At 53.3% G+C, this 230686-nt stretch carries 210 protein-coding genes, 8 tRNA genes, 1 other RNA gene and 9 pseudogenes (2 of these 228 running past the window's edge); 127 read left to right on the top strand and 101 right to left on the bottom strand.

The window, feature by feature from the left end:
* From ACLHV8_RS15905 to pdxK, 7 genes are all read left to right on the top strand, one after another.
* On the top strand, positions 1-883 hold the 3' portion of the coding sequence (locus ACLHV8_RS15905) for a Dyp-type peroxidase (protein ID WP_028016160.1). The gene continues 17 nt to the left of window position 1, outside the view; 883 of the gene's 900 nt are visible here — the last part of the coding sequence; the start codon falls outside the window, past its left edge; its stop codon occupies positions 881-883.
* A gap of 176 nt (positions 884-1059) precedes the next feature.
* A complete protein-coding gene (locus ACLHV8_RS15900) occupies positions 1060-2073 on the top strand; it encodes a sulfate ABC transporter substrate-binding protein (protein WP_028016161.1) in 1014 nt (337 codons plus the stop codon).
* Positions 2073-2906, top strand: a complete 834-nt coding sequence (cysT, locus tag ACLHV8_RS15895; RefSeq protein ID WP_028016162.1) for a sulfate/thiosulfate ABC transporter permease CysT — start codon at positions 2073-2075, stop codon at positions 2904-2906. The genes ACLHV8_RS15900 and cysT overlap by 1 nt, the downstream gene beginning before the upstream one ends.
* On the top strand, positions 2906-3781 hold the full coding sequence (gene cysW, locus ACLHV8_RS15890) for a sulfate/thiosulfate ABC transporter permease CysW (RefSeq protein ID WP_028016163.1): 876 nt from the start codon (positions 2906-2908) through the stop codon (positions 3779-3781). Before cysT ends, cysW begins: the two co-directional genes overlap by 1 nt.
* Positions 3771-4865, top strand: a complete 1095-nt coding sequence (cysA, locus tag ACLHV8_RS15885; protein ID WP_028016164.1) for a sulfate/thiosulfate ABC transporter ATP-binding protein CysA — start codon at positions 3771-3773, stop codon at positions 4863-4865. Before cysW ends, cysA begins: the two co-directional genes overlap by 11 nt.
* A gap of 117 nt (positions 4866-4982) precedes the next feature.
* Positions 4983-5894, top strand: coding sequence for a cysteine synthase CysM (gene cysM / locus ACLHV8_RS15880; protein ID WP_128348010.1), 912 nt, complete (start codon positions 4983-4985; stop codon positions 5892-5894).
* Between the two features lie 5 nt (positions 5895-5899).
* Entirely contained in the window at positions 5900-6736 is an 837-nt protein-coding gene (pdxK, locus tag ACLHV8_RS15875) for a pyridoxine/pyridoxal/pyridoxamine kinase (protein ID WP_208594502.1), read from the top strand.
* 44 nt (positions 6737-6780) lie between these two features.
* On the opposite strand, the gene crr is transcribed toward pdxK, so the two are convergent.
* The 5 genes from crr to cysZ all read right to left on the bottom strand — a co-directional run bounded on the left by crr (position 6781) and on the right by cysZ (position 11574).
* Positions 6781-7290 carry a PTS glucose transporter subunit IIA gene (gene crr, locus ACLHV8_RS15870; protein ID WP_003861316.1) on the bottom strand — a complete coding sequence of 170 codons (510 nt, stop codon included), beginning with the start codon at positions 7288-7290 and terminating at the stop codon, positions 6781-6783.
* A gap of 40 nt (positions 7291-7330) precedes the next feature.
* Positions 7331-9058, bottom strand: coding sequence for a phosphoenolpyruvate-protein phosphotransferase PtsI (ptsI, locus tag ACLHV8_RS15865; RefSeq protein ID WP_208594503.1), 1728 nt, complete (start codon positions 9056-9058; stop codon positions 7331-7333).
* A 44-nt stretch (positions 9059-9102) separates the two neighbouring features.
* Positions 9103-9360 carry a phosphocarrier protein Hpr gene (ptsH, locus tag ACLHV8_RS15860; protein WP_000487600.1) on the bottom strand — a complete coding sequence of 86 codons (258 nt, stop codon included), beginning with the start codon at positions 9358-9360 and terminating at the stop codon, positions 9103-9105.
* Positions 9361-9677: 317 nt separating this feature from the next.
* Positions 9678-10649 carry a cysteine synthase A gene (cysK, locus tag ACLHV8_RS15855; RefSeq protein WP_014884739.1) on the bottom strand — a complete coding sequence of 324 codons (972 nt, stop codon included), beginning with the start codon at positions 10647-10649 and terminating at the stop codon, positions 9678-9680.
* A 163-nt stretch (positions 10650-10812) separates the two neighbouring features.
* Positions 10813-11574 carry a sulfate transporter CysZ gene (cysZ, locus tag ACLHV8_RS15850; RefSeq protein WP_028016168.1) on the bottom strand — a complete coding sequence of 254 codons (762 nt, stop codon included), beginning with the start codon at positions 11572-11574 and terminating at the stop codon, positions 10813-10815.
* Between the two features lie 230 nt (positions 11575-11804).
* On the opposite strand from cysZ, the gene zipA reads away from it, so the two are divergent.
* The 3 genes from zipA to ACLHV8_RS15835 all read left to right on the top strand — a co-directional run bounded on the left by zipA (position 11805) and on the right by ACLHV8_RS15835 (position 15075).
* A complete protein-coding gene (gene zipA / locus ACLHV8_RS15845; RefSeq protein ID WP_028016169.1) occupies positions 11805-12773 on the top strand; it encodes a cell division protein ZipA in 969 nt (322 codons plus the stop codon).
* 69 nt (positions 12774-12842) lie between these two features.
* Positions 12843-14858 carry an NAD-dependent DNA ligase LigA gene (gene ligA, locus ACLHV8_RS15840; RefSeq protein WP_208594504.1) on the top strand — a complete coding sequence of 672 codons (2016 nt, stop codon included), beginning with the start codon at positions 12843-12845 and terminating at the stop codon, positions 14856-14858.
* A 1-nt stretch (position 14859) separates the two neighbouring features.
* Entirely contained in the window at positions 14860-15075 is a 216-nt protein-coding gene (locus tag ACLHV8_RS15835) for a DUF3820 family protein (protein ID WP_003861328.1), read from the top strand.
* On the opposite strand, the gene ACLHV8_RS15830 is transcribed toward ACLHV8_RS15835, so the two are convergent.
* A complete protein-coding gene (locus ACLHV8_RS15830) occupies positions 15072-16067 on the bottom strand; it encodes a bile acid:sodium symporter family protein (RefSeq protein WP_028016171.1) in 996 nt (331 codons plus the stop codon). The genes ACLHV8_RS15835 and ACLHV8_RS15830 overlap by 4 nt on opposite strands.
* Positions 16068-16156: 89 nt before the next feature.
* Here ACLHV8_RS15830 and ACLHV8_RS15825 point away from each other — a divergent pair, with 89 nt between their 5' ends.
* Complete coding sequence (locus ACLHV8_RS15825) at positions 16157-17092, top strand: LysR family transcriptional regulator (protein ID WP_208594505.1); 936 nt, start codon at positions 16157-16159, stop codon at positions 17090-17092.
* On the opposite strand, the gene ACLHV8_RS15820 is transcribed toward ACLHV8_RS15825, so the two are convergent.
* Positions 17089-17430, bottom strand: a complete 342-nt coding sequence (locus tag ACLHV8_RS15820; RefSeq protein ID WP_128348006.1) for a FlxA-like family protein — start codon at positions 17428-17430, stop codon at positions 17089-17091. The genes ACLHV8_RS15825 and ACLHV8_RS15820 overlap by 4 nt on opposite strands.
* Before the next feature lie 207 nt (positions 17431-17637).
* Here ACLHV8_RS15820 and xapA point away from each other — a divergent pair, with 207 nt between their 5' ends.
* The 3 genes from xapA (at position 17638) to ACLHV8_RS15805 (ending at position 20725) form a co-directional block, all read left to right on the top strand.
* The gene (xapA, locus tag ACLHV8_RS15815; RefSeq protein ID WP_208594506.1) at positions 17638-18462 is read left to right on the top strand and encodes a xanthosine phosphorylase; all 825 of its coding nucleotides are present in this window, start codon (positions 17638-17640) and stop codon (positions 18460-18462) included.
* A gap of 51 nt (positions 18463-18513) precedes the next feature.
* Positions 18514-19770, top strand: coding sequence for a nucleoside permease (locus tag ACLHV8_RS15810; RefSeq protein WP_208594507.1), 1257 nt, complete (start codon positions 18514-18516; stop codon positions 19768-19770).
* A gap of 67 nt (positions 19771-19837) precedes the next feature.
* A complete protein-coding gene (locus ACLHV8_RS15805) occupies positions 19838-20725 on the top strand; it encodes a LysR family transcriptional regulator (protein ID WP_128348005.1) in 888 nt (295 codons plus the stop codon).
* Between the two features lie 43 nt (positions 20726-20768).
* Here the strand turns inward: ACLHV8_RS15805 and ACLHV8_RS15800 are convergent.
* The 5 genes from ACLHV8_RS15800 to ACLHV8_RS15780 all read right to left on the bottom strand — a co-directional run bounded on the left by ACLHV8_RS15800 (position 20769) and on the right by ACLHV8_RS15780 (position 21302).
* Positions 20769-20894: non-coding RNA, RtT sRNA (locus ACLHV8_RS15800), on the bottom strand.
* A gap of 29 nt (positions 20895-20923) precedes the next feature.
* Positions 20924-20999, bottom strand: a tRNA-Lys gene (locus ACLHV8_RS15795).
* A 4-nt stretch (positions 21000-21003) separates the two neighbouring features.
* Positions 21004-21079, bottom strand: a tRNA-Val gene (locus tag ACLHV8_RS15790).
* Positions 21080-21108: 29 nt separating this feature from the next.
* Positions 21109-21184 (bottom strand) — tRNA-Val (locus ACLHV8_RS15785).
* A gap of 42 nt (positions 21185-21226) precedes the next feature.
* Positions 21227-21302 (bottom strand) — tRNA-Val (locus tag ACLHV8_RS15780).
* Between the two features lie 258 nt (positions 21303-21560).
* Here ACLHV8_RS15780 and gltX point away from each other — a divergent pair.
* A complete protein-coding gene (gene gltX / locus ACLHV8_RS15775) occupies positions 21561-22976 on the top strand; it encodes a glutamate--tRNA ligase (RefSeq protein ID WP_049007769.1) in 1416 nt (471 codons plus the stop codon).
* 44 nt (positions 22977-23020) lie between these two features.
* Here gltX and ACLHV8_RS15770 read toward each other — a convergent pair whose 3' ends face one another.
* Together ACLHV8_RS15770 and ACLHV8_RS15765 are read right to left on the bottom strand one after the other, a co-directional pair.
* Entirely contained in the window at positions 23021-23413 is a 393-nt protein-coding gene (locus tag ACLHV8_RS15770; RefSeq protein WP_128348003.1) for a YfeC-like transcriptional regulator, read from the bottom strand.
* A gap of 1 nt (position 23414) precedes the next feature.
* Positions 23415-23777: a YfeC-like transcriptional regulator gene (locus ACLHV8_RS15765; protein ID WP_028016179.1), complete on the bottom strand. Its 363-nt coding sequence runs from the start codon at positions 23775-23777 to the stop codon at positions 23415-23417.
* Positions 23778-23994: 217 nt separating this feature from the next.
* On the opposite strand from ACLHV8_RS15765, the gene ACLHV8_RS15760 reads away from it, so the two are divergent.
* The 3 genes from ACLHV8_RS15760 to ACLHV8_RS15750 all read left to right on the top strand — a co-directional run bounded on the left by ACLHV8_RS15760 (position 23995) and on the right by ACLHV8_RS15750 (position 26592).
* Positions 23995-24070, top strand: a tRNA-Ala gene (locus ACLHV8_RS15760).
* 41 nt (positions 24071-24111) lie between these two features.
* Positions 24112-24187, top strand: a tRNA-Ala gene (locus ACLHV8_RS15755).
* Between the two features lie 215 nt (positions 24188-24402).
* Complete coding sequence (locus ACLHV8_RS15750; RefSeq protein WP_128348001.1) at positions 24403-26592, top strand: EAL domain-containing protein; 2190 nt, start codon at positions 24403-24405, stop codon at positions 26590-26592.
* Positions 26593-26637: 45 nt separating this feature from the next.
* On the opposite strand, the gene nupC is transcribed toward ACLHV8_RS15750, so the two are convergent.
* Positions 26638-27825, bottom strand: a complete 1188-nt coding sequence (gene nupC, locus ACLHV8_RS15745) for a nucleoside permease NupC (protein WP_028016181.1) — start codon at positions 27823-27825, stop codon at positions 26638-26640.
* A gap of 351 nt (positions 27826-28176) precedes the next feature.
* Between nupC and ACLHV8_RS15740 the strand changes: the two genes are divergently transcribed.
* On the top strand, positions 28177-29415 hold the full coding sequence (locus ACLHV8_RS15740) for an Nramp family divalent metal transporter (RefSeq protein ID WP_208594508.1): 1239 nt from the start codon (positions 28177-28179) through the stop codon (positions 29413-29415).
* A 41-nt stretch (positions 29416-29456) separates the two neighbouring features.
* Here the strand turns inward: ACLHV8_RS15740 and ACLHV8_RS15735 are convergent, their stop codons facing one another.
* Entirely contained in the window at positions 29457-29795 is a 339-nt protein-coding gene (locus ACLHV8_RS15735) for a DUF2502 domain-containing protein (RefSeq protein WP_028016183.1), read from the bottom strand.
* A gap of 127 nt (positions 29796-29922) precedes the next feature.
* Positions 29923-30921 (bottom strand): L-glyceraldehyde 3-phosphate reductase, encoded by a 999-nt coding sequence (gene mgrA, locus ACLHV8_RS15730; RefSeq protein ID WP_049007108.1) that lies wholly within the window; start codon positions 30919-30921, stop codon positions 29923-29925.
* 184 nt (positions 30922-31105) lie between these two features.
* Between mgrA and ipdC the strand changes: the two genes are divergently transcribed.
* Positions 31106-32764: an indolepyruvate decarboxylase gene (ipdC, locus tag ACLHV8_RS15725; protein WP_028016185.1), complete on the top strand. Its 1659-nt coding sequence runs from the start codon at positions 31106-31108 to the stop codon at positions 32762-32764.
* On the opposite strand, the gene ACLHV8_RS15720 is transcribed toward ipdC, so the two are convergent.
* Positions 32765-34000 carry an ion channel protein gene (locus ACLHV8_RS15720; RefSeq protein ID WP_028016186.1) on the bottom strand — a complete coding sequence of 412 codons (1236 nt, stop codon included), beginning with the start codon at positions 33998-34000 and terminating at the stop codon, positions 32765-32767. It lies immediately after the preceding gene.
* A gap of 205 nt (positions 34001-34205) precedes the next feature.
* Between ACLHV8_RS15720 and glk the strand changes: the two genes are divergently transcribed.
* Positions 34206-35171 (top strand): glucokinase, encoded by a 966-nt coding sequence (gene glk, locus ACLHV8_RS15715; protein ID WP_208594509.1) that lies wholly within the window; start codon positions 34206-34208, stop codon positions 35169-35171.
* Between the two features lie 32 nt (positions 35172-35203).
* On the opposite strand, the gene ACLHV8_RS15710 is transcribed toward glk, so the two are convergent.
* Both ACLHV8_RS15710 and ACLHV8_RS15705 read right to left on the bottom strand, forming a co-directional pair.
* Positions 35204-35935, bottom strand: a complete 732-nt coding sequence (locus ACLHV8_RS15710) for a LytR/AlgR family response regulator transcription factor (RefSeq protein WP_028016188.1) — start codon at positions 35933-35935, stop codon at positions 35204-35206.
* Positions 35936-35938: 3 nt separating this feature from the next.
* A complete protein-coding gene (locus ACLHV8_RS15705) occupies positions 35939-37645 on the bottom strand; it encodes a sensor histidine kinase (RefSeq protein WP_108090849.1) in 1707 nt (568 codons plus the stop codon).
* A 386-nt stretch (positions 37646-38031) separates the two neighbouring features.
* Here ACLHV8_RS15705 and alaC point away from each other — a divergent pair, with 386 nt between their 5' ends.
* Entirely contained in the window at positions 38032-39270 is a 1239-nt protein-coding gene (gene alaC, locus ACLHV8_RS15700; RefSeq protein ID WP_128347997.1) for an alanine transaminase, read from the top strand.
* A gap of 51 nt (positions 39271-39321) precedes the next feature.
* On the opposite strand, the gene ypdK is transcribed toward alaC, so the two are convergent.
* Both ypdK and lpxP read right to left on the bottom strand, forming a co-directional pair.
* Positions 39322-39393, bottom strand: coding sequence for a membrane protein YpdK (ypdK, locus tag ACLHV8_RS15695; protein ID WP_099458937.1), 72 nt, complete (start codon positions 39391-39393; stop codon positions 39322-39324).
* A 356-nt stretch (positions 39394-39749) separates the two neighbouring features.
* Positions 39750-40670, bottom strand: coding sequence for a kdo(2)-lipid IV(A) palmitoleoyltransferase (lpxP, locus tag ACLHV8_RS15690; protein WP_152691796.1), 921 nt, complete (start codon positions 40668-40670; stop codon positions 39750-39752).
* 331 nt (positions 40671-41001) lie between these two features.
* Between lpxP and ACLHV8_RS15685 the strand changes: the two genes are divergently transcribed.
* Positions 41002-41631 (top strand): helix-turn-helix domain-containing protein, encoded by a 630-nt coding sequence (locus ACLHV8_RS15685; protein ID WP_028016192.1) that lies wholly within the window; start codon positions 41002-41004, stop codon positions 41629-41631.
* A 287-nt stretch (positions 41632-41918) separates the two neighbouring features.
* On the opposite strand, the gene ACLHV8_RS15680 is transcribed toward ACLHV8_RS15685, so the two are convergent.
* The 11 genes from ACLHV8_RS15680 to ACLHV8_RS15630 all read right to left on the bottom strand — a co-directional run bounded on the left by ACLHV8_RS15680 (position 41919) and on the right by ACLHV8_RS15630 (position 47649).
* A complete protein-coding gene (locus ACLHV8_RS15680) occupies positions 41919-42245 on the bottom strand; it encodes a TA system toxin CbtA family protein (RefSeq protein ID WP_007869731.1) in 327 nt (108 codons plus the stop codon).
* 20 nt (positions 42246-42265) lie between these two features.
* The gene (locus ACLHV8_RS15675) at positions 42266-42583 is read right to left on the bottom strand and encodes a type IV toxin-antitoxin system YeeU family antitoxin (RefSeq protein WP_007869729.1); all 318 of its coding nucleotides are present in this window, start codon (positions 42581-42583) and stop codon (positions 42266-42268) included.
* A gap of 13 nt (positions 42584-42596) precedes the next feature.
* On the bottom strand, positions 42597-42824 hold the full coding sequence (locus tag ACLHV8_RS15670) for a DUF987 domain-containing protein (protein WP_013098172.1): 228 nt from the start codon (positions 42822-42824) through the stop codon (positions 42597-42599).
* Between the two features lie 8 nt (positions 42825-42832).
* Positions 42833-43309, bottom strand: a complete 477-nt coding sequence (gene radC / locus ACLHV8_RS15665; RefSeq protein ID WP_013098171.1) for a RadC family protein — start codon at positions 43307-43309, stop codon at positions 42833-42835.
* A gap of 15 nt (positions 43310-43324) precedes the next feature.
* Positions 43325-43783 (bottom strand): antirestriction protein, encoded by a 459-nt coding sequence (locus ACLHV8_RS15660; protein WP_013098170.1) that lies wholly within the window; start codon positions 43781-43783, stop codon positions 43325-43327.
* A gap of 103 nt (positions 43784-43886) precedes the next feature.
* Positions 43887-44126 carry a DUF905 domain-containing protein gene (locus ACLHV8_RS15655; protein ID WP_007869725.1) on the bottom strand — a complete coding sequence of 80 codons (240 nt, stop codon included), beginning with the start codon at positions 44124-44126 and terminating at the stop codon, positions 43887-43889.
* Positions 44127-44149: 23 nt separating this feature from the next.
* Positions 44150-44971 carry a DUF932 domain-containing protein gene (locus ACLHV8_RS15650; protein WP_007869723.1) on the bottom strand — a complete coding sequence of 274 codons (822 nt, stop codon included), beginning with the start codon at positions 44969-44971 and terminating at the stop codon, positions 44150-44152.
* Between the two features lie 126 nt (positions 44972-45097).
* The gene (locus ACLHV8_RS15645; protein ID WP_202402041.1) at positions 45098-45394 is read right to left on the bottom strand and encodes a permease; all 297 of its coding nucleotides are present in this window, start codon (positions 45392-45394) and stop codon (positions 45098-45100) included.
* Between the two features lie 43 nt (positions 45395-45437).
* Entirely contained in the window at positions 45438-45710 is a 273-nt protein-coding gene (locus ACLHV8_RS15640; protein ID WP_007869719.1) for a hypothetical protein, read from the bottom strand.
* A gap of 56 nt (positions 45711-45766) precedes the next feature.
* Entirely contained in the window at positions 45767-46504 is a 738-nt protein-coding gene (locus ACLHV8_RS15635) for a DeoR family transcriptional regulator (RefSeq protein ID WP_044593432.1), read from the bottom strand.
* A 260-nt stretch (positions 46505-46764) separates the two neighbouring features.
* Entirely contained in the window at positions 46765-47649 is an 885-nt protein-coding gene (locus ACLHV8_RS15630) for a GTPase family protein (RefSeq protein WP_007869717.1), read from the bottom strand.
* 81 nt (positions 47650-47730) lie between these two features.
* On the opposite strand from ACLHV8_RS15630, the gene ACLHV8_RS15625 reads away from it, so the two are divergent.
* Positions 47731-48690 (top strand): hypothetical protein, encoded by a 960-nt coding sequence (locus tag ACLHV8_RS15625; RefSeq protein WP_058691042.1) that lies wholly within the window; start codon positions 47731-47733, stop codon positions 48688-48690.
* Here the strand turns inward: ACLHV8_RS15625 and ACLHV8_RS15620 are convergent.
* Both ACLHV8_RS15620 and ACLHV8_RS15615 read right to left on the bottom strand, forming a co-directional pair.
* The gene (locus ACLHV8_RS15620; RefSeq protein WP_015386466.1) at positions 48687-49685 is read right to left on the bottom strand and encodes a hypothetical protein; all 999 of its coding nucleotides are present in this window, start codon (positions 49683-49685) and stop codon (positions 48687-48689) included. The genes ACLHV8_RS15625 and ACLHV8_RS15620 overlap by 4 nt on opposite strands.
* A 229-nt stretch (positions 49686-49914) precedes the next feature.
* Complete coding sequence (locus ACLHV8_RS15615; RefSeq protein ID WP_044593897.1) at positions 49915-50082, bottom strand: helix-turn-helix transcriptional regulator; 168 nt, start codon at positions 50080-50082, stop codon at positions 49915-49917.
* A 665-nt stretch (positions 50083-50747) separates the two neighbouring features.
* On the opposite strand from ACLHV8_RS15615, the pseudogene ACLHV8_RS15610 reads away from it, so the two are divergent.
* The 7 genes and pseudogenes from ACLHV8_RS15610 to ACLHV8_RS15580 all read left to right on the top strand — a co-directional run.
* A pseudogene (locus tag ACLHV8_RS15610) lies at positions 50748-51867 on the top strand (IS3-like element ISSen4 family transposase).
* Positions 51868-51918: 51 nt separating this feature from the next.
* A pseudogene (locus tag ACLHV8_RS15605) lies at positions 51919-52841 on the top strand (IS5 family transposase).
* Positions 52842-52896: 55 nt separating this feature from the next.
* A pseudogene (locus ACLHV8_RS15600) lies at positions 52897-53655 on the top strand (IS30-like element IS30 family transposase); the annotation flags it as partial.
* 83 nt (positions 53656-53738) lie between these two features.
* Positions 53739-54179 carry a transposase gene (locus ACLHV8_RS15595; RefSeq protein WP_048994037.1) on the top strand — a complete coding sequence of 147 codons (441 nt, stop codon included), beginning with the start codon at positions 53739-53741 and terminating at the stop codon, positions 54177-54179.
* On the top strand, positions 54176-54526 hold the full coding sequence (gene tnpB, locus ACLHV8_RS15590; RefSeq protein ID WP_004189161.1) for an IS66 family insertion sequence element accessory protein TnpB: 351 nt from the start codon (positions 54176-54178) through the stop codon (positions 54524-54526). Before ACLHV8_RS15595 ends, tnpB begins: the two co-directional genes overlap by 4 nt.
* Positions 54527-54556: 30 nt before the next feature.
* Complete coding sequence (locus tag ACLHV8_RS15585; RefSeq protein WP_058691233.1) at positions 54557-56149, top strand: IS66-like element ISKox1 family transposase; 1593 nt, start codon at positions 54557-54559, stop codon at positions 56147-56149.
* A gap of 31 nt (positions 56150-56180) precedes the next feature.
* Positions 56181-56336 (top strand): annotated as a pseudogene (locus ACLHV8_RS15580) (IS30 family transposase); the annotation flags it as partial.
* A gap of 12 nt (positions 56337-56348) precedes the next feature.
* On the opposite strand, the pseudogene ACLHV8_RS15575 reads toward ACLHV8_RS15580, so the two are convergent.
* The 14 genes and pseudogenes from ACLHV8_RS15575 to ACLHV8_RS15510 form a co-directional block, all read right to left on the bottom strand.
* Positions 56349-56606 (bottom strand): annotated as a pseudogene (locus tag ACLHV8_RS15575) (transposase); the annotation flags it as partial.
* Positions 56607-56680: 74 nt separating this feature from the next.
* A complete protein-coding gene (locus tag ACLHV8_RS15570; RefSeq protein ID WP_032662300.1) occupies positions 56681-58180 on the bottom strand; it encodes a helix-hairpin-helix domain-containing protein in 1500 nt (499 codons plus the stop codon).
* Between the two features lie 25 nt (positions 58181-58205).
* Positions 58206-59843 (bottom strand): PP2C family serine/threonine-protein phosphatase, encoded by a 1638-nt coding sequence (locus ACLHV8_RS15565; protein WP_063928008.1) that lies wholly within the window; start codon positions 59841-59843, stop codon positions 58206-58208.
* The gene (locus tag ACLHV8_RS15560; RefSeq protein WP_045899550.1) at positions 59843-60883 is read right to left on the bottom strand and encodes a TerY-C metal binding domain-containing protein; all 1041 of its coding nucleotides are present in this window, start codon (positions 60881-60883) and stop codon (positions 59843-59845) included. The genes ACLHV8_RS15565 and ACLHV8_RS15560 overlap by 1 nt, the downstream gene beginning before the upstream one ends.
* A gap of 85 nt (positions 60884-60968) precedes the next feature.
* A complete protein-coding gene (locus ACLHV8_RS15555; RefSeq protein WP_013087240.1) occupies positions 60969-61607 on the bottom strand; it encodes a vWA domain-containing protein in 639 nt (212 codons plus the stop codon).
* Positions 61607-62248, bottom strand: a complete 642-nt coding sequence (locus ACLHV8_RS15550; RefSeq protein ID WP_000116681.1) for a TerD family protein — start codon at positions 62246-62248, stop codon at positions 61607-61609. The genes ACLHV8_RS15555 and ACLHV8_RS15550 overlap by 1 nt, the downstream gene beginning before the upstream one ends.
* Before the next feature lie 22 nt (positions 62249-62270).
* On the bottom strand, positions 62271-62909 hold the full coding sequence (locus ACLHV8_RS15545; RefSeq protein ID WP_001253657.1) for a vWA domain-containing protein: 639 nt from the start codon (positions 62907-62909) through the stop codon (positions 62271-62273).
* A gap of 464 nt (positions 62910-63373) precedes the next feature.
* Positions 63374-63841, bottom strand: a complete 468-nt coding sequence (gene terW / locus ACLHV8_RS15540) for a tellurium resistance protein TerW (RefSeq protein ID WP_001176767.1) — start codon at positions 63839-63841, stop codon at positions 63374-63376.
* 17 nt (positions 63842-63858) lie between these two features.
* On the bottom strand, positions 63859-65067 hold the full coding sequence (locus tag ACLHV8_RS15535; RefSeq protein ID WP_126325309.1) for a DUF4236 domain-containing protein: 1209 nt from the start codon (positions 65065-65067) through the stop codon (positions 63859-63861).
* A gap of 10 nt (positions 65068-65077) precedes the next feature.
* Positions 65078-66034, bottom strand: a complete 957-nt coding sequence (locus ACLHV8_RS15530) for an HpcH/HpaI aldolase/citrate lyase family protein (protein WP_000797367.1) — start codon at positions 66032-66034, stop codon at positions 65078-65080.
* A complete protein-coding gene (locus ACLHV8_RS15525; RefSeq protein ID WP_410376981.1) occupies positions 66034-67113 on the bottom strand; it encodes a cysteine protease StiP family protein in 1080 nt (359 codons plus the stop codon). The genes ACLHV8_RS15530 and ACLHV8_RS15525 overlap by 1 nt, the downstream gene beginning before the upstream one ends.
* Positions 67100-67888 carry a hypothetical protein gene (locus ACLHV8_RS15520; RefSeq protein ID WP_049120898.1) on the bottom strand — a complete coding sequence of 263 codons (789 nt, stop codon included), beginning with the start codon at positions 67886-67888 and terminating at the stop codon, positions 67100-67102. The genes ACLHV8_RS15525 and ACLHV8_RS15520 overlap by 14 nt, the downstream gene beginning before the upstream one ends.
* Positions 67881-69023: a phosphoribosyltransferase domain-containing protein gene (locus ACLHV8_RS15515; RefSeq protein WP_001280115.1), complete on the bottom strand. Its 1143-nt coding sequence runs from the start codon at positions 69021-69023 to the stop codon at positions 67881-67883. The genes ACLHV8_RS15520 and ACLHV8_RS15515 overlap by 8 nt, the downstream gene beginning before the upstream one ends.
* A 9-nt stretch (positions 69024-69032) precedes the next feature.
* Positions 69033-70091: an ATP-grasp domain-containing protein gene (locus ACLHV8_RS15510; protein ID WP_012695441.1), complete on the bottom strand. Its 1059-nt coding sequence runs from the start codon at positions 70089-70091 to the stop codon at positions 69033-69035.
* Between the two features lie 320 nt (positions 70092-70411).
* Here ACLHV8_RS15510 and ACLHV8_RS15505 point away from each other — a divergent pair, with 320 nt between their 5' ends.
* The 6 genes from ACLHV8_RS15505 (at position 70412) to ACLHV8_RS15480 (ending at position 74962) form a co-directional block, all read left to right on the top strand.
* Entirely contained in the window at positions 70412-70993 is a 582-nt protein-coding gene (locus ACLHV8_RS15505) for a tellurium resistance-associated protein TerZ (protein WP_000254137.1), read from the top strand.
* A complete protein-coding gene (locus tag ACLHV8_RS15500; protein ID WP_001054786.1) occupies positions 70993-72150 on the top strand; it encodes a TerD family protein in 1158 nt (385 codons plus the stop codon). Before ACLHV8_RS15505 ends, ACLHV8_RS15500 begins: the two co-directional genes overlap by 1 nt.
* Before the next feature lie 22 nt (positions 72151-72172).
* On the top strand, positions 72173-72628 hold the full coding sequence (locus ACLHV8_RS15495) for a tellurite resistance TerB family protein (RefSeq protein ID WP_000007449.1): 456 nt from the start codon (positions 72173-72175) through the stop codon (positions 72626-72628).
* A 22-nt stretch (positions 72629-72650) separates the two neighbouring features.
* On the top strand, positions 72651-73691 hold the full coding sequence (gene terC, locus ACLHV8_RS15490) for a tellurium resistance membrane protein TerC (RefSeq protein ID WP_000255079.1): 1041 nt from the start codon (positions 72651-72653) through the stop codon (positions 73689-73691).
* A gap of 48 nt (positions 73692-73739) precedes the next feature.
* The gene (gene terD / locus ACLHV8_RS15485; protein WP_000116680.1) at positions 73740-74318 is read left to right on the top strand and encodes a tellurium resistance membrane protein TerD; all 579 of its coding nucleotides are present in this window, start codon (positions 73740-73742) and stop codon (positions 74316-74318) included.
* A 68-nt stretch (positions 74319-74386) separates the two neighbouring features.
* Complete coding sequence (locus tag ACLHV8_RS15480) at positions 74387-74962, top strand: TerD family protein (protein WP_020996162.1); 576 nt, start codon at positions 74387-74389, stop codon at positions 74960-74962.
* A 559-nt stretch (positions 74963-75521) separates the two neighbouring features.
* Here ACLHV8_RS15480 and ACLHV8_RS15475 read toward each other — a convergent pair.
* The 4 genes and pseudogenes from ACLHV8_RS15475 to ACLHV8_RS15460 all read right to left on the bottom strand — a co-directional run.
* Positions 75522-75743: pseudogene (locus ACLHV8_RS15475) on the bottom strand (transposase); the annotation flags it as partial.
* A 143-nt stretch (positions 75744-75886) separates the two neighbouring features.
* Positions 75887-77086 carry a tyrosine-type recombinase/integrase gene (locus ACLHV8_RS15470; RefSeq protein WP_007851503.1) on the bottom strand — a complete coding sequence of 400 codons (1200 nt, stop codon included), beginning with the start codon at positions 77084-77086 and terminating at the stop codon, positions 75887-75889.
* A gap of 175 nt (positions 77087-77261) precedes the next feature.
* Positions 77262-77336 (bottom strand) — tRNA-Arg (locus tag ACLHV8_RS15465).
* A 75-nt stretch (positions 77337-77411) separates the two neighbouring features.
* Positions 77412-78341 (bottom strand): formate/nitrite transporter family protein, encoded by a 930-nt coding sequence (locus tag ACLHV8_RS15460; protein WP_208594190.1) that lies wholly within the window; start codon positions 78339-78341, stop codon positions 77412-77414.
* Between the two features lie 314 nt (positions 78342-78655).
* Here ACLHV8_RS15460 and mlaA point away from each other — a divergent pair, with 314 nt between their 5' ends.
* Positions 78656-79408 carry a phospholipid-binding lipoprotein MlaA gene (gene mlaA, locus ACLHV8_RS15455; RefSeq protein WP_028016194.1) on the top strand — a complete coding sequence of 251 codons (753 nt, stop codon included), beginning with the start codon at positions 78656-78658 and terminating at the stop codon, positions 79406-79408.
* Positions 79409-79451: 43 nt separating this feature from the next.
* Here the strand turns inward: mlaA and fadL are convergent, their stop codons facing one another.
* Positions 79452-80792 carry a long-chain fatty acid transporter FadL gene (gene fadL, locus ACLHV8_RS15450; RefSeq protein WP_080357350.1) on the bottom strand — a complete coding sequence of 447 codons (1341 nt, stop codon included), beginning with the start codon at positions 80790-80792 and terminating at the stop codon, positions 79452-79454.
* A gap of 372 nt (positions 80793-81164) precedes the next feature.
* Here fadL and ACLHV8_RS15445 point away from each other — a divergent pair, with 372 nt between their 5' ends.
* From ACLHV8_RS15445 to sixA, 4 genes are all read left to right on the top strand, one after another.
* Positions 81165-81449 carry a YfcZ/YiiS family protein gene (locus ACLHV8_RS15445; protein WP_129324706.1) on the top strand — a complete coding sequence of 95 codons (285 nt, stop codon included), beginning with the start codon at positions 81165-81167 and terminating at the stop codon, positions 81447-81449.
* A 183-nt stretch (positions 81450-81632) separates the two neighbouring features.
* Positions 81633-82943, top strand: a complete 1311-nt coding sequence (fadI, locus tag ACLHV8_RS15440) for an acetyl-CoA C-acyltransferase FadI (protein ID WP_028016197.1) — start codon at positions 81633-81635, stop codon at positions 82941-82943.
* A complete protein-coding gene (fadJ, locus tag ACLHV8_RS15435) occupies positions 82943-85090 on the top strand; it encodes a fatty acid oxidation complex subunit alpha FadJ (RefSeq protein ID WP_208594191.1) in 2148 nt (715 codons plus the stop codon). The genes fadI and fadJ overlap by 1 nt, the downstream gene beginning before the upstream one ends.
* Positions 85091-85299: 209 nt before the next feature.
* Positions 85300-85785 (top strand): phosphohistidine phosphatase SixA, encoded by a 486-nt coding sequence (gene sixA / locus ACLHV8_RS15430; RefSeq protein WP_208594192.1) that lies wholly within the window; start codon positions 85300-85302, stop codon positions 85783-85785.
* Between the two features lie 48 nt (positions 85786-85833).
* On the opposite strand, the gene smrB is transcribed toward sixA, so the two are convergent.
* Positions 85834-86385, bottom strand: coding sequence for an endonuclease SmrB (smrB, locus tag ACLHV8_RS15425; protein ID WP_410376980.1), 552 nt, complete (start codon positions 86383-86385; stop codon positions 85834-85836).
* A gap of 145 nt (positions 86386-86530) precedes the next feature.
* Here smrB and prmB point away from each other — a divergent pair, with 145 nt between their 5' ends.
* Genes prmB through ACLHV8_RS15395 form a run of 6 tightly spaced genes read left to right on the top strand, consistent with a single transcriptional unit; the run spans position 86531 to position 91082 of the window.
* Positions 86531-87463 (top strand): 50S ribosomal protein L3 N(5)-glutamine methyltransferase, encoded by a 933-nt coding sequence (gene prmB / locus ACLHV8_RS15420; protein ID WP_008502612.1) that lies wholly within the window; start codon positions 86531-86533, stop codon positions 87461-87463.
* 60 nt (positions 87464-87523) lie between these two features.
* Positions 87524-88609, top strand: coding sequence for a chorismate synthase (aroC, locus tag ACLHV8_RS15415; RefSeq protein ID WP_208594193.1), 1086 nt, complete (start codon positions 87524-87526; stop codon positions 88607-88609).
* A gap of 2 nt (positions 88610-88611) precedes the next feature.
* Positions 88612-89436 (top strand): penicillin-insensitive murein endopeptidase, encoded by an 825-nt coding sequence (mepA, locus tag ACLHV8_RS15410; protein ID WP_208594194.1) that lies wholly within the window; start codon positions 88612-88614, stop codon positions 89434-89436.
* Complete coding sequence (locus ACLHV8_RS15405) at positions 89436-90248, top strand: sulfite exporter TauE/SafE family protein (protein WP_028016203.1); 813 nt, start codon at positions 89436-89438, stop codon at positions 90246-90248. The genes mepA and ACLHV8_RS15405 overlap by 1 nt, the downstream gene beginning before the upstream one ends.
* Positions 90245-90790: an elongation factor P hydroxylase gene (locus ACLHV8_RS15400; RefSeq protein ID WP_049005892.1), complete on the top strand. Its 546-nt coding sequence runs from the start codon at positions 90245-90247 to the stop codon at positions 90788-90790. The genes ACLHV8_RS15405 and ACLHV8_RS15400 overlap by 4 nt, the downstream gene beginning before the upstream one ends.
* 13 nt (positions 90791-90803) lie before the next feature.
* Positions 90804-91082: a YfcL family protein gene (locus tag ACLHV8_RS15395; protein ID WP_028016205.1), complete on the top strand. Its 279-nt coding sequence runs from the start codon at positions 90804-90806 to the stop codon at positions 91080-91082.
* A gap of 45 nt (positions 91083-91127) precedes the next feature.
* Here ACLHV8_RS15395 and mnmC read toward each other — a convergent pair whose 3' ends face one another.
* Positions 91128-93125 carry a bifunctional tRNA (5-methylaminomethyl-2-thiouridine)(34)-methyltransferase MnmD/FAD-dependent 5-carboxymethylaminomethyl-2-thiouridine(34) oxidoreductase MnmC gene (mnmC, locus tag ACLHV8_RS15390; RefSeq protein ID WP_208594195.1) on the bottom strand — a complete coding sequence of 666 codons (1998 nt, stop codon included), beginning with the start codon at positions 93123-93125 and terminating at the stop codon, positions 91128-91130.
* A gap of 158 nt (positions 93126-93283) precedes the next feature.
* Here mnmC and fabB point away from each other — a divergent pair, with 158 nt between their 5' ends.
* Both fabB and ACLHV8_RS15380 read left to right on the top strand, forming a co-directional pair.
* Positions 93284-94501 carry a beta-ketoacyl-ACP synthase I gene (fabB, locus tag ACLHV8_RS15385; RefSeq protein ID WP_028016207.1) on the top strand — a complete coding sequence of 406 codons (1218 nt, stop codon included), beginning with the start codon at positions 93284-93286 and terminating at the stop codon, positions 94499-94501.
* Between the two features lie 208 nt (positions 94502-94709).
* Complete coding sequence (locus ACLHV8_RS15380; RefSeq protein WP_049005888.1) at positions 94710-95888, top strand: MFS transporter; 1179 nt, start codon at positions 94710-94712, stop codon at positions 95886-95888.
* A 42-nt stretch (positions 95889-95930) separates the two neighbouring features.
* Here ACLHV8_RS15380 and flk read toward each other — a convergent pair whose 3' ends face one another.
* Entirely contained in the window at positions 95931-96935 is a 1005-nt protein-coding gene (flk, locus tag ACLHV8_RS15375; RefSeq protein ID WP_208594196.1) for a flagella biosynthesis regulator Flk, read from the bottom strand.
* Between the two features lie 113 nt (positions 96936-97048).
* Here flk and pdxB point away from each other — a divergent pair, with 113 nt between their 5' ends.
* The 15 genes from pdxB (at position 97049) to hisP (ending at position 111070) form a co-directional block, all read left to right on the top strand.
* On the top strand, positions 97049-98185 hold the full coding sequence (gene pdxB, locus ACLHV8_RS15370; protein WP_108090841.1) for a 4-phosphoerythronate dehydrogenase PdxB: 1137 nt from the start codon (positions 97049-97051) through the stop codon (positions 98183-98185).
* Between the two features lie 67 nt (positions 98186-98252).
* Positions 98253-99266 (top strand): aspartate-semialdehyde dehydrogenase, encoded by a 1014-nt coding sequence (locus ACLHV8_RS15365; RefSeq protein ID WP_028016211.1) that lies wholly within the window; start codon positions 98253-98255, stop codon positions 99264-99266.
* Positions 99266-100078 (top strand): tRNA pseudouridine(38-40) synthase TruA, encoded by an 813-nt coding sequence (truA, locus tag ACLHV8_RS15360; protein WP_128347385.1) that lies wholly within the window; start codon positions 99266-99268, stop codon positions 100076-100078. Before ACLHV8_RS15365 ends, truA begins: the two co-directional genes overlap by 1 nt.
* A 28-nt stretch (positions 100079-100106) precedes the next feature.
* The gene (locus tag ACLHV8_RS15355) at positions 100107-100766 is read left to right on the top strand and encodes a DedA family protein (RefSeq protein WP_023312565.1); all 660 of its coding nucleotides are present in this window, start codon (positions 100107-100109) and stop codon (positions 100764-100766) included.
* A 154-nt stretch (positions 100767-100920) separates the two neighbouring features.
* Positions 100921-101826 (top strand): acetyl-CoA carboxylase, carboxyltransferase subunit beta, encoded by a 906-nt coding sequence (gene accD, locus ACLHV8_RS15350; protein ID WP_003861408.1) that lies wholly within the window; start codon positions 100921-100923, stop codon positions 101824-101826.
* Positions 101827-101896: 70 nt separating this feature from the next.
* Entirely contained in the window at positions 101897-103165 is a 1269-nt protein-coding gene (gene folC / locus ACLHV8_RS15345) for a bifunctional tetrahydrofolate synthase/dihydrofolate synthase (protein WP_410376979.1), read from the top strand.
* A complete protein-coding gene (dedD, locus tag ACLHV8_RS15340) occupies positions 103155-103853 on the top strand; it encodes a cell division protein DedD (RefSeq protein WP_028016215.1) in 699 nt (232 codons plus the stop codon). Before folC ends, dedD begins: the two co-directional genes overlap by 11 nt.
* Before the next feature lie 165 nt (positions 103854-104018).
* On the top strand, positions 104019-104507 hold the full coding sequence (cvpA, locus tag ACLHV8_RS15335) for a colicin V production protein (RefSeq protein WP_000262116.1): 489 nt from the start codon (positions 104019-104021) through the stop codon (positions 104505-104507).
* 33 nt (positions 104508-104540) lie between these two features.
* Entirely contained in the window at positions 104541-106058 is a 1518-nt protein-coding gene (gene purF, locus ACLHV8_RS15330) for an amidophosphoribosyltransferase (protein ID WP_208594197.1), read from the top strand.
* 89 nt (positions 106059-106147) lie between these two features.
* On the top strand, positions 106148-106717 hold the full coding sequence (locus tag ACLHV8_RS15325) for a UbiX family flavin prenyltransferase (RefSeq protein WP_049005876.1): 570 nt from the start codon (positions 106148-106150) through the stop codon (positions 106715-106717).
* Between the two features lie 291 nt (positions 106718-107008).
* Positions 107009-107791, top strand: a complete 783-nt coding sequence (gene argT, locus ACLHV8_RS15320; RefSeq protein ID WP_028016218.1) for a lysine/arginine/ornithine ABC transporter substrate-binding protein ArgT — start codon at positions 107009-107011, stop codon at positions 107789-107791.
* 226 nt (positions 107792-108017) lie between these two features.
* The gene (gene hisJ, locus ACLHV8_RS15315; RefSeq protein ID WP_049005874.1) at positions 108018-108800 is read left to right on the top strand and encodes a histidine ABC transporter substrate-binding protein HisJ; all 783 of its coding nucleotides are present in this window, start codon (positions 108018-108020) and stop codon (positions 108798-108800) included.
* An 88-nt stretch (positions 108801-108888) separates the two neighbouring features.
* Positions 108889-109575: a histidine ABC transporter permease HisQ gene (locus tag ACLHV8_RS15310; RefSeq protein WP_014832782.1), complete on the top strand. Its 687-nt coding sequence runs from the start codon at positions 108889-108891 to the stop codon at positions 109573-109575.
* Positions 109572-110288, top strand: a complete 717-nt coding sequence (locus ACLHV8_RS15305; protein WP_410376978.1) for an ABC transporter permease — start codon at positions 109572-109574, stop codon at positions 110286-110288. Before ACLHV8_RS15310 ends, ACLHV8_RS15305 begins: the two co-directional genes overlap by 4 nt.
* An 8-nt stretch (positions 110289-110296) precedes the next feature.
* On the top strand, positions 110297-111070 hold the full coding sequence (hisP, locus tag ACLHV8_RS15300) for a histidine ABC transporter ATP-binding protein HisP (RefSeq protein WP_045354320.1): 774 nt from the start codon (positions 110297-110299) through the stop codon (positions 111068-111070).
* Between the two features lie 47 nt (positions 111071-111117).
* Here the strand turns inward: hisP and ACLHV8_RS15295 are convergent, their stop codons facing one another.
* From ACLHV8_RS15295 to yfcG, 4 genes are all read right to left on the bottom strand, one after another.
* Positions 111118-111627: a GNAT family N-acetyltransferase gene (locus tag ACLHV8_RS15295; protein ID WP_208594198.1), complete on the bottom strand. Its 510-nt coding sequence runs from the start codon at positions 111625-111627 to the stop codon at positions 111118-111120.
* A 44-nt stretch (positions 111628-111671) separates the two neighbouring features.
* Entirely contained in the window at positions 111672-112565 is an 894-nt protein-coding gene (locus ACLHV8_RS15290; RefSeq protein ID WP_128347386.1) for a TIGR01777 family oxidoreductase, read from the bottom strand.
* A 13-nt stretch (positions 112566-112578) separates the two neighbouring features.
* Complete coding sequence (folX, locus tag ACLHV8_RS15285) at positions 112579-112947, bottom strand: dihydroneopterin triphosphate 2'-epimerase (RefSeq protein WP_028016226.1); 369 nt, start codon at positions 112945-112947, stop codon at positions 112579-112581.
* Positions 112948-113014: 67 nt separating this feature from the next.
* Positions 113015-113644 carry a GSH-dependent disulfide bond oxidoreductase gene (gene yfcG / locus ACLHV8_RS15280; RefSeq protein ID WP_028016227.1) on the bottom strand — a complete coding sequence of 210 codons (630 nt, stop codon included), beginning with the start codon at positions 113642-113644 and terminating at the stop codon, positions 113015-113017.
* Between the two features lie 139 nt (positions 113645-113783).
* On the opposite strand from yfcG, the gene yfcF reads away from it, so the two are divergent.
* Genes yfcF through yfcD form a run of 3 tightly spaced genes read left to right on the top strand, consistent with a single transcriptional unit; the run spans position 113784 to position 115646 of the window.
* Positions 113784-114428, top strand: a complete 645-nt coding sequence (gene yfcF / locus ACLHV8_RS15275; RefSeq protein WP_028016228.1) for a glutathione transferase — start codon at positions 113784-113786, stop codon at positions 114426-114428.
* Positions 114429-114484: 56 nt separating this feature from the next.
* Positions 114485-115036, top strand: a complete 552-nt coding sequence (gene yfcE / locus ACLHV8_RS15270) for a phosphodiesterase (protein ID WP_028016229.1) — start codon at positions 114485-114487, stop codon at positions 115034-115036.
* 55 nt (positions 115037-115091) lie between these two features.
* Entirely contained in the window at positions 115092-115646 is a 555-nt protein-coding gene (yfcD, locus tag ACLHV8_RS15265; RefSeq protein WP_028016230.1) for an NUDIX hydrolase YfcD, read from the top strand.
* A gap of 3 nt (positions 115647-115649) precedes the next feature.
* Here yfcD and ACLHV8_RS15260 read toward each other — a convergent pair whose 3' ends face one another.
* Entirely contained in the window at positions 115650-116669 is a 1020-nt protein-coding gene (locus tag ACLHV8_RS15260) for a LacI family DNA-binding transcriptional regulator (protein WP_028016231.1), read from the bottom strand.
* A gap of 235 nt (positions 116670-116904) precedes the next feature.
* Here ACLHV8_RS15260 and ACLHV8_RS15255 point away from each other — a divergent pair, with 235 nt between their 5' ends.
* From ACLHV8_RS15255 to ACLHV8_RS15235, 5 genes are all read left to right on the top strand, one after another.
* Positions 116905-117348 (top strand): PTS sugar transporter subunit IIA, encoded by a 444-nt coding sequence (locus ACLHV8_RS15255; protein ID WP_108090836.1) that lies wholly within the window; start codon positions 116905-116907, stop codon positions 117346-117348.
* 80 nt (positions 117349-117428) lie between these two features.
* The gene (locus tag ACLHV8_RS15250) at positions 117429-117701 is read left to right on the top strand and encodes a PTS sugar transporter subunit IIB (RefSeq protein ID WP_003861447.1); all 273 of its coding nucleotides are present in this window, start codon (positions 117429-117431) and stop codon (positions 117699-117701) included.
* Positions 117702-117722: 21 nt separating this feature from the next.
* Positions 117723-119114 carry a PTS ascorbate transporter subunit IIC gene (locus tag ACLHV8_RS15245; RefSeq protein WP_028016233.1) on the top strand — a complete coding sequence of 464 codons (1392 nt, stop codon included), beginning with the start codon at positions 117723-117725 and terminating at the stop codon, positions 119112-119114.
* Complete coding sequence (locus tag ACLHV8_RS15240) at positions 119111-119941, top strand: transketolase (protein ID WP_208594200.1); 831 nt, start codon at positions 119111-119113, stop codon at positions 119939-119941. Before ACLHV8_RS15245 ends, ACLHV8_RS15240 begins: the two co-directional genes overlap by 4 nt.
* On the top strand, positions 119934-120887 hold the full coding sequence (locus ACLHV8_RS15235; RefSeq protein WP_049005858.1) for a transketolase family protein: 954 nt from the start codon (positions 119934-119936) through the stop codon (positions 120885-120887). The genes ACLHV8_RS15240 and ACLHV8_RS15235 overlap by 8 nt, the downstream gene beginning before the upstream one ends.
* Positions 120888-120931: 44 nt before the next feature.
* Here the strand turns inward: ACLHV8_RS15235 and pta are convergent, their stop codons facing one another.
* Together pta and ackA are read right to left on the bottom strand one after the other, a co-directional pair.
* A complete protein-coding gene (gene pta, locus ACLHV8_RS15230) occupies positions 120932-123073 on the bottom strand; it encodes a phosphate acetyltransferase (protein ID WP_134707710.1) in 2142 nt (713 codons plus the stop codon).
* A 76-nt stretch (positions 123074-123149) separates the two neighbouring features.
* On the bottom strand, positions 123150-124352 hold the full coding sequence (gene ackA, locus ACLHV8_RS15225) for an acetate kinase (protein WP_028016237.1): 1203 nt from the start codon (positions 124350-124352) through the stop codon (positions 123150-123152).
* A gap of 337 nt (positions 124353-124689) precedes the next feature.
* Between ackA and yfbV the strand changes: the two genes are divergently transcribed.
* The 4 genes from yfbV to ACLHV8_RS15205 all read left to right on the top strand — a co-directional run bounded on the left by yfbV (position 124690) and on the right by ACLHV8_RS15205 (position 128311).
* Positions 124690-125145 (top strand): terminus macrodomain insulation protein YfbV, encoded by a 456-nt coding sequence (yfbV, locus tag ACLHV8_RS15220; protein WP_028016238.1) that lies wholly within the window; start codon positions 124690-124692, stop codon positions 125143-125145.
* A 91-nt stretch (positions 125146-125236) separates the two neighbouring features.
* Complete coding sequence (locus ACLHV8_RS15215) at positions 125237-125731, top strand: YfbU family protein (RefSeq protein WP_028016239.1); 495 nt, start codon at positions 125237-125239, stop codon at positions 125729-125731.
* Positions 125732-125742: 11 nt separating this feature from the next.
* A complete protein-coding gene (locus ACLHV8_RS15210; RefSeq protein WP_028016240.1) occupies positions 125743-126402 on the top strand; it encodes a sugar phosphatase in 660 nt (219 codons plus the stop codon).
* A gap of 76 nt (positions 126403-126478) precedes the next feature.
* Positions 126479-128311, top strand: a complete 1833-nt coding sequence (locus ACLHV8_RS15205) for an SLC13 family permease (protein ID WP_410392132.1) — start codon at positions 126479-126481, stop codon at positions 128309-128311.
* Positions 128312-128351: 40 nt separating this feature from the next.
* Here the strand turns inward: ACLHV8_RS15205 and yfbR are convergent, their stop codons facing one another.
* Together yfbR and alaA are read right to left on the bottom strand one after the other, a co-directional pair.
* Positions 128352-128951, bottom strand: a complete 600-nt coding sequence (yfbR, locus tag ACLHV8_RS15200) for a 5'-deoxynucleotidase (protein ID WP_028016242.1) — start codon at positions 128949-128951, stop codon at positions 128352-128354.
* Between the two features lie 94 nt (positions 128952-129045).
* Positions 129046-130260 carry an alanine transaminase AlaA gene (alaA, locus tag ACLHV8_RS15195; protein WP_003861471.1) on the bottom strand — a complete coding sequence of 405 codons (1215 nt, stop codon included), beginning with the start codon at positions 130258-130260 and terminating at the stop codon, positions 129046-129048.
* 936 nt (positions 130261-131196) lie between these two features.
* Here alaA and lrhA point away from each other — a divergent pair.
* From lrhA to nuoN, 14 genes are all read left to right on the top strand, one after another.
* Complete coding sequence (gene lrhA / locus ACLHV8_RS15190) at positions 131197-132135, top strand: transcriptional regulator LrhA (RefSeq protein WP_028016244.1); 939 nt, start codon at positions 131197-131199, stop codon at positions 132133-132135.
* 630 nt (positions 132136-132765) lie between these two features.
* A complete protein-coding gene (nuoA, locus tag ACLHV8_RS15185; RefSeq protein ID WP_014171000.1) occupies positions 132766-133206 on the top strand; it encodes an NADH-quinone oxidoreductase subunit NuoA in 441 nt (146 codons plus the stop codon).
* 15 nt (positions 133207-133221) lie between these two features.
* Positions 133222-133896, top strand: coding sequence for an NADH-quinone oxidoreductase subunit NuoB (gene nuoB / locus ACLHV8_RS15180; RefSeq protein ID WP_003861482.1), 675 nt, complete (start codon positions 133222-133224; stop codon positions 133894-133896).
* Positions 133897-133985: 89 nt separating this feature from the next.
* Entirely contained in the window at positions 133986-135788 is a 1803-nt protein-coding gene (gene nuoC / locus ACLHV8_RS15175; RefSeq protein WP_028016245.1) for an NADH-quinone oxidoreductase subunit C/D, read from the top strand.
* A gap of 2 nt (positions 135789-135790) precedes the next feature.
* Positions 135791-136291, top strand: a complete 501-nt coding sequence (gene nuoE, locus ACLHV8_RS15170; RefSeq protein ID WP_006176513.1) for an NADH-quinone oxidoreductase subunit NuoE — start codon at positions 135791-135793, stop codon at positions 136289-136291.
* The gene (gene nuoF / locus ACLHV8_RS15165) at positions 136288-137625 is read left to right on the top strand and encodes an NADH-quinone oxidoreductase subunit NuoF (protein WP_023312536.1); all 1338 of its coding nucleotides are present in this window, start codon (positions 136288-136290) and stop codon (positions 137623-137625) included. The genes nuoE and nuoF overlap by 4 nt, the downstream gene beginning before the upstream one ends.
* A gap of 54 nt (positions 137626-137679) precedes the next feature.
* Complete coding sequence (nuoG, locus tag ACLHV8_RS15160) at positions 137680-140403, top strand: NADH-quinone oxidoreductase subunit NuoG (RefSeq protein WP_128347393.1); 2724 nt, start codon at positions 137680-137682, stop codon at positions 140401-140403.
* Positions 140400-141377 (top strand): NADH-quinone oxidoreductase subunit NuoH, encoded by a 978-nt coding sequence (gene nuoH / locus ACLHV8_RS15155; protein ID WP_008500211.1) that lies wholly within the window; start codon positions 140400-140402, stop codon positions 141375-141377. Before nuoG ends, nuoH begins: the two co-directional genes overlap by 4 nt.
* A gap of 13 nt (positions 141378-141390) precedes the next feature.
* Positions 141391-141933, top strand: a complete 543-nt coding sequence (nuoI, locus tag ACLHV8_RS15150) for an NADH-quinone oxidoreductase subunit NuoI (protein ID WP_003861491.1) — start codon at positions 141391-141393, stop codon at positions 141931-141933.
* 10 nt (positions 141934-141943) lie between these two features.
* On the top strand, positions 141944-142498 hold the full coding sequence (gene nuoJ / locus ACLHV8_RS15145) for an NADH-quinone oxidoreductase subunit J (protein WP_008500212.1): 555 nt from the start codon (positions 141944-141946) through the stop codon (positions 142496-142498).
* Positions 142495-142797 (top strand): NADH-quinone oxidoreductase subunit NuoK, encoded by a 303-nt coding sequence (gene nuoK / locus ACLHV8_RS15140; RefSeq protein ID WP_003861496.1) that lies wholly within the window; start codon positions 142495-142497, stop codon positions 142795-142797. The genes nuoJ and nuoK overlap by 4 nt, the downstream gene beginning before the upstream one ends.
* Complete coding sequence (gene nuoL / locus ACLHV8_RS15135) at positions 142794-144635, top strand: NADH-quinone oxidoreductase subunit L (RefSeq protein WP_028016247.1); 1842 nt, start codon at positions 142794-142796, stop codon at positions 144633-144635. Before nuoK ends, nuoL begins: the two co-directional genes overlap by 4 nt.
* Before the next feature lie 76 nt (positions 144636-144711).
* Positions 144712-146241, top strand: coding sequence for an NADH-quinone oxidoreductase subunit M (nuoM, locus tag ACLHV8_RS15130; RefSeq protein WP_028016248.1), 1530 nt, complete (start codon positions 144712-144714; stop codon positions 146239-146241).
* A gap of 6 nt (positions 146242-146247) precedes the next feature.
* Positions 146248-147705 carry an NADH-quinone oxidoreductase subunit NuoN gene (nuoN, locus tag ACLHV8_RS15125; protein ID WP_410376977.1) on the top strand — a complete coding sequence of 486 codons (1458 nt, stop codon included), beginning with the start codon at positions 146248-146250 and terminating at the stop codon, positions 147703-147705.
* A 36-nt stretch (positions 147706-147741) separates the two neighbouring features.
* On the opposite strand, the gene ACLHV8_RS15120 is transcribed toward nuoN, so the two are convergent.
* Positions 147742-148746 (bottom strand): chemotaxis protein, encoded by a 1005-nt coding sequence (locus ACLHV8_RS15120; protein ID WP_108090827.1) that lies wholly within the window; start codon positions 148744-148746, stop codon positions 147742-147744.
* Between the two features lie 64 nt (positions 148747-148810).
* Positions 148811-149728: a ribonuclease BN gene (gene rbn, locus ACLHV8_RS15115; RefSeq protein ID WP_208594201.1), complete on the bottom strand. Its 918-nt coding sequence runs from the start codon at positions 149726-149728 to the stop codon at positions 148811-148813.
* A 71-nt stretch (positions 149729-149799) separates the two neighbouring features.
* On the opposite strand from rbn, the gene ACLHV8_RS15110 reads away from it, so the two are divergent.
* The 10 genes from ACLHV8_RS15110 to ACLHV8_RS15065 all read left to right on the top strand — a co-directional run bounded on the left by ACLHV8_RS15110 (position 149800) and on the right by ACLHV8_RS15065 (position 159677).
* Positions 149800-150261 (top strand): GNAT family N-acetyltransferase, encoded by a 462-nt coding sequence (locus tag ACLHV8_RS15110; protein ID WP_208594202.1) that lies wholly within the window; start codon positions 149800-149802, stop codon positions 150259-150261.
* A gap of 53 nt (positions 150262-150314) precedes the next feature.
* Complete coding sequence (gene elaB / locus ACLHV8_RS15105; RefSeq protein ID WP_028016253.1) at positions 150315-150620, top strand: stress response protein ElaB; 306 nt, start codon at positions 150315-150317, stop codon at positions 150618-150620.
* 96 nt (positions 150621-150716) lie between these two features.
* Entirely contained in the window at positions 150717-152012 is a 1296-nt protein-coding gene (menF, locus tag ACLHV8_RS15100; protein WP_028016254.1) for an isochorismate synthase MenF, read from the top strand.
* Positions 152013-152100: 88 nt separating this feature from the next.
* Positions 152101-153771: a 2-succinyl-5-enolpyruvyl-6-hydroxy-3-cyclohexene-1-carboxylic-acid synthase gene (menD, locus tag ACLHV8_RS15095; protein ID WP_208594203.1), complete on the top strand. Its 1671-nt coding sequence runs from the start codon at positions 152101-152103 to the stop codon at positions 153769-153771.
* The gene (gene menH / locus ACLHV8_RS15090) at positions 153768-154529 is read left to right on the top strand and encodes a 2-succinyl-6-hydroxy-2,4-cyclohexadiene-1-carboxylate synthase (RefSeq protein ID WP_208594204.1); all 762 of its coding nucleotides are present in this window, start codon (positions 153768-153770) and stop codon (positions 154527-154529) included. Before menD ends, menH begins: the two co-directional genes overlap by 4 nt.
* 10 nt (positions 154530-154539) lie before the next feature.
* Positions 154540-155397, top strand: coding sequence for a 1,4-dihydroxy-2-naphthoyl-CoA synthase (gene menB / locus ACLHV8_RS15085; RefSeq protein ID WP_080328564.1), 858 nt, complete (start codon positions 154540-154542; stop codon positions 155395-155397).
* Positions 155397-156362: an o-succinylbenzoate synthase gene (menC, locus tag ACLHV8_RS15080; protein WP_049006406.1), complete on the top strand. Its 966-nt coding sequence runs from the start codon at positions 155397-155399 to the stop codon at positions 156360-156362. Before menB ends, menC begins: the two co-directional genes overlap by 1 nt.
* A complete protein-coding gene (menE, locus tag ACLHV8_RS15075) occupies positions 156359-157720 on the top strand; it encodes an o-succinylbenzoate--CoA ligase (protein WP_208594205.1) in 1362 nt (453 codons plus the stop codon). The genes menC and menE overlap by 4 nt, the downstream gene beginning before the upstream one ends.
* Before the next feature lie 124 nt (positions 157721-157844).
* Complete coding sequence (locus ACLHV8_RS15070) at positions 157845-158384, top strand: YfaZ family outer membrane protein (RefSeq protein WP_028016260.1); 540 nt, start codon at positions 157845-157847, stop codon at positions 158382-158384.
* Positions 158385-158477: 93 nt separating this feature from the next.
* Positions 158478-159677, top strand: a complete 1200-nt coding sequence (locus ACLHV8_RS15065; protein ID WP_028016261.1) for a nicotinamide mononucleotide deamidase-related protein YfaY — start codon at positions 158478-158480, stop codon at positions 159675-159677.
* 33 nt (positions 159678-159710) lie between these two features.
* Here the strand turns inward: ACLHV8_RS15065 and glpC are convergent, their stop codons facing one another.
* Genes glpC through glpA form a run of 3 tightly spaced genes read right to left on the bottom strand, consistent with a single transcriptional unit; the run spans position 159711 to position 163733 of the window.
* Entirely contained in the window at positions 159711-160901 is a 1191-nt protein-coding gene (glpC, locus tag ACLHV8_RS15060) for an anaerobic glycerol-3-phosphate dehydrogenase subunit GlpC (RefSeq protein WP_208594206.1), read from the bottom strand.
* Positions 160898-162115 (bottom strand): glycerol-3-phosphate dehydrogenase subunit GlpB, encoded by a 1218-nt coding sequence (gene glpB / locus ACLHV8_RS15055; protein ID WP_208594207.1) that lies wholly within the window; start codon positions 162113-162115, stop codon positions 160898-160900. The genes glpC and glpB overlap by 4 nt, the downstream gene beginning before the upstream one ends.
* Entirely contained in the window at positions 162105-163733 is a 1629-nt protein-coding gene (gene glpA / locus ACLHV8_RS15050) for an anaerobic glycerol-3-phosphate dehydrogenase subunit A (protein WP_410376976.1), read from the bottom strand. The genes glpB and glpA overlap by 11 nt, the downstream gene beginning before the upstream one ends.
* A gap of 256 nt (positions 163734-163989) precedes the next feature.
* Here glpA and glpT point away from each other — a divergent pair, with 256 nt between their 5' ends.
* Positions 163990-165342 (top strand): glycerol-3-phosphate transporter, encoded by a 1353-nt coding sequence (glpT, locus tag ACLHV8_RS15045; RefSeq protein ID WP_208594209.1) that lies wholly within the window; start codon positions 163990-163992, stop codon positions 165340-165342.
* Positions 165343-165353: 11 nt separating this feature from the next.
* A complete protein-coding gene (gene glpQ, locus ACLHV8_RS15040; RefSeq protein ID WP_208594210.1) occupies positions 165354-166406 on the top strand; it encodes a glycerophosphodiester phosphodiesterase in 1053 nt (350 codons plus the stop codon).
* A 23-nt stretch (positions 166407-166429) separates the two neighbouring features.
* Here glpQ and yfaE read toward each other — a convergent pair whose 3' ends face one another.
* The 4 genes from yfaE to ubiG all read right to left on the bottom strand — a co-directional run bounded on the left by yfaE (position 166430) and on the right by ubiG (position 171227).
* The gene (gene yfaE, locus ACLHV8_RS15035; RefSeq protein ID WP_028016267.1) at positions 166430-166684 is read right to left on the bottom strand and encodes a class I ribonucleotide reductase maintenance protein YfaE; all 255 of its coding nucleotides are present in this window, start codon (positions 166682-166684) and stop codon (positions 166430-166432) included.
* Complete coding sequence (nrdB, locus tag ACLHV8_RS15030) at positions 166684-167814, bottom strand: class Ia ribonucleoside-diphosphate reductase subunit beta (protein ID WP_028016268.1); 1131 nt, start codon at positions 167812-167814, stop codon at positions 166684-166686. Before nrdB ends, yfaE begins: the two co-directional genes overlap by 1 nt.
* A gap of 51 nt (positions 167815-167865) precedes the next feature.
* Positions 167866-170151, bottom strand: a complete 2286-nt coding sequence (gene nrdA / locus ACLHV8_RS15025) for a class 1a ribonucleoside-diphosphate reductase subunit alpha (RefSeq protein ID WP_028016269.1) — start codon at positions 170149-170151, stop codon at positions 167866-167868.
* A gap of 347 nt (positions 170152-170498) precedes the next feature.
* Positions 170499-171227 carry a bifunctional 2-polyprenyl-6-hydroxyphenol methylase/3-demethylubiquinol 3-O-methyltransferase UbiG gene (ubiG, locus tag ACLHV8_RS15020; RefSeq protein WP_208594211.1) on the bottom strand — a complete coding sequence of 243 codons (729 nt, stop codon included), beginning with the start codon at positions 171225-171227 and terminating at the stop codon, positions 170499-170501.
* Positions 171228-171373: 146 nt separating this feature from the next.
* Here ubiG and gyrA point away from each other — a divergent pair, with 146 nt between their 5' ends.
* On the top strand, positions 171374-174010 hold the full coding sequence (gene gyrA / locus ACLHV8_RS15015; protein WP_028016271.1) for a DNA topoisomerase (ATP-hydrolyzing) subunit A: 2637 nt from the start codon (positions 171374-171376) through the stop codon (positions 174008-174010).
* Positions 174011-174144: 134 nt separating this feature from the next.
* Complete coding sequence (gene rcsC / locus ACLHV8_RS15010; protein ID WP_208594212.1) at positions 174145-176991, top strand: two-component system sensor histidine kinase RcsC; 2847 nt, start codon at positions 174145-174147, stop codon at positions 176989-176991.
* 65 nt (positions 176992-177056) lie between these two features.
* On the opposite strand, the gene rcsB is transcribed toward rcsC, so the two are convergent.
* Both rcsB and rcsD read right to left on the bottom strand, forming a co-directional pair.
* Positions 177057-177707 (bottom strand): response regulator transcription factor RcsB, encoded by a 651-nt coding sequence (rcsB, locus tag ACLHV8_RS15005; RefSeq protein ID WP_003859405.1) that lies wholly within the window; start codon positions 177705-177707, stop codon positions 177057-177059.
* A 16-nt stretch (positions 177708-177723) separates the two neighbouring features.
* A complete protein-coding gene (gene rcsD, locus ACLHV8_RS15000; RefSeq protein WP_028016273.1) occupies positions 177724-180396 on the bottom strand; it encodes a phosphotransferase RcsD in 2673 nt (890 codons plus the stop codon).
* Positions 180397-181139: 743 nt separating this feature from the next.
* Between rcsD and ACLHV8_RS14995 the strand changes: the two genes are divergently transcribed.
* The 7 genes from ACLHV8_RS14995 (at position 181140) to mqo (ending at position 190413) form a co-directional block, all read left to right on the top strand.
* Positions 181140-182252 carry a porin OmpC gene (locus tag ACLHV8_RS14995; RefSeq protein ID WP_208594213.1) on the top strand — a complete coding sequence of 371 codons (1113 nt, stop codon included), beginning with the start codon at positions 181140-181142 and terminating at the stop codon, positions 182250-182252.
* Positions 182253-182368: 116 nt separating this feature from the next.
* Positions 182369-183427 carry an FAD:protein FMN transferase ApbE gene (gene apbE, locus ACLHV8_RS14990; protein ID WP_208594214.1) on the top strand — a complete coding sequence of 353 codons (1059 nt, stop codon included), beginning with the start codon at positions 182369-182371 and terminating at the stop codon, positions 183425-183427.
* Between the two features lie 72 nt (positions 183428-183499).
* Entirely contained in the window at positions 183500-184558 is a 1059-nt protein-coding gene (gene ada / locus ACLHV8_RS14985; protein ID WP_208594215.1) for a bifunctional DNA-binding transcriptional regulator/O6-methylguanine-DNA methyltransferase Ada, read from the top strand.
* On the top strand, positions 184558-185208 hold the full coding sequence (gene alkB, locus ACLHV8_RS14980; protein WP_208594216.1) for a DNA oxidative demethylase AlkB: 651 nt from the start codon (positions 184558-184560) through the stop codon (positions 185206-185208). Before ada ends, alkB begins: the two co-directional genes overlap by 1 nt.
* Positions 185209-185283: 75 nt before the next feature.
* Positions 185284-186927, top strand: a complete 1644-nt coding sequence (locus tag ACLHV8_RS14975; RefSeq protein ID WP_208594217.1) for a multidrug ABC transporter permease/ATP-binding protein — start codon at positions 185284-185286, stop codon at positions 186925-186927.
* A 144-nt stretch (positions 186928-187071) separates the two neighbouring features.
* Positions 187072-188508 (top strand): magnesium transporter, encoded by a 1437-nt coding sequence (mgtE, locus tag ACLHV8_RS14970; RefSeq protein ID WP_028021368.1) that lies wholly within the window; start codon positions 187072-187074, stop codon positions 188506-188508.
* A gap of 255 nt (positions 188509-188763) precedes the next feature.
* Positions 188764-190413 carry a malate dehydrogenase (quinone) gene (gene mqo / locus ACLHV8_RS14965; RefSeq protein ID WP_208594218.1) on the top strand — a complete coding sequence of 550 codons (1650 nt, stop codon included), beginning with the start codon at positions 188764-188766 and terminating at the stop codon, positions 190411-190413.
* Positions 190414-190448: 35 nt separating this feature from the next.
* On the opposite strand, the gene eco is transcribed toward mqo, so the two are convergent.
* Positions 190449-190952 (bottom strand): serine protease inhibitor ecotin, encoded by a 504-nt coding sequence (gene eco, locus ACLHV8_RS14960; RefSeq protein ID WP_049006431.1) that lies wholly within the window; start codon positions 190950-190952, stop codon positions 190449-190451.
* A gap of 208 nt (positions 190953-191160) precedes the next feature.
* Here eco and ACLHV8_RS14955 point away from each other — a divergent pair, with 208 nt between their 5' ends.
* The gene (locus ACLHV8_RS14955) at positions 191161-191421 is read left to right on the top strand and encodes a DUF2534 family protein (RefSeq protein ID WP_008500962.1); all 261 of its coding nucleotides are present in this window, start codon (positions 191161-191163) and stop codon (positions 191419-191421) included.
* A 124-nt stretch (positions 191422-191545) separates the two neighbouring features.
* Positions 191546-192733, top strand: a complete 1188-nt coding sequence (locus tag ACLHV8_RS14950) for an MFS transporter (RefSeq protein ID WP_208594219.1) — start codon at positions 191546-191548, stop codon at positions 192731-192733.
* 164 nt (positions 192734-192897) lie between these two features.
* Here ACLHV8_RS14950 and tssD read toward each other — a convergent pair.
* Positions 192898-193146: pseudogene (gene tssD / locus ACLHV8_RS14945) on the bottom strand (type VI secretion system tube protein TssD); the annotation flags it as partial.
* Positions 193147-193217: 71 nt separating this feature from the next.
* Here tssD and ACLHV8_RS14940 point away from each other — a divergent pair.
* Positions 193218-194338 (top strand): IS3-like element ISSen4 family transposase gene (locus ACLHV8_RS14940; RefSeq protein WP_121528277.1). Its coding sequence is split into 2 segments (ribosomal slippage): positions 193218-193476 and positions 193476-194338, totalling 1122 coding nucleotides; the frame shifts between segments, so codons are not numbered across the junction.
* Between the two features lie 30 nt (positions 194339-194368).
* Here ACLHV8_RS14940 and ACLHV8_RS14935 read toward each other — a convergent pair.
* The 6 genes and pseudogenes from ACLHV8_RS14935 to ACLHV8_RS14910 form a co-directional block, all read right to left on the bottom strand.
* Positions 194369-194608: pseudogene (locus ACLHV8_RS14935) on the bottom strand (type VI secretion system tube protein Hcp); the annotation flags it as partial.
* Between the two features lie 13 nt (positions 194609-194621).
* Positions 194622-195059 (bottom strand): hypothetical protein, encoded by a 438-nt coding sequence (locus ACLHV8_RS14930; RefSeq protein ID WP_208594220.1) that lies wholly within the window; start codon positions 195057-195059, stop codon positions 194622-194624.
* Positions 195037-195429 (bottom strand): polymorphic toxin type 44 domain-containing protein, encoded by a 393-nt coding sequence (locus tag ACLHV8_RS14925; protein ID WP_208594221.1) that lies wholly within the window; start codon positions 195427-195429, stop codon positions 195037-195039. The genes ACLHV8_RS14930 and ACLHV8_RS14925 overlap by 23 nt, the downstream gene beginning before the upstream one ends.
* A 564-nt stretch (positions 195430-195993) precedes the next feature.
* A tRNA-Pro gene (locus ACLHV8_RS14920) sits at positions 195994-196070 on the bottom strand.
* A gap of 72 nt (positions 196071-196142) precedes the next feature.
* Positions 196143-197903, bottom strand: coding sequence for an LPS biosynthesis-modulating metalloenzyme YejM (yejM, locus tag ACLHV8_RS14915; protein WP_028016283.1), 1761 nt, complete (start codon positions 197901-197903; stop codon positions 196143-196145).
* Between the two features lie 19 nt (positions 197904-197922).
* Positions 197923-198150: a YejL family protein gene (locus ACLHV8_RS14910; RefSeq protein ID WP_014884596.1), complete on the bottom strand. Its 228-nt coding sequence runs from the start codon at positions 198148-198150 to the stop codon at positions 197923-197925.
* Positions 198151-198284: 134 nt separating this feature from the next.
* Here ACLHV8_RS14910 and yejK point away from each other — a divergent pair, with 134 nt between their 5' ends.
* Positions 198285-199292, top strand: coding sequence for a nucleoid-associated protein YejK (gene yejK / locus ACLHV8_RS14905; RefSeq protein ID WP_028016284.1), 1008 nt, complete (start codon positions 198285-198287; stop codon positions 199290-199292).
* A 50-nt stretch (positions 199293-199342) separates the two neighbouring features.
* Here the strand turns inward: yejK and rplY are convergent, their stop codons facing one another.
* Together rplY and ACLHV8_RS14895 are read right to left on the bottom strand one after the other, a co-directional pair.
* Complete coding sequence (rplY, locus tag ACLHV8_RS14900; RefSeq protein WP_023312497.1) at positions 199343-199627, bottom strand: 50S ribosomal protein L25; 285 nt, start codon at positions 199625-199627, stop codon at positions 199343-199345.
* 125 nt (positions 199628-199752) lie between these two features.
* Positions 199753-201513 (bottom strand): DEAD/DEAH box helicase, encoded by a 1761-nt coding sequence (locus ACLHV8_RS14895; protein ID WP_208594222.1) that lies wholly within the window; start codon positions 201511-201513, stop codon positions 199753-199755.
* Positions 201514-201664: 151 nt separating this feature from the next.
* Here ACLHV8_RS14895 and rsuA point away from each other — a divergent pair, with 151 nt between their 5' ends.
* From rsuA to ACLHV8_RS14880, 3 genes are all read left to right on the top strand, one after another.
* A complete protein-coding gene (gene rsuA, locus ACLHV8_RS14890) occupies positions 201665-202372 on the top strand; it encodes a 16S rRNA pseudouridine(516) synthase RsuA (RefSeq protein ID WP_028016286.1) in 708 nt (235 codons plus the stop codon).
* A 15-nt stretch (positions 202373-202387) separates the two neighbouring features.
* Complete coding sequence (locus ACLHV8_RS14885) at positions 202388-203584, top strand: Bcr/CflA family multidrug efflux MFS transporter (RefSeq protein WP_208594223.1); 1197 nt, start codon at positions 202388-202390, stop codon at positions 203582-203584.
* Between the two features lie 279 nt (positions 203585-203863).
* Complete coding sequence (locus ACLHV8_RS14880; protein WP_028016288.1) at positions 203864-204208, top strand: YejG family protein; 345 nt, start codon at positions 203864-203866, stop codon at positions 204206-204208.
* A 3-nt stretch (positions 204209-204211) separates the two neighbouring features.
* Here the strand turns inward: ACLHV8_RS14880 and yejF are convergent, their stop codons facing one another.
* From yejF to ACLHV8_RS14830, 10 genes and pseudogenes are all read right to left on the bottom strand, one after another.
* The gene (gene yejF, locus ACLHV8_RS14875; protein WP_128347427.1) at positions 204212-205801 is read right to left on the bottom strand and encodes a microcin C ABC transporter ATP-binding protein YejF; all 1590 of its coding nucleotides are present in this window, start codon (positions 205799-205801) and stop codon (positions 204212-204214) included.
* Between the two features lies 1 nt (position 205802).
* Entirely contained in the window at positions 205803-206828 is a 1026-nt protein-coding gene (locus ACLHV8_RS14870) for an ABC transporter permease (protein WP_028016290.1), read from the bottom strand.
* Positions 206828-207922 carry a microcin C ABC transporter permease YejB gene (locus ACLHV8_RS14865; protein WP_028016291.1) on the bottom strand — a complete coding sequence of 365 codons (1095 nt, stop codon included), beginning with the start codon at positions 207920-207922 and terminating at the stop codon, positions 206828-206830. Before ACLHV8_RS14865 ends, ACLHV8_RS14870 begins: the two co-directional genes overlap by 1 nt.
* A 9-nt stretch (positions 207923-207931) precedes the next feature.
* A complete protein-coding gene (locus tag ACLHV8_RS14860; protein WP_410376975.1) occupies positions 207932-209737 on the bottom strand; it encodes an extracellular solute-binding protein in 1806 nt (601 codons plus the stop codon).
* Positions 209738-209811: 74 nt separating this feature from the next.
* A pseudogene (locus tag ACLHV8_RS14855) lies at positions 209812-211221 on the bottom strand (cyclic di-GMP phosphodiesterase); the annotation flags it as partial.
* Positions 211222-211250: 29 nt separating this feature from the next.
* Positions 211251-212371 (bottom strand): IS3-like element ISSen4 family transposase gene (locus tag ACLHV8_RS14850; RefSeq protein WP_121528277.1). Its coding sequence is split into 2 segments (ribosomal slippage): positions 211251-212113 and positions 212113-212371, totalling 1122 coding nucleotides; the frame shifts between segments, so codons are not numbered across the junction.
* A 349-nt stretch (positions 212372-212720) separates the two neighbouring features.
* On the bottom strand, positions 212721-213290 hold the full coding sequence (gene mepS / locus ACLHV8_RS14845) for a bifunctional murein DD-endopeptidase/murein LD-carboxypeptidase (RefSeq protein ID WP_008500946.1): 570 nt from the start codon (positions 213288-213290) through the stop codon (positions 212721-212723).
* A gap of 415 nt (positions 213291-213705) precedes the next feature.
* Entirely contained in the window at positions 213706-214419 is a 714-nt protein-coding gene (locus ACLHV8_RS14840; RefSeq protein WP_208594224.1) for a phosphatase PAP2 family protein, read from the bottom strand.
* A gap of 33 nt (positions 214420-214452) precedes the next feature.
* Positions 214453-215439, bottom strand: a complete 987-nt coding sequence (locus ACLHV8_RS14835) for a CobW family GTP-binding protein (RefSeq protein ID WP_208594225.1) — start codon at positions 215437-215439, stop codon at positions 214453-214455.
* A gap of 123 nt (positions 215440-215562) precedes the next feature.
* Complete coding sequence (locus ACLHV8_RS14830; RefSeq protein WP_208594226.1) at positions 215563-217029, bottom strand: mannitol dehydrogenase family protein; 1467 nt, start codon at positions 217027-217029, stop codon at positions 215563-215565.
* Between the two features lie 205 nt (positions 217030-217234).
* Between ACLHV8_RS14830 and uxuA the strand changes: the two genes are divergently transcribed.
* Positions 217235-218425, top strand: coding sequence for a mannonate dehydratase (gene uxuA, locus ACLHV8_RS14825; protein WP_028016297.1), 1191 nt, complete (start codon positions 217235-217237; stop codon positions 218423-218425).
* 34 nt (positions 218426-218459) lie between these two features.
* On the opposite strand, the gene yeiP is transcribed toward uxuA, so the two are convergent.
* Complete coding sequence (gene yeiP / locus ACLHV8_RS14820) at positions 218460-219032, bottom strand: elongation factor P-like protein YeiP (protein ID WP_008500940.1); 573 nt, start codon at positions 219030-219032, stop codon at positions 218460-218462.
* A gap of 164 nt (positions 219033-219196) precedes the next feature.
* On the opposite strand from yeiP, the gene ACLHV8_RS14815 reads away from it, so the two are divergent.
* Positions 219197-219451, top strand: a complete 255-nt coding sequence (locus ACLHV8_RS14815) for a YkgJ family cysteine cluster protein (RefSeq protein WP_032666680.1) — start codon at positions 219197-219199, stop codon at positions 219449-219451.
* On the opposite strand, the gene setB is transcribed toward ACLHV8_RS14815, so the two are convergent.
* The gene (gene setB / locus ACLHV8_RS14810; RefSeq protein ID WP_208594227.1) at positions 219448-220629 is read right to left on the bottom strand and encodes a sugar efflux transporter SetB; all 1182 of its coding nucleotides are present in this window, start codon (positions 220627-220629) and stop codon (positions 219448-219450) included. The two genes, ACLHV8_RS14815 and setB, sit on opposite strands and share 4 nt — an antisense overlap.
* Positions 220630-220990: 361 nt before the next feature.
* On the opposite strand from setB, the gene fruB reads away from it, so the two are divergent.
* Genes fruB through fruA form a run of 3 tightly spaced genes read left to right on the top strand, consistent with a single transcriptional unit; the run spans position 220991 to position 224761 of the window.
* The gene (fruB, locus tag ACLHV8_RS14805; RefSeq protein WP_049008320.1) at positions 220991-222121 is read left to right on the top strand and encodes a fused PTS fructose transporter subunit IIA/HPr protein; all 1131 of its coding nucleotides are present in this window, start codon (positions 220991-220993) and stop codon (positions 222119-222121) included.
* A complete protein-coding gene (fruK, locus tag ACLHV8_RS14800; RefSeq protein ID WP_014170919.1) occupies positions 222121-223059 on the top strand; it encodes a 1-phosphofructokinase in 939 nt (312 codons plus the stop codon). Before fruB ends, fruK begins: the two co-directional genes overlap by 1 nt.
* Before the next feature lie 16 nt (positions 223060-223075).
* A complete protein-coding gene (gene fruA / locus ACLHV8_RS14795) occupies positions 223076-224761 on the top strand; it encodes a PTS fructose transporter subunit IIBC (RefSeq protein ID WP_028016300.1) in 1686 nt (561 codons plus the stop codon).
* A 46-nt stretch (positions 224762-224807) separates the two neighbouring features.
* Here fruA and nfo read toward each other — a convergent pair whose 3' ends face one another.
* Both nfo and ACLHV8_RS14785 read right to left on the bottom strand, forming a co-directional pair.
* Positions 224808-225665, bottom strand: a complete 858-nt coding sequence (gene nfo, locus ACLHV8_RS14790; RefSeq protein ID WP_049008198.1) for a deoxyribonuclease IV — start codon at positions 225663-225665, stop codon at positions 224808-224810.
* A gap of 64 nt (positions 225666-225729) precedes the next feature.
* Positions 225730-226776: a YeiH family protein gene (locus ACLHV8_RS14785; RefSeq protein ID WP_208594228.1), complete on the bottom strand. Its 1047-nt coding sequence runs from the start codon at positions 226774-226776 to the stop codon at positions 225730-225732.
* Positions 226777-226873: 97 nt separating this feature from the next.
* On the opposite strand from ACLHV8_RS14785, the gene yieE reads away from it, so the two are divergent.
* From yieE to cirA, 3 genes are all read left to right on the top strand, one after another.
* The gene (yieE, locus tag ACLHV8_RS14780; protein WP_028016303.1) at positions 226874-227740 is read left to right on the top strand and encodes a DNA-binding transcriptional regulator YeiE; all 867 of its coding nucleotides are present in this window, start codon (positions 226874-226876) and stop codon (positions 227738-227740) included.
* 164 nt (positions 227741-227904) lie between these two features.
* Positions 227905-229374 (top strand): amino acid permease, encoded by a 1470-nt coding sequence (locus ACLHV8_RS14775; RefSeq protein WP_028016304.1) that lies wholly within the window; start codon positions 227905-227907, stop codon positions 229372-229374.
* A gap of 223 nt (positions 229375-229597) precedes the next feature.
* On the top strand, positions 229598-230686 hold the 5' portion of the coding sequence (gene cirA / locus ACLHV8_RS14770; protein ID WP_049008200.1) for a catecholate siderophore receptor CirA. 882 nt of this gene lie beyond the right edge of the window; the window shows 1089 of its 1971 coding nt (coding positions 1-1089); its start codon is at positions 229598-229600; its stop codon lies off the right edge, out of view.

Raw genomic sequence — 230686 nt, 5'->3', positions numbered from 1 at the left:
TGGCATTTTGCCAGAACACTGCCGCGCGGCGATTTGGATTGAAGCCAATGTTAAAGGGGACGTGGATGCCCTGCGTGCGGCCAGTAAAGTATTCGTCGATAAACTGACTACCTTCCAGGCCAAATTCCCGGATGCTCACCTCGGTGCCGTTGTCGCCTTTGGCAACAACGTCTGGCGTCAGTTGAGCGGTGGCGAAGGGGCTGAGGAGCTGAAGGACTTTATCCCTTACGGCAAAGGTCTTGCGCCAGCGACACAATACGACGTGCTGATCCACATTCTCTCTTTACGTCATGATGTGAATTTCTCGGTTGCCCAGGCGGCGGTCGCGGCGTTTGGCGACAGCATTGAGGTACAGGAAGAAGTTCATGGCTTCCGTTGGGTGGAAGAGCGCGATCTGAGCGGTTTTGTCGACGGTACTGAAAACCCGGCAGGTGAAGAGACGCGTCGTGACGTCGCGGTGATCAAAGACGGTGTGGACGCGGGCGGCAGCTATGTGTTCGTCCAGCGCTGGGAGCACAACCTCAAGCAGCTTAACCGCATGAGCGTGCACGACCAGGAGATGATGATCGGCCGTACCAAAGAAGCCAACGAAGAGATTGACGGCGACGAGCGTCCTGCTACCTCTCATCTGACCCGCGTTGACCTCAAAGAAGATGGCAAAGGCCTGAAGATTGTTCGCCAGAGCCTGCCGTATGGCACGGCAAGCGGCACACACGGCCTTTATTTCTGCGCGTACTGCGCGCGCCTGCATAATATTGAGCAGCAGCTGCTGAGCATGTTTGGTGATACCGACGGCAAGCGTGACGCCATGCTGCGTTTCACCAAACCGGTGACCGGCGGCTACTACTTCGCGCCGTCCGTTGAGCGTCTGCTGGCGCTGTAAAACCGCTCTCCACGCGTAGGCCGGGTAAGCGTTAGCGCCACCCGGCAATTTCTCCCGCACCCTTATTCCCTTTTCTGCTTCTAAATCACCAAACGGTATATAAAACCGTTACTCCTTTCGTCCTCGTTATAAATATTATGACTATAAGATAGTCATCACATTTATAAGGGTGCGCAATGGCCGTTACTGTACTGAAAAAAGGAACTCTGGCGCTGGCAGGTTTACTGCTGGTGGCACAGGCGCAGGCGACTGAACTGTTAAACAGTTCGTATGACGTCTCACGCGAGCTGTTTGCCGCCCTTAATCCACCGTTTGAACAGCAGTGGGCGAAAGAAAACAATGGCGATAAGCTGACCATCAAGCAGTCTCACGCCGGTTCGTCCAAGCAGGCGCTGGCGATCCTCCAGGGGCTGAAAGCGGATGTGGTGACCTACAACCAGGTGACTGACGTGCAGATCCTGCACGACAAGGGCAAGCTGATCCCGGCGGACTGGCAGAGCCGTTTGCCGAACAACAGCTCGCCGTTCTACTCCACCATGGGCTTCCTGGTGCGCAAGGGCAACCCGAAAAATATTCACGACTGGAGCGACCTGGTGCGTTCTGACGTGAAGCTGATTTTCCCAAACCCGAAAACCTCCGGCAATGCGCGTTACACCTATCTGGCGGCGTGGGGTGCAGCGGACAAGGCTGACGGTAACGATAAAGCGAAAACCGAGCAGTTCATGACCCAGTTCCTGAAAAACGTCGAAGTGTTTGATACCGGCGGTCGCGGAGCGACCACGACCTTCGCAGAACGTGGTCTCGGCGATGTGCTGATCAGCTTTGAATCGGAAGTGAATAACATCCGTAAACAGTATGAAGCGCAGGGCTTCGAGGTCGTTATCCCGAAAACCAACATCCTGGCCGAGTTCCCGGTCGCATGGGTGGATAAAAACGTGCAGGCGAACGGTACCGAGAAAGCGGCAAAAGCCTATCTCAACTATCTGTACAGCCCTCAGGCGCAGACCGTCATTACCGATTATTACTACCGCGTGAATAACCCGGATGTGATGAACAAACTGAAAGATAAATTCCCGCAGACCGAACTGTTCCGCGTGGAAGACCATTTCGGCTCCTGGCCTGATGTGATGAAAACGCATTTTGCCAGCGGCGGTGAGTTAGATAAATTGCTGGCGGCGGGGCGTAAGTAATGTTTGCAGTTTCCTCCAGACGTGTGCTGCCTGGCTTTACCTTAAGCCTCGGGACCAGCCTGCTGTTCGTCTGTCTGATTTTGCTGTTACCGCTCAGCGCGCTGGTAATGCAGCTTGCTCAGATGAGCTGGGCGCAGTACTGGGACGTGGTCACCAACCCGCAAGTGGTAGCGGCCTATAAAGTGACGTTGCTGTCGGCATTTGTCGCCTCCATTTTTAACGGCGTGTTTGGCCTGCTGATGGCGTGGATCTTAACCCGCTACCGTTTTCCGGGCCGTACGTTGCTCGACGCGTTAATGGATTTACCGTTTGCGCTGCCGACGGCGGTGGCGGGCTTAACCCTCGCGTCGCTCTTCTCCGTGAACGGGCTGTACGGCGAGTGGCTGGCGAAATTTGACATCAAAGTGACCTACACCTGGCTCGGTATCGCAGTGGCGATGGCCTTTACCAGCATCCCGTTTGTGGTGCGTACCGTGCAGCCGGTGCTGGAAGAGTTAGGTCCGGAATACGAAGAAGCGGCGGAAACGCTGGGCGCCACGCGCTGGCAGAGCTTCCGCAAGGTGGTTCTGCCGGAGCTGTCTCCGGCGCTGATGGCGGGTGTCGCGCTGTCGTTTACCCGCAGCCTCGGTGAGTTCGGCGCGGTGATTTTTATCGCCGGGAACATTGCCTGGAAAACAGAAGTCACCTCGCTGATGATTTTCATCCGTTTGCAGGAGTTTGATTATCCGGCGGCGAGCGCTATTGCCTCGGTGATCCTGGCGGCCTCGCTGCTGCTGCTGTACTCGATTAACACTCTGCAAAGTCGCTTTGGTCGACGTGTGGTAGGTCACTGATGGCGGAAGTTACGCAATTGAAGCGATACGATGCACCCCGCATCAACTGGGGTAAATGGTTTCTGATTGGGGCGGGGGTGCTGGTTTCCGCCCTCATTCTCGTCGTGCCGACGATTTATATTTTCGTTCAGGCGTTCAGTAAGGGCCTGATGCCCGCACTGGAAAACCTGGCGAACCCGGATATGCTGCACGCCATCTGGCTGACCGTGCTGATTGCCCTGATCACCGTGCCGGTGAACCTCGTGTTCGGTACCCTGCTGGCGTGGCTGGTGACGCGCTTTAACTTCCCGGGACGTCAGCTGCTGCTGACCCTGCTGGATATTCCTTTCGCTGTGTCGCCGGTGGTGGCGGGTCTGGTGTACCTGCTCTTTTACGGCTCCAACGGCCCGCTGGGCGGCTGGCTGGATGAGCATAACCTGCAGATCATGTTCGCCTGGCCGGGCATGGTGCTGGTCACCATCTTCGTGACCTGTCCGTTTGTGGTGCGTGAACTGGTGCCGGTGATGTTGAGTCAGGGGAGTAACGAAGACGAAGCGGCGGTGCTGCTGGGCGCGTCAGGCTGGCAGATGTTCCGTCGCGTGACGCTACCGAATATCCGCTGGGCGCTGCTTTACGGCGTGGTGCTGACCAACGCCCGTGCGATTGGTGAGTTCGGCGCCGTTTCCGTCGTCTCCGGTTCTATTCGCGGTGAAACGCTGTCGCTGCCGCTACAGATTGAGCTGCTGCAGCAGGATTACAACACCATCGGTTCGTTTACTGCCGCAGCGTTGCTGACGCTGATGGCTATTTTGACCCTGTTTTTGAAGAGTGTGGTGCAGTGGCGTTTAGAAAATCAGGAAAAACGTCAGCATCAGGAGGGAAATCATGAGCATTGAGATTGCCAATATTAAGAAGTCTTTTGGTCGCACCCAGGTGCTGAATGATATCTCGCTGGATATCCCTTCCGGACAAATGGTGGCGCTGCTGGGGCCGTCTGGCTCAGGTAAAACGACACTGCTGCGTATTATCGCCGGGCTTGAGCATCAGACCAGCGGGCATATCCGCTTCCACGGTACCGACGTGAGCCGCCTGCACGCCCGCGACCGTAAGGTGGGGTTTGTATTCCAGCACTACGCGTTGTTCCGCCACATGACCGTATTCGATAACATCGCATTTGGCCTGACCGTGCTGCCGCGTCGCGAGCGCCCGGATGCGGCAACCATTAAAGCGAAAGTGACCAAACTGCTGGAGATGGTGCAGTTGGCCCATCTTGCGGACCGTTTCCCGGCCCAGCTGTCCGGTGGTCAGAAGCAGCGCGTTGCACTGGCACGTGCGCTGGCCGTTGAGCCGCAAATTCTTCTGTTGGATGAGCCGTTCGGTGCGCTGGATGCGCAGGTGCGAAAAGAGCTGCGTCGCTGGCTGCGTCAGCTTCATGAAGAGCTTAAATTTACCAGCGTCTTCGTGACCCACGATCAGGAAGAGGCGATGGAAGTCGCGGACCGTGTGGTGGTCATGAGCCAGGGTAATATTGAGCAGGTTGACGAGCCGGAGCAGCTCTGGCGTGAACCGGCGACCCGCTTCGTGCTGGAGTTTATGGGCGAGGTAAACCGTCTTCAGGGTACCATTCGCGGCGGTCAGTTCCACGTGGGCGCGCACCGCTGGCCGCTGGGATATACCTCTGCGCATCAGGGGCCGGTCGACCTGTTCCTGCGTCCGTGGGAAGTGGATGTGAGCCGTCGCACCAGCCTTGACTCACCGCTGCCGGTGCAGGTGCTGGAAGCGAGCCCTAAAGGGCACTACACCCAACTGGTGGTACAACCGCTGGGCTGGTATACCGAGCCGCTGACCGTGGTCATGCGCGATGAGGAGCCACCGCACCGGGGAGAACGCCTGTTTGTCGGTCTGCAGCATGCGCGTATTTATCACGGGAAGGAACGTATTGAGACGCGCGAGGATATTGCTCTGGCGGAGTCAGCCTGATAGGTTAGTAGGATGTTTATCGCCCGGTGGCGCTGTGCTGACCGGGCCTACAGTTATCACTGTGTCTTGTAGGCCGGGATCGCTGCGCGCCCCCGGCTTTTTTATTGAGTAAAAATCGTGAATACACTCGAACACACCATCGGCAACACCCCTCTGGTCAAGCTTCAGCGTATGGGGTGTGCCAACGGCAGCGAAATCTGGGTCAAACTCGAAGGCAATAACCCGGCGGGATCGGTGAAAGACCGCGCGGCGCTGTCGATGATTGTCCAGGCCGAAAAACGCGGAGAAATTAAGCCCGGTGACGTGCTGATTGAGGCAACCAGCGGCAACACCGGTATCGCGCTGGCAATGATTGCGGCGCTGAAAGGCTACCGCATGAAGCTGCTGATGCCGGACAATATGAGTCAGGAGCGCCGCGCCGCCATGCGAGCTTACGGTGCGGAACTGATTCTGGTGACCAAAGAGCAGGGGATGGAAGGGGCGCGTGACTTAGCGCTGGAGATGGCTGAACGCGGTGAAGGCAAGTTGCTCGATCAGTTCAACAACCCGGATAACCCGTACGCGCACTACACCACCACCGGCCCGGAAATCTGGCAGCAAACTGAAGGACGGATCACCCATTTTGTCTCCAGCATGGGCACCACGGGCACCATTACCGGCGTATCGCGTTTTCTGCGCGAGCAGGAAAAAGCCGTCACTATCGTTGGTCTGCAGCCGGAAGAGGGGAGCAGCATTCCGGGCATTCGCCGCTGGCCTGCGGAATACATGCCCGGGATCTTTAATGCGCAGCTTGTGGACCAGGTGCTGGATATTCATCAGCGCGAGGCGGAAAATACCATGCGCGAGCTGGCCGTCCGTGAAGGTATCTTCTGTGGCGTCAGTTCGGGCGGCGCGGTAGCGGGTGCGATTCGGGTTGCAAAGGCAAACCCGGGTGCAGTGGTCGTGGCAATAATCTGCGATCGCGGCGATCGTTATCTGTCTACCGGCGTCTTTGGTGAAGAGAGTTATTCGCAGGGGGCAGGGATTTAAGCATCATGGAGATGATTCTTTTCCGGGATAACACCCGGGCGCAACAAACCGATATTGTCGCGGTGCAGTCGCAGGTGGTGTACGGCAGCGTGGGGAACAGTATTGCGGTGCCAAATATTCGTACCCACAGGCTGAACGTCACCGCCGTACCGACGGTGCTGTTTAGCAACACGCCACACTATGACACCTTCTACGGCGGCGTGATCCCGGATGAGTGGTTCAGCGGTTATCTGAAAGCGCTGGAAGAGCGTGAGATCCTGCGTGAGCTGAAGGCGGTGACTACCGGCTATATGGGTAGCGCCAGCCAGATTAAATTGCTCGGACAATGGCTCAGGGTCATCAAAGTACGGCACCCGGACCTGCTGGTGCTGGTCGACCCGGTCATCGGCGATATCGACAGCGGGATGTACGTGAAGCCCGAGATCCCGCAAGCGTATCGGGAACACCTGCTGCCGCTGGCGCAGGGGATTACACCAAACGTCTATGAGCTGGAAGTGTTAAGCGGCAAGCCGTGCCGTACGCCAGAAAGCGCCATCGCGGCGGCACAGGGGTTGCTCTCCGACAGCCTGAAATGGGTGGCGATTACCAGTGCGCCGGTCGCTGACGACCCGCAAAACATTCACGTGGTGCTGGTGACGAAGGAAGGCGTGACCGTCAGCGCACACCCGCGTGTTGAAACGGACCTGAAAGGGACGGGCGATCTGTTTTGTTCAGAGCTGGTAAGCGGAATTGTTGAGGGCAAAACCGTTGCCGATGCCATTCGCATGGCCGGCGATCGGGTGACGGATGTGATGATTTACACGCAGTCGAAAGGTTACGACGAGCTTATCCTGCCCGCATAAACAAAAATGGCGCCCGAAGGCGCCATTTTTCTGTGCGGCAAGAATTACTTCTTGATGCGGATAACCGGGGTTTCACCCACGGTGACGCTGCCAGACAGTTTGATCAGTTCTTTGATTTCGTCCATGTTGGAGATAACAACCGGAGTCAGGGTAGACTTGGCTTTTTCTTCCAGCAGTGGCAGATCGAATTCAATCACTGGGTCGCCAACTTTAACACGCTGGCCTTCTTCCGCGATACGTTTGAAGCCTTCGCCTTTCAGTTCAACGGTGTCGATACCGAAGTGAACGAACAGTTCGATACCGCTATCAGATTCGATAGAGAACGCATGGTTGGTTTCAAAAATTTTACCGATGGTGCCGTCAACTGGAGCAACCATTTTGTTGCCAGTTGGTTTGATAGCAATGCCATCACCAACGATTTTCTCAGCAAACACTACATCCGGCACGTCTTCGATGTTGACGATCTCGCCGGAGAGCGGAGCAACAATCTCAATAGTTCCGGAGTCTTTCTTATCATCAGAAACCAGAGATTTCAGTTTATCGAACAAACCCATGATCTTCTCCTAAGCAGTAAATTGGGCCGCATCTCGTGGATTAGCAGATTGTTTTTTCTTCAATGAACTTGTTAACCAGCGTCATTAACTCGTCCGTTGTCGGTTGAGCAAGAGCCTGCTCTGCTAACACCTTCGCATCTTCGAAGTTCGTGTTACGGATAATCTTCTTAATGCGCGGGATGGAAATGGCGCTCATAGAGAATTCGTCCAGACCCATACCCAGCAACAGAAGTGTAGCACGTTCGTCGCCTGCAAGCTCACCACACATGCCAGTCCATTTACCTTCTGCATGAGAAGCATCAATAACTTGCTTAATAAGCGTCAGTACGGACGGTGACATTGGCTGGTAGAGATGTGAAATCATATCATTACCACGGTCAACTGCCAGGGTGTACTGCGTTAAATCATTGGTACCGATACTAAAGAAATCAACTTCTTTGGCTAAATGACGCGCAATTGTCGCCGCAGCCGGTGTTTCCACCATCACGCCGATCTCGATTGACTCGTCAAATGCTTTACCTTCGTCACGCAATTCCTGTTTGTAGATTTCGATCTCTTTCTTCAGTGCACGCACTTCTTCAACAGAGATGATCATCGGGAACATGATGCGCAGTTTACCGAAAGCAGACGCACGCAGGATAGCACGTACCTGATCGCGCAGGATCTCTTTACGATCCATCGCGATACGTACTGCACGCCAGCCCAGGAACGGGTTCTCTTCTTTCGGGAAGTTCATGTACGGCAGCTCTTTGTCGCCACCGATGTCCATGGTACGGACGATAACCGCCTGAGAGCCACAGGCTTCAGCCACGGCTTTGTATGCAGCAAACTGCTCTTCTTCAGTAGGCAGCGCGTCACGGTCCATGAACAGGAATTCTGTACGATAGAGACCGACACCTTCCGCACCGTTGCGCTCAGCGCCATCCACGTCACGTACGGTACCGATGTTTGCGCACACTTCTACCTGATGACCGTCCAGGGTGATTGCTGGCAGGTCTTTCAGCTTAGCGAGTTCCGCTTTTTCAGTCGCAACTTGCTCCTGAACCGCGCGCAGTTTTTCGATCTCTTCATTCGTTGGGTTGACGTAAACCAGATTGTTTACGGCATCCAGAATCAGATAGTCGCCGTTATTCACCTGAGAGGTGACGCTACCGGTGCCCACGATGGCTGGCAGTTCCAGAGAACGCGCCATGATTGAGGTGTGGGAAGTACGGCCGCCTGCGTCGGTGATGAAACCGAGAACCTTTTTCAGGTTCAACTGAGCGGTTTCTGACGGGGTCAGGTCGGCAGCAACCAGAATAACTTCATCCTGAATTGCGCTCAGATCGATGATGGCCAGACCCAGGATGTTGCGCAGCAGGCGCTTACCGATGTCACGTACGTCAGCCGCACGCTCTTTCAGGTATTCGTCATCCAGTTCTTCCAGGGCAGTCGCCTGACCTTCGATAACTTCATGTGCAGCCGCATCGGCTGTCATGCCTTTATCTTTAATCAGGGCTATGATTTCCTGCTCCAGCTCCTCATCTTCGAGCAGCATGATGTGCCCTTCGAAGATGGCTTCTTTTTCTTCACCGAAAGTTTCGCCAGCTTTAGTTTTGATTGCTTCCAGTTGCGCAGATGCCTTGGCACGACCGCTCAGAAAACGTTCAACTTCCTGATCAACCTTGTCGGCAGAAATTTTTTTCCGGTCAATGACGATCTCGTCTTCTTTCAGCAGCAGTGCTTTGCCGAAAGCGATACCCGGGGATGCTAAAATGCCTGAAATCATAACCCTACCTTACTTGTGACTGATATTTAAAAGAACCCGGAAACTTACTCGAGCTCAGCCATCAGTTTTACCAGATGCTCAACTGCTTTCTGCTCGTCTTCACCTTCTGCAGAGATGGTGACAACAGTGCCCTGAGTCAGGCCCAGAGTCTGCAGTTTGAACAGGCTTTTTGCGCTAGCGCTTTTGCCGTTGGAAGTCACAGTGATTTCAGAAGTGAAGCCTTTCGCTTCTTTAACAAACTGAGCAGCAGGGCGGGTGTGCAGACCGTTCGGAGCGGTAATGGTAACTTCTTGCTGGAACATTGTATTTCCCCAACTTATAGGTTTAGTGTTGTGGAACTAAAGTCTAGCCTGGCGACTGAACTTTAGCCTGTATTGTTAGCGCTGACGTTTCGATCGTCATTAAACATTATGCAGCGAAAGCAAGACTTGAACCAAATCATAAAATCGATTCAGCAAGGCTATTTCATTCACTGATTAATTTCACGCATCAAAATAATTGCTGGTTTAAATACCAGACCCAACGGGGTGAATCAATGCCAGGAGGGGTAAAACTTTGAAGCAGGCCACAAAAAAGCACCCGAAAAGGTGCTTTTTTACGCGTTTTTAACATGCTGGCATCACTGTTGCAGTTCTTTCTCAGTGAAGAGATCGGCAAACAGTGCAGTGCTTAAGTAACGCTCACCCGAGGATGGAAGGATAACCACAATATTCTTATTGGTAAAGGCTTCGTCTTCCTGAAGTTTGAGCGCTGCCGCAACAGCCGCACCGGAAGAGATACCCGCCAGAATGCCTTCTTCATCCATCAAACGACGCGCGGTAGAGATGGCTTCTTCGTTAGTGATGGTGACCACTTTATCGATCAGCTTCAGGTCCAGGTTACCTGGAATGAAGCCGGCACCAATGCCCTGAATTTTATGTGGGCCTGGCTTGAGCTCTTCACCTGCCAGTGCCTGAGTGATAACCGGTGAGTCGGTCGGTTCAACGGCAACAGTAATCAGATCTTTTTTACCTTTCGTGCCTTTAATATAGCGTGACACACCAGTCAGCGTACCGCCGGTACCCACGCCGGAGATAAACACGTCAACCTGACCGTCGGTATCTTCCCAGATTTCCGGGCCGGTGGTTTTTTCATGAATTTCCGGGTTTGCCGGGTTGCTGAACTGCTGCAGCAGCAGATATTTCGCCGGATCGCTGGCAACAATCTCTTCGGCTTTCTGAATGGCACCTTTCATGCCTTTCGCGCCTTCGGTCAGTACCAGGTTTGCCCCCAGCGCTTTGAGCAGCTTGCGACGTTCGATACTCATGGTTTCTGGCATGGTCAGCGTCAGTTTGTAGCCACGCGCTGCAGCAACATAGGCCAGGGCAATACCGGTGTTGCCGCTGGTTGGTTCCACCAGCTCAACGCCTGGTTTCAGTACGCCACGTTTTTCAGCATCCCAAATCATGTTTGCACCAATACGGCATTTTACGCTGAAGCTCGGGTTACGTGATTCGACCTTCGCCAGAATGCGTCCATTACCGATACGGTTCAGTCGAACCAGGGGCGTATGACCGATAGTCAGCGAGTTGTCTTCATAAATCTTACTCATGGCCTGTCCTTAACTGTATGAAATTGGGATACCGTCCCAGCATACCTGTTGAGCAGGTAGGGGGAAGTAAGGAATTCGCATATCTATATACTGCAAGGAAATAATGGGGATCAGTATGGAATAAGGGGCGGCATAAGCCACCCCTTGTTTACACATTTTTGCATTACTTCCATAACGCGTGCTTAGCACGGTAGCAGTCAACCCACATTGCCGTCGCGCCACACACCGCAACGGGCATGATGAAAAGATTGAGGAACGGAATCATCGTGAACAGGCTGGTCAGTGCGCCAAATTGCATATTGGCAACCTTCTGGGTGCGCAGGGCCGTGCGCATCGCTTTAAACGGTACTTTGTGGTTATCGAACGGATAGTCGCAGTACTGGATCGCCAGCATCCATGCGCTAAACAGGAACCACAGCACCGGAGCCACCGTTTGACCGATACCGGGCACGAAATAGAGGATAAGCAGTACAACCGCACGGGGCAGGTACCAGGCAAATTTCTGCCACTCGCGCTTCATGATGCGTGGAATGTCTTTCATGATCCCCAGCACGCCTGTGTCCGGTGGCGTTGCGCCGGTAAGCCGTGCCTCCAGCTGTTCCGCCAGCAGGCCGTTAAAGGGCGCGGCTATCCAGTTCGCGATCGTTGAAAAGAAGTAACCGAATACCAGCAGTACCGAGATGACCACAACCGGCCAGAGCAGGTAGTTCAGCCACTGCAGCCACTCAGGAACATGGCTCATCAGCGAGGGGATCCAGCTTTCCAGCTTTGTGAACAGCCACCAGAACGCACCGCCCATCAGAATAATGTTGATCAACAGAGGCAGGATGACGAAGCGTCGAATACCCGGCAATGAGACCAGTTTCCAGCCCTGAGAAAAATACCAGACGCCGCTGCGAGGGGGGGAAGAAGATGTTGAAACCATAACCAGGCTGTACTCCTTTTTTCACAACCAGTGGAATTGCCCGCCTATATTATCCACTTACGGACCAATGACCAGTTAGGAAATGTTCGAAAAACCAGCAAAAAGCACGATTTCCTTCATCTTTATGCTGTGAATGCTCTGCACACACTTGCACTTGACGTAAACGGCAAATACTCTTAGTGAGTAAATGTTTGCCGTGGTGGCAAGGTGTTAGAACAACAGAGAATATAATGATGCAGGATTTGCGTCTGATATTAATCATTGTTGGCGCGATCGCCATAATCGCTTTACTGGTACATGGTTTCTGGACCAGCCGTAAAGAGCGTTCCTCGATGTTTCGCGATCGCCCACTGAAGCGCATGAAGTCCAGTCGTGACGACGATGACAGTGAAGATGACATCGATGGAAGCGACGACGACGGCGTGGGTGAAGTTCGTGTTCATCGGGTCAATACTGCCCCCGGCGCGGCTCATGGGGAGCATGAAGCGACCCGTACTGCGCAGCACCAGTATCAACCGCCGTATGCTTCCGCACAGCCGCGCCAGCCAGCGCCGCAGCCTGTGGAAGAGCCGGTGCGCCAGCCGCCGCAACAGCCTGTCCATCAGCAGCCTGCTGCACCTCAGCCGGTTCAACAGCAACCTGTGCAACAGCCAGTGCAACCGGTACAACAACCGCAGCAGCCTGTGCATGTGCAGCCTGCGCCGCAGCCCGCTCCGGCCCCGCATGTTGAGCCAGAGCCCGTCGTCGAGCCAGAACCGGTTGTTGAAAAACCGCAGCGCAAAGAAGCGGTGATCATCATGAACGTTGCCGCACATCACGGCAGCCATCTCAACGGTGACGTGCTGCTTAACAGTATTCAGCAGGCAGGCTTCAAGTTTGGCGACATGAATATTTTCCATCGCCACCTGAGCCCAGACGGTAGCGGCCCGGCGCTGTTCAGCCTGGCCAATATGGTCAATCCTGGCACCTTTGACCCGGAAATGACCGGTGATTTCGTGACGCCGGGTGTCACAATCTTTATGCAGGTGCCGTCCTATGGTGACGAACTGCAGAACTTTAAGCTGATGCTGCAATCCGCTCAGCACATCGCTGATGAAGTGGGTGGTGTGGTGCTCGACGATCAGCGTCGAATGATGACCCCGCAGAAGCTGCGCGAGTATCAGGACCGCATCCGCGAAGTTAAGGAAGCCAACGCGTAATCGTCGCGTTTACTTCGACTCCTCCTCAACCCCCGCATGTCGGGGGTTTTTTCTCATTGATGGTGCGATATGGACTCAATCGAACAACAACTCACTGAACTGCGAACCACGCTTCGCCATCATGAATATCTCTATCATGTTATGGACGCGCCGGAATTACCGGATGCGGAGTATGACCGTCTGATGCGCGAGCTCCGCGAATTAGAGGCGCAGCATCCGGAACTCATCACACCCGATTCACCCACCCAACGCGTCGGCGCTGAGCCGCTGGGGGCTTTCAGCCAGGTGCGTCATGAAGTGCCGATGCTGTCGCTGGACAACGTCTTCGATGAAGAGAGTTTTCTCGCGTTTAATAAGCGTGTGCAGGATCGCCTTAAAAGTAGCGATAACCTTACCTGGTGCTGTGAGCTGAAGCTGGACGGCCTTGCGGTAAGTCTTCTCTACGAAAACGGCGTGCTGGTGCGTGCGGCAACTCGTGGTGATGGTACCACCGGGGAAGACATCACCACCAACGTGCGCACTATCCGCGCGATCCCGCTGAAACTGCAGGGTGAGAACATTCCTGCGCGACTGGAAGTGCGCGGTGAAGTGTTCCTGCCCCAGGCGGGCTTCGAGAAAATCAACGACGAAGCGCGCCGCACTGGTGGGAAAGTGTTTGCTAACCCGCGTAATGCGGCGGCAGGCTCTCTGCGCCAGCTTGATCCACGCATCACCGCGAAGCGACCGCTTACTTTCTTCTGCTACGGCGTAGGGATTCTGGAGGGGGGCGAACTGCCGGATACGCACCTCGGACGTCTGCTGCAGTTTAAAGCGTGGGGCCTGCCGGTGAGCAACCGTGTTCAGCTTTGCGACTCCCCGGAAGCAGTACTGGCCTTCTACCACAAGGTGGAAGAGGACCGTCCAACGCTCGGCTTTGATATTGATGGCGTCGTTATTAAGGTTAACTCATTAGCGCTTCAGGAGCAGTTGGGCTTTGTCGCGCGCGCACCACGCTGGGCGGTGGCGTTTAAGTTTCCTGCTCAGGAGCAGATGACCTTTGTCCGCGACGTGGAGTTCCAGGTTGGTCGCACCGGTGCCATTACCCCGGTCGCCCGTCTGGAGCCGGTGCAGGTGGCGGGCGTGCTGGTGAGTAACGCCACGCTGCATAACGCCGATGAAATTGAGCGTCTGGGTCTGCGTATTGGCGACAAAGTGGTCATTCGCCGCGCGGGCGATGTTATTCCACAGGTGGTTAACGTTGTTGAGTCAGAACGTCCTGATGATACGCGCGAGATTATTTTCCCGACCCATTGCCCGGTATGCGGCTCGGACGTTGAACGTGTTGAAGGTGAAGCGGTGGCGCGCTGTACGGGTGGTTTAATCTGTGGTGCGCAGCGTAAAGAATCTCTGAAACACTTTGTGTCCCGTAGGGCGATGGACGTTGACGGCATGGGCGACAAGATTATCGATCAGCTGGTTGAGAAAGAGTACGTCCATACGCCAGCAGATCTTTTCAAACTGACTGCGGGTAAACTGACGGGGCTTGATCGCATGGGGCCTAAGTCAGCTCAGAATGTTGTCAATGCTCTGGAAGCCGCTAAAGAGACGACCTTCGCACGCTTCCTTTACGCGCTGGGTATTCGTGAAGTCGGCGAAGCGACTGCAGCGGGGCTAGCGGCGTACTTTGGTACGCTGGATGCGCTGGAAAAAGCGAGCATCGACGAGTTGCAAAAAGTCCCGGATGTCGGGATTGTTGTCGCCACTCACGTCTTTAACTTCTTTGCTGAAGAGAGCAACCGTGAAGTTATCGGCAAGCTGCTGGAAGAGGGTATCAAATGGCCCGCACCGGTGGTGGTTAATGCCGAAGAGATCGACAGTCCGTTCGCCGGTAAAACGGTGGTGCTGACCGGCAGCCTGAGCCAGCTTTCACGTGACGATGCGAAAGCGCGTCTGGTGGCGCTGGGGGCCAAAGTGGCGGGCAGCGTGTCGAAGAAAACCGATTTGGTGATTGCCGGAGAGGCGGCGGGTTCGAAGCTGGCGAAAGCTCAGGAGCTCGGCATTGCGGTGATCGACGAAGCGGAAATGATGCGTCTGTTAGGAGAATAACGTGGAGAAAGAGCAACTCGTTGAGATCGCCAACACCGAGATGCCGTTCGGTAAATATAAAGGCCGCAGGCTGATCGATTTGCCGGAAGAGTATCTGCTGTGGTTTGCCCGTAAGGATGAATTCCCGGCAGGGCGGCTGGGTGAGTTGATGGCTATCACGTTACTGATCAAAACTGAGGGGCTGACCCAGCTGGTTCAGCCCCTGAAACGCCCTTAAGCTTTTGCGGCGCGGGTCTCTTCCTGCGCCAGTTTTTCAGTCTGGCGCTTGTAACGACGCGCCAGCACCGCGCAGACCATAAGCTGGATCTGATGGAAAATCATCAGCGGCAGCACCATCATCCCAATCACCGAGGTCGGGAACAGAATGTTGGCCATCGGGATACCGTTCGCCAGGCTCTTTTTCGAACCGCAGAACACAATCGTAATTTCATCCGCTTTATTGAAGCCGCACTTGCGTGCCACAAAGACGTTAACCGCAATTACAATCGCCAGCAGGACGAGGCTGACCACCACGATAAACAGCAGCGAGCCTGCGCCCACTTTATGCCAGATCCCATTTACCACCGCTTCACTGAAAGCGGAATAGACCACCAGCAGAATTGACGACTGATCGGTTTTTGAGATCCATTTTTTGTGCTTTGCCACAAACGCGCCCGTCCACGGACGCGAGAGATGCCCCAGGACAAACGGCAGCAGCAGCTGCAGACAGATTTTACCCACCTGCTCAAGGTTACCTTCCGCGCCGTGCATGTTCATCAGCAAACCCACCAGCAATGGGGAGACGAAAATCCCTAACAGGCTGGATGCCGACGCCGAACAGACTGCGGCCGCGACGTTACCGCCTGCCAGCGAGGTGAAGGCAATGGCGGACTGCACGGTGGCTGGCAGAATGCACAGATACAGGAAACCGGTGTAAAGCGCCGGGTCGACGTTAACCGGAGCCCACCACGCAAACAGCACGCCGAGTATTGGGAACAGAATGAACGTGCTGCACATCACCCAGAGGTGTAGTCGCCAGTGGCTACCACCAGCGATAATGGCCTCGCGGGAGAGTTTTGCGCCGTGCATAAAGAACAGCAGTGCGATGGCGGCCGTCGTTAGCCCCTCAAAAAACGGAACAAATCCCCCGCGAGCGGGGAAGAAAGAGGCCAGTAAAACGGTAGCAACCAGGGTAAGCGTAAACGGATCAACAATACGAAATAGTTTCATAATGACTCCTGAAAACAGATGTCGCTATTGTGCTTTTTTCCATTTGAGAAATAAAATTGATTTATTGCATCCATTTATGAATTAAACAGATGAATTATTCCTTACGTCAGCTTCGTATTTTCGTCACCGTGGCAAACGCCCGCAGCTTCAGCCGGGCAGGGGAGATGATTGGCCTGAGCCAGTCGGCGGTGAGTCACAGTGTGAAAGAGCTGGAGAGTCAAACGGGCGTGCGGTTACTTGACCGCACCACGCGCGAAGTTGTACTGACTGAAGCCGGGCAGCAACTGGCCTTACGCCTCGAGCGGTTACTTGATGAATTGAACAGTACGCTCAGGGATGTAGGGCGGTTGGGACAGCAACTTTCGGGTACGGTGCGGGTCGCTGCCAGCCAGACGATCTCTGCCCACCTTATTCCGCAGTGTATTGCCGAGGGGAGCCACCGCTACCCGGATATTGATTTTGTTTTACATGACAGGCCGCAACAGTGGGTGCTGGAAAGCATCCGACAGGGGGATGTGGATTTTGGGATTGTAATCGATCCCGGTCAGGTGAGCGATCTGGCGTGTGAAAGCGTACTTTCAGAACCCTTTTTGCTGCTCTGCCGGGACGACGATCCGTTGGCAACATTACCGGTAGTCAGCTGGCAGTCCCTTCAGGGGGCGAACCTGGTATTGCAGGATTATGCCTCGGGTAGCCGTCCGCTGATTGATTCTGCGCTGGCGACTCAGGGAGTAAAGGCAACGATCGTGCAGGAGATTGGTCACCCGGCGACGCTTTTTCCTATGGTGGAAGCTGGCATTGGTATCAGCGTGTTGCCCGCCCTGGCGCTTCCCCTGCCACAGGGAAGTCTGCTGTCCGTGAAGCGATTGGTGCCTGTTGTCGAGCGAAAGCTGATGCTGGTGCGGCGAAAAAATCGTTCACTTTCGGGGGCGGCACAGGCCATCTGGGAAGTGGTGCGTATCCAGGCGCAACGATTAACCGAGGCCCGCATACGCGACCCACTGTTTAACGCATCAGAAGATTAGATGTAGATATCAATCTGATGATTATCTGACGGGCTATTCACACCTTCCACTTTGCCCAGCTTTTGATCCTGTTTCTTCTGAGCCTCTTCGGCCTGCTGGCGCTGCAGCGCGGCAAGCTGGGCCTGCAGCACTTTGATCTGGGTCTGAATTAGTTCCTGCTGCTTCTTCTTCTCATCTGCGCTGCCAGTGCTGTTCGCCAGCTCTTTTAACTGCTGAGTCAGCTTTTTGATCTTGTCAATAATACTGCTGATCTGGGAAGAGATGTCGCTACCGCCAGAAGCACCTTTCCCACCGCTGCTGGTTTGAATCATTTGGGTTGAAGCCTGAATGGTCGTCATCGTATTTCCTCGCGTTATAAAACAGAGGTATCGGCACCGACGGGATTAGCTTGAGCAAAACTGCCATATCTGGCAGGGAGTTGCATTGATACACAATCAGTATTGATGGTGCTGAAAAAGTGTATTGGAGGTAAGCCGCAGGCTCCAGATATAAGACTAAGGTCATGCGATCCGTGATATCGCGATCTTAATTCTCAAGGAGCCTCTATGACCCTCTCAAATAACCCATGGTACTGTGCTGACATCATCCGCACCGCTAAACCAAATTTCACGCCGCGCGTTGCGTTCATTCTCGGTTCTGGCCTTGGCGCACTAGCCGACCAGATTGAAGACGCCGTTTCTCTGAGCTACGAAAAGCTGCCGGGTTTCCCTGTGAGTACGGTTCACGGTCATGCTGGTGAGCTGGTCCTGGGACATCTTGCCGGTGTACCTGTTGCCTGTATGAAAGGGCGGGGTCACTTCTATGAAGGCCGCGGGATGACCGTCATGACTGATGCGATCCGCACGTTCAAACTGCTGGGGTGTGAGCTGCTGTTTAGCACAAATGCTGCGGGTTCATTGCGTAAAGACGTTGAGCCAGGAAGCCTGGTTGCGTTGAGTGACCATATCAACACCATGCCGGGAACGCCGATGGTGGGACTAAACGATGAACGTTTTGGTGATCGTTTCTTCTCGCTGGCTAATGCTTACGACGCAGACTACCGTGCCGTTTTGCAAACCGTGGCCGCGAAAGAGGGCTTCCCTCTGCATGAAGGCGTGTTTGTCTCTTATCCTGGCCCCAACTTCGAGACTGCGGCGGAGATCCGCATGATGCAAATTATCGGTGGCGACGTGGTGGGCATGTCTGTAGTGCCGGAAGTGATCTCAGCGCGTCACTGCAACCTGAAAGTAGTGGCCGTTTCTGCAATTACGAATCTTGCTGAAGGTCTGGGCGAGGTAAAACTCTCACACGAACAAACACTGGCTGCTGCTGAGCTTTCCCGCCAGAATTTCATCAACCTTATCTGCGGTTTTCTTCGCCATATTGCCTGATTAAAACAATAAAGTGGCCCGTGAGGGCCACACTGCTATAAGGAATGGAATATGAACATCACGACTCGCTTAAAGATGATGTCCTTTATGCAATATTTTATCTGGGGGAGTTGGCTGGTTACCCTCGGCGCTTACATGATTAACACTCTACATTTTACCGGCTCCGACGTGGGGATGGTTTACAGCTCCAAGGGGCTGGCCGCAATTGTTATGCCATCGCTGGTGGGGATTATTGCCGACAAATGGCTGCGAGCAGACCGTGCATACGTGATTTGCCACCTCGTCTGTGCCGTTGCCCTCTGTTATGCCGCGCAGGTCAATGAACCCGGGCTGATGTTCTGGGTCATGCTGGTGAATGCGATGGCCTTTATGCCCACGATTGCGTTGTCGAACACGATTTCTTACTCCTGCCTTGAACAGTCAGGGCTGGATACGGTAAGCCATTTTCCGCAAGTGCGGGTGTATGGCACCGTGGGATTTATTGCCGCAATGTGGGCCATCAGCCTGATGAGGGCGGAGCTGAGCAACGTGCAGCTCTATATAGCGGCAGCTGCGTCCCTGCTACTGGCGCTCTACTCTCTGACGCTACCGGCCATTCCGGTTGCGACGACAAAAACGTCTCCGTCTCTGGCAAGTAAACTGGGCCTCAATGCATTTATCCTGTTTAAACAACCCCGCATGGCGGTGTTCTTTTTATTCGCAATGCTGCTGGGCGCCGTGCTGCAGATAACCAATACGTTTGGCAGCCCTTTTCTGCATGATTTTGCACGTAATCCGGCGTATGCGGAGAGCTTTATCGTCAAATACCCGTCCATTTTGCTCTCCGTCTCGCAGATGTCAGAAGTATTCTTCATTCTGACGATTCCTTACTTCCTCAGACGATTTGGTATTAAAACCGTCATGCTGATGAGCATGGTGGCCTGGATGTTGCGGTTTGGGCTGTTTGCCTTTGGCGATCCGTCCGCAACAGGCTTTGCGTTGCTCATGCTGTCAATGATTGTCTACGGCTGCGCGTTCGACTTCTTCAATATTTCCGGCTCGGTGTTTGTTGAGCAGGAGGTGAGCTCTGATATCCGTGCCAGCGCGCAAGGGCTGTTTATGACCACCGTTAACGGTATTGGTGCTTATTTCGGGTCCGTGTTAAGCGGTATGGCAGTCGATTACTTCTCGGTGGATGGGGTTAAGGACTGGCAGACCATCTGGCTGGTGTTTGCGGCCTATGCGCTGGTGCTTGCGGTGGTGTTTTATTTCAGCTTTCACTATCACCACATCAGTAAAAACAGCGAGATGCGCACAGTTGCGCACTAAATTTTTCCTGTGGACGATGAAAGGCTTTAAGGTAGACGCTTAAATGTTATCGCCAGGATATGTTTTGATGGAACGCGTCTATCGGACCGATCTCAAGCTGCTGCGTTATTTTCTTGCCGTGGCGGAAGAATTGCATTTTGGGCGGGCTGCGGCCCGTCTTAATATGTCCCAGCCGCCGTTAAGCCTGCATATTAAAGAGCTGGAAAGCCAACTGGGGACGTTACTGTTTATTCGCCACTCGCGGAGTGTCGCGTTGACGCATGCCGGTAAAGTGCTGATGGAAGAGTCCCGTCGGCTGCTCGCCAGTGCAAACCAGGCGCTGGCTCGCGTCGAGCAAATTGGCCGGGGTGAGGCGGGGCGCATTGAGCTGGGGATTGTCGGTACCGCCATGTGGAGCGAGGTGCGCACGGTCATGCGCGCTTTCCTGAAAGAGCATCCGAATGTTGATGTTGTTTTTCGCGAAAAATCGCCGGTCATGCAGATGGCTTTGCTTGAACGTCGTGAGCTGGATGTCGGGATCTGGCGAATGGCAACTGAACCCACCGCCGGGTTTACCAGCGTGCGATTGCGTGATGCCGCTTTTCTTGTTGCAATGCCGGAAGATCACCGACTGGTCAGCGAATCATCTATTACGCTCTCAGAGTTACAGGATGAGTATTTTGTCACCATGCCTTCAGCACATTCTGACTGGGCATTTTTACATCGCGTATGTCAGCAGGCCGGGTTCTCGCCGATGATTGTACGCGAAGCTGTTGAACCACAGACGGTACTGGCGATGATTAGTATGGGGATGGGGATTACGCTTGCCGCTGACAGTTACGCGCAAATGCAGTGGCCAGGCGTGGTCTTCCGCCCTTTGCGCGAGCGCATACCGGCTGATCTGTATGTGGTATATGACGCGAAGCAGGCAACACCCGCAGTAGAAAGGTTGATTGCAACTTTAACGATGATGTAAATTGCAGATAGCAAAAAAGCGCCTTTAGGGCGCTTTTTTACATTGGTGGGTCGTGCAGGATGACTCGCTTCGCTCGCCCTTCGGGCCGTCGCCGTAAACGGCTCCGGTGCCTCACTGCGTTCGGCTCGAACCTGCAGCAGGTTCGAATCATCCATATAGCAGATAGCAAAAAAGCGCCTTTAGGGCGCTTTTTTACATTGGTGGGTCGTGCAGGATTCGAACCTGCGACCAATTGATTAAAAGTCAACTGCTCTACCAACTGAGCTAACGACCCGAAATGGTGGGCGATGACGGGCTCGAACCGCCGACCCCCTCCGTGTAAAGGAGATGCTCTACCAACTGAGCTAATCGCCCATTTCGGAACTGCTGCGATAAGGTGAGAATGGTGGGCGATGACGGGCTCGAACCGCCGACCCCCTCCGTGTAAAGGAGATGCTCTACCAACTGAGCTAATCGCCCAATCTCAATTCTTATCTACACTGCGAGTCTACGTGAAGTAGATGGTGGGTGATGACGGGCTCGAACCGCCGACCCCCTCCGTGTAAAGGAGATGCTCTACCAACTGAGCTAATCACCCCCGCTGTGTGGAGTCGCATTATAGGGAGAGTTGAAAATGAGTCAACGCATTTTCTAAAGTTTTTACTCGTTCGTCGTAAAATTAAACAAAACGATCGCGAAATGGGCGGTGGAGCATGATTTCTAAACAAAAATAGCAAACTCGGTCACGATAAAGGGATCAACATTGAGGAATCCCCCCACAGTGATAGAATATTGCCCATCGTTTTTTCCCCAGGATTTGCCGAATACCGGCATCTTTATAACGTAAGGCCATTTCATGAAAATCAAAACTCGCTTCGCGCCGAGCCCGACAGGCTATCTGCACGTCGGTGGTGCTCGTACTGCTCTCTATTCCTGGCTTTTTGCTCGTCACAACAAAGGTGAGTTCGTCCTGCGTATTGAAGATACCGATCTTGAGCGCTCTACGCCGGAAGCAATTGAAGCCATCATGGATGGTATGAACTGGTTGAATCTGGAATGGGATGAAGGCCCGTATTTCCAGACCAAACGTTTCGACCGCTATAACGCTGTGATTGATGAGATGCTGGTCGCGGGCACGGCGTATAAGTGCTACTGCTCCAAAGAACGTCTGGACGCGCTGCGTGAAGAGCAGATGGCGAACGGTGAGAAGCCACGTTATGACGGTCGTTGCCGCCATGACCATAGCGAACATGCTACTGATGAGCCATGCGTGGTGCGTTTTGCTAACCCGCAAGAGGGTTCAGTGATCTTCGACGACCAGATCCGTGGCCCGATCGAATTCAGCAATCAGGAGCTGGATGACCTGATCATCCGCCGTACCGACGGTTCTCCAACCTATAACTTCTGCGTTGTGGTTGATGACTGGGATATGGAAATTACACACGTTGTTCGTGGTGAAGACCATATCAACAACACCCCGCGTCAGATCAACATTCTGAAGGCACTGAATGCACCAGTGCCTGTTTATGCGCACGTATCCATGATCAACGGTGACGACGGTAAAAAACTGTCTAAACGTCATGGCGCAGTAAGCGTTATGCAGTATCGCGACGACGGTTACCTGCCGGAAGCGCTGCTGAACTACCTGGTGCGTCTGGGCTGGGCTCACGGTGACCAGGAGATCTTCAGCCGCGAAGAGATGATCAATCTGTTCTCTCTGAGCTCTGTGAGCAAATCGGCGAGTGCATTTAATACCGACAAGCTGCTGTGGCTGAACCACCATTACATCAATACCATGCCGCCTGAATATGTCGCGACATATCTGCAGTGGCACATTGAGCAGGCAAATATTGATACCCGCACTGGCCCAGAGCTGGCGGATCTGGTGAAACTGCTCGGCGAGCGCTGCAAAACGCTGAAAGAGATCGCCGAAAGCTGCCGTTACTTCTATGAAGAGTTTGATGAGTTCGACGCGGACGCCGCGAAGAAACATCTGCGTCCGGTTGCGCGTCAGCCGCTGGAAGTGGTGCGTGACAAGCTGGCGGCTCTTACCGAATGGACTGCCGAGAATGTGCATCATGCCATTCAGGCAACTGCTGATGAGCTTGAAGTTGGCATGGGGAAAGTAGGCATGCCGCTGCGCGTTGCGGTGACCGGTGCGGGCCAGTCCCCGGCGCTGGATGTGACAGTCCATGCCATCGGCAAGTCGCGCAGTGTAGCGCGTATTAACAAGGCGCTGGACTTTATCTCTGAACGCGAAAGTCAGCAGTAATTAAGTCTTCAGGACGAGAAACGGCAGGGTAACCTGCCGTTTTTTTATGTATTTGATTCAGCAATACCCAGGCGTGTAAGAAAGCCGCGAATACCTTCACGTTTCAATAATGTGTCCAGACGCTTCTGCTCTAGCTGGGTCATACTCTCCAGCGTTTCGATAATGCCCGAACGCAGGTTTGAAGAGGGGGCACTGTATGATGAGGGGACTTCTGCCAGATGGTAAACCGCCTGACGAGTACGGATTGCCGGGAGGCTCATAATATGTTCCTTCACGCGCGCATCAATATGGATTAGCCGCGCCCGACCGCCTTTTACGCCATTGAGCCCTTCGGTTTTCCAACCCTGTTGACGTATCCAACGATTAATGGTCTGTCGGGCAACACCCAAACTCTCCGCCAGCTCTTCCGTGGTCATTTTACTACGTAATCTTTTCATATTAGTTCTGGTCGCGAATCCCTAAACGTTGCAACAATCCGGTTATCCCTTCCCGCAGTAACAGCGATGTCATTTGCTTCTGCTCTTCCGGTGTCATTTCATTGGCCAGCGTCAGGAGTAGGTTGTGAAGCGAACCATCCTGGTTGGCACCTTCTGGTATATCAGACGTTTCAGTTGCCCGGCGTGCGCTGCGGATAAAGTCACGTACTTTTTCGTTCACATGTACCAGACGCGCTTTCCCACCCTGGACTCCCGGTTTTGGTGATGTAATCCAACCCTCTTTACGTACCCATTTATTGATGGTCTGGCGGCTATAGCCAGTGAGCAAGGCTAACTCTTCTGGCGTCATTCGTTCCTTGATCATGCAATTTCCTGAATATTTGTAGGGATAATTAACGGTTCATTTTATAGCACCGTTTTACGTGAAAACGTGACAGGCTTAACTCATGACTGCGAGCAAGCTCGCAAAGTGATTCATTTGCATGATTTTTCGGCGATTGAGCGGCGGTCATTGATTTTGCCGTTGACACTCCGCAGCGGAATTCATATTATGCCGCCCGTCAACATGACAGCTTTACGATGGGGCTATAGCTCAGCTGGGAGAGCGCTTGCATGGCATGCAAGAGGTCAGCGGTTCGATCCCGCTTAGCTCCACCAAACTCTGAACCCAACAGAGTGCGGTCAGTAAAGTAACATGTGGGGCTATAGCTCAGCTGGGAGAGCGCTTGCATGGCATGCAAGAGGTCAGCGGTTCGATCCCGCTTAGCTCCACCAAAATTTTAAGCCCTCGTCAAAAGACGAGGGCTTTTTTTATGCGCTTGTAACACTCACTACTACATTTTGTTATAAAAATAGATATATTCCTGTACCTCACCTCAATCGAAAGCAATAAACCCGTCCATAATTAGACTTGAACTTGCTTCGCGCAATTAATAAACATATTATCCATCCGGTCAATGATACGAACGGATAATATACTCATCAGCTTAATGAATAGAAAAACTTACAATAACGTAAAGATATTTATGATTGCCCTGGCGCTTTGCCTGATTGCGGTACCTTTCTCCCGTTTCCTCTCTCCGCGCGCAATTGTTAATGGTCATGACGTTTATTTAGCATGGTTACCGCTAAGCGTTATGCTGGCGGTAATTCTGTTATTTGGACGCAGGGCAATTCTTCCTGTTTTGTTAGGTTTTACTGTCACTAATTTATTTTATGTTAATTTAGCGCCACTACAATATTCAGTTTTACTGTTTTGTCAGACCTTCGCGTTGTTCGCAGCGTGCGGTCTGCTACGCCTCATGCTGGGTAAGCGTTGGCGTTACAGTATCCCTAACAAGCACATCGGTTTACGTATATTCTGGCTCGGTTTTATCGTGCCAATAGGTATTAAGCTGTCGATGTATATGGCAGGCTATTTGTTTGATTTCCCGGTGACAATTTCAACCTTCTTCGGCGAAGGAACGGTAATTTACAATGTGGTGGATATTCAAAGTCTGATCTGCGCGGCGTTGATTTTTACCATGATGTTCTATTACCCATTAAGAATGATAATTAATCCTCGCTATGCCATCACGTTCTGGCGGCGAAGCGTGAAGCCTGTGTTTCTTCACAAAAATTCATTATATATTTTTGTCTGGCTGATGTTTTTAAGTTTCATTCTCGTCATTTTATGTGGACCTTTTGAATCTCCCGTCATTGCGGGCTATTTGATGCCGCTGATTTTTATTCTTTTTACGTTAGCGATAAGTCGCCTGACCTATGCGCTTATCTCTTTGCTCTGGGCCGTATCTGCACTCCTGCTGTTGACCTACAACTATAACTTCCTCAATGGGGTTGAATCGGGCCATTCGCTCTCCTTTATCCTCTCCGTGCTTATCTCTTTCGCCATCTGTTTGCTTTACATGTCGCGCATTTATCAGCGCAGCGAGTGGTTAAAACGGGGCTGGCAGGGCCGGGCGCTGACCGATCCGCTGACGGGTTTGCCCAATATTCGTGCGCTGGAGGATTATCTTGAGAATCATCCTGATGCAAAAGTTAGCATTCTGCGTATGGATAACCTGGAATTTTTGAGCCGCCACTACGGGATGCTCATGCGGGTCCATTGCAAACGAACGATCGCCACGTCGCTTCAGCCACTTCTGCAGAAAGATGAGTCCCTCTTCCAGTTACCTGGCAGCGAGCTGGTACTGGTATTGCTGGGCCCGGGAACCGCTGAGCGCCTTCAGCATATGGTTGATCGGCTGAACAGTCGTAAGATTTACTGGAACAACACCGGGCTGGATATTGAATTTGGCGCGTCCTGGGGGATGGTCGAAAACGGCGAAAAGTTACACCACACGCTGGGGCAACTGAGCTGGCTGGCAGAGCAATCCTGCGGCGCGCATAACGTTCTTGCGCTCACGAATAGTCTTGAAGCGGTATCCGGACAAACGACAGAACGTGTTCTGATGTTAGCGCGCATTAAACACGCCCTGGACGCGGGCCAGTTTCATTTATACGCGCAGCCTATCCAGAAGGCTGACGGGAGTGGGTACTACGAAATTCTGGCGCGGATGGAAAGCGAAGGGGAGATCATTACTCCCGATCGCTTTATTCCGTTGATTGCCCAATTCAACCTCAGTCATCGGTTTGATATGTGTGTAATGGAAAAGTTACTGGTGTGGCTGCGCGATCACCCTGCGACGCATGCCGGTGCCCGTTTTTCTGTCAATCTGATGCCGTTGACGCTGATGCAAAAAGAGGTGGCCAGTGAGATTTGCGCCCTCTTCGAACGGTATGGTATAGCCCCTCAGGCCGTCATTATCGAAATCACTGAGGAGCAGGCCTTTTCGAATTCAGGAAGCAGTATCAACAATATCCAACAGTTGCGGGATTACGGTTTCCGGATTGCCATTGATGACTTTGGTACGGGTTACGCGAACTATGAGCGTCTCAGACGTCTGCAGGCAGACATCATTAAGATTGATGGCTGCTTTGTAAAAGATATTTGTACTGACGACATGGATGCGATGATCGTCCAGTCGATGTGTAATCTGGCGAAGACAAAATCTCTGTGTGTGGTGGCTGAATATGTGGAAACACCAGCTCAGCGCGAGATGCTGCTAAGCTTCGGCGTGGATTACCTGCAGGGCTACCTGATAGGCAAACCTACACCGCTGGAAGAATTGCGGGAATAAAAAAACCGGGAGCCATGCTCCCGGTTTGTGTTTTAACAGTAAACCTTACAGTACCAGTGCTGCGATAGAAGCAGACAGGACGCTTACCAGCGTAGAGCCGTAAACCAGTTTCAGGCCAAAGCGAGAAACCACGTTACCCTGTTCTTCGTTCAAACCTTTAATCGCACCGGCGATAATACCGATGGATGAGAAGTTAGCGAATGAAACCAGGAACACGGACAGAATGCCTTCCGCGCGTGGAGAAAGGGTGCTGGCAATCTTCTGCAGATCCATCATCGCAACGAATTCGTTAGACACCAGTTTAGTCGCCATAATACTGCCCACCTGCAGTGCTTCGTGAGCCGGAACACCCATCACCCATGCAATAGGGTAGAAGATGTAGCCCAGAATACCCTGGAAGGAGATGCCCAGAACCGCAGCGAACAGGGCGTTCAGGCCAGAAATCAGGGCAATGAAGCCGATCAGCATGGCGGCAACGATAATCGCCACTTTGAAACCTGCCAGAATGTACTCACCCAGCATTTCGAAGAAGCTCTGACCTTCGTGCAGGTTTGACATCTGGATGTTCTCTTCGCTGGCATCAACGCGGTACGGGTTGATCAGTGACAGAACGATAAAGGTGCTGAACATGTTCAGAACCAGTGCAGCAACCACGTATTTTGGCTCCAGCATGGTCATATACGCGCCCACGATAGACATGGAAACGGTAGACATTGCGGTTGCCGCCATGGTGTACATGCGGTTGCGGGACATCTTACCGAGAATATCTTTATACGCGATGAAGTTCTCAGACTGACCAAGGATCAGGGAACTGACGGCGTTGAATGATTCCAGCTTACCCATACCGTTTACTTTGGATAACAGGAAACCAATTCCACGAATAATAAACGGCAGAACACGGATGTGCTGCAGAATACCGATCAGCGCAGAGATGAAGACGATTGGGCACAGCACCTTCAGGAAGAAGAACGCCAGACCTTCGTCGTTCATTTTACCGAAGACGAAGTTTGTCCCTTCGTTGGCAAACCCGAGCAGTTTTTCGAACATTTCGGAGAAGCCTTTTACGAAGCCAAGCCCCACGTTGGAGTTCAGGAAGAACCAGGCGAGTAAAACTTCAATGACCAGCAGTTGGACAACATAACGAATACGAATTTTTTTGCGGTCTGTGCTGACCAGCAATGCAAGTGCAGTAACGACAACAAGTGCCAGGACAAAATGAAGGACGCGGTCCATATTTGCTCCAAATTTGAGGCAGGTTTAATTTTCTTGCACATTCTATGTAACGAAGGAAAAGAAAACGAGATCAAGGGCACACTATAGTTACATCCTGTGACGAGTCTCAAAATTAGTGATCCACAATACATTTTTGTTATGTTAGGTAAATGAGTGAAAAGTTAAGTTTGTGTGCTAGTCTTCACAAAAGAGCGCGCGATTTCAGTTTTTGTCAGGTCGCCCTCAGCTTACCCGCCTGTCTATCGTCCAAAGCTATCAGAGAAATCACTGTAAACTTCACAAATGATCTTGATAATCATTCTCATTTTGATAGCATTAAACATAGCAAAGGCTATATTTTCAGAGGCAGAAATGACAAACAGTCGCGTAGAGGGTAGCAGTGGCAGAGCAGCGCGCAAGTTGCGGTTCGCATTAATGGGACCTGCGTTCATTGCTGCCATTGGATATATCGATCCGGGCAATTTTGCGACCAATATTCAGGCCGGGGCGAGCTTCGGCTATAAACTGCTGTGGGTGGTCGTCTGGGCTAACCTGATGGCGATGCTGATTCAGATGCTCTCCGCAAAGCTTGGGATTGCCACAGGTAAAAACCTGGCTGAGCAAATTCGTGACCATTACCCGCGCCCGGCGGTCTGGCTCTACTGGGTTCAGGCCGAAATCATCGCCATGGCGACCGATCTCGCTGAATTTATCGGTGCGGCGATCGGCTTTAAATTGATTCTGGGCGTGTCGCTGTTGCAGGGGGCGGTACTGACCGGGATCGCCACCTTCCTGATTTTGATGTTACAGCGTCGGGGGCAAAAACCGCTGGAGAAAGTTATTGGCGGTCTGCTGTTGTTTGTCGCTGCGGCCTATATTGTCGAGCTGATTTTCTCACAACCCAATCTGGCTCAGCTCGGTAGAGGGATGGTGATCCCAAGTCTGCCAACCTCTGAAGCCGTATTTCTGGCCGCCGGTGTGCTGGGGGCGACCATCATGCCGCATGTCATTTATCTGCACTCTTCGCTGACTCAGCATCTCCACGGCGGCACGCGTAAAGAGCGTTACTCTGCGACCAAATGGGATGTGGCTATCGCCATGACAATTGCTGGTTTTGTGAATCTGGCGATGATGGCGACTGCCGCGGCCGCTTTCCACTTTAACGGCCACACCGGTATTGCCGATCTCGATCAGGCTTATCTCACACTGGAGCCGTTACTGAGCCATGCTGCTGCCACGATATTTGGTCTGAGTCTGGTGGCCGCTGGTCTCTCATCTACGGTTGTGGGGACGCTGGCAGGGCAGGTGGTCATGCAGGGGTTTGTTCGTTTCCATATTCCACTGTGGGTGCGCCGCTCTGTCACGATGCTGCCGTCATTTATCGTGATTCTGATGGGGCTCGATCCAACGAGGATCCTGGTCATGAGTCAGGTTTTGTTGAGTTTTGGTATCGCGCTGGCGCTGGTGCCGCTACTGATCTTTACCAGCAATAAAACCCTGATGGGCGACCTGGTCAACACAACGCTGGTGAAAAGAACCGGCTGGGCCATAGTCGTGGTGGTGGTGGCGCTGAACCTGTGGTTGTTGATTGGAACAGTGTTAGGTCTGTAAGGTTTAATTAAGAAAAAGGAGCCGTGAGGCTCCTTTTTGCATTAATGATGGCCATGGCCGTGACCTTTACCGCGACCCCAGCCGCCACGGTGGTCGTCACGATCGTTCCAGCCTTCACGGTAACCGCGCTCATAGGCATTATCTTTATACCAGCCACGGTGTCTGCCGTTATCATGTTTCCACCAGCGATCTCCACGCCACTCATAATGACGATGCCAGTAGTCACGGTCGCGCCAATAGCCACCGTCCCAGTATCTGCCGTAATCGTCACGATCGCCAATTTGTAATTTTACGGATGGCAACAGGGTGATTTCGCCCGCAGTGGCGATCAGCGGGGCCGAAGCCAGTAATACCGCTGCAAGAATCAGTGACCTGAACATACTCTTTCTCCTTCACGATCGGGGCCTTCGTTGGGCCTGTTAACTCAATATTACGAGTTGGTAAAGCCTCGTTTCATCGCCTGAACTCCGAATTCATGAATGAGAGCACTTTTTGCTAAAAGCGCTATTAATTTGAACTGCCAAGGATCCCTTCAATTATGTTCAGTTCTTCATCTGAAAAATGGCGGTTTTCCAGCATGCCCACGGCGTCATCAATCTGGGCGGCCTTGCTTGCCCCAATAAGTACAGATGTCACCGATTCATGGCGTAAGATCCATGCCAGCGCCATCTGGGACAGCTTCTGGCTGCGGCTTTCCGCCAGGGCGTTCAGTTTTCTGACCTTAACCAGCTTCTCTTCAGTGATCTGGTCAGGGTTAAGGAACTGACTGCCACTCGCCGCACGTGAGTCTGCAGGTATACCATTCAGATAGCGGTTGGTCAGTTGACCTCCTGCCAGTGGCGAGAAGGGAATACACCCGACCCCTTTTTCCAGCAGTACATCCAGCAAACCCTCTTCCGGCGCGCGTTCAAACATAGAGTATTTCGGCTGGTGGATCAGGCAGGGCGTACCAAGGTCTTCAAGGATATCTATTGCTTTACGAGCCAGTTCAGCGGGATAGTTGGATAACCCGACATACAGCGCTTTTCCCTGACGCACGACATGGTCAAGCGCTTTCATTGTTTCCTGCAGCGGCGTGTGTGGGTCAGGACGATGATGGTAGAAGATATCAACATACTCCAGTCCCATGCGTTTCAGGCTTTGATCCAGGCTTGCCAGCAGATATTTGCGTGACCCCCAGTCACCGTAAGGGCCTTCCCACATGGTATAGCCCGCTTTGGTTGAGATGATCAATTCGTCGCGCCATGGCAGGAATTCCTCCTGCAAAATACGTCCGAAATTACGTTCAGCCGATCCCGGGGGCGGGCCATAGTTATTAGCAAGGTCGAAATGTGTGATGCCCAGATCGAAGGCGCGCTGTAAAAGTTGACGGCTGTTTTCGATAAGCGTGGCGTCACCGAAGTTATGCCAAAGCCCAAGGGAGATGGCTGGCAATTTCAGGCCACTCTGTCCACAGCGACGGTACTGCATTGTCTGATAACGATTTTTGTCCGGCTGATAACCCATTCTCATGACCTCTGGCGCTGAAAAGAAAAATCAGTGTATGCGTTTACACTACCGTGAAGAAAAGGAGAATAACGCAGCCATTTTTGTAAAGCATTCTTTCCATGCTCTTCTTGCTGCCAATTCTGGACAGCCATCACGCTTCTTTAATACTCAAAGTGAGGTCAACATAAGAAGGATACCTGTCATGCGTACCCCATACTGCGTCGCCGATTACCTGCTGGACCGTCTTACAGATTGTGGAGCCGATCATCTGTTTGGCGTGCCGGGCGACTATAACCTGCAGTTTCTCGACCATGTGATAGACAGCCCGGATATCTGTTGGGTGGGCTGTGCCAACGAGTTAAATGCATCTTATGCCGCTGACGGATACGCCCGATGTAAGGGTTTTGCCGCGCTGCTGACGACATTCGGCGTTGGAGAATTAAGTGCCATGAACGGTATCGCTGGCAGCTATGCTGAGCACGTGCCGGTACTACATATTGTGGGGGCGCCGGGTACGGCGTCACAGCAAAGAGGGGAGTTGCTGCATCATACATTGGGTGATGGCGAGTTTCGTCATTTTTACCATATGAGCGAACCGATCACTGTCGCACAGGCGATCCTGACCGAACAAAATGCCTGTTATGAGATAGACCGGGTGCTGACCACGATGCTCCGTGAACGCCGTCCCGGCTACCTGATGTTGCCTGCCGATGTGGCAAAAAAAGCGGCTACACCTCCTGTAAACGCTCTCACCCTGAAGCATGCTCATGCCGATAGTGCGTGCCTGAAGGCGTTTCGCGATGCTGCAGAGAGCAAGCTGGCCAGAAGCAAGCGTACTGCACTCCTGGCGGATTTCCTGGTCCTGCGTCATGGCCTTAAACATGCATTACAAAAATGGGTGAAGGACGTACCGATGGCGCATGCCACCATGCTGATGGGCAAAGGCATATTCGATGAACGTCACACTGGTTTTTACGGCACGTACAGTGGTTCAGCCAGCGCCGGCGCGGTAAAAGAGGCGATTGAAGGGGCGGACACGGTGTTGTGCATCGGCACGCGTTTTACCGATACCCTGACGGCGGGGTTCACCCATCAGTTAACCCCGGCGCAAACGATAGAAGTCCAGCCTCATGCCGCTCGCGTCGGCGATATCTGGTTTACCGGTATTCCGATGCTTCAGGCGATTGAGACGCTGGTGGAGCTGTGCAAACAGCACGTGCACGATAAGCCTGTACCGTCTTCTCATGGTGCAATGGCCTACCCGCAGCCAGATGGCTCACTTACCCAGGACAATTTCTGGCGAACGTTGCAAACGTTCATTCGCCCGGGAGATATCATTCTTGCGGATCAGGGCACCTCGGCCTTCGGCGCGATTGACCTTAGACTACCGGCAGACGTGAATTTTATCGTCCAGCCGCTGTGGGGGTCGATTGGTTATACGCTGGCGGCAGCATTCGGTGCGCAAACGGCATGTCCGAATCGGCGCGTAATTGTCCTGACAGGGGATGGTGCGGCTCAGCTGACTATTCAGGAGCTTGGATCGATGTTGCGTGATAAACAGCACCCCATCATCCTTGTGCTTAACAACGAAGGGTACACGGTTGAACGAGCGATCCACGGGCCGGAACAGCGGTACAACGACATTGCGTTGTGGAACTGGACGCAAATACCACAGGCACTGAGCCTTGATCCTCAGGCTCAGTGCTGGCGGGTCAGTGAAGCGGAACAGCTGGTGGACGTGCTTGAAAAAGTGGCCCACCATGAGCGGCTCTCGCTGATTGAGGTGATGCTGCCGAAAGCAGACATCCCGCCGCTGCTGGGGGCCATTACTAAAGCGCTGGAAGCGCGTAATAGCGCCTGATTACTTATCGTTACGCCATGCCATCATCATGGGTTTGCCCGCCAGCAGGAGCCAGGCGGGCAACATCACGATGCAGAGCAGAGGGAAAAGCGTCGAATCCGGCACGACGACTGCCGCCATAAATAAACTTAACCACGCATCGCGCGTGACCACCAGAACCAGCCCCAGAATCGAACAGGATACGGTAATGGCCGCCGGGACGGCATCCACATGCCCGTGCAGCATCAGCCCCAGCGCCACACCGACAAACACCGCCGGGAAAATACGCCCGCCGCGAAAACCACAGGCTGAAGCCACTACCAGCGCCGCCAGTTTGATCACCGCAAACAGCAGATAATCTGAAACGCTAAACACCTGGCTGAAGGCCAGTTGCTGCATCTCATCCAGACCTTTGAACAACGTCACCGCCCCGCCGATGGCCCCTAAAATACCAAGAATGAAACCACCCACTCCCAGAATGAATACCGGGTGCTTAAGCTTATGCATCAGCCGGTGAAGACGCGGAAGACACCATACCGCCACCATTCCCAGCGCAATGGCGATGGCGGCGACGATGGCACCGCTGAAGATATCGGCTATCTGCATCTGGCCATAGTGGGGAAGGGTGAGTGAAAAATGGGGATGGAAAAACAGGCTGGTCGTCAATGCGCCGGCAGCAGCGGCCATCAGCGGCGCAAAGAGTTTATCCCACAGCGGGACATCGTTGTTGCTGCTGAGCGTCTGCGAAAAGATCAGCGCGGCGGCAACGGGCGTGCCAAAAAGCGCTCCGATGGTGCCTGCGGAGGCAAGGATAGTCCAGTCCAGTGCGCCAACACGGGGCAAAATGCGTGCACCGAGGAAAACCGCCAGTCCGATGTTAACCGCCATGATCGGATGTTCCGGCCCAAGACTGACGCCGCCCGCCAGACCCAGAATCAACGCGATGATCAACCCCGGCAGCGCCGAAGGGGGAACCGGAGCACCGATCAAGGGTTCCTGCGCCGGGTCGGGCCCGGCATGTCCGGGACTGAAACGGATCACCAGCCCCACCGCAATACCGGTTAACGTCAGCATCAAAATAACCCATGCAGGAGAATCAACGTTGACCCCCAGCTTTGCAGGAAGCGCTGCCCATAACATCGTTTGCAGCACCGACGCGACTTTCATCACGACAATGAGCACCAGACTTGAGGCAACGCCAATAATTAACGCCGGAATTGCCAGCAGGAGCATGGTTCTGGCTCGCGGGTGGAGCATGATGATTTCCTTGTACAAAACGGTATTACGTTACTTTGCACAATCAGCTTTATGGCAATAGTGCAAAAGGTGCTGAAACGGTAAAGTTATTCTGTGACGAAGATCGACAATCCTGGGGTAGCTGCCTTCAGGTCGTTGTTGTTATCCAGCCTTGAATTTACAGTGTCCCAAAGATTTATTCTGACTTTAGCGGAGCAGTAGAAGAATGACAAAGTATGCTTTAGTAGGTGATGTGGGTGGGACTAACGCACGTCTTGCTCTCTGCGATGTAAACACGGGGGAGATTTCTCAAGCGAAAACCTACTCAGGGCTGGATTACCCAAGCCTTGAGGCCGTTGTCCGCGTCTATTTGGAAGAGCGTCAGGTGAGCGTCGAAGATGGCTGCATTGCCATTGCCTGCCCGATAACGGGTGACTGGGTTGCGATGACAAACCATACCTGGGCATTTTCCATCGCGGAGATGAAAAAAAATCTCCGTTTTGCGCATCTTGAAATCATCAATGATTTCACTGCGGTTTCGATGGCAATCCCTATGCTGAAGCCCGAGCATCTGATTCAGTTTGGCGGTGCGGAGCCAGTCGAAGGCAAACCGATAGCCGTCTATGGCGCAGGAACCGGTCTGGGGGTATCGCATCTGGTGCACGTTGCTCAGCGCTGGGTAAGCCTGCCGGGCGAGGGGGGGCATGTTGACTTTGCGCCAAACAGCGAAGAAGAGGGCATTATCCTTGAAGAGTTGCGCGCAGAGATTGGACACGTCTCCGCTGAGCGCGTCCTTTCCGGCCCCGGGCTGGTCAACCTGTACCGTGCGATTGTGAAATCGGACGGTCGACTGCCGGAAAACCTGCAGCCGAAAGACGTGACCGAACGTGCGCTGGCGGACAGCTGCATTGACTGCCGCCGTGCACTGTCGCTGTTCTGCGTGATCATGGGTCGTTTCGGCGGCAACCTGGCACTGACGTTGGGCACATTCGGTGGTGTTTATATTGCGGGCGGGATCGTGCCGCGTTTCCTCGATTTCTTTAAAGCCTCTGGTTTCCGCGGTGGGTTTGAAGATAAAGGGCGTTTCAGAAGCTACGTGCAGGACATCCCTGTCTACCTCATCGTGCACGATAACCCTGGTCTTCTTGGCTCGGGAGCCCATCTGCGTCAGGTTCTCGGTCAAATCCTTTGACGATATTGCCCTCTCCTGCGTGAGGGGGCGCTTTACAGATGCATCAACTGACGAAACTCTTTCACCTTGCTGCGGCTCACCGGCACCTGAAAATCCAGATCCTTCAGACGCAAAATGTAGGTGTTGTTAAACCAGGGTTCGATCTCGCGGATCTTATTTAAATTCACGCAGAACGAACGGTGACAGCGGAAAAAGTGTGCCGCAGGCAGCTTGCTGCAGAACTCGGTGATGTTCATCGCCATCACATAAGATTCTCGACGCGTATAGACAAACGTCATCTTTTCATGCGCTTCGGCGTAATAAATATCGTTGACTGGCGTCACAATGATACGTTCATCTTTGACCAGATTAATGGTGTCATTTTCACGTACCGTGGGGGTGGCGCTAGCGGGAGCAGTCTGCTGCTGCCATGCGGCTTCCAGCTTTTGCAGCATGCTGATAATACGCGACTCCTGGTAAGGCTTAAGAATATAGTCAAATGCCTCCAGTTCGAAGGCTTCCACGGCGTGCTCTTTCCAGGCGGTGACGAAAACAATGAACGGCTTATGGGCAAACTGATTGATGTTTTGCGCCAGCAATACGCCATCCAGCGACGGAATATTAATATCCAGAAAAATAGCGTCGACCCGGTTGTGCTGCAGAAACTTCAGCACATCCAGACCATCGTCAAAGGTACCCACAATCTCCATCTGGCTGTGGGTTTTGATAAGCCAGGTTAGCTCCTGTTGAGCCAGAATTTCATCTTCTACGATGATGACTTTCATAGGTCACTCCACCAGGGGTAACAGGGATGTTGCCGCATGAACGGATGAACGTTCATTCGGAACGTAAAAAGCGATTTCGGTACCCGGTTCAAGGCGATGAATATGCAGCCCGTCGCCGTAGAGCAGTTTGACCCGATGGTGCACGTTCAGCAGCCCGATTTTATTCCCGGGCATCTCGTTAGATTCCACGCGCTCAATAACTTTGGGATCAATACCGTGGCCGGTATCGCGTACGGCAATGCGCACCCGGTTGCCGCTTTCGGTGACGCTGATAGTGACGACACCTTTGCCTTTACAGGGCTGAATACCGTGAACAATCGCGTTTTCGACCAGCGGCTGGATTAGCAGGCTCGGGATCACGCAGTTGACCTCTTCATCAATATCGTAAATGACCGTGAGCTTGTCGCCAAAGCGTGCCTGCTCAATCGCGATGTAGTCTTTAATCTGGTACAGCTCTTTTTTGATGTCGATCTGCTCGTCATCTTTCAGCTCGATGTTGTAGCGCAGATAGCGGGACAGGTTAAAAATCAGCTGGCGCGCGGTGTCCGGATTAAGACGAATGGACGAGGAAATCGCGTTCAGCGCGTTAAACAGGAAATGGGGATTGATTTTGCTCTGCAGTGCGCGCAACTCTGCCTTATTTGCCATTTCACGCAGTTGCTCCGCCCGGGAAACTTCCAGTTGTGTGGAGATAATCTGCGACAGGCCGATGGCCATCTCCTGAAGTGAGGAGGTGATCTGATGCGCGTGGCAGTAATAAATTTTCAGCGTGCCCGTCACGACACCTTTTTCCCATAACGGGATCACCAGCATGGAGTGGATTTCCGGCGTCCGGTGGGCTTCATCATTGTTTTTGATAATGATTTTGCCGTAGTTAATCGCCTGTCTGGTGGTCGGGCTGATGGTGTCATCGTTGTCGTGATAGTTGTGCTCCCCAACACCGACATAGGCTAGCACGTGGTCGATGTTGGTGATGGCGACGGCATCAGCGTGAATATCGTGGCGGATAATCTCGCAGACCTGACGCAGTGATTCCGCGTTAACGTGGCGGAATAGCGGCAGGGTTTTGTTGGCAATATCGAGCGCCAGCTTGGCCTGACGGGCAGCACTTGCCTCCTTTTCCCCTTCGACACTTTGCACCAGCAGCACGATAAAACCGATACAGACGCTGCCCAGGATCATTGGAATACCAATTTTCGAGACGATATCCAGCCCCAGTGCGGTGGTGGGAGCCCACACCACGACCAGGATCATGGTCAGCGTTTCGCACACCATGCCCGCAATGATCCCGGCGCGCCAGCGTTGCTTTTTCGGGATCTTGCGGTTAATCCACCCGGAAAGTACCCCGGCAATAATGCTGGTGATAAAGCACGGCACAGCCGTCACGCCACCAATATCAATCAGGTAGCGATGGGTGCCGGCAATCATGCCGGTGATGACGCCCACCCACGGGCCAAACAAAATTCCGCCGGACATGACGGCAATAATCCGCACGTTAACGAGCGACCCCTCAACCGGCACGCCGGACCAGGTGCTGAACAGCGCAAACAGTGAAAAGATGGCGGTAACAGCCAGTAGCTCTTTGGGGGAGTGTGCAGACTTATGCAAAAGCTCGCGAAACAAGCGAATGCGAATAAGGAAGAACAGGCAAATCAGCATTAATGCCGCCCGGTCAAAAACCGCCAACAGCATAGTGAATATTTCGTGCACGAGTAGACCTGGGGTAACGGGAAAGAACCATGATAAAAAACCTGGCGCGTATTGACCAGCTATCCGTCAGGTTTATCAAATGAGGAAAAACCATAGTTTACAAAGGGGATTATCCGGTGTGTGCTGACATGTCCCGATTTTTTATTATCGACGTATCGACAGGTAACTGCTTTGATATCATTGTGTTAAAAAACAGCTATCAGACAGCCGAATTCCCCTTTGGTGCTTCCGCTTTTTAACACAGCAGGGTTCCGGTTTTAGCGCGATCGCTTTTTTTTCATTTCCCTCTCGACAGCATGATTTTTTTCAGGTTATTTTCTAAGCACGCCACATGCGTGGCAGCGTCGCTCGGACGGTCCGGGCGCTAACGTTAATCTGAGGAATCTATGGCTGAATTCAGTCCTGAACGCCGTTTTACGCGCATCGATCGTCTCCCCCCTTATGTTTTCAATATCACCGCTGAACTGAAGATGGCTGCACGTCGTCGTGGCGAAGACATCATTGATTTCAGTATGGGGAACCCTGACGGCCCAACTCCACCGCATATTGTTGAGAAACTCTGCACGGTTGCCCAGCGTCCTGATACGCACGGCTACTCAACGTCTCGCGGTATTCCTCGGTTACGTCGCGCGATCTCGCGCTGGTATCAGGATCGCTACCAGGTTGATATCGATCCTGAAAGTGAAGCCATTGTGACCATTGGCTCGAAAGAGGGCCTGGCACACCTGATGTTGGCGACGCTGGATCACGGTGATACGGTCCTGGTTCCGAATCCAAGCTACCCGATCCATATCTATGGTGCGGTGATTGCCGGGGCGCAGGTACGTTCTGTGCCGCTGGTGGAAGGTGTCGATTTCTTCAACGAACTGGAACGTGCGATTCGCGAAAGTTACCCGAAACCGAAGATGATGATCCTTGGTTTCCCGTCGAACCCAACGGCGCAGTGTGTGGAGCTTGATTTCTTCGAGAAAGTTGTAGCCCTGGCTAAGCGTTATGACGTACTGGTGGTTCATGATTTAGCCTATGCAGACATCGTCTACGACGGCTGGAAAGCCCCGTCTATTATGCAGGTTCCGGGCGCGCGCGATGTGGCAGTAGAGTTCTTTACCCTGTCTAAAAGCTACAACATGGCAGGCTGGCGAATTGGCTTTATGGTGGGTAACAAAACGCTGGTGAGTGCACTGGCGCGAATCAAGAGTTACCACGACTACGGCACTTTTACGCCGCTACAGGTCGCGGCTATTGCGGCTCTTGAGGGCGATCAGCAGTGTGTTCATGAGATTGCGGCCCAGTATAAACGTCGTCGCGATGTGCTGGTGAAAGGGTTACATGAAGCGGGCTGGATGGTAGAAATGCCGAAAGCGTCCATGTACGTCTGGGCGAAAATTCCTGAACCGTATGCGGCGATGGGTTCCCTGGAGTTTGCCAAAAAGCTGCTGCAGGATGCAAAGGTGTGTGTGTCACCTGGCATTGGCTTTGGCGACTATGGCGACACCCATGTGCGATTCGCCCTGATTGAAAACAGCGACCGTATTCGTCAGGCAGTGAGGGGCATTAAGAGTATGTTCCGTGCTGACGGGCTGCTTTCATCAAAAAATATTGCTGAAAATCCCGCGTCGTCATGAGATAAAAAACAGGAGCCGATGGCTCCTGTTTTTTTGACTGCATGTTCTTCACTAGATCATCAGGGCAAAGGTTCCGGCCCAGACTAAAACAATCACCGAAATGCCCATAAAGAAATATTTCACGTTTCATCGCTCCGCGTATCTTGTGGTACGCATTAAAAACAGAGTCCACCTGATTATAGAGAGCTGAAATCCGGTCAAAACGGAAAAGAGATTTTCCCGTTACGCCGTCAACTCCAGCTCAGAATTCTGTGCTTTCCTGTTGCCAGACGGCGCTAATGTACGCTTAAAAATGAGGGGTGGCAAGAGGGATTTTCTTAAATAATTTCCGTTACTTACGAGTGTCGTGGAACGGCGACAGTTTGATTTCAGAGTGCAATAAATTCACTTTTAGCGACGCGCAGAAAAACAATTGTCCAGAGTGATTACAGGTGATTGAAAAGGTTAGTTTCCTGGCGAAACTAACCTTCATGAAGGGCTTAAATATAGAGCGAGGCTTCGCCAAGGGGACGCGTTTTGAAACGGCGATGCATCCAGAGGTACTGCTCTGGTGCACGCATGATTTCGGTTTCGATAATTTTATTGATGAACGCTGCCGCTTCGCATTCGTTTTCCGGATAGTTAGCCATTTCAGGGGAGATATGCAGACGATAGCCTGATTTATCTGCTTTCCTTACCATCGTCACGGTCAACATGGCTGCACCAGACAGACGCGAAATGACAAATGTACCGTTGGTCGTTGCAACGTCTTTAACCGCAAAGAAGGGGGCAAAGCTGCTGCCCTTACGACCGTAATCCTGATCGGGGGCAAACCAGACGGCTTCACCTTTCTTCAGGGCACCGACCATACCGCGCAGGTTATTACGGCTGATCATCGCCTTATTGGAACGCATACGACCCCGCGTCTGTACCCATTCCATCAGCGGGCTGTTGTGAGGACGATAGGTTGCCATCATTGGCTGGCAAAGCCCCATCACACGACCACCCAACTCCAGCGACATAAAGTGAACCCCGACAACCATCACCCCACGATTTTGAATCTGGGCACGTTTAAGGTTATCCAGACCTTCCACATCAAACCACTTACGGACGCGTTCATCCGGCCAGAACCAGGCCATGCCGGTTTCAAGCAGTGCCATGCCGATAGATTTGAAGTTTTCAGCGATGAGTTTCTCGCGCTCTTCGGCATTGTACTGTGGGAAGCAAAGCTCGATATTTTTACGCGCGATGGATTCACGTCGTTTCAGGAAATAGCGGGATGCACTCCCCAGTTTAGACCCCAGCAAACGCAGTACGGGGTAGGGAAGCTGAACCATCAGCCAAAGAACGCCAAGACCAAACCATGTAAACCAGTAACGCGGGTGTAAAAACGCACGTTGAAATTGGGATTGAGACAAAATAGTAAAACCTATGTGAAGCCTGTAAAGGTAGCGCAGAGTGTGCGATACGACGTGCCGATAAGACCGTTCTTCAAGGTGATGGTTGCAGGCTTTACCGAACTTTACGGCGTTACCTGGCCACTGCTGATTTGGGTGGGCGGCGTAATGTAGCACCGTTATACGATATGTGCTATTACTCGTTTTTGATTAAAAAAGCGGCAATGAGAAAGGTGGTTGATTTTGTGGTTTTTATCGACAAATTAAAGATGTATCACTTCATTTCTGGAGCATAATTATGGGTGCTGATAAAGTCTGTTTTAACGGCTAAAACGTGACTGACAGGAAGAACCGGGTGACTGAACAAATCGATTACCAGATTGAAAAGTACAGGTTTACAGAAGCGAATGAACCTTCCCGACTGACAAAGCAGTGGGATGATGTTTTGAGCGAATGCAGGGAGAGCAAAGCCGGTGCCGAAGAGCGTTTACGTATTGCCTTGCTCAATGTCGATTACGTGACCAGTTTCGAGCTCCCTTTTCGTCTGCTGCTAGTGCGTACACCCCAGCTTATAGCCGGGATACGTAACGAGCTGGAACTCAGCCAGAAAAATGTCATTTTTAACGGTAAACGCTTCGGTTGTGTCTGGAGTGTTAAAACGGATCTCAATGACGTCCCTGATAATTATCAATACCGTCTGTCTACCCGCATACGGCGGATTAGCCCGACCACACACACGGCCGAACCCTTTTTGCAAATTGCCAAAGAAATTAAGCTGCCAGCTGAACGTCTGAAGCGGGCGTTGCTGAGTGGGCTGGACGTTACTGCGCTTGATGCGCTTTTTTGGTTTGGCATCCAACGAATTGCAGCCGAGGTGTCGCGTCTGAGAAAAGCGGGAATGAGGATCGCAACGGATGAAACATGGGTATTTGAAAATCTGACGGGCACGACCCGTCGTGTACCGGTTTATCGTTACGTCTCATAAAGTTATCTTTGGTTAATATTTATACCTGAGAAACGATTTTTGAAAATTAGTTGGTTATGAGGTGTGCTGGGCTTGCTGAGAGCGCGTCATGGTGTCCCCCTGCAGACTTCGAATATGTATGGTTTATTTGTTGATAGTTAAGGTTTATTTGTTGTTAATAAAGTTAAGGGGCCCCCAATAAGGCCCCCAAAAGTTATTTTGACAGAATTCATTGAATAATAACTAACCGTCTTTGGTTCGATTCCGCTTAATAGATATCGTACTCGAAAACTTCATCTTACCATATCTCAATGAGATCCTCGTAAAAGACCTATTGCCTGTCTTGCCCTCAGAATATCGACAGCCCGAAGGTAAGGGGATTGTTCCTGCCAGCGAAATCCCTTCCTGTCGATACGGACCAGTTCGTATTTTTCCACCAGAAAATTCACGGCATCTGACAGGGTGATACCGGCATCGATATGTTGCTGTATAACAACTTCATCGCTGAATGGGGTGTCGTTTATTGTCAGACCGTAGTGCTGTTCCAGCAAACGCGCCAGTAACATTTGCCAGACAGCCACGGGTGACAGGCAGGGCTTCGCTGCCCGCTGAGTTGTTGCAGGTAAAGTTTTCATGTTTGCTCTCGTGAAGGTAATTAACGCTGAGTGGGATAAATGGCGATGTATACGTAGCCGCAACTGCCAAGGGTGTCGGCTTCACAGGTAAAACCGTTGTGGTACAGGGTGACGCAGTGGGCATGTTGGGGGCTGAGTTCACCGGTGGTCAGCATCGATTCCATCTGGCGGATAAAGTGTGGGAATGTGTCATCCAGCTTCCGGCATTCGGCGTCACTGAACATACCGGTGATGCTGGCCCGGTCAGCCAGGTAGTGCAGCCGGTTGCCCTCCTGTACCAGACGGGCTCCCAGGCGCGGCGTGATAGCCCGCTGCAGGCCCCAGATGATGTGGGTCATGGGGGCTCTCCTTTTATTGTAAGTTCAGGGTAATACTCATCAGGCAGGCATAAGGCCCGTTGCGGTCCTGGCGGCGTTCGGCGTATACCGCGAGGACTCCGGTGATATCCGGAACGTCCCTGCCGGTGTAATGACAGACGCTGCCGTGCCACTGATATTTTCCGCTGCTGTAGCGAAAGATCCGGGACTCAGGATGCTGGCGGTATATCGTCATTGCCCGGCGTTTACTGATAATTTTCATGTCATACCTCACAACAGACCGTGTTCTGCGAACGAATAGATTTGCCTGCCGCCAACAATCAGGTGGTCAGGGACGCGGATATCCACCAGCTGAAGCACCTGCACCAGTCGCTGCGTGAGGGCTTTGTCAGCCTGGCTGGGTGTTGTCTCACCGGAAGGATGGTTATGCGCCAGTATCACCGCCGCCGCGTTGAAATGCAGAGCACGTTTGACCACTTCCCGGGGATGGACTTCAGTGCGGTTAATCGTGCCGGTGAAGAGCGTTTCATGGGCAATCAACTGATTCTGGTTGTCCAGATACAGCACCCGGAACGCTTCCCGCTCAAGTGCGGCCATATGCAGTCGCAGCCATTCACGGACAGCATGGGTGGAGGTGAAGGCCACGCCGGGCTCATGCAGGTGCCGGTCCAGCGCCCTGAGCGCCCGCTGGATGAGACGCCGGTCGTGTGGCGTCATCTCGCCGGGTAAAAAGGAAAGCTGTTTCATTCGTTGTTCCTCCGGTCAGTCGATGATACGCAGAATGGCGTGGGCTTCAGGATGCTGCAGGGCGTAGTCCCGCAGGCGGTAGAAGTGTGCGGTCATTGCATCGCATTCGGTGCGACAGGCATGGTGGCTGTATTCAATCAGGCAGACCGCGATACCGGCGGCTTCTGCACTCATATCTGCATCGTTGCCATTCAGACAGTTAAACAGATGCCATTTATCGTCACTGTCATACTCGGGGGCCATAAATGCCCCGCTGTTGCTCAGGGTGTGGAACGACCAGATACCACCGCCGTAGGTCGTACAGAAGCGGTCCATCCAGGCGAAGATATGCGGCTCCAAGGTTAGCCACTGCGGTATGCTGCCGAAGTGTTGCGGCCAGAAATCGATACGCTGTTCATCGGGGACTGGCGTGACGGTCAGTTCAAATTCGGGTTGGTTAGCGGGTGCGAGGTCGTACTGCGTCTGCGTTGTCATGGATATGTCTCCGTCAATAAAAAACGCCAGCGGCGAGGGCTGGCGTATGGGGTTAACAAAGCGTGTTCGGGAAGGTGAGATGTCGCGGGTAAATGCTTCGGGGTCAGCGGGTAACGGTGTCTTTGTGGATGCCATACTGCCGGATGTAGCCGTTAAGACCTTCACCGGCATCCGGTTCAAAGTTCCATGCCCGCCAGACCGTCCGGCCTTCGGTGTCGCGAACCACCAGGCGGAAGTGACTGCCCTGGTCGTCTTCAATGGTGATATTACGGTACAGACGGATAAGGGTTTCGGCCTGCTGACGTGAGAACGAACCGGGAGGCAGGGTTAACGATTCAGTCATGGTGACTCCGGATAGTCAGCGTGTCAGGACGCTAGGTGCAGCATATTCTCCGCCATGACCCAGAGCGCCCGGTTGAGCTTCACGTCCCCGTCAATCCCCTTTACCGCACGGGTATGAGCTCGCTTGCCTTTGGTCGTTCTGCCCGGCAGACCGCCCTTAATCAGATTCTCCTGAATGCGCTGGTAGGTGGTCCACAGGTCGTTACTCTCATCCTGCCAGCGGCGTGGGGAAAGTATCTGTGATTCCGTCACCGGCTGGTGGTCTTCGCGAAAGCGGTACGTGAGCGCCGCTTTGGCCAGTGCCTGCTGTGCTGGTGGCGGTAACAAAAGCGATTGCATGGCATCGCGCTTCTCCTCCACACGGTCGAATATCCCCAGTACTTCGTAAGCCCCTTCAATGACTTTCTCCACCACATTGCCTTTATGTGGCACACGTACCTCACCAAAACTCTCACCGCAAATCAGCCCGTTCTGGCAGACTGCACGAAACAGCCCCGGCAGCATCTGGTATGAGCTGGAGCCGTCATGACTGTTAAGCAGGATGATTTCAGGGACCTGTTTGCCAGTGATCTGGCCTTCGCGACGCAGGCGCAGCATGTGTTTGGTGTGCTCTCGCTTGCTCTGGTCCCGAACCCGGGTCTGGCAGGCAAAAAATGGCTGGAAGCCTTCGCGCTGAAGGTTATCGAGAAGGGTAATGGTCGGAATACAGGTATAACGATCACTTCGGGACTCATGCTTGTCTTCGCTGAACACACTTGGTACATAATGCATTAACTCCTCACGGGTTAACGGACGGTCACGGCGAATAAGATTTACCGCACCAAAGCGGCTGGCTAATCGGGTCATGGCGAGACTCCTGTGAGAAAAAAACAAACGAAAACGGCCTGCTCAACTGAGCAGGCCGTGGTAGGGGGTTAAACAGCAAAGTGTGCGGAAGGGGGAATACCCGTCGTTGAGTTTGTCGCGGGAGGCTCAGGCCCGGATACCCAGTATGCTCATGGCGACTATAAATCCGATGAACCAGCCAATAAACTGGGGCAATACCGCCCAGAGCAGACGGGCCTGAATGACGGCACCGGTACTTCCGTAAACCGCATCCGGCATGATCCATTTTCGGATGAGATTACCCAGCCAGACGCCCAGGCCCGGCAGGACACACTGCAGCACGGCGGCCCATGCTGAATACCCGAACCCGACAATACGGGTATCAACAACCGTGATAATCAGCCCCACTAGGGTTGACAGGCTGAGACAAAGGCTCAAAGGCATAGCAGCCCTCCTTAAACATGGCAATTTCCATAAACTCAGTGAGTTAGTTTGTTCTGTCGTAAAACAGCCCGTCGTTCCGGTTGCGAAACATCATGCCTTGGCAGGTATAGGGCATGTCCAACTGGACATATTTTCGGGTGACCATACTCTGATACGTGCAGATTTTCTGTGCCCCGCCCGCGGCGCTGTTCTCCGTTCTGACCAGACGGAATGCCTCGTAATCACTGTATCCAGCCTGGGCTACGGTGGGGATAAAAAGACTGACACTGCTGAGGGCCAGGGCGCTGGCAATCATGCGACGATAACGCGGATGCATACGGTGTTTCCTTATTAAGTAGGTAATAGACAACAATGAAAGGGATGGCCTGATGGTCACCCCGTCGTGTTAGTTGCAGCAGGGCTCTTCTCCTCTGTTAAAGGTGGCGCAGAATGGGATGCAGCCATCACGTCGTGCATGACCGGGAAATGAGGCAGCGCCCGGATGAAGGCCACCTGACGGGTGAGTTGACATACCGTATCACGACGCTCGAAGCCCTCACTCAGGACGGTGATGGCGGTGATCCCGGACAGCGGCAGAACAACGCTCCTTCCGTGCTGCTCACCGACCAGATACAACGCTCCCTCAAGGAAAATAAGCCGGTACGGTGCCAGGTGTTCAGCCCGCACACCGTCAGCCAGTTCCCGGATGCACTGCTGCTGAATGATGGTATCGACCAGTCGGGAAAAGAGACCGGGGCGGACGGGGGCGCTTTCGGCGTCCTCCTGCCAGACCAGACAGGATGAGATATCCTCACTGTCCGTTAGCGTGTTTACCAAGCGAAGGTCCGTTTCTGGAAACACCTGCTGAAGCCCAACATTGCGCATAAAGCACAGGGTTCCCGGGGCACGCTGTGCCATACCGGGATCTGACAACAATCGGCAGTGCCCATGACGGTACTCAAGGTTCAGATATATCAGCCGCTCACGAAAATCGCGGCGCAGGGTGCGTACCGAGACACCAAACTCGACTGCCAGTGTCTTCACGCTCAGTGTTTCGCCTGCCAGCAGACGACTGATAATGAGAGACAGTCTGACCGCCAGTCGGTCATAGCGGTGCTCAGTCTGTGACATGGCATGTTCTCCATCGTGATGAACGTATTGAAAAAGATGTGATTACTGTAAACAGGGGGAGGGTCAGGGTATGGACAGGGCGAAAAATATTTTTATCACCCGTCAGTACCGTACGGGCTGCGGCACTGACTGTATTCAGTCTGTTTTTTAACCGGATACACCACACCTAAAATGGACAGGGTGTGTCCGGCAAACGGAGAGCGAATGCAAGGTGCACACATAGTGGTGCATTTGCTCACGGGATAACGGCATTTCAGCCGTCAGAAGAAAAACCGCCAGACACTGCGGGCAACAGAGACCACCGCACTAATCACGGTACTGACCACCGCATTCACTGCGGAGGGAAGGGACAGCTCCGACAGGGTGTGTGTCATCACGTCGCTGACCGTATCGCCAAAATCCTGTTGCGCCTGCGCCTCAATTTTTTGCGTGCGGTATTGTGGTCTGATGACCGAACTGACGGCACTGCTGGCGCGGGCAGGCAGTGAGCGAAACAGCACCTCCACCAGCTCAGGCAGATGCCAGCCAGTGGCTGCTGATACGGTGATCACCGGGAGTGCCGGGTGGTTGAATAACGAGCACACCGCGCGCTGCTTTTCCTTCAGGTGTTTTAACTGTTGCTCTGAAGGTTGATTAAGAAAGCCGCTCCATTCACGGGAAGGCTCGATTTTATCGGCTTGGGTCAGGACAAAAAGCACCTTATCCCTCCCAGCACTGCCTGGTGACAGCATCCGAAAATAAAAATCACAGTCGGGGGTCAGTGCCCGGTCATCGGCTTTAATCAGCCAGAGCACCAGGTCCAGCTCCGGCCAGATACGTTGATACAGTGCCTGATACTCTTCATCCCGCTCCGGGCTTTCGCCCACCCCGGGCAGATCAATCAGCGTCACCTGGCGTTCACCTGCCTGCAGCGTAAAACGCTGTGGCTCACGGGTACACGCAGTGGTATGACTGACGGCCGAGACCGTGCTGCGAAACAGTGCGTTACACAAACTCGACTTCCCAGCACCAGTCTTTCCCATTATGCCGATGATGGGCTGGTAATGAATAATGTCGTGCAGACGTTTAGTGACTTCCTCTGCAACATTGCTGGGCAGCAGACTAAGTGGCGAATACAGCTGATTTAATTCTTTATTGCATTTCATTATGTCACCTTATCAATTGATTAAGAAAGCATCGCTTGCCTCTGTCAATCTGGTGATATATATTTAAAGAAAATTTAAATCGTGAATAAAAAAATGAAAAGTCACAATCAAGAAAAAGCAAAAAAAGAAGTTCTGGAATTCATTAAAAAGAACAAAGCACTATACTCCAGGCGTATATCAACCTATAAAAAAGAAGAGTTAATGAATGCATTCTACTGCAGAGAGTTATTCTTTAACTGTGAAAGAGCAATCAAACGCATGGAAATAAACAGCATGGATTTTGATAATAAAAAGCTTTCTGACAGCCAAAAGAGAACTCTGCGAAACAAATTCATGCAAAACGATTCAAATAAGGAAAAGTTAAAAACGTTGTCAACACGCATCGAAAACCTTGATATTTTAAAGCAAGACAATGTGGATTTAATTATCTGGAAACAAAACCCCAGACAGGCTGTGCAAAAACTTACCTTTGAAAGGATTTTTAATGAATCCAGAAATGCACATCCCAGTATAAAGGAGCACATGCGTTTTCTTGAAGCATGCCATGCATGCTTCCCCTTCACTCCTAATGATTACCCTAATGCCCGAAGCGCCAATCCTGAGTTAAGCTCTGTTTTTAATAAAATCAATCATCTGACCAGCCAAATCATTCCAGATAATTATCCTTACTCAACTGAAATGGCCTCTTTATCTAATTTATGGATTACAATTGATCTTCGTTACTCTGATTATATTCTCTCCAGCCAAATTGCAGGCATCATCAAACTCGAAAGGCAGTCATATCCAAAACAAGTGCAAAATGATATAGATAATTGGCTGAGTTTTGAAACAATAAAAAGGAAATTGCTCACACTTGACACATTCGTTATCATCGATGCTTTAATATTGAGCGCAGCTAAAGGCGTAATCTTAAAAAACACTGAAATAAACAACTCACTTAATTCCTCAGGCACTGAGTTGCGTAATATCAAGAACGCGATCGATTATTTCATGGATATACTTAGCGATGAACTTGATAATAATGAATTCACACCTCACTAGCATTTGCGAATCCACCTCGGATAGCCCTCATCGGAAATGTAGGAGGGTTTAACCGCAAAAAACTTCGCATAAATGTCTAATATACTCTCTTTAGCAGACGCAGGATCGCTAACAGATATTGACAGGTGTTTTTTACAATACCGCCTAAACAGAGATAGTGAAGAAAAAAGCGCACGTACCCTTAACATTGTTTTCTTCCCATTTTCCATTACCCACACGAACCTCTTAATTCTGGATAAAAAGCGTTCAGGATCGCCTCGCAAATAAGCATGAAAGAAAGCAAGTGCAATCATATCAAAGTAGCAGGTAATAAAAGTGACACGCTTACCTTTAAACTTAATTATTTTGTTTCGAAAAAGCTTACATATGTATTTCAGACAATAAAGGATGGTTCTTTCTTTTAAGCGAATCAGTTCCGCATTCAATAGATCAAAAATAAAAACCTGGTTGAAAACTGCGTCAGCATTTAAATATCTGCTTTGTCCATTTTTTATTCTTGGCAGCTTGCCAATTTTACAAAACAATGCATTAACTTCATCGTCTGAATAATTTCTAACGATAGAATTGATGAGACTATGCGGCATATCCTTCCTTTTCTTACTTAGAGAATGACCATTAAACATCTCAAAAGCATCATTTTCAGGGATTTTATCTTTATTCATTTTGTTTATAAATGAAGGTGCAATCATAATGTTCTCTGGTACATTCATCCCTCCTTTTGAATTTGGATACTTATGACTTAAATCCAGCTTAATAAATGGAGTTAGTTTGTGTTCATTTTTTTTGCAGTTGCCTCGTATTTTCTTTTTCAAAAAATGGCTACATGGAATCTGTAATCGGGATTTAATTCGGTATAGTGAAATGATGTTGGCGATATCCTCAAGACCGTTAATTGAATTCAATTGCAATGGATTGTTTTTAATAAACCCCTCTGTGTTAAGCCAGTACGAGTGATTATGGATTTCAGTTTTATCAGAATCCTTAAGGGTTCTCATACCAATCCCTTTGCATTTATTTGAGCAAAATTTATTATTTCTCGTTTCAGAGAAATTAGCACCACAAACTTTACAGCGAATGTCTTTCTTTACATTCCTTTTTCGGCTCAATTCCTTCCGTCTATTAAAGTGGATATAACAAAGCCTGACACCATATTCATAGCTAATAGATGCTATATTCTCTTTGCACCCTTTTCTGCAACATATTGCCATTACATACCGTCCATGTTCACTTCACGCGGTTTTCCAACCATTCGTGTATGTCACTTAGCCTCCAACGAGAACTTCTGCCAAGTTTTATTGGCTTCATAAATTCTCCGTCCTGAATTTGCTTATAAATCCATTTATCAGTGACTTTCAGCGTTGCTGCGATCCACTTCATATCTACAAGTTGCATGTCATTGTTTTCACTTCTTTCCACACTGTTCTCCTGATGTGCCGCCCTTTCGCAAGATACTGGCTGTATAGGGCCACAAAGTGCAGGCAAAAGATCGCTCTAGAAATTGTCTTGACAATTCACTTCAGTTGCGAACTAGAGGGGAGGAAACGATTGATGGTGTAGTCTTTGTAAGATGCTCCGATAAAACCGCCTAAGTTGATCATGCAAAATGATCAAATGAGACCTGCCATTAAAGTAAAAATGGTAAGATTCAGGTTGCTACCCACGCAGCATTTACTAGTATTTAAATCTTACAAACAGATCAAGATTGGAATATAAATTCAAACATTAATTAAAAACCCAGCCAATCAAACCAAATAAATAAAAATTAAAGATATATTTAAAGTCAGCGTAACCGATATATGGACAGCTATATCAAACAACATCTTGCTGCAGATTGCTGAACATTGATTGCATGTTGAATGGAAGGCATCAGCTATACCACCGCAGTAAGTTGCGACAGGTGTTACCTGCTGCTTGTTACAAGGCTGACTAATGTAGTGCTGGAAACATTACAGATTGAGTGCTGTGACCTAAATCGGCTATTGACTCTGACCTGCTCCCCGTTGATTAGTACACCCCGATGTTAGTAATGTCTTCATAAGCCACATGAGGACATCCCCATGAAGAAGCGTTTTTCCGACGAACAGATCATCAGTATTCTCCGCGAAGCCGAAGCTGGGGTACCCGCCCGTGAACTCTGCCGCAAGCATGCCATTTCCGATGCCACGTTTTACACCTGGCGTAAGAAGTATGGCGGTATGGCGGTGCCTGAAGTTAAGCGCCTGAAGTCGCTTGAGGAAGAGAACGCCAGACTCAAGAAGCTGCTTGCCGAAGCCATGCTGGATAAAGAGGCGCTTCAGGTGGCTCTTGGGCGAAAGTACTGACGACAGACCAGAAGCGGGAAGCCGTGATGTTGATGTGTGATGCGACCGGTCTGTCGCAACGTCGTGCCTGCAGGCTTACAGGTTTATCCCTGTCGACCTGCCGCTATGAGGCTCACCGTCCGGCTGCTGATGCGCATTTATCAGGGCGCATCACTGAGCTGGCACTGGAGCGCAGGCGTTTTGGCTACCGTCGTATTTGGCAGTTGCTGCGCCGTGAAGGGCTTCATGTTAATCATAAGCGCGTGTACCGGCTTTATCACCTCAGTGGCCTGGGCGTAAAACGCAGAAGACGTCGTAAAGGGCTGGCAACAGAACGTCTGCCGCTGCTCCGTCCGGCGGCGCCCAATCTGACCTGGTCGATGGATTTCGTCATGGACGCACTTTCCACCGGTCGCAGGATCAAGTGTCTTACCTGCGTCGATGATTTCACAAAGGAATGCCTGACGGTCACTGTTGCCTTTGGGATTTCAGGCGTTCAGGTCACGCGTATTCTGGACAGCATTGCACTGTTTCGAGGCTATCCGGCGACGATAAGAACTGACCAGGGCCGGAGTTCACTTGCCGTGCACTGGATCAATGGGCCTTTGAGCATGGTGTTGAGTTGCGCTTAATCCAGCCGGGCAAGCCAACGCAGAACGGATTTATTGAGAGCTTTAACGGACGATTTCGCGATGAATGTTTGAATGAGCACTGGTTCAGCGATATCGTTCATGCCAGGAAAATTATTAATGACTGGCGGCAGGATTATAACGAATGCCGCCCGCACTCCACGCTGAATTATCAGACACCGTCTGAATTTGCAGCGGGCTGGAGAAAGGGTCATTCTGAGAATGAAGATTCCGACGTTACTAACTGAGTGTTGTATCTAATCGTGGGGGCAGGTCATCCCGACAACACAGACCATTCCGTGGCAAAGCAAAAGTTCAGAATCACCAACTGGTCCACCTACAACAAAGCTCTCATCAACCGTGGCTCCCTCACTTTCTGGCTGGATGATGAGGCGATTCAGGCCTGGTATGAGTCGGCAACGCCTTCATCACGAGGAAGGCCCCAGCGCTATTCTGATCTCGCCATCACACCGTTCTGGTGATTAAACGCGTATTCCGGCTGACCCTGCGGGCTGCGCAGGGTTTTATTGATTCCATTTTTGCCCTGATGAACGTTCCGTTGCGCTGCCCGGATTACACCAGTGTCAGTAAGCGGGCAAAGTCGGTTAATGTCAGTTTCAAAACGCCCACCCGGGGTGAAATCGCACACCTGGTGATTGATTCCACCGGGCTGAAGGTCTTTGGTGAAGGCGAATGGAAAGTCAGAAAGCACGGCAAAGAGCGCCGTCGTATCTGGCGAAAGTTGCATCTTGCTGTTGACAGCAACACACATGAAGTTGTCTGTGCAGACCTGTCGCTGAATAACGTCACGGACTCAGAAGCCTTCCCGGGCCTTATCCGGCAGACTCACAGAAAAATCAGGGCAGCCGCGGCAGACGGGGCTTACGACACCCGGCTCTGTCACGATGAACTGCGGCGTAAGAAAATCAGCGCGCTTATCCCGCCCCGAAAAGGTGCAGGTTACTGGCCCGGTGAGTACGCAGACCGCAACCGTGCCGTTGCTAATCAGCGGCTGAGCGGAAGCAATGCACGGTGGAAATGGACAACGGAATATAACCGTCGCTCGATAGCGGAAACGGCAATGTACAGAATGAAGCAGTTGTTGGGAGGTTCACTGACGCTGCGTGACTACGATGGTCAGGTAGCGGAAGCTATGGCCATGGTGCGTGCGTTGAACAGGATGACAAAGGCTGGGATGCCAGAAAGCGTGCGTATTGCCTGAAAATCCAGCCAGCTACAGGGTCGTTCGCACGAAATCTTATTTATTCAACAAAGCCGCGCTGAATCGCAGTCCTTCGACGATCTCACGTGAAGTTCAGCGTAATCGGGGCAGACGCTATTACAAAGCTGTTGATGCTAATAACCGAGCCAACAGAATGGCGAAAAGGCCAAAACCGTGCTTACTGGATCAAAATTTACCATTGCGAAAGCTTGTTCTGGAAAAGCTGGAGATGAAATGGTCTCCAGAGCAAATATCAGGATGGTTAAGGCGAACAAAACCACGTCAAAAAACGCTGCGAATATCACCTGAGACAATTTATAAAACGCTGTACTTTCGTAGCCGTGAAGCGCTACACCACCTGAATATACAGCATCTGCGACGGTCGCATAGCCTTCGCCATGGCAGGCGTCATACCCGCAAAGGCGAAAGAGGTACGATTAACATAGTGAACGGAACACCAATTCACGAACGTTCCCGAAATATCGATAACAGACGCTCTCTGGGGCATTGGGAGGGCGATTTAGTCTCAGGTACAAAAAACTCTCATATAGCCACACTTGTAGACCGAAAATCACGTTATACGATCATCCTTAGACTCAGGGGCAAAGATTCTGTCTCAGTAAATCAGGCTCTTACCGACAAATTCCTGAGTTTACCGTCAGAACTCAGAAAATCACTGACATGGGACAGAGGAATGGAACTGGCCAGACATCTAGAATTTACTGTCAGCACCGGCGTTAAAGTTTACTTCTGCGATCCTCAGAGTCCTTGGCAGCGGGGAACAAATGAGAACACAAATGGGCTAATTCGGCGTAAGCGTCAAGTCACTGCCGCCTGTGATTCCAGTCCCGGGATCGCTAGCTTAGAGCTCCGTCTAATTTAGAAGGAGCTCTGTTTATGGAAAATGCTGCCAACTGGCGAACTGAATCGCGTACCGTCTATTCCAGTGACTTCAAACTTCGGATGGTCGAACTGGCTTCACGACCAGATGCCAACGTCGCACAACTGGCGCGGGAACATGGCGTTGATAATAATCTCATTTTTAAGTGGCTACGCCTCTGGCAGAGAGAGGGGCGAATCTCTCGTCGAATGCCTGCAACTATCGTGGGGCCGGTGGTACCTCAATCTCTTCCGGCTTCTCCGACTCTGTTGTCCGTCGACGTTATCAACGACCCGTTGCCCGCAGCAGAGAATGACACTCTGTGTACGTTCTCCTCCGCTCACGCCAGCGCCACTTCCTGTCATGTTGAGTTCCGCCACGGCAAAATGACGCTGGAGAACCCGTCGTCAGAGTTGCTGACTGTGCTGATCCGCGAATTGACCGGGAGGACACCATGATATCCCTCCCGTCAGGCACCCGCATCTGGCTGGTCGCCGGGGCCACGGATATGCGTAAATCCTTCAACGGGCTGGGCGAACAGATACACCACGTTCTGGATGAGGATCCCTTCTCCGGCCATCTGTTTATCTTCCGGGGACGCCGTGGCGATACCGTGAAAATACTTTGGGCTGATGCTGATGGTCTGTGCCTGTTTATCAAACGCCTGGAAGAGGGACAGTTCGTCTGGCCTGCTGTACGCGACGGCAAAATCGCGATCACCCGCTCACAACTTGCCATGCTCCTTGATAAGCTGGACTGGCGCCAGCCAAAAATATCCCGCCTTAACTCACTGACAATGTTGTAAAAAAATCATAACCGCATTATAAAAGCGGTTATGAATCACGACTATCTCGCCCGTATCGCTGCGCTGGAAGACGCGCTTCGCCAGAAAGACAGTCAGCTCAGTCTCGTTGCAGAGACTGAGTCGTTCCTGCGTTCTGCACTGGCCCGCGCAGAAGAGAAAATAGAGAACGAAGAGCGCGAGATAGAGCATCTGCGGGCACAGATAGAAAAACTGCGTCGAATGTTGTTCGGTACCCGCTCCGAAAAACTTCGCCGACAGGTTGAAGAAGCCGAAGCCCTGCTGAAACAGCAGGAGCAGCAAAGCGATCGCTACAACGGACGGGAAGACGATCCGCAGGTACCTCGCCAGTTGCGTCAGTCCCGCCATCGTCGCCCGTTACCAGCACATCTTCCCCGCGAGATACATCGGCTGGATCCTGCGGAAACCAGCTGTCCGGAATGCGGCAGCAGTATGGCGTACCTCAGCGAAGTCAGCGTGGAGCAGCTGGAACTGGTCTCCAGCGCCCTGAAAGTGATCCGCACGGTCAGGGTGAAAAAGGCCTGCACCCGATGTGACTGTATCGTTGAAGCACCTGCGCCATCACGTCCCATCGATCGGGGTATCGCCGGGCCGGGTCTGCTGGCCCGCGTGTTAACGGCCAAATACTGCGAACACCTGCCGCTGTATCGCCAGTGCGAAATCTTTGCCCGTCAGGGCGTGGATCTGAGCCGGGCTCTGCTCTCCAACTGGGTGGATGCATGTTGCCGGTTAATGGCCCCGCTGGATGAGGCCCTTTACCACTACGTGATGGACTGCCACAAACTGCATACGGATGACACTCCGGTTCTGGTGCTTGCACCGGGCAGAAAGAAGACGAAAACCGGGCGTATCTGGACGTATGTACGTGACGACAGAAGCGCAGGTTCATCAGATCCGCCAGCGGCATGGTTCGCCTTCTCGCCAGACCGGCAGGGAAAACATCCTCAGCAACACCTTCGCCACTATCATGGTGTGCTGCAGGCGGATGCCTTCGCAGGCTACGATCGGTTGTTCAGTCCGGAACGTGAAGGAGGGCCGCTGACAGAAGCCGCATGTTGGGCCCATGCCCGCCGAAAAATCCATGATGTCTATATAAGCACTCACACAGCGACAGCGGAAGAAGCCCTGAAACGTATCGGTGAGCTGTACGCGATAGAAGAAGAAATACGCGGCCTCACGACAGAAGAGCGTCTGGCAGCCAGACAATCGCAAAGCAAACCACTGCTGGCATCGCTGCATGAATGGCTGGTAGAAAAAAATGAGACGCTGTCGAAAAAGTCCCGTCTGGGCGAAGCGTTCGCTTATGTCCTGAACCAGTGGGATGCGCTGTGCTACTACTGTGAAGATGGCCTGGCAGAGCCTGATAACAACGCTGCCGAACGAGCCCTTCGTGCCGTCTGTCTTGGGAAAAAGAATTTTATCTTCTTCGGCAGCGACCACGGTGGTGAGCGCGGAGCCCTGCTGTACGGACTGATCGGGACGTGCAGGCTGAATGGTATCGATCCGGAAGCCTACCTTCGCCATATCCTGAGCGTACTGCCGGAGTGGCCCAGCAACAAAGTGGCCGAACTGCTGCCATGGAACGTGGTTCTTACCGATAAATAACCGTCAATACGGCGCTCACTTAACGCTTACAATTCGGCAGTACTTTCCTAAAAAGACATGTCTTGCCCAATATACTCAACATGAACTAGATCTGGTTGCTGCTCAGCTAAACAACAGACCGAGAAAGACACTGAAGTTCAAAACACCGAAAGAGATAATTGAAAGGGGTGTTGCATTGACAGATTGAATCTACAGTAGCCTTTTTTAATATTTCATTTTCCATTTCAATACGTTGTAGCTTTTTCCTGAGCTCACGGATTTCAATTTGTTCCGGGGTAATGGGGGAGGCTTTTGGTGTTTTGCCCTGCCGTTCATCACGTAATTGTTTCACCCATCGCGTCATTGTGGAAAGGCCGACATCCATAGCGCTGGCTGCATCTGCCACGGTGTAGTTCTGGTCAACGACCAGTTGAGCGGATTCGCGTTTAAACTCTGCGCTGAAATTTCTTTTTTTCATTATGACACCTGTGTTGTTCTGAGGTGAGCATATCACCTCTGTTCAGGTGGCCAAATTCAGTAAACCACTTCACGTTAGTTTTCTACTAACTGAACGACGACTAGCCTGCCGCCTTCCTCCTTTGACAGAACAAACTGAGCGTTATTCGTCAGTTCAATTTTTTCCCCAATGGCAATCTGTCGTTTATCCGGTAATGACATAAGCCCATTTATGCCTTCATTTACTAACCACCACTGATCGTTATGGAAAACAAAATACCCAACTCGTTTCCTTTGTGCATCGGTTGTGCGCTCATTTGGCGCAATGAGGCGATTCACATGCCACGCATAGATTGACTGCCCGCTCCACACCATCAACCGGTGATCGTCAGGACGATAACTGCCTTCCTTTCGGGATGAATATAAATTTAGAACCGGTAATTTACCCTTGTATGGCGTACCGCAGTAGGGACAAACCGGCTTTGTCTTACCTGAGAAAACGTACCATTTCTGTTCACACGCCTTGTTCTGGCAGGGCTGTATCAGATCGACTGTTTTAACCAGGGCACTTTCCCACTCATCGGCGGTCGGGCGTTTAGTGGCATCGTGTAAGCCATCAATAAAGGCGCGTTCAAACAAAGGCGTCAGATAAGGGCCCATGATGGTGTAAGGAATTTTCTCCGGGTCAGCCCAGGGCAGTGAAAAGGAGGATAGCTGACTGACTTTGACTGCATTGCTTTTGTCTGTCGGATGTTCAATGAAGAGTGCCTTCTCACCCATAGATAAGGTCTCATCACGTACTTCATCCGACATGTCATGTATTTTTCCGCCACGTAGCGGATGACGGAAGAACAGATACATGTAGATAAGCACCGACAGCGCATGACGGTCAGTAGAAATGCTTGGCAATACGCGGTTCGGATCCTCTTTGGAAAGATGGCTGGTTTTCACCACTTCCGGAGCGATAAAATCCGGGGTGCCCACGACGTCGGGAGGATACTTTCCAGGGACAACCAGGCCGTCTACGTCAATGATGCAGGCATGTCCCATTTCTGGATCGATAAGCACGTTTTTATAGCTTAGATCGCTGTGACAGAGACCTGCCGCATGCATCCTTCTGACGGCTCTTGTTAGCAGCAGACAGACCTTGAGATAGGTAAGCGTATTGCCTCGTTCACGTGGGTCGAGAAATTTATTCTGGTTGCTGGCGCTGGCAAACCATTTGCCTTCCTTTTCACGGCCTTTTATGCCAAGAAAATCATCGTTTTTAGAGCCGTATTTAAAGAAAAAGTAGCTTTTGTAGGTTGGAACCACGATGCCGATTTTATCCCCATGCTCAACAACGTGGGTCGGCCAGCAAAACAGGTCCTTCCAGTATTCACCTCCGGACTGGCCAAAAATGTTTTGCCTGTAGCGTCCGGTGATCATATCAATCCGATCCCGGGCCTGCTCGTTCTGCGGTTTATGATAAAAAGCGACGACGTATGATTTATCAGGCGAGAAGTAAACATCCTTCATCGAGCCCGAACCAATTACCTCGTCAACATACTGGACTGTTTCGCCGTCCTTTGTTTTGCACGTAACAATATTTGCCATATTGATCACCGAAGAAGCGTATGCCTTACCACAACACCGCAATAGTGCGGTCATCGTGGTTCCCTGTGGAGAAAAAGTTAAGCCAGTCGCCTAACCTCTCAGGCGCAATACTGGCGTCTGTAAGGACAGGGATGAGCTCATCAAGGAGACGGGTCCATTTTTCGTCACTGCGAAGCCCGTTATCTGTCTCAAACAGAGGGTCTGATACGCCATCTGTCATGAGGATCAAGTGAGATACATCATTCCATTTACCCACGCTGATGCGGCCGCTAAACGAGGGGTCTGCGATAATGCTCTGGTCAAGAAAGCGGGTTTGTCCTGCGTATTCTCCGCTATCGGGATTTCCCAGTATCCTGACTTTACCGGAAGGGCTGTATGCACCTATCGCACCATCACCAAGCCAGAATGCAGCCGCAAACAGCTCATTATCAGTTCGTAGCGCTACAGTTGCCAGTAGGGTTGTTGAATAGGATTTCACAGGTTGTTCTGCACAAATGGCTTCGTTCTGGATACTGTTGACCGCGAGCGTAGCTGCCTGTTTAAAATGATGAAGCATGGCGTTTATGGTTGCCTGCTGATCGCTCCCTTCCCACGCCGTGATGTGCTGCTTTAGATGGACGCCTTTCAAACCACTGAGCTGATTGAAAAGGTAATCGCCAGCCGTTTGGACTGCAATCCGGGAGCCTTCCCGGGAATTTACCGCACTACCGGCCCCGTCTGCGACCAGCATGACAGACCATCCTGTTTCCTGGCAGTGGTTGATATAGAAGTCGTCATCTCTGAAGCTCCCGGCATGCTCATGAGATCGTCCCCGGCGACTGGCGGCAGCAATACGTATGTCACCCTTGACCAGGCCAGCAGCGTCCAGATGGGACTTAGGGTAGGAAGCGCCTGCTGGTGGCTCTACCACCTTCCACAGGCTTCTCGGATCGGGATTGACTATAAAAAGCTGTTTTGTTTCGCATTCGTCGTGCGAAGCGCATGACCAGAGTACTGAAAGCTCTATATCGCCGCTTTCGGTGGGTGTACCTGTCAGCAACTTATGCTCTTTGTCAAAGGTCAGGCCAATGTTCCTGGGAAAGACAACGTCCCTGACAGTAGCCTGCTGGCCCTCATCCAGAACTATAGCAACCGGCGAAGAGAAACGTTCGCCTGCGCGGGCGTTGGGAATAACTATTTTAGCTCTCGGGGGAACGGCAGGTGGCACAGCTAATCCGGCCCGCTGCTGGCCTGTCGGTATCTGCCCGGGTTTTAATACCAGGGAAGACAGGTTTTCGTCTTCCCTCTGTGCTGGTTTATCAAATTCGTAATAAGGCATCAGCTTCCAGAACGGAGGATGAGGTTCATTTTCTGGCAGGGGTTGCAGTAATGGTGTATCGGTAGCGTCAATGCCCGGGTTATCTGCATCACTTACGACCGTTTGTTGCTGATCGGAAAGGCTGGATGCTGACGAGGGGGCGATCTCTGCGTCGTTATAACCTTCGCTAACCCGCGCAGATAAACCCTGTGCAAGGCTCTCAATCCGCTCTTTAAGCCGCATAATCTCTTCAGTAAGGGAAGGGTCGTGCGATAGAAGAAAAAGCCGCTCACCTTCTACAGGGTGGCCCAGCTCAGACAGCACTAAGCGGATAATCTTCTCTTCAAGTAAAGCATTTTGCGACATCAACCTCTCCCTCTGTTTACGTCGAAGTTAGTGTTTCCGCCATCATTGCTGAATGACAGGCCTGTTTCACACCACGGGCAGATCACGTCATCCGGGCCGTCAATGCACAGCAATTTTCCGCATGAGCACAGGGCAAACGCACTGGCATTACCGCAGTGAGGGCAACCCGGTACGCCATGCAGTTCGCTGGTGTTTACCTGCAAACCGGTAGCGGTGGCATCTGACCATGCAAAATAGTCCTCATCGATGGGATAGCATCCGGCAATATTAAAGCTGTTCAGGTTCAGGCTGAAATCGAGCCCGGAAATCCTTGCTGGTGGCCGTTCATACTTCATCAGATACGGACGACGGGTCTTGCTGCAACGGCCGGTAAGCGTAACGCAGTTTTCGTCGTACGCTTTTACTGGCTCGTCCTTGGCCAGCCGGACTATGTATTCAGTCTGGCTGAGCTCAGGTTGTTTGTCGTCTCCGACGCTGCGGCTGTGCGCCGTAACCGAGGCTGTGATCCATTTGATGAAGCGGGTAAAGTCCCCTTCCTGAGACTCGGTGAACAGCATGACATTCTCTGTCAGTTGCCGCAGGGTATTCAGGTCCGCTGACGGCCCCAGGCCAACGGCAATGAGATTCACTTTACTCGCGTAGTGATCCTTCCAGCGCTTCACTTCTGCGGTTGTGTCGTCAGTCGGACGTCCGTCGGTAAGGAGATACACGACGGGTTTCCAGTCGCCTTTAGCCTCATGAGTGGTTTTTCTGACCTGGGTATCAATTTGTACGGTCAGCTCACGCAATGCGGCCCCAAGGCTCGTACCGCCGCCAACGGGAAGGCGGGGAGGGTAGAACGAGGCAATTTCGTGAAGAGGTACAATCGTACGGGCTACACCGGCAAATGCGATTACCGAAACCCAGGCTGTTTCAAGTGCGTGTGGATCCTTTCTTAAATCTCCGACGATCATTTGCAGACCATCAGTCATTTTTTTCAGGTTTTCACCAATCATGGACTCTGAACAGTCCAGGACAAAAAACACGGGAAGGCGTCTCATAATTTTCCTCGTACGGCTGGTACGGCCAGCAGAAAACGTTGCTGTACAGAAAGGTGCTGCCCGGAAAGCAGCACCTTTCTGTCTGTCAGAGCACCAGCTGGATTTCTGGTGGAGGAGGGGGAAGGGTATCAGTTCCGTTATTGATCCCCGCGCTTGTGCTGCCGGAAGACACGCTGGCCGATACCCATTTAAAGAAACCTGCAAACGCGGTTGAATCTAGCGTCTCCAGAGACACAACCTTATCGGTGAGCTGTTTTAAGTGCTCATGGCCTGCTTTAGGACCAACGGCGCAGGCAATGATGGATCCGAATCCCCGGCCGCGAATCGCTTTTACCGCTTCACCGTACGCCAGGGCATCAGAAGGGGTTCCATCAGTCATCAGGAATACCAGAGGACGCCAGTCTCCTTTTGTATCACCATCTGAGCGACGTACATCCCGTTCAACACACTGCATCAGACATTCAAGGGCAGCACCGGTGAACGTCCCGCCTGCGCTTGGCACAACGATGTCAGAAAACTGGAAGTCTTCCAGCGGCGTGAGAGGAATGAACTCACGCGCCCCATTGTCATAGGTGATAATGGAGATATGAACGCTTTCGAGGGCGTAGGGATCCTGGCGAAGAGCGCTAAGCATCGCCTGAATTCCAACGTTAACGGAATGGATGGACTCACCGCGCATCGACCCGGATGTGTCGATAACAAGGTAAACAGGCAGGCGGCGCATCACATGTAATTCCTCAGGTGCGAGACAAACGAATCTGATTCTGAAGGCTCACCAATTGCCCTGAGTTTCCAGCCTGTAGCCTCGCGTATCAGCTCGGCAAAAACCATGGAGCGCTGGCTGGCGAAGGCGGGTCCGCCAGAAAGATCGAATCGTGCCATTTCAATATTACGGGCATCTACTGCCCGGATGAAGGCATTCTGAACTTTTCCAAAGTGCTGCTGGAGCTTTTCACCATTGTAGATCTGAACGATGAACACAATTTTCTCGTACTGAGCGTCAAGGGAATTCAGGCGCACAATAATTTGCTCATCGTCACCGTCACCGGCTCCGGTTCGGTTATCGCCCGTCAGCCAGATATTGCCTGACTTATGGCGAAGGCTGTTGAAAAAGATGATATCGCCATTCACAAGCGTTGGTTTACCATTTTCCACATTGCCGAGATCGGTCACCTTTCCGGCTGAATTACACAGGAAAGCGATCACATCAAGGTCGTATTCTTCTTCTTTTTTACCAAAGATCCCGCCGAGAAAACCTTTCTTTTCCTCATTAATATCCCAACCGAGGCCGATAGTAACGGACGAGAGATCGTATTCATTTTTTTTCAGGCTTACGCCCTGGCCTTTGCTCAGACTGACAGACATGATATCCCCTTAATCAATAAAATTATAAGACCACATTTACTTCTGGCGGCGGCGGTGGCAGGTCTTCAAGACCGATCACTTCTTTTTTGCTGGACTCCACTTTCTGACTGCCTACCGAAATGCTCGCACTGACCCATTTAAAGAAAGCTTTAATCGTCGAACTGTCAGCTGTATCGAGCTGAACCACGATTTCAGTGATTTCTTTGAGGACGCTGGTATCGGCATCATGCCCGGCTGCACATGCCACAACAACGCCGGTTCTGGCCGCTTTAAAGTCATTCAGGCCTTTACGCCAGTCATCATTCGGACTTCCATCCGTCATCAGGAATACAAGGGGACGCCAGTCACCTTTAGTGTCAGCCGTCGTTTTCTGTACTTCTTTGGCAATGGAGCTGGCCGTGAGGGAAAGCGCTTCGCCAAGAGACGTGGTGCCGCTGGCTGTTAGTGCTGGCATCTGGAAACTCAGGAGGTCTGTCAGGGGGACTGCCTGTCGGGCTGAAGAATCAAAGGTGATCACTGACACGTGAGCCGTTTCGAGTGCATACGGATCCTGTTTCAGCGTGGTAAGCAGCGTCTGAACGCCATTTTTAACCGCTTCGATAGGCTCTCCGTGCATAGAGCCGGACGTGTCGAGTAGCAGATATACGGGTAAGCGTCTCAAATGTAATTCCTTCTTAAGAGATCGGAAGAGGAGAGTAGTTTCAGGAAGAGGCCAGGGTTTGTTGATTTGATAAAACGGCACGACATCTGTCGGGTGGAGATTAAATATTCAGAAGCGGCATTATAGAAATAAGTTAACCACCATTGAATTACCGACATGTGAATGGCCCCTTATCAACAGAAAATAGCTCAGACTGGACTGGAATATAAGGTTACTGAAAAAAACTCCGGCAAAAATAAACTGTCTTATGTATGAAAATCATCATACATCACAGATCTGCATGAATGGAGTGTAAATCGCCCAAAGATTGATGTGTAGCACAAGAGGATGTCAAGACACCAGCTTTTGTAGGCAGTAAGGCGCTGCTGACATTGCGGGAGGAGAATAGACCAAAACTACGTCACGCCAATACAGAGGTGAAATATGACAAAACCGGAGTTTTCACCCCGGTCTGAGATTTAGCGTCAGGACTTTTTAGCGCTGTATTCCTTTATCAGTTCATCAACGGAGTGCAGAGCCAGCTTCTCTACGGCTTCACTTCGGGTCGAGCCACTCAGCGCAGCCAGACGGTCAATTTTTCTTAAGATCCGCATGCGTAGCGATAATGACACGGCTGTTTTTTTATCCTTATCGAGTACGACCTTCCCTGTAGACTCACCGGTTTTCAGTTCAGCATTCTGTGCGAGCGCTTCATTCATCCGGCGGAGGGTCTTTTTATCCAGCTGGCCCGGATTAACGAGATGGTAGGAATGACCTGCCTTGCTGTATTTGATCTCCGCAGAATATGACTCGCGTAGCTCTTTGAGGGCCCGGGTTAATGTCGGCTCTGAGCATTCCAGACTGGTTATAATGTCGGCAGCGGAAACGGGCTTGCCGGTGCCCAGTAAGTTGGCAAGCTTAAAAATCCGGGCCTGTCTGGTATTTAATTGCATCGTAAGATTTAGCCTGCTTAAAGGGTTAGTGGTTCAATAGGCTGAAAAATGAAGGTACTGCTCATCTTTCGAATAACCGGGTCATCGCCTAACGCTTCAACCGGATCAATGTGTTCTATGCCTGCAAAATTTACTGACGACATCTGGCTACGAGTGCATTTGCAGGACAGGATATACTCATCCTCCAGATAGCCGGTCCGTTTACTGACCCGTTGCGTAAAGCCTGACACAATCACGTTGTCGAACGGTAGCGTATGTAAAACGATACCGACCAGGCGGAACAAGCAGCCATGGACGTGGCGGGCATAGTTTTCGCGTACGGCTTTTTGCGTCATGGCTTTTTCCGTCAGCTCCGTGCCCCGGGCATTAACGCCGTAAATCTTATCAGGGAAATCTTCAATCTCAGCTAAATCAACGTCCAGCAGGACTGCTGATAGCTCCGGCTTTACTTCAAATGCAACAAGCGTTTCACGCGGCCATTCAGTTTCTGCCAGCACACCCGCCAGGTATGATTCGAAAAACGCGGCGTCTGTGCGGAACTGCTGCCGGGCATCTGCCTGAGCCGTGGCGAGCCGTTTTTCATGTTCTTCAGCCTCAAACTTCCAGTTTGCATACTGTTCGGCCCAGGCCGTCCGTTGTTGCTGGTACCGGTGCTGTCGAAGGGTATTCTCACGCTCCACATCAATCAGCTCCTGCTGCCACCTGCGAAGGTTTTCGGCGTGGCGCTCAGCTTTAGCTGATTCCGATTCAAACCATTTACCCAGAAAACTAATGCCTTCGCTCTCGGCAGGCTTTTCCGGCAATGCAAGGTAGTCTGGCTTTTCTGGACGCACCGGTGCCGGAAGCTGAAAAGGCGACGTTCTGTTATGCAGGTATACTGCTTCCAGCTCTGCCCAGCTGATGCCTGTTTTGGGATCCGGCGTCAGCTCGTGAATATTACGGATTGCGGTCACCGCTGACATGAGATCAGCGGCTGCCTGCTCAAGCGCCTGTCTGAGCCCCGGGTCGGTAGCCGTCCGGTTCCCACCTCCGGAACGCGCGGCCCGGTCAAGCCGGGTACGGTAACTCAGCCCGGTACCGGGCAAGCCCAGATTGGCATAGGTCCCCCGGCTTCCAAAAGAAACGGAAGCACCTCTCGTCCCGACACTCAGGCTCGGTGCACCGTTACTCAGGTTGAGGCGAACACCAGGAATAATGTTGATCGACTTTCTGAACCTGAACCCCATTATGATTTCCTTAATGATGCTGGGTCACGGTAAGTAATCTGATTCCATCAGCGCTTTGCTCGTTCTGTAACCCATAAAAACGAGCTCTGTCCAGAATGCCAGCCGCCCAGCGGCGATGTGTGGCGGGTTCACACATTGCTCCCTGCGACTTAAACACGGCCTGGGTAGAGTTCAGGATCCGCAGAGCGTCAGAATGCTCACCCTGAGTGACCATCAGCGCGTTTTGAATGACCTCTATCTGACCCGGGTGAATGGCCGTTTTCCCAACAAGCCCATGTGCCATATCAAGAGCCAGCTCTCTGGCCATAACGGCATGATCGTCAATATGCTCACATACGGGCGCGGTCAGGGCAAAATCACGCGGGCCGAAGACCGAAACGAGCATTTTGATGACGTAGCCCATCGGGCTGTCATACAGCGTCAGGTCCCGGGGACGGCGAAGCGACACAACGTTCATAAGATCGTTGCCGCCGATTCGAAGCGCAATAATGCGGTCGTGGCAGGGATGTTCCACCAGATGGGTGGCCAGCTCGCGCATCTGAACCACGTCAAAGACGTCTTCTGTTTCCAGCGTTGGCATCATGCACAGGTGAGTCCCGCCCATGATATCCCACCATTCAGCTAACGAACTGAGGGTAAATTTCGGCAACACAAACCCGTCGACAGCGGAAAGATCATAATGCGCTTTTAACCATCTGCCCATTTCGGCATGCCGGGGGCGAATGAACACCAGAGGCCAGTCATTTTTACCCAGGCTACGCATGCTGTTACTGAGCTCGTGCAGCAGGTGCTCCAGATTTTTGAGGGCGACGGGGATGTCTGCTTCACTGACAGCATCCTCCAGGCAAATTACCAGAGAGCGCAAACCCGGGATTTTCCCGTGCAGGACGGCATCAGCAATATCTTCCCGTGTTGCAGGCATGTATAGCGTGGCTCCCAGATTCCAGGGAGAAAGACGATTTTTCATCAGAGTACCTTCTTGATAATGGTTACAGCCCGATACTGGCCGAGGGTTCCCCCCATTTCTGTAACAACTATTCCCTTTTCACGAGCAAGCCCTACAAGCAAGGCAACGTCCGGGTCGTCAATAGAACGCACAAATACATGGTCCGGTACCCGACGTAATACAGCCCGGGTTGCTTCAGCAATACCGGGTTTAATACGATTGACGCTGTCCACTTTAAATTCATCGGCCAGGAACGCGATAACGTCGCGACTTGTCTGCCACAAGGTCCGGGCTGACTCCGTATTCCAGCTCAGGGGAGCGAGGGATGTCGGTGTTAACTTCTTACGGAAATGAGCGACGGTATCGACAAGCATCCGGCTGCATTCGAATTCACTGAGATGCTCGCAAACCATGCACCCATGTAATCCTTCAGAGGACCATACTGACCGGGAGATAAGGCCTGACACCGGCGCACCCATGATGCCAAAAGGAATGAGCCAGTCATCATCACTGGCTGCAAGCCAGGAGCAGCCACAGGGATCGGCCAGGACAACCAGTCGCGGCTGCTCAGGATAGCCCGGGCGATCTTTCAGTGCGCGTACAAGCTCTCCGGTAATTGCGCCTTTACCTGTCCATCCGTCAACAAAGACAATACCGCTGGTACCATGCCGCTCTTCAATGACGTCGAGGGCTGCACCGTCAATTCCACGATCCCGGATGATGCTGATACCGTAATGCCATGAGGTTTTCCCCATGTCACGCAGGGCCTGGTGCAGCATAACGCCGAGCGGCACGCCAGCCCTGACAAGACTGGCCAGTACAATGGGCTCATCACCGAAGCGTTCGGCCAGAGCAATAGCGAGCTGTGTGACTTCTTTTGCAAGCCTCTCTGCGCCCCGATCCAGCGCCCGGTGAAACAAATCAAGATGCCATTGTGTTGGCGCTGGCTCCTGGCTGAGCATGTCTGAATAATGTTTCTTCCCGGACTGAATCAGCTCTTCTTTTTGATCAACCGGCGTCATCTCAATGACAACCGGCTTTAGAAGAAATTCCACGTCACCGGGCTGGTATGAGCCGGTAAATGTGTCATGTGGCTGCATTTTCATTTTCTCCAAAAATTCGCTGTGAAATGGCATCTGCAAACTGACTCTGACGCGGGATGCCAAACCAGCTGCACAGTTTCATAAAACGATGATCGCTCAGGCTGTCGCCCAGACCAATTACGGGGAAAACGCCGCGTTCAGCCCGAAGTTTTTCAAGCAGCCAGCTGACGGCCAGCCCTTTCTCAACCGGGGTGGGAAGCCAGGCCACGTTATTACTGTTGCGGTGGATATAGAAGCCCTCGGTCGGAAACACCGTTTCTATCTCATCTGCAATGGCATTGAGCTCGTCAAGGCGGGTGCTGTCGCGGTGTTTCATCACCATATAAACCGCCGTTTCACCGTATTCGAAGTTCAGTCTTGCCCAGGCATTAATCCCTTTTGCGTCCATCATTTCAGTGATCAGACGCTGCATCGATGTCAGCTTTTCCTGATAGGGAGCCAGCTGGCCGAGCATATGGGCCTTCCACTCCTCGTCGGGGTTGCCTTCAGGCGTGAGAATGACGGCCCCGTGCGTGGTGATTGCCCAGGAGTGGAAAGGGATCCGTACGCGGCTGATTTCTTCAGTTCCCCGTGCGGTAACGGGAATGAGTTCAGCCTGCTCCAGAAGCCAGTCCACTAACATGGACTGTTCTTCCGTCATAAAGCTTCGTGGATTCAGGGTGCGATCAACGGCACCGGTACGGAATGGCTCCAGGGCCAGCTCGTCCACCATTTTACGACGGGTCTGAAAGAGCGTGTCGTCAAGGTCGCTCAGAACAACGGGTTTATTCATAGGTAACAATCTCCACGACGGCCGCAACCTCAGCCAGCGCTTTAAGAAGCTGCGTGTCAATACTTTCTGCGGGTGTCTCAGTACACACAAGAATGCGGTCAAACTGCTGGTGGGCGACGTTATAGACAAAATTGGGGATGCCCAGCCCGTAGTTATCCGTAAAGGAAATGGCGGACTCAATGGCATAACCAACGGCGATAGGGGAGCGGGTGGTCGATCCATAAAATGCCTGTGCTCCGGCAGCTTCGAGCCGTTCAGCAAGCAGGAACGGCTCCCAGACGAATTCCCCGGTCCCGAGAACCAGAATACGTTCCCCCTTGTGGACGGAGACCTCATGGCCGAGATCGGCCGCAGGTGCGAGCATCCCCAGTCGGCCCCAGGACTGTTTTCCCTGGATGTCCCATTCTCCTCGTGAAGTTACGTTGACTTTCGGCATGTCCGGGACAGGTGCATCAGGTAATGGGGTCCATCCCCACTTACCGCTTACAAGAGAAACCGAAGTGACTGGTAAGGTGCTGCGCTCGGACAAGGCTTTGCCACTCCAGTCGGTAAGCGTAACGGCTATAACCTGTTCAATATGTTGAAGCTTGCCGGTATTACGCAGGGCTGAAAGCAGGTTAATAAAGGTATTACCGGTGGTTGCCTCGTCATCAATCAAAACCAGCGTTCGTGCGTTGGTAACACGACGTCTTTTCTCTTCATCATCTGGCAGATAGATCAGATGATCGGTGGCGTGGCTGTGTTCTTCCTTGAACTCGCAAAGCAACGTGCCATCAACCGGGTGACGGGTAGAGGTCAGATAGACAGATTCAGGATGCTGGTGGCGCACTTCATCAAATACACCGGCCCCAAGCCCAACGGCGGTTTCAGCCATACCGATAAACAGTACGGGTCCTGTCAGTGTCGAGGGGAACTGGCTGGCAAGCTGTCTGTAGGCCTGCCGCATGACTGAGGGTGGCACGGGAATGTGCCTGCCGAGTACTTTGCTGACAAACAGAAAGGCGCGTTTCGGGTTACGTCTTTCAGCGATGTCAAACAGGTCATCGAGCGAAACTTCACCCTGGTCGCGGGTTACCTGAATCGTACCGCATGAGAGGGTACGGCGATAAATCATATCTTCGAGGATATCAGACATAAATACGCCTTAATTCAGAAGGTTAGAGAGTGATTCCGGGTATGCAATTACATCCGTAATGGATCTCACCGCAACCGGAGAAAAGGTGTTTTTAGCGCTCTGGCGCACCATATCTTCAGACATCAGACCGAGCTTAAAGGCAGCAAATAACCCAGGAAGGTTCACCCCGCTGTGAAGGGTATAACCCACCCCCCCTGACGGACGCATGTTGGTTTCAAGCAGCACCGGGTTGCCATTCACATCGTTTCGCGTCTGAACATTCACCAGCCCGTCGGCCTTCATAACCCTGGCGCAGTCACACGCCAGTTCCCAGGCGCTTCCTTCGTTTACCAGATACTGGATAACCCCTTCCTTACGGCGTCCCACGGCTGCGAGTATTTCGCCCTTATCCGCGAGGATATCGACGGAAAATTCCGGGCCTGGCAGGTACGGCATCAAAACAAGGGGTTTAAACGACTCAGCAGCTGATGCTGCTGCAATATACTGTTGCGGACTGACCAGACGATGTTCGGGATGATTAAAGACGGCCATAGGCGAAGCACTGTCATCAAAGCGCCAGAATCCCATGCCATAGATACCCGTCACCGGCTTCACGCATACCGGGCTGTCAGTGAACGGCGGGGCCGCGAGGTGTGTTTTTAATTCTGCCAGCGTATTCACCCGCCAGGATGGTACGACCGGGAGACCCTTTTGCTCCATAAACTGAGCAAAAGTAACTTTTTCGTCAGCCAGAGTTAACCAGTCGACGCCCGTTGCACCGGTAGTAAGGGTGGCACCGGTCGATTCAATGGCTGAACGGTGTTCTTCAAACCACTGGCTGTTACGGCCAGTATGAATATGGTGGATGCCGTAGGACTGAATGGTTTCCTGGATAAACTGAAGACGTTTTTGAGGATCTTCAGGTTCAGTCAAAGAATAGTCGGCAACGGAAAGGATTTCATTTCTTTCGTTACGGTGGGAGGCAAAAACGGTAATGGCAAAATTATTTTTTTTTGCAAATGATTTTACCCCCTGAATAATATCTCGCTGGGAGGATAAACCTTCCATAAACCAAATTTTCTTGTTCATTTTTTTTAATTATCCGGAACGCCATGCAAATTTATGATTGAGAAGTGAGTCTATGAGTGTCTAAGCTACATGTCAATCATAATATGATTTATAACTCCTGTGGTTATGGAGTGCGTCAGGTTTTTTGGATTCCTGATAACACATTGATATTTAAATTAAACTTAGAAAATTAACACCCTGAAAAGGATTTCTTTTTGTGTTTTTACAGAAAACTACCAAAATTTCCCTTGTCAGAGAACTTCATCATGATATGATTTTCTTCGTCAGTTACTAAATATACCTTTGATTGTCTCGGTCATTACCATTTTAAGGAATAAAACATGGTTTCATTAGTTAAGAACCAGACGGTATCACTCAGCAAAGAATCATCTGCATTAAGCCAGCTTCATTTCGGTCTCGGTTGGGATCCGGTTAAGAAAAAAGGTCTTCTTGGAGGATTGTTTGGAGGCAACGACTCAATCGATCTCGATGCTGGCTGCGTATTAATGGACAGCACCGGTAAAACAATTGACACCATCTGGTTCCGCAAACTGGAATCCACCTGCGGCGCTGTTGTGCACAGTGGCGATAACCTGACCGGTGAAGGTGACGGTGACGATGAGGTGATTAATGTCAACCTCTCCCGACTGCCTGCAAACGTTGAATACCTGGCGTTTACGGTAAACAGCTTCCGTGGTCAGTCGTTCAATGACGTCGAAAACGCGTTCTGCCGCGTTGTCGATCAAACCGGCAAAGAGCTGGCTCGCTACAAGCTGACTGAGCAGGGCTCACATACCGGGATCGTTATTTCTTCGCTGCGCCGTAATAACGGCAACTGGGACTTTACCGCCCTTGGCCATGCCTGTCGCGGCCGCACAATTGACGATATGCACTCCGATATCGTTTCAGCGGTTATCCGCTAATGAACCTGACGCCGGGGGGCAATGCCCCCGTTCCAGCCCAGGAGTTGCGGGTCCGGATCACCTCGGGCGGCCAGGTGGATGCTTCGGCGTTTCGCCTGTATGCCGACGGGAAGGTGCAGGGTGATGCGGACATGGTGTTCTATGGTCAGCCACGTAACGATGATGGTACCGTCAGCCTGGTCAGTGAAGGCCAGTACTCAACCTTTACTGTCGCGCTCAACCGGCTGAAACCTGATGTCCAAAAAATTGCGTTCACCGTGACCTGTGACGGTGGGCAGACGGTGTCCGGTCTTCGTAATCTTTCCATCGACGTGGAGCAAGGGGCTACCGGCCTGGTTAGCGGCAGTGTCGAATTGAGCGGCCGTCAGGAAGCAGCCTTAATTCTGGGTGAATTTTACCGTCGTAATAATGACTGGAAATTCCGCTTTGTTGCGCAGGGGTTCAACGGTGGACTTAAACCGCTGGCAGAGCATTTCGGCGTAAATATTGCCGACGAACCGGCTCCCGCAGCCCCGACTCCTCCGGTTGTAACCCCTCCGCCAGTTGAGACAAAAATCAGCCTGAGCAAGGTATCGCTGACAAAAGAGAAGCCTGCAATCAGCCTGACCAAACGGGATAACTTCGGTGAAATCCGGATCAACCTGAACTGGCACCGGGGCAGCGGCAAATCAGGCTTTGCAGGCATGTTCGGCTCCAAAGGAATCGACCTGGATCTGGGGGCCTTTGTTGAGCTTCAGGACGGGTATAAATCGGTCATTCAGGCGCTCGGTAATGCATTCGGTGATTATCGCGATGAACCGTATGTTCAGCTCAAGGGCGATGACCGGACGGGTGATGTATCAGACGGCGAGTGGCTGCATATCAATGGACGTGAATGGAAGCATATCCGCGAAGTGCTGATTTACGCCTTTATTTATGAAGGTGTTCCCAGCTGGGACAAGACTGATGGTGTGGTCACCATTCATGTGCCGGATCAACCGCCCATTGAGACCCGCCTGACCGAAGGTGAAAACCGTCGCACATTGTGCGCCATTGCCAGACTCGTAAACGAAAACGGCGCAATTAAAGTCGAGCGAATTAACCAGTACTTCAAAGGCCAGGACGAAATGGACCGGGCATTTGGCTGGGGATTTCGCTGGAGCGCCGGTTCTAAATAACACAGCAACAAAGGAAACAGGTATGAGCTTTTTCGACAAAGTTAAAGGTGCCATTAACTCAGGCCGTGACGAACTGACCCGCCAGGTTGGCCGTTTCAAAAACAAAAAATTCATGCAGGGCACCGTTGCTGTATGTGCCCGTATTGCCGTATCGAGTGACGGCGTAAGTTCGGAAGAAAAGCAGAAAATGATGGGCTTTCTGCGCTCTTCAGAAGAGCTGAAGGTCTTCGATACCAATGAGGTGATTGAGTTCTTCAATAAACTGGTTTCAAGCTTCGATTTCGATGTTGAAATCGGCAAGGGCGAAACCATGAAATACATCCTGGCGCTGAAAGATCAGCCTGAGGCCGCTCAGCTGGCCTTACGTGTTGGTATTGCCGTTGCGAAAAGTGACGGTAACTTCGATCAGGACGAGAAACTGGCCTCCCGCGAGATCGCTATCGCGTTGGGCTTCGACCCGGCTGAATTTGGCCTCTGATCCACATCCCTAAGGGTAAAATATGGTTTCCACACACATCGGCTTCCCGACTGAAACGGTCATTGTTTTTATTGCGCTTTCAGTCGGTGCCATCTTTATTGACCTGTTTATGCACCGTGATGACAAGCCTATTTCGCTGAAGAGTGCGGCGCTCTGGTCCGTATTCTGGGTTGTGGTTGCGATGGCATTTGCCGGTTTCCTCTATATCCACCACGGTGCTGAGGTTGCCAGTCTGTTTGTCACGGGTTATGCGCTGGAGAAAGTGCTGTCGGTCGATAACCTGTTCGTCATGATGGCCATCTTCTCCTGGTTCGCCGTTCCGGATCGTTATCGCCACCGTGTTCTCTACTGGGGGATCATTGGTGCCATTGTCTTCAGGGGCATCTTTGTCGCCATCGGTACGAGCCTGCTGAGTCTGGGGCCGTATGTTGAAGTTGTCTTCGCTATTATCGTTGCCTGGACAGCGGTCATGATGCTTAAAAGCGGTGATGACGATGATGAAATTGAGGATTACTCCCAGCATCTGGCTTACCGCATGGTTAAACGCTTCTTCCCTATCTGGCCGAAGCTCAGAGGGCATGCCTTCCTGCTTAACCAGAAGGAAGTGGATGCTGAACTGGCGAAACCAGAAAACAGCGATGTCACCATTGGCCGTGGTAAAAAAGCGGCGCTGTATGCGACCCCGCTGTTCCTGTGTGTGGCTGTGGTTGAACTCTCGGACGTAATGTTCGCGTTTGACTCGGTACCGGCAATCATTGCCGTCAGTCGTGAACCGCTTATCGTCTATAGTGCCATGATGTTTGCTATCCTGGGCCTGCGTACTCTGTACTTTGTCCTTGAGGCACTGAAACAGTACCTGGTTCATCTGGAGAAGGCCGTTATCGTGCTACTGTTCTTCATCGCGGCAAAACTCGGCCTGAATGCGACCGATCACATCTGGCATCATGGTTACAGCATCGCGGCAACAACCAGCCTGTATGTTGTACTGGGTGTACTGGCGCTGGGCATTCTCGCAAGCGTCATGTTCCCGGGCAAACCTGAATCTGAGGAAAAGGGGAGTTAATCCCCTTAAGTGTTAACCTGAACAATTACTAATCGAAGAGGTTATTTTATGAGTGTTTCTCTTTCCAAAGGCGGGAACGTCTCCCTAAGTAAAGCAGCTCCGTCAATGAAAAACGTCCTGGTGGGCCTTGGCTGGGATGCGCGTTCAACAGACGGTCAGGACTTTGACCTGGATGCTTCAGCATTCCTGCTGGCCTCAAACGGCAAAGTGCGCGGCGATTCAGATTTCATCTTCTATAACAACCTGACGTCATCCGACGGTTCCGTAACACACACCGGCGATAACCGCACCGGTGAGGGCGATGGTGATGATGAATCGCTGAAAATTAAACTGGACGCCGTCCCGTCTGAAGTTGACAAGATCATCTTCGTTGTGACCATCCACGATGCTCAGGCTCGTCGCCAGAGCTTTGGTCAGGTATCCGGTGCGTTTATTCGTCTGGTTAATGACGATAACCAGACTGAAGTCGCTCGCTACGATCTGACCGAAGATGCGTCCACTGAAACCGCCATGCTGTTTGGCGAGCTGTATCGCCACAATGGTGAGTGGAAATTCCGCGCAGTAGGCCAGGGTTATGCTGGTGGTCTGGCATCTGTATGTGCTCAGTACGGCATTAACGCGTCCTGATCGAAAAGTAACTTTTCATATCCGGGGCTGTTAATTCAGCCTCATTCAACTGTTTGCAGGAGCTAAAAATGGCAGTTTCTCTCGTAAAAGGCGGCAACGTATCTCTGACCAAAGAAGCACCAACCATGAATGTCGCTATGGTTGGTCTGGGCTGGGATGCCCGTGTAACCGATGGTCAGGGTTTTGACCTTGACGCTTCCGTATTCGCAGTAGGTGAAGACGGTAAAGTGCTGTCAGATGCCCATTTCATTTTCTTCAATAATAAAACCAGCCCTGATGGCGCAGTAGAGCACCAGGGCGACAACCGTACCGGTGAAGGCGACGGCGACGATGAGCAGGTCAAAATTGATCTGACCAAAGTCTCAGCAGACATCAAAAAACTGGTGTTTGCCGTTACCATCTATGATGCAGAAGCTCGTAAACAAAACTTCGGCATGGTGAGCAACAGCTTCATGCGCGTTTACAACAACGACAACGGCACGGAAATTGCCCGTTTCGATCTGTCTGAAGACGCCTCAACTGAAACCGCAATGGTCTTCGGTGAACTGTATCGCCATGGCGCTGAGTGGAAGTTTAAAGCTGTCGGCCAGGGTTTTGCCGGTGGCCTGTCAGCGCTTGCTTCCCAGCACGGCGTCAATGTCTAAAAGACGCTGAGTCTGACCCCGGCAATGCCGGGGTTTTTTTTGGGTAACGATCCGCTATCAGCTGTTGAATCTGAGAAAGGGGGCCGGGCGTTTTCAGAAAGCAGAGTAATGTTAATTCTGGCGTGAACCTTTTTGCAGGATCCGGGTTTATCTATGGTTGCTGGTTAAGCCAGTATTCCGTGCCTTATATCAACAGCATGCCCCTCGGATATATGTTACTTTTGCGATTTATGAAGGAACGGGATCTGGAACATAAGATACCCGGGCAATGAAAATTCAAATTCAACAGGTATAGAAACTTCAGCGTGATGAAATATGGTGTCACACCATATTTACGCCTCACCGAATATCCAGCGTCCTGAACTAAGCCTGGGGAACATATATAAACGCTGCGCTTTAAAAATAATCAAAAATCAGGAGAGTTAATATGAATCTACAATCCGGGTAATGATACCAACGTGTTGATTTCGTATTTTCACTGACACCAGGATCATCCTGATGTTACAAGGATTGAATGACTACAGATTAAAATAGTCATCAACAGGTTGACAGCATTACCGGTAACCCGTTTCAGCTCTTTCTGGAGACGGTGGATCTCGGCCTGAGCATCTGACTGTTCTTTATTAGTGGAAGAATCCGGACCGTACTTCTTTATCCATGCATAAAGGCTGTGGGTGGTGATATCGAGACGTGTTGCAACTCTGGAAACAGAATAACCGCGATCAACAACCTGTTTGACTGCTTCAGTTTTAAACTCTTCGGGATAACGCTTACCGCTCATGGGCACCTCTCTTTAAGCCATCTTAAATGACTCTGAGGTGTCTGTTAAACCCGTGGCGATTCATTTTAGGCATAAAAAAAGACCTCAGTTGAGGTCTATTTACATACTGTTGGTGCGAAGGCCGAACTCGAATCGGCTCTTCATTAACTAACTCTGGCAACGTTTCCATCCAATCGCAATCCATCCAAATAGTCCCCATACCACTGCATCATCTCTTTCCTCCCTTCAAGATACTGCGCATGGTTATAGGTCCCGCGAATCGCGTTCTTGTCCACATGCGCGAGCTGGGTCTCAATCCAAGCAGTGTTGAATCCTTCCTCATGCAAGATTGTGCTCATGGTGTGACGAAAACCATGTCCGGTTGCTCTCTTATCGTAACCAATCCTTTTAATAACCATATTGATGCTGGCTTCGCTCATTGGTTTATTAACATCGTTTCGACCTGCAAAGATAAACTGGTAAGTACCGGTCAATTGCTTTAGTTGCCGAAGTGCTGCTAAGGATTGAGCAGAAAGGGGCACTATGTGGGGTCGCCTCATCTTCATTCTACTTTTCGGTATTTCCCAGATATGGTTTTCGAAGTCGATTTCACTCCATTCTGCCATACGTAATTCGACGGTTCGTAAGCCCGTAAGCATGAGTAGTCGGGTCGCCAGAAGCGTTACTAGACTGCCGGTGTATTGTGAAAGCTTTTGTAAAAACTCGGGTAGCTCAGCAGCAGTAAGAAAGGGATAATGTTGTTTCTCGTACCCCTGTAAAGCACTACCAAGATCAGCCGCAGGGTTGTACTCGGCTCGGCCAGTAACAATAGCGTAACGGAACACTTCGCTACAACGTTGGCGCACTTTACTGGCAAGCTCCGGCGCACCTCGCTTTTCCATACGCTGCAATACAGACAGAAGCTCCAGTGGCTTTATCTCATTAACCGGCTGCGATCCAACAAAGGGAAATACATTGTTTTTGAAGGCCCGGTTAACATAGTCAGCGTAGTTTTTTGACCAGCCAGAAACTTTTGCGTTGTACCACTCAACCGCTATCGCTTCAAAAGTATTCGTAACCGATAGTTTTTGGGCAAGTAGTTCGGCTTTTTTAACTTCACCGGGATCTTTATCATTTGCCAATGTTTTTCTCGCTTCATCGCGCTTAGTGCGGGCTTCCGCAAGTGAGATGTCAGGATAGGTTCCGAACGAGAGTTTTTTCTCTTTACCGGCAAATCGATACTTCATTCGCCAGTACTTTGAACCGTTAGTATTGACCATGAGATAGAGCCCTCCGCCATCAGCGAGTTTATAGGCTTTATCTCTGGGCTTTGCAGTCTCGACCTGACGAGCATTCAGTGGCATTTGGGGGCCTCATTTTCCGTTGAACAGGATAAGCCCCCACTTAGGCCCCCAAACGTTTATTGATTCACGTAGATATGGGTAGACTTCAGTTGACGTCGCATAGCCTGAGAAGAGGGGTTATGGCTGATTATAAAAGGTTTTTATTGAATTCGGTAGACATCAGGAGAGTTATATCTGGTGTCCCCTGCAGGAATCGAACCTGCAACTAGCCCTTAGGAGGGGCTCGTTATATCCATTTAACTAAGGGGACGAGGCGGCACGAGTATAACGTTATTTACACTTTGCGTTAAGCGCATTGCCGCCTGACTGCTCAAAGAGTCACCATTCATGCCGATTTTTTTGTCGATTTATCATCATTTTCCCGTGCCTTAAGCTCTGCTTTGCGTTTGTTCGACATGTCGTTACGGATTTGCGCATGGCTCAACAGCGCGAAGATGAATGTCCCGCCGCAGATGTTGCCCGCAAGCGTCGGCAGGGCGAATGGCCAGAAAAAATCGCTCCAGTGAAGTGTGCCATTAAAGACCAGATAGAGTATTTCAACGCTACCCACCACGATATGCGTCGTGTCAGCCAGCGCAATCAGCCAGGTCATCAAGATGATTACCACAATTTTAGCGCTGCCGGCTGAAGGAAACATCCAGACCATCGTGGCGATAATCCAGCCGGAGATGATGGCATTGGAGAACATTTCAGCTGGCGTATTTTTCATCACATCCATGCCAATTTTCACAAACGCATCGCGGGTGGGTTCATCAAATATCGGCATATATTCAAATGCCCAGGCCGCGACGCCTGTACCGATGATATTGCCCAGCAGGACCACGCTCCACAGACGCATCAGTAAACCGAAATTACCGAGGGTAGGGTTTTGCATTACTGGCAGAACGGCGGTAACGGTGTTTTCCGTAAACAGCTGCTGCCGCGCCATGATGACGATAATGAAGCCGAAGGTATAGCCGAGATTCTCGAGTAAAAACCCGCCGGGCACACCTTCCAGTTGCACATGAAAGATGCCTTTAGCAAGCAGAGAAGCCCCCATTGAAAGCCCGGCAGCGATAGCTGACCAGAATAGGGCCATGGCATCACGTTCCATCTCTTTTTCGCCATCCTGGCGAATATGCTCGTGGATCGCCATCGCGCGGGAGGGGAGGCGATCTTCGTCAACTTCTATCTTCTTGCCGCGGGCTTTCTCTTCGCTCTCAATTTCAATCTTCTCATTACTTTTTCCCACTTTTTCTTCGCCTACTTCTTTCATAATTACTCCCGCAGGTTGATTTTCTTCTAAGCGTAGCGGTTTTTATTGGGCTGCCTGTGGGGAAGCTCTTAAATTGGTGGCAATAGCAACAAAGGTGAGACATCTCTTTCAAACACATTATAAAATTGCCAGCGAAACGAATTCCAAAAGCCAGGCTATGCTGAGATCAGAGTCACGCTGGTTACTGCCCGTAATTGTGCTCATGGACATCGGTAAACGTGCTGTTACAATCGCTTGCATGTTTACAGGCGGAGCATTAAAGGCTCCGTTACGGATGGCAATCAACGATAGCCAAACTGAACAGGGAGATATTTATGAAACTTCGGCTGTCGGCGCTTGCGCTGGGTGCGACGATGCTTGTGGGCTGCGCCAGCTCTGGGGAGCAAACGGGACGCTCCGATCCTCTCGAAGGATTTAACCGCTCAATGTATAGCTTCAACTACAACGTGCTGGACCCGTATGTGGTTCGCCCGGTGGCAGTGGCATGGCGCGATTATGTTCCGCAACCCGCGCGTAATGGGTTAAGCAATTTTACCAGCAACCTCGAAGAGCCTGCGGTAATGGTGAACTACTTCCTGCAGGGTGACCCGTATCAGGGGATGGTGCATTTTACTCGCTTCTTCCTGAACTCTCTGTTGGGGATGGGGGGCTTCATTGATGTTGCAGGTATGGCCAACCCGAAACTGCAGCGTGAACAGCCGCACCGGTTCGGTAGTACTCTGGGGCATTATGGCGTAGGTTACGGCCCGTATGTCCATCTGCCGTTCTATGGCAGTTTCACCGTCCGTGATGATGGTGGCGATATGGTGGATACGCTGTATCCGGTTCTGTCGTGGCTAACCTGGCCGCTGTCGATTGGTAAATGGACGGTGGAAGGGATTGAAACACGTGCGCAACTGCTCGACTCTGATGGTCTGCTGCGTCAGTCTTCTGACCCGTATATTATGGTTCGCGAAGCGTACTTCCAGAATCATGACTTTATTGCCAACGGCGGTAAGCTGAAGCCGGAAGAGAATCCAAACGCGAAGGCCATCGAAAACGAATTAAAAGACATTGATTCGCAGTAAATAAAAAAGGTGAGCGATGCTCACCTTTTTTGATCCCGCGCGATTAGAACGCGTAGTTGAAGTTAGTACCGAACAGCCAGGCTTTACCTTCAGAACGGAACTCGTACGGACCTTCTTTGATGGTCACGGACTGACCGTGCATGTAAGAGGCACCTACGTCAACAGAAGCATCTTTATTGAACGCATAAGTCGCACCTGCGCTCAGCCAGAAGCGGTCCTGATCCGGGATAGAAATGGAACGTGTCTGAGCCGGAACCGGGCTATCATCAAAGGCAATACCGGTACGGAAGGTCCAGTTAGTATCGTAGTAGTAGGTGGTACCCAGCGCGATACGATAAGAGTCTTTGAAGCTCTCATCCTTATAGAAAAGCGTCTGGCCATTAGAGCCGGTCGCTTTCAGCTCCTGGAACTGACTCCAGCTGGTATAAGCCATGCTGTAGTGAATTGCCCATTGTGGCGCAACCTTGTTGTAACCTGAAACTTCCCACATTTCTGGCAGGTTAAGCGTCAGAGAGCCCGGAATAGTTCTGCCACCAGTTGGATACGGGAAACCTGGGACGGCGGTGTTCATGTTGCTGTTGTAATCTCCGTCGAAGTCGATTTTAACTTCAGAACGGTAGGTCAAACCCCAACGGTTGTTTTTATCCAGCTCATACAGAATACCCGCGTTCCAGCCATAACCCCACTCGCTGCCTTTCAGGCGTGCAATTTGGGTGTCGGCAGGGATGGCGGCCAGTTGTTTGGCTTTGGCGATGGCGGCCGGGCGTGCTGCCGCAGGCAGGTTTGGTACCTGAGAGAGAATCTGACCGGCAGCCAGCATACCGGCGTCACCTGCATAGCGCTCGATTTTAGCATCGGCGTAAACCGCATCAAAACCAAGACCAAAGCTCCAGTTGTCGTTCAGGCGATAAGCGCCGCTCAGGTTCAGGTTTACGGTTTTCAGGTCAGTTTTACCGCCCATTGTGCCCGCTGCATAGTTATCGCCATATTCAGTCGCCAGACCAAAGTTAGAGGTCACTGATGCCCCCCAACCAAACTGGTCGTTAATAGGTGCAACAAAATGTACGTTTGGAACCCAGGCGCTTGGGGCGATGTTGTCCGCATTCAGGCTCTTACCGGACGGCGATTTACCAGAAATATTAACATCCGGGTCAATATAGACAGCACCAGCAGAGAACGTTGGGCGGTCAAACATCATAATCAGTGCCGGGTTACGACTTGCGTTACCCGCATCATCAGCGATGGCGCCTTCCCCGGAATATGCGCGGCCAAGGCCAGAGGAAGAAAATTCGTTTAACTGAAAGCCCGCTGACCATGCGGAAGTGGAGACGAGTGCCACTGCGACTGCCAGCGCAGTCTTGTTGAACAGGGTTTTCTGGCTCATGACCATAACCTCATTGAGTTATTTTTATTCAATAATTGTTACATACCGTAACAGGAGCGCGAAGTGTAGGGTCTGAGGTATGACAGACAAATCAGACCAGTGGCGTGAGTATAGGTCTGACCAGCAGGAATGTTGCAAGTTTGTTTATTAATATTTTCAAACATGTTTCTTGAAACGAGATCTGCTTGGCAAAAATGTGACCATCGCGACTCACCCAAAAGGGGGGTTTTTGTTTTAGATCATTTTTTAGTGTGATATTGGTCACTTATCCGATTTTGCGCCATTAACGGCTGGAGAGAGCCAGCGTCGGGGCGTAAAATATCAGCATCGTGTTTATCTCGCGCATTGCGCGAATACAGAGGAAATTGAGCTATGAGTAAATGCAGTGCTGATGAAACCCCGGTTTGCTGCTGTATGGATGTTGGCACCATCATGGACAACTCCGATTGCACCGCCTCTTACAGCCGTGTATTCACTAACCGTGCCGAAGCGGAAGAGACCCTGACCGCGCTGAGCAAGCGTGCGCGTGATGTGGAATCCGATCCGTGTGAAATCAAGTCGACCTTTACCGAAGTGGAAGGTGGCGTGAAGCTGGATATCGACTTTGTGTTCGCCTGCGAAGCAGAAACGCTGATTTTCCAGTTGGGTCTGCGTTAATTCTTTTTGCCCGCTGACATACCTCGTAAATGCCTCTGCCATGCAGGGGCATTTTCTTTTTCTTCTCTGTGTTTTAGCTCGCACTTTTTCGTTTCCCTGATTGGCTGAATGTAAAAAAATGGTTAAGACTATTATCAGGTCAGACCACTTATGTTTGCGCAAAATATTTTACAGGGGAGTGTTATGAGTCAGGCATTACCGCTTATTACCCGTCAGGGCGATCGCATTGCCATCGTCAGTGGATTGCGTACGCCATTTGCGCGTCAGGCAACGGCGTTTCATGGCATACCGGCCGTTGACCTCGGGAAAATGGTGGTGGGGGAGATGCTGGCTCGCAGCGAAATTCCGCCAGAGGTCATCGAACAGCTGGTTTTCGGTCAGGTCGTGCAGATGCCTGAAGCACCGAATATTGCGCGGGAAATCGTCCTCGGTACCGGAATGAATGTCCATACTGATGCCTACAGCGTCAGCCGCGCGTGCGCGACCAGCTTCCAGGCTGTAGCGAACGTGGCTGAAAGCCTGATGGCGGGCACCATTCGTGCCGGGATCGCCGGCGGGGCGGACTCCTCTTCGGTACTGCCGATCGGGGTCAGTAAAAAGCTGGCGCGCATCCTGGTTGATGCCAACAAAGCCCGCACAACCGGACAAAAGCTCAAACTCTTCTCTCGTTTACGCCTGCGCGATCTCATGCCTGTGCCTCCTGCCGTAGCGGAATATTCCACGGGTCTGCGCATGGGCGATACCGCCGAGCAGATGGCGAAGACCTATGGCATTACCCGCGAGCAGCAGGATGCGCTGGCCCACCGTTCACATCAGCTGGCAGCGAAAGCCTGGTCTGAAGGTAAACTGGCTGATGAAGTGATGACCGCTTATATCCCGCCATACCGTGAACCGCTCGCCGAAGATAACAATATCCGCGGCACCTCGACGCTGGCAGATTATGCAAAACTGCGCCCTGCGTTTGACCGCAAACATGGCACGGTAACCGCGGCTAACAGTACGCCACTGACGGACGGCGCTGCTGCGGTGATCCTGATGACCGAATCCCGCGCGAAAGAGCTGGGTATCACTCCCCTGGGCTATTTGCGCAGCTACGCTTTTACCGCCATTGATGTCTGGCAGGACATGCTGTTAGGGCCTGCCTGGTCCACGCCGCTGGCACTGGATCGCGCAGGGCTGACGCTGGCTGATTTAACCCTGATTGATATGCACGAAGCCTTTGCCGCACAAACCCTGGCAAACGTGCAGTTACTGGCAAGCGAGCGTTTTGCGCGAGATGTGCTGGGCCGCGCCCATGCCACAGGCGAAGTCGATCAGAGTAAATTCAACGTGCTGGGCGGCTCTATCGCCTACGGTCATCCGTTTGCCGCCACAGGGGCGAGGATGATCACGCAAACATTACACGAGCTACGTCGCCGTGGCGGCGGGTTTGGCCTTGTTACCGCCTGTGCGGCGGGTGGACTTGGTGCAGCAATGGTTCTGGAGGCTGAATAATGGATATGCCATCTGCATTTAATCTGACGGTTCGCCTCGATAACGTGGCCGTTATCACTATTGATGTGCCTGATGAAAAGATGAATACCCTGAAGGCTGAATTTGGTGTTCAGGTGCGCGCGATGCTAAAGCAGATCCGCGACAACAAAGCCATTCGTGGCCTGGTGTTTATCTCTGCCAAGCCGGACAACTTTATTGCCGGAGCCGACATTAACATGATCGCCCGGGCGCAAAGCGCGCTGGAAGCCGAAGAGCTGGCGCGTCAGGGCCAGCAGGTGATGGCGGAGATCAACGCTCTGCCGATCCCGGTGATTGCCGCGATCCACGGCGCATGTCTGGGCGGAGGGCTGGAGCTGGCGCTGGCCTGTCATAGCCGTATCTGTACCGATGACGCAAAAACCATTCTGGGTCTGCCGGAAGTGCAGTTAGGACTTCTGCCAGGCTCCGGCGGAACGCAGCGTCTGCCACGCCTTGTGGGGGTCAGCACTGCACTCGAAATGATCCTGACGGGTAAGCAACTGCGTGCCCGCCAGGCCCTGAAAGCCGGCCTGGTTGATGAAGTGGTTCCTCATTCCATTTTGCTGGAGGCTGCCGTCGAACTGGCTCTGAAAGGACGCCAGGCTAAACGTCCTCTACCCGTGCGTGAACGCGTTCTGGCCGGGCCGTTGGGACGTGCTTTGCTGTTCAGTATGGTGGGTAAAAAGACTGAGCAGAAAACCAAAGGCAACTACCCGGCGGCGAAGCGAATTCTTGAGGTTATTGAAACAGGGCTATCGCAGGGCAGCAGTAGCGGTTATGCCGCTGAGGCAAAAGCCTTCGGTGAACTGGCGATGACGCCGCAGTCGCAGGCACTGCGCAGCATTTTCTTTGCCAGCACTGAGGTGAAAAAAGATCCGGGCAGTGAGGCTAAACCTGCTCCGCTACGCGCCGTTGGCGTACTGGGTGGTGGGCTAATGGGCGGCGGAATATCTTTTGTTACCGCAAGCAAAGGTAAATTGCCTGTACGTATCAAAGACATCGCTGCGAAAGGGATCAACCACGCGCTGCAGTATAGCTGGCAGAACCTTGATCAGAAGGTCAAACGCCGCCATATCAGGGCAAGCGAGCGTGATAAAACCCTGGCGATGATCTCCGGTACGACGGATTACAGTGGTTTTGCGCATCGCGATCTGGTGATTGAAGCCGTGTTTGAGGATCTGGCGCTTAAGCAGCAGATGGTGGCAGACGTTGAGCTACATTGCGCCCCGCACACCATTTTTGCCTCAAACACGTCGTCATTGCCGATTGGCGATATCGCGGCGAAAGCCGTGCGTCCGGAGCAGGTGATTGGCCTGCACTTCTTTAGCCCGGTAGAAAAAATGCCGCTGGTGGAAGTGATCCCGCATGCCACAACCAGCCCGCAAACCATCGCCACCGTGGTGAAACTGGCCAAAATGCAGGGTAAGACACCGATCGTTGTGGCGGACAAAGCCGGTTTTTACGTTAACCGCATTCTGGCTCCCTATATTAATGAAGCCATGCGGTTGCTGACAGAAGGCGAGAAAATCGAGCACGTCGACGAGGCGCTCGTCAAGTTTGGTTTCCCTGTTGGGCCAATCCAACTTTTGGATGAGGTGGGAATAGACACCGGAACTAAAATTATACCTGTGCTGGAAGCCGCTTATGGCGATCGTTTTACCCCGCCTGCAAATATTGTTTCTGCAATTTTGAAGGACGATCGCAAAGGCAGAAAAAATGAACGCGGTTTCTATCTTTACGGCGCGAAAGGGCGTAAAAGCAAGAAACAGGTCGACCCTTCTGTTTATGGGCTTATTTCGACCGCCGGTCAGGGAAAACTGTCTGCCGTTCAGTGTGCTGAACGGTGTGTGATGATGATGCTCAATGAAGCGGCGCGCTGCTTTGGTGAGCAGGTTATCAGGAGCGCGCGTGATGGTGACATCGGCGCGGTATTCGGCATTGGTTTCCCGCCGTTCCTTGGCGGCCCGTTCCGTTACATGGATACGCTTGGTGCGGGTGAAGTGGTTGCTATCATGCAACGTTTGGCCTCGCAGTATGGTCCACGGTTTACACCGTGTGACGAATTATTGCAGATGGCGGAACAGGGCCAGACATTTTGGCCTGTAAGGGAAACTGTCCTCGTAAGTTGAGGTCAAAGAAGGGTAAATCCTGAAGTGAATGAATCTGTTCTGGCGATTTTGTAAACAGAGATTGACTATACTTACGCCATTGAGGTAAAAAACAGCGTTTCATTCACCGAATGGATCAGGCACAATGCCCGGCCATCGGGTTTTCTACCTCTCAGCAGTTATCGCGGGTAGTTAACGCCGGTGATTCTGGTTAACAAAAGCGGTGCAATATGCAAGTTTTTATCATGCGTCACGGCGACGCGGCACTCGATGCCGCCAGTGACTCAGTACGTCCTTTGACCGTCTGTGGCTGCGACGAATCTCGTCTGATGGCGACCTGGCTTAAAGGTCAAAAAGTGGACATCGAGCGCGTTCTGGTGAGTCCGTTCCTGCGTGCAGAACAGACGCTGGACATGGTAGGGGAGTGTATGAACCTGCCTGCCAGTGTGGATGTTCTCCCTGAACTCACCCCGTGTGGCGATGTAGGCCTTGTCAGCGCTTATCTTCAGGAGCTGTACAATGAAGGTGTCGCTTCCGCGCTGGTCATTTCCCACCTGCCACTGGTTGGCTATCTGGTATCTGAGCTTTGCCCGGGTGAGACTCCGCCGATGTTCACTACCTCCGCCATTGCCAATGTCACTCTCGACGAAACGGGCAGAGGTACCTTCAACTGGCAGATGAGTCCGTGCAACCTGAAGATGGCAAAAGCGATCTGATGTGACGTGTGCTATAGCGGGGAGCAGAGCATGCTTCCCGCTGTTCTGTCAGGGTAATTCTGGCGGCTGCCACTCTTCTACTTCAATCAACACCAGCAATGCGGCATCTCCGCCGTACTCTTTGGGTGCCTGATGAAAAGCCAGCACGTGCGGATGTTGAGCCAGCCACAGGGGTGTTTGTTGCTTGAGAATATGTTTGCCGTGGCCGTGCATCACGCAAGTGCAAAAAACATGTTCACGGCGACAGGCCGCAATTAAAGCTCCCAGCTCCTGCTTCGCCTGCATCTGCGTCAAACCATGCAGATCGAGAAACAGCTCGGGTGAATAATCCCCACGGCGTAATTTCTTCAGCTCAAAATGGCTGACGTCTTCACGAACATACTTCACCGCCCCTTGCGTATTGAGCAGCGGCTGAAATTCATCTGAAAAATAGTGGCTGTTATCCGCCTGCTCCTGCAGCAGCCGTTTGACCGGTACTTCGCTGATTTTTTTACGCTGTGGGCGATGGACAATAGTGTCCTGCGCGATTTTACGCGTCCCGGTCATCAGCTGTCGGAAGAGCGCCTGATCCTCCTCGCTGAGCGATGTTTTCTTTTTCATTTGTCATTCTCATCTCGTATTTCCGATAGTGTAACCGACTAAACGCATTTTTTAACCTCAAGCGGCACGCGTCATTGCTGATTTATCGCCGTCTTCATGGCAAACTAGCCGCCGAAAATTATGCGAGCATGCCCTGGAGGAAAGAGTGGATAAAATTTTTGTCGATGAAGCAGTAAACGAGCTGCATACCATACAGGACATGTTGCGCTGGTCGGTTAGCCGCTTCAGTGCCGCCAATATCTGGTACGGTCACGGTACCGATAACCCGTGGGATGAGGCTGTTCAGCTGGTGCTGCCGTCTCTCTATCTGCCGCTGGATATTCCTGAAGACATGCGTACCGCGCGCCTGACCTCAAGCGAAAAACACCGCATTGTTGAACGTGTGATCCGCCGCGTGAACGAGCGTATTCCGGTCGCCTACCTGACTAACAAAGCCTGGTTCTGCGGCCACGAGTTTTATGTCGATGAGCGCGTGCTGGTGCCGCGCTCGCCAATTGGCGAGCTGATTAATAACCACTTTGAAGGTCTGATCGGCCATCAGCCGCAACACATTCTGGATATGTGTACCGGCAGTGGCTGCATCGCCATCGCCTGCGCGTATGCTTTCCCGGAAGCGGAAGTGGACGCAGTGGATATCTCCACCGACGCGCTGGCTGTCACCGAGCACAACATTGAAGAACATGGTTTGATTCACCACGTTACGCCAATTCGCTCCGATCTGTTCCGCGACCTGCCAACGTTGCAATACGATCTCATCGTCACTAACCCGCCGTACGTTGATGCGGAAGACATGTCCGATCTGCCGAACGAATATCGCCATGAGCCGGAGCTGGGTCTGGCGTCAGGCTCTGACGGCCTGAAGCTGACGCGTCGCATCCTGGCCTGCGCGCCGGATTATCTGACCGACGACGGTGTTCTGATTTGTGAAGTAGGCAACAGCATGGTACATCTGATAGAGCAGTACCCGGATGTGCCGTTCACCTGGCTTGAGTTCGACAACGGCGGTGACGGCGTCTTTATGCTGACCAAAGCGCAGCTGCTCGACGCGCGTGAACACTTCAGTATCTATAAAGATTAATCCAGCGGGCTTCGGCCCGTTTCACAACGCTCAAACACAAACAACAACATCGGAGCCGTGATGGCAGGAAACAGTATTGGACAGTTATTCCGTGTGACCACTTTTGGTGAATCGCACGGGCTGGCATTGGGTTGTATCGTTGACGGCGTCCCGCCAGGCATCGAACTGACCGAAGCCGATTTACAGCACGACCTCGACCGTCGTCGTCCGGGCACTTCTCGCTACACCACGCAGCGTCGCGAGCCGGACCTGGTTAAAATTCTCTCCGGCGTCTTTGAAGGCCGTACCACCGGGACCAGCATTGGTCTGCTGATCGAAAACACCGATCAGCGTTCTCAGGACTACGGTGCTATCAAGGACGTGTTCCGCCCAGGCCATGCCGACTACACCTACGAGCAAAAATACGGCTTCCGTGACTATCGCGGCGGTGGACGTTCTTCCGCGCGTGAAACCGCGATGCGCGTGGCCGCAGGGGCGATTGCCAAGAAATACCTGCAGCAGAAGTTTGGCATTGTGATCCGTGGCTGTCTGACCCAGATGGGCGACATTCCGCTGGCCATCAAGGACTGGGAGCAGGTTGAACAGAACCCGTTCTTCTGTGCTGATGCCGACAAGCTGGAGGCGCTGGACGAACTGATGCGCGGCCTGAAAAAAGAGGGCGACTCCATTGGAGCGAAAGTCACCGTGGTGGCGGACGGCGTCCCGGCTGGCTGGGGTGAGCCGGTATTTGACCGTCTCGACGCCGACATCGCCCACGCGCTGATGAGCATTAACGCGGTTAAGGGTGTAGAGATTGGCGACGGTTTTGACGTGGTTCAGCTTCGTGGCAGTCAGAACCGCGACGAAATTACGAAAGCTGGTTTCCAGAGCAACCATGCGGGTGGCATTCTCGGTGGGATCAGCAGCGGGCAGCAGATTGTTGCCAACATCGCACTGAAGCCGACCTCCAGCATCACCGTGCCGGGCCATACGATTAACCGCGATGGCGAAGAAGTTGAGATGATCACCAAAGGACGTCACGATCCGTGCGTGGGGATCCGCGCGGTGCCGATCGCCGAGGCGATGCTGGCTATCGTGCTGATGGATCACTTCCTGCGCCAGCGCGCGCAGAATGCGGATGTGACGACCACCATTCCACGCTGGTAAACATGAAAAAGACCGCAATTGCTCTGCTGGCGCTGCTCGCCAGCGGAGCCAGTCTGGCCGCGACGCCATGGCAAAAAATCACCCACCCGGTGGCGGGGAGCGCGCAGTCCATTGGTGCCTTTTCGAACGGCTGTATCGTCGGTGCCCAGGAGCTTCCGCTGCAGTCCGATACCTACCAGGTGATGCGTACCGATCAGCGTCGTTATTTCGGTCACCCGGATCTGGTGTTGTTCATCCAGCGTCTGGGAAACCAGGTGCATAACCTGGGATTGGGCACGATGCTGATTGGCGATATGGGGATGCCTGCCGGCGGTCGTTTTAACAGTGGGCACGCCAGTCACCAGACAGGGCTGGACGTCGATATCTTCCTGCAGCTGCCGAAAACGCGCTGGACCTCCGCCCAACTGCTGAAACCGCAGGCGCTGGATCTGGTGGCGAGCGACGGCAAGCGCGTTGTGCCGTCACTGTGGACGCGGGACGTATCCAGCATGATCAAGCTGGCGGCAAAAGATAACGACGTCACGCGGATTTTCGTCAACCCGGCTATCAAACAGCAGCTCTGCCTGGATGCCGGAACCGATCGCGACTGGCTGCGCAAAGTCCGCCCGTGGTTCCAGCACCGTGCGCACATGCACGTGCGTCTGCGCTGCCCGGCGAACAGCCTGGAATGTGAAGATCAGCCGCTACCGCCGTCGGGCGATGGCTGCGGATATGAACTGCAAAGCTGGTTTGAGCCAGCCAAACCTGGAACCTCTAAGCCTGAGAAGAAGACACCGCCTCCGTTGCCGCCTTCCTGCCAGGCGCTACTGGATGAGCATGTACTTTAATGGATAATTTCGTCGATCTGTTTATGGTGTCGCCGCTGCTGCTGGTGGTGTTGTTCTTTGTGGCCATGCTGGCCGGTTTTATCGATGCTCTTGCGGGCGGCGGCGGGCTGTTAACCGTACCCGCGCTACTGGCGGCGGGCATGAGCCCGGCTCAGGCTCTGGCCACGAATAAGCTGCAGGCTTGCGGCGGTTCACTCTCGGCATCGCTCTATTTTATCCGCCGTAAGGTGGTGAGCCTTGCCGATCAGAAGCTCAATATCCTGATGACCTTTATCGGCTCGACGTCGGGCGCGCTGCTGGTCCAGCACGTGCAGTCCGATATTTTGCGCCAGATCCTGCCGATTCTGGTCATCTGCATCGGGCTTTACTTCTTGCTGATGCCAAAACTCGGTGAAGAAGATCGCCAGCGTCGTCTGCACGGTCTGCCATTTGCTCTGATTGCCGGTGGCTGTGTGGGTTTTTACGACGGTTTCTTCGGCCCGGGCGCCGGTTCATTTTATGCGCTGGCGTTCGTGACGCTAGCTGGGTTTAACCTTGCCAAATCCACTGCCCATGCCAAAGTGCTCAACGCGACCTCAAACCTTGGTGGCCTGTTGCTGTTTATCATCGGGGGCAAGGTTATCTGGGCAACCGGGTTTGTGATGATGGCGGGGCAGTTCCTGGGCGCGCGTGCAGGCTCGCGTCTGGTGTTAAGCAAAGGACAAAAACTTATCCGCCCAATGATTGTTATCGTCTCGGCGGTAATGAGCGCCAAACTTCTTTATGACAGCCATGGACAGGAGATCCTCACCTGGTTGGGGATGCACTCATGAACAGTACGCATAAATACGAACAGCTGATTGAGATTTTTGACGGCTGTTTTGCTGACGATTTTAATACCCGTCTGATTAAAGGCGACGACGAACCGATCTATCTTCCCGCAGATGCTGACGTGCCGTATAACCGCATCGTCTTTGCTCACGGTTTTTACGCCAGCGGGTTGCACGAGATTTCGCACTGGTGCATCGCCGGAAAAGCGCGTCGCGAGCTGGTGGACTTCGGCTACTGGTACTGCCCGGACGGACGTGACGCCGCAACGCAGGGGCAGTTTGAAGATGTTGAGGTTAAACCGCAGGCGCTGGAATGGTTATTCTGCATCGCGGCGGGTTTCCCGTTCAACGTGAGCTGTGACAACCTCGAAGGCGACTTCGAGCCAGACCGTATCGTGTTCCAGCGCCGCGTTCATGCGCAGGTGATGGAATATCTTGAGAAAGGCATTCCGGAACGTCCGGCGCGTCTGATCGAGGCTTTACAGAATTATTACCACACGCCGGCGATCGCGGCGGAATGCTTCCCCTGGCCGGAAGATCTTTAACTGAGGAAAGAAGATGATCGCAGAATTTGAATCACGCATTCTGGCGTTAATTGATGACATGGTGGAACACGCCAGTGATGATGAGCTGTTCGCCAGCGGTTATCTGCGTGGTCACCTGACGTTAGCCGTTGCTGAGCTGGAGGCCGGGGACGATCACACTGCCGAGGCCGTTCATGATGAAGTGACCCGCAGCCTGGAGAAAGCTATTCAGGCAGGAGAACTCTCTCCGCGCGATCAGTCACTGGTGCTGGGTATGTGGGACAATTTGTTCCAGCAGGCGAAAGCGAAGTAATTGTTTTCAGCCCTCTCCCGCAGGGAGAGGGCTCCAGACCACAGCCTACTTAACCTTTTTCCCCTTCAGCAGTTTCCGTACCCACAGTCGGTTTGGATTAAGCCCTGCAAGCGTAACCCTGTCCAGCGGAATCGGCTCTTCGCTCATTTGCGCGGCCAGTACTTCAGCCAGCAATGGCGCTGAACATAATCCCCGCGAGCCTAGCCCACCCAGCATAAACAGGTCCGGATACACCGGTGCACTCACTGCAGTATCTTTGTTTTCCGCAAGATCCTGATAAGCCTCCAGTGTTGCTTCATAGTCCGGTACGTTACCCGCCATAGGCAGATGGTCGCGGGTGGCGCAGCGCACGCCGCAGCGCGCTTCCCCCTCGCTGATGTCAACCTCTTTCGCCCACGCAGCATCCGGGAAACAGTCAATCAGTCGCTGGCGGTTTTGCTGTTGGTCCGCATCGCTGTAGTGCATATCCATTTCGCCACGATGGTAGCTGGCGCCGATGCAGTGATGGCCGTTAGACGGGTTTTGCGGCGTCAGATAGCCGTCATAGCACAGCACCTGACGCAGCTTGCTCAGTTCGGGCGCGGTCGGGATATGGCTCACCTGGCCGCCGACCGGATAAACCGGCAACGTCTCTGTCTGGATAAACTGGCTGATGTGATGCCCGTTTGCCAGCACAACGCTGGCATGGCTCGCCTCTTTACCATCGGCAAAACGGAGATTCCAGCGATCTGTGCGGCTCAGCGATTCAACCTTGTGAGCATAATGTGCCGTCAGTCCGCGCGATTGTGCCAGAGCAATGACCGCCGCGGTCAGTTCCGCCGGGCACAGCCAGCCGCCGAGCGGATACTGAATGCCTCCACAGCCGGTGTCCACGCCAGCGGTGTCTGCCACCTCTTGCGTACTTACCGCGCGGGCAATTTCGTCAGGCAGATCCAGCGACAGCATCTGCGTGATTTTTTGCTGGCTCTTTTCATCCCAGCCGAGCTGGGTCACGCCGCACCAGTCATGGTCGAATGCCACTGGCAGGGCGTCATACAGATGACGAGCGAAGATAAAGGCTGCCGGGAAAAACTGACTCAGTGCGGGATCGTGAGCGCTTAAAAGGGGATAGAGCGCCCCCTGACGGTTGCCGGAAGCCCCCCTTGCTGGCGTCTCGTCAGCACAGTAGAGTGTCACCTGCCAGCCCCGGTGGAGAAGGGCGAGAGAAAGCAGGGCGCTGGCGATCCCTCCGCCGACTATCGCCACTTCGCGCGATGCGCTGGCGCGGCGTGCAAACCAGGGCGCCTGAGCGGGAATGTCCAGCGTCTGATCCATCCTGCCGACCAGCATGTCGCGCTTGCGGCCAAAACCTTTGGTCTTCTGCATGGTAAAGCCCGCTTCCTGCAACCCCCGGCGGACAAATCCTGCCGAGGTAAAGGTAGCGAGCGTTGCACCCGGGCGCGCCAGCCGCGCCATCGCGGTGAACAGATGCTGACTCCACATATCCGGGTTTTTGGCAGGCGCAAAGCCGTCCAGGAACCATGCATCTACCTTCTGATTCATCGAATCATCGAGCTTATCGGTCAGTTCATTGATGTCGCCAAGCCACAGATCCAGTGTGATGCGTCCGCCGTCCAACAGTAAACGGTGACAGCCCCCAATATGAGGCGGCCACTGCGCCTGAAGCTGCTCTGCCCACGGTGCAAGTTCTGGCCAGTGCTGATGGGCGAGCCGCAGATCGTGCGCCGTGAGCGGGAATTTTTCGAAACTGATGAAATGTAATCTTTGTAGCGTAGCCTCAGGGTGTGCAGCGTGAAACTGATCGAACGCCTGCCAGAGGGTCAGAAAATTCAGCCCGGTACCGAAGCCGCTCTCGGCGACCACGAACAGATTCCGCGGATGTACAGGGAAGCGAATGCTGAGCTGGTTTCCGTCGAGGAAAACATAGCGGGTTTCTTCCAGTCCGTTATCATTAGAAAAATAGACGTCATCAAAATCTCGGGAAACAGGTGTACCCTCAGCGTTGAATTCGAGGTTGGCGGGTTGTATAGCATTTTGTTTCACGTAAGTTACTCGTCTGACAGGCAGTGGCACGATCTTAACGATGTGAGCCCATCGGTGCAAATTTCCGCAGAAAATGGCTGATCGGACTTGTTCGGCGTACAAGTGTACGCTATTGTGCGACTCGAAACTTACTATAGTGCGACTTACAGAGGTATTGAATGAAACGTGCAGTGATTACTGGCCTGGGCATTGTCTCCAGCATCGGTAATAACCAGCAGGAAGTCCTGGCATCTCTGCGTGAAGGACGCTCCGGGATCACTTTCTCTGAAGAGTTTAAAGATTCAGGTATGCGCAGCCACGTATGGGGTAACGTCAAACTGGACACCACCGGTTTGATTGACCGCAAAGTGGTTCGTTTCATGAACGATGCCTCTATTTATGCTTATCTCTCCATGCAGGAAGCGATCAAAGATTCCGGCCTGAGTGAAGAGGTTTATCAGAACAACCCGCGCGTGGGTCTGATTGCCGGTTCCGGCGGCTCATCAAAAGCGCAGGTATTCGGTGCTGACGCAATGCGCAGCCCGCGTGGTCTGAAAGCGGTAGGTCCGTACGTGGTAACTAAAGCCATGGGTTCCGCGGTTTCCGCGTGCCTGGCGACTCCATTCAAAATTCACGGTGTGAACTACTCCATCAGCTCCGCGTGTGCGACGTCTGCACACTGCATCGGTAATGCTGTTGAGCAGATCCAGCTGGGTAAACAGGACATCGTATTTGCTGGCGGCGGCGAAGAGCTGGGCTGGGAAATGGCCTGTGAATTCGACGCGATGGGCGCACTGTCCACCAAGTACAATGAAACCCCGGATAAAGCATCTCGTACCTATGATGCGCACCGTGACGGTTTCGTTATCGCTGGCGGCGGCGGTATGGTTGTGGTTGAAGAGCTGGAACATGCGCTGGCACGTGGCGCGCACATCTATGCTGAGATCGTGGGCTACGGTGCAACGTCTGATGGCGCTGACATGGTTGCGCCATCTGGCGAAGGCGCGGTACGCTGCATGAAGATGGCGATGCACGGTGTTGATACCCCAATCGACTACCTGAACTCCCACGGTACCTCTACTCCGGTAGGCGACGTGAAAGAGCTGGGTGCAATCCGTGAAGTCTTCGGCGACAACAGCCCGGCAATCTCCGCGACCAAAGCGATGACCGGACACTCTCTGGGTGCGGCTGGCGTGCAGGAAGCGATCTACTCTCTGCTGATGCTGGAAAACGGCTTTATCGCCCCAAGCATCAACATCGAAGAGATGGACGAGCAGGCTGCTGGCCTGAACATCGTGACCAAACCAATGGACGCGACGCTGACCACCGTCATGTCCAACAGCTTCGGTTTCGGCGGCACCAACGCCACGCTGGTGATGCGCAAGCTGAAAGCATAAGTTTTATGTTTGATTCAGAAAGGGAGCCATAAGGCTCCCTTTTATTATGCATTGACAACTGGCTGATCTGACAGGCAAACTTCACCACTCAACATTATCCTCACGATAATGCGTAAGCGTTTAACGTCAACCAACGCACCTTAATCCTGATAATCAGGTAGAGGGGGCGTGGCATTTCCCCGCCTTACTCTTCATTTCGGAGTAAAGCATGACTGCAATAACTCAAACAGAAACAACCCCTTCAGCGAACGTCTCGTTGTTCCGCATCGCCTTTGCCGTATTTCTGACCTATATGACCGTTGGCCTGCCGTTGCCGGTGATCCCGCTGTTCGTTCATCAGGAACTGGGCTATGGCAACACCATGGTCGGCATTGCCGTGGGCATTCAGTTTTTAGCCACGGTATTAACGCGTGGATACGCCGGTCGTCTGGCGGATCAGCACGGTGCTAAACGTTCCGCACTGCAGGGGATGTTTGCCTGCGGGCTGGCAGGTGGTGCGTGGCTGCTGGCTGCTCTCCTGCCGGTCGACGCCGCGTATAAATTTGCGCTGCTGGTGCTGGGCCGTTTAATCCTCGGCTTTGGTGAAAGCCAGCTGCTGACCGGTACCCTGACCTGGGGTATGGGTCTTGTGGGGCCTGCGCGTTCCGGAAAAGTGATGTCCTGGAACGGTATGGCCATCTACGGCGCGCTGGCCGCGGGCGCACCGCTTGGACTGCTGATCAATAGCCAGTTTGGATTTGCGGCGCTGGCTGCCACCACCATGCTGTTACCGCTCCTGGCGTGGGCGTTTAACGGTTCGGTCCGTAAAGTACCTGCCCATAAAGGGGAGCGTCCTTCCCTGTGGAGCGTGGTTGGTCAAATATGGCAGCCGGGTCTTGGTCTGGCACTGCAGGGCGTGGGATTTGCGGTGATTGGTACGTTCGTCTCGCTGTATTTCATGAGTCGTGGCTGGGCGATGGCGGGCTTTACCCTCACTGCCTTTGGCGGCGCATTTGTGCTGATGCGAGTGCTGTTCGGCTGGATGCCGGATCGTTTTGGCGGTGTGAAAGTGGCGGTAGCGTCGCTGATGATAGAAACCGTTGGCTTGTTGCTACTGTGGAACGCACCGGTCGCTTCTGTTGCACTGATCGGCGCAGCACTCACCGGTTGCGGTTGTTCACTGATCTTCCCGGCGCTCGGCGTTGAAGTCGTGAAGCGTGTTGCCCCGCAGGTGCGTGGTACAGCATTGGGCGGCTATGCGGCGTTTCAGGATATCTCATACGGTGTCACTGGGCCGCTGGCGGGGCTGTTAGCCACTTCGTTTGGCTATCCGTCAGTGTTCCTGGCCGGAGCGGTTTCTGCGGTGGTTGGGATTATTGTGACGCTGGTGGCGTTTCGCAGGACTTGAGCCGTTGTAGGCCCGGTAAGCGCAGCGCCACCGGGCAAAACCTCAGGCAACCAGCCAGAAAATCGCCAGCGCAATCATCAGCGCAATAAACAACAGCCCCGGACGGGCAGACAGCGTTCTGAAGGTCTCCACGACCGGTGCAAACAGCGGGTTGTAGATCGGCTGAATATCCCTGACTTCCGGCACGCCGCCTTCACGCTCGGCGCGGCGGATAAAGATCTGATTCAGCAAATCCTGCACCTGCGCGGTGGTCAGTACCGTTTGCGGCGTGGCCTGCCAGGTCTGCTGGGCGTAATCCCGAATCACCTCAAACTCATGCGGCTCAAGCGGCTGTTTCAGTGCCGCCTGGAGCGTATGCAGGGTAGGGGTATTCTGGGCACTCAGCGTCTGACGGGCCTGTAGCCAGGTCACCAGATGGGTAAACTGTTTCGCCGGGATCAGCTCGCCCGCTTTCACGCCGGAAAGCTCCAGCATCGACTGCCAGATTAGCTTCGTTGACTCGCCGGTGGCGGCGGCCAATTTGGTCACCATCTGGTTCAGTGTATTGTGTTCAGCAGGCAGCAGCGGACGCTCGGTTGACGGACGCTGTTGCGGTTGCGGGATGGTCAGCTGATTGGTTTGCAGTAGCGTCAGCACGGTTTTCAACTGCTCTGGCGTCAGCTGACTCAGGGTGGTCTGGCCAAACTGCTGGCGAATGAAATCACTGACCGCCTGTCGGTTATTACCCTGGCCTAACAGCTCGGTGAGCTGTGAGACAATCTGCCGGGTGGTGTGATTTTGCTGTGCGGCGGTAATACGCTGATTCAGATTTTGCTCGGCCGCAGGGAAATGGCGCGACTGCAGCGGTGCATCGTTCCGGACACCTAAATCATGCTTAACCCCGGCCCAGACTTCCGCGTTTTGCTGTGACGTCAGCGCAATCAGGCGCGTGATCAGTCGCTCCAGCACGGTGCGCTGTTGTGTGGATAGCGGTTGTTCACCGGCAACGTTCGGCGTGACAGGGCCTTCACCCGGAGGGCGTGGCGGCGTACCTGAAATGGGCTGCATCGTCAAAAATCCTTAAAGTCAAAACTCAGCGTAAACCAGGCATACGTATATGCCTGGCGGCCAGATTATGGCACACTTGGCAGGTTTTCTTCCTCTCAAACAGGTACTCAGACGTGAAAATCCTCGTTGATGAAAATATGCCTTATGCCCGTGAGCTGTTTAGCCGCCTGGGTAACGTTAAGGCTGTCCCTGGTCGTCCAATCCCGGTTAACGAACTGGATGATGCAGATGCGCTGATGGTGCGCTCGGTGACCAAAGTAAATGAGTCGTTGCTCGCCGGTAAAGCGATTAAGTTCGTCGGGACCGCAACGGCAGGGACCGATCATGTGGATGACAAATGGCTTAAGCAGGCGGGGATCGGTTTTTCCGCCGCGCCGGGCTGTAACGCCATTGCTGTAGTGGAATACGTTTTTTCCTCCCTGCTGATGCTTGCCGAGCGTGACGGTTTTGCGCTGCAGGATCGTACCGTAGGGATTGTCGGTGTGGGTAATGTGGGCGGACGCCTGCAAAAACGTCTGGAAGCGTTGGGTATTCGTACTCTGCTGTGCGACCCTCCGCGCAAAGACAACGGTGAGGAAGGGGATTTCCGCCCGCTGGATGAACTGGTTGAACAGTGCGATGTGATCACTTTCCACACGCCATTGTTTAAAGAAGGGCCGTATAAGTCGCTGCATCTTGCCGACGAAGCCCTGATCCGTCGTCTGAAACCTGGCACTATTCTGATAAATGCCTGCCGCGGTCCGGTGGTGGATAATGCCGCGCTGCTGACATGTCTGAATGATGGACAAGACCTCAGCGTGGTGCTGGACGTCTGGGAGCCAGAGCCGGATCTCAACGTTGAGCTGCTTAACAAGGTGGACGTGGGTACTGCGCATATCGCCGGTTACACCCTCGAGGGGAAAGCGCGCGGCACGACTCAGGTCTTCGAAGCCTACAGTGCCTTTATTGGGCATCCGCAGCAGGTCGCGCTGGATACCTTACTGCCTGCACCTGAATTTGGCCGCATTACGCTGCATGGTCCGCTCGATCAGGCGACGCTGAAAAGGTTGGTGCATTTGGTGTATGATGTGCGCCGCGATGATGCGCTACTGCGTAAGGTGGCGGGGATCCCGGGTGAGTTTGACAAGCTGCGCAAAAACTATGTTGAGCGCCGTGAGTGGTCCTCTCTGTATGTGATTTGCGATGACGCAAAGGCTGCAACGCTACTGCATAAACTGGGTTTTAACGCCGTTCATCACCCGGCGCATTAATGTCTTCTTAATGCTCCCTGTCGGATACTCCGACAGGGACGCTTTTTTATTTCTGGAGTAAACCACCATGTCTGAAGGCTGGAACATTGCCATTTTAGGTGCCACGGGTGCCGTGGGCGAAGCCCTGCTCGAAACCCTTGCTGAGCGTCAGTTCCCGGTGGGCGATATCTATGCGCTGGCACGTACCGATAGCGCGGGTGAGCATCTGCGTTTCAACAGTAAATCCGTGATGGTTCAGGATGCGGCAGCGTTCGACTGGACGCAGGCGCAGCTGGCATTTTTCGCCGCGGGTGCTGAAGCCACTGCTGCATACATTGAAGAGGCGACCAACGCGGGCTGCCTGGTGATCGACCTGAGCGGTCTGTTCTCCATGGAGCCGGATGTGCCGCTGGTGGTGCCGGACGTGAACCCGTTTGTGCTGGCTGATTACCGTAATCGCAATATCATCGCGGTACCAAACAGCCTGACCAGCCAGCTGCTGACCGCTCTGAAACCACTTATCGACGACGGCGGCCTGTCGCGTATTACTGTCACCAGTCTGCTGTCCGCCTCCGCAAATGGCAAAAAGGCCGTCGATGCGCTGGCCGGTCAGAGCGCGAAGTTGTTGAACGGTATCCCGATTGACGAAGACGATTTCTTTGGTCGTCAGCTGGCGTTCAACATGCTGCCATTGCTGCCCGATCGAGAGGGTTCCGTGCGCGAAGAGCGCCGGATCGTCGATGAAGTTCGTAAAATTCTGCAGGACGACGGCCTGATGATCTCCGCGAACGTCGTGCAGTCCCCGGTCTTCTACGGTCACGCGCAGATGGTAGGTTTTGAAGCGCTGCGTCCGCTGGCGGCAGAAGAAGCGCGCGATGCGTTTGGTCGTGGGGAAGACATTGTGCTTTCCGAAGAGAGCGAGTTCCCGACCCAGGTGGGCGATGCCACCGGTAGCGCGCATCTTTCCGTTGGCTGCGTGCGTAACGACTACGGTATGCCGGAGCAGGTGCAGTTCTGGTCCGTTGCTGACAACGTTCGTTTCGGCGGTGCGCTGATGGCGGTCAAAATCGCTGAAAAACTGGTACAGGAGTACCTGTACTGATGTCAGACGTGGATCAAAAGCCAGTTCATAAAATTGCCCTCGGTATTGAGTACGATGGCAGTAAATACTATGGCTGGCAGCGTCAGAATGAGGTGCGCAGCGTCCAGGAGAAGCTGGAAAAAGCGCTCTCTCAGGTGGCAAACGAGCCAATTAACGTCCTGTGCGCGGGCCGTACGGACGCGGGTGTTCATGGCACGGGGCAGGTGGTTCACTTTGAAACCACAGCCGTGCGTAAAGATGCTGCCTGGACGCTGGGTGTAAATGCGAATTTACCTGGTGACATTGCTGTTCGTTGGGTGAAAGCTGTGCCGAATGATTTTCACGCGCGCTTCAGCGCCACGGCGCGTCGCTACCGTTATGTCATCTACAATCAACGTCTTCGTCCAGCGGTGTTAAGCCAGGGTGTGACGCATTTTTATGAACCGCTTGATGCTGAACGTATGCATCGTGCGGCGCAATGTCTGATTGGTGAGAATGACTTTACGTCGTTTCGTGCGGTGCAGTGTCAGTCCCGCACGCCGTGGCGTAATGTCATGCACATAAACGTCAGCCGTTTTGGCGCTTATGTGGTGGTGGATATCAAAGCCAATGCCTTTGTACATCATATGGTACGGAATATTGTGGGCAGCCTGATGGAAGTGGGTGCCGGACACCAGCCGGAGAGCTGGATTGCTGAACTGCTGGCAGCGAAGGACAGAACGCTTGCGGCAGCCACGGCGAAAGCGGAGGGGTTGTATCTGGTCTCGGTAGACTATCCGGATCGGTTTGACCTGCCGAAACCGCCAATGGGCCCGCTATTTTTAGCGGACTAAACAAAGGTGCAATTAGGGCTTAAACAATATGGACGTAATTCGTTTTTTGATTGATTTCATCCTGCATATTGATGTTCACCTGGCAGAGCTTGTCGCGCAATATGGCGTCTGGGTTTACGCTATTCTGTTCCTCATTCTGTTCTGTGAAACCGGTCTGGTCGTCACCCCGTTTTTACCCGGGGATTCGCTGCTGTTCGTCGCCGGGGCGTTATCAGCGTTACCGACCAATGATCTGAATGTACATCTGATGGTTGTGCTGATGGTGATTGCCGCCATTATTGGTGATGCGGTCAACTATACGATTGGGCGAGTATTTGGTGAGCGGCTTTTCAGTAATCCGGACTCGAAAATTTTCCGTCGTAGCTATTTAGACAAGACCCATGCGTTTTATGAACGCCATGGTGGCAAAACCATTATCCTTGCGCGTTTTGTGCCTATTGTGCGTACATTTGCACCGTTTGTGGCGGGAATGGGACATATGTCCTATCGTCACTTTGCAGCATACAACGTGGTTGGCGCGCTGCTGTGGGTTCTGCTCTTTACCTATGCAGGCTACCTGTTTGGCGATCTTCCGGTGGTTCAGGAAAACCTTAAGTTACTGATTGTAGCGATTATTGTGCTTTCTGTACTGCCGGGCGTGATTGAAATTATTCGTCACAAACGTGCGGCGGCGAAACAAGCGAAGTAAATGCACACTGGCGGTTCGACCACTTTTTTATCCAAAGTTTCGGGCTGTTATGTTTTAATGTGCAACATTCATGGTCTGTTGGAGGCAAAAATGGCATTATTCGCCTCTTATAGCAAAACTGGCATACGACCAGGTTCAGGCAGAAAGGTTATCAATGAGCTGGATTGAACGAATTAAAAGCAACATTACCCCAACGCGCAAAGCGAGCATTCCTGAAGGGGTATGGACGAAGTGTGATAGCTGCGGCCAGGTTCTGTATCGCGCAGAGCTGGAACGCAACCTAGAGGTGTGTCCGAAGTGTGACCACCACATGCGTATGTCGGCGCGTAACCGCCTGCATAGCCTGCTGGACGAAGGTTCTCTGGTAGAACTGGGTAGCGAGCTTGAGCCAAAAGACGTGCTGAAGTTCCGCGATTCCAAAAAATACAAAGATCGTCTGGCCTCTGCACAGAAAGAGACCGGCGAGAAAGACGCGCTGATCGTCATGAAGGGCACCCTGCATGAGATGCCGGTTGTTGCTGCTGCGTTTGAGTTCTCCTTTATGGGCGGCTCAATGGGTTCAGTGGTGGGTGCGCGTTTTGTTCGTGCCGTTGAGCAGGCGCTGGAAGACAACTGCCCGCTGATCTGCTTCTCTGCCTCTGGCGGTGCGCGTATGCAGGAAGCGTTGATGTCTCTGATGCAGATGGCGAAAACCTCTGCTGCACTGGCAAAAATGCAGGAGCGTGGTCTGCCTTACATCTCTGTGCTGACCGACCCAACCATGGGTGGCGTCTCCGCTAGTTTCGCGATGCTGGGCGATCTGAACATCGCTGAGCCAAAAGCGCTGATCGGCTTTGCAGGTCCTCGCGTTATTGAGCAGACCGTGCGTGAAAAACTGCCGCCGGGCTTCCAGCGCAGTGAGTTCCTCATTGAAAAAGGTGCCATCGACATGATCGTCCGTCGTCCGGAAATGCGCCTGAAGCTGGCGAGCATTCTGGCGAAGCTGATGAACCTGCCAGCGCCAAACCCGGATGAGCCGCGCGAAGGCGTGGTGGTACCGGATCAGGAACCCGAGGCCTGATAACTGAAAAGGGCAGGGCCGGTTGGCGCTGCCCTTTTGCTTTCTAAACTGTTAATGACAACCGGGCATCATGGAAAATAAAAGCATTCCCCAAGCCACGTCGCCCCTGGCCGCGTGGCTTTCTTATCTGGAAAACCTGCACAGCAAAACCATTGATATGGGCCTTGAGCGCGTAAGCCAGGTCGCTGCGCGTCTTGATGTGCTGAAACCTGCGCCTTTCGTTTTTACTGTCGCGGGCACCAACGGTAAAGGGACGACCTGCCGTACGCTGGAATCCATTCTGATGGCTGCGGGTTATAAGGTTGGCGTTTACAGCTCTCCACACCTGGTACGCTATACCGAACGGGTTCGCGTGCAGAACAGCGAGTTGCCGGAATCGGCACATACGACCTCGTTCGCGGAAATTGAAGCCGCGCGCGGTGAGATCTCATTAACCTATTTCGAATACGGAACGCTTTCGGCGCTGTGGCTGTTCAAGCAGGCGCAACTCGATGTGGTGATCCTTGAGGTCGGACTGGGTGGGCGTCTTGATGCCACCAATATGGTGGATGCAGATGTGGCGGTGGTCACCAGCATCGCGCTGGATCATACCGACTGGCTGGGACCGGACCGTGAAAGCATTGGCCGCGAGAAGGCCGGTGTTTTCCGCGCAGATAAGCCCGCCGTGGTCAGCGAGCCGGATATGCCACACACCATCGCTGACGTGGCAAACGAGAAGGGCGCGCGTCTGCTGCGCCGCGGCGTTGACTGGCAGTATGAAGTGCGTGACAACGCCTGGTGCTTTAGCGATGCACAGGGCGCGCTGGACAACCTGCCTCTGCCGCAGGTGCCACAACCTAACGCGGCAACGGCACTGGCAGCACTGCGCGCCAGCGGCCTCGCGGTCAGCGAGCAGGCGATCCGCGATGGTATACAGAACGCGATTCTGCCCGGGCGTTTCCAGATCGTCAGCGAGTCACCACGTCTCATTCTGGATGTGGCTCATAACCCACATGCGGCGGCTTATCTTGCCGGACGTCTTAAATCGTTACCAAAAACCGGGCGCGTACTGGCAGTTATCGGTATGCTTCATGATAAAGATATCGGCGGGACGCTGGCCTGCATGGAGAGTGTGGTCGATAGCTGGTATTGTGCTCCTCTGGAGGGGCCGCGTGGTGCAACAGCCGAGCAACTGATGGAACATCTTGGCAAAGGCGCAATCTACAATAGCGTGGCCCAGGCCTGGCATGCCGCGATGGCGGATGCTAAACCAGAAGATACCGTGCTGGTGTGTGGCTCATTCCACACCGTAGCACATGTCATGGAAGTGATGGACGCGGGGAGAACCGGTGGCGAGTAAGTTTCAGAACCGTTTAACAGGAACCATTGTGCTGGTCGCGCTCGGGGTGATTATCCTCCCGGGTCTGCTCGACGGGCAGAAAAAGCATTATCAGGATGAGTTTGCCGCTATTCCGCTGGTCCCTAAACCGGGTGACCGCGATGAGCCGGATATGCTGCCTGCGGCGACGCAAGCACTTCCTGCTCAACCACCGGAAGGTGCGGCAGAAGAGGTTCGTGCGGGCGATGCTGCAGCACCGTCGCTCGACCCGTCCCGTCTGGCGGCAACAAGCAACAATGAGATCGACCCAGTGCCGGTAGAGCAGCCTAAACCTGTTGAAAAACCGAAGCCGGTCGACAAACCACAGCCGAAACCACAGCGCGATAAGACAGCAGAACAGCTGGCCGCTGCTTCAGAGACAGCTCCACCAGCGAAACCGGCTCAGCAAGAAGCCGCAGCCCCAACGGGCAAAGCTTACGTTGTGCAGCTTGGTGCGCTGAAAAATGCGGATAAAGTCAATGAGGTGGTGGGGAAACTGCGCAGTGCGGGGTATCGTGTTTACACTTCACCTTCCACGCCGGTGCAGGGTAAAATTACCCGTATCCTCGTGGGGCCAGAGGCGTCTAAAGACAAACTGAAAGGTTCGCTCGGCGAGCTGAAGCAGATCTCCGGTCTGAGTGGTGTAGTGATGAGCTACAGCGCTAACTAAGTACGACCTGCTCCTGAAAGAGAGAGGCGATAGGCCACGGCGTTGAACATTTTTTCAGCGCCTTTTTTATTTACGCGCGGGAAGGAAATCCCTACGCAAACGTTTTCTTTTTCTGTTAGAATTCGCCCCGAACTGGATGACAGGGCGTTAAATCGTGGGACACATATGGTCTGGATTGATTACGCCATCATTGCGGTGATTGGTTTTTCCTGTCTGGTTAGCCTGATCCGTGGCTTTGTTCGTGAAGCGTTATCGCTGGTGACATGGGGTTGTGCTTTCTTTGTTGCCAGTCATTACTACACTTACCTGTCTGTCTGGTTCACGGGCTTTGAAGATGAACTGGTCCGAAATGGAATCGCTATCGCGGTGCTGTTTATCGCGACGCTGATTGTCGGCGCTATCGTGAATTACGTGATAGGTCAGCTGGTCGAGAAAACCGGTCTGTCAGGAACGGACAGGGTGCTCGGGATCTGTTTCGGTGCATTACGAGGCGTACTGATTGTAGCCGCGATCTTGTTCTTCCTGGATACCTTCACCGGGTTCTCCAAAAGTGAAGACTGGCAGAAATCGCAGCTCATTCCAGAGTTCAGCTTCATCATCAGATGGTTCTTTGACTATCTGCAAAGCTCGTCGAGTTTTTTGCCCAGGGCATAAACCCTGAGATGTGGCTTAACGAGGAAAAGACGAATGTGCGGTATTGTCGGTATCGCCGGTTTCATGCCGGTAAACCAGTCGATTTATGACGCGTTAACGGTGCTTCAGCACCGTGGGCAGGATGCTGCGGGTATCATCACCATTGATGCAAACAACTGCTTCCGTTTACGTAAGGCGAATGGCCTGGTAAACGATGTGTTTGAAGCCCGCCATATGCAGCGTCTGCAAGGTAATATGGGGATCGGTCACGTTCGTTATCCTACTGCTGGCAGTTCCAGCGCCTCTGAGGCACAGCCTTTCTACGTCAACTCACCGTATGGCATTACCCTTGCCCATAACGGCAACCTGACCAACGCGCACGAGCTGCGTAAAAAGCTGTTCGAAGAGAAACGTCGCCACATTAACACTACCTCTGATTCTGAAATCCTGCTCAATGTGTTCGCCAGCGAGCTGGATAATTTCCGTCACTACCCGCTGGAAGCAGACAACATTTTTGCTGCTATTGCTGCCACAAACCGCCAGATCCGCGGCGCATATGCCTGCGTGGCGATGATCATCGGTCATGGCATGGTGGCCTTCCGCGATCCAAACGGCATTCGTCCCCTGGTGCTCGGCAAGCGCGACCTTGGCGATGGTCGTACCGAATATATGGTTGCCTCTGAGAGCGTGGCGCTGGATACCCTGGGCTTCGAATTCCTGCGTAACGTAGCCCCGGGTGAAGCGGTCTACATTACTGAGAAGGGTCAGCTGTTTACCCGCCAGTGTGCAGATAACCCGGTCAGTAATCCGTGCCTGTTCGAATACGTGTACTTCGCGCGTCCGGACTCGTTCATCGACAAGATTTCTGTCTACAGCGCACGCGTAAACATGGGCACGAAGCTGGGTGAGAAAATTGCCCGCGAGTGGGATGACCTCGACATCGACGTCGTTATTCCTATCCCGGAAACCTCCTGCGATATCGCCCTGGAAATCGCCCGCATTCTGGATAAGCCGTACCGTCAGGGCTTTGTGAAGAACCGCTACGTTGGCCGCACCTTCATCATGCCGGGCCAGCAGTTGCGCCGTAAGTCCGTGCGTCGCAAGCTGAACGCCAACCGCGCGGAATTCCGCGACAAAAACGTTCTGCTGGTGGATGACTCCATCGTCCGTGGCACTACCTCAGAGCAGATTATCGAGATGGCGCGCGAAGCGGGTGCGAAGAAAGTCTACCTGGCTTCCGCAGCGCCAGAAATTCGCTTCCCGAACGTGTATGGTATTGATATGCCAACCGCTAACGAGCTGATTGCCCACGGTCGTGAAGTGGACGAAATTCGCCAGATCATCGGTGCCGACGGCCTGATTTTCCAGGATCTGAACGATCTCATCGACGCAGTGCGTGCTGAGAACCCAGAGATTCAGCAGTTCGAGTGCTCCGTGTTCAACGGCGTCTACGTGACCAAAGATGTTGACCAGAAGTACCTCGACTATCTGGATTCGCTGCGCAACGACGATGCGAAAGCCGTCCAGCTGCAAAACGATCTCGAAAGTTTAGAGATGCACAACGAAGGTTGATGTCTCTGCAAGTGAGGGTATTCGCCCTCACTTGCAACTCCCCGCAAAATCCTGCACAGTCTGCCCTGAAATCAGTAAGGGCGAAAATCATGAAACGACTCATTGTTGGGCTCAGCGGTGCCAGTGGCGCGATTTACGGCGTACGGCTGTTACAGGTTCTGCGTAACGTAGCGGAAGTCGAAACCCATCTGGTGATGAGTCAGGCGGCGCGGCAGACTCTCTCTCTGGAAACCGATCTCTCCCTGCGTGACGTTCAGGCACTGGCAGATGTCGTTCACGATGCCCGCGATATCGCCGCCAGCATCTCCTCAGGCTCATTTAAAACCGCCGGCATGGTTATCCTGCCCTGTTCTATTAAAACGCTCTCCGGCATTGTGAACAGCTATACCGACACGCTGGTGACGCGCGCGGCAGATGTGGTGTTGAAAGAGCGCCGCCCTCTGGTTCTTTGTGTGCGGGAAACGCCGCTGCATCTGGGCCACCTGCGTTTAATGACGCAGGCCGCCGAGTTGGGGGCGGTGATCATGCCACCGGTGCCGGCGTTTTATCATCGTCCTGTCTCACTGGATGATGTGATTAACCAGACCGTTAACCGTGTACTGGATCAGTTTGATATCGACCTGCCTGAAGACCTCTTCACCCGCTGGCAAGGGGCCTGATTCTGTGCACAAACAGAGTGCATGAAAAGAGTCGTTGCCCTGTTTCAGGGCAATTATGCAACGGCGATCATATCCTCGACATTTAATTCGTTTTTTCCCTTTTTCTCTCTCCGGTTCGTTCGGCAGACCTGCTATCTTTCACCATTAAGGCAATATCGCAACGTTTTATTAACATATTTAACGTCGAAGTTTTGACCAGACGGCAATGTGGCATAAGACCTGCAAGATGAAGCCTGCAACACAACACACAACACAATACATAATAAAATCACGGTACTTGAGGGTAAATGTATGAAGAAGACGGTTCTGGCTCTGTCTTTGCTCGTGGGGTTAAGTGCGGCAGCAGGTAGCTACGCAGCGCTTCCACAGACAGTTCGTATCGGTACAGACGCAACCTACGCGCCATTCTCTTCCAAAGATGCGAAAGGCGATTTCGTGGGGTTTGATATCGATCTGGGAAATGAGATGTGCAAACGCATTGCGGTGAAATGCACATGGGTGGGCAGCGACTTTGACGCGTTAATCCCGTCGCTGAAAGCCAAGAAAATCGACGCCATTATCTCTTCTCTCTCCATCACCGAAAAACGTCAGCAGGAGATTGCCTTCTCTGACAAGCTCTACGCTGCGGATTCTCGCCTGATTGCGCAGAAAGGTTCCCCTATCAAGCCAACCATTGACTCGCTGAAAGGCAAGCATGTCGGTGTGCTTCAGGGGTCAACTCAGGAAGGTTACGCCAATGCAAACTGGCGTGAGAAGGGCGTAGACGTCGTCGCGTACCAGAACCAGGATTTGATTTATTCTGACCTGGCAGCAGGTCGTCTGGATGCGGCATTCCAGGATGAAGTGGCCGCAAGCGAAGGCTTCCTGAAGCAACCTGCGGGTAAAGACTACGCGTTTGCAGGCCCGTCAGTGAAGGACAAAAAGTACTTTGGTGACGGTACCGGTATTGGCCTGCGTAAGGATGATACCGAGCTGAAAGCCGCCTTTGACAAAGCGTTCGCAGAGCTGCGTAAAGACGGTACTTACGACAAACTGGCGAAGAAATACTTCGACTTCAACGTATACGGTGAATAACACCTGACGGTAACGCACCAGAAAGGTGCGTTACGGGAGCGGTTGACCCAATGCAGTGCATTTGTTGCACTGTATTGGATCGCTTTGTGCATACTTACGCATTTATAATGCAAAAAATCCCAGCTGAAGGGCATTAATCTTTGCCTGTCAGAGGGGATTGATGGCACATTAGCACCACCCCGTCGTCGTAAAAATCCCGTATGAAGACAGTTTGTTGAGGACAGATATGAAAAAACTCGTGTTATCACTATCTCTGGTACTGGCTTTTTCCAGCGCCACCGCGGCATTCGCAGCCATTCCGCAGAAAATTCGTATTGGTACCGATCCTACCTATGCGCCATTCGAGTCAAAGAATTCTAAGGGTGAACTGGTTGGTTTTGACATCGATCTGGCCAATGAGCTGTGCAAACGCATCAAAGCAGAATGTACCTACGTTGAAAACCCACTGGACGCGTTGATCCCTTCTCTGAAAGCCAAAAAAATCGACGTGATTATGTCCTCACTCTCTATCACCGAAAAACGCCAGCAGGAGATTGCCTTCACGGACAAACTCTACGCGGCTGATTCCCGTCTGGTGGTGGCGAAATCGTCTGACATTCAACCAACGCTGGAGTCGCTGAAAGGCAAACGCGTCGGCGTGCTGCAGGGCACCACGCAGGAAACCTACGGTAACGAACACTGGGCACCGAAAGGGATTGAAATTGTCTCCTATCAGGGCCAGGAAAATATCTATGCTGACCTGACGGCAGGCCGTATTGATGCGGCATTCCAGGATGAAGTCGCGGCGAGCGAAGGCTTCCTGAAGACGCCGGTGGGTAAAGATTACAAGTTTGGCGGTCCGTCCATTAAGGATGTGAAGTTGTTTGGCGTGGGCACCGGTATGGGCCTGCGTAAAGAAGACAACGAATTACGTGAAGCGCTGAACAAAGCGTTTGCCGAAATGCGCGCTGACGGCACGTACGACAAACTGGCGAAAAAATACTTTGATTTTAATGTTTACGGCGGCTAATCGCCCCGTCAAATAACGTGCGGCCCCTCCCGCAGTGGGAGGGGAAAAGACACGGTTCCACCACTCACGATACGACAGGGCTCGCGGTATGCTGTACGGATTTTCTGGCGTTATTTTACAGGGCGCGCTTGTCACCCTTGAGCTGGCGATCAGCTCCGTGGTGCTGGCGGTGCTGATAGGTCTGGCGGGTGCCGGTGCGAAGCTTTCAGCTAACAAACCACTGGCGTTGATTTTTGAAGGCTATACCACGCTCATTCGCGGTGTTCCCGATCTGGTGCTGATGCTGCTTATCTTCTACGGTCTGCAGATTGCGCTGAACAGCGTGACGGACGCGATGGGCATGGGACAAATTGATATTGACCCGATGGTGGCTGGTATTATCACCCTCGGTTTTATCTACGGAGCCTACTTCACTGAAACTTTCCGCGGTGCTTACATGGCCGTGCCGAAAGGTCACATTGAGGCGGCAACCGCATTTGGTTTTACCTCCTCACAAACGTTTCGCCGAATCATGTTCCCGGCCATGATGCGCTATGCGCTTCCGGGTATCGGTAACAACTGGCAGGTTATCCTCAAAGCGACGGCGCTGGTCTCGCTGCTCGGTCTGGAAGACGTCGTTAAAGCGACTCAGCTGGCGGGCAAGAGCACCTGGGAGCCGTTCTACTTTGCGGTGGTCTGTGGCGTGATTTATCTGGTCTTTACGACCGTCTCCAATGGTGTGCTGCTTCTGCTCGAGCGTCGCTACTCCGTGGGTGTGAAGAGGGCTGACCTGTGATTGAGATTATTCAGGAATACTGGAAATCGCTGCTGTGGACAGATGGCTATCGCTTTACCGGCGTGGCGATTACGCTCTGGCTGCTGATCTCCTCCGTGGTGATGGGCGGAATTCTGGCGGTGTTTCTTGCCATTGGCCGCGTGTCGAACAATAAATATATCCAGTTCCCGATCTGGCTGTTTACCTATGTGTTTCGCGGCACACCGCTGTACGTGCAGCTGCTGGTGTTCTATTCGGGGATGTACACGCTTGAGATCGTAAAAGGCACTGAGATGCTGAATGCGTTCTTCCGCAGTGGCCTGAACTGTACGGTGCTGGCGTTGACGCTCAATACCTGCGCCTATACCACCGAGATTTTCGCGGGGGCAATTCGTTCCGTGCCTTACGGTGAAATCGAGGCGGCGCGCGCGTACGGTTTCTCGTCAGTGAAACTTTACCGCTGCATTATTCTGCCGTCGGCACTGCGTATCGCGCTACCGGCGTACAGTAACGAAGTGATTTTGATGCTGCACTCCACCGCGCTCGCCTTTACCGCGACGGTGCCGGATCTGCTTAAAATTGCGCGCGATATTAACTCCGCGACCTATAAGCCGTTTACCGCGTTTGGCATTGCGGCGGTGCTCTATTTAATTATCTCTTATGTTCTGATTAGCCTGTTCCGTAAGGCTGAAAAACGCTGGTTGCAGCATATAAAACCTTCTTCGACGCACTGAGAAAGATGATGGCTGAGAACAAATTAAACGTTATTGATTTGCACAAACGCTACGGCGAACATGAAGTGCTGAAAGGGGTGTCGCTGCAGGCGAATGCGGGCGACGTGATCAGTATTATCGGCTCATCCGGCTCGGGAAAAAGTACCTTCCTGCGCTGCATCAACTTCCTCGAAAAACCGAGTGAAGGCTCGATTGTGGTGAGCGGACAGAATATCAACCTGGTCCGTGACAAAGACGGTCAGCTCAAGGTTGCAGATAAGAATCAGCTGCGACTGCTGCGTACGCGCCTGACGATGGTGTTCCAGCACTTCAACCTCTGGAGCCATATGACGGTGCTGGAGAACGTGATGGAAGCGCCGATTCAGGTGCTGGGCCTGAGCAAGCAGGAAGCCCGCGAGCGCGCGGTGAAATACCTGGCAAAAGTGGGTATCGACGAGCGCCAGCAGATGAAATACCCGGTGCATCTCTCCGGTGGTCAGCAGCAGCGTGTGTCCATCGCCCGCGCGCTGGCGATGGAACCCGAGGTATTGCTGTTCGACGAACCGACCTCCGCGCTGGACCCTGAACTCGTTGGCGAAGTGCTGCGCATCATGCAGAAACTGGCCGAAGAGGGGAAAACGATGGTGGTGGTCACCCATGAGATGGGCTTCGCCCGTAACGTCTCGAATCACGTTATCTTCCTGCATCAGGGGAAAATAGAAGAGCAGGGGCATCCGGACGAGGTGCTGGCAAATCCGCAAAGCCCGCGTTTGCAGCAGTTCCTGAAGGGCTCACTGAAGTAGATTTGCCTTTCTCCCTCTCCCCTTTGGGAGAGGGCTGGAGTGCGGCATCAAACTGTACCGCACTCCAGCCGATACACCCAGTCGTCATAGCGCACGCCGTCAATTTCATACGCTTTTTCCAGCACCTGCGTACGCACAAATCCGGCTTTCTCTAATACCCGCACCGAGCCGCCGTTATCTGCCAGCACGTAGGCGTTAATCGCTTTCACGCCGGTCTGGTTAAACGCATAGTCACACACCGCGCGCAGCGCCTCGCTGGCAATCCCTTTTCCCTGCGCGGCAGGCACAACCGTATAGCCGATATCGGCCTCTTCACGATTCTCAGGGCTGATTTGCAGGCCAATGTCACCAAGCGGTGTGTCATCATCCCGCAAACGAATGACAAATACATGGGCAGCAGTGAGTCGCGCGGCAAACACGCGTCGGGTTTCTTTTTCCGGGGCGATGGCGGCCATATAGCGCATGATGCTGCGATCTTCTCGCAGCGAGCGGAAGAAGGCCCAGTCAGTGGGTTCAAAAGGAGTGAGGTGAAGCCGGGGAGTGGTGATCGTTGCCATTGTTACGCCATTTATTCGGAACATGGTCTGTCACTGTAACATATTCACCGTACTACATCCCCCAGCGCCTCTTCTAATTCATACCAGCGGAACGCAAATCCGGCCGCTTCCAGCCGTTTTGGCAGCGCCCGTTGCCCACCTAATGCCAGCACCGATGCTTCCCCCATTATCAGGCGAATTACCGTTGCAGGGACACGTAAAATCGCCGGACGATGCAGGGCGTGCCCCAGCGCGTGGGCAAACTGTTCGTTACGCACCGGATACGGCGCAACCATGTTAAACGGCCCGCGCAGATCGTTATCCAGCAGCCAGAGAATGCCGTTCACCATATCGTCAATGTGGATCCACGCCATATACTGGCGGCCATTACCTATGGGGCCACCGAGCCCGAGCCTGAAAGGGGGAAGCATCTTCGCCAGAATGCCGCCTTTCGGCGCAAGCACTACGCCGGTACGCAACAGGCAGACGCGGGTGCGATCGCTCTGCGCGGCACAGGCAATGCGTTCCCACTGGGCGCAGAGTTTGTGGGTAAACTCGTTATGGGGGGGCTCTTCCTCGGTCACTACCACTTCGCCGAGATCGCCGTAATAGCCCACTGCTGAGCCTGAAATCAACACCGAAGGCGGGGTGTGGCTATTGCGGATAAGCTCAACCAGCTTTTCGGTAATGTTCCACCGACTGCTGCAGAGCAACTGTTTTTGCTCTTCCGTCCAGCGTTTATCGGCGATGGGTTCGCCTGCCAGGTTGATGACGGCGTCAAAGCCGTCCAGATTTTGCTGCTCGGACAAATTTTTCCAGATGTCGACACCCGTCCCCAGCACCTGGCGCGCTTTCTCCGGGCTGCGCGTCACAACGGTAATGTCGTGATGCAGCGCCTGCAGGCGCGCAACGAGATGATGACCAATCAATCCTGTACCGCCGGTCAGCAAAATCTTCATACAACCTCCAGGTTTACGCCTGGTGTTGCCAGCTTAACGTCATGGAGACGGAATCGGCATAACGCAGGGCGTGAAGTTTATCGATCTCTACTTCAGCATAAGTGACCCAGTGATGTTCGCGTGCGATGTCGAGCACATCCTGAGTTAATTTTTCCAGCAGAGAGAAGCGGTTATTTTCCACGTACTGGATGATGTTTTTGGTGATGGTGCGGTAGTTCAGCGCATCATTGATGTCTTCACTCGCCCGCGCTTTATCTGCCGGGTAGTGAATCACCACGTTAATGACAATATCCTGACGGTTGGCGATCTCTTCCTCTTTGATACCGATGAAGGTACGCAGGCGTAAATTTTTTATACGAATAATAGCGTCTGGCTGTGACATTGCAGGTCTTCTCCGTGTCAGTATTTCCGGCTCATAATACATGAGAGGCACCCAGCCTCATACAGGGTTAAATTTGCTGAATTTTTTGCATCGCGCGTTCGGTGGCCGGGCGGGTCCGAATACGCTCAAACCAGTTGTTCACCGCCGGGTAAGAGGCCAGGTCAATTCGGTGCTTTTCGAAGGTATTCACCCATGGCCAGCAGGCGATATCAGCAATACTGTAATGATCGCCCCCGAGCCACGGCGTTTTCTCCAGGCGACGATTCAGGACGCCATAGAGCCGTTGAGTTTCTACCTGGTAACGTTCTATCGCATAGGGAATGGGCTGCGGGGCGTAAGCGGTAAAATGGTGATTTTGCCCCAGCATGGGACCCAGCCCACTCACCTGCCAGAACAGCCATTGCAAAGTATGGTGGCGTTCACGCAATTCACCGCTCAACAGTTTGCCGGTTTTTTCCGCCAGGTAGAGCAAAATTTCGCCGGATTCAAACAGGCTCAATGGTCTGCCCCCATCCACTGGCTGGTTATCTATGATGGCTGGGATTTTATTGTTTGGTGAGATAGCCAGAAAGAGAGGGCTAAATTGATCGCCTTTGCTGATATCCACGCGAATGATCCGGTAATCCAGTTCGGCCTCTTCAAGAAAGAGGGTGATCTTTTGGCCGTTTGGGGTAGGGGCATAATAAAGGTCGATCATTTTCAACTCTTCTCCATGTGAAGAATGGCGTCATGAAAATGAGTATAGGTGGTTGTTGTAAATCGTGAGTTTTCATCAAGTGACAGCAAGGCAAAGAGATTATATGTTGAGTAAAAACCGATCAGCCGATGAGGATGTTATGAACCAGCCTGTAATCACATTGTGGTCCGATGCGAATTTCTTTTCTCCCTATGTAATGAGCGTATACGTTGCGCTGGCTGAAAAGGGGCTCACTTTTACGCTGAAGACCGTTGATCTTGATGGTGGTGAACATCTCAAGCCGCAGTGGCAGGGCTACGACCTGACCCGACGTGTACCGGTGCTGGAAATAGATGGATTTGCGCTGAGCGAATCGTCAGCGATTGATGAATATCTGGAAGATCGCTTCGCGCCACCAGAATGGGAACGTATCTACCCTCACGATCTGCAAAAGCGTGCCCGGGCGCGGCAGATTCAGGCGTGGCTGCGTAGCGATCTGGTACCGATTCGCGTGGAACGCTCGACAGACGTTGTGTTTGCCGGGGTGAAAAAACCAGCCCTGAGCGCAGAAGGCACAGAAAGCGCGCAAAAACTGATTGAAACCGCCACCTCACTGCTTGCGCATGGCAACCCGAACCTGTTCGGCGAGTGGTGCATTGCCGACGCCGATCTGGCGTTGATGTTAAACCGCTTAATCCTCAACGGTGATGAAGTGCCGCAACTGCTGGTGGATTATGCTGCGTTTCAATGGCAGCGAGCCTCTGTGCAGCGCTATGTGGCACTCTCCGCTAAGCGTGCGGGCTGATAACCCCTGGCGCTTCAGGTATGATAAGGGTAGTTTGTTTTCCCGAGGAGTGACTGATGAAACTAATGTTTGCGTCGGATATCCATGGATCGCTGCCCGCTACCGAGCGAGTTCTTTCCCTGTTTGCGCAAAGCGGTGCGCAGTGGCTGATCATTCTGGGCGATGTGCTCAATCACGGACCGCGTAATGCGCTACCGGAAGGCTATGCCCCGGCGCAAGTGGCGGAAAAGCTCAACCAGCATGCCTCGCGCATCATCGCCGTTCGCGGTAACTGCGACAGCGAAGTCGATCAGATGCTGTTGCATTTTCCTCTTACCGCGCCGTGGCAACAGGTACTGCTGGAAAAAAGTCGCCTGTTTCTGACGCATGGGCATCTTTTTAGCCCGGATAATCTCCCGACGCTGGCGGCTGGCGATGTCCTGGTTTACGGTCATACTCATATTCCGGTTGCTGAAAAGCGCGGTGAGATTTATCACTTTAACCCGGGGTCGGTCAGCATACCCAAAGGCGGATACCCTGCGAGCTATGGCATGCTCGATGGAAATACGTTAAGCGTTATCGCACTTAATGATCAGCAAGTTATTGCGCAGGTAGCGATTAATCCGTAAGTTACACCTCAACTGCAAACGCGCCGAAAGAGCGCTTAGACGAGAAGGTTTCCCGATGGTGGAGCAGAATCATTTGGCAAGTACAGAGTGGGTTGACATTGTCAGCGAAGAGAATGAAGTGATCGCGCAGGCCAGCCGCGAACAAATGCGTGCGGAACGTCTGCGTCATCGTGCGACATATATCGTTGTTCATGACGGTATGGGTAAAATTCTGGTTCAGCGCCGCACGGACACCAAAGATTTTCTCCCGGGTATGCTGGATGCCACTGCAGGCGGTGTGGTCCAGGCTGATGAAGTGCTGCTGGATTCCGCGCGTCGTGAAGCGGAAGAAGAGTTAGGTATTGCGGGCGTACCGTTTGCCGAACATGGGCAGTTCTATTTTGAGGATGAAAACTGCCGCGTCTGGGGCGGGTTGTTTAGCTGCGTCTCTCACGGGCCGTTTGCCCTGCAGGAAGAAGAAGTCAGCGAAGTGAACTGGATGACGCCGGAAGAAATTACCGCGCGTTGCGACGAGTTCACTCCAGATTCATTAAAAGCGCTGGCACTGTGGATGAGCCGTAACGCGAATAACGAGTCGACCAAATCAGAGAAAGAGGAAGAGGCTGAGTAAGCCTTAGCAACTCTCTCGCAGACACAGACTGGACGCGATGGGCTTTTGATCGCGCCAGTCTCCGTCATTCAGACGTTCCAGAAGTGCTTTCCCTGCTTCAATCCCAATCTTACGATGCGGCACTGCCATCGTCGTCAGCGGCGGCTGACAGACGCGGCTCACATCGCTGTCGCCAAAGCCTACCACCGCCAGATCGTCTGGTACCTTGATTCGCCTGCGCTGACATTCATACAGCGCGCCACAGGCCAGTTCGTCTGAGACGCACACCAGCGCATCCAGTTCAGGCCATGCCAGCAGGAATTCCGGCAGTTGCGCGGCGCCGGTCGAGAAAACTGGCGGCATGGCAGCGTTAATGACCCGGTTCGGTGACATATGGTGGCGAAGCATCGCTTTGTACCAGCCCTGTAAATGCTGCTGGAAAATCCACTGTTCCTGGTTGGCGCACAGCAGACCAATATTTTGATAGCCGCGCTTAATGACCATTTCCGTCAGTTCGTACATGGCCGCTACGTTATCAATCCCGATATTCATATCAATCGGATCGGCACGCATGGCCCCCATTTCCATTACCGGAATGGAGGCATTTTTCAGCCAGTGGCGAACAGTGTCAGTGTGTTCAACACTGAGCAAAATGGCGGCGGCAATATTCGACGCCAGCAGTGTCTCCAGCAGCTTCTCTTCCTGTTCAAGACGATGCTGGGATTCTGCCAGCATGATCTGATAGCCGGCAGGCTGCAGCACCTGCTGTAGCCCGGCGAACATCTCTGAACAGCCGGCCTCGGAGAGATTAGGAACGACCATCGCAATCGTCCATGACGAGGCTGAGGCCAGTGCACTGGCCGCAAGATTGGGCATATAACCTAACTCTTGCACCGCGGCTTCAATTTTTTCTCGCAGTTTATCGGAAACCTGTTCGGGCGTGCGGAGTGCACGGGACACGGTCATCGTGCCCACACCGGCAAGCTGTGCGACATCGGCGAGTGTCACTTTACCGGTACTGCGCCGTTTTCGGGTTAGAGACATACACCTTCCTGCTGACCAGACGCGTTCTTATTTTCCTTCGTTTCACGTGACAGGCAGTATACGCCCTAAATCCCTTTTTTTGCTGTGATTTCACTCCATGATTACAATTTGATAGCGCTATCACATTTCTGAATGTTAGCGGTTGGTAGCGCTATCTTTGTGATCTTGATCGCAGCCAAGTATTGATGTGTTGAATAAAGTTTGCTCATCTTTTGCAGTGTGACGGGAGTGAAAAGTGCTGAATAAATGGATATATGATACAACCATCACGCTTCAGGAAAGCGTTGAAAGCTGGCCACAGGCGCTGGAGATCTGTGCAAAACCGTTGCTGGATCTGCAGGTGATCGCGCCGGAATACGTCACGGCGATCGTTGAACAACATCGTACATTAGGACCTTACTATGTGCTGGCACCAGGGCTGGCGATGCCGCATGCGCGGCCGGAGGAAGGCGCCAAAGGACTGGGGTTGTCTTTATTAAAACTAAAACAGGGCGTCTCTTTTGGTGCCGGTGAGTTTGACCCTGTCGATGTCATTATTATGCTCGCGGCGCCGGACAAACATAGCCATATCGAGATGATTTCTGCACTGGCTGAGCTATTTTCCAGCGATGAAGATATGGCTGAATTGCATCAGGCAAATACCCTGGAGGAAATTAAAACGATTATTGACCGCTTCTGATTTAATTCTTTAATTCGATTTTTCACAACATTACGCGCCGGCGTGATGGGGCGTGCTCTACTCAAAAAAAGGGGACAACAATGAAAATCATGGCTATTTGCGGTTCTGGCCTGGGCAGTAGTTTTATGGTCGAAATGAATATCAAAAAGGTGCTCAAAAAGCTGGAGATTGAGGCCGAGGTTGAACACTCCGATCTCTCCTCGGCCACACCGGGCGCGGCCGACCTGTTCGTGATGGCAAAAGACATTGCGGCCAGCGCCAGCGTTCCGGAAAGCCAGCTGGTGGTGATCAACAACATCATCGACATCAACGAACTTGAAGCGCAACTGCGTGCCTGGTTCGAAAGACAATAACCCTGATAAGGCGAGGTGGATATGTTTATCCTTGAAACGCTGAATTTCGTTGTTGATATATTAAAAGTCCCTTCGGTGCTGGTGGGGTTAATTGCGTTAATCGGTTTGGTTGCACAGAAAAAAGCGTTTTCGGACGTGGTGAAAGGGACAATTAAAACTATCCTGGGATTTATTGTGCTGGGTGGTGGTGCCACAGTACTGGTAGGTTCATTAAATCCTTTAGGCGGCATGTTTGAGCACGCTTTTACTATCCAGGGGATTATTCCAAACAATGAAGCGATTGTGTCGATTGCGCTGGAAAAATACGGTGCCGCGACCGCACTGATTATGGCCTTCGGGATGGTGGCGAATATTATCGTCGCCCGTTTTACCCGCCTGAAGTATATCTTCCTGACCGGGCATCACACCTTTTACATGGCGTGCATGATTGGTGTGATCCTGACGGTGGCAGGTTTTGAGGGCGTAGGGCTGGTCTTTACCGGCTCGCTGATCCTCGGTCTGGTGATGGCCTTCTTCCCGGCGATTGCGCAGCGTTATATGAAGCGTATCACCGGTAACGACGATATCGCCTTTGGTCACTTCGGCACGCTGGGCTATGTGCTTTCCGGCTGGATTGGCAGCAAGGTTGGCAAAGGCTCCCGCTCAACCGAAGAGATGAACCTGCCGAAGAACCTGAGCTTCCTTCGCGACAGCTCAATCTCCATCTCGCTGACCATGATGATTATTTATCTGATCATGGCGGTGAGTGCCGGGCGTGAATACGTTGAGGCCACCTTCAGCGGCGGTCAGAACTACCTGGTCTACGCCATCATCATGGCGATTACCTTCGCGGCGGGCGTGTTCATCATCCTGCAGGGTGTGCGCCTGATCCTGGCGGAAATCGTTCCGGCCTTTACCGGCTTCTCGGAAAAACTGGTGCCCAATGCGCGCCCGGCGTTGGACTGCCCGGTGGTCTATCCGTATGCACCAAACGCGGTGCTGATTGGCTTCCTGTTCAGCTTTCTGGGTGGGATTGTGGGGCTGATCATCTGCGGCCAGTTTAACTGGGTACTGATACTCCCGGGCGTGGTGCCGCACTTCTTCACCGGCGCAACGGCGGGCGTGTTCGGTAACGCCACCGGTGGACGTCGCGGGGCAATGATTGGCGCCTTTGCCAACGGGCTGCTGATCACCTTCCTGCCGGTACTGCTATTACCGGTGCTGGGCGCAATTGGCTTTGCTAACACAACGTTCTCGGACGCAGATTTCGGCGCGGTTGGGATTGTGCTCGGCAATCTGGCGCGCTTCCTGTCGCCGCTTGCCATTACCGGGCTGGTTGTGGCGCTATTCGCGCTGCTGGTGGCGTACAACGTCTTCGCGAAAAACAAACCTGCAGGCGGTAACGCGCAGGAAAACACCGGAGCCAAATCATGAATGAGAAAGAGATAACCGAACTCGCGCGTCAGATCCGTCTTGAGACGCTGAAATCCCTGACGCAGCTGGGCTTTGGACACTACGGTGGCAGTATGTCGGTGGTTGAAACGCTGGCCGTGCTGTACGGCGCGGTGATGAAAACCGACCCGGCCGATCCGGACTGGCCAGAGCGTGACTACTTTGTCCTGTCGAAAGGTCATGCGGGCCCGGCGCTCTACAGCACGCTGGCGATCAAGGGTTACTTCCCGGTGGAAGAACTGAGCACGCTGAACCAGAACGGTACCCGACTGCCAAGCCATCCGGATCGCCTGAAAACGCGTGGCGTGGATGCCACCACGGGATCCTTGGGGCAAGGGATATCCATTGCCGGGGGAATGGCGCTGTCGCACAAGCTGGCAGGGCGGCCAAACAGAGTCTTCTGCATCGTCGGTGACGGCGAGTTGAACGAAGGACAGTGCTGGGAAGCCTTCCAGTTTATTGCGCACCATCGTCTGAATAACCTGACGATATTCGTGGACTGGAACAAGCAGCAACTGGATGGCGAGCTGGACGATATTATCTGTGCGTTCGACCTGGAAGGAAAATTCCGCGCTTTTGGCTATGACGTGGTGACGGTCAAAGGAGACGATATTCCGGCGCTGCTGGAAGTGACCTCTCTGGTTCCGGCGAAAGATGCTCGCCCAAGAGTGGTGATCCTGGACAGCATTAAAGGGCAGGGGGTGCCGTATCTGGAGCAGCTCAGTAACTCGCACCATCTGCGATTGACCGCAGAGAGCAAAGCGGCCCTCGATGAGACTATCCGCCAACTGGAGGCTACACATGATTAAGGTTGCACCAGCAGGACAGAAAGATGCCATTGAGATGCGTAAAGTCTACGCGAGTTTTGTGGCTAAGCAGATTGAGGCGGGAAGTGAGATTATCGCCCTTGAAGCGGATCTGATGAGCTCTATGGCGATGGATAGCGTGGCGCGTGATTATCCGCAGCATGTGATTAACTGCGGCATCATGGAAGCGAACGTGATTGGTACGGCTGCAGGGTTGTCTCTCACCGGGCGTAAACCGTTTGTTCATACCTTTACCGCCTTCGCCAGCCGTCGCTGTTTTGATCAGCTGTTTATGTCCCTTGACTACCAGCGCAACAACGTGAAGGTGATAGCTTCAGATGCAGGCGTGACGGCCTGTCACAACGGCGGAACGCATATGTCGTTTGAAGACATGGGTATCGTTCGCGGTCTGGCGCACTCGGTGGTGCTGGAAGTCACCGACGCGGTAATGTTTGAAGACGTGTTGCGCCAGCTTATCGACCTCGAAGGCTTCTACTGGGTACGTACCATCCGTAAGCAAGCACCGAGCGTGTACGCGCCTGGCTCGACGTTTACCATCGGCAAAGGCAATGTGCTGCGCGAAGGCACCGATATTACCCTGATTGCCAATGGCATTATGGTGGCGGAAGCGCTGGAAGCGGCGCGTCAGCTGGAGAAGGAGGGCGTCAGCGCGGCGGTCATCGACATGTTTACCCTGAAGCCTATCGACCGGATGCTGGTGAAAAACTACGCCGAGAAAACCGGGCGTATCGTCACCTGCGAAAACCACAGTATTCATAACGGGCTGGGTTCAGCCGTTGCGGAAGTGCTGGTAGAAACCTGCCCGGTACCGATGCGTCGGGTTGGCGTGAAGGAGCGTTATGGCCAGGTGGGGACACAGGATTTCCTGCAGAAGGAGTATGGCCTGACGGCACATGACATTGTGTCGGCGGCGCGTGAGCTGCTGTAAATAAAAAAGGCGACCAGAGGGTCGCCTTTTTGTTGCAGTAAAACTTACTGCTGCTGTGAAGACTGGATCGCGGTCAGCGCGATGGTGTAGACGATATCGTCTACCAGCGCACCACGGGACAGGTCGTTCACAGGTTTGCGCATACCCTGCAGCATTGGCCCGATGGAGATCAGGTCTGCAGAACGCTGTACCGCTTTGTAGGTGGTGTTACCGGTGTTCAGATCAGGGAAGATGAACACGGTCGCGCGACCTGCAACCGGAGAGTTCGGCGCTTTGGATTTCGCAACGTCAGCCATAACCGCAGCATCGTACTGCAGAGGGCCATCGATCATCAGGTCAGGACGTTTTTCCTGTGCCAGACGAGTTGCTTCACGGACTTTCTCTACATCGCTACCTGCACCGGAGGTACCGGTAGAGTAAGAGAGCATGGCCACGCGTGGTTCGATGCCGAAGGCAATCGCGGAGTCAGCAGACTGGATAGCGATTTCAGCCAGCTGCTCTGCAGTTGGATCCGGGTTAATCGCGCAGTCACCGTAAACATAAACCTGTTCAGGCAGCAGCATGAAGAACACGGACGAAACCAAAGAGCTGCCTGGCGCTGTTTTGATCAGCTGCAATGGCGGACGAATGGTATTCGCAGTGGTGTGAACTGCACCAGAAACCAGGCCGTCAACTTCGTCCTGCTCCAGCATCAGCGTACCCAGCACTACGTTGTCTTCCAGCTGTTCACGCGCAACGGCTTCGGTCATGCCTTTGCTCTTACGCAGCTCAACCAGACGTGCAACATAGCTTTCGCGAACCACTTCCGGGTCAACGATTTCGATACCGGCACCCAGCTCAACGCCCTGAGAGGCCGCTACGCGGTTGATCTCGTCCGGGTTGCCCAGCAGCACACAGGTCGCGATGCCGCGTTCTGCACAGATAGCCGCCGCTTTAACGGTACGAGGTTCGTCGCCTTCTGGCAGAACAACGCGTTTGCCCGCTTTACGCGCCAGCTCGGTCAGCTGATAACGGAACGCAGGAGGAGACAGACGACGGCTGCGCTCGGAGGTCGCCGTCAGGGATTCGATCCAGTCTGCGTTGATGTAACCCGCAACGTATTCCTGAACTTTCTCGATACGCTCGTGGTCATCAACCGGTACTTCCAGGTTGAAGCTCTGCAGGCTCAGAGAGGTCTGCCAGGTGTTGGTGTTCACCATGAAGACTGGCAGGCCAGTGGCAAACGCGCGTTCGCACAGTTTGCTGACGCGCGGGTCCATCTCGTAGGCACCGGTCAGCAAGATAGCGCCGATTTCCACGCCGTTCATCGCGGCCAGGCACGCTGCAACCAGGACGTCAGGACGGTCTGCGGACGTTACCAGCAGGGAACCTGCGCGGAAGTGTTCCAGCATGTGCGGAATGCTACGCGCACAGAAGGTCACGGATTTCACGCGGCGGGTATTGATATCGCCTTCGTTAACGATGGTGGCGTTCAGGTGACGCGCCATGTCGATTGCACGGGTGGCAATCAGATCGAAACTCCATGGTACCGCGCCAAGTACTGGCAGCGGGCTGGATTCCTGCAGTTTAGCCGGATCAACTTTGATGACTTTCGCTTTGGAGGAGTCGTCGAAGATCTCGGACAGATCAGGGCGAGTACGGCCCTGCTCATCAACTGGCGCATTCAGTTTGTTAACGATTACGCCAGTGATGTTGGTGTTTTTCGCGCCGCCGAAGCTGCTGCGAGTCAGTTCGATACGCTCGTTCAGCTGCTCAGGGGTATCAGTGCCCTGAGACATCACGAAAACGATCTCTGCGTTCAGGGTTTTCGCGATTTCGAAGTTCAGAGACTGGGCAAACTGGTGTTTGCGGGTCGGGACCAGACCTTCAACCAGCACCACTTCCGCGTCTTGCGTGTTAGCGTGGTAGTTGGCGATGATCTCTTCCATCAGCACGTCTTTCTGGTTGCTGGACAGCAGAGACTCAACGTGGCTCATCTTCAGCGGTTCAGCCGCTGGCAGATTGGAGTTCTTGCGAACGATGGTGGTGGTTTGGTCTGGCGCATCGCCACCGGCACGAGGCTGGGCGATTGGCTTAAAGACGCTCAGACGAACGCCTTTGCGTTCCATAGCACGGATAACGCCAAGGCTGACGCTGGTCAGGCCGACGCTGGTTCCGGTAGGGATCAGCATAATAGTACGGGACACGGTTTATCCTCTTTCGTTACCGCCGAAATTGGGCGGGTTACAAAACAGCACCGCCAGCTTAGCTGGCGGTGTGGAATCAGGCGGTAAGACGGTTTGCGTCTTGCGCGATGACCAGCTCTTCGTTAGTTGGGATAACGATAGCCGGGCGGGTGCCTTCTTTGTTGATGAAACCAGACTTGCCGAAACGGGCAGCCAGGTTACGCTCGTGATCAACGTCGAAGCCCAGAACGCCCAGTTTGCCCAGGGACAGTTCACGCACCATTGCCGCGTTCTCACCGATACCACCGGTGAAGATAACCGCGTCCAGACGGCCTTCCATCAGCGCAGTGTAAGAGCCGATGTACTTCGCCAGACGGTGGCAGTAAACGTCCATTGCACGTTTAGCGTCTTCTTTTTCTGCGTAGTTGTCTTCAACATAACGGCAGTCGCTGGTCACTTCGGTCAGACCCAGCAGGCCAGACTCTTTGGTCAGCATCTTGTTGATCTGATCAACGCTCATGCCCAGGGTGTCGTGCAGGTGGAAGATGATTGCCGGGTCGATGTCACCGGAACGGGTACCCATCACCAGACCTTCCAGTGGAGTCAGACCCATGGAGGTATCAACGCATTTACCGTTGCGGATAGCAGAAACAGAGCCACCGTTGCCCAGGTGGCAGGTGATGATGTTCAGCTCTTCAACCGGTTTGTTCAGAACTTTTGCCGCTTCCTGAGTTACATAGAAGTGGCTGGTGCCGTGCGCGCCATAGCGACGAACGCCGTGCTCTTTGTACAGGCTATATGGCAGGGCATAGAGGTAAGACTCTTCCGGCATAGTCTGATGGAACGCGGTGTCAAACACAGCCACGTTTTTATCTTTCAGATTCGGGAAGGATTTCAGCGCTTCAGCGATACCGATCAGATGCGCCGGGTTGTGCAGCGGTGCAAATGAGGCAGCATCTTTGATGCCCTGAATAACAGAGTCGTCGATCACGACGGAGCTGGTGTATTTTTCGCCGCCGTGGACGATACGGTGACCAATCGCAGTCAGCTGAGCAGACAGTTCTGGTTTTTGTGCCAGAATAGTGTTAACGATAAAGTTCAGCGCTTCACTGTGAGCGGCGCCTGCACCTAAAGCCGCTTCTTGTTTGCTGCCGTCCATCTTCCACTTGATACGTGCTTCAGGCAGATGGAAACATTCGGCCAAACCAGAGAGGTATTCGTCACCGTTGAGCGCATCGATGATGGCGAATTTCAGTGAGGAGCTACCGCAGTTCAGAACCAGTACTAACTTACTCGACATGGAAGTACCTATTATTGATACGTGGCTAAAAAAACGTCAGTGAGTCTAACAGCGTAACGCATGATGACTCAGACATTTATGATTAACATCATGCCAAACGAACATTCTGGCATGATGAAAGAAATACCTATGATTTTATGCCATTTTGAACATTTTTCAGACAATGGCATAATATGCGATAATTTGACGAGTTAATGATTCTCGTCTATGGCCCTATCAGGCTGGCACAGGATACCCGATACGGGGTAGGGATGACAAAATATTTTGAACGTTGTCATCGCCTGTTGTGGTTTTGCACGAAAATTTTAAATTTTATATGTGAAGTTGAGGTACAGCCATGTCGACACCAGAGAACCCGACCGTAAATTTCTTTAGTCTGTTTCGTCGGGGACAGCATTACGCAAAGACGTGGCCGATGGAAAAGCGTCTTGCACCCATGTTTATAGAGAATCGTACCATCCGCGCAACGCGCTATGCGATTCGATTTATGCCTCCCGTCGCTATCTTTACCCTGTGCTGGCAAATCGCGTTGGGCGGTCAGCTTGGTCCGGCGGTCGCGACGGCGCTTTTCGCGTTAAGTCTGCCAATGCAGGGGCTCTGGTGGTTAGGTAAACGCTCCATCACACCGCTTCCGCCTTCTATTTTACACTGGTTTTATGAAGTGCGCGGAAAACTGGAAGAGGCAGGCCAGGCGCTTGCCCCGGTCGAAGGCAAGCCGGATTACCAGGCGCTGGCCGACACGCTTAAGCGAGCTTTTAAGCAACTTGATAAAACATTCCTCGATGATTTGTGATTGATCATCGAAACGACTATTAAAAGAAGGCACAGTAACAATCAGTTACCGTGTCTTTTTTTTAAGTGCAATGCGCTACAGGAGTCGAAAGATGGAAATGACCCATGCTCAACGTCTGATTTTGTCTAACCAGTACAAGATGATGACTATGCTTGATCCCGATAACGCTGCGCGCTACAGCCGCCTGCAGACCATCGTCGAACGCGGTTTTGGTTTGCAAATGCGCGAACTGGATCGCGAGTTTGGTGAGCTGAAAGAAGAAACCTGCCGCATCGTGATCGACATTATGGAGATGTATCACGCCCTGCATGTGTCCTGGACGAATCTTAAAGATCAGCAGTCCATTGACGAGCGCCGTGTCACCTTCTTAGGCTTTGATGCTGCTACAGAAGCGCGTTATCTGAGCTATGTTCGCTTTATGGTGAATACCGAGGGGCGTTATACCCACTTTGATGCGGGCACTCACGGCTTCAACGCGCAGACCCCAATGTGGGATAAATACCAGCGCATGTTGAGCGCGTGGCACGGCTGTCCGCGCCAGTACCATTTAAGCAGCAACGAAATTCAACAAATCATTAATGCCTGACGGAGGTGCGTGTGCAGTGTAGAGGTTTTCTGTTTGATCTGGACGGTACGCTGGTGGATTCGCTGCCGGTTGTGGAGCGCTCCTGGTGCCATTGGGCTGACAGACATGGTATCGACCATCAGGAGGTGCTGAATTTTATCCATGGCAAACAGGCCATAACCTCGCTAAGGCACTTCCTGGCCGGACGCTCTGAGGACGACATTCAGGCGGAGTTCAAATACCTGGAACACATTGAAGCCACCGATACGGACGGCATCACCGCGTTACCGGGCGCGCGCGAACTGCTTGAACATCTGAACGAGGCGCAGATCCCGTGGGCGATTGTCACCTCCGGTTCCGTGCCGGTTGCTCACGCCCGACACAAGGCGGCAGGTCTGCCAACGCCCGAAGTGTTTATCACGGCGGAGCGCGTTAAGCGCGGAAAACCGGAACCGGACGCTTTTTTACTGGGTGCTGAATTGCTGGGGCTCGCTCCGGCAGAGTGTGTAGTGGTCGAAGATGCAGCAGCAGGCGTCCTTGCCGGGTTAAACGCCGGTAGCCACGTTATCGCCGTCAACGTTCCGACGGGTTCCCCCCGGCTGAGTGAAGCGGACTTTGTACTTGATTCTTTGACGGCACTGGCTGTTTCAAAAGCACCAGACGGCGTTGTAACCGTCTCGCTGAAAATGTAATCCCATGATATAGCCCCACCTTGTTGGGGCTTTTTTATGGTAAAAAATTCTCATCTCCCACTGACAAGGACATGTTGTGAACGGTGAACTGATTTGGGTCCTTAGCCTGCTTTTAATCGCCATCATTCTTTTCGCCACGGGCAAGGTGCGTATGGATGCGGTCGCCTTGTTTATCATCGTTGCTTTTGTGCTGAGCGGTACGCTCACGCTGCCGGAAGCCTTCTCCGGGTTTAGCGATCCCAACGTCATTCTGATTGCCGCCCTGTTTATTATTGGCGATGGACTGGTGCGTACCGGCGTAGCGACCATCATGGGAGCATGGCTGGTGAAGGTGGCCGGTAGCAGTGAAACAAAGATGTTGATCTATCTGATGCTGACCGTCGCCGGGCTGGGGGCGTTTATGAGCTCAACGGGCGTGGTGGCGATTTTTATCCCGGTGGTGCTGAGTGTTTCCATGCGGATGCAGACCTCGCCGTCGCGTCTGATGATGCCTCTGAGTTTTGCGGGTTTGATCAGCGGTATGATGACGCTGGTGGCAACGCCGCCAAACCTGGTTGTTAACAGCGAGTTGATCCGGGAAGGATTCCAGGGGTTCAGTTTTTTCAGCGTAACCCCGCTTGGGTTGGTCATTCTTCTGTTGGGCGTGGTCTACATGCTGCTGACCCGTTTTGCTCTGAAAGGGGAAAAGCAGGATAAAACCAAAGAGGGCTGGAAGCGACGTACCTTCCGCGATCTGATCAAAGAGTACCGCCTCACAGGGCGTGCGCGCCGTCTGGCCATTCGCCCCGGTTCGCCGATGGTTGGGCAGCGGCTTGACGACCTGAGGCTGCGTGAACGTTATGGCGCGAATGTGATCGGTGTAGAGCGCTGGCGTCGTTTTCGCCGGGTTATCGTCAACGTTAACGGGGTTTCGGAATTCCGTGCGCGGGATGTCCTGCTGATTGATATGTCCACCGCAGATGTGGATCTACGTGAATTCTGCAGCGAGCAAATGCTGGAGCCGATGGTACTTCGCGGAGAGTATTTCTCAGACCAGGCGCTCGATGTCGGCATGGCCGAAGTGTCGCTGATCCCGGAATCGGAACTACTGGGTAAAACCGTGCGCGAAATCGGTTTCCGAACCCGCTATGGTTTAAACGTGGTGGGATTGAAGCGTGATGGCGTCGCGATGGATGGGGCCGTCGTGGATGAGCCTATCCAGTTGGGGGATATTTTTCTGGTCGTCGGTAACTGGAAGCTCATCAGCCAGCTCGGGCAAAAAGGGCGTGATTTTGTGGTGCTCAACATGCCAGTTGAGGAGAGCGATGCCTCTCCGGCCCACAGTCAGGCTCCCCACGCCATTTTTTGTCTGGTACTCATGGTAGCGCTGATGCTGACCGATGAAATACCTAACCCTGTGGCGGGGATTATCGCCTGTTTACTGATGGGAAAATTCCGCTGTATTGACGCCGAAAGTGCGTATAAAGCGATTCACTGGCCGAGCATTATTCTCATCGTCGGGATGATGCCCTTCGCCCTGGCGCTGCAAAAAACCGGCGGGGTAGATCTGATCGTTAAAGGATTGATGGACGTTGGCGGCGGGTATGGGCCGTACATGATGATGATCTGCCTGTTTATTATGTGCGCCACCATCGGTCTGTTTATCTCAAACACCGCGACGGCGGTATTGATGGCGCCGATTGCGCTGGCGATGGCGAAATCCATGGGCGTGTCGCCGTATCCCTTTGCGATGATGGTGGCGATGGCGGCATCAGCAGCGTTTATGACGCCAGTCTCTTCACCGGTCAATACCCTGGTACTGGGGCCGGGGAACTACCGATTCAGCGATTTTGTGAAACTGGGCGTGCCGTTCACCGTGCTGGTGATGCTGGTGTGCGTGGTATTGATACCGGTCCTGTTCCCGTTCTGAGAATTTTGCCGGGTAAGGCGAAGCCGCCACCCGGCAAAAGTTACAACGGCGAATCCTGGCTAATCTCGTCCAGCGATAAATGGAAGCTCGGTACAAACACCTGCATAAAATAATCCATCTCTTCGCTGCGGCGGGATTCAAGCGTTTTCTCCAGACGCGTTTTCGCCAGTAAAAATTCGTTGTTTCCTGCAGAGAGTTCTTCCAGACACTTCAGGTAGGCACATAGCGCGTCGGCCTGTTTGACCAGCGACTTTTCATCTTCCGTGTACTGATGCTCATCGATCAGTGGCTCAAAGATATCGCGTAACTCCTCAGGCACCATATCGATCAGCTTCTGCTGGGCAATTTTCTCGATGGCCTTATATTCCTGCGCAATCTGTGAGTTGAAATATTTCACTGGCGTAGGCAGATCGCCGGTCAGCACTTCTGACGCGTCATGGTACATCGCCAGCAGGGCAATGCGTTCCGCGTTGACCTGGCCGTTAAATTTGCGGTTTTTAATAGCGGCCAGCGCGTGAGCAACCATGGCAACCTGCAAACTGTGCTCCGATACATTCTCAGTGCGCACGTTGCGCATCAGCGGCCAGCGGTTGATGAGTTTCAGGCGGGAGAGGTGGGCAAAGAAATGACTCTGACTCATAAGGTACCTTTTGTCTTCACTGCGACAGACTTCATTGTGCGGGGAGGGGAGGGAAGATGCAAATCAGGCTACCGAGGTAGCCTGATTTTTAAGATTACTGATGATAGCCGGAAAGGAATCGCCCGAATCTGCTGATGGCCATTTCGAGATCGTCTTCGCGCGGCAGCGTCACGATACGCACGTGATCCGGCCACGGCCAGTTAAACGCCGTTCCCTGAACCAGCAGCACTTTTTCCTGCAGCAGGAAATCGAGCACCATTTTCTGGTCGTCATGAATATTAAAGCGCTTCGCGTCAATTTTCGGGAACATATAGAGCGCGCCATTCGGCTTTACGCAGGATACGCCAGGGATGTCGTTGATCAGTTCCCATGCGCGGTTACGCTGTTCGTACAGACGACCGCCAGGGACAATAAACTCACTGATGCTCTGATAGCCACCGAGCGCCGTCTGGATCGCGTGCTGCGCCGGTACGTTGGCACATAAACGCATGGAGGCCAGCATCTCCAGCCCTTCAATATAGCCTTTGGCGTGTTTTTTCGGGCCGTTCAATACCATCCAGCCCTGACGGAAACCGGCCACTCGGTAGGTTTTAGACAGACCGTTAAAGGTCACGGTCAGCAAGTCTGGTGCCAGCGCGGCGATAGAGTGATGCTGCGCCGCGTCGTACAGGATCTTGTCGTAAATTTCGTCGGCAAAGATGATCAGGTTGTGCTGACGGGCGATCTCGACGATCTCCATCAGGAGTTCTTTGGAATAGACCGCACCCGTTGGGTTGTTCGGGTTGATAATCACGATGCCACGGGTACGGGGGGTGATTTTCGCGCGAATATCATCGAGATCCGGGAACCAGTCAGAAGACTCGTCGCACAGGTAGTGCACCGCTTTCCCACTGGACAATGATACGGCTGCCGTCCAAAGCGGGTAGTCCGGCGCAGGTACCAGCATCTCGTCGCCGCTGTTCAGCAGCGCCTGCATCGCCTGCACGATCAGTTCAGAGACGCCGTTACCAATATAGATATCTTCAACGGTAACATCACGCATACCGCGAGCCTGATAGTGCTGCATGATAGCTTTACGCGCGGAGTAAAGTCCTTTTGAATCGCAATAGCCTTGTGCGGTGGGCAGGTTGCGGATCACATCAACCAGAATTTCATCCGGCGCTTCAAAACCAAATGGCGCAGGGTTACCAATGTTGAGTTTAAGAACCTTATTGCCTTCTTCTTCCAGGCGTTTTGCCTCTTTCAGAACCGGGCCACGGATGTCATAACAGACGTTATCTAGCTTGCTGGATTTTTCGATAGGGGACATGAACCTTAACCTTTTTGCTATTATTGCCACTCCCTGCCGTGGAAGTCAGCACGGAATAATGTACTCCCCCCTCGCTTCGTTTTGAAGGGTGTGCAGTAGAAGATTTTGTGAAGAGAGCAAAAGTCTGGCGAATCTATTTCGCTATAGATACGCCTCTTTACTGTCTTAAAGTTATGCACACAGCACATGCTTAGGTTAATTGTACTGTTCATTTGGAAAAATGCTGTATATTGTTCTGGCGAAAATAACTGGCGAGCGGCACCGAGTGGGAAGTCACGCTGCGTGACTTTTCGTAAAACCTGAATGCTTGCTACATTTGACCGTAATAGCATGATGTGGCTAAAAGTTACTCATGTGAAATTAATGTTAAGCATTATTAATGAAAGACCTTAATCTAAATTAAAATTTATTTATTATTAACGAACAAAATGCAACTTTAGTTAATATTAATAAAATCAGTTTAGAAGGTTAACAACCCGTTTTAATCCGCAATATTGCAATAAGACTTATAAATAAAGTGGATTTGGGTTAAGATGTCTTTCAGGAAAGCAGGCATCAGATGCATATGTTTTGTTTATCTGGAACTGCTTATCTGAATTAATTGATTGTTATTGTTGGAGTTATCTCTGGCTGGGATGTGTCGAACATTTCCCGCTACGTTGACAGCGCTGCGATATAGATGGCAGAAAAGGTGTTGTACCTTTAATGTAATTTACATAACCCTGCGAACATCTAAATATCCTGAACGTTTAAGAGAATAAAAATAACGTCATGAAACGTGCTTTCTGACTGTTGATATAAAGCAGCACAATAACTATCTGTCAGGCAGTCTGCCGGGCCGGGATGCGAGGGAAAACCTTCAGAGGGAATTGCTTAACTGTTACACACAGCTTCAACCCGGGCAGCTCCGCACGAGCAACCTGAAAGTGAATAGATATGATAAATGCAAATCGTCCGATAATGAATCTCGACCTCGATCTGCTGAGAACGTTTGTTGCGGTCGCCGATCTCAACACTTTTGCAGCTGCTGCTGCCGCCGTTTGCCGAACCCAGTCCGCCGTTAGCCAGCAAATGCAGCGGCTGGAGCAACTGGTTGGTAAAGAGCTTTTTGCCCGTCACGGGCGTAATAAGCTCTTAACGGAACACGGTATTCAGCTTCTGGGTTATGCCAGGAAAATTCTTCGCTTTAATGATGAAGCATGTATGTCATTAATGTTTAGCAACCTCCAGGGGGTGTTAACCTTAGGGGCATCTGATGAGTCAGCAGATACGATATTGCCGTTCCTTCTCAATCGAATTAGTTCGGTTTATCCGAAGCTTGCGCTGGATGTGAGCGTAAAACGCAATGCCTTTATGGTTGAGATGTTAGATGAGAAAAAGGTCGACCTGGTGGTCACCACGCATCGTCCCGGGCAGTTTGATTGCCTGACGTTGCGTACATCGCCAACGCACTGGTATTGCGCAGCAGAATATGTGTTGCAAAAAGGGGAGCCTGTTCCACTGGTTTTACTGGATGACCCGAGTCCTTTCCGCGATATGGTGCTGACGGCGTTAAATGAAGCCAATATTCCGTGGCGTTTAGCGTACGTGGCTTCCACGTTGCCAGCGGTTCGCGCTGCTGTGAAAGCAGGACTTGGCGTAACGGCACGCCCGGTAGAGATGATGAGCCCTGATCTGCGTGTGTTGGGTAAGTCTGATGGTCTTCCGGTGTTGCCCGATACCGAATATCTGCTTTGCCATAACTCGTCCACCCATAACGAGCTGGCGAAAGTGGTGTTCGAGGCAATGGAAAACTACCATAACCCGTGGCAGTTCGAACACGTTACCTCCGAAGGGGGGGATGATTCCCTGATCGTTGAAGGGGATTTTGAGTGATCGATAGCTCAAAATTCTGGTAACAAAATGTAAGTGTAAAAAAAAGCCGCTCATGCCATTTTCGCATGCAGTGGCTTTTTTTTGGCAATAATACCCGCTTATGGCGCATGGATTTTCAGGATACTCTCTATTTATCAATAGGCTAAATGCTTTTGCTGAAAACTTGTCCGTTTCCCGTTCTAACTTCATCCACATCTCTCCCATGTTAAAAAAACAGGAAATATGTTGCCGTTTTTCCGGTTGAATTAACAAAAGCGTGTCGCAGATCAAGAAAATACTCCTATTTGGGGGGAGGAATCGCTGGCAAATCCTGTCAAAATAGGAGGGTTATTTTTTTTACTTCCGAAACGGACACGATTCAACAACATACATTTGACGGAAAGTCATGTACCCACCAGGTTTAAAGGGCACCAAATGTTAATGAGAATCGCTCGATGTAATTTAATGTGAAGAAACCTTTGTTAAAGTTGACAAAAGGTTATAGAAAGGAGTAAAAAACCCCATCATTTTGCTGTCTCCGTCTCATTTCTGACAGTTAGTGTAAGGTTATTTGTTCCTCCCCATGAATCGATGTGATGCCCATCTGCCAGCAAGAGCAGTGTCGTAGGTATCACTTTTGATGAGTAAGCAATGAGTATGTCAACATCCACAGAAGTCATCGCTCATCACTGGGCATTCGCAATCTTTCTTATTGTAGCCATTGGCCTGTGCTGCCTGATGTTAGTCGGCGGCTGGTTCCTGGGCGGTCGCGCCCGTGCAAGGCACAAAAACACACCTTTCGAATCAGGTATTGATTCAGTAGGTTCCGCTCGCTTACGCCTGTCTGCCAAGTTCTATCTGGTAGCCATGTTCTTCGTCATCTTTGACGTGGAAGCGCTTTACCTTTTCGCATGGTCAACGTCCATCCGCGAAAGTGGTTGGGTGGGCTTTGTCGAGGCCGCAATTTTCATTTTAGTGCTACTGGCCGGTCTGGTTTATCTGGTGCGCATTGGCGCGCTTGACTGGACGCCTGCGCGTTCACGTCGTGAACACATCAACCCGGAAAACAGTATCTCTAATCGTCAGCAGTAACAGCGAGGCAATAAGATGGATTATACGCTCACCCGCATAGATCCTAACGGTGAGAATGACCGTTACCCCCTGCAAAAACAGGAGATCGTAACCGACCCCCTGGAGCAAGAAGTCAATAAAAGCGTGTACATGGGCAAACTCGAGCATGCCATGCACGATATGGTCAACTGGGGTCGTAAGAACTCCATCTGGCCTTACAACTTTGGCCTTTCTTGCTGCTACGTTGAAATGGTGACGTCATTCACTGCGGTGCATGACGTTGCGCGTTTTGGGGCAGAGGTACTGCGTGCTTCCCCACGTCAGGCTGACCTGATGGTGGTAGCCGGTACGTGCTTTACCAAGATGGCACCTGTTATTCAGCGTCTTTATGACCAGATGCTGGAGCCAAAATGGGTTATCTCCATGGGCGCATGTGCAAACTCTGGCGGTATGTACGACATCTATTCCGTCGTGCAGGGCGTAGATAAATTTATCCCAGTGGATGTGTACATCCCGGGTTGTCCGCCACGCCCGGAAGCCTACATGCAGGCGCTGATGCTGCTGCAGGAGTCTATCGGTAAAGAACGTCGCCCACTGTCGTGGGTTGTTGGCGATCAGGGTGTGTATCGCGCGAACATGCAGTCTGAGCGCGAGCGTAAACGTGGTGAACGTATTGCCGTCACCAATCTGCGTACGCCTGACGAAATTTAATTTGCGCCTGTAGGCCTGGAGAACACCTTCGCATATCACTACTCAAATAGCGCGAAGCCAGGCTCAACAGTCACCACGGACCATTTGCAATGGTGAACAATATGACCGACTTAACCGCGCAAGAAGCCGCCTGGCAGACACGGGATCATCTGGATGACCCAGTCATTGGCGAACTGCGCAACCGTTTTGGGCCGGATGCCTTTACTGTTCAGGCTACCCGCACCGGGGTACCCGTTGTTTGGGTGAAGCGTGAGCAATTACTGGAAGTTGTCGATTTCCTCAAGAAATTGCCAAAACCGTACGTCATGCTGTTTGACTTACACGGCATGGATGAACGTCTGCGTACCCACCGCCAGGGCCTCCCTGCTGCGGATTTTTCCGTTTTCTACCACCTGATCTCAATAGACCGCAATACGGATATCATGCTCAAGGTGGCATTGTCTGAAAACGACATGCATCTGCCGACGATCACCAAACTTTTCCCGAACGCCAACTGGTATGAGCGTGAAACCTGGGAAATGTTCGGCATGACCTTCGATGGCCACCCGCACCTGACGCGCATCATGATGCCGCATACCTGGACTGGCCACCCGCTGCGTAAAGACTACCCGGCACGTGCCACCGAATTCGATCCGTTTGAGCTGACCAAAGCCAAGCAGGATCTGGAGATGGAAGCGCTGACCTTCAAGCCGGAAGACTGGGGCATGAAGCGCGGTACCGACAACGAGGACTTCATGTTCCTTAACCTCGGTCCGAACCACCCGTCTGCGCACGGTGCATTCCGTATTATTCTTCAGCTCGACGGCGAAGAGATTGTCGACTGCGTGCCTGACATCGGCTACCACCACCGTGGTGCTGAGAAGATGGGGGAGCGTCAGTCCTGGCACAGCTACATTCCGTATACCGACCGTATCGAATATCTCGGCGGCTGCGTAAACGAAATGCCATACGTGCTGGCCGTTGAGAAACTGGCGGGTATCGTTACGCCGGATCGCGTTAACGTGATCCGCGTTATGCTGTCCGAGCTGTTCCGTATCAACAGCCACCTGCTGTACATCTCTACGTTCATTCAGGACGTGGGTGCGATGACTCCGGTCTTCTTCGCCTTTACCGACCGTCAGAAAATCTACGATCTGGTTGAAGCAATTACCGGTTTCCGTATGCACCCTGCCTGGTTCCGTATTGGCGGTGTGGCACACGACCTGCCGCGCGGCTGGGACCGTCTGCTGCGCGAATTCCTCGACTGGATGCCAAAACGTCTGGCCTCTTACGAGAAAGCCGCACTGCGTAACACCATTCTGAAAGGCCGTTCCCAGGGCGTTGCTGCCTACGGTGCGAAAGAAGCGCTGGAGTGGGGTACGACAGGTGCAGGTCTGCGTGCGACCGGTATTGATTTTGACGTGCGTAAAGCCCGTCCTTACTCTGGCTACGAGAACTTCGACTTTGAAGTCCCGGTTGGCGGCGGTGTTTCCGACTGCTACACCCGCGTGATGCTGAAAGTGGAAGAGTTGCGCCAGAGTCTGCGCATTCTTGAGCAGTGCCTCAACAACATGCCGGAAGGCCCGTTCAAAGCGGATCACCCGCTGACGACGCCGCCGCCGAAAGAGCGCACGCTGCAACATATCGAAACCCTGATCACCCACTTCCTGCAGGTTTCCTGGGGCCCGGTCATGCCGGCACAAGAATCCTTCCAGATGATTGAAGCGACCAAGGGTATTAACAGTTACTACCTGACCAGTGACGGCAGCACCATGAGCTACCGTACCCGCGTGCGTACGCCGAGTTTTGCGCATCTGCAGCAGATCCCGTCCGCCATCCGCGGCAGTCTGGTCTCCGACCTGATTGTGTATCTGGGTAGTATCGATTTTGTTATGTCAGATGTGGACCGCTAATTATGCACGAAAATCAACAACCACAGACCGAGGCTTTTGAGCTGAGTGAAGCAGAGCGTGCCGCCATTGAGCACGAGATGCACCACTACGAAGACCCGCGTGCGGCGTCCATTGAAGCGCTGAAAATCGTACAGAAACAGCGTGGTTGGGTGCCGGATGGGGCGATCTATGAGATCGCAAAAGTGCTGGGTATTCCGGCCAGTGACGTAGAGGGCGTAGCCACGTTCTACAGCCAGATCTTCCGTCAGCCGGTAGGCCGCCATGTGATCCGCTACTGTGACAGCGTCGTTTGTCACATTACCGGTTATCAGGGCATTCAGGCAGCAATTGAGAAGAAGCTCAATATCAAGCCGGGCCAGACCACGTTCGATGGTCGCTTTACTCTGCTGCCAACCTGCTGCCTGGGTAACTGCGACAAGGGGCCGACCATGATGATTGATGAGGACACTCACAGCCATCTGACGCCGGAAGCCATTCCTGACCTGCTGGAGCAGTACAAATGAAAACGGTAATTCGTACTGCTGAGACCCATCCGCTGACCTGGCGTCTGCGCGATGACAAACAGCCGGTATGGCTCGACGAATATCAGAGCAAAAACGGCTATGCCGGTGCGCGCAAAGCCCTGGGTGGCATGGCACCGGACGATATCGTTAACGCGGTAAAAGATTCCGGCCTGAAGGGGCGCGGTGGTGCAGGCTTCTCCACGGGTCTGAAGTGGAGCCTGATGCCAAAAGACGAATCCATGAACATCCGTTACCTGCTGTGTAACGCCGATGAAATGGAGCCGGGCACCTATAAAGACCGCCTGCTGATGGAGCAACTGCCGCACCTGCTGGTGGAAGGTATGTTGATCTCCGCGTTCGCGCTGAAAGCGTACCGTGGCTACATCTTCCTGCGTGGTGAGTACATCGAGGCGGCAGAAAACCTGCGTCGCGCGATTGCCGAAGCCACCGAAGCGGGTCTGCTCGGTAAAAATATTCTGGGCACCGGTTTTGACTTCGAACTGTTCGTGCACACCGGTGCCGGGCGTTACATCTGCGGTGAAGAAACCGCGCTGATTAACTCCCTGGAAGGTCGTCGTGCGAACCCGCGTTCCAAGCCACCGTTCCCGGCAAGCTCCGGCGTATGGGGTAAACCGACCTGCGTAAACAACGTAGAAACCCTGTGTAACGTTCCGGCTATCCTCGCGAACGGCGTGGAGTGGTATCAGGGCATCTCCTCAAGCAAAGATGCCGGTACCAAGCTGATGGGCTTCTCCGGTCGCGTGAAAAACCCTGGCGTCTGGGAGCTGCCGTTCGGTACCACCGCACGTGAAATTCTTGAAGACTATGCTGGCGGTATGCGTGATGGCCTGAAATTCAAAGCCTGGCAGCCGGGTGGGGCAGGGACAGACTTCCTGACCGAGGCCCACCTTGATCTGCCAATGGAATTCGAAAGCATTGGTAAAGCAGGCAGCCGCCTGGGTACGGCGCTGGCGATGGCCGTCGACCACGAGATCGGCATGGTGTCGCTGGTGCGTAACCTGGAAGAGTTCTTTGCCCGCGAGTCCTGCGGCTGGTGTACACCGTGCCGTGATGGTCTGCCGTGGAGCGTGAAGATCCTGCGTGCTATCGAGCGTGGCGAAGGCCAGCCGGGTGATATTGAGACACTTGAGCAACTGTGTCGATTCCTGGGCCCAGGCAAAACCTTCTGTGCCCACGCACCGGGTGCCGTCGAGCCACTGCAGAGCGCGATTAAATATTTCCGCGACGAATTCGAAGCAGGCATCAAGCAGCCGTTCAGCAATACCCATGCCATTAATGGGATTCAGCCGAACCTGCTGAAAGCGCGCTGGTAAAGACAGAATTTTGATTAACGCTCGGTTTCGACCGAGCCAACTGGAAGCATGCTAATGGCTACGATTCATGTAGACGGCAAAGAATATGAGGTCAACGGGGCGGACAACCTGCTGGAGGCTTGTCTGTCGCTCGGCCTTGATATTCCGTACTTTTGCTGGCATCCGGCGCTGGGCAGCGTCGGTGCTTGCCGCCAGTGTGCGGTGAAGCAATATCAAAACGCGGAAGACACGCGTGGTCGCCTGGTGATGTCCTGTATGACGCCAGCCACCGAAGGCACCTTTATTTCGATTGATGACGAAGAAGCTAAACAGTTCCGCGAAAGCGTTGTGGAATGGTTGATGACCAACCACCCGCACGACTGTCCGGTCTGTGAAGAAGGCGGTAACTGCCACCTTCAGGATATGACCGTCATGACCGGTCACAGCTTCCGTCGCTATCGCTTTACCAAGCGTACCCACCGTAACCAGGACCTGGGGCCGTTCATCTCTCACGAAATGAACCGCTGCATCGCCTGCTACCGCTGCGTGCGTTACTACAAAGACTACGCAGACGGCCAGGATCTGGGCGTATATGGTGCGCATGACAACGTTTACTTCGGTCGTCCGGAAGACGGTACGCTTGAAAGCGAATTCTCCGGTAACCTGGTAGAAATCTGCCCGACCGGCGTATTCACCGATAAAACCCACTCCGAGCGCTACAACCGTAAATGGGACATGCAGTTTGCACCAAGCATCTGCCAGCAGTGTTCTCTCGGCTGTAACACCAGCCCGGGTGAACGCTACGGCGAACTGCGTCGTATCGAAAACCGTTATAACGGTACCGTTAACCACTACTTCCTGTGCGACCGCGGTCGTTTCGGCTATGGCTATGTGAACCTGAAAGACCGTCCGCGTCAGCCGGTTCAGCGTCGTGGCGATGACCTGATCACCCTGAATGCTGAACAAGCGATGCAGGGCGCGGCAGATATTCTGCGTCAGTCGAAGAAAGTGATCGGTATCGGCTCCCCACGTGCCAGCGTTGAAAGTAACTTCGCGCTGCGTGAACTGGTCGGGGCTGAAAACTTCTACACCGGTATCGCCCAGGGTGAGCAGGAACGTCTGCAACTGGTGCTGAAAGTGCTGCGCGAAGGCGGTATTCATACTCCTGCGCTGCGCGAAATCGAATCCTATGATGCAGTTCTGGTGCTGGGTGAAGACCTGACTCAGACCGGCGCTCGCGCGGCTCTGGCGGTTCGCCAGGCGGTGAAAGGTAAAGCACGTGAAATGGCAGCAGCCCAGAAAGTGGCTGACTGGCAGATTGCGGCAATCCTGAACATCGGTCAGCGCGCCAAGCATCCTCTGTTTGTGACCAGCATTGATGACACCCGTCTGGATGATATCGCGGCGTGGACCTACCGCGCGCCGGTTGAAGACCAGGCCCGTCTTGGCTTTGCCATTGCACACGCGTTGGACAACAACTCTCCGGCCGTTGAGCTGGATCGCGACCTGCAAAACAAGGTTGACGTGATTGTTCAGGCCCTGGCGGGTGCGAAGAAACCGCTGATTATTTCTGGTACTAACGCCGGAAGCGCGGAGATCATTCAGGCGGCAGCGAACGTTGCCAAAGCCCTGAAAGGCCGCGGTGCTGACGTTGGCGTGACCATGGTTGCCCGTGCGGTTAACAGCATTGGTCTGGGTATGATTGGCGGCGGCTCGCTGGAAGCTGCGTTGAGCGAACTGGAATCCGGTGCCGCTGACGCCGTTGTGGTGCTGGAAAACGACCTGCATCGCCATGCTTCTGCCGCACGCGTTGACGCCGCGCTCTCCAAAGCGCCGCTGGTGATGGTGATTGACCATCAGCGCACCGCGATTATGGATAAAGCGCACCTGGTCCTCTCTGCGGCAAGCTTCGCAGAAAGCGACGGTACGGTTATTAACAACGAAGGTCGCGCCCAGCGTTTCTTCCAGGTTTATGACCCGGCGTACTACGACAGCAACACCGTGATGCTGGAAAGCTGGCGCTGGCTGCACTCCCTGCACAGCACCGTGCAGAGCCGTGAAGTGGACTGGACGCAGCTCGACCACGTTATCGACGCGGTTGTCGAAAAACTGCCTCAGCTGGCAGGCATTAAAGATGCTGCCCCTGAAGCGAGCTTCCGCATTCGTGGCCAGAAACTGGCGCGTGAACCGCATCGTTACAGTGGCCGTACCGCAATGCGCGCCAACATCAGCGTGCACGAACCGCGTCAACCGCAGGATAAAGACACTATGTTCGCCTTCTCCATGGAAGGGAACAACCAGCCGTCTGCCCCGCGTTCACAGATCCCATTCGCATGGGCACCGGGCTGGAACTCCCCGCAGGCATGGAACAAGTTCCAGGCGGAAGTGGGCGGTTCTCTGCGTCACGGCGATCCGGGCGTGCGTCTGATCGAAGCCTCCGAAACCGGTCTGGATTTCTTCACGACTGTTCCGGCGAGCTTCCAGGCTCAGGAAGGGAACTGGCGTATCGCCCCGTACTACCATCTGTTTGGTAGCGACGAGCTGTCCCAGCGCTCTCCGGTATTCCAGCAACGTATGCCGCAGCCATACATCAAGCTCAACCCGGCGGATGCCGCGAAGCTTGGCGTTAATGCGGGTGCGAACATCGCCTTTAGCTACGACGGTCAGACAATCAGCCTGCCGCTGATTATCTCTGAAGGCCTGACAGCAGGGCAGGTGGGTCTGCCAATGGGTATGCCTGGCATCGCGCCGGTACTGGCGGGTGCGCGTCTTGATAATCTGCAGGAGGCAAAAGCATGAGTTGGTTAACGCCGGATCTTATCGACATCCTGCTGAGCATTCTGAAAGCGATTGTTATTCTGCTGGTGGTGGTCACCTGCGGCGCGTTCATGAGCTTTGGTGAACGTCGTCTGCTCGGTCTGTTCCAGAACCGTTACGGACCGAACCGCGTGGGCTGGGGTGGTTCACTCCAGCTGGTTGCGGACATGATCAAGATGTTCTTTAAAGAGGACTGGATCCCGCGCTTCTCTGACCGCGTGATCTTTACTCTGGCACCGATGATCGCCTTCACCTCACTGCTGCTGGCGTTTGCCATCGTTCCTGTCAGCCCGACCTGGGTTGTGGCTGACCTGAACATCGGCATTCTGTTCTTCCTGATGATGGCAGGACTCGCGGTTTACGCGGTGCTGTTCGCAGGCTGGTCCAGTAACAACAAATACTCCCTGCTGGGTGCGATGCGTGCTTCCGCGCAGACGCTGAGCTACGAAGTGTTCCTGGGGCTCTCCCTGATGGGCGTGGTGGCGCAGGCCGGTTCATTTAACATGACCGACATCGTCAACAACCAGGCTGACATCTGGAACGTTATCCCGCAGTTCTTTGGTTTTATTACCTTTGCTATCGCGGGCGTGGCGGTGTGTCACCGTCACCCGTTTGACCAGCCAGAAGCCGAACAGGAACTGGCCGACGGTTACCACATTGAATATTCCGGTATGAAATTCGGTCTGTTCTTCGTGGGCGAGTACATCGGTATTGTCACCATTTCCGCGTTGATGGTAACGCTGTTCTTTGGTGGCTGGCATGGCCCGTTCTTACCGCCGTTCATCTGGTTCGCGCTGAAAACCGCGTTCTTCATGATGATGTTCATTTTGATTCGCGCAGCGTTACCTCGTCCGCGTTATGACCAGGTAATGTCCTTCGGCTGGAAAGTGTGCCTGCCGCTGACGCTCGTCAACTTGTTGGTAACGGCCGCTGTCATTCTCTGGCAGCAGCCATAAGGGGCTATAGACCATGACCTTAAAAGAATTACTGGTAGGCTTCGGTACCCAGGTACGCAGTATCTGGATGATCGGCCTGCACGCGTTTGCGAAACGCGAAACCCGGATGTACCCGGAAGAACCGGTATATCTGCCGCCGCGCTACCGTGGCCGTATCGTGCTGACGCGCGATCCGGACGGTTCCGAGCGCTGCGTTGCCTGTAACCTGTGTGCGGTAGCGTGTCCGGTCGGCTGTATCTCTCTGCAAAAAGCAGAGACGGTAGACGGCCGCTGGTATCCTGAGTTCTTCCGCATCAACTTCTCACGCTGCATCTTCTGCGGCCTGTGTGAAGAAGCGTGCCCAACCACGGCGATTCAGCTGACTCCAGACTTCGAGCTGGGTGAGTACAAGCGTCAGGACCTGGTGTACGAGAAAGAGGATCTGCTGATTTCCGGTCCGGGCAAATACCCGGAATATAACTTCTACCGGATGGCGGGTATGGCAATCGACGGCAAAGATAAGGGCGAAGCAGAGAACGAAGCTAAGCCTATCGACGTCAAGAGCCTGTTACCGTAAGGAGAGGGCAATGGAATTCGCTTTTTATATCTGTGGCCTTATCGCCATCCTGGCTACGCTGCGAGTGATCACGCACACCAACCCGGTGCATGCGCTGCTGTACTTAATCATTTCGCTGCTGGCCATTTCCGGGGTGTTCTTTGCATTGGGCGCGCACTTCGCCGGTGCGCTGGAAATCATCGTCTACGCTGGGGCCATCATGGTGCTGTTCGTGTTCGTGGTGATGATGCTGAACCTGGGCGGCTCTGAAATTGAGCAGGAACGTCAGTGGTTAAAACCGCAGGTGTGGATTGGCCCGGCAATTTTGTCGGCCATCATGCTGGTGGTGATTGTTTACGCCATTCTGGGCGTGAACGATCAGGGCATCGACGGCACGCCGATCGGCGCGAAAGAGGTCGGCATTACACTCTTTGGCCCATACGTTCTGGCGGTGGAACTGGCGTCGATGCTGCTGCTGGCTGGTCTGGTTGTTGCCTTCCACGTTGGCCGCGAAGAGCGTGCTGGCGAGGTGCTGAGCAACCGCACTGACGACCGCGCGAAAAGAAAAACGGAGGAGCGCGCATGATCCCCTTAACACATGGACTGATCCTCGCTGCGATTTTATTCGTTCTGGGTTTGACCGGTCTGGTTATCCGCCGCAATCTGCTGTTTATGCTGATCGGCCTGGAAATCATGATTAACGCCTCCGCGCTGGCCTTCGTGGTCGCCGGAAGCTACTGGGGCCAGACCGATGGTCAGGTGATGTACATTCTCGCCATCAGTCTCGCGGCTGCCGAAGCGAGTATTGGCCTGGCGCTGTTACTGCAGCTCCATCGTCGCCGCCAGAACCTGAACATCGATTCAGTAAGTGAGTTGCGTGGATGAACATGCTTGCCTTAACCATTATTTTTCCGCTGATTGGCTTCGTGCTGCTGGCGTTTTCTCGCGGCCGCTGGTCTGAGAATCTGTCTGCGACCGTAGGCATTGGCTCTATCGGCCTGGCTGCGCTGGTGACGGCGTATGCGGGTATCGACTTCTTCAACAACGGACGTCAGCCTTTCAGCGTGCCGCTGTGGACCTGGATGTCGGTCGGTGATTTCAACATCGGTTTCAACCTGGTGTTGGATGGTCTCTCGCTGACCATGCTCTCCGTGGTGACCGGCGTGGGCTTCCTGATCCACATGTTCGCCTCCTGGTATATGCGCGGTGAAGAGGGTTACTCCCGCTTCTTCGCCTACACCAACCTGTTTATCGCCAGCATGGTGGTTCTGGTGCTGGCCGATAACCTGCTGCTGATGTATCTGGGCTGGGAAGGCGTGGGTCTGTGTTCTTACCTGCTGATCGGTTTCTACTACACCGATCCGAAGAATGGCGCAGCGGCGATGAAAGCGTTCATCGTGACCCGTGTGGGTGACGTGTTCCTCGCTTTCGCGCTGTTCATTCTTTACAACGAACTGGGCACGCTGAACTTCCGCGAAATGGTGGAATTGGCGCCGGCGCACTTCGCTGCAGGCAACAACATGCTGTGGTGGGCAACGCTGATGCTGCTGGGTGGTGCTGTAGGTAAATCCGCACAGCTGCCGTTGCAAACATGGCTGGCCGACGCGATGGCGGGTCCAACTCCTGTCTCCGCGCTGATCCACGCTGCGACCATGGTTACCGCCGGTGTTTACCTGATCGCGCGTACCCACGGCCTGTTCCTGATGACCCCGGAAATTCTGCATCTGGTGGGTATCGTTGGTGCGGTAACACTGGTGCTGGCAGGCTTTGCCGCGCTGGTGCAGACCGACATCAAACGCGTTCTCGCGTACTCCACCATGAGCCAGATTGGTTACATGTTCCTGGCGCTGGGCGTTCAGGCGTGGGACGCAGCCATTTTCCACCTGATGACACACGCGTTCTTTAAAGCGCTGCTGTTCCTGTCATCCGGCTCTGTGATTCTGGCCTGCCATCACGAGCAGAACATCTTCAAGATGGGCGGACTGCGTAAGTCCATCCCGCTGGTATATGTCTGCTTCCTGGTGGGCGGCGCGGCGCTGGCGGCACTGCCGCTGATCACTGCGGGCTTCTTCAGTAAGGACGAAATCCTTGCGGGTGCCATGGCGAATGGTCATATCAATCTGATGGTTGCGGGTCTGGTCGGTGCATTCATGACCTCCCTGTATACCTTCCGTATGATTTTCATCGTATTCCACGGTAAAGAACAAATTCACGCTCACGCAGGGAAGGGGATTACCCATCACCTGCCGCTGATTGTGCTGCTGGTACTCTCCACCTTCGTTGGCGCAATGATTGTGCCACCGCTGCAGGGCGTACTCCCGGACACCACCGAGCTTGAGCACGGTCGCGTTCTGACGCTTGAAATCACCTCCGGTGTGGTCGCTATCGCGGGCATCCTGATCGCTGCGTGGCTGTGGCTGGGTAAACGTACGCTGGTGACGTCTGTTGCCAACAGTGCGCCTGGCCGTCTGCTGGGCACCTGGTGGTACAACGCATGGGGCTTCGACTGGCTGTACGATATGATTTTCGTCAAACCGTTCCTGGGTGTTGCGTGGCTGGTGAAACGCGATCCACTGAACAGCATGATGAATATCCCGGCGATCCTTTCCCGCTTTGCAGGTAAAGGCCTGCTGTTCAGCGAGAACGGTTACCTGCGCTGGTATGTGGCGTCCATGAGCATCGGTGCGGTTGTCGTGCTGGCGCTGCTGATGGTGTTGCGTTGATCGTTAAGTGAATTTTATTCGAATTCGTTGAAAATCAGGCCCCTGCTGGGGGCCTTTAAAAGGAATGTAAATCGCCATGTTACTACCCTGGCTAATATTAATTCCCTTCATCGGCGGCTTCCTGTGCTGGCAGACTGAACGCTTTGGCGTGAAGATGCCGCGCTGGATTGCGCTGATCACCATGGGATTGACGCTCGCGCTTGGTCTGCAACTGTGGTTGCAGGGTGGCTACTCTCTGACCCAGTCTGCGGGTATTCCGCAGTGGCAGTCTGAGTTTATCCTGCCGTGGATCCCACGTTTCGGCATTACGATCCACCTGGCGATTGACGGTCTGTCGCTGCTGATGGTGGTGCTGACCGGTCTGCTCGGCGTTCTGGCGGTACTTTGCTCCTGGCGAGAAATCGAAAAATACCAGGGCTTCTTCCACCTGAACCTGATGTGGATCCTGGGCGGCGTAATCGGCGTGTTCCTTGCCATCGACATGTTCCTGTTCTTCTTCTTCTGGGAGATGATGCTGGTGCCGATGTACTTCCTGATCGCGCTGTGGGGCCACAAGGCGTCCGACGGTAAAACGCGTATCACGGCGGCAACCAAGTTCTTCATCTATACCCAGGCGAGTGGTCTGGTGATGTTGATTGCCATTCTGGCGCTGGTGTTTGTTCACCACGATGCGACCGGAGTCTGGACATTCAACTATGAAGACCTGCTGAAGACGCCAATGTCTCACGGCGTTGAATATCTGCTGATGCTGGGCTTCTTCATCGCCTTCGCGGTGAAAATGCCGGTGGTTCCGCTGCACGGCTGGCTGCCAGACGCGCACTCCCAGGCACCAACGGCGGGTTCCGTTGACCTGGCGGGCATCTTGCTGAAAACCGCGGCCTACGGTCTGCTGCGTTTCGCGCTGCCGCTGTTCCCGAACGCCTCCGCTGAGTTCGCACCGATTGCCATGTGGCTGGGTGTGATCGGTATCTTCTACGGTGCCTGGATGGCCTTCACGCAATACGACATTAAGCGTCTGATTGCTTACACCTCCGTTTCCCACATGGGCTTCGTACTGATTGCTATCTACACCGGCAGCCAGCTCGCGTACCAGGGTGCGGTGATCCAGATGATTGCGCACGGTCTGTCCGCAGCCGGCCTCTTCATCCTGTGTGGTCAGCTGTACGAACGTCTGCACACTCGCGATATGCGTATGATGGGCGGTCTGTGGAGCAAAATTAAATGGCTGCCAGCGCTGTCCATGTTCTTCGCGGTGGCTACTCTGGGTATGCCTGGCACCGGTAACTTCGTCGGCGAATTTATGATTCTGTTCGGCAGCTTCAAAGTGGTTCCGGTCATTACCGTGGTTTCGACTTTCGGTCTGGTGTTCGCTTCCGTTTACTCGCTGGCGATGCTGCACCGTGCCTACTTCGGTAAAGCGAAGAGCGAAATTGCTGCACAAGAACTGCCGGGGATGTCGCTGCGTGAGCTGTTCATCATCCTGCTGCTGGTCGTACTGCTGGTGCTGTTGGGCTTCTATCCGCAGCCGATTCTGGATACCTCGCACTCCGCGATGGGCAATATCCAGCAGTGGTTTGTTAATTCTGCTTCTACTACAAGGCCGTAATTCGCCATGACAATAACTCCACAACAACTGATCGCGCTGCTACCGCTGCTGATCGTCGGATTGACGGTGGTGGTTGTGATGCTCTCCATTGCGTGGCGACGCAATCACTTCCTGAATGCGACCCTGTCCGTTCTGGGTCTGAACGCTGCGTTGGTTTCTCTCTGGTTTGTTGGCCAGGCGGGCGCGATGGATGTCACCTCGCTGATGCGCGTTGACGGCTATGCCATGCTGTACACGGGTCTGGTTCTGCTGGCGAGCCTGGCAACCTGTACCTTTGCGTATCCGTGGCTTGAAGGCTACAACGACAACAAAGAAGAGTTTTACCTGCTGGTACTGATTGCCGCACTGGGCGGCATTCTGCTGGCGAATGCGAACCACCTGGCCGCGCTGTTCCTCGGTATTGAGCTGATCTCTCTGCCGCTGTTTGGCCTGATTGGTTACGCCTTCCGTCAGAAACGTTCACTGGAAGCGAGTATCAAGTACACCATTCTGTCTGCTGCAGCGTCGTCCTTCCTGCTGTTCGGTATCGCGCTGGTGTATGCTCAGTCTGGTAACCTCTCCTTCGTTGCGCTCGGCAAGAGCCTCGGCGACGGCATGCTGCATGAGCCGCTGCTGCTGGCGGGGCTGGGCATGATGATTGTTGGCCTCGGCTTCAAACTGTCTCTGGTTCCGTTCCACCTGTGGACGCCAGACGTATACCAGGGTGCTCCGGCACCGGTTTCCACCTTCCTGGCGACAGCGAGCAAAATCGCTATCTTCGGTGTGGTGATGCGTCTGTTCCTGTACGCCCCGGTGGGTGATAGCGAAGCGGTTCGCGTTGTGCTCGGCATCATCGCGTTCGTATCCATCATCTTCGGTAACCTGATGGCGCTGAGCCAGACCAATATCAAACGTCTGCTGGGCTACTCGTCTATCTCCCATCTGGGTTACCTGCTGGTGGCACTGATTGCGCTGCAAAGCGGCGAGATGTCGATGGAAACCGTGGGCGTGTATCTGGCAGGTTACCTGTTCAGCAGCCTCGGCGCGTTCGGCGTGGTGAGCCTGATGTCCAGCCCATACCGTGGCCCGGATGCGGATTCACTATTCTCCTACCGTGGTCTGTTCTGGCACCGTCCGATTCTCTCTGCCGTGATGACAGTGATGATGCTCTCTCTGGCGGGTATCCCGATGACCTTGGGCTTTATCGGTAAGTTCTACGTGCTGGCCGTCGGTGTGCAGGCGCACCTGTGGTGGCTGACTGCGGGCGTGGTTATCGGCTCTGCAATCGGTCTGTATTACTACCTGCGTGTGGCGGTGAGTCTGTATCTGAGTGCACCTCAGCAACTCAACCGTGATGCCCCAACCAACTGGCAGTACAGCGCCGGTGGTATTGTGGTGCTGATCTCCGCGCTGCTGGTGCTGATCTTCGGTATCTATCCGCAGCCGCTGATTGATATCGTGCAGCACGCGATGCCGCTGATGTAAAAACAAAAAACCCGCCTCGGCGGGTTTTTTTATGCTTTAAGCCAATTGCTTGCGACTAATCAACGGCCCATCAATCTTCTTCATCGAACGATCCAGAACTTCCTCAATCACCGACGACAGCTCGTTCAGTTCAAATTTCGCCACATACCCGTCAGCTTTCACTTTACGAATATGATCTTCGTTGGCGTTACCAGAAAGCGACGAGTGGATCACCACCGGAATATCTTTCAGTACCGGGTCGGTTTTGATTTTGCGCGTCAGCGTAAAACCGTCCATCTCCGGCATTTCGAGGTCGGTCAGCACCAGGGCAATTTTATCAGTGATCGGGACCCCTTCCGCCTGCGCCTGAGCAGCGAGAACGCCAATTTTTTCCCACGCATCTTTACCGGTGATATGTAGCTGCGCCGGGATCTCCATCGCCTGCAAACCTTTTTCCAGCATGGAGCGCGCGACTTTGGAATCTTCCGCGACAATCGCGACAGCACCCGGCTTGATATGGAATTTTGTGGTTTGCAGATTAGTGGCGTGCAGATCGTGGTTAGCTGGGGTGATGTCATACAGAATCTGCTCAACATCAAGTACCATCGCCAGTTCGTTGGTATCAGTCTTCTCGTCCAGACAGGCGATACTGGTGATGTAACGTCCGCTGACGGCGGTTTCCGCCGCGTGTACCTGTTTCCAGTCGAGGCGCATGATGTTCTCAACGGATTCCACGGCAAACGCCTGCACGCTGCGGGCATATTCTGTGATCAGCAGGATGTTGAGCCCCGTTGTCGGTTTACAACCCGCTACGGCGGCCAGGTCGATCACCGGAATCACCTGATCGCGAATATTCACCATCCCCATCAGCGGTGATTTCATCCCGGCGGGTTTCGTGAACTCTGGCATCGGCACAATTTCACGCAGCTTGAAAACGTTAATGCCAAAAAGCTCTGATTTGTTTTCGTTCAGAGACGTGCCCAGCCGGAATAACAACAGTTCAAAACGGTTCGACAGGGTTAGATTCGCCCTGTCATCAATATCTTTCTGGAAATTATCCATTCTACCCTCGAGAGAAATGCTGACCTTTTAATCGTTATCGGCATCCTGAGGGAAAAATGAAGGACTAAACGCTGACTTGAGTGAAATCTTCTGCCAGCTCACATTTCGGGAACACTGCGCGGCACTCAGCCAGCAGACCTTCACATCCCCGAGCATCGTAGCGCGAGCTAACATGAGTAACGATCAGTTTCCCGACGCCTGCGTCACGGGCAAGCTGTGCCGCCTGACGGGTTGAGCTATGCCCACGGCTGTTGGCTTTCTCTTCCATGGCCGTTTCAAGCGTTGCTTCATGTACCATGACATCCACGCCCTGAGCCAGTTTCAATGCTGTCGGGCAGGGGGCGGTGTCGCCAAAAATCGCCAGTTTTTTGCCGGGCTGGGGTGCCGCGAGATAATCCTGACCATTGATAACGCGCCCATCCTCCAGCGTGACCGTCTCTCCCTGCTTCAGACGCTGGAACAGCGGCCCGGCCTTTACCCCCGCGGCGATTAACGCGGCGGCATCCAGTGCGCCGGGTTTGTCATGCGCTTCAATGCGGTAACCATAACACTCTACCGGGTGGTTAAGAGGGTGAGCGGTGACGACATAATCCTCATCATCGAAAACCAGCCCCCCGGCGATCTCAACGACCTCCAGCGGATAATCAGTCCAGGACCCACTGAGGCGTAGCGTGGTTTCAACAAATTCCCGGATACCTGCAGGCCCGTAAATCGTCAGCGGATTAGCGTTCCCGGCCATTGAACGGCTGCACAGCAGGCCAGGCAGGCCAAACAGATGGTCACCATGCAGATGCGTGATAAAAATTTTATCCAGCTTGCCTGGGTGATAAGCGGTATGTAACAGCTGATGCTGCGTACCTTCACCACAGTCAAACAGCCATAGCCCACCACGGGTTGGGTGTTTAAGATCCAGCAGAATCGCGGTCACATTTCGTGAGCGGGTTGGCACACCAGCGGACGTACCCAGAAAAATCAGTTCCATAACGCAATCAGCCCTTTGCTGAACGGGGAGGGGTTTAGTATAACGTGATGAACCCCAGGAAGGAGACTGACATGATCCAGTGGCAAGATTTACACCATAGCGAGCTCACCGTTAATTCACTGTATACGCTGCTCAAACTGCGCTGCGAAGTGTTTGTGGTAGAACAGACCTGCCCGTATCAGGACATCGACGGCGACGATCTCGTCGGCGAGAACCGGCATATCCTCGGCTGGCGGGATAACGAGCTGGTGGCGTATGCGAGGATTCTGAAAAGCGAAGACGATTTCGAGCCTGTGGTGATTGGCCGCGTCATCATTAGCGGTAAGGCGCGCGGTGAAAAACTGGGCTATCAGCTGATGGAAAAAACGCTGGAGGCGTGCCAGAAACTGTGGCCGGACAAGGCGTTATACCTGGGCGCGCAGGCGCATCTGCAATCTTTCTACGGTTATTTTGGCTTCACGCCGGTCACTGACGTATATGACGAAGACGGTATACCGCACATTGGCATGGCGCGGGAGGCTAAGCAGGCGTAATGGGTCGTCGTTGGCTATAGTTAGCGGACTGGTGTACTAACATGGAGAAAAATATGTCATTTCAATCTTGGGATACCCGTATCGATGACGACCTGACGTTATTGAGAGAAACGCTGGAAGAAGTATTACGTTCGTCGGGCGACCCTGCCGATCAGAAATATATTGAGCTGAAAGAACGTGCAGAACAGGCGCTAAATGACGTTAAAAACCGCGTCAGCCATGCGTCCGACACGTACTACTACCGCGCCAAAAAGGCGGTTTATCGTGCCGATGATTATGTTCACGAAAAACCGTGGAGAGGCATTGGTGTGGGCGCAGCTGTCGGGTTGGTGTTTGGGCTGCTTCTGGCTCGTCGTTAATTTTATGTTTAACGCTTAACCACTCCCTATACGTGGGTACTGCTATTTATAACCAGTACCCCGTATAATATGAGGTTTCAACAGGGAGAGGTTCGCGTGAATTCGATTTTCCTCGCGTTGGAGCACCTGCGTAGTCAGCTTACGCAAGCGTTACCCGCAATACCCGGTCTACGTCATTTCGACGTCACTTTCCCGTTAAACGACGCTTTCGATCCTCTTGCCTGGCTTGGCGCGCAGCAGTGCTATCCCCAGTTTTACTGGCAACAGCGTAATGGTGATGAGGAACTGGCTGCCCTGGGGGCTGTCACCCAATTCTCCTCGCTGGCGTTAGCCTCGCAGTTTTTGCGTGAGCAGAATGCGGCAAATGATACCCGTATTTGCGGCCTGAATGCATTTAACCCGGAGCAGGGCAGTCTCTTTTTACCTCGCCTGCTCTGGCGACGTTCCGCCGGAAATGCCACGTTGCGCCTGCAACTGTGGAGCGATGACTCTCTTCAGGACGATGCCCGCACCGCGTTGGATTTTCTGCAGCAACTCCATGCCGCCAGACCTATCCGCCCGCTGTCTGTGCAGGTTGAGTGCGAAACCCATCATCCGCAAAAGCAGGAATGGCTGGAGCTTATCCGCAAGGCAACAGAGACTATCGCGCGCGGTGAATTTGAAAAGGTGGTCCTCGCCAGGGCAACCGATCTGCAGTTTAAACAGCGCGTTAACCCTGTCGCACTGATGGCCGCCAGCCGCGCCCTGAATTTAAATTGCTATCATTTCTGCATGGTTTTCGACGCCAGCAATGCGTTTCTCGGCTCAACGCCCGAGCGTCTCTGGCGGCGGCGGGGAAAATTGCTTCGTACCGAAGCGCTGGCGGGCACTGTCGCCAGTCATGTTGATGATAAACAAGCCCGGCGTTTGGGCGAATGGTTGCTGAATGATGATAAAAACCAACGCGAAAATATGTTGGTAGTGGAAGATATCTGTCAGCGCCTTCAGCACTTTACCCAGACGCTTGATGTGTTGCCTGCTCAGGTTGTGCGTCTGCGCAAAGTGCAGCATTTGCGCCGCTGTATCTGGACCGAGTTGAAACAGGCCAGTGATGAACAGTGTTTACATATTCTGCAGCCTACGGCGGCCGTTGCCGGGCTGCCGCGTCAACCTGCACGGGCGTTTATTGAGAATGTTGAACCCTTTAACCGCGAGTGGTACGCCGGGTCGGCCGGGTATTTATCACCCGAACAAAGCGAGTTCTGCGTGGCATTACGCTCTGCACGTGTCCAGGATGACGCCCTGCGGCTGTACGCCGGAGCCGGAATTGTCAGCGGGTCTGACCCGGAGCAGGAGTGGCAGGAGATAGAAAACAAAGCCGCAGGGTTGCGTTCTCTGCTCCTTAGGGATTAATACTGATTCGTGCATTCCCGATTCATATCAAAATTCCAAATTTTTCTATTATTTATACTGTGTCGTAATCTTGATTCCGGACAATCTCATGTCAGTAAGTTCTTTTAACCGGCGCTGGGCGGCGGTGATCCTTGAAGCCCTGACGCGCCATGGCGTCAGGCACGTGTGTATTGCGCCGGGTTCTCGCTCAACGCCGCTGACGCTGGCGGCCGCTGAAAACCGGGCATTCATTCACCATACTCATTTTGATGAACGCGGTCTTGGCCATCTGGCACTGGGGCTGGCGAAGGTCAGCAAAGAGCCTGTAGCGGTGATTGTCACCTCTGGTACCGCCGTGGCGAACCTCTATCCGGCACTGATTGAAGCCGGTTTAACCGGTGAAAAACTGATCCTGCTGACGGCTGACCGCCCACCTGAGCTTATCGACTGTGGCGCTAATCAGGCTATTCGTCAGCCGGGACTCTTTTCCTCGCACCCTTCGCAGGCAATCTCGTTGCCGCGTCCCACGCAGGATATCCCGGCAAGCTGGCTGGTATCCACCGTCGATCACGCCATGGAGACATTGCGCAGTGGGGCGTTGCATATCAACTGCCCGTTTGCCGAACCGTTGTATGGCGAACTGGATAACACCGGCCTTGAGTGGCAGCACTCCCTCGGTGACTGGTGGGTAAGTGAAAAACCGTGGCTGCGTGAGCAGACGCATCTTGAGAGTGCTAAACAACGTGACTGGTTCTTCTGGCGGCAAAAACGCGGCGTGGTTATCGCCGGGCGCATGAGCGCTGCTGAAGGAAAATGGGTTGCTGAATGGGCGCAAACACTTGGCTGGCCGCTGATTGGTGACGTGCTCTCCCAGACCGGTCAGCCGCTGCCGTGCGCCGATCTCTGGTTGGGGAATGCGAAAGCCGTCACTGAGCTTTCACAGGCGCAGATTGTTGTCCAGCTTGGCTCAAGCCTAACCGGTAAGCGATTACTGCAATGGCAGGCAACGTGCACCCCGGAAGAATACTGGCTGGTGGATCCGCTGGAAGGGCGGCTCGACCCGGCGCACCATCGCGGGCGTCGTCTGGTCAGCAGTATCGACACCTGGCTTACGCTCCATCCGGCGGAAAAACGCAAACCCTGGGCCGTTGCGATCCCGGAACTTTCGCGTCAGGCGTGGGAGCTCACCAAAGCGCATTGTGAAGCGTTTAGCGAGGCCGGACTGGCGCACCGTATTCGCCAGTATCTGCCTGAGCAGGGGCAACTGTTTGTCGGAAATAGCCTCGTTGTCCGCCTGATTGACGCGTTTTCGCAGCTGCCTGCGGGTTACCCGGTTTACAGCAACCGTGGCGCGAGCGGCATTGATGGGCTGATCTCAACGGCTGCAGGCGTGCAGCGCGCCAGCGCGAAATCGACGCTGGCAATCGTGGGCGATCTCTCTGCACTCTACGATCTCAACGCGCTGGCGCTGCTACGACAGGCGTCGGCCCCGTTTGTGCTGATTCTGGTCAACAACAACGGCGGGCAGATCTTCTCTCTCTTGCCAACGCCGCAAAGCGAGCGTGAACGCTTTTACCTGATGCCGCAGAATGTCCAGTTTGAACACGCCGCGGCGATGTTCAGCCTGAAATACCATCGCCCGGAAAACTGGGAACAGCTTGATATAGCGCTGAGCACCGCCTGGAAACAGCCGGGAGCAACGTTGATTGAGCTGGTGGTGAATGATGCTGACGGCGCGCAGATGCTGCAAAGCCTGCTGGCACAGGTGAGCCAGCTGTGATCCTCTCGGGTGTGCAACAGGCTGGAAAACCAGGTTATCCCTGGCTGGTCTTTTTGCACGGTTTCTCCGGGGATTGCCGTGAGTGGCAGGTCGTTGGCGAGATGCTCAGCAATTATCCCCGGCTGTACCTGGACCTGCCGGGTCACGGTGGATCCGGGAGCATTGGCGTGACGGGGTTCAACGAGATGAGCAATATGCTCACCCGAACCTTGTTTAGTTACAACATACTTAACTTCTGGCTTATCGGGTACTCCCTCGGCGGCCGCGTTGCGATGTTCCATGCCTGCCAGCAGCCACAGGGGCTGCTGGGGGTGATTGTGGAAGGTGGGCATCCGGGTCTGCAGGATGACGAAGAGCGCAACAGGCGGCGGGTATCTGATCGCCGCTGGGCACAGCGTTTTCGTACTGAACCGCTGGATAAAGTCTTTACTGACTGGTATCAACAGCCCGTGTTCGCCTCCCTGACGGACACCCAGCGCGAAGCGCTGGTTACTTTGCGCAGTCAGAACAACGGCATGACGCTGGCGATGATGCTGGAGGCGACATCGCTGGCCGTGCAGCCTGATTTGCGTGCCGCGCTCAGCGCCCGCAATTTCCCATTTGAATATTTATATGGTGAACATGATGACAAGTTTGCGGCCCTTGCCGCGGAACTGAACGCCGTTCGCCATGCAATTCCCAACGCCGGACACAACGCCCACCGGGAAAACCCGGGTGCAGTTGCTGCGTGTCTGGCTCAGATACTGCGTCTTCGATAAAGGACTCTCTATGATCTATCCTGATGAACACATGCTCTATGCTCCGGTTGAATGGCAAGACTGCTCCGAAGGTTATACCGACATCCGTTACCACAAATCCGCAGACGGCATTGCTAAAATCACCATCAATCGTCCACAGGTACGTAACGCCTTTCGTCCGCTGACCGTGAAAGAGATGATCCAGGCGCTGGCAGATGCGCGCTATGACGACAACATCGGCGTGATTGTTCTGACCGGCGAAGGTGACAAAGCGTTTTGCTCCGGTGGCGATCAGAAAGTGCGCGGTGACTACGGCGGATACCAGGATGATGCGGGTACACACCACCTGAACGTGCTCGATTTCCAGCGTCAGATCCGTACCTGTCCAAAACCGGTCGTGGCGATGGTGGCAGGCTATTCCATCGGTGGCGGTCATGTGCTGCACATGATGTGCGATCTGACGATTGCCGCAGAGAACGCTATTTTCGGCCAGACTGGCCCGAAAGTGGGCTCTTTCGACGGCGGCTGGGGTGCCTCTTACATGGCGCGCATTGTCGGGCAGAAAAAAGCCCGCGAAATCTGGTTCCTGTGCCGTCAGTACAATGCTCAGGAAGCGCTGGATATGGGGCTGGTCAATACTGTCGTACCGATTGCCGATCTCGAAAAAGAGACCGTGCGCTGGTGTCGTGAAATGCTGCAAAACAGCCCGATGGCGCTGCGCTGCCTGAAAGCCGCGCTGAACGCCGACTGTGACGGTCAGGCGGGTCTGCAGGAACTGGCGGGCAACGCCACGATGCTGTTCTACATGACCGAAGAAGGTCAGGAAGGGCGCAACGCGTTTAACGAAAAACGCCAGCCAGATTTCAGCAAATACAAACGGAACCCGTAATGCGTCGCGCGCAGGTTTACCGCTGGCAGATACCGATGGACGCGGGTGTGGTACTGCGTGAACGGCGGTTAAAAAACCGTGACGGCTTCTTCGTTCATCTGCAGCAGGGTGAGCGGGAAGGCTGGGGGGAGGTTTCACCTCTGCCGGGCTTTAGCCTTGAGTCGCTGGATGACGCGCAGTCTGCATTACTGGCGTGGGCCGGAGAGTGGCGTGAGGGAGCGGATCCGGCGTTGCCGGACGTTCCTTCCGTGGCTTTTGGCATTAGCTGTGCGCTGGCTGAGCTCGACGGTAGTTTGCCTCAAGAGGCTAATTACCGTGCGGCACCGCTCTGCACCGGCGATCCGGACGAACTGTTCGCCCTGCTTTCCGCCATGCCCGGTGAGAAAGTGGCGAAAATCAAAGTTGGCCTGTACGAAGCGGTGCGAGATGGAATGGTCGCTAACCTCCTGCTGGAAGCGATCCCGGATCTGCATCTGCGTCTGGATGCTAACCGCGCGTGGACGCCACTGAAGGCGCAGCAATTCGCGAAGTACGTCAATCCGGCATACCGCAGTCGCATTGCCTTCCTGGAAGAACCGTGTAAAACCCGCGATGATTCGCGTGCGTTTGCCCGCGAAACGGGGATTGCCATCGCCTGGGATGAAAGCCTGCGCGAAGCGGATTTTGAATTTGTCGCCGAGCCCGGCGTCAGCGCGGTAGTGATTAAACCAACGCTGACCGGCAGTCTGGCGAAAGTGCGCGAGCAGGTCGCAGCGGCACATGCGTTGGGGTTGACGGCGGTGATCAGCTCCTCCATCGAATCCAGCCTTGGGCTGACCCAACTGGCACGTATCGCTGCCTGGTTAACGCCAGACACGATCCCAGGTCTCGACACGCTAAACCTGATGCAGGCTCAGCTTATTCGCCAGTGGCCGGACAGTCCGCTGCCGTGCCTCGACGTTGAGGCGCTGGAGCCATTGCGATGAGTTTTACCGACTGGCCGTGGCGGCACTGGTGTGCGCAGGCTGCCGATAAGCCGGCGCTGAGGCTGAACGATGAGGTGCTTACCTGGCAACAGCTATGTGCGCGTGTCGACCGTCTTGCGGCAGGATTTCAGCAGCAGGGCGTCGGAGAGGGCGACGGTGTGCTGCTGCTGGCCCATAATCATCCGCAAACCTTGACGGCATGGCTGGCACTGCTCCAGTGCGGGGCGCGCATTCTTCCCGTTAACCCGCAGTTGCCGCGTCATCTGCTGGATGTTCTGCTTCCGCAGATGACCCTGCGCTTTGCGCTGGTGCTGGACGGCATCTACGACGATCTTCCCGTCCTGAACATGTACGAGCATGCTGGCGAACATCGCGTTACGTGGCAACCGGCGCGGTTGGCCTCCATGACGCTGACCTCCGGCTCCAGCGGGTTGCCGAAAGCGGCGGTCCATACCTGCGAAGCCCATCTTGCCAGCGCGCGCGGTGTGCTGGCGCTGATGCCCTACGGTGATGAGGATGACTGGTTACTTTCGCTGCCGCTGTTTCATGTTTCCGGTCAGGGGATTTTATGGCGCTGGTTGCAGGCCGGGGCACGTTTAACCGTTCGCGAAAAGCAGCCGCTTGAGCAGGCACTGCAGGGCTGTACCCACGCTTCTCTGGTACCGACACAGCTCTGGCGTCTGCTTAACACTCAGCATCATATTGCGCTGAAAGCCGTTCTGCTCGGCGGAGCGGCAATACCTGTTGAACTGACAGAGGAAGCGCGAAAACAGGGCGTTCGCACCTTCTGTGGCTATGGCTTGACGGAGTTTGCTTCAACAGTCTGTGCGAAAGAGGCGGACGGCGAGCCGGATGTGGGCGGTGTGCTGCCGGGCAGAGAAGTGCAGGTGGTTGACGGTGAAGTCTGGATCAAAGCGCAAAGTATGGCCTCAGGCTACTGGCGTGACGGGGTGTTGATCCTGCTGACGAATGAGCAGGGCTGGTTCGCGACCCGCGATCGCGGTGAATGGCATGATGACCGGCTGACAATTCTGGGGCGTATGGACAACCTCTTTTTTAGCGGCGGAGAAGGGATCCAGCCTGAAAGTCTTGAGCGGGTTATCGCCCGTCATCCGCAAATTAACCAGGTGTTTATCGTCCCGCTGGACGATGCCGAGTTTGGGCAGCGCCCGGTAGCCGTGGTGGAGTGTGAACCGGGAACGGATATCACCTGTTTACCTGACTGGGTCCGGGATAAACTGGCGCGTTTTCAGCAACCCGTCCGGTGGCTAGTGTTGCCGACTGAGCTCAAAAATGGCGGCATTAAGGTCTCCCGTCGCGCGCTGCAACAGTGGGTGAATGCATCGCTTAAGGGATAGTAGCCGTTTCAAATAGTTACAATCTACCGACTTGCCGCACGCAGAGTGCTTGATCCCATGGAGACTCCGGTTAAAATCTCGCGGTTTTGGGACTTCTTTATAATAATTGTGCGGGATCACGACAATGAAAAAAGTGGCATTACTGGGCTTCGGCCTGATGGTTGTTTCTGCGGCGGCAAACGCCATTAGCATTAACGGCTCGGCGGGTCAGGATTACACCCACCTGGGCTTTGGCATGGGCACCGAGACTTCTGGTCTGGCAATGACCGGTGGCTGGACACATAACGATGACGACGGCGACGCAGCCAGCCTTGGCCTGGGTCTGAACATTCCTCTTGGTCCGTTCCTGGCCACTGTCGGCGGTAAAGGTATTTATACCAACCCGAACGACGGTGATGAAGGCTATGCGGCGGCAGTGGGTGGCGGTCTGCAGTGGAAAATTGGCGACAGCTTCGGTCTGTTTGGTGAGTATTACTATTCCCCGGACTCGCTCTCCAGCGGCATTGAAAGCTATGAAGAAGCCAACGCCGGTGCGCGCTGGACCATCATGCGTCCAATTACCATCGAAGCAGGCTATCGCTACCTGAACCTGGCCGGTAAAGACGGCAACCGCGACAACGCGCTGGCCGATGGCCCTTACGTGGGCGTCAGCGCAGGTTTCTAATCACTCCGGCGCGGCATTCTGTCGCGCCAGTTTCTCTCTTCTCCATCCTGCGTTTGCGTTATAGTGTTTTGACCATTTAAGCGGGAGAACATAATGATTAACGTGGAGATGTTATCCACCGGCGATGAAGTGCTGCATGGACAGATTATCGACACCAATGCTGCCTGGCTTGCCGATCTTTTCTTTGAGCAAGGATTACCGTTAACGCGCCGCAACACGGTGGGCGACAATCTTGAGTCACTGGTCAATATCCTGCGTGAGCGCAGCGAACAGTGTGACGTGCTGATTGTGAATGGCGGACTTGGCCCCACCAGTGACGATCTCAGCGCACTGGCCGCCGCCACAGCAAAAGGTGAAGGGCTGGTGCTGCACGAGGCGTGGCTCTCGCAGATGGAGCGCTTTTTCTCCGAACGTGGCCGCGTCATGGCACCCAGCAACCGCAAACAAGCTGAAATTCCCGCCAGCGCTGAGTTGGTTGACAACCCGGTCGGTACCGCATGTGGATTTGCCATGCAGCTGAACCGCTGCCTGATGTTCTTCACGCCGGGCGTACCCTCAGAATTTAAAGTGATGGTCGAGCAGCAGATCCTGCCGCGCCTTCGCGATCGTTTTACCCTGCCTGAACCCCCGATTTGCCTGCGTCTGACCACTTTTGGCCGCTCGGAAAGCGACCTGGCCCAGAGTCTTGATCACCTGCAACTGCCGCCTGACGTATCAATGGGGTATCGGTCCTCCATGCCAATCATTGAACTCAAGCTGACGGGGCCTGCAGAGCAGAAAGCGGCGATGCTGGCACTCTGGCCTGAGGTGCAGCGTGTGGCGGGTGAAAGCCTGATCTTTGAAGGGACGGAAGGGTTGCCCGCGCAGATTGCGAAGCAGCTGCAGTCTCGTCAACTGAGCGTGACCTTAAGCGAGCAGTTCACCGGCGGCCTGCTGGCGCTGCAGCTGTCGCGCGTCAATGCGCCGCTGTTGGCCAGCGAAGTGGTGCCGTTCCAGCAGGAGACGCTGGCGCAGACCGCCCGTTGGGCTTCTGAAAGAAGGGTAAAACATTTTGCCGGGCTGGCGCTGTTTGTCGGTGGGCTGGATGAGGAATACCTGAACTTTGCGCTGGCGACACCGGAAGGCACGTATGCCCTGAGGGTAAAAATGAGTATCACCCGCCACAGTCTGGCGATACGGCAGGAAGTTTGCGCCATGATGGCGCTGAACATGCTGCGCCGCTGGTTGAATGGCAAAGAGGTTGCCAGCGAGCACGGCTGGATAAACGTTGTCGAGTCGCTGTTCGTTGAGTAAAACACTGACCGGGGCTTCTCGCCCCGGCCATGTTCAGCCCAGAGCCCTCGCCAGTAAGGTGATCGGATGTTCGCAGCGCTTGCTGGTGGACATCTCTATTTGCCACTTGCAGGTTTCGCAGTCGGTTACCACGATATCCGCGCCGCTTTCCTCAATCTGACGGAACAGTGGGGCGCCAATCGCCTGTGACGTTTCGTAATTTTCACTTTTGAAGCCGTACGTTCCCGCAATACCGCAGCAGCGGGAATCCAGCACCGTCAGCTCCAGCCCAGGAATTAAGCGTAACAGTTCAAGCGTATAGAGCGACCAGCCCATTTTTTCCATGTGGCAGGGCGTGTGATACACCACTTTCAGCGGCAATTTTCCCAGCGGCAACGTCTGCCCGCTATCCAGTTTGCGCCACAGGAAGCGTGTTGCCAGTTCAATGTGCTCACGCAGCCCGGTGTTATCCACGTCCAGCAGATGCGGGTACTCATCTCGCAGGGTGAAGGTACAGGTAGACGAGGTGGCCAGCACCGGAATCCCCTTGTCGACGATGGCTTCACGCAGTGAGGTGACATTGCTTTTGGCCTGCTTGCGCGCTTTATCCGTAAATCCGTTGGCGATCAGTGGTACGCCGCAGCATTTTTCCTTACTAAGTAACTGAACGCCCGTCCCCATCGCATTCAGCACTTTAAGCAGATCTTTACCCAGCTGCGGGTGGTTGTAATTCACATAGCAGCCATGGAAGAACGCCACCTGTTCGGCATACTGCGCCTGTTGCGCCGCGACGGATTTATACCAGCGACGGAAGGTACCGTGAGAATATTTCGGCAGGCTGCGGTGATGGTCTATTTTAAGCGTCGTATCCAGCAGCTGGCGCACCGGTTTGAGCGCGGTCGCGGCATTCACCAGCGGGGCAAACGGCGTCGAGATGCTCCCCATCAAATCGGTGTGACTGAGAATGGCATCCCGCAATGATGGCTTTTGCGTGCTATAACGCGCCCGGGCGCGCTGGATAATATCGCCAATGTTGACATCCGACGGACAGGCAACTTCACAGCGTTTGCAGTTGATGCAGTACTTCAGCGCCTCATCATACAGCTTGCCGTCCTTCAGACGCAGACGCTCACCGTCCGGCCCGGCCTGTTTCGGACCAGGATAACGTGGATTTACGCCGCTGACCGGGCAGACGGTAGTACACACCGTGCATTTAATGCAGCTTTCAAAACGGGTATCGCTCATTGTTCAGCCTCCATGCGCTGGCTAATTTGCTCTGCCACATACAGCGCCGTGACGGCGCAGACCCCGCCACCGCAGCCCTGGGCGATAGGATCATATCCGCCAAGAAGCGAGCCGATAGCAAAGAGATTCCTGACTGACTTACCCGAAAGCTGCGGGTGCAGGTGGTTATCGACAATGACGCCGAACTGTTGCCAGGGTTGCGGCGTGAAGAAATCACTCTGATACCAGTCCGCGCGGGAGGCGCTTTGCCGGACATCCAGGCCCATTATGGCTTCGCGGATGCCGTCCCGACTGCTCAGCAGCCCGTTACTGAAGAAACTGCCGCTTGCCAGCACCGTAAAGCGGGCGCGAAGCGGAATATCATCGTGGTTGCGCGTCCAGATTTCGCTCACTTCCCCGTCAGTCAGGGTGATTTTTTTCACCTCATCACCCGCCATCCAGACGCCACCCTGCGCAACAAATTTGCGCTGGAGCTGGGTATGCAGGCGAATACCGGGAACCGACGGGGGTAGCGTCGGCAGTAAACCGAGTGTGCAGGGCAGTCGATCGGACAGCCAGCGCCAGAGTCGATTGTCGTTTAAGCCAAAGCAGGCGGGCATAAACAGCGCATCGCACCCTTCTGCAAGCGGTTTGAGCGCCTCATACAGCAGCGGCCATCTCTCTTCATGATCAAGAAAACGGGCAATATTCACCGCGCGAAACTCACTCGGGTTGTCGCGCAGGACATCAAGCTCAGGCAGCTCTATTTCTGCTGTTTCAGCGTTTACCCCCTGGCGACAAAGTGATGCCGCCGCGAGATGGGGCTGAAAATCCAGAAAACCGCTAATACCTACCACCCGCACACGCGCTGAGCTGAGCGGGGTAACGGGCACCTCCTCCGGGCTGAGCCAGGCGGAGCGTAGGGTGCCGAGTGGTGTAACACGCTGATGATTTTTCCTGGCGCTTCCCTGCAGACGAGCGCCGCAATCCGCCAGTAGCGCTTCGGTTTCCAGGGCAAAGCGATCGATATGCTGCGCGCCTGTCAGGTGATAAGGGTGCTCTGGCGGAAGTTTTTCTCGGTACGTTTCGTCCACCAGATCCAGCGAGCCCGACGAGAAGTGCAGGGCGCTCTGACCCCGGGTGATAATGGCGCAGCGTAGCCCCTGTTTTGTGAGTTTGATGCCACAGAGCAGACCCGCCAGCCCACCGCCGACGATCACGGTATCAAATTTCATCGTGTTGCTCCTTCTCCAGACCGCAAAGCCCCTGGTAGACCCAGCGGGTAAATTCACTTTCACGCAGAGCATCGCCCCAGGCGACAGGCTGAATACCTTTCCAGCGCTCGTTTAAAAAAGCACTGAGTTGATCGAGCGACTGGGTCGCGGTGGTGGTATGAAAGCGTTGCAATAACCCGGCGGCACGGCAGGCGCACAATTCACCCTGACACGTCCCCATTCCAACCCGGGTGCGGCGGCGGAGATCGAGCAGAGAATTGACGGTCAGATTTTCCACCGCATATTGTACTTCGCCCGCGGTTACGGCTTCGCACTCGCAGACCAGGCTGCGACTAAGCCGGCCTTCACCCAGCCAGACCGGCGTCCTGTCACCATGACGATAGATGGCCGAACCGCGCAGGGGAGCGGGCAGGGAGATAATTTTTTGCAGCGTCTTCTCGGTAGACTGACGTGAGCCGGGCAGGGGCTGTTCTGCCGTTTTGCACGGCTCGGTGTTGCCCAGTTTGCGGCAGACGGCATCGGTTGCCCATTCGGCCATCAGACGATAGGTCATAAGTTTGCCACCGGTGATGGTGATAAACCCTTCCATGCCGTCGCGTTCAGCATGATCGAGCAGCACAATGCCCCGGCTGACGTTACGCCCGCTTGGGTCGTTATCGCTGGCAACCAACGGACGCACACCCGCGTAGGCGCGCAGGATCCGGGTCTGCGCCATCACCGGGGCCAGTTTTTCCCCTTCACGCAGCAGAATCTCCACTTCTTCAGCAGTGACGCGGTTGTAATCAATCTCGCTATAGTCCACGTGGGTTGAGGTGGTACCGATTAATGAAATGGTATCGCCCGGAACCAGAATATCGGCATCAGACGGTTTACGGCAGCGGTTAATCACATGGTTATTGATGCGATGGTCGAGGATCAGCAGCGAGCCTTTTGCCGGAAACATGCGAACGGACAAGTCTGCATACTCCGCAATCCGCTGCCCCCAGATCCCCGCTGCGTTGACGACCACGGAAGCATACAGTTCACTGTGTTCGTTATATTGCTTATTAAAAAGCCGCACGCCACGGACGCGGTGACCTTCCCGGATAAGCCCGGTCACTTCATGCCCGGTCAGGATGTGCGCGCCATGTTCGCGGGCATCAAGCATATTGGCGGCCGTCAGGCGGAAGGGATCAACCGTGCCGTCTGGCACTTTTACCGCCCCTGTCAGGATCGGGTTGACGGAGGGCTCAATGCGCCGCGCCAGGGCCGGGTCAATGGCCTCGGCCTGAATCCCCGCCGCGCGACAGGCGGTAATGAAGGTAGCCTGAAAGGCGAGATCGTCTTCGGGAAGCGTGATAAACAAGCCGTCTGTAGGTTCAATGCAGTGGCGAGCAATCCGTCGCAGGATCTGGTTTTCGGCAATACATTCACGAGCCGATTCGCCATCGGTAACGGCGTAGCGGGCACCGCTGTGAAGCAGGCCATGATTGCGCCCGGTGGCGCCTGTCGCAATATCATGGCGCTCCAGAAGCGTGACGCTCAACCCCCTGAGTGCGCAATCACGTGCGATGCCGGCACCGGTCGCACCGCCGCCAATGATAATCACATCGCTGTAGCGTGGATCGTGAATTGTCATTGTCATCCCTCTGTGTTCGTTTTTTTACCATTTAGCCACATGAAAACTATGGTTTGTTTGATTTCGAACACAAACGAGCGAAATTCGAAAGTGAAACGTGATTTCATGCGCTTTTTTGCGCATTCTGTCATATTTCTGTAACAATCTGTGCGTTGATTCACAGTAACAATCACCGTGATTTCTTAACATCGCCGCCTCTCTGGAGTATGGGGCAGTAAAACCCCTGTAAATTCAATACATGGCCACGGAGGCTGTCATGCTCAGTATCTTCAAACCCGCGCCGCATCGTGCGCGTCTGCCTGAGGCAGAAATTGATCCGCTATACCGTCGTCTGCGTTGGCAAATTTTCCTGGGGATTTTCTTCGGGTACGCGGCGTACTACCTGGTGCGTAAAAACTTCGCCCTCGCCATGCCGTATCTGGTGGAGCAGGGCTTTTCGCGGGGGGATTTAGGGTTCGCGCTGTCGGGAATTTCGATTGCCTACGGTTTTTCCAAATTCATCATGGGTTCCGTGTCGGATCGCTCGAACCCGCGTGTGTTTCTGCCAGCCGGTCTGATCCTGGCGGCAGCGGTGATGTTGTTTATGGGCTTTGTGCCGTGGGCAACCTCCAGTATTGCCATCATGTTCGTGCTGCTGTTCCTCTGCGGCTGGTTCCAGGGAATGGGATGGCCACCATGCGGACGCACCATGGTGCACTGGTGGTCGCAGAAGGAACGTGGCGGCATCGTGTCGGTATGGAACTGTGCGCATAACGTGGGAGGCGGTATTCCACCGCTGCTGTTCCTGTTGGGGATGGCCTGGTTCAACGACTGGCACGCGGCGCTCTATATGCCTGCTTTTGGTGCTATCGTCGTGGCGATTATCGCTTTCGCGCTGATGCGCGACACGCCTCAGTCCTGCGGTTTGCCTCCGATCGAAGAGTACAAAAACGACTATCCGGATGATTACAGCAAGGAGCACGAAGAAGAGCTGACTGCAAAACAGATCTTCATGAAGTACGTCCTGCCGAACAAGCTGCTGTGGTACATCGCGGTGGCGAACGTGTTCGTTTACCTGCTGCGCTACGGCATCCTCGACTGGTCGCCAACCTACCTGAAAGAGGTGAAGCACTTCGCGCTGGATAAATCCTCCTGGGCCTACTTCCTGTACGAATATGCCGGGATCCCAGGCACGCTGCTTTGTGGCTGGATGTCGGACAAAGTGTTTAAAGGTAACCGCGGTGCGACAGGCGTGTTCTTTATGACCCTGGTGACCATCGCTACCGTGGTGTACTGGCTCAACCCGCCGGGCAACCCGGGTGTGGACATGGCCTGCATGATCGTCATCGGCTTCCTGATTTACGGCCCGGTGATGCTGATCGGTCTGCATGCGCTGGAGCTAGCGCCGAAAAAAGCGGCGGGCACGGCGGCAGGCTTTACCGGCCTGTTTGGCTACCTCGGCGGGTCGGTCGCGGCAAGCGCCATTGTGGGCTATACCGTTGACTTCTTCGGCTGGGACGGCGGCTTTATGGTGATGATTGGCGGTAGCGTGCTGGCGGTACTGCTGCTGGTTGTTGTGATGATCGGCGAAAAACGTCACCACGCTGAAGTGCTGGCGCGTCGTCAATAAGGAGCATTGCGATGAAATTAACTCAGTTAGCCACCGGTCTGCTGCTAGCCGGTTTGATGACAGGCTCCGCGCTGGCGGCAGATAAAATCGTTATTGCCCACCGCGGCGCAAGCGGCTATCTGCCGGAGCATACGCTCCCGGCAAAAGCGATGGCCTATGCGCAGGGCGCGGATTACCTGGAGCAGGATCTGGTGATGACGAAGGACGACCAGCTGGTCGTCCTGCATGACCACTATCTTGACCGCGTGACGGACGTGGCGGAGCGTTTCCCGGACCGCGCCCGCAAAGATGGCCGTTTCTACGCCATCGACTTCACGCTGGCGGAAATTCGCTCGCTGAAGTTTACCGAAGGCTTTGAGATCGAAAACGGCAAGAAGGTGCAGGTCTATCCGGGACGCTTCCCGATGGGCAAATCTGACTTCCGGATCCATACCTTCCAGGAAGAGATTGAGTTTGTTCAGGGGCTGAACCACTCAACCGGTAAAAATATCGGTATCTACCCGGAAATCAAAGCGCCGTGGTTCCACCACCAGGAAGGGAAAGACATTGCGGCCAAAACGCTGGACGTACTCAAGCAGTACGGATACACCAGCAAGAAGGACAAGGTGTATCTGCAGTGTTTTGACGCCGCTGAGTTGAAGCGCATCAAAACCGAGCTGGAGCCGAAGAGGGGGATGGATCTCAATCTGGTGCAGCTGATTGCCTATACCGACTGGAACGAAACCCAGGAGAAGCAGCCGGACGGGAAGTGGGTGAACTACAACTACGACTGGATGTTTAAGCCGGGTGCGATGAAGCAGATAGCGCAGTACGCCGATGGCATCGGGCCGGATTATCACATGCTGGTGGCGGAAGGCTCAACGCCTGGGCACGTGAAGTTGACGGCGATGGTGAAAGAGGCGCATGCCAGCAAGATGCAGGTCCATCCGTACACGGTGCGTGCAGACCAGTTGCCGCCGTATGCCACGGACGTGAATCAGCTTTACGACGTGCTGTATAACCAGGCGGGCGTGGACGGACTGTTTACGGATTTCCCGGATAAAGCAGTGACGTTCTTAAAATAGAAAAAGGGCCGTAAGGCCCTTTTTTACATCTCGATCTCGATATCGCCTTTTGCCCGGCAGCAGCAGGGCAAAATTTCCCCTTCACTGATAAAGGCCAGCGGCTCGGTCAGCCAGTCCACCTGACCTGTCACCAGACGGCAGCGACAGGAGCCGCAATAGCCTTCACGACACTGATACTCAACCGCCACCTGGTTCGCCTCAAGCGCCACCAGCAGAGAAGGGTGCTCTTCCTGACACAGCACTTCGGTGCCAGAAAGACGTAGCGTTACGCGTGTCATCAGAGCTGGAAGTTGCTCAGGTCGTCAGTATCAACTTCGGAGTCAATCTGACCGACCAGGTAAGAACTCACTTCCACTTCCTGCGGCGCAACCTGCACGTTATCCGATACCAGCCAGGTGTTGATCCACGGGATGGGGTTGGAGCGCGTCTGGAACGGCAGGTCGAGGCCGACAGCCTGCATACGGATGTTGGTGATGTACTCAACGTACTGGCACAGAATGTCTTTGTTCAGGCCAATCATGGAGCCGTCGCGGAACAGGTAGTCTGCCCACTCTTTCTCCTGCTGGGCCGCCAGCACGAACAGGTCATAGCACTCCTGTTTGCACTCTTCGGCGATTTCCGCCATTTCCGGGTCGTCCACGCCGCTGCGCAGCAAGTTCAGCATGTGCTGGGTGCCGGTCAGGTGCAGGGCTTCGTCACGGGCGATAAGACGGATGATCTTGGCGTTACCTTCCATCAGCTTGCGTTCAGCAAAGGCGAAAGAGCAGGCAAAGCTCACGTAGAAGCGAATGGCTTCCAGCGCGTTGACGCTCATCAGGCACAGATACAGCTGTTTTTTCAGCGCACGCAGGTTCACGGTAACAGTTTTGCCGTTCACGTTATGGGTGCCTTCGCCCAGCAGATGCCAGTAGCTGGTCATCTCGATCAGTTCGTCGTAGTAGTGGGCAATGCCTTCTGCGCGTTTCTGGATCTGCTCGTTAGTGACGATATCGTCAAACACCACCGCCGGATCGTTAACGATATTGCGAATGATATGGGTGTAAGAACGGGAGTGGATCGTCTCAGAGAACGCCCAGGTTTCCACCCAGGTTTCCAGTTCCGGAATGGAGATCAGCGGCAGCAGCGCCACGTTCGGGCTGCGGCCCTGAATGGAGTCCAGCAGCGTCTGGTACTTCAGGTTGCTGATGAAGATATGTTTTTCGTGATCCGGCAGCGACTGGTAATCAATACGGTCGCGGGAGACGTCAACCTCTTCCGGGCGCCAGAAGAAGGAGAGTTGCTTTTCAATCAGCTTTTCGAAGATGTCATATTTTTGCTGATCGTAGCGTGCCACGTTGACTGGCTGGCCGAAGAACATCGGCTCTTTGAGCTGGTCGTTTTTCGTCTGTGAAAAGGTGGTGTATGCCATGAATTGGAGTCCTGTCTTACGAAATAAAGGCGGGGAAATCCCCGCCCTTTATTAGATCTTACATGCGCCGCTTTCGCAGCCATCGTCCTGAATTGACGGTACAAGGTCGTCCTGCGCGTCTTCTGCACCATCACGGGTGTTGTGATAGTACAGGGTTTTCACGCCAAATTTATAGGCAGTGAGCAGGTCTTTCAGCAGTTGCTGCATCGGAACCTTGCCAGACGGGAAGCGCGTTGGGTCGTAGTTGGTGTTTGCAGAGATCGACTGGTCGATAAACTTCTGCATGATCCCAACCAGCTGCAGGTAGCCGTCGTTGTTCGGCATTTCCCACAGCAGCTCGTAGTTGTTACCCAGCGTCTCGTAATCCGGCACCACCTGGCGCAGAACACCGTCTTTCGACGCTTTAATGCTGACGTGGCCGCGAGGTGGCTCGATACCGTTGGTGGCGTTAGAGATCTGCGAAGAGGTCTCAGACGGCATCAGGGCAGAGAGCGTAGAGTTACGCAGGCCATAAGTCTTAATGGATTCGCGAAGGCCTTCCCAATCCAGATGCAGCGGCTCGCTGACAATCGCGTCCAGATCTTTTTTGTAGGTATCGATCGGCATAATGCCTTTCGCGTAAGTGGTTTCGTTAAACCACGGGCACGCACCTTGCTCTTTCGCCAGCTCGTTGGACGCTTTCATCAGGTAATACTGAATAGCTTCAAACGTCTGGTGGGTCAGGTTATTGGCGCTGCCGTCAGAGTAACGCTTGCCGTTTTTCGCCAGCCAGTAGGCAAAGTTGATCACGCCAATGCCCAGGGTACGACGACCCATTGCACCACGTTTAGCGGCCGGGATTGGGTAATCCTGGTAGTCCAGCAGGGCATCCAGCGCACGAACCGCCAGCACGGCCAGCTCTTCCAGCTCGTCGAGGCTCTTAATCGCACCCAGGTTGAACGCAGACAGCGTACACAGCGCAATTTCACCGTTTTCGTCGTTAACATCGTCCAGCGGCTTGGTCGGCAGGGCGATTTCCAGGCACAGGTTAGACTGGCGCACTGGCGCAACAGCCGGATCGAACGGGCTGTGGGTGTTGCAGTGGTCAACGTTCTGGATGTAGATACGGCCGGTAGAGGCACGTTCCTGCATCATCAGAGAGAACAGGTCTACCGCTTTCACACGCTGTTTACGGATGCTGTCGTCTTTTTCGTATTTGGTGTACAGGCGTTCGAACTCATCCTGATCAGCGAAGAACGCGTCGTACAGGCCAGGGACGTCGGACGGGCTGAACAGGGTGATGTCTTCACCTTTCAGCAGACGGGTGTACATCAATTTGTTGATCTGTACGCCGTAGTCCATGTGACGCACGCGGTTGCCTTCCACGCCACGGTTGTTTTTCAGTACCAGCAGGCTTTCCACTTCCAGGTGCCACATCGGGTAGAACAGGGTCGCAGCACCGCCGCGTACGCCGCCCTGAGAGCAGGATTTAACCGCCGTCTGGAAGTGCTTATAGAACGGGATACAGCCGGTGTGGAATGCTTCACCGCCGCGAATTGGGCTGCCCAGAGCACGGATGCGACCGGCGTTGATACCGATACCAGCACGCTGGGAAACGTATTTCACAATGGCGCTGGAGGTGGCGTTGATAGAATCCAGGCTGTCACCACACTCGATCAGCACGCAGGAGCTGAACTGGCGGGTAGGGGTGCGCACGCCAGACATGATTGGCGTAGGCAGAGAAATTTTAAACGTGGATACCGCATCATAGAAACGCTTCACGTATTCCAGACGGGTTTCACGTGGGTAGTTAGAGAACAGGCAAGCGGCCACCAGAATATAGAGGAACTGGGCGCTTTCGTAGATCTCACCGGTCACACGGTTTTGAACCAGGTATTTGCCTTCGAGCTGCTTCACCGCCGCGTAGGAGAAGTTCATGTCGCGCCAGTGATCGATAAACCCGTTCATCTGCTCGAACTCTTCTTCCGTATAGTCTTCCAGCAGATGCGTGTCGTATTTGCCCAGCTCAACCATTTTCACTACGTGATCGTAAAGCGCAGGCGGCTCAAACTGGCCGTAGGCTTTTTTGCGCAGGTGGAAAATGGCCAGGCGTGCAGCCAGGTACTGATAATCCGGTGCTTCACGGGAGATCAGATCCGCCGCCGCTTTAATGATGGTTTCATGGATATCAGACGTTTTGATGCCGTCGTAGAACTGGATGTGAGATTTCAGTTCAACCTGGGAGATAGATACGTTGTTCAGTCCTTCTGCTGCCCAGTCGAGAACTCGATGGATTTTGTCCAGATTGATACGCTCGGTGGTACCGTCGCGCTTTGTCACCAGCAGACTCTGATTCATGTGGGTTTTACCTGTCCGTGAAATAAAAAATATCCCCCGTTTATCCACAGATCCGTCTTGTGACTAACTCTGTGGATAAATACTACATATAGGGGGTTTGCGATAAGAAAAACGCTATATGGTGAGTATTCTAGTATCGATTCTTTTCAGCACAAGGGTTGATTTTGACGTTAAATTGAGGTTGTGAAAGGGTAAAAAAGCGTAAGTCCTCGTACCGTAAGGCCTGGAAGACATGTCAATAATTAAGAAAAAAAATTCAAAATTTGATCGAGTGCTGATTTCTTCAACGGGCGGTCAGAATTGCGCAACATGATGTCGCGCAATCTTTATAAGAATAACAGATGACGTTAGTCGTTTTTGGCGGTTGTATGCAACATATAGTTAACATCTACGCCCGGTGCGAGTTTGAATTTATCGGTCAATGGATTGAAATGCAGACCGGTGATGTGTTGCTCTTTAAGCCACGTCTGGTCAACCCAGCTCAGTAACTCAGCAGGCTTAATGAATTTCTTCACGTCGTGTGTCCCTTTCGGCACCATGCGCAGCACATACTCTGCGCCGACGACGGCCATCAGCCAGGCTTTACCATTACGGTTGATGGTCGAGAAGAAGACCTGGCCGCCCGGTTTCACCAGTTTTGCGCAGGCGTGCACTACGGACTGCGGATCGGGAACGTGCTCCAGCATCTCCATGCAGGTCACCACATCGTACTGATGCGCATATTTGGCCGCGTGCTCTTCCACGGTTTCCTGCACGTATTCTACCTTTATGCCGGACTCCAGGGCATGGAGACGGGCAACCTGCAGCGGCTCAAAGCCCATGTCCAGACCCGTGACAGTAGCCCCTTCGCGCGCCATGCTCTCTGCCAGGATACCGCCACCGCAACCGACATCGAGCACTTTCTTACCGAACAGACCGCCGGAACGCTCAGCGATATAGCCCAGACGCAGCGGGTTAATACGGTGCAGAGGTTTGAACTCACCCTCGAGATCCCACCAGCGGGACGCCACCGCTTCAAATTTGGCAATCTCTTCATGGTCAACGTTGTGAGACACCGGGGATTTTTCGGCATTCATGGGCGCTTTTACTCCTTATTTAGCAAGACGAATGAGTATATCAGGCAATCCCTGTGAATAAAGCGTATAGGTTTACCTCAATCACCTCGGCTGTGTTATAATTTGCGACCTTTGAATCCGGGATACAGTAGAGGGATAGCGGTTAGATGAGCGACCTTGCGAGAGAAATTACACCGGTTAACATCGAGGAAGAGCTGAAGAGCTCCTATCTGGACTATGCGATGTCGGTCATTGTTGGCCGTGCGCTGCCGGACGTCCGCGATGGCCTGAAGCCGGTACACCGTCGCGTACTATACGCCATGAACGTATTGGGCAATGACTGGAATAAAGCCTACAAAAAATCTGCCCGTGTCGTTGGTGACGTAATCGGTAAATACCATCCTCATGGTGATTCCGCGGTGTACGACACTATCGTCCGTATGGCGCAGCCATTCTCGCTGCGTTACATGCTGGTAGATGGTCAGGGTAACTTTGGTTCTATCGACGGCGACTCCGCCGCGGCAATGCGTTATACGGAAATCCGTCTGGCGAAGATTGCCCATGAGCTGATGGCCGACCTGGAAAAAGAGACGGTTGATTTCGTTGATAACTACGACGGCACGGAAAAAATTCCTGACGTTATGCCAACGAAAATCCCTAACCTGCTGGTGAACGGTTCGTCCGGTATCGCCGTCGGTATGGCAACCAACATTCCGCCACACAACATCACGGAAGTGATCAACGGTTGCCTGGCGTATATCGACGATGAAGACATCAGCATTGAAGGGCTGATGGAACACATCCCGGGCCCGGACTTCCCGACGGCGGCGATCATCAACGGTCGTCGTGGTATTGAAGAAGCGTACCGCACCGGTCGCGGCAAGATTTACATCCGTGCCCGCGCAGAAGTGGAAGCGGACGCCAAAACCGGCCGTGAAACGATCATTGTTCACGAGATCCCGTATCAGGTGAACAAAGCGCGTCTGATTGAAAAAATCGCCGAGCTGGTAAAAGAAAAACGTGTTGAAGGTATCAGCGCGCTGCGTGATGAGTCTGATAAAGACGGCATGCGCATCGTGATTGAAATCAAACGCGACGCCGTGGGTGAAGTTGTTCTGAACAACCTGTACTCCCAGACTCAGCTCCAGGTTTCCTTCGGTATCAACATGGTTGCACTGCACCATGGTCAGCCGAAGATCATGAACCTGAAAGAGATCCTGAGCGCGTTCGTGCGTCACCGCCGTGAAGTGGTGACTCGTCGTACCATCTTTGAACTGCGCAAAGCGCGCGACCGTGCGCACATCCTTGAAGCGCTGGCGGTTGCCCTGGCTAACATCGACCCGATCATCGAACTGATCCGTCGTGCGCCAACCCCGGCAGAAGCGAAAGCGGCACTGATTTCCCGTCCGTGGGATCTGGGTAACGTTGCAGCAATGCTGGAACGTGCGGGTGATGATGCTGCGCGTCCTGAGTGGCTGGAACCCGAGTTCGGCGTGCGTGACGGTCAATACTACCTGACTGAACAGCAGGCCCAGGCGATTCTGGATCTGCGTCTGCAGAAACTGACCGGCCTTGAGCATGAAAAACTGCTCGACGAATACAAAGAACTGCTGGAACAGATTGCTGAGCTGCTGCACATCCTGGGTAGCGCAGAACGTCTGATGGAAGTGATCCGTGAAGAGCTGGAGCTGGTCCGCGATCAGTTCGGCGATGAGCGTCGCACCGAAATCACCGCGAACACCGCGGACATCAACATCGAAGACCTGATCAACCAGGAAGACGTTGTTGTGACCCTGTCTCACCAGGGCTACGTGAAGTATCAGCCGTTAACCGACTACGAAGCACAGCGTCGTGGTGGTAAAGGCAAGTCTGCGGCACGTATTAAAGAAGAAGACTTTATTGACCGCCTGCTGGTGGCGAACACCCATGACACGATCCTCTGCTTCTCAAGCCGTGGTCGTCTGTACTGGATGAAGGTCTACCAGTTGCCGGAAGCGAGCCGTGGCGCGCGTGGTCGTCCAATCGTTAACCTGCTGCCGCTGGAAGCGAACGAACGTATTACCGCCATTCTGCCGGTACGCGAGTACGAAGAGGGCGTGAACGTCTTTATGGCGACCGCCAGCGGTACCGTGAAGAAAACCGCGCTCACCGAGTTCAGCCGTCCACGTTCTGCGGGTATCATCGCTGTGAACCTGAACGAAGGTGATGAGCTGATTGGCGTCGATCTGACCTCCGGTTCGGATGAAGTGATGCTGTTCTCTGCGGCCGGTAAAGTGGTGCGCTTTAAAGAGAACGCCGTCCGTGCAATGGGTCGTACCGCTACGGGCGTTCGTGGTATCAAGCTGGCTGGCGAAGACTCTGTGGTTTCCCTGATTATTCCGCGCGGTGAAGGGGCTATCCTGACCGTGACGCAGAATGGTTACGGTAAACGTACGGCGGAAGGGGAATACCCAACCAAGTCTCGCGGCACGCAGGGCGTTATCTCTATCAAAGTGACCGAGCGCAACGGTTCCGTTGTGGGCGCGGTTCAGGTAGATGATACCGACCAGATCATGATGATCACCGATGCCGGTACGCTGGTGCGTACGCGCGTTTCTGAGATCAGCGTGGTGGGTCGTAACACCCAGGGCGTGATCCTCATCCGTACTGCGGAAGATGAAAACGTTGTGGGTCTGCAGCGTGTTGCAGAGCCGGTGGACGACGAAGAGCTCGATTCCATCGACGGCAGCGTCGCTGAAGGTGATGATGATATCGCACCGGAAACCGACACCGACGACGATGCAGCGGATGACGCTGACGAGTAATATTGCATGATGCAAAAAAGGGCCGGATTCCGGCCCTTTTCTTTTGCAGAAGCAGATAACTCAACGTTGCGACAAGGCGCGTTTACCGCTACCTTAACCACATCTTTTGACCCCGACGGCGGAGCCTCGCCCCTTTGAAATACCTCGTCTCCTTTCGTACTACGCTGAAAGTTTCTCGCTATCTGTTTCGGGCGCTGGCGCTCTTGCTTTGGCTGCTGGTGGCATTGTTCTCGGTGTTTTACATCGTTAACGCGCTGCATCAGAAAGAAGCGGAGATCCGCCAGGAGTTTAATTTAAGCTCCGACCAGGCACAGCGCTACATTCAGCGAACGTCTGATGTAATGAAGGAGCTGAAGTACATTGCTGAAAATCGTCTGACGGCGGAAAATGGTATTCTTGCTCTTCGCGGTCGTAACGACAAAACCGAAGTCCCGGACTTCCAGCCGTTGTTCCCGGATTCCGATTGTTCCACCATGAGCAATACCTGGCGTGGGTCACTGGAATCTCTTGCCTGGTTTATGCGCTACTGGCGCGACAATTTTTCTGCTGCTTATGACCTCAATCGCGTGTTCCTGATTGGCAGTGAAAATCTCTGCGTGGCGGATTTTGGCCTGCGCGATCTTCCCGTCGAGCGTGATGATGCGTTGAAAAGCCTGCACGAACGCATCGTGAAATACCGCAATGCACCGCAGGATGAGCGCGGAAATAACATCTTCTGGATAAGCCAGGGCCCGCGCACGGGGGTGGGTTATTTCTACGCCCTGACGCCGGTGTATCTGGGCAATCGCCTGCAGGCGCTGCTGGGGATTGAACAGACCATTCGTATGGAAAACTTCTTCACCCCGGGCAGTCTGCCAATGGGGGTGACTATTCTTGATGAAAATGGACATCAGCTTATCTCCCTTGCCGGGCCGGACAACCGTTTAAACGTCGATCCGCACTGGATGCAGGAGCGATCGTGGTTTGGTTATACCTCGGGGTTCCGCGAACTGGTGCTGAAGAAGAGCCTGCCGCCTTCGTCGCTGAGTATCGTCTATTCGCTGCCGGTGGATATGGTGCTTGAGCGGATACGTATTCTTATCATGAATGCGATTCTGCTCAACCTGCTGGTGGGGGGCGCGCTGTTCACGCTGGCGCGCATGTATGAGCGGAAAATCTTTATTCCTGCCGAAAGCGACGCCCAGCGGCTGGAGGAACACGAGCAGTTTAACCGCAAGATTGTTGCCTCGGCGCCGGTGGGGATCTGTATTCTGCGTACCCAGGACGGGACCAATATCCTGAGTAATGAGCTGGCACATAATTACCTGAACATGCTGACGCATGAGGATCGGCAAAGGCTGACGCAAATTATCTGTGGTCAGCAGGTTAACTTTGTCGACGTGCTGACCAGCACGCACACTAACCTGCAAATCAGCTTTGTGCATTCCCGCTATCGCAATGAAAACGTGGCGATTTGCGTGCTGGTGGATGTTTCTGCACGCGTGAAGATGGAAGAGTCGTTGCAGGAGATGGCGCAGGCGGCAGAGCAGGCCAGCCAGTCGAAATCGATGTTCCTTGCGACCGTCAGCCACGAGTTGCGAACGCCGCTGTACGGGATTATCGGTAACCTCGACCTGTTGCAGACGAAGGAATTGCCGAAAGGGGTCGACAGGCTGGTGACGGCGATGAACAACTCCTCCAGCCTGCTGCTGAAAATCATCAGCGATATTCTCGACTTCTCCAAAATTGAGTCTGAGCAGCTGAAAATCGAACCGCGTGAGTTCTCTCCGCGTGAGGTGATGAACCACATCAGCGCCAACTATCTGCCGCTGGTGGTGCGTAAACAGCTGGGGCTTTACTGTTTTATTGAGCCGGACGTGCCGCTGACGCTGCACGGCGATCCCATGCGCCTGCAGCAGGTCATCTCTAACCTGCTCAGCAACGCCATTAAATTCACCGATGTAGGCTGTATTGTGTTGCACGTTTGCCGGGCCGGAGATTACCTGAGCATTCGCGTGCGCGACACGGGCGTCGGCATCCCGGCGAAAGAGGTGGTTCGTCTGTTCGACCCGTTCTTCCAGGTGGGGACCGGCGTGCAGCGTAACTTCCAGGGCACCGGACTGGGGCTGGCAATCTGTGAAAAGCTCGTGAGCATGATGGACGGCGATATCTCTGTTGATACTGAGCCCGGCATGGGTAGCCAGTTCACTATCCGCATTCCGCTCTATTCGGCTCAGTATCCGGCAAAAACGACGGTTGACGGCCTGAGCAATAAGCGCTGCTGGCTGGCGGTGCATAATGCCTCTTTGAATGACTATCTCACTGCGCTGCTCACTTACAGCGGCGTGAGGGTGTCCCGCTATGAAGGTCAAACACCGGATGTGGACGATGTGCTGATTACCGACGATATGCCGGAACAGCCGTGGCAGGGAAGAGGGACGGTACTCTTCTGCCGTCGTCACATCGGCATCCCGGTTGAGCGTGCGCCGGGAGAATGGGTACATAGCGTAGCAACGCCGCATGAGCTGATGAGCCTGCTGGCACGCATCTACAAAGTGCATCTGGAAGAGAGTGACGGCGCGGGTGGATTACCGTCACCGGAGTCTCTGGCGTCGGTGAATGACGATATGATGATTCTGGTGGTGGATGACCATCCGATTAACCGCCGCCTGCTGGCCGACCAGTTGGGTTCGCTTGGCTATCAGTGCAAAACGGCTAATGATGGCGTGGATGCGCTGAATGTACTGAGTAAAAATCATATTGATATCGTTCTCAGCGACGTAAATATGCCAAATATGGATGGCTATCGTCTGACGCAGCGCATCCGCCAGCTTGGCCTGACGTTACCGGTTGTGGGCGTGACGGCGAACGCGCTGGCGGAAGAGAAACAGCGCTGCCTGGAGTCAGGTATGGACAGCTGTTTATCAAAACCGGTGACGCTGGATGTGCTGAAGCAGACACTGTCTGTTTATGCGGATCGCGTGAGAAAAACGCGGATATAAAAAAAGGCCCGCAAGGGCCTTTTACGTTTCACCCCTCCCTGTGGGAGAGGGGCACACGTAGGGAATCAATCCTTATCCGTTGCGCTCAGCGTGACGGAGGAGAGATAGTTCAGCAGGGCAATATCGTTGTCCACACCCAGCTTCATCATCGCTGATTTCTTCTGGCTGCTGATGGTTTTAATACTGCGGTTCAGCTTCTTGGCAATTTCGGTCACCAGGAAACCTTCGGCGAACAGGCGCAGTACTTCGCTCTCTTTCGGCGACAGGCGTTTGTCACCGTAGCCACCTGCGCTGATTTTTTCCAGCAGGCGAGAGACGCTCTCAGGCGTGAATTTCTTGCCTTTCTGCAGCGCCGCGAGCGCTTTTGGCAGATCGGTTGGTGCGCCTTGTTTCAGCACAATGCCTTCGATATCCAGATCCAACACCGCGCTCAGAATCGCCGGGTTGTTGTTCATGGTCAGAACGATAATCGAGATATCGGGGAAGTGACGTTTAATATATTTGATGAGCGTGATCCCATCACCGTACTTGTCCCCAGGCATGGAGAGATCGGTAATGAGCACGTGTGCATCAAGCTTTGGGAGGTTATTGATCAGTGCTGTAGAGTCTTCAAATTCACCGACTACATTCACCCACTCGATCTGTTCAAGTGATTTGCGAATACCGAACAGTACAATCGGATGGTCATCGGCAATAATTACGTTCATATTGTTCATGTATAAGGCTACCTTGCTACAGCAAGCTTTTGACGTAGGCGTCAATGTCGCTGATGTATTTTTCAATGCCAGAGGCATCTTTCTCACGAATTAGATGTTCCAGCGTTTCACATAACTGCTTGCCGGGAACCAGATTAAGCATGGCAAACACCCCTTTAAGCCGGTGTGCTGTCTGTGCCAGCGCTGCAAAATCATTCGCAGCGGACTCAGTATACAACCGCTTAACATCATCTGGTACTGTATCAACAAAGAGCGAATAATATCCGCTGGCGTGAAGCTCGGCATTTTCATTGCTGCCTTGCGGGGATTCCGCTATCTCTTCCTGCGCCAGCTGTTCTTCTATTAGTTGTAGTACAGCTTCCTGCATCGCATTGCTTATATTAAAGTTGACGCGCAGCTGGCCAGGGCCGATTTTCCGCACGCCTGACTCATCATCGCTTAAAAGCAAGCCGGAGGCAGTAAGATTAGACGGATTATCAGTTAAAAACAGATCAAATTCTTGACTTGCCAGCCTTTCATCCGGCGTGATGCAGGCCGCGCCCCAGTTTTCTAACTGACGAACCACAATATTGCGGATCTCATTTGAGGTCACATCGACCATCACCACAACATCATCCAGCAGACGTTCTTCATCTTCTTCTTGTGGATTGGCGGCCATTTTAACGTGCAGAGAATACCGGGTGCCGAGGGATTCACGGGCCTTGATATTCAGGTGACCACCAAGCTTACGCGCCAGTTGATCGCATAACCAGAAGGTCAGCGCATTGGCTTTGCCGTAATGATCGCTCTGCGTGTCATTAAGGAACGGGAAGTGCAGATTATCAATTTCGCTCGTTGTGACGCCTTCCCCGGTGTCCAGGATGCGGAACGTCAGACGATCTTCAGCAGACTCGTCTGTGCTCACCTCCAGGGTGATCTTGCCAATCTGCGTGGTGGTCACCGCATACTGAATAAGCATCAGCAGAATGCGGCGCAGTGCTTCGCGATCGCCATGACGTTCATCATTCGCGGATAAATGGTTATTGATTAGCAGTTGCAGTCCTTTGCGCTTAATCACGGGCAGGACTTCCGGAACCACTTCATCGATCAGATTCTGAATGGAGAAGAGGGTAGGTGTTCCTTTCCAGAAATCATTCTCCAGCATATTCGCCAGTTGGATCTCATCAACCATACGAACCAGTGAGTCGGCCTGGCTGGCAAGCTGGTGGCTTTCTGACGTATTTAACGCTGCCGCCTGGGTTGCCAGCGTTTTTAATGGCTGTTTGAAGGCATCACCAATATTCTGCATGAATGCCGCGCGCCCCTGCTGGTTTTTCTCATACAGTCTTTGCGCCTGCTTCAGCTTTTTATTCACCAGCACTTCTCTATCCTGATCGCGGATAATGAAAATTTGCGTGCGTGGGGCGATTTGACTGCGGAACTGACGGATCTCGTACAGTTCATTGTTGATGGTGGCCTGAATCACCCCCTGGTGCTGATCCGCCATGGTGGTGATGTTTTGCAGGTTAAGATGCGGCAGCAGATGGTCGGCAATTTTGTTGCTCATCACCGTACGATTCGCTTCCTGGTCGTGAACTAAGACCCCAAGCGGCAGCACGGAAACAATCTCTTCATTCAATGCACGTAACACGCGCAACTCATTAGTGGTGCCCGCCGGAACCGCAGAGGCGTCGCTTTGACGACCCGGCTGGAAACGAAACGTACTGTAGCCAAACAGAGCCAGCGCCAGCAGACCGATATTCAGCAGCAGAGGCAGCAGGATATTTTGCAGGGTGTCGAGCAACAGCGTGCCAAACGGCACCTGCCACACCAGACGCATACCGGTTGAGTTCAGCGAAGAGGCAATTTCAATTTTCGAGCCATTAAAAGAGATCGATACGCTCTCTGCGGCCTCTTTGTCAGACGCCGCACGCATATTCTGTGTGCTGCTGTCTGGCTCAAGGCGGAAGCTGTCGAGCGGCATATCCGGCGGGATTAAATCATTAATTGGCAAATCGAAGGCCACCACCGTCGCCAGATGCCCTGGCTGGTTGAACGTGGTGCGCAGGGTAAAATAGTGACCATTTTGCCAGGCCAGGCGACGCAGGGAAGAGAAGCTCTCACGTTCATCGAGAGCATTTGCCTGCTGCAACATCTCTGCCCGACGGGAATCGACGATGCTGCCCACGGTTGTCTCTTTAAACCCGGAAGAGAGATCTTTCAACGGCAGCGTCGAGATCAGGATCATGCTGTTGTCCTGACCATTCAGATAGTACATCGACCACGGCACGGTTTCGGCTCCCCAAAGGGTATCCAGATAGGTCGAAATGCGCTGCGTCATCTCCAGCGTCGCACTGTCGTGAGAGCCAAAGATAAGTGCCTCCGTTTTGCGCTGCGGTTTTTCGAGATAATAGACGTCCTGCTTAAGACGTGTCTCCTGCAGCCCATCCCCGGATGAGGTTGCGGGCGCAGCCGCAATATTGTCGTAAATCTGCCAGGTGGCGTAGCGCCAGGTATCAATGCGTTTGTGTACGGCATGGGTGATATCAACAACCTGATAGCTTTTGTCCTTTAGCCAGGCGTTCACCGCGCTCTGCACCATAACCCCCATGGTGACTAACAGCACAACGATCAAAAGAAGAAAGAAACGGGTGATGCTCCCGGGGAGGAGGGAGAATTTGCTCGGGGCGGTAGTTTCAGTCTGACTCATTGATATCTCTAACCTGTGATGGTCGTGCTCTGTCGCGATAGGGCAGTATAAAGGGTAATAACTGAATTTCCAGCGCCACTGGTCTGGAAGCGACGACTTTTTCCACAGGTAATATCAGAGATGGAAAGTGTCCTAAACATGTACACACTCACCGGGAATGTACAAATATAAAACAGTGCTATATGGCAAAAAGCACGAATTAACAAGAAATTGAGTTTTTCATCATTTTTTCTACGTCGGGGGATACGCGGCGAGAATTTAGTTAATAGTCGTTACAATTTCAGGGTGGTAGCACAGGAAAAGAAAATTTACGTAAAGAAAGGTAAAAAAAAACCGAATGCGAAGCATCCGGTTGAATTAGGGATAAACAGACATTCAAAACTGAATGACGGTAATAAATAAAGTTAATGATGATAGCAGGGGTTATTTTAGAGATTAGGCGCGATCTTGTTTTGTCATTCAGTGCTGTAACGAATTTTATTGTAAATCGTTGATATTTATGTGGTGATTTTTCTGTTTGATTATGCGTGCTAAATTTATAAGCTATTTGTGCTTTGTAAAAGTTCCTTGATATTTACAAATTGAAACATGTTGATGCATAAATGAAACATCTTCAAAGTTTTAGTATCATATTCGCATTGGATTATTCTGTAATTTTGCGGAGAATGAAATTGCCGACTGGTTAATGAGGGTTAACCAGTAAGCAGTGGTAATTATAAGGCATATAACAGAGGGTTAATAAAATGAAAGTTAAAGTACTGTCCCTCCTGGTACCAGCACTGCTGGTAGCAGGCGCAGCAAATGCGGCCGAAATTTATAACAAAGATGGCAACAAATTAGATCTGTACGGTAAAGTCGATGGTCTGCACTATTTCTCTGACGACAAGGGTAACGACGGCGACAAGACCTATATGCGTCTTGGCTTCAAAGGCGAAACTCAGGTTAACGATCAGCTGACCGGTTACGGCCAGTGGGAATACCAGATCCAGGGCAACACCACTGAAGGTGACAACCAGTCCTGGACGCGTGTGGCGTTCGCGGGTCTGAAATTCGCTGAGGCGGGTTCTTTCGATTACGGTCGTAACTACGGCGTAATCTACGACGTAACCTCCTGGACTGACGTTCTGCCAGAATTTGGCGGCGATACCTACGGCGCAGACAACTTCCTGCAATCCCGTGCTAACGGCGTTGCAACCTACCGTAACCAGGACTTCTTTGGTCTGGTTGACGGCCTGAACTTTGCTCTGCAATATCAGGGCAAAAACGGCAGCGTAAGCGGTGAAAACACTAACGGTCGCAGCCTGCTGAACCAGAACGGCGACGGCTACGGTGCATCCGTGACCTATAACCTGGGCGAAGGCTTCAGCGTGGGCGGCGCAATGTCCTCCTCCAAACGTACCGCCGACCAGAATGCAGCTGGCGTATACGGTAAGGGCGATCACGCAGAAGTCTATTCTGGTGGCCTGAAATACGATGCCAACAACATCTATCTGGCAGCGCAGTACTCTCAGACCTACAACGCAACCCGTTTCGGTACCTCTAACGGCAGCAACCCAACTACCGCTTACGGCTTTGCCAACAAAGCGCAGAACTTCGAAGTTGTTGCTCAGTACCAGTTCGACTTCGGCCTGCGTCCTTCCGTGGCTTACCTCCAGTCTAAAGGTAAGGACATCGAAGGTTACGGCGATCAGGATATCCTGAAATATGTTGATGTGGGTGCGACTTACTACTTCAACAAAAACATGTCTACCTATGTGGACTACAAAATCAACCTGCTGGATGACAACAACTTCACCAAACAGGCTGGTATCGGTACTGATGATATCGTAGCGCTGGGTCTGGTTTACCAGTTCTAATCGCTTCGCAATTTGACAAAGGGGCCTGATGGCCCCTTTTTAGTCTGTTTTTTTAGGATCTCACAACTCACCCGTTTTGGTGTACTCTTGCCGCCCTGGCATGAGGATAATAATGAATGGACATGACTTTTTTACGCGCCAGCTTTCTGGCTACTTTTTTTTTCCTGACCGCTTGTGACTCTTCCACGCCGCCGGTGGCGAAAGCCGATGCACCTGCGGCGACGGTGCTTGAAGGTAAAACGATGGGCACCTTCTGGCGCGTCAGCGTGATGAACCTTGATAAAACGCGCGCAGACGAACTCCGTGGCAAAATACAGTCTCAACTGGATGCCGACGATCAGCTACTTTCAACGTATAAAAATGACTCGGCGCTGATGCGCTTTAATCTCTCAAGCAGTACTTCCCTGTGGCCGGTTAGTGAAGCGATGGCCGATATCGTGACGGAGTCACTCCGCGTGGGCTACAAAACCAACGGCGCGATGGACGTCACCGTTGGACCGCTGGTAAATCTCTGGGGGTTTGGCCCCAACAAGCAGCCGGTCACCACACCCGATCAGGCAGCCATTGATGATGCCCGTGCCAGAACCGGTCTACAGCATCTGACGGTGATCAATCAGTACGGTCAACAGTACCTGCAAAAAGATATCCCCGATCTGTTTGTCGACCTGTCAACGGTTGGGGAAGGCTATGCGGCAGATCACCTGGCAGCGCTGATGGCCCAGGAAGGGATTTCGCGTTATCTGGTGTCTGTGGGGGGCGCCTTAGTGAGCCGCGGCATGAACGCCAGTGATAAGCCCTGGCGGGTGGCCATCCAAAAGCCGACCGATCGGCAAAACGCCGTGCAGGCGATGGTGGATATCAACGGGCATGGCATCAGCACATCCGGAAGCTACCGTAACTATTACGAACTTGACGGTAAACGCATTTCGCATGTCATTGACCCACAGACCGGGCGCCCAATCACGCATAATCTGGTTTCAGTGACGGTCATTGCCCCCACTGCGCTGGAAGCCGATGCCTGGGATACCGGGTTAATGGTACTCGGACCGGAGAAAGCCAAAGAGGTGGTTCGTCAGGAAGGGCTGGCGGTTTATATGATCATCAAAGAGGCTGACGGATTTAAAACCTGGCATTCGCCGCAGTTCAACAGCTTCCTGGTGAGCGAAAAAAATTAAAAAGCAAGGTTGCGGGTTTTTTATCAGTGGCACTCAGGCACGCTGTATGTATGCTTGTAAGAGGAGTTGATGATGAAAAACCCGACCTTTATTACCGATGAAGAGCGCTGGCAGGCCGTGCTGGCCCGCGATCCACGCGCTGACGAACAGTTTGTCTTTGCCGTGCAGACCACGGGGATCGTGTGCCGTCCGTCCTGTCGTGCCCGCCACGCGCTGCGTAAAAATGTCTGCTTTTATGCGGATGTCCACCATGCCATTCAGGCAGGGTTTCGCCCGTGCAAGCGCTGTATGCCGGATAAAGGCAATCCGCAGGAACTGAAGCTGGCAAAAATAGAGCACGCCTGTCGCCTTCTGGAGCAGGATCCCACCCTGACACTGGAAAAGCTGGCTAACCAGGTTGCCATGAGTCCTTTCCATTTCCATCGTCTGTTTAAATCCGTGACGGGTATGACGCCAAAAGCCTGGCAGCAGGCGGCGCGGGGACAGCGACTGCGCACGGCGCTTGCGCAGGGAGACAACATTACCGACGCCGTGCTGGCGGCAGGATTTCCTGATAGCAGCAGTTATTATCGTAAAGCCAGCGATACGCTGGGTATGACGGCGAAACAGTATCGTAAAGGAGATGTGGCCGTGCGTTACGCCATTGACGACTGTTCGTTAGGACGCTGTCTGGTTGCTGAAAGCGAGCGGGGGATCTGCGCGATACTGCTGGGTGACAGCGATACAGAATTAACCGAAGAGCTTGCTACGCTGTTTCCAAAAGCAGAGCGCGTACCGTTGGAAGACGCTTTTGCGCTGCGGACCCACCAGGTGATCGCCAGTATTGATAACCGTGCAGTGCCGCTGTCACTGCCGCTGGATATACGTGGAACTGCTTTCCAGCAGCGCGTCTGGCAGGCACTTCGCGACATTCCCTGCGGCGAAACGGCAAGTTATCAGCAGGTGGCAAAAGCAATTGGTAAACCCAATGCCGTACGTGCCGTTGCCGGAGCCTGTGCTGCAAACAAACTGGCAATTGTGATCCCCTGCCATCGCGTTGTTCGCAATGACGGTGCGCTATCGGGTTACCGATGGGGAACGGAACGAAAAGCGTTATTACTGAAACGTGAGGCGGAACACCAGGAGGGATGATGCTCGATCTTTTTGCGGATGCTGAACCCTGGCAGGAACCCCTTGCTCCGGGCGCGGTGATCCTCCGCCGCTTTGCACTTTCACGTGCGGCGGCGCTGCTTGCCGGTATTGAAGAGGTAACGGCCGTTTCACCGTTTCGCCATATGGTGACGCCGGGAGGCTACACCATGTCGGTGGCAATGGCCAACTGCGGAGAACTCGGTTGGGCGACGAACGAACGGGGCTATTTGTATGCCCCTGTCGATCCCTTAACCGGTCAGCCGTGGCCTCCCATACCTGCTGTTTTTCAGTCTCTCTGCCACGAGGCCGCAGTGGCTGCGGATTATCCAGACTTCCGCCCGGATGCCTGTCTGATCAACCGCTACGCCGTGGGCGCGAAGCTCTCGTTGCATCAGGACAAAGATGAGCCTGACCTGCGCGCGCCTATCGTATCCGTCTCCCTGGGTCTGCCTGCGGTCTTCCAGTTCGGCGGGTTACGCCGCAACGACGCGCTCAAGCGCCTGATGCTGGAGCATGGCGATGTGGTGGTGTGGGGCAGGGAAGCGCGGCTGTTTTACCACGGCATTCAGCCTCTGAAACCCGGGGTTCACCCATTAACTGGCGAGTACCGATTTAACCTGACCTTTCGCCAGGCAGGAGAGAGTAAATAAAAATAAGAATTATTCTTGATGTAACCGCAGGGCAGTTTACACTGCTGGCTGATTTTTATTGTCCGGATTGCCTGCATGCAACTACTTCTTCTTGTCTGGCGTCAGTATCGCTGGCCCTTCATTGCAGTAATGGCGTTAAGCCTTGCCAGTGCCGCATTAGGTATTGGCCTGATCGCGTTTATTAACGTACGTTTGATTGAAATGGTCGACACGTCACTCTCCGTTTTACCGGAGTTTCTTGGCCTGTTGCTGTTGTTGATGGCGGTCACGCTCGGGTCACAGCTGGCGCTGACTGCGCTTGGGCACCATTTCGTTTTTCGTTTACGCAGTGAATTTATCAAGCGGATTCTGGACACCCAGGTCGAGCGTGTTGAACAACTCGGAAGTGCTTCTCTGCTGGCGGGACTGACCAGCGATGTGCGCGCCATCACTATTGCATTCGTCCGTTTACCGGAACTGGTCCAGGGGATCATTCTGACCTTTGGCTCTGCGGCCTATCTCGCCTGGCTCTCCAGCAAAATGCTGGCAGTGACTGCTCTATGGATAGTCATTACCATCTGGGGCGGTTTTGTGCTGGTGTCACGCGTCTATAAACACATGGCGGTGCTGCGCGAAACCGAAGATAAGCTCTATAACGATTACCAGACGGTGCTGGAAGGGCGTAAAGAGCTGACGCTGAACCGCGAACGTGCCGAGCATATCTTTAACCATCTCTACCTACCGGATGCGCGCGAATACCGACACCATATCATTCGCGCCGATACCTTCCACCTGAGCGCGGTGAACTGGTCAAACATTATGATGCTGGGCGCCATTGGCCTGGTATTCTGGATGGCGAACAGCCTGGGCTGGGCGGACACCAACGTGGCGGCAACCTACTCATTAACGTTACTGTTTTTACGCACACCGCTGCTCTCCGCTGTCGGCGCACTGCCTACCTTGCTGAGTGCGCAAGTTGCGTTTAATAAACTCAAAAAATTCGACCTTGCGCCGTTCAAAGCCGAATTTCCGCGCCCGCAGGCCTTCCCCAACTGGCAAACGCTGGAGCTTCGTAACGTTACGTTCCGCTATCGGGACAACGCCTTCTCCATAGGACCGGTCAACCTGACGATACATCGCGGTGAGCTGTTGTTCCTGATTGGGGGCAACGGTAGTGGTAAATCGACGCTGGCAATGTTGCTGACCGGGCTCTATCAGCCGCAATCGGGCGAGATTTTGTTGGACTGTAGGGCGTTGAACGCGGAGAAACCTGAGGATTACCGCCAGCTTTTCTCGGCGGTGTTCACCGATGTCTGGTTGTTTGAACAACTGCTTGGGCCTGAAGGGCAACAGGCCAATCCTGCGCTGGTGGAGAAATGGCTGGCACAATTGCAGATGTCGCACAAGCTGGAGCTACAGGACGGAAAGATCCTCAACCTGAAACTCTCTAAAGGGCAGAAAAAACGCGTGGCGCTGCTGCTGGCGCTGGCGGAAGAGCGCGACATTATTCTGCTGGATGAGTGGGCAGCGGATCAGGATCCGCATTTCCGCCGCGAGTTTTATCAGGTTCTGCTGCCGCTGATGCAGGAGATGGGCAAAACCATTTTCGCCATCAGCCACGACGATCATTACTTCATTCATGCTGACCGTCTGCTGGAGATGCGCGACGGTAAACTGAGCGAGTTGACCGGTGAAGAGCGAGATGCGGCGTCGCGTGACGCGGTGGCGCGTACGGCATGATGCCGTTACCCTCTCCCCCACAGGGAGAGGGGATAAATCGCGGTCGAAATGCCGCTTTTTTTTTCATCCCGCCCTGTTGTTTATTCTTATTTACATATCCCCGCGCTATGCTTAATACCATCTTATTTCATGGATTTATGATTGATGTCGGTATTAACGAAAAACAGCGCCAGACAGCGTGACCAGGAACGCGCGCGACTGATCTGGCTTCTCACGACCGATAAAGCGGTCACTTCTGCGTTATTGGGCAAACTGACCCTGGCTGAGCAATATGATGTCGGCACCTTAGCCGACGATATTGCTGAGGTAGGTGCGCTGGTTGCCCATTTACCCCCGCCTGACCTGGCCGATACCCTTGAGGCGCTCCCTTCGGAGGAGCGCCATGCGTTGTGGCGTCTGGTGCAGGATCACGAGCGTGGTCAGGTGCTGCTTGAAGCCTCGGAAAACGTCTGGGATGACCTTATCGACGAGATGAGCGACCGGGATATTCTTGATGCGCTGAAAACGCTGGATATCGACGAACAGATTTACCTTGTTCAACATCTGCCGCGTAATCTGACCGGCCGCCTGCTGGCCTCTTTGCCAGCCGAAGAGCGGGCACGTGTGCGTCAGGTGATGCACTACGAGAAACACAGCGTTGGCGCGATCATGGAGTTTGGCGTTATCACGGTACGCCCGGACGTTACGCTTGGTACCGTCCAGCGCTACCTGCGCCGCCTCGGCAGTATGCCGGATAACACCGATAAACTGTTTGTGACCTCGCGGGATAAAACGTTGCTCGGTGAGCTGGAACTGAAAACGATCCTGCTCAATAGTACCCAACGGCGGGTGAGTGAGGTGATGGAGACCGAGCCGATGGTCTTCTCTCCGGAAGACGATGCTGAAAAAGCGGCGCGTACCTTCGAACGTGATGACCTTGTAAGTGCGGCGGTGGTCGATTCTGTCGGCAAGCTGATGGGACGCCTGACCATTGATGAGATCGTTGATGTGGTGTACGAAGAAACTGATAACGATTTACGTGCTCTCGGTGGGATCAGCGCGGAGGACGACGTCCATGCATCCGTTGGCAAGGCCGTCAAAACCCGCTGGGCGTGGCTTGCCATTAACCTGTGTACTGCGTTTATCGCTTCCCGCGTGATTGATGGTTTTGAACACACTATTTCTCAGTTAGTCGCGCTGGCATCGCTGATGCCGATTGTGGCCGGGATTGGCGGCAACACCGGAAACCAGACTATCACTATGATCGTCCGCGCCCTGGCGCTGGAGAACATTCAGCCCGGCAACTTTACCTTCCTGATCTTAAGAGAAATGGGCGTTGCGCTGATTAACGGCCTGGTATGGGGCGGCATTATGGGCGGTATTACCTGGTGGCTGTACGACGATATGGCGCTAGGAGGCGTGATGATGCTGGCGATGGTACTGAACCTGCTGGTGGCATCAATGATGGGCGTGATTATCCCTCTGACGATGACCAAACTGGGACGCGACCCTGCAGTGGGGTCGAGCGTGATGATCACTGCCATCACCGATACCGGTGGCTTCTTTATTTTTCTTGGGCTGGCGACGATTTTTCTTCTTTAATCAGATGCTTAATACGGGCGGGAAGCAGTACCATGATGATAATCCCGCCCAGTACACCCAATCCTTTCACTGCGTTTGCAAATTAATCGGTACCAGCAGCCAGCGTAATTCCCCACAAACAATCCATCATTAAATTTCACAATTACAATAATTTCGTAACCTTTAAACAATATTTAAAAGTTGTTACCGTGCCCCCGCAGCTTTTTTCACCTGCAATTTCCACGCATCAAGCACTTTTACACTAAGGCATAAATTATGAAAAAAATGACTGCCATGCTCTTTTCTCTGGCCGTGGGGCTTAACACCGTCTCAATGGCGGCGAAAGCTGACGCACCAAAAGAGCAGGAAACGGACGTCCTTTTAATTGGTGGCGGTATCATGAGCGCCACGCTGGGAACCTATCTGCAGGAACTGCAGCCAGACTGGTCAATGACCATGGTCGAACGCCTCGATGGCGTGGCGCAGGAGAGCTCGAACGGCTGGAACAACGCCGGTACGGGACATTCGGCACTCATGGAACTGAACTATACGCCGCAGAAAAAGGACGGTTCCATTAGTATCGAGAAGGCGGTAGAGATCAACGAAGCATTCCAGATTTCACGCCAGTTTTGGTCACACCAGGTCAACAGCGGTGTGATGCATGACCCGCACTCCTTCATTAACACCGTGCCGCATATGAGCTTTGTGTGGGGCGAGCAGAACGTCAACTTCCTGCGCGCGCGTTACGCGGCTCTGCAGCAGAGCACGCTGTTCCGCGGTATGAAATACTCTGAAGACCACGCTCAGATCAAAGAGTGGGCCCCGCTGGTTATGGAAGGTCGTGACCCGAACCAGAAAGTGGCGGCAACCCGTACTGAAATTGGTACTGACGTTAACTACGGTGAAATAACCCGTCAGCTGGTGACGTCTCTGAAGAAAAAAGAGAACTTCAATCTGCAGCTCAGCACCGAAGTGCGTGGCTTTAAGCGCAACGCGGACAACAGCTGGAGCGTGACCGTTGCTGACCTGAAAAACAACGAAGCCGAGCACGTCATCAAGGCGAAGTTTGTCTTTATTGGAGCAGGTGGTGCGGCGCTGAAGCTGCTGCAGGAATCCGGTATTCCGGAAGCTGACGATTATGCCGGTTTCCCGGTCGGCGGCCAGTTCCTGGTGTCCGAAAACCCGGAAGTGGTGAATCGCCATCTGGCTAAAGTGTACGGTCAGGCTTCTGTTGGTGCGCCGCCAATGTCTGTGCCGCACATCGACACCCGTATGCTTGACGGCAAACGCGTGGTGCTGTTTGGGCCGTTCGCGACCTTCTCAACTAAGTTCCTGAAAAACGGCTCTCTGTGGGATCTGCTCAGTGCAACCACCACCTCTAACGTTAAGCCAATGATGGATGTGGGACTGGATAACTTCGACCTGGTGAAATACCTGATTAGCCAGGTGATGCTCTCTGACGACGATCGTTTCGAAGCGCTGAAAGAGTACTACCCGGAGGCGAAGAAAGAAGACTGGCGTCTGTGGCAGGCGGGTCAGCGTGTGCAGATCATCAAGCGCGACCCGAAAGAGGGTGGTGTGCTGCGCCTGGGTACCGAAGTGGTGAGCGATAAGGATGGCACAATTGCTGCGCTGTTGGGGGCGTCACCTGGTGCATCTACTGCTGCGCCAATCATGCTGCACCTGATGGAAAAAGTGTTTCAAGATAAAGTCTCCAGTCCTGAATGGCAGGCTAAGCTGAAAACTATTATTCCATCCTACGGTACAAAGCTGAACGGTAACGTGGAGGCAACGGAGCAGGAGCTGGAATACACCAGCCGTGTACTGCAACTGCAATACGTCAAGCCGCAGGCTGCTGATGCTGCGCCAAAAGCGGAGCTTAAACCTCAGGCAGAAAACAAACCGGTTGCGGATATCGCGCTGTAAATAAAAAAGCCGGGTATTGATTACCCGGCTTTTTTTCAACGTACTACCGCTTGTCCGACATTCTCATCTGCCTTCCAGACGCGATACTTCACTTCCACGTTTTCCGGCGTGTAGACCACGATCGGCAGCTTGCTGTTGTAGCGCAGCAGACTGTTGTCACCCAGATACGCCGTCACAAATTTCTTCTCTTTCTTGCCATCCGGGCAGGCCATCATGGTAGAGACCGGAGAGGTGACTTTATCGAAGACGTAATAGTCATAACCCCAGCCTTCCAGGGTTTTACTTTCCAGTTGACCGCCCAGACGGTGCTGGTTGCAATCCACTTCCAGCGTTTTGCCAATTAACAGCTCCACTTTGAAATTTGCTTCATCCTGCTGAGCCGGTAACTGAATCACCTGACGCTTCATCCCTTTGTCCGCTTTCGGATATGGGGCAACTTTTTCCAGCGGCTGCTCTTTTGGGGTTTCGCTGGCAAAAGCGCTGGTGCTGACGCACGCGGCGGCGATCAGAGCGATGGCAAACTTAGGTGCGTTTTTCATTGTCATTCCTTTATGTCAAAACGATCCTGAACAGATTAGCATAGCGCTCATGAATGATTGGTTTTATTTACTTACATTTTCAATATTCTCAGTGTTATAAACTTAATTTTGGCGTTTTTAATGGTTGTTTGTGCTGGTGTGGAGTCTGACGATAGTTCGTGTTATTTTAAACACCTTATAATGTTATTCATCTGTAAAGGGAAGTGAGATGGTTCGTGCAAAACTTAAAACACCTGAAGGCCGTAAGTTCCTCCTGGCGCTACTGGTTGTGTTTATGATTGCTGCCGCATGCGTTGGGCGGGCAACCATTGTTGGCGTTATCGAACAATACAACATCCCCCTCTCAGCATGGACGACCAGCATGTATGTCCTGCAATCAGCAATGATCTTTGTCTACAGCCTGGTGTTCACCGTGCTGCTGGCTATCCCGCTGGGTATTTTCTTCCTGGGTGGACGCGAAAAGCACTAAGCCTTCATGAGCCAGCCTGCGGGTTGGCTTTTTTATAGCCCCATTATTCCTCCTCAGGTTTTTTAATCCGCCATATCCTATTCTGTAAACATTCAGGCAACTGTTTTTAAAGCAGGAGTCGCGCATGCTTTCCAGATTTCCAGTACTCAGCCAGATCCCAAAAGGCGTCTGGGTTGTGGGAGGCGTCAGTATGCTGATGGACATCTCTTCAGAGAGTATTCACAGCCTGCTCCCTCTTTTTATGATGACCACGCTCGGGACCAGCGTGTTATTCATCGGTCTGATTGAAGGGCTGGCGGAGGCAACCGCTCTCTTTATTAAGGTCTTTTCGGGAGCGATAAGCGACTATCTTGGTCAGCGCAAAGGTCTGGCACTGTTGGGATATGGCCTGGGCGCGCTAAGCAAACCCCTTTTCGCTTTGGCCTCTTCCTCAGGTATGGTTTTAGGTGCACGTCTGATGGACCGAACGGGGAAGGGGATCCGGGGAGCACCACGAGACGCACTGGTTGCAGACGTCACACCGCCGGAAATGCGCGGTGCGGCATATGGGCTGCGTCAGTCGATGGATACCACTGGGGCCTTTCTCGGACCATTACTGGCGGTGAGTTTGATGTTGTTGCTGGATAATGATTTCCGTACCGTTTTCTGGATAGCGCTCATCCCCGGTCTGCTTTCAGTTGCACTGCTTTATTTTGGTCTGCAGGAACCGAAAACCCCTGTCGAGCACAAACGTACTAACCCCATCAAAAGAGCGAATTTAAAGCGTCTGGGGAAAGCGTGCTGGTGGGTGATTGGCCTTGGCGCGGTGTTTACTCTGGCCCGTTTCAGCGAGGCATTTCTTGTGCTTCGTGCGCAACAGTCGGGTGTTCCACTGGCGTTTATTCCGCTGGTGATGGTGGTAATGAACGTTCTCTATTCATTCTCGGCCTATCCCTTTGGCAAGCTTTCTGATGGTATGAGCCATACTCGACTCCTGCAGTGGGGGTTAATGGTATTGATTGGCGCAGATGTCGTTCTGGCGCTGAGTAGCCACTGGATCGGTATTATTGTCGGTGTCGCACTGTGGGGAGTTCATATGGGAATGACTCAGGGGTTGCTGGCGGCCATGGTAGCTAAAACCGCTCCGGCCGATCTGCGAGGTACGGCTTTTGGTATTTTTAGCCTGGTCAGTGGCGTGGGATTGTTAATCGCCAGCGTGAGCGCCGGAGCGATCTGGGAAATGTTTGGCGCACAATACACGTTTTATGCCGGGGCGGTGATTTGTCTTGTTACGCTGGCGTACCTGCTTAAAACACCGGGTGAGGCGCAATAAAAAAAACCAGCTATCAGGTGCTGACACTACCACCAGGAAGATAAAAGGGAAATCAGGCCGAAGAAATCAAAATACTCTTTAAAACAATGCTGGTCACCTTAGGTGACTAGCATTAGGCTCGATGCCCCTTTATTTTCATTTCTTAATAGCCAATCATTTAACGTTTAAGCTGTTGGGCGTTCGTTCCATGCGTCTGTATATTGGATATTCCCATCTTTATAAAGCCAGGTGATTTTTTCATAACGTAGTTGCACATTTTCCATGTGACCAGTACCGGGGCAATCTCTTGTGTCGTGCATTACTGGAGTGATGGAAATAACTTTTACTCTTTCCATTTTTATATTGAAATATTCAACTTCCTGACCTGCATCGTTGATATGGTAAAACTTAAATTCAGCGCTTTGCAGTGTCTGTGACCTGCTCCCCGTTGATTAGTACACCCCGATGTTAGTAATGTCTTCATAAGCCACATGAGGACATCCCCATGAAGAAGCGTTTTTCCGACGAACAGATCATCAGTATTCTCCGCGAAGCCGAAGCTGGGGTACCCGCCCGTGAACTCTGCCGCAAGCATGCCATTTCCGATGCCACGTTTTACACCTGGCGTAAGAAGTATGGCGGTATGGCGGTGCCTGAAGTTAAGCGCCTGAAGTCGCTTGAGGAAGAGAACGCCAGACTCAAGAAGCTGCTTGCCGAAGCCATGCTGGATAAAGAGGCGCTTCAGGTGGCTCTTGGGCGAAAGTACTGACGACAGACCAGAAGCGGGAAGCCGTGATGTTGATGTGTGATGCGACCGGTCTGTCGCAACGTCGTGCCTGCAGGCTTACAGGTTTATCCCTGTCGACCTGCCGCTATGAGGCTCACCGTCCGGCTGCTGATGCGCATTTATCAGGGCGCATCACTGAGCTGGCACTGGAGCGCAGGCGTTTTGGCTACCGTCGTATTTGGCAGTTGCTGCGCCGTGAAGGGCTTCATGTTAATCATAAGCGCGTGTACCGGCTTTATCACCTCAGTGGCCTGGGCGTAAAACGCAGAAGACGTCGTAAAGGGCTGGCAACAGAACGTCTGCCGCTGCTCCGTCCGGCGGCGCCCAATCTGACCTGGTCGATGGATTTCGTCATGGACGCACTTTCCACCGGTCGCAGGATCAAGTGTCTTACCTGCGTCGATGATTTCACAAAGGAATGCCTGACGGTCACTGTTGCCTTTGGGATTTCAGGCGTTCAGGTCACGCGTATTCTGGACAGCATTGCACTGTTTCGAGGCTATCCGGCGACGATAAGAACTGACCAGGGGCCGGAGTTCACTTGCCGTGCACTGGATCAATGGGCCTTTGAGCATGGTGTTGAGTTGCGCTTAATCCAGCCGGGCAAGCCAACGCAGAACGGATTTATTGAGAGCTTTAACGGACGATTTCGCGATGAATGTTTGAATGAGCACTGGTTCAGCGATATCGTTCATGCCAGGAAAATTATTAATGACTGGCGGCAGGATTATAACGAATGCCGCCCGCACTCCACGCTGAATTATCAGACACCGTCTGAATTTGCAGCGGGCTGGAGAAAGGGTCATTCTGAGAATGAAGATTCCGACGTTACTAACTGAGTGTTGTATCTAATCGTGGGGGCAGGTCATCTGACCAGTGGCAACGGCTTTGTAAAGGTAGGGGGATGCAGAATCAATTGCTTTAGTCAGGCTGAAAGCGGAATGTTTACGAGTTCCGGTTAGCTTACCTGTTGCCCCGTCCGTTGGGATGCAGAGATTATGAATCAGGTCCCTAAGCTCAATACTTCCTTCACGGCCTTCAACATCTGAACCACCGCGGATCATAGCTCCGCCGTCATCTTTCAAAAATAAGTGAACTGGTACAGCCATTAATCTAACTCCTTTAGTCTCGTGTGCCGTTGGCTATGAGGTTGATAACGGGCATCACAGCGATCCCGTCTATGTAGAACAAATCTGAATTTGTGAAGTTATAAATTTTTCCGGTTACTTTCAGGTTTACAGTGTTTCCGTAACCTGTGGCCGTATATGAGTTGGTTTTTGCTTCCATGAAAGGAGTACGTTTTTTAAGCGCCTCCATGACATCGGAATCGCCTTCATCTTTATCAAGATAGAAGCGGTAAAAATCCGACACAGTGGCGTTACCTTCATCGTACTTTGTGACGTACAACCAAATGCTATCAGATAGTTTTTGCTTACTAACAAAAACATCTTTCGGTGGGAGATTGAACCAATATTGATATGCACAATAACCACTAACTATCAGGAGTAGGGCAACTGTCAGCATACAGTGAAGGGTTTTAATAACCGATCTTTCTTGCATAGTCGATACCTTGTCTTATCCAGAACTGATCATGGGGGTCATCACCGTGTGGTGCTTGCTGATACCAGTGGCCCCATTCCTTTCGGCTAGTTCCTGCATGTTCCTGAGCAAATCCAGCACCCATTAAAAGAATTTCGGCAGGTATGCCGGCAGCATAACCGATAGCCCCGTAGTGAAAGTTACCAAAATTTTCTAGTTCAGGGTGATGTTGCTTATAATCCCACGGCCCACGATTTCTAACCTGATAGTAAAACCATTTGTAAGTCATTGGGTTAGCCATATCTCTAGACATGCCGTGAGCGCGAGCAATGCGCATATGGTCTAAAACTAATCCTATTCCCTGTGGAGGGAGGAAAGGTATAACAGCCATGTTAACCCATTAATTTATAAGTGATTAACAATCATACGCTTAATGCAATCAGAAAGTGGAGATAATATCTCTTGATAAATTCTTAAAAATTAAAATGTTTTTAAGTAAAAACAAACGATTGTTTTAGATTTTCTACAGTGTGCTGCCCCTGAAATTTTCGACACATAGCGCAACCTGAGAGCAAAGGCGGTCTTTGGTCACCGTCTAATGAATGCGGTGAATGCTCGAATTAAATAATCTGGTACTACCTGTGTGGGATGTGAGACCTCTTTACTCCGTTTTACCTGCCGTTCTGGTCTCTGGTGAACGACTTACGGACTAGCAACATTATCTCGACTGTCATCAATTCAACTGTCGGGCGATTGAAACTTCATGTGGCTGGGCCGTTATTAACATCAGCTTGAATTCAGAAAAAAGGGATACGTTGCTGGTAAACATGGACGGGAGAAACCAATTATGTAGCATGTAAATGTCGGTTTTTTCCCCATTATTCCCCAGTACTTCCCCACACAAAATTTAGCCATAAAAAAACCAGCCATAAGTGGCTGGTTTTCAATGTATTTTTGGTCGGCACGAGAGGATTTGAACCTCCGACCCCCGACACCCCATGACGGTGCGCTACCAGGCTGCGCTACGTGCCGACGCATGAAAAGAATACTACTCGATTCCGTTTTGAATGCAAGGGAATCTATCGCTAACTGGTTTATTATTAATCAGTTAGCGATGAAGCGCTTCTCATCCGTCAGGACCTGCAGCAGCAGGCTTAACTGCGGTTTCTGGTCTTTCAACCGTTCGCCCTGCAGGTTATATGTCTGATAATTTCCGTTGCTGTTCAGCACCAGCGTCAGCTTAGGCGTGGTCACCACCAGAGTGTTATTCCCGGCAGCCGTAACCCAGTTATGGCGGCGCGTGGCACTGAAGAGATCCTGCCCCTGTGAATACTCGTTTGCTGGCGTGCTGACATGCAGCAGGCGTTGCATCAGGGTGGTCATCACATCTTTATGCTCGGTAAGCATAGTAATGCGCTGAGCCGGCGTGCCAGGCCAATGGATCACCAGCGGAACCTGAAGATTCGGGCGAGACCAACTCATACCCTTCGTCTCGTCACCCAGCGGGACGCCATGGCCAGCGGTCACGATCACCACGGTATTATCCAGTTTGCCTGACTCACGCAGCGCCTCAAGCACTCGGCCTATCTGCGCATCCACATCGCCAGCCGCGCGGCTGTAGCGGCGCGCAAAGTCATTCTTATTGCTGTTAGCGAGCGTTGTGCCGTTAAAGGCAACCCACGAGAACCAGCGGTTATCTTCCTGGGCGTATCGTTGCAGCCAGTTTATCCATTGGCTGGCGGTCTGCGCATCAGACTGATTTTGTGCCGCCGGCAGGGAGAAATCAGACAACAGCGCCTGGCGGTAAAGCGGGCTGTTAAAACCATCAGAGGAGAACAACCCTAACTGATAACCTTGCTGATTCAGCCCGGTGATCAGTGCCGCAGGCGTACGGGCAGACAGCACGCCGTCCATGTATCCGGCTGAGATGCCATAGAACAGCCCAAAGATACCCGCATCGGTAGAATTACCGGAGCTCATATGCTGGGTGAACGTGACGTTTTGACTCGCGAAATCGGCCAGCGCAGGCATCTGCTTCTCATAACGGGAATAGTTCAGGCCATCGACGGTAATCAGCAGGACGTTTTGCCCGCGACCCATATCGCGATAGTGCAGATCGCTCAGAGGGTACTGAACGCTGACTGCTTCCGGATTACCCTGTTCGACCAGACGGCGCTGGTACTCCTGCGCGTCAAGCAGACCGTGTTTTTCGAGGAAACGACGGGCGGTCATTGGATACGAGAGCGGCAGGTTAGCGCGCTGCATGGTAATAGGGCGATAGAAGTTTGCATCCGCCCAGATATACATAATATGCGAGCTGATAAATGAGACAAAAAAGAGCGCGGCGACGGGCTTGGCATAATGCCGCCGCCGGGTCAGGCTGCGAAGTTTTTGCCAGCTCCAGGTGGCAAACAGCATCTCAATCAACAGGATCACCGGGACGCTGATAAACATCAGCTGCCAGTCACGGGCCGTTTCATTCTGGTCGGGGTTAATCACCAGTTCCCAGACGATGGGATTGAGATGCAGGTGGAAGCGGGTGAACACTTCGCTGTCGATAAGCAGTAGTGTCATCCCCACCGTCGCAAGGATGGCGGACAAGAACCGCATCAGACGCTGCGACATGACGATAAACGTCAGAGGGAACAGGATCAGCAGATAGGTGGCGAAAACCAAAAAGCTAAAGTGACCCACAACGCTCATCCAGGAGTAGATACGCCCGGTTAGCGTTGTTGGCCAGTCTGCGACAAACAGATAACGACAGCCAATGACCGTCGCCAGCAGAATGTTGAACAGGGCAAACCAGTGCCCCCAGCTGACCATCTGGGAGACTTTTTCACGGTAGCGCTGACGATTCGTCACCATAAACTGTTGTTCGTATCCCTTAATGGGCCTGGTCGTTGCTGACGGATGACTGTAAAGCCTGGGCGAAAGATTTGGCGATCGCCTGACGCTGAGCCGGAGCAACGCTGGTATTAATCAGGTTGGTGACCATATTTCCCAAAACCATCAGGGAGAGATCGGTCGGCGTTTTATGTTTTTCCAGTACGTTAACCAGCTCACTGAGCAGCTGTTCAACGTGTTCATCACTGTAGCGGGAATGTTGTGGCATAAATCAAAATCAGTTTGTTGATGAAAGGGCAACATATTACCGTAGCAACAGCTTTTTTTCCCCTTTTTTATCTGTTGTTGCACACATGCCCTGGTGGTGGTTGAATACCGCCCGGTCTAAAAGGAGAGTTTATCATGAGTCTGGAAATCAACCAGATTGCCTTGCACCAGCTTATCAAGCGTGATGAGCAAACCCTTGAAGTGGTGCTGCGCGATTCGTTACTGGAACCCACGCCTACTGTTGTAGAGATGATGGCGGAGTTACACCGTGTCTACAGCGCTAAAAATAAAGCCTATGGCCTGTTCAGTGAAGAGAGCGAACTGGCTGATAGCCTGCGTCTGCAACGTCAGGGCGAAGAAGATTTTCTGGCGTTTAGCCGCGCCGCGACCGGACGTCTGCGCGACGAGCTGGCGAAATATCCCTTCGCCGACGGCGGGATTGTGCTGTTCTGCCACTACCGCTATCTGGCCGTAGAGTATCTGCTGGTTACCGTACTGAATAACTTAAGCAGCATGCGCGTGAACGAACAGCTGGATATTAGCTCAACGCATTATCTGGATATTAACCATGCGGATATCGTGGCCCGTATTGATTTGACCGAGTGGGAAACCAACCCGGAGTCGACTCGCTACCTGACTTTCCTGAAGGGGCGCGTGGGCCGCAAAGTGGCGGATTTCTTTATGGACTTCCTCGGCGCCAGCGAAGGCCTGAACGCCAAAGCGCAGAACAAAGGGCTGCTCCAGGCGGTTGATGACTTCACGGCAGAAGCGCAGCTCGATAAATCTGAGCGGCAGAACGTGCGCCAGCAGGTCTATAGCTACTGCAACGAACAGCTGCAGGCGGGGGAAGAGATTGAGCTGGAGTCGCTGTCAAAAGAGCTGGCGGGCGTCAGCGAAGTCAGCTTCCAGGAGTTCACCGCGGATAAAGGCTATGAGCTTGAAGAGAGCTTCCCGGCGGATCGCAGTACGCTGCGTCAGTTAACCAAGTTTGCCGGCAGTGGCGGCGGGTTAACCATTAACTTTGATGCGATGTTGCTGGGAGAACGCATTTTCTGGGATCCTGCCACCGATACGCTGACCATTAAAGGAACGCCGCCGAACCTGCGCGATCAGCTTCAGCGCCGTACTTCTGGCGGTAAATAGCAGGCACAAAAAACCCCGCAGAAGCGGGGTTTTTCTCGACGAGTTTGCGATTACGCGCGAACGAAGTCGATGTGAGTCAGTTTTGGCTTGAACGCGTGACGCTGAACAGCCTGAACTTTCACTTTTTCTTCTTTACCGCCAACAACGATGGTCAGAACTTCGCTATAGAATTCAGCTTTGGTCTGCAGGTTCCACAGTTTGTCGTGATCCAGTTCGATTGCAACTGGAGCAGCTTCGCCACCGTAAACGATAGCCGGGAACTTGTTAGCGTTACGCAGGCGGCGGCTCGCACCCTTACCCTGCACGTTACGTACTTCTGCTTCGATAGTAAACATTGATTTCTCTCTGTATTTAAAACCCTACTACAGGCGACCCAGCAGCAGGTGAGTGTTCTGCCTCACGGATGTGAAGCGGGCGGCATTTTATACTCAAATGCTCCTCACATCAATCAAAAGTCCCGTTAACCGCGCAATTCGTTGGCGCGACGAAAGCGACCTTCATAGTCAAAGACCTTCTCACGGACCTGCCAGAACTGGCCTTTCTTGCGAGCAACAACAAAATCCGGATGGCGCAGTAACGCCTGCTGGTGCACGATATCGGCCACGGTTATCCAGCGCAGAGGAACCCCTGGCGTACGGGTGTGCGGGCGAATAAAGAGTTGCTCGAAGGCCGTGCGTTGAGCGGGAGTTTGTACCCTGAAGCGCTCACTGACGTCCGCCCCGTCCTCATCGTAGTAGGTGATTTTTAACCACTCGCCTTTTTCATCCGCACCGGGCTGTAGTGCCATGCCTGAGCAGCGGAGCACCAATGCATCTTTTAACTTCAGTGCCGCTTTTAACATGTCGTCAGGATCGACCAGTACCGTGTCACATTCCCGGCAGCGGCGTGCGGCAATGTCATTTTCGGCGTTGCATTGTGGGCAGTTCTTGAAGCGGAAACGGAAATCGCACTGCTCGCGATGCCCTTCGTCATCTTCAAACCAGCCCTGACAGCGGCGGCCAAAATGCTCAATTAGCGTGCCGTCGGCGGTGGTTTTACCCCAGAAGGTGTTGGCAAAACCACAGGCAGGACAAAAAACCTGTACCGGCACGTTGTCGCTTTTTCCTTTTGGCGCGCCGACCTCAGGCGTATAGAGATCGTGCGGGTTACCGGCATAATCCAGAATCAGACAGTCGGTTTTACCCGGCGCCAGACGCAGGCCGCGGCCAACAATTTGCTGATACAGACTGACCGATTCGGTCGGGCGCAAAATAGCGATCAGGTCGACGTGCGGGGCGTCAAAGCCGGTGGTCAGTACCGACACGTTAACCAGATAGCGGAACTGCTGGGCTTTAAAGGCGTCAATCAGGCTGTCGCGCTCAGGGCCTGGGGTCTCGCCAGTGATTAATGCCGCGTCGCCGGAGGGCAGTAACCCGGTAATTTCCCGCGCGTGCTCAACGGTGGCGGCGAAGATCATCACTCCTTTGCGCGTCGCGGCGAACTCCTCAATCTGGCTAATGATGTGCGGCGTAATGCGCTTTTGCTTTTTCAGCTCCTGGTTAAGATCCGCTTCGCTGAACAACCCGTTGCTCTGTGCCTGCAGACGGCTGAAATCGTACTGCACCACCGGCATATCCAGGCGTTCAGGCGGCGTCAGGTAACCGTGTTTAATCATGTAGCGCAGCGGAAGCTCGTAGATGCAGTCGCTAAACAGGGCCTTGTCATCACCGCGCACCATGCCGTGATAATGGTAACGATAGATCCAGCCTTTCCCCAGACGAAACGGGGTCGCCGTCAGGCCCAGCAGGCGCAGGTGTGGGTTCACTTCTTTCAGGTGCGTCAGGATTTGCTGATACTGGCTGTCGTCGTCATCGCTGATGCGGTGACACTCGTCAACAATCAGCAGCGAAAATTCGCTGCGAAACAGATCCAGATTGCGGGCCACCGACTGCACGCTGCCAAAGACCACTTTACCGTGGCTCTCTTTACGCTTTAGCCCGGCGGCGAAAATGTCGGCTTTCAGCCCGAGTGCGCAATATTTGGCATGGTTTTGCGCGACCAGTTCTTTGACGTGCGCCAGCACCAGCACACGACCGCGGGCCAGACGTGCCAGTTCGGCGATGACCAGGCTCTTGCCTGCACCGGTTGGAAGCACAATAGCCGCAGGTTCACGATGTTTACGGAACCACGCGAGGGTGGCATCAACGGCTTCCTGCTGATAGGGACGAAGTGTAAAAGTCATGGGGTCTCGGTTTCATTATTCCGCACATAGTATGCCACGAAACTTTTTCCCTTGAGTGGCGCAACCAGACCATTATACTGAACCGTTCCAGACTGCTTCTTTTTCGGACGTACTGTTCGACTTCCAGCACCATTAAGGCTAAAAAGATTTCATGCGACTTGATAAGTTTATCGCTCAGCAACTCGGCGTAAGCCGCGCTATTGCCGGGCGTGAAATTCGCGCCAGCCGCGTTACCGTGGACGGCGACATTGTGAGAGACAGCGCTTTCAAACTGCAACCGGACCATCAGGTTGAGTATGACGGCAATCCGCTGACCCAGCAGCATGGCCCACGCTATTTCATGCTCAACAAGCCGGAAGGCTATGTCTGTTCAACGGACGATCCGGACCACCCGACAGTACTCTATTTCCTCGACGAACCGGTTGCGCACAAGCTGCATGCCGCTGGTCGCCTGGATATCGACACCACCGGACTGGTACTGATGACTGACGACGGGCAGTGGTCGCACCGTATTACCTCTCCGCGCCATCATTGCGAGAAAACCTATCTGGTGACGCTGGAGTCTCCGGTGGCGGATGACACGGCAGAGCAATTCGCCAAAGGCGTTCAGCTGCATAATGAGAAAGATCTCACCAAACCCGCCGTCCTTGAGGTGATCACCCCGACCGAAGTTCGCCTGACCATCAGCGAAGGGCGATATCATCAGGTAAAACGGATGTTTGCTGCAGTGGGGAACCACGTTGTCGGCCTGCATCGTGAGCGGATTGGTGCGATTGAACTCGATCACGACCTGGCGCCAGGCGAATACCGCCCGTTAACGGAAGAAGAGATCGCCAGCGTCGGTCTGCCTTCGCATTAATCTCAGGAGAACTCTGTGACCACCAGGCCACACTCGTCGTTCAAAATTGTCTTCATTCTTGGCCTGCTGGCCATGTTGATGCCGCTGTCGATTGATATGTATCTGCCTGCGCTGCCGGTTATTGCCGCGCAGTTTGGCGTACCGGCAGGCAGCGCGCAGATGACACTCAGCACCTATATACTCGGCTTTGCTCTTGGACAGCTGTTTTATGGCCCGATGGCGGATAGCCTGGGACGCAAGCCTGTTATTCTGGGTGGGACGTTGGTCTTTGCGGCCGCGGCAGTTGCCTGTGCGCTGGCTCAGACCATCGATCATCTGATTATCATGCGCTTTTTTCACGGTCTGGCGGCGGCAGCGGCAAGCGTGGTGATTAACGCCCTGATGCGCGATATCTACCCGAAAGAAGAGTTCTCCCGCATGATGTCGTTCGTGATGCTGGTGACGACAATTGCGCCGCTGGTGGCCCCGATGGCGGGTGGTGCGGTGCTGGTGTGGTTTAGCTGGCATGCGATTTTCTGGATCCTGGCGCTGGCCGCGCTGCTGGCCTCCGCGATGATTTTCTTCTTTATTGATGAAACGCTTCCCGTCGAGCGCCGCCAGAAATTCCACATCCGCACCACAATAGGTAACTTCGCCTCACTGTTTCGCCACAAGCGCGTGCTCAGCTATATGTTGGCAAGCGGGTTCAGCTTTGCCGGGATGTTCTCCTTCCTGAACGCCGGGCCGTTTGTCTATATCGAACTGAACCACGTTTCGCCGCAGCACTTCGGCTATTACTTTGCGCTTAACATCGTCTTCCTGTTCATCATGACCATCATCAACAGCCGTTTTGTCCGGCGGGTGGGGGCGCTGAACATGTTCCGCGCCGGGCTGTGGATCCAGTTTGTGATGGCGATCTGGCTGGTGGTGAGCGCGTTTCTGGGCGTGGGCTTCTGGGCGCTGGTAGTGGGTGTGGCGGCTTTTGTCGGCTGCGTGTCGATGGTATCGTCGAATGCGATGGCGGTGATCCTCGATGAATTCCCGCATATGGCGGGAACAGCATCGTCACTGGCAGGAACGTTCCGCTTTGGTATTGGGGCGATTGTCGGGGCGTTGCTTTCTATGGCTACCTTTACGACGGCCTGGCCGATGTTATGGGCGATGGCTTTTTGCGCAACCAGCTCCATACTCTTCTATCTTTACGCCAGTCGACCGCGAAAAACGGCTCACTAAAGCACAAAAAAGGCCCTACAGGGCCTTTTTTGTTGATACATATCAACCAAACCCACGTTGACACACCCGGCGTTTGTTTCTTTTATGTAAAATCTATTTATGTAAAAAGTCACATCATTGTATTCAAAAAGGTTGAGTTAGATCGCAGAAACGGGTACATATAGCGCCGACGCAAGCCTGGATTCCTATAAAAAAGCGCTGAATAGTGCAGGTTAGCGATGATGTGTTACTATAAATGTAAATAAATTGTGAAGTAAATTTTGCTTCCGGGGAACGAACGTGAATACATTACAACTCTCCATTGTCCATCGCTTGCCCCAGAGCTATCGCTGGTCAGCGGGTTTTGCAGGTTTGAAAGTTGAACCGATTCCGCAAAGTGCCGCGGACTGCGATAATTGTCTGGTTGCGCTCAAATTGCTTAGCCCGAGCGACGAAAACGCATGGCCGGTTATGGAACGCTTAAGCCAGGCGTTGACGGATATCGAAGTAGACAGCTCTGTACTGGAGTGCGAAGGTGAGCCGTGCCTGTTTGTTAAAAGCCAGGATGAGTTTGCCGCGACCTGCCGTCTGAAAAATTTTGGCGTTGCTATTGCGGAGCCTTTCTCTGGCCAGTATCCATTCTGAGCGCTAGTCTGCTGAAAGCAGCTGGCGCGTGTAACTCTGCGTTGGCGCAGTAAATACGCGCTGGCACTCCCCCTGTTCGACCACTTCTCCCTGTCTCAACACAATCACCTGATGGCATAGCGCCCGAACCACCTGTAAATCATGGCTGATAAAGATATAGGCCAGCCGGTGTTTTTCCTGTAACCCCTTGAGCAGTTTCAGGATCTGCGCCTGGACGGTTCTGTCCAGCGAAGACGTCGGTTCATCCAGAATAATCAGTTCCGGTTTCAGGATCAGCGCACGGGCAATAGCGATACGCTGACGCTGCCCGCCGGAGAATTCTGCCGGATAGCGGTGACGGGTATCGGGATCTAAGCCCACTTCGTTCATGACCCGCATGACCTCCTGTTCCCGTTGTTGGGCATTCAGGCTGGGCTGATGAACACGCAGACCCTCTTCAACGATCTGTAACACGCTGAGCCGTGGGTTAAGCGAGGAGTTGGGGTCCTGAAATACCACCTGCATACGGGGGCGCACCGGGAGCATCTGGCGTCGGTTCCACCGATGCAGCGGCATATTGTCAAAGAGGATCTCGCCCTGAGAAGCGATTAAACGCAGCAGCGCCAGGCCGGTGGTGCTTTTACCCGAACCGGATTCACCTACCAGTCCCAGAGATTCCCCCGGGCGCAGAGAGAAGCGGATATTTTTCAACACCGGATTCTGGTCGACGACGCGCCGCAGAATTCCTTTGCGAATGGGAAACGAGACGGACAAATCCTCAACACGCAACAGCGGTACGCTGTCAGCTGACAGAGGAACCGGGTCGCCAGAGGGCTCACTGTCGAGCAGACGCTGGGTATACGGGTGTTGTGGCGCGTTTAACAGCGTGGATGCGATATTCTGCTCGACACATCGCCCGTTTTGCATCACCGCAACGCTGTCGGCCAACTTTTTCACAATACTCAGGTTGTGCGTGATAAACAGCAAACTCATGTTCAGCTCGTCACGCAACTCGCGCAGCAGCGTCAAAATTTGCGCCTGCACCGTCACGTCCAGTGCCGTTGTAGGTTCATCAGCAATTAACAGTTCGGGGCGCGTGAGCAGGGCCATGGCAATCATCACGCGCTGGCGCTCGCCGCCGGAGAGCTGGTGCGGAAAATCATTCAGCCGTTTGGCTGCATTGCGTATGCCGGTTCGTTCAAGGCAGTCCAGAATTTCCCCGCGTGCGGCTTCTTTGCGCATACCTCGGTGTAGGGACAGGACTTCATAGAGCTGTTTTTCCAGGCTGTGAAGGGGGTTAAGAGAAACCATCGGTTCCTGGAAAATCATGGCAATCTTATTACCGCGGATTGCGCGCAAGGTATGTTCGTCAGCATGCAACAGCGAGTTGCCGTGAAAAAGAATGTCGCCTTGCGGGTAACTCACGGGCGGAGAGGGCAGCAGACGCAGGATGGAGAGAGCTGAGACGCTCTTGCCTGAACCTGACTCACCCACCAGTGCCAACGTTTCACCGCGCTGTATCTGGAGTGACAGGTCGGTGACGACGGTACGCATCTCACCCTGTGTTGAAAAAGCAATCGACAGGTTATCAATACTGAGAAGGGGCTGCGTCATCTTATACCGCCTTATTAGGATCGAAGGCATCGCGCACGGCTTCGCCAATAAAAATCAGCAACGAAAGCAGCACGGCCACAGAAAGAAAGGCGGTAATACCCAGCCACGGCGCCTGCAGGTTGTTCTTGCCTTGTAACAGAAGCTCGCCGAGCGACGGGGAACCCAGTGGTAACCCGAAGCCAAGAAAATCCAGCGAGGTGAGGGTGGTGATGGAGCTGCACAGAATAAACGGCAGGAAGGTAAGCGTGGCCACCACGGCGTTAGGCAGCATATGGCGGAAAATAATCCCGCGGTCGCTCACGCCCAGCGCCTGCGCGGCGCGAATATAGTCGAAGTTGCGGGTGCGCAGAAATTCCGCCCGCACGACACCCACCAGCGCCATCCAGCCGAAGAGTACGGTGATACCTAACAGCCACCAGAAGTTTGGCTGTACCACACTCGAAAGCAGGATGATCAGAAACAGCGTCGGCATGCCTGACCAGACTTCAATAACACGCTGGCCCCACAGGTCTATTTTTCCACCGTAATAGCCCTGAACCGCGCCGGCCACGACCCCCATCACACTGGAAAAAAGCGTCAGCATAAGTCCAAAGAGGAGCGATATCCGTGTGCCATAAAGGATGCGCGCCAGGACATCGCCACCGTTGGCATCCGTTCCCAGCCAGTTTTGCGCGGAGGGTGGGGAAGGGAAGGGCGTTGTGGTGGCAAAGTTAATGCTGTTTGCGCCAAAACGCACCGGTGCCCAGATAGCCCAGCCATGTTGCTCAATTTGCTGGCGAAGCCACGGGTCCTGATACTCCGCAGGCGTTGCAAACGGGCCACCAAAATCGCTTTCACTGTAATTAGCGAGAACCGGTACATACCAGCGGTCGTTAAAATGCACCAGCAAAGGCTTGTCGTTGGCAATCAACTCAGAGCACATGCTTAAAATAAACAACACGGCAAAAATCCACAGTGACCAGTAGCCGCGGCGGTTGTGGCGAAAACGGGCCCAGCGGGCCTGGTTTACGGGGCTTAAACGCGACATTAGCGGCCCTCAAAATCAATTCGGGGATCAACCAGCGTATAGCTGATATCACTGACGATATTCAGCAGCAGGCCAATCAGGGTGAAAATGTAGAGTGTGCCAAACATCACCGGATAATCGCGCGAGACGGTGGCTTCATAGCCCAGCAGGCCCAGACCGTTGAGTGAGAACATCACCTCGATCAGCAGTGAACCGGTAAAAAACATACTGATGAACGTGGCAGGAAATCCGGCAATGACCAGCAGCATGGCGTTGCGGAATACGTGCTTCCACATAATCTGCTTCTCGCTTACGCCCTTGGCGCGGGCCGTGACGACGTACTGTTTTCGAATTTCATCAAGAAAGGCGTTTTTGGTCAGCATGGTCAGAGCCGCAAACCCGCCAATAACCGTTGCCAGAACCGGTAGCGTGATATGCCAGAGATAGTCGGTGATTTTCTGGTACCACGGCAGGGTACTGAAATCAGCGGAGACTAACCCTCGCAGCGGAAAGATATCGAAATAACTCCCCCCGGCAAAAAAAACAATCAGCAGGACGGCAAACAGAAACGCCGGGATGGCATAACCGATGATGATGAACGTGCTACTCCAGATATCGAAACGGCTGCCGTTATAAACGGCTTTACGGATCCCGAGCGGAATCGAGACCAGGTAGATAATCAACGTTCCCCATAACCCCAGCGTAATGGACACTGGCAGGCTTTGCTTAATCAATGTTAAGACTGATGCACTGCGAAACAGGCTATCGCCGAAATCAAAGCGAATATAGTCCCAGAGCATTTTGAAATAGCGCTCGTGAATGGGTTTGTCAAAGCCATAGCGGTGGGTGATCTCGGCGATCACTTCAGGATCCAGTCCACGCCCACCGCGATAATGACTTTCACTGATATTCCCTACGCCGGTTCGCGCATGGCTCGCGCCCATTCCTTCACCGCCGCCGCCTGGCATACCGCCGCTATTACCAAACTCGATAGCGGCAATAGCCTGATCAACCGGGCCGCCAGGCGCGATTTGCACGATAAAAAAGTTAATCGTGATGATGGCCCACAGGGTCGGGATGACCAACAGCAGACGGCGGATAAGATAGGCACCCATGATGATTCCTTAGCGTCGCTCAGCGGGGAGTCTGGCGGCTTTGTTGACGTCATACCACCAGGTATCAAAGCCCAGTGAATAGACAGGGCGTACGGCAGGCACGGAGAACTTGTCCCAGCGAGCAAGACGATCTTCGCCCATATACCACATCGGCAGCATGTAGTAGTTCCAGGTTAAGACCCTGTCGAGCGCCCGTCCGAGCGGCAGGAGTTTTTCTTTATCGCCTTGCGCCGCCACTATTTTTGCAATCAGTGCATCAATCGCCGGGCTTTTCACCCCCGGGGCATTATATGAGGAGTCGATGTAGCTGGAGGCCCATGAAATTTGCAGATCGGAGCTTGGCCACGGCTGTGCGGGCCACAAGCGCTGCATCATGTCGTAATCACGGCTGCGCATGCGATTGGTAATCTGCGCGTTATCAACCTGACGAATGTTCATGGTAACGCCCAGCCGCTCAAGGTTGTGCTTAAACGGCAGTACCCACTGATCGTTGCCCCCGGATGAAAGCAGCAGCTCAAAGCTGAGAGGCTTACCCGTTTTGGCATCAACACGCTTTTGATTCTTCAGGGGCCAGCCCGCGTCCTCCAGCAGCTTGCTGGCTTTCAGCAGGTTGGCGCGGTCGTAGCCGTCACCGTTCGACACGGGCGGCTGAAACACCGAGGTGAACACTTCCGCGGGTACTTCCGCTTTCAGCGGTGCCAGCAGGACCAGCTCGTCAGCTTTCGGGTAGTCGCGCGCGGCATATTCCGTGTTCTGAAAATAGCTGTTCGCACGGCTGTAGGCACCGTAAAAGAGCGATTTGTTCATCCACTCAAAATCAAAGGCCAGGGAAATCGCTTCCCGTACCCGGCGGTCATTAAACACCGGACGCTGAATATTAAATGCCAGCCAGCGGGTGTCCTGGGCGGACTCATTTTTGTGCTCATCTTTAACGATGTAACCTTTCGCGAAATTTTTCCCGATATACCGCGTGGCCCAGTTTTTGGCGTTGCTCTCGACGCGCAGATCGAAGGCACCGGCTTTAAATGCTTCAAATGCCACGTTATCGTCGAGGTAGTAATCATAACGAAGGGTGTCGAAATTCCAGCGCCCGCGGTTAACTGGCAGATTTGCGGCCCAGTAGTCTTTGACGCGGGAATAGACCACATATTGCCCCATGCGCCAGTCGGTAATGCGGTAAGGACCACCTGCCAGAGGGGGAGTAGAGAGCGGGTCGCTCAGTTTGTGATCTTTCCAGAACGATTGAGGCATCACCGGCAGTGAGAACAGGCTGAGCATATTCTCTTTGTTGGGTTCGCTCAGCTCGATGCGTACGGTGAGCGGCGCAATGGCTCTGACGGATGCGCCTTTGTACACGATGCGGAATTGGGGCACGCCTTCAGTCATAAATTTGTGAAAGGTGAACGCGACGTCACTGGCCTTAACCGGTGAACCATCGTGAAAACGTGCCCGAGGGTTTATCGAGATTTCAGCCCAGGCAAAGTTATCCGCGTAACGCACGTTATCGGCAATCAGTGGATAGTAGCTGCCGGGCTCATCATCAGACGTGACAAAAAGCGTATCGTAAAGTGATTCCGTTCGCGCGGCCGCCACGCCACGCAGGGCGTAGCGGTTGAAGTTGTCGAACGTTCCCGTGGCGGAAAGTGTTACCTTCCCACCTTTGGGGGCGGCTGGGTTGACGTAATCGAAATGTGTAAAATTGACCGCGTATTTCGGCTCGCCAATCACCGCGAAGGCGATATTTTCTTTGATGGCTTGCGCCTGGCTGGACAGGCTCGTGAATGCCAACATCAGCAACATAAAGCGCATAAGCATCTCGTGGCGGCTCCTTCTTTTACAAACCAGCTCAGTTAAGCTGAATAATAAGTGACGTCACGGGCAATGTGAAATTATTCACTGCCGGGCGAAACGTCAGGCCGCCAGTTGCGGAACTGATCCAGTGGCATCGGGCGGCTAATCCAGTAGCCCTGCAGGAAATTGACGCCATGCTCGCGTAGCCATGCAGCCTGTTCCGGGGTTTCCACCCCTTCGGCGACGGTCAACATATTCATTCGTCTTGCCAGCGTCAGGACTGCATCCAGCACCGGTGACGTCACGGTCTCCGTGCCTATTGCATTAACAAAACCACGATCAATCTTGAGATAGTCCATGGTGAAATGTTCAAGATAAATCAGCGCGCTGTGACCAGTACCAAAATCATCAATGGCTATCTCAAACCCTTCGTTATGCAGCCATTCGAAGAGGCTGTTGGCTTCCCGATGATTAAGCATGTCGCGCTCGGTAATTTCCAGCACGATCTGGAAGTAATCCGGCGGCAGTAACGCTTTGAAGGTGAGCATGTCTTCTTTGAAGCTTTCCGCATGCAAATGCCCAGGCGCAATGTTGATGCCGAGTTTTGCGCCCGGCGGTAGCACGGTCTGTAATACCGGCGCATCGTGAATGATGAGATCAAAAAGATGCAGCGTCAGCGGAACGATCAGCTTCTGTGCCTCTGCAAAATTGATAAAGGCGTCAGGCGGAATCTCACCCATGGTCGGGTGTTTCCAGCGCATCAACACCTCGACACCGCGCATTTTCAGCTCTTTTGCGTCCACCACAGGTTGATAGACCACATAGAATTGATCGCGCTTAATGGCGCTTAAAATCTCTTTACCCGGATTCAGCCGTATGCTGAGGATATAGTAATTGAGCGATCCGGCCGCAATGCCGCACACCAGTCCGAAGAACAGAGCGTAAAGGATTTCATCGCTGGTCCAGGCGTCCGCATACAGTTTAATGGTCAGGGGGACGTTTTTCAGCGTAGCGATGCGGCTCGGTGCTTCATCTAAATCACGCGCTTTGACCAGCTTGCTGGACATCGTCGTTAGGGCATAATCGCCAATGATGATGGCGATGCCAGCGAACTCGTCCTGGCGGGCTGTGTAGAGCAGATAAGGTGTCAGATTGATATTCACCGAGGTGAACACACCGCCATCTTTAACTAACGGGTTACGATACCAGATGGCAATCGCGGGCTTGTTGGGCAACATCGGGGTGCCTGGAAGCAAGGCCATATCGATCTGCTTATTAATGTGCAGCTCGGGTATCAGCTCCTCCATCGGGACATTCATTGGACCTGTGGCGGATGAACAGAACGCAATTTTGTCCCTGACCAACAAAAAGGCGCGCACGTTGAGGCTAAATGCTGCGCGTGAAGTCAGTTCTGCATTGACGTCGTGGCAATTGTTCAGCGTGAGTGGCTGGAGGATGTCGATAGAGGTTTTTAACTCTGCAAAATAGCTCTCCATGTAGAGGTTGACTGACCTGCCCCCACGATTAGATACAACACTCAGTTAGTAACGTCGGAATCTTCATTCTCAGAATGACCCTTTCTCCAGCCCGCTGCAAATTCAGACGGTGTCTGATAATTCAGCGTGGAGTGCGGGCGGCATTCGTTATAATCCTGCCGCCAGTCATTAATAATTTTCCTGGCATGAACGATATCGCTGAACCAGTGCTCATTCAAACATTCATCGCGAAATCGTCCGTTAAAGCTCTCAATAAATCCGTTCTGCGTTGGCTTGCCCGGCTGGATTAAGCGCAACTCAACACCATGCTCAAAGGCCCATTGATCCAGTGCACGGCAAGTGAACTCCGGCCCCTGGTCAGTTCTTATCGTCGCCGGATAGCCTCGAAACAGTGCAATGCTGTCCAGAATACGCGTGACCTGAACGCCTGAAATCCCAAAGGCAACAGTGACCGTCAGGCATTCCTTTGTGAAATCATCGACGCAGGTAAGACACTTGATCCTGCGACCGGTGGAAAGTGCGTCCATGACGAAATCCATCGACCAGGTCAGATTGGGCGCCGCCGGACGGAGCAGCGGCAGACGTTCTGTTGCCAGCCCTTTACGACGTCTTCTGCGTTTTACGCCCAGGCCACTGAGGTGATAAAGCCGGTACACGCGCTTATGATTAACATGAAGCCCTTCACGGCGCAGCAACTGCCAAATACGACGGTAGCCAAAACGCCTGCGCTCCAGTGCCAGCTCAGTGATGCGCCCTGATAAATGCGCATCAGCAGCCGGACGGTGAGCCTCATAGCGGCAGGTCGACAGGGATAAACCTGTAAGCCTGCAGGCACGACGTTGCGACAGACCGGTCGCATCACACATCAACATCACGGCTTCCCGCTTCTGGTCTGTCGTCAGTACTTTCGCCCAAGAGCCACCTGAAGCGCCTCTTTATCCAGCATGGCTTCGGCAAGCAGCTTCTTGAGTCTGGCGTTCTCTTCCTCAAGCGACTTCAGGCGCTTAACTTCAGGCACCGCCATACCGCCATACTTCTTACGCCAGGTGTAAAACGTGGCATCGGAAATGGCATGCTTGCGGCAGAGTTCACGGGCGGGTACCCCAGCTTCGGCTTCGCGGAGAATACTGATGATCTGTTCGTCGGAAAAACGCTTCTTCATGGGGATGTCCTCATGTGGCTTATGAAGACATTACTAACATCGGGGTGTACTAATCAACGGGGAGCAGGTCATGACATCGTTAATCAGAGTGTCGAATTTTACGTCCCGCTTGTGGTAGCTCCAGAAAAATTGCAATGAACCCAGGAGCAGGGCAGCGATCAGGCCTGTGATAATGCTGAGGATCAGTATCTTGCGATTACTGGAGAAGTAGCGGGTGAACATAGACGTTGTGGTTCCTGAATTGCCGCCGAATGTATTCAGTGTAACGGGCAAAAAAAAACACCGCCGAAGCAGTGCTTTTTTTCATCATATCGCCAGCCAAGGGATAACCAACGATACAATTTCCATATTAACTGCGGGTCAGTACTCGGCGCGCTTCGTTGTAGCGCTTTTTCCAGTACGGTTCGTTCATGCTGGAAATGGTCACACCGCTACTGGTGGAGGCATGTACAAACTGGTCATTACCAATATAGATGCCCACATGTCGACCTGTAGAACCGGCGCGGAACAGAACTAAGTCACCGGTGCGCAGTTTAGTTCGTGAAATCGACTTGCCCATCTCCTGCTGTTCGTAAGTCGAACGCGGAAGATCTAACCCGAATTGCTCACGGAAAGTACGCTGTACAAAACCGGAACAATCAATACCTGTTTTCGTGCTGCCGCCAAGACGGTAACGCACGCCTTTCCAGTCAGCATACTGGTCCATAATGCGGGACTTCACGTCCAGATTACGTACCATATTTTCAAATTCATCCTGAGAGGCTTGCAGTGACGAGGAATCTTCCATTCCCACAACACGCGTCTCAGGATGCATATTCTTTGCGGTGTTCGATGTACTACATGCAGACAACAGTACCGCGACTGCTATCGCCGGGATCCCCCGTAAGATATATCTCAGAAACGGTTGAGATTTGACCATTTTGTTTATTTTCCCTTGAAGTCCTTAACGACAAATATCGTTATAAAAATGCCAAACGTGACGAGACTAATTATCTGTTCACATTGAGACAATTCTTTCTGCTCACATTTGTGGCACAGCGCACAAAATTATTAGCCAGTGAAATAATTATCTCTATGGGGCAAAACGAGTTCGAGATTAACCGATTGCCTGGGGTATTGCGAGTAAAAAAAGCCTTTTTTTTATAAGAAATTGTGATACAGAAAGTAAAAACATGGAAATGCTCAAAATACCGACAGATCCGCCACCTTATCGCGTAATTGATTCATTTTTATCATGAATGTGATGACAGGAATATGACAGTGAGAAAAGATCGCGGCAGGAGACCTGTCAGGGATCATGTCGATCCCTGATAGCTAACGTTAATTTAGGTTAGTTATTTGTTTAATTGTTGTTGCGTTTTTCCGGGAAGATAGCGATCAAACAGCGCTATTATCCCGTCGCTCAACGGTGTCATCAAACACCACGGTAGAGCAATCAGAGCAACGGAGAGCGAACCGACGGCAATATCGGTGAACCAGTGGGCGCCAATCATTACGCGTGGAAAAGCAAAAACCACAAAAATAATCAGGGCTATTGCAAAGGCTTTTTTGCCGAAATAACGAAGCATAACTGCGGAAAAAATAAGCAGCATCATGCCGTGGTCGCCAGGGAAACTGTCCTTCGAGGCATCTTTTGTTGGAATATGCAGCAACTCACTGACGCGATAAATATCGCTAAAGAAGAGCGTTGGGCTGGAGCGCTTAACCGGAATAATCGCGGTTGCCAGCTGGTTAATGACCACGGCAAACAGCAGCATCACCAGACCGATAATCATAATACGCCGACGCCCTGCTTTATCCTCTTTCAACCAGAAGGAGAGCATCAGGCAGCCCATTGCCAGCAACGAAAAACCGTCGAAGGCGCGGTTGTTGGTGATAGCTACCAGCCACAGAAAGGCATTGCTCTTCACCAGCTCCTGGTTGAAGAAGTGAAAGATTGCAGAATCCAGCGGGAACCAGAAACCATGATTCGCCGGGATATACCAGGAGAAAAAGAGCGCCAGACCGGCGACATTAAGCAGTAATATCAGGGGAAATCGAGTCGTCATAACGTTCAGCAAAGAGTGAAAACAGGGGCAACGTTAGCCGCCCAAACTTAAACGAAGCTTCAACAGGCTGGACTGCAGGGCATTCCAGTCGGCGTTAACCGCACTAATTAACTCAATTCGGCTGTCCGGCGGGGCGACATTTTGCGTTTCAATAAAGAAATCTTCACCCTGACGATTGATCCGTACCAGTCCGTCTGGTGTGCGCATGATCCCTTTAACGCGATCGACCGGAGCAAGTCTGGCCCACTCAAGGATCCCGATGGTGTCAAAAACGGTATCTGCATCGAAGATCCATCCACAGGCCTGATACCCCTGACCACTATTCAGATTACGACGCCAGCGCTGGTGTTCCGGCAGGCTGAGGGCAGCCAGACCTTGTTTCACCGGGTGGCTATGGGCATGCTCTGCACTGGCCGGAAGTTCCGCTATGTTCAGACGAGGAAGGTCGAGCAGGGCGCTATCAATCCTCCCCTGAGTGGTCTGCACCCGTTGACGATTACTCCCGAAATGTTGCCACCACGCGTCCAGCGCGGACTGGCTTTCAGCCGTGGCGCGATCTTCTTTATTAGCAACGATAATGTCTGCTGAGGCGAGTTGATCGCGGAAGTTCTCATTGGCCACCGCTTTATCATCCAGAAGCTGGCGAGGATCGAGCAGGCACAGGGTGGCACGCAGATCAATCCACGGCTCGTAAACCGGTGCGGTCAGTAAATCAAGGATCTGCTTCGGGTGACCCAGCCCGGTGGGTTCAATCAGCAGGCGATCGGGTTTTCCCTGACGTAGCAAGGTATTGAGTCCTACCTGCATGGGCAAGCCATTGACGCAGCACATGCATCCGCCTGGGATCTCTTTGATCATCGCGCCGCTGTCCGACAGTAATGCGCCGTCGATGCCCACTTCGCCAAATTCATTGACCAGAACGGCCCATTTCTCGGCCGGATCTTTGTTCGCCAGCAGGTGAAGAATTGACGTGGTTTTACCGCTGCCGAGAAAACCGGTGATGAGGTTGGTTTTGGTCACGTGCGCTCCAGAAGAGAATTGTGATGCTATAACAATTATCTCTTATCCTGGCGAAAAAAGGGCGCAATGAGAAGGGGAAGGGCGAACGGAGGTCACCTCCGTTCGTGTTAAGCGCAATAATCGTTAAAGATTTAACGTTTCAATAACAGCCTGACGTGCACCGTGGCGGGCAATGCGCTGATATGCCTGGCTGACAGCTTCAACAAAAACGCTATTTTGGGCGAGATCGTGTCCAAAGACCTCGTTCAGCCCCAGCAGCGCGTTGACGCGATCGTCGTCGCTGCTGGCGTCAACAATCGTGCGGATTTTATCGCTGAGGGGATCGCGGACGTCAATTGTGTTTCCGTGTTCGTCAGTCCCGCTGACGTAGCGTATCCAGCCGGCCACGCCCAGAGCCAGCAGCAGCCACGGCGTTTTTCGCTCAAGATGGACGCGGATCCCGTCCAGCATTCTCTGGGGCAGCTTCTGGCTACCGTCCATTGCAATTTGCCAGGTACGGTGCTGCAAGGCCGGGTTAGCAAAGCGTTCAAGCAGGCTATCGGCGTATGCGGTGAGATCGACATCCTTAATGCGTAATGTGGGTGCCTGTTCATCGAGCATGAGCCGACGGGCGGCTTTGCGGAAGGCTGCGTCTTCCATACATTCATTGATATGCGCATAGCCGGCGAGATACCCGAGATAAGCCAGGAAAGAGTGGCTGCCGTTAAGCATGCGTAACTTCATCTGCTCCCACGGCAGAACATCCTGCACCATCTGGACGCCCGCCACTTCCCACGCCGGACGGCCGGCAACAAAATTATCTTCCACCACCCACTGAATAAACGGTTCGCAGCTGATGGCGCACGGATCTTCAACGCCGAGCGTTTCGGTGATTTCCGCCAGTGAGGCCTCTGTTGCAGCAGGAACAATCCTGTCGACCATGGTTCCGGGAAAACTCACGTGGCTATCAATCCACGCAGCGAGTGCCGGAGAGCGTTTTTGCGCCATGCCCAGCACGGCATTTTTCACCACATGGCCGTTGTCAGGGATATTGTCGCAAGAAAGCACGGTAAAAGCAGGTAAGCCGCGCTCACGGCGACGATGGAGCGCTTCGACAAGGATCCCCGGGGCGGAATGCGGCTCAGATGGATTTTCCAGATCGTGGATAATCCGCGGGTTTTGCAGATCCAATTTACTGGTAGCGGGATCGATGCAATAACCTTTCTCCGTGATAGTGAGCGACACAATCGCCACCTGAGGCTCACAAAATTTCTCAATAATAGCGGGCAGAGAGTCCAGCTTTGCGTTCAGACATTCATGGACGGCACCGACGATAATTGCCTCATTTCCTTTTGCACCTTTCTCCAGAACGGTGAACAAGTGATCCTGCGCACGCAGCTGGCTCATCAGCACATCACCGCTAAAGAGGCTAATCTCACATATTCCCCAGTCGCCGCCTTTCTCATTCAGCACCCGATTTGTTAACAATGCCTGGTGCGCACGGTGAAACGCACCAAAGCCAAAATGGACGATGCGAGAGCGTAATTGCCGACGATCGTAGCGCGGTTGCTGAACATGGGCAGGAAGGGCGGTGGAGGCAATTGTCTTCATGAGATACACACCTGATTAACCATTAATTAACAATGCCAGTGTAAAGTTATATGACAGCAAATAAAATTGGTAAGCCGTAAATATCCCTGTTCTGTGAGTTTGATCAATCAATGCGTGGCGGTATATTGACCCTTCATGGTAAACATGTATGGTAGTCGTCATTGCGGTAACGCATATTGGTATAACAACTTAAGAGGGTGAGGCAATGGAACAAACCTGGCGTTGGTACGGGCCGAACGATCCGGTTTCTCTTGATGATGTGCGTCAGGCTGGCGCAACGGGTGTCGTCACGGCGCTGCATCATATTCCTAACGGCCAGGTATGGCCGGTTGATGAAATTCAAAAGCGTCAGGCTCTGCTGGCAGAGAAGGGATTAACCTGGTCTGTGGTGGAAAGCATTCCGGTTCATGAAGATATCAAAACCCATTCAGGGGAGTACCAGACCTGGATTGCCAACTATCAGCAGAGTATTCGCAACCTGGCGGCATGCGGCATTGATACGGTGTGCTATAACTTCATGCCTATCCTGGACTGGACGCGCACTGACCTTGAATATCAGATGCCGGACGGTTCAAAAGCACTGCGTTTCGATCAAATTGCCTTTGCGGCATTTGAACTGCACATTCTGAAACGTCCTGGCGCCGAAGCGGATTACACCGCGGAAGAGCAGCAGCAGGCGCGCGCGTGGTTTAACGCCGCCAGTGATGCTGACATCGAAAAGCTGACCCGCAATATCATTGCTGGTCTGCCAGGTGCGGAAGAGGGCTATACGCTGGATCAGTTCCGTGCACGTCTGGCGGAATATGGCGACATTGATAAGCATCAGCTTCGTGAAAACATGGCGTACTTCCTGCGCGCGATTGTGCCCGTCGCAGAAGAAGCGGGCGTTCGCCTGGCGATACATCCGGACGATCCTCCGCGTCCTATTCTCGGCCTGCCGCGTATCGTCTCGACGATTGAAGATATGCAGTGGCTGAAAGAGACGGTAGACAGCATCTACAACGGCTTTACCATGTGTACCGGCTCCTACGGCGTGCGTGCGGATAACGATCTGGTGCGGATGATTGAAACCTTCGGCGATCGTATTCACTTTACTCACCTGCGCGCGACCTGTCGTGAAGAGAACCCAAAAACCTTCCACGAGGCAGCGCACCTTGGCGGTGATGTGAATATGGTCGCGGTGGTGGATGCCATCCTGGCGGAAGAAGTACGTCGTAAGCAGGTTGGTGATGTGCGTCCTATTCCATTCCGTCCGGATCACGGGCATCAGATGCTGGACGATCTGCGTAAGAAAACGAACCCAGGTTATTCGGCAATCGGTCGTCTGAAAGGGATGGCGGAAGTGCGCGGCATTGAGCTGGCGCTGAAGATGACGAAGTATCCTGAATTGCTGTAAAAGAAAAACCCGGCGCAAAGCCGGGTTTTTTGTGTTAGTCAGCACGACCCATATAGCGTTTTTCTTCGATATGGATGCGAATTTTCTCGCCTGCAGACAGGTATTCTGGCACCTGCACAACCAGTCCGGTTGTCAGGGTTGCTGGTTTGTTACGGGCGCTTGCAGATGCGCCTTTGATACCCGGTGCCGTTTCAACGATTTCCAGATCGACGGTCTGAGGCAGTTCCAGCGCCAGCAGCACGCCATCCCAGGTCAGAACCTGCATGTCTGGCATACCGCCTTCGGGAATAAACAGCAGCTCTTCTTCAATCTGATCTTTGGTGAAGATATACGGGGTGTAATCTTCTTTATCCATGAACACGTATTCGTTGCCGTCGATATAGGAAAAATCGACATAGCGACGGGTCAGGGTCACGGTATCAACGATATCGTCACCTTTAAAACGTTCTTCAACTTTCAGACCGGTACGCACATCGGCGAAACGCATTTTGTACAGCGTCGCTGCACCACGGGCGCTAGGTGCCTGAATATCGATATCTTTCACAATCAGCAGTTTGCCGTTGTAATTCAGTACCATACCTTTCTTAATTTCGTTCGCTCTTGGCATTGCAGTAATCCTGTATACGGAAGGTAAAAAATATCGCGCCAAATTACTCGTGCGCGGCCTTTCAGGCAAGAGGAATTCGTGGCTTTTGCTATCAATACGCAAAAGGTGTTACTGTGCGCGCGATGCCCGGCTGCGCGGGCCTTCGTCAGCGAAAGAGAGCGTTTATGGATTGTCGTCCAGATTGCGGCGCGTGCTGTACCGCACCGTCCATTTCAAGCCCCATTCCAGGAATGCCAGAAGGCAAGCCTGCCAATACCCGCTGCGTTCAGCTCTCTGAAACTAACCTGTGTATGATCTTTGGTTCGCCCCTGCGCCCGAAGGTTTGCTCCGGACTTCAGCCAACAGCCGAAATGTGTGGCAGCACGCGAGCGCAGGCGATGACGTATCTGCTCGAGCTGGAATCGCTCACCGCGCCTTAAACGTCTTTGATCCTCGCCAGACAGCCAATCGTCAGCGTGCACATCACCAGCGCAATCCAGAACACCGTGTGATAGTTCCAGATTTCTGCGACGACCCCCGCCATTGAGCCTGCGATAATCCAGCCCACACGGGTGGTATTAGTATAAAGGGTCGTGGCCGAGCCTGCCTGACCCGGCATTAGATCCTGGAAATAGAGCATGCCAATCCCGGCCAGAATGCCGATATAGATAGCGTTCAGCAGCTGTAAAGCCAGTAACAACCCCGGCGTATGTAGCGTCAGCATACCGATATAGAAAAGCAGACCGGCGACGGCGGCGATACGCATCAGAAAACGCTTGCCGAAGCGCTTTGCGTAATAGCCTGCGATGAGCATCGTCGGGATCTCAAGCCCGGCCGCTGTTCCCATCATGATACCTGCCAGCTTCTCTGGCAGATGCAGTTCATCAATAATAAACAGCGGCATATTGATGATATACAGGCTGTTAGTGCCCCACATCAGGGTGCAGATAACAAACAGAAGCAGGGCATCGCGGCGGTTGCGGCGCGGGGCTTCCAGCGTGCCCGTCGCCACTTTGGGCTCTTTGCGCATCGACGGCAGAAAGAACCACACCAGCGCGCCACATACCACAAATGCGACAGCCGCACTCAGGTACATCACCGTAAAACCAAACCCCATCGCCAGCGCGTAAGCCAGCGGGGGGCCGATCACCCATGCCAGTGACACCTGAGCACGCATTACCGAGCTGAACATCACCGCTTCACGCCCGGTATGGTCGGCGTGCTCGCGGGCAAGCGCGAACATCTGTGGGTTAGCCGTCGAACCAAAGCTGCTCAGAAATACCCCGATGAACAGCAAAATGAAATAGTTGCGGTTCCATGCAAACAGAACGCAGGCGAGCACCCCAAGCAGACAGCAAAAGACAATCAGGCTTTTACGATCGCCTTTTCTGTCGGATCGGCCCGCCAGAAACTGACTCACCAGAATGCCGATGATGGCGCTTCCGGTAAAAAAGAAACCCACCATGGCCGGACGAGCGTGAACCTCATTGGTCAGAAATAAGCTCAGCGTCGGCGTCTGTAACGCACCGGCAATACCCGTAAAAAAGGCAACAATCAGGAACGCCGCTGAAGTCAAATCAAAGGGCTTTGGCGAGGTGGCCGCGGGGGTGTTATGCATGTTTTATAATTAACGAGTGACAGAGAGAGGCGGAGTTTACGCTGGCACTCATTAAATAAACAGAGGGTGCGGTCAATGATGCCACGAAAAATCAAAATGGCATTTCAACTTATAGAAGGTTTGACTGACCTTAGCTGAAACTGACTTGCTGAACTTCAGCAATATTCAGCTGAACGAAGAAGAAATGTGCTGTATCTCTAAATTCTGAGATCAGAAATACGAGTTTACTTGCAAGGCATTGCAGAAAGCGCAAGACTTTTTGAAACGTTTCAGCGCTATCTTGTTTAAGCAAACGGAGCAGGCTAGCGCATTTTTTCTCATTAAAGCTGAAACGATTCAATTTCAGCAGGAGTGGAGAACCATGTTCCAGTTATCTGTTCAGGATATCCACCCGGGCGCACAGGCCGGGGATAAAGAAGAGGCCATTCGCCAGGTTGCCGCTGCCCTTGTGCAGGCAGGTAACGTCGCGGACGGTTATGTAAATGGCATGCTGGCGCGTGAGCAGCAGACCTCAACCTTCCTCGGCAATGGCATTGCTATTCCGCACGGCACAACCGACACCCGCGACCAGGTGTTGAAAACCGGGGTGAAGGTTTATCAGTTCCCACAGGGCGTGCTCTGGGGTGACGGTCAGGTGGCGTATGTGGCCATCGGTATCGCGGCCAGCAGCGACGAACACTTAGGCCTGCTGCGTCAGCTGACCCACGTACTGAGCGATGATTCCGTTGCTGAACAGCTGAAGTCAGCAACGACTGCTGAAGAGCTGCGCGCCTTGCTGATGGGCGAAAAACAGAGTGAAGCGCTGAAACTGGATAATGAAACGCTGACGCTGGATGTAGTTGCCTCCGATCTGGTGACACTCCAGGCGCTGAATGCCGGTCGCCTGAAAGAAGCCGGTGCAGCAGATGCCACATTTGTGACGCGCGTAATCAATGATAAGCCGTTGAATCTCGGTCAAGGTATCTGGCTGAACGACAGTGCTGAAGGCAACCTGCGTAGCGCTATCGCCGTGAGTCGTGCGGCAAATGCGTTTGACGTCGACGGCGAGCGTGCGGCCATGCTGCTGACCGTGGCGATGAACGATGAACAGCCGGTTTCCGTGCTGAAGCGCCTGGGCGATCTGCTGCTGAATAACAAAGCTGAAAAACTGCTGAACGCAGATGCGGCGACGGTGCTGGCTCTGCTGACCAGCGATGATGCGCTGACTGACGATGTTCTTAACGCTGAATTCGTGGTGCGTAACGAACACGGCCTGCATGCCCGTCCAGGTACCATGCTGGTAAATACCATTAAACAATTTGAAAGTGAGATCACCGTGGCCAACCTTGATGGCACAGGTAAACCGGCCAACGGCCGTAGTCTGATGAAAGTTGTCGCGCTGGGCGTGAAGAAAGGTCACCGTCTGCGTTTCACCGCACAGGGTGCGGATGCTGAACAGGCGCTGAAGGCGATTGGCGACGCCATCGCGGCAGGTCTGGGGGAGGGCGCATAATGAGCAGACGTGTTGCGACTATTACGCTGAACCCGGCTTATGACCTGGTGGGGTTTTGCCCGGAGATTGAGCGCGGCGAAGTAAACCTCGTGCGTACCACTGGCCTGCATGCTGCGGGTAAAGGGATTAACGTCGCGAAAGTGCTCAAGGACCTTGGTATTGATGTCACCGTGGGTGGATTCCTCGGTAAAGATAACCAGGATGGTTTCCAGCAGCTGTTCAGCGAGCTGGGCATTGCCAACCGTTTTCAGGTTGTTCAGGGCCGCACCCGTATCAACGTCAAGCTGACGGAGAAAGACGGCGAAGTGACCGATCTGAACTTCTCGGGCTTCGAAGTGACGCCGTCAGACTGGGAGCGTTTTGTTAACGACTCTCTGACCTGGCTTGGTCAGTTCGACATGGTGTGCGTCAGCGGTAGTTTGCCGTCCGGCGTCAGTCCGGAAGCATTTACCGACTGGATGACGCGCCTGCGCAGCCAGTGTCCATGCATTATTTTTGACAGTAGCCGTGATGCACTGGTCGCGGGACTGAAAGCGTCACCGTGGCTGGTGAAGCCTAATCGCCGCGAACTGGAGATCTGGGCCGGTCGTAAGCTGCCAGAATTAAAAGATGTGATTGATGCTGCCCATGCACTGCGCGAGCAGGGTATCGCCCACGTAGTTATCTCTCTTGGTGCAGAAGGAGCGTTGTGGGTTAACGCTTCTGGCGAATGGATCGCCAAACCGCCGTCGGTCGATGTTGTCAGCACCGTCGGTGCAGGGGATTCCATGGTTGGCGGCCTGATTTATGGTCTGCTGATGCGTGAATCCAGTGAACATACTTTACGTCTTGCCACCGCCGTTGCTGCCCTGGCCGTAAGCCAGAGCAATGTCGGTATTACCGATCGTACCCAGTTAGCCGCGATGATGGCGCGCGTTGACTTAAAACCTTTTAACTAACAGCAGGAGAGGAATAATGAAAACGCTGCTGATCATTGACTCCGGTCTCGGACAGGCTCGCGCCTATATGGCGAAGACCTTGCTGGGAGCGGCGGCGAACAAAGCACATCTCGAGATGATTGATAACCCGGGCGATGCCGAACTGGTCATTGTTCTGGGCGATAAAATCCCGGCTGACAGTGCGCTTAATGGCAAAAATGTCTGGCTGGGCGATATTAATCGTGCGGTGGCACACCCGGAACTGTTCCTGAGCGAAGCGAAAGGTCACGCGTCTGTTTACAGCGCCCCTGTTGCTGCGGCACCGGTTGCGGCTTCTGGACCAAAACGCATTGTTGCGGTGACGGCCTGTCCTACAGGGGTAGCTCATACCTTTATGGCGGCTGAAGCCATTGAAACCGAAGCGAAAAAACGCGGCTGGTGGGTAAAAGTTGAAACGCGCGGCTCCGTGGGCGCCGGCAATGCCATCACCCCAGAAGAAGTGGCTGAGGCCGATCTGGTGATTGTGGCGGCAGACATCGAAGTGGATCTGGCGAAATTTGCCGGTAAGCCGATGTACCGCACTTCGACAGGTCTGGCACTGAAAAAGACCGCTCAGGAGTTTGATAAAGCGCTGGTTGAAGCGAAGCCGTATCAGGCAACGGGCACCAGTCAAAGTGCGACTGAAGGTAAGAAAGAGTCAGCAGGCGCTTATCGCCACCTGCTGACCGGTGTTTCTTACATGCTGCCGATGGTGGTTGCGGGTGGTCTGTGTATCGCGCTGTCATTCGCGTTTGGTATCACCGCATTTAAAGAGCAGGGGACGCTGGCAGCTGCATTAATGCAGATTGGTGGGGGTTCTGCGTTCGCGCTGATGGTGCCTGTGCTGGCGGGCTTTATCGCCTTCTCCATCGCTGACCGTCCGGGTCTGACGCCAGGTCTTATCGGCGGTATGTTGGCGGTGAGCACGGGTTCTGGTTTTATCGGCGGTATTATCGCGGGCTTCCTGGCCGGTTACGTTGCGAAGCTGATCAGCTCGAAGCTCAAGCTGCCACAGAGTATGGAAGCGCTGAAACCGATTCTGATCATCCCGCTGATTTCCAGCCTGGTGGTCGGTCTGGCGATGATTTACCTGATTGGTAAACCGGTTGCGGGTATTCTGGCGGGTCTGACCCACTGGCTGCAAACCATGGGTACCGCCAATGCGGTCCTGCTGGGTGCAATCCTCGGTGGCATGATGTGTACCGACATGGGTGGCCCAGTGAACAAAGCGGCCTACGCCTTTGGTGTTGGCCTGTTGAGTACCCAGACCTACGCGCCAATGGCAGCCATCATGGCGGCAGGTATGGTGCCTCCTCTGGCTCTCGGTCTGGCGACGATTGTTGCCCGCCGTAAGTTTGACAAAGCGCAGCAGGAAGGCGGCAAAGCGGCACTGGTCCTGGGTCTGTGCTTCATCACCGAAGGGGCGATTCCGTTCGCGGCGCGCGACCCAATGCGTGTATTACCGTGCTGTATCGTGGGTGGTGCCGTGACAGGTGCAATCTCGATGGCGATTGGCGCAAAACTGATGGCTCCACACGGTGGTCTGTTTGTTCTGCTGATCCCAGGCGCTATCACCCCGGTTCTGGGGTACCTGATGGCGATTGTTGCCGGTACGCTGGTGGCGGGTTTGTCTTACGCCGTGCTGAAACGTCCGGAAGCGGAAGTGGTCGCGAAAGCAGCCTAAGTAGTAAACAACAAAAAAGCCGGGTGCAAATGCAACCCGGCTTTTTTTATGCCATTTGTTCAGCGGTCTGCTGCGCCTTCAACCAGGCAATCTCTTCTGCCCAGATATCGGGGTTGATGGTTTCAAGCACCATCGGAATGCCGTCGAAGCGGGCGTCCTGCATGATAAAGCGAAACGCATCATGACCAATATTGCCTTCGCCAAGGCTGTGGTGGCGGTCAACGCGGCTGCCAAAAGCGCTTTTCGCATCGTTTAAGTGCATTCCGCGCAGGTACTTAAAGCCAACTATGCGCTCGAACTCATCAAACGTGTTTTTCGTTGCCTCGGTTGTGCGCAGATCGTAGCCGGCCGCAAAGGCATGGCAGGTATCAATACACACGCCGACACGGGTTTTATCCTCAACACCGTCGATAATCGCCGCCAGATGTTCGAACTTAAAGCCGAGGTTGCTACCCTGACCGGCTGTGTTCTCAATTACCGCGGTGACACCTTTGGTTTTATCCAGCGTGATGTTAATGGATTCGGCAATGCGCGCCAGACAGGCATCTTCATCAATTTGCATCAGATGACTGCCTGGATGGAAGTTCAGCAGCGTCAACCCAAGCTGTTCGCAGCGCTGGACTTCATCAAGAAACGCCTCGCGGGATTTTTCCAGTGCCTCTTCAACCGGATGGCCGAGGTTTATCAGATAGCTGTCGTGGGGAAGGATTTGGCCCGGCCCGTAATGATACTTCTCGCAGGCGGCTTTGAAATCATCAATCACGTCAGCGGTGAGCGGTGCGGCGCGCCACTGGCGCTGATTTTTGGTGAACAGGGCGAAAGCGGTCGCCTCGATTTCGGCGGCGCGAATGGCGGCATTCGCAAGGCCACCGGCAGCGCTAACGTGCGCTCCAACATATTTCATAAAGGGACTCCTGTTAACCCGAAATGCTTATGATAGCGGGTTAACAGGAGAAGGATGTAGTGGTTTATGCCATCAGGCTATGGACCACAAGGTTAATCGCACCCCCGCCGACTATCAGCCAGACAAAGAGTACCAGCGCCATCAGCAGCGGTTTTGCACCGGCCTTTTTCAGCGCGCTGACGTGAGTTGTCACACCCAACGCCGCCATCGCCATCGCCAACAGAACGGTATCCAGCGTCACCAGCATATCCACTACCGCTTTGGGCAGGAGGTGGAAGGAGTTAAAAATTGCCACCACGATGAACAGGATCGCAAACCACGGAATGGTAATTTTGCTTTTCTGATTACTGCCCGCTGGAGCCAGCTGTTTTACCCGTGCTGCCAGGAAAATCAGGAAGGGCGCCAGCATCATCACGCGCAGCATTTTGGCAATTACCGCCGCGTTTTCTGCATCCGGGCTAATGGCGTGACCCGCTGCCACCACCTGCGCGACTTCATGCACGGTCGAGCCGATATAGATGCCATAGGTTTCCGGGCTAAACCAGTGGGCCACCAGTGGATACATAGCCGGATAGAGGAAAATCGCCAGCGTACCGAAAATCACCACCGTCGCCACTGCAACTGTCACTTTACTGGATTCAGCTTTAGCGACAGGCTCTGTTGCCAGCACCGCTGCTGCACCACAAATACTGCTCCCTGCACCGATTAACCAGCTGGTTTGCTTATCCAGACCAAAGACTTTCTGACCAATAAAACAGGCCAGTAAAAAGGTGCTGGTCAGGGTCAGGACATCGATAGCAATCCCGCTGACGCCGACATCGGCGATCTGCGAAAAGGTAAGACGAAAACCGTAAAGAATAATCCCGAGGCGCAGCAGGTGCTGTTTGGCAAAAATCACGCCGCCATCGCACGATTTCCAGATGCGTGGGTAAACGGTATTTCCCACGACCATGCCGAGCAATATCGCCAGTGTTAAGGCGCTAAAGCCTGCTCCAGCGATGGCTGGAATGCTGCCGCCCCATAACGCGACGCCGGTTATCACTGCGCTGAGCGCAAGACCCGGCACGAAGTGCCACAATGTACGATGATGCTGTAAGGTGAGTTCTGACATAACCTTCTCCTTTGTCTGGCTAAAGACTACATCTCTCTGGTTTAAAAATAAAATTGATTATATACTTATAATTAATCTATATAAGTGGTAAGCAACCATGCACATTACATTGCGTCAGCTGGAAGTTTTCGCCGAAGTGCTGAAGAGTGGGTCGACGACGCAGGCCTCGCAGATGCTGGCCCTCTCTCAATCTGCGGTCAGCGCGGCATTGACCGATCTCGAAGGACAGCTAGGCGTTCAGCTTTTCGACAGGGTAGGGAAGCGCTTAGTCGTCAACGAACATGGTCGTCTGCTCTACCCGCGTGCTTTGGCATTGCTTGAACAGGCTACCGAAATCGAACAGCTGTTCCGTGAAGACAACGGTGCGATCCGCGTGTTTGCCAGTAGTACGATTGGGAACTACATCCTTCCGGAAGTGATTGCCCGCTACCGCCGGGATTTTCCGACCCTGCCGCTGGAGATGAGCGTTGGCAATAGCCAGGATGTCATCAACGCAGTGATCGATTTTCGTGTGGATATCGGTCTTATCGAAGGACCCTGCCACAACGTCGATATCATTGCTGAACCCTGGCTGGAAGATGAACTGGTGGTGTTCGCTTCTCCGGCCTCGCCTTTGCTACAGGGCGAAGTCACGCTGGAAAGACTGGCACAGGCGCAGTGGATACTGCGTGAACAGGGCTCTGGCACGCGTGAAATTGTCGATTATCTGCTGCTTTCCCATCTGCCGCATTTCCAGTTAGGGATGGAGCTGGGGAACTCCGAGGCGATTAAACATGCAGTACGTCATGGTTTAGGTATTAGCTGCCTTTCCCGGCGGGTCATTGCCGAGCAGCTTGAGACGGGCTCGCTGGTCGAAGTCCCCGTTCCACTGCCGAAACTGGTGCGCACACTCTGGTGTATCCATCATCGGCAGAAGCATCTTTCCAGCTCTTTGCAGCGTTTTCTGCGCTACTGCGAGATGTAATCGTCCCCTCACCCCAATGGAGATAGGGGAAAGACCCGATTTCTGCTTTGCTTATAATCCTGGCCGAGTCATGAAGCTCTCTTATAACTGCCTATTTCTGCCGGAAGGAACGCGGATCGTCTGCTACAATCGCGCCTCATTTATTAAATGGACAGCATTTTCACATGGTTTCAGAAATTAAAACCACAGAAGCGCCCACGCTACGTCGTGAACTGAAGGCGCGTCACCTGACGATGATCGCTATCGGCGGTTCCATCGGTACAGGTCTTTTCGTTGCGTCTGGCGCAACAATTTCGGCAGCAGGCCCGGGTGGGGCACTTTTCTCTTATATCCTGATTGGCCTGATGGTTTACTTCCTGATGACCAGTCTGGGCGAACTGGCCGCGTACATGCCGGTATCCGGTTCGTTTTCGACCTATGGTCAACAATACGTTGAAGAAGGCTTTGGCTTCGCGCTGGGCTGGAACTATTGGTACAACTGGGCCGTAACGATTGCCGTTGACCTGGTTGCTGCACAGCTGGTGATGAACTGGTGGTTCCCGGATACGCCGGGCTGGATCTGGAGTGCTCTGTTCCTGGCCGTCATCTTCCTGCTGAACTACATCTCTGTTCGTGGTTTTGGCGAAGCGGAATACTGGTTCTCTTTGATCAAAGTGGCAACCGTCATCATCTTTATCGTCGTCGGTGTGGCGATGATCGTTGGTATTTTCAAAGGCGCAGAACCGGCCGGGTGGAGTAACTGGACGATAGGCGATGCACCGTTTGCCGGTGGGTTCTCGGCCATGATCGGCGTGGCAATGATCGTCGGCTTCTCCTTCCAGGGTACTGAGTTGATTGGTATCGCTGCGGGTGAATCAGAGAACCCGGAGAAAAATATTCCGCGTGCAGTCCGTCAGGTTTTCTGGCGTATCCTGCTGTTCTATGTGTTCGCTATCCTGATTATCAGCCTGATCATTCCGTATACCGATCCGAGCCTGCTGCGTAATGATGTGAAAGACATCAGCGTCAGCCCGTTCACGCTGGTCTTCCAGCATGCCGGTCTGCTTTCTGCAGCGGCAGTGATGAATGCCGTAATCCTGACTGCAGTACTTTCAGCCGGTAACTCCGGTATGTACGCATCGACTCGTATGCTCTATACCTTGGCATGTGACGGTAAAGCCCCGCGTATTTTCTCAAAATTGTCCCGTGGCGGTGTTCCTCGTAACGCCCTGTATGCCACAACGGTGATTGCCGGTCTGTGCTTCCTGACCTCTATGTTTGGCAACCAGACGGTATATCTGTGGCTGCTTAACACCTCAGGGATGACGGGCTTTATCGCCTGGCTTGGGATTGCCATTAGCCACTACCGTTTCCGCCGTGGTTACGTCAAGCAGGGGCACGATATTAACGACCTGCCGTATCGCTCAGGGTTTTTCCCGCTGGGTCCCATTTTCGCCTTCATTCTGTGCCTGATTATTACCCTGGGACAGAACTATGAAGCGTTCCTGGCGGACACCATTGACTGGGGCGCCGTTACGGCAACCTACATTGGTATTCCGCTGTTCCTGGTAATCTGGTTTGGCTACAAACTGACGAAAGGAACACACTTCGTTCGCTACAGTGAAATGGAATTCCCGGAACGATTTAAAAAATAACCGCAGATCCTCTCTTTCAGCCCGCTCATTCGAGCGGGCTTTTTATTCCCGCACGTTGAAACAAAGATATATTTCTTAACAATTTAATTGATAATAATTATCGTTTGCTTTATCGTTATCAAAAATAAGCATGTCACCGACCCACCGCAGATGTGGGCGGCATGGAAGACGCTGTGAGCAATGATGATTTGATTTAGTTGTATTTACCTCATGGAGATATGGAATGTTTAGGTTGAATCCCTTCGTCAGGGGAGGACTTTGTGCGTCCGCAATGTCCCTGGCCCTGCCTGGTATCGCAGCGGAATCCGGCGACACAATGGTTGTCACAGCCTCCGCGACCGAGCAAAACCTGAAAGACGCACCGGCAAGCATCAGCGTGATTACCCAGGAAGATTTGCAGCGCAAACCCGTTCAGAATCTGAAAGATGTATTACGGGATGTGCCGGGCGTTCAGCTCACGAGCGAAGGGGACAACCGTAAAGGGGTAAGTATTCGCGGACTGGACAGCAGCTACACGTTAATCCTGATCGACGGCAAGCGCGTCAACTCCCGCAACGCCGTATTCCGCCATAATGATTTCGATCTCAACTGGGTGCCGGTTGACGCCATCGAACGCATCGAGGTGGTGCGCGGACCGATGTCTTCTCTTTATGGCTCCGATGCGCTGGGCGGCGTGGTGAACATTATCACCAAAAAAATCGGGCAGAAATGGACGGGCACTCTGAGCGCCGATTCAACGATTCAGGAACATCGCGATCGTGGAGACACGTATAACGGCCAGTTCTATACCAGTGGTCCGCTGGTGGATGGCCTGCTGGGCCTGAAAGCCTACGGTAGCCTCGCGAAGCGTGAGAAAGACGGTCAGCAGAAATCCTCTACCACGGCGAGCGGTGAAACACCGCGCATTGAGGGCTTTACCAGCCGCGATGCCAATGTGGAGTTCGCCTGGACACCGTCTGAAAATCACGATTTTACGGCGGGCTACGGTTTCGACCGTCAGGATCGTGACTCAGATTCCCTCGACAAAAACCGCCTTGAGCGTCAGAACTACTCCCTGAGCCACAATGGTCGTTGGGGGGTCGGCAGCAGCGAGCTGAAGGTTTACGGCGAGAAGGTGGATAACAAAAACCCGGGCAACAGCAATCCGATCACCTCCGAGAGCAACGCGGTGGACGGGAAATATGTGCTGCCTCTTGGCGAAATTAACCAGCTACTGACCTTCGGTGGCGAGTGGCGTCACGATAAGCTGAAAGATCCGGTCAACCTGACGGGGGGCTCCAGCAGCAGTACGTCAGCAAGCCAGTATGCCCTG

Source organism: Enterobacter sp. CPE_E863 (assembly GCF_046521465.1).
Classification (GTDB): Bacteria; Pseudomonadota; Gammaproteobacteria; order Enterobacterales; family Enterobacteriaceae; genus Enterobacter; species Enterobacter adelaidei.
This window is presented reverse-complemented; position numbering and strand designations above follow the sequence as displayed.

Excerpts from the sequence above, each read along its gene's own strand:
- ACLHV8_RS14895 (WP_208594222.1), bottom strand. The coding sequence starts at position 201,513 with ATGACTTTTACACTTCGTCCCTATCAGCAGGAAGCCGTTGATGCCACC.
- mepA (WP_208594194.1), top strand. The coding sequence starts at position 88,612 with ATGAAAAAGACCGCAATTGCTCTGCTGGCGCTGCTCGCCAGCGGAGCC.
- yfbV (WP_028016238.1), top strand. The coding sequence starts at position 124,690 with ATGTCGACACCAGAGAACCCGACCGTAAATTTCTTTAGTCTGTTTCGT.
- ACLHV8_RS15070 (WP_028016260.1), top strand. The coding sequence starts at position 157,845 with ATGAAAAAAGTGGCATTACTGGGCTTCGGCCTGATGGTTGTTTCTGCG.
- ACLHV8_RS15585 (WP_058691233.1), top strand. The coding sequence starts at position 54,557 with ATGAATCACGACTATCTCGCCCGTATCGCTGCGCTGGAAGACGCGCTT.
- ACLHV8_RS14840 (WP_208594224.1), bottom strand. The coding sequence starts at position 214,419 with ATGACGACTCGATTTCCCCTGATATTACTGCTTAATGTCGCCGGTCTG.
- tnpB (WP_004189161.1), top strand. The coding sequence starts at position 54,176 with ATGATATCCCTCCCGTCAGGCACCCGCATCTGGCTGGTCGCCGGGGCC.
- ACLHV8_RS15820 (WP_128348006.1), bottom strand. The coding sequence starts at position 17,430 with ATGACGACCATTCAGGCTTCAACCCAAATGATTCAAACCAGCAGCGGT.
- ACLHV8_RS15260 (WP_028016231.1), bottom strand. The coding sequence starts at position 116,669 with ATGTCTCTAACCCGAAAACGGCGCAGTACCGGTAAAGTGACACTCGCC.
- argT (WP_028016218.1), top strand. The coding sequence starts at position 107,009 with ATGAAGAAGACGGTTCTGGCTCTGTCTTTGCTCGTGGGGTTAAGTGCG.
- ACLHV8_RS15650 (WP_007869723.1), bottom strand. The coding sequence starts at position 44,971 with ATGACCCGATTAGCCAGCCGCTTTGGTGCGGTAAATCTTATTCGCCGT.
- sixA (WP_208594192.1), top strand. The coding sequence starts at position 85,300 with ATGCAAGTTTTTATCATGCGTCACGGCGACGCGGCACTCGATGCCGCC.
- folC (WP_410376979.1), top strand. The coding sequence starts at position 101,897 with ATGGAAAATAAAAGCATTCCCCAAGCCACGTCGCCCCTGGCCGCGTGG.
- yejK (WP_028016284.1), top strand. The coding sequence starts at position 198,285 with ATGAGTCTGGAAATCAACCAGATTGCCTTGCACCAGCTTATCAAGCGT.
- ACLHV8_RS15480 (WP_020996162.1), top strand. The coding sequence starts at position 74,387 with ATGGCAGTTTCTCTCGTAAAAGGCGGCAACGTATCTCTGACCAAAGAA.
- ACLHV8_RS15630 (WP_007869717.1), bottom strand. The coding sequence starts at position 47,649 with ATGAAATGCAATAAAGAATTAAATCAGCTGTATTCGCCACTTAGTCTG.
- ACLHV8_RS14860 (WP_410376975.1), bottom strand. The coding sequence starts at position 209,737 with ATGCTTATGCGCTTTATGTTGCTGATGTTGGCATTCACGAGCCTGTCC.
- ACLHV8_RS15640 (WP_007869719.1), bottom strand. The coding sequence starts at position 45,710 with ATGCATCCGCGTTATCGTCGCATGATTGCCAGCGCCCTGGCCCTCAGC.
- ACLHV8_RS15295 (WP_208594198.1), bottom strand. The coding sequence starts at position 111,627 with ATGGCAACGATCACCACTCCCCGGCTTCACCTCACTCCTTTTGAACCC.
- ACLHV8_RS14785 (WP_208594228.1), bottom strand. The coding sequence starts at position 226,776 with ATGTCAGAACTCACCTTACAGCATCATCGTACATTGTGGCACTTCGTG.
- mqo (WP_208594218.1), top strand. The coding sequence starts at position 188,764 with ATGAAAAAAATGACTGCCATGCTCTTTTCTCTGGCCGTGGGGCTTAAC.
- rcsD (WP_028016273.1), bottom strand. The coding sequence starts at position 180,396 with ATGAGTCAGACTGAAACTACCGCCCCGAGCAAATTCTCCCTCCTCCCC.
- rplY (WP_023312497.1), bottom strand. The coding sequence starts at position 199,627 with ATGTTTACTATCGAAGCAGAAGTACGTAACGTGCAGGGTAAGGGTGCG.
- ACLHV8_RS15065 (WP_028016261.1), top strand. The coding sequence starts at position 158,478 with ATGATTAACGTGGAGATGTTATCCACCGGCGATGAAGTGCTGCATGGA.
- yieE (WP_028016303.1), top strand. The coding sequence starts at position 226,874 with ATGCACATTACATTGCGTCAGCTGGAAGTTTTCGCCGAAGTGCTGAAG.
- nrdA (WP_028016269.1), bottom strand. The coding sequence starts at position 170,151 with ATGAATCAGAGTCTGCTGGTGACAAAGCGCGACGGTACCACCGAGCGT.
- ACLHV8_RS15120 (WP_108090827.1), bottom strand. The coding sequence starts at position 148,746 with ATGGATAATTTCCAGAAAGATATTGATGACAGGGCGAATCTAACCCTG.
- ACLHV8_RS15355 (WP_023312565.1), top strand. The coding sequence starts at position 100,107 with ATGGACGTAATTCGTTTTTTGATTGATTTCATCCTGCATATTGATGTT.
- folX (WP_028016226.1), bottom strand. The coding sequence starts at position 112,947 with ATGTCACAGCCAGACGCTATTATTCGTATAAAAAATTTACGCCTGCGT.
- gyrA (WP_028016271.1), top strand. The coding sequence starts at position 171,374 with ATGAGCGACCTTGCGAGAGAAATTACACCGGTTAACATCGAGGAAGAG.
- ACLHV8_RS15675 (WP_007869729.1), bottom strand. The coding sequence starts at position 42,583 with ATGACCCACATCATCTGGGGCCTGCAGCGGGCTATCACGCCGCGCCTG.
- fruB (WP_049008320.1), top strand. The coding sequence starts at position 220,991 with ATGTTCCAGTTATCTGTTCAGGATATCCACCCGGGCGCACAGGCCGGG.
- nrdB (WP_028016268.1), bottom strand. The coding sequence starts at position 167,814 with ATGGCATACACCACCTTTTCACAGACGAAAAACGACCAGCTCAAAGAG.
- ACLHV8_RS15290 (WP_128347386.1), bottom strand. The coding sequence starts at position 112,565 with ATGAAGATTTTGCTGACCGGCGGTACAGGATTGATTGGTCATCATCTC.
- ACLHV8_RS15525 (WP_410376981.1), bottom strand. The coding sequence starts at position 67,113 with ATGCAGCCACATGACACATTTACCGGCTCATACCAGCCCGGTGACGTG.
- truA (WP_128347385.1), top strand. The coding sequence starts at position 99,266 with ATGTCAGACGTGGATCAAAAGCCAGTTCATAAAATTGCCCTCGGTATT.
- nuoI (WP_003861491.1), top strand. The coding sequence starts at position 141,391 with ATGACCTTAAAAGAATTACTGGTAGGCTTCGGTACCCAGGTACGCAGT.
- cysZ (WP_028016168.1), bottom strand. The coding sequence starts at position 11,574 with ATGGTTTCAACATCTTCTTCCCCCCCTCGCAGCGGCGTCTGGTATTTT.
- glpQ (WP_208594210.1), top strand. The coding sequence starts at position 165,354 with ATGAAATTAACTCAGTTAGCCACCGGTCTGCTGCTAGCCGGTTTGATG.
- hisP (WP_045354320.1), top strand. The coding sequence starts at position 110,297 with ATGGCTGAGAACAAATTAAACGTTATTGATTTGCACAAACGCTACGGC.
- ACLHV8_RS15520 (WP_049120898.1), bottom strand. The coding sequence starts at position 67,888 with ATGAATAAACCCGTTGTTCTGAGCGACCTTGACGACACGCTCTTTCAG.
- hisJ (WP_049005874.1), top strand. The coding sequence starts at position 108,018 with ATGAAAAAACTCGTGTTATCACTATCTCTGGTACTGGCTTTTTCCAGC.
- ACLHV8_RS15900 (WP_028016161.1), top strand. The coding sequence starts at position 1,060 with ATGGCCGTTACTGTACTGAAAAAAGGAACTCTGGCGCTGGCAGGTTTA.
- ACLHV8_RS14865 (WP_028016291.1), bottom strand. The coding sequence starts at position 207,922 with ATGGGTGCCTATCTTATCCGCCGTCTGCTGTTGGTCATCCCGACCCTG.
- ACLHV8_RS15750 (WP_128348001.1), top strand. The coding sequence starts at position 24,403 with ATGAATAGAAAAACTTACAATAACGTAAAGATATTTATGATTGCCCTG.
- nuoE (WP_006176513.1), top strand. The coding sequence starts at position 135,791 with ATGCACGAAAATCAACAACCACAGACCGAGGCTTTTGAGCTGAGTGAA.
- pdxK (WP_208594502.1), top strand. The coding sequence starts at position 5,900 with ATGGAGATGATTCTTTTCCGGGATAACACCCGGGCGCAACAAACCGAT.
- mlaA (WP_028016194.1), top strand. The coding sequence starts at position 78,656 with ATGAAACTTCGGCTGTCGGCGCTTGCGCTGGGTGCGACGATGCTTGTG.
- glk (WP_208594509.1), top strand. The coding sequence starts at position 34,206 with ATGACAAAGTATGCTTTAGTAGGTGATGTGGGTGGGACTAACGCACGT.
- crr (WP_003861316.1), bottom strand. The coding sequence starts at position 7,290 with ATGGGTTTGTTCGATAAACTGAAATCTCTGGTTTCTGATGATAAGAAA.
- ACLHV8_RS15510 (WP_012695441.1), bottom strand. The coding sequence starts at position 70,091 with ATGAACAAGAAAATTTGGTTTATGGAAGGTTTATCCTCCCAGCGAGAT.
- mgrA (WP_049007108.1), bottom strand. The coding sequence starts at position 30,921 with ATGGGTTATCAGCCGGACAAAAATCGTTATCAGACAATGCAGTACCGT.
- nuoL (WP_028016247.1), top strand. The coding sequence starts at position 142,794 with ATGAACATGCTTGCCTTAACCATTATTTTTCCGCTGATTGGCTTCGTG.
- menD (WP_208594203.1), top strand. The coding sequence starts at position 152,101 with ATGTCAGTAAGTTCTTTTAACCGGCGCTGGGCGGCGGTGATCCTTGAA.
- ACLHV8_RS15460 (WP_208594190.1), bottom strand. The coding sequence starts at position 78,341 with ATGAAAGAAGTAGGCGAAGAAAAAGTGGGAAAAAGTAATGAGAAGATT.
- cysT (WP_028016162.1), top strand. The coding sequence starts at position 2,073 with ATGTTTGCAGTTTCCTCCAGACGTGTGCTGCCTGGCTTTACCTTAAGC.
- fruK (WP_014170919.1), top strand. The coding sequence starts at position 222,121 with ATGAGCAGACGTGTTGCGACTATTACGCTGAACCCGGCTTATGACCTG.
- ACLHV8_RS15310 (WP_014832782.1), top strand. The coding sequence starts at position 108,889 with ATGCTGTACGGATTTTCTGGCGTTATTTTACAGGGCGCGCTTGTCACC.
- cysK (WP_014884739.1), bottom strand. The coding sequence starts at position 10,649 with ATGAGTAAGATTTATGAAGACAACTCGCTGACTATCGGTCATACGCCC.
- ACLHV8_RS15245 (WP_028016233.1), top strand. The coding sequence starts at position 117,723 with ATGTTTATCCTTGAAACGCTGAATTTCGTTGTTGATATATTAAAAGTC.
- apbE (WP_208594214.1), top strand. The coding sequence starts at position 182,369 with ATGGACATGACTTTTTTACGCGCCAGCTTTCTGGCTACTTTTTTTTTC.
- nuoC (WP_028016245.1), top strand. The coding sequence starts at position 133,986 with ATGGTGAACAATATGACCGACTTAACCGCGCAAGAAGCCGCCTGGCAG.
- nuoA (WP_014171000.1), top strand. The coding sequence starts at position 132,766 with ATGAGTATGTCAACATCCACAGAAGTCATCGCTCATCACTGGGCATTC.
- fadJ (WP_208594191.1), top strand. The coding sequence starts at position 82,943 with ATGGATATGCCATCTGCATTTAATCTGACGGTTCGCCTCGATAACGTG.
- terD (WP_000116680.1), top strand. The coding sequence starts at position 73,740 with ATGAGTGTTTCTCTTTCCAAAGGCGGGAACGTCTCCCTAAGTAAAGCA.
- nuoF (WP_023312536.1), top strand. The coding sequence starts at position 136,288 with ATGAAAACGGTAATTCGTACTGCTGAGACCCATCCGCTGACCTGGCGT.
- nuoH (WP_008500211.1), top strand. The coding sequence starts at position 140,400 with ATGAGTTGGTTAACGCCGGATCTTATCGACATCCTGCTGAGCATTCTG.
- ptsH (WP_000487600.1), bottom strand. The coding sequence starts at position 9,360 with ATGTTCCAGCAAGAAGTTACCATTACCGCTCCGAACGGTCTGCACACC.
- ACLHV8_RS15805 (WP_128348005.1), top strand. The coding sequence starts at position 19,838 with ATGGAACGCGTCTATCGGACCGATCTCAAGCTGCTGCGTTATTTTCTT.
- setB (WP_208594227.1), bottom strand. The coding sequence starts at position 220,629 with ATGCATAACACCCCCGCGGCCACCTCGCCAAAGCCCTTTGATTTGACT.
- ACLHV8_RS14910 (WP_014884596.1), bottom strand. The coding sequence starts at position 198,150 with ATGCCACAACATTCCCGCTACAGTGATGAACACGTTGAACAGCTGCTC.
- ACLHV8_RS15615 (WP_044593897.1), bottom strand. The coding sequence starts at position 50,082 with ATGCAACTTGTAGATATGAAGTGGATCGCAGCAACGCTGAAAGTCACT.
- nuoB (WP_003861482.1), top strand. The coding sequence starts at position 133,222 with ATGGATTATACGCTCACCCGCATAGATCCTAACGGTGAGAATGACCGT.
- ACLHV8_RS15620 (WP_015386466.1), bottom strand. The coding sequence starts at position 49,685 with ATGAGAACCCTTAAGGATTCTGATAAAACTGAAATCCATAATCACTCG.
- ACLHV8_RS15325 (WP_049005876.1), top strand. The coding sequence starts at position 106,148 with ATGAAACGACTCATTGTTGGGCTCAGCGGTGCCAGTGGCGCGATTTAC.
- nuoN (WP_410376977.1), top strand. The coding sequence starts at position 146,248 with ATGACAATAACTCCACAACAACTGATCGCGCTGCTACCGCTGCTGATC.
- ACLHV8_RS14950 (WP_208594219.1), top strand. The coding sequence starts at position 191,546 with ATGCTTTCCAGATTTCCAGTACTCAGCCAGATCCCAAAAGGCGTCTGG.
- ACLHV8_RS15555 (WP_013087240.1), bottom strand. The coding sequence starts at position 61,607 with ATGCGCCGCCTGCCTGTTTACCTTGTTATCGACACATCCGGGTCGATG.
- ACLHV8_RS15740 (WP_208594508.1), top strand. The coding sequence starts at position 28,177 with ATGACAAACAGTCGCGTAGAGGGTAGCAGTGGCAGAGCAGCGCGCAAG.
- xapA (WP_208594506.1), top strand. The coding sequence starts at position 17,638 with ATGACCCTCTCAAATAACCCATGGTACTGTGCTGACATCATCCGCACC.
- ACLHV8_RS15565 (WP_063928008.1), bottom strand. The coding sequence starts at position 59,843 with ATGTCGCAAAATGCTTTACTTGAAGAGAAGATTATCCGCTTAGTGCTG.
- radC (WP_013098171.1), bottom strand. The coding sequence starts at position 43,309 with ATGAAACAGCTTTCCTTTTTACCCGGCGAGATGACGCCACACGACCGG.
- glpT (WP_208594209.1), top strand. The coding sequence starts at position 163,990 with ATGCTCAGTATCTTCAAACCCGCGCCGCATCGTGCGCGTCTGCCTGAG.
- ACLHV8_RS14775 (WP_028016304.1), top strand. The coding sequence starts at position 227,905 with ATGGTTTCAGAAATTAAAACCACAGAAGCGCCCACGCTACGTCGTGAA.
- elaB (WP_028016253.1), top strand. The coding sequence starts at position 150,315 with ATGTCATTTCAATCTTGGGATACCCGTATCGATGACGACCTGACGTTA.
- ACLHV8_RS15500 (WP_001054786.1), top strand. The coding sequence starts at position 70,993 with ATGAACCTGACGCCGGGGGGCAATGCCCCCGTTCCAGCCCAGGAGTTG.
- zipA (WP_028016169.1), top strand. The coding sequence starts at position 11,805 with ATGATGCAGGATTTGCGTCTGATATTAATCATTGTTGGCGCGATCGCC.
- rcsB (WP_003859405.1), bottom strand. The coding sequence starts at position 177,707 with ATGAACAATATGAACGTAATTATTGCCGATGACCATCCGATTGTACTG.
- ACLHV8_RS15635 (WP_044593432.1), bottom strand. The coding sequence starts at position 46,504 with ATGTCACAGACTGAGCACCGCTATGACCGACTGGCGGTCAGACTGTCT.
- ACLHV8_RS14830 (WP_208594226.1), bottom strand. The coding sequence starts at position 217,029 with ATGAAGACAATTGCCTCCACCGCCCTTCCTGCCCATGTTCAGCAACCG.
- ACLHV8_RS15495 (WP_000007449.1), top strand. The coding sequence starts at position 72,173 with ATGAGCTTTTTCGACAAAGTTAAAGGTGCCATTAACTCAGGCCGTGAC.
- ACLHV8_RS15250 (WP_003861447.1), top strand. The coding sequence starts at position 117,429 with ATGAAAATCATGGCTATTTGCGGTTCTGGCCTGGGCAGTAGTTTTATG.
- alkB (WP_208594216.1), top strand. The coding sequence starts at position 184,558 with ATGCTCGATCTTTTTGCGGATGCTGAACCCTGGCAGGAACCCCTTGCT.
- yejM (WP_028016283.1), bottom strand. The coding sequence starts at position 197,903 with ATGGTGACGAATCGTCAGCGCTACCGTGAAAAAGTCTCCCAGATGGTC.
- yejF (WP_128347427.1), bottom strand. The coding sequence starts at position 205,801 with ATGACGCAGCCCCTTCTCAGTATTGATAACCTGTCGATTGCTTTTTCA.
- mepS (WP_008500946.1), bottom strand. The coding sequence starts at position 213,290 with ATGGTCAAATCTCAACCGTTTCTGAGATATATCTTACGGGGGATCCCG.
- yfcE (WP_028016229.1), top strand. The coding sequence starts at position 114,485 with ATGAAACTAATGTTTGCGTCGGATATCCATGGATCGCTGCCCGCTACC.
- yfcG (WP_028016227.1), bottom strand. The coding sequence starts at position 113,644 with ATGATCGACCTTTATTATGCCCCTACCCCAAACGGCCAAAAGATCACC.
- ACLHV8_RS15365 (WP_028016211.1), top strand. The coding sequence starts at position 98,253 with ATGTCTGAAGGCTGGAACATTGCCATTTTAGGTGCCACGGGTGCCGTG.
- ACLHV8_RS14975 (WP_208594217.1), top strand. The coding sequence starts at position 185,284 with ATGCAACTACTTCTTCTTGTCTGGCGTCAGTATCGCTGGCCCTTCATT.
- ACLHV8_RS15810 (WP_208594507.1), top strand. The coding sequence starts at position 18,514 with ATGAACATCACGACTCGCTTAAAGATGATGTCCTTTATGCAATATTTT.
- ACLHV8_RS15400 (WP_049005892.1), top strand. The coding sequence starts at position 90,245 with ATGAACAGTACGCATAAATACGAACAGCTGATTGAGATTTTTGACGGC.
- rsuA (WP_028016286.1), top strand. The coding sequence starts at position 201,665 with ATGCGACTTGATAAGTTTATCGCTCAGCAACTCGGCGTAAGCCGCGCT.
- menB (WP_080328564.1), top strand. The coding sequence starts at position 154,540 with ATGATCTATCCTGATGAACACATGCTCTATGCTCCGGTTGAATGGCAA.
- uxuA (WP_028016297.1), top strand. The coding sequence starts at position 217,235 with ATGGAACAAACCTGGCGTTGGTACGGGCCGAACGATCCGGTTTCTCTT.
- ACLHV8_RS15735 (WP_028016183.1), bottom strand. The coding sequence starts at position 29,795 with ATGTTCAGGTCACTGATTCTTGCAGCGGTATTACTGGCTTCGGCCCCG.
- flk (WP_208594196.1), bottom strand. The coding sequence starts at position 96,935 with ATGCAGCCCATTTCAGGTACGCCGCCACGCCCTCCGGGTGAAGGCCCT.
- fruA (WP_028016300.1), top strand. The coding sequence starts at position 223,076 with ATGAAAACGCTGCTGATCATTGACTCCGGTCTCGGACAGGCTCGCGCC.
- menE (WP_208594205.1), top strand. The coding sequence starts at position 156,359 with ATGAGTTTTACCGACTGGCCGTGGCGGCACTGGTGTGCGCAGGCTGCC.
- alaA (WP_003861471.1), bottom strand. The coding sequence starts at position 130,260 with ATGTCCCCTATCGAAAAATCCAGCAAGCTAGATAACGTCTGTTATGAC.
- smrB (WP_410376980.1), bottom strand. The coding sequence starts at position 86,385 with ATGAAAAAGAAAACATCGCTCAGCGAGGAGGATCAGGCGCTCTTCCGA.
- ACLHV8_RS15505 (WP_000254137.1), top strand. The coding sequence starts at position 70,412 with ATGGTTTCATTAGTTAAGAACCAGACGGTATCACTCAGCAAAGAATCA.
- yfcF (WP_028016228.1), top strand. The coding sequence starts at position 113,784 with ATGAACCAGCCTGTAATCACATTGTGGTCCGATGCGAATTTCTTTTCT.
- ACLHV8_RS15570 (WP_032662300.1), bottom strand. The coding sequence starts at position 58,180 with ATGGCAAATATTGTTACGTGCAAAACAAAGGACGGCGAAACAGTCCAG.
- ACLHV8_RS14925 (WP_208594221.1), bottom strand. The coding sequence starts at position 195,429 with ATGGCTGTTATACCTTTCCTCCCTCCACAGGGAATAGGATTAGTTTTA.
- nupC (WP_028016181.1), bottom strand. The coding sequence starts at position 27,825 with ATGGACCGCGTCCTTCATTTTGTCCTGGCACTTGTTGTCGTTACTGCA.
- ACLHV8_RS14995 (WP_208594213.1), top strand. The coding sequence starts at position 181,140 with ATGAAAGTTAAAGTACTGTCCCTCCTGGTACCAGCACTGCTGGTAGCA.
- ACLHV8_RS15830 (WP_028016171.1), bottom strand. The coding sequence starts at position 16,067 with ATGAAACTATTTCGTATTGTTGATCCGTTTACGCTTACCCTGGTTGCT.
- ACLHV8_RS15470 (WP_007851503.1), bottom strand. The coding sequence starts at position 77,086 with ATGCCACTGAATGCTCGTCAGGTCGAGACTGCAAAGCCCAGAGATAAA.
- accD (WP_003861408.1), top strand. The coding sequence starts at position 100,921 with ATGAGCTGGATTGAACGAATTAAAAGCAACATTACCCCAACGCGCAAA.
- yfaE (WP_028016267.1), bottom strand. The coding sequence starts at position 166,684 with ATGACACGCGTAACGCTACGTCTTTCTGGCACCGAAGTGCTGTGTCAG.
- ada (WP_208594215.1), top strand. The coding sequence starts at position 183,500 with ATGAAAAACCCGACCTTTATTACCGATGAAGAGCGCTGGCAGGCCGTG.
- rbn (WP_208594201.1), bottom strand. The coding sequence starts at position 149,728 with ATGGAACTGATTTTTCTGGGTACGTCCGCTGGTGTGCCAACCCGCTCA.
- ACLHV8_RS14815 (WP_032666680.1), top strand. The coding sequence starts at position 219,197 with ATGGATTGTCGTCCAGATTGCGGCGCGTGCTGTACCGCACCGTCCATT.
- yfbR (WP_028016242.1), bottom strand. The coding sequence starts at position 128,951 with ATGAGTCAGAGTCATTTCTTTGCCCACCTCTCCCGCCTGAAACTCATC.
- purF (WP_208594197.1), top strand. The coding sequence starts at position 104,541 with ATGTGCGGTATTGTCGGTATCGCCGGTTTCATGCCGGTAAACCAGTCG.
- ACLHV8_RS15380 (WP_049005888.1), top strand. The coding sequence starts at position 94,710 with ATGACTGCAATAACTCAAACAGAAACAACCCCTTCAGCGAACGTCTCG.
- ACLHV8_RS15645 (WP_202402041.1), bottom strand. The coding sequence starts at position 45,394 with ATGCCTTTGAGCCTTTGTCTCAGCCTGTCAACCCTAGTGGGGCTGATT.
- yeiP (WP_008500940.1), bottom strand. The coding sequence starts at position 219,032 with ATGCCAAGAGCGAACGAAATTAAGAAAGGTATGGTACTGAATTACAAC.
- ACLHV8_RS15560 (WP_045899550.1), bottom strand. The coding sequence starts at position 60,883 with ATGAGACGCCTTCCCGTGTTTTTTGTCCTGGACTGTTCAGAGTCCATG.
- ACLHV8_RS15215 (WP_028016239.1), top strand. The coding sequence starts at position 125,237 with ATGGAAATGACCCATGCTCAACGTCTGATTTTGTCTAACCAGTACAAG.
- ACLHV8_RS15720 (WP_028016186.1), bottom strand. The coding sequence starts at position 34,000 with ATGCTCCACCCGCGAGCCAGAACCATGCTCCTGCTGGCAATTCCGGCG.
- cysW (WP_028016163.1), top strand. The coding sequence starts at position 2,906 with ATGGCGGAAGTTACGCAATTGAAGCGATACGATGCACCCCGCATCAAC.
- nuoJ (WP_008500212.1), top strand. The coding sequence starts at position 141,944 with ATGGAATTCGCTTTTTATATCTGTGGCCTTATCGCCATCCTGGCTACG.
- ACLHV8_RS15825 (WP_208594505.1), top strand. The coding sequence starts at position 16,157 with ATGAATTATTCCTTACGTCAGCTTCGTATTTTCGTCACCGTGGCAAAC.
- fabB (WP_028016207.1), top strand. The coding sequence starts at position 93,284 with ATGAAACGTGCAGTGATTACTGGCCTGGGCATTGTCTCCAGCATCGGT.
- ubiG (WP_208594211.1), bottom strand. The coding sequence starts at position 171,227 with ATGAATGCCGAAAAATCCCCGGTGTCTCACAACGTTGACCATGAAGAG.
- ackA (WP_028016237.1), bottom strand. The coding sequence starts at position 124,352 with ATGTCGAGTAAGTTAGTACTGGTTCTGAACTGCGGTAGCTCCTCACTG.
- ACLHV8_RS15235 (WP_049005858.1), top strand. The coding sequence starts at position 119,934 with ATGATTAAGGTTGCACCAGCAGGACAGAAAGATGCCATTGAGATGCGT.
- ACLHV8_RS14930 (WP_208594220.1), bottom strand. The coding sequence starts at position 195,059 with ATGCAAGAAAGATCGGTTATTAAAACCCTTCACTGTATGCTGACAGTT.
- terW (WP_001176767.1), bottom strand. The coding sequence starts at position 63,841 with ATGCAATTAAATACCAGACAGGCCCGGATTTTTAAGCTTGCCAACTTA.
- ACLHV8_RS15550 (WP_000116681.1), bottom strand. The coding sequence starts at position 62,248 with ATGTCTGTCAGTCTGAGCAAAGGCCAGGGCGTAAGCCTGAAAAAAAAT.
- ACLHV8_RS15515 (WP_001280115.1), bottom strand. The coding sequence starts at position 69,023 with ATGTCTGATATCCTCGAAGATATGATTTATCGCCGTACCCTCTCATGC.
- yfcD (WP_028016230.1), top strand. The coding sequence starts at position 115,092 with ATGGTGGAGCAGAATCATTTGGCAAGTACAGAGTGGGTTGACATTGTC.
- ACLHV8_RS15405 (WP_028016203.1), top strand. The coding sequence starts at position 89,436 with ATGGATAATTTCGTCGATCTGTTTATGGTGTCGCCGCTGCTGCTGGTG.
- ACLHV8_RS15680 (WP_007869731.1), bottom strand. The coding sequence starts at position 42,245 with ATGAAAACTTTACCTGCAACAACTCAGCGGGCAGCGAAGCCCTGCCTG.
- aroC (WP_208594193.1), top strand. The coding sequence starts at position 87,524 with ATGGCAGGAAACAGTATTGGACAGTTATTCCGTGTGACCACTTTTGGT.
- ACLHV8_RS14870 (WP_028016290.1), bottom strand. The coding sequence starts at position 206,828 with ATGTCGCGTTTAAGCCCCGTAAACCAGGCCCGCTGGGCCCGTTTTCGC.
- ACLHV8_RS15660 (WP_013098170.1), bottom strand. The coding sequence starts at position 43,783 with ATGACAACGCAGACGCAGTACGACCTCGCACCCGCTAACCAACCCGAA.
- ACLHV8_RS15765 (WP_028016179.1), bottom strand. The coding sequence starts at position 23,777 with ATGATCAAGGAACGAATGACGCCAGAAGAGTTAGCCTTGCTCACTGGC.
- ACLHV8_RS15240 (WP_208594200.1), top strand. The coding sequence starts at position 119,111 with ATGAATGAGAAAGAGATAACCGAACTCGCGCGTCAGATCCGTCTTGAG.
- ptsI (WP_208594503.1), bottom strand. The coding sequence starts at position 9,058 with ATGATTTCAGGCATTTTAGCATCCCCGGGTATCGCTTTCGGCAAAGCA.
- ACLHV8_RS14955 (WP_008500962.1), top strand. The coding sequence starts at position 191,161 with ATGGTTCGTGCAAAACTTAAAACACCTGAAGGCCGTAAGTTCCTCCTG.
- mgtE (WP_028021368.1), top strand. The coding sequence starts at position 187,072 with ATGTCGGTATTAACGAAAAACAGCGCCAGACAGCGTGACCAGGAACGC.
- ACLHV8_RS15445 (WP_129324706.1), top strand. The coding sequence starts at position 81,165 with ATGAGTAAATGCAGTGCTGATGAAACCCCGGTTTGCTGCTGTATGGAT.
- ACLHV8_RS15110 (WP_208594202.1), top strand. The coding sequence starts at position 149,800 with ATGATCCAGTGGCAAGATTTACACCATAGCGAGCTCACCGTTAATTCA.
- ACLHV8_RS15670 (WP_013098172.1), bottom strand. The coding sequence starts at position 42,824 with ATGAAAATTATCAGTAAACGCCGGGCAATGACGATATACCGCCAGCAT.
- terC (WP_000255079.1), top strand. The coding sequence starts at position 72,651 with ATGGTTTCCACACACATCGGCTTCCCGACTGAAACGGTCATTGTTTTT.
- ACLHV8_RS15770 (WP_128348003.1), bottom strand. The coding sequence starts at position 23,413 with ATGAAAAGATTACGTAGTAAAATGACCACGGAAGAGCTGGCGGAGAGT.
- ACLHV8_RS15655 (WP_007869725.1), bottom strand. The coding sequence starts at position 44,126 with ATGACTGAATCGTTAACCCTGCCTCCCGGTTCGTTCTCACGTCAGCAG.
- nfo (WP_049008198.1), bottom strand. The coding sequence starts at position 225,665 with ATGAAATATGTTGGAGCGCACGTTAGCGCTGCCGGTGGCCTTGCGAAT.
- lrhA (WP_028016244.1), top strand. The coding sequence starts at position 131,197 with ATGATAAATGCAAATCGTCCGATAATGAATCTCGACCTCGATCTGCTG.
- glpC (WP_208594206.1), bottom strand. The coding sequence starts at position 160,901 with ATGAGCGATACCCGTTTTGAAAGCTGCATTAAATGCACGGTGTGTACT.
- fadL (WP_080357350.1), bottom strand. The coding sequence starts at position 80,792 with ATGAGCCAGAAAACCCTGTTCAACAAGACTGCGCTGGCAGTCGCAGTG.
- ACLHV8_RS15530 (WP_000797367.1), bottom strand. The coding sequence starts at position 66,034 with ATGAAAAATCGTCTTTCTCCCTGGAATCTGGGAGCCACGCTATACATG.
- ipdC (WP_028016185.1), top strand. The coding sequence starts at position 31,106 with ATGCGTACCCCATACTGCGTCGCCGATTACCTGCTGGACCGTCTTACA.
- eco (WP_049006431.1), bottom strand. The coding sequence starts at position 190,952 with ATGAAAAACGCACCTAAGTTTGCCATCGCTCTGATCGCCGCCGCGTGC.
- fadI (WP_028016197.1), top strand. The coding sequence starts at position 81,633 with ATGAGTCAGGCATTACCGCTTATTACCCGTCAGGGCGATCGCATTGCC.
- cysA (WP_028016164.1), top strand. The coding sequence starts at position 3,771 with ATGAGCATTGAGATTGCCAATATTAAGAAGTCTTTTGGTCGCACCCAG.
- alaC (WP_128347997.1), top strand. The coding sequence starts at position 38,032 with ATGGCTGAATTCAGTCCTGAACGCCGTTTTACGCGCATCGATCGTCTC.
- ACLHV8_RS15595 (WP_048994037.1), top strand. The coding sequence starts at position 53,739 with ATGGAAAATGCTGCCAACTGGCGAACTGAATCGCGTACCGTCTATTCC.
- nuoM (WP_028016248.1), top strand. The coding sequence starts at position 144,712 with ATGTTACTACCCTGGCTAATATTAATTCCCTTCATCGGCGGCTTCCTG.
- gltX (WP_049007769.1), top strand. The coding sequence starts at position 21,561 with ATGAAAATCAAAACTCGCTTCGCGCCGAGCCCGACAGGCTATCTGCAC.
- ACLHV8_RS15710 (WP_028016188.1), bottom strand. The coding sequence starts at position 35,935 with ATGAAAGTCATCATCGTAGAAGATGAAATTCTGGCTCAACAGGAGCTA.
- ligA (WP_208594504.1), top strand. The coding sequence starts at position 12,843 with ATGGACTCAATCGAACAACAACTCACTGAACTGCGAACCACGCTTCGC.
- nuoG (WP_128347393.1), top strand. The coding sequence starts at position 137,680 with ATGGCTACGATTCATGTAGACGGCAAAGAATATGAGGTCAACGGGGCG.
- glpB (WP_208594207.1), bottom strand. The coding sequence starts at position 162,115 with ATGAAATTTGATACCGTGATCGTCGGCGGTGGGCTGGCGGGTCTGCTC.
- glpA (WP_410376976.1), bottom strand. The coding sequence starts at position 163,733 with ATGACAATTCACGATCCACGCTACAGCGATGTGATTATCATTGGCGGC.
- cvpA (WP_000262116.1), top strand. The coding sequence starts at position 104,019 with ATGGTCTGGATTGATTACGCCATCATTGCGGTGATTGGTTTTTCCTGT.
- nuoK (WP_003861496.1), top strand. The coding sequence starts at position 142,495 with ATGATCCCCTTAACACATGGACTGATCCTCGCTGCGATTTTATTCGTT.
- menC (WP_049006406.1), top strand. The coding sequence starts at position 155,397 with ATGCGTCGCGCGCAGGTTTACCGCTGGCAGATACCGATGGACGCGGGT.
- ACLHV8_RS15395 (WP_028016205.1), top strand. The coding sequence starts at position 90,804 with ATGATCGCAGAATTTGAATCACGCATTCTGGCGTTAATTGATGACATG.
- ACLHV8_RS15535 (WP_126325309.1), bottom strand. The coding sequence starts at position 65,067 with ATGGGGTTCAGGTTCAGAAAGTCGATCAACATTATTCCTGGTGTTCGC.